A 227,390-nucleotide genomic window follows, 5' to 3' on the forward strand; every position below is an offset into this window, starting at 1 on the left:
GGCCTGGTCCTGCCGGACCTCGCCGGCAAGCTCGGCGGCGTCGCGCTGCGGGTGCCGGTCGAGAACGGTTCGATGACCGACCTGACCGTCCGGCTGGCACAGCCCGCGACGGCGGAGCAGATCAACGCCGCGTTCGCCGCAGCCGCCGCCGGGCCGCTGGCCGGCATCCTGCGCTACAGCGAGGCGCCACTGGTCTCCCGCGACATCATCGGCGACCCCGCCTCGTGCGTCTTCGACGCCGGCCTCACCGCCGCCGACGGCCACCTGGTGAAGGTCTTCGGCTGGTACGACAACGAGTGGGGCTACACGAACCGGCTGGTGGACCTGGCCGAGCTGTTCGCCGCGGCGAGGCATTGACCGCTGACGCAGCCGCGGTCCGGGCGGCGGTGGTCTCCCGCCGGCCGCCCCGGGCCCTTCCGGCCGCACCCGCGCTGACCACCGCTTTCGCGCCTGGGACGGACGCGGCGGCAACCGGTTGGCAGCGGTCCGCCCGCACCGGTGTGCTCCCCCGGTTCCGGCCTCTGGCAGGATGTCACCGCAACCGGCAGACTGGCCCGGGACGACCGCCGCCGACAGCACCGGCCGGAGCGTGGAGACGGGGATGGACGAGAGTACAGGCGCGGCCAAGCCCGATCGGGACCGGGTGGACGTCCGATTCGCCGGTGTTGCCCGGCTGGAGCTCGATGACCTCCTCGAGCAGCTCATCGAGCGGATCCGCGACGTGCAGAGCACCCAGGGACGGCTCCGCGGGCTGCTGCGCGCCAACCTCGACATCGCCCAGGGCGTCGACCTCGAGCACGTGCTGCGCCAGATCGTGTCCGCGGCCAGGAACCTCGTCGACGCCAGGTACGCCGCGCTCGGCGTGATCGAGGACGGGCACCTGGTCCGGTTCCTGCACGAGGGCATGGCGCCGGACGTCGTGGAACGCATCGGCCACCTGCCGGAGGGCAAGGGTGTGCTCGGCGCGCTCGTGGAGAACCCGCATCCGGTGCGGCTGCCGGAGATCAGCGGGCACCCCGCCTCCGTCGGGTTCCCGGACGGGCACCCGCCGATGCACAGCTTCCTCGGCGTGCCGATCCGGGTCCGCGACAAGATCTTCGGCAACCTGTACCTGTCGGAGAAGCAGGGCAGCGCCACGTTCAGCGGCGACGACGAGGAGGTCGTCAAGGCACTCGCGGGCGCGGCCGGCATCGCGATCGAGAACGCGACCCTGTTCAGCGAGAGCCGCCGCCGGCGTGACTGGCAGGAAGCCATGACGGCGGTCACCACCGCCCTGTTCGAGGGTGCCGAGAGCGACCGCGCGATGCGTGCGCTGGTCGACTGTGCCATGCAGGCGAGTTCCGCCGCGGGGGCCGCGTTCACGGTCCCGGACCAGACGACCGATGAGCTGCGGGTGGCGGTCGCCGTCGGGATCCTCGCCACCTGGCAGGACGCCGTCGTCCCCGCGGACGGGACACTCGCCGAGAGCGTGATGACCGGCGGCGGGCCGGCGCTCGTCACCGACCCGGCCGCGGACCCGCGGACCCGCCTCGCGATGTCCCGGGTGCCGACGATGGGCTCGACCATCGCCGCGCCCATCGTCGGCAACCGGCGCGTGCACGGCGTGCTGACCCTCAGCCACTGTCGCGGCGCCGAGTCCTTCGGCTCCGCCGACCGCGAGATGGTCGCCGCGTTCGCCACGCACGCCGGCCTGGCGTTGGACGTCGCCGAGCTCCGCCGGGACCAGGAGACCATCCGGGTCCTCGAGGACCGGCAGCGCATCGCGACCGACCTGCAGGAGACCCTGATCCGCGACCTGTTCGGCCTCGGCCTGTCGTTGCAGGGCGTCGCAAGCCGGATCACCAGCGCCGAGGCCCGCTCCGGGCTCGCCGCCAGCGTCGACGAACTGGACCGGATCATCCGCGGGGTGCGCACGGCCGTCTTCGCGATGGAGCCGCTCGACACGGCACAGGACGGCGGCTGACGGGCCGCTCGCGCCCGGCCTCCACCGCTACGAGCGGCAGGTGCTCGACCACCCGGTGACCCGGCCCGCCGGGTGCTGCCGCTCAATCCCTGACGTCGCCACGCAGAATGGTCAGCACGGCCGGTTCGTCGTTCTGGGTCACCCGCAGCGAGTGCAGCGGCGTCGTGCCCGGCCACACGATCTTCGCCCGGCCGACGACCACCTGGGGCAGCGAAAGGTGGCTCGGCTTCGGCAGCAGGCTCTTCACATTGCCGGCCAGGATGTTCACCAGCTCACCGAGGGCGTCGGCGCAGTCGTCGGCGTTCGCGCCCACCGGGTCGATGTCGAGCATGGCACCGGCGATCTGCCCCGCCGCCGGCAGCCCGCACCGGATCACGGCCAGGCCGTTCCACGCCCCGGCGACACCGACGCTCGCGGTGACGTCGGCCGTGTCGGGCATCAGCTCCGGGCTTCCCTCGACCTCCGGCGTGCAGTGCAGGTAGGCCGTCCACACCTGCCACACGATGCCGCGCAGGTCGTCCTCGGACAGGGACGTCTCCGGGCTCACCGAAACCCCTCTCGGCACCGTCACGCCGCACCACCCCGGTTGCCCAATCGGCCGCCGAGGGCACGGGTTGAGCACTCCACGCCACGGGTCCCGGACGGTCCGGGCCTTCCGGCCCATCGGATCCGGGCGCTTCGGCACCGGCGTACCACCGCCCCCGCCGACAACACTGAGGTCGTCAAGGAAACCGACTGGAGGCCATCATGAGCGCCGCGCCCGTCCACCACACACCCGTCAGCCACCTCGAACGCGTCGAGGCACCCGGCAGCATGCTCACCAAGACCGCGGCGAAGGCCCTCGCGGTGCTGCGCTTCGCGACCGGGTCCGTGTTCCTGTGGGCGTTCCTCGACAAGACCTTCGGCCTCGGCTACGCCACACCGTCGGCGAAGGCGTGGATCAACGGCGGCTCACCCACGAAGGGCTTCCTCAGCTCCGTCGACGTCGGCCCGTTCCAGTCGACGTTCCACTCGATGGCCGGCACCTGGTGGGCGAACTGGCTGTTCATGCTCGGCATGCTCGGCGTCGGCCTGGCCCTGGTCGCCGGGGTGGGCCTGCGGATCGCGGCCGCGTCGGGCACGCTCATCATGGCCATGATGTGGCTCGCCGAGTTCCCGATCGCGCAGCACACCGCGACCGGCACCGCGAGCGGCTCCACCAACCCGCTGACCGACTACCACCTCATCTACGCGGTCGTGCTGGTCGTCCTCGCCGCGGCCTACGCCGGGCACACCTGGGGCCTCGGCCGCCGGTGGGCGAAGCTGCCCTTCGTCCAGCGTCACCGCTGGCTCATCTGACCCGCTCGCACCACCCGCCGCAGGACCCGGGACCGTCGTCCCGGGTCCTGCGGCGTCGATAATGGGGCCGTGCGCCCGCGCCGGTTCGACGGCGACGACTTTCTGGACCGCCCGTGCCTCGGCATGTACGAGCGGCCGGGACCGGCCGGCGGTCAGTGGGCGACGCTGAGCCCCCAGCTGCGGGACCGGATCGACGAACTGCTCCGCGACCGCCGGCTGGTCCAGGCCGTCGCCCTGCTGCCAGCCCAGCACGGCGACCGCGGCGAAGACCGCCGCGCCGGTCCACCCGGACAGCGCCGGGGCGTCGCGCCACAGCCCGGCGAGCCACCCGCCGGCCGGGGTGGGCGCGACCGTCAGGGCGACGACCAGGCCGGCGAACCGGCGGACCATCCACGGGATGTAGCTGTCCTCGACGACGATGGTGCCGCCACGGGACAGCTGGTCGGCGCGCCAGGCAATCAGGACCGCACCGCCCAGCGCCAGGGCGTGCGTCACGTCGGCCTCGACCCCGGTGCGGACCAGGACCAGCACCAGCGGTGCCAGCGCGGCGAGCAGGACCAGCGTCCGCCAGATCCTGACCCTGTTGTCCGCGTACATGCCGCGATTCTACAGACCGTCATCGATGTGTTGGCGTCGCGTACCGTCCCCGGCATGAGTGCGGCGTTCCGGTGGCAGCAATGAAGCCGGTCAGCCCCGCCGCTCGCCCATCTGCTCGACCTTGGCCGTCGGCCCGGACACGATGAGCGTGTCGCCGTGCCCGATGACGGTGTCCGGCAGCGCCGTCTCGGCCTCCTTGCCGGCCCGCTTCACCGCGACCACGGTGATCCCGTGCTTGGTCCGCAGACCCAGCTCGGTCAGGGTCTTGCCGATCATCTCGTCGGGCGGGCAGACCTTCGCGATCGCGTAGCCGTCGTCGAGCTCGATGAAGTCCAGCAACTGTCCGGTGACGAGGTGCGCGACGCGCACACCCATGTCGGACTCGGGGAACACGACGTGCTGGGCGCCGACACGCTCCAGGATGCGGCCGTGCTTCGCGGAGATCGCCTTCGCCCAGATCTCCTGCACGCCCAGCTCGGTGAGCGCCAGCACGGTCAGGACGCTGGCCTCGATGTCGGTGCCGATGCCGACGACGGCCCGGCTGAACTCGGCGACGCCGACCTGGCGCAGCGCCTCCTCGTCGGTCGAGTCGGCCTGCACCACGTGGGTGAGGACGTCGGAGAGCTTCTGCACGATCTCGGCGTCCTCGTCGATGCCGAGCACCTCGTGGCCCAGCTCGGTGAGCGACTCGGCGACCTGCCCGCCGAAGCGGCCGAGGCCGATCACGACCACACCGTCGGCGGTGTCGCGTTTGCTCATCGATAGCCTCCAAGGGGATCACCCGATGATCGGTCGCTCCTCGGGCAGCCGGTAGCGCAGCTTCCGGTGCCGCAGGGCGATCGCGGAGGCCACCGTGATCGTACCGACCCTGCCGATGAACATCAGCGCGACGAGGGTCAGCTGGCCGGTGGGCGGCAGCGACCCGGTGATGCCGGTGGACAGGCCGGCGGTGGAGAACGCGGCGGTCGCCTCGAACAGGACCCGGTCGAACGGGAACTCGGTGACCAGCAGCAGGATCAGCGTGCCCGCGGCGACGGTGCCGACGCCGAGCAGGGCCACGGTGACCGCCTGCCGCACGGTGGAAGCCGGTACGCGGCGGTGGCCGACGTTGACGTCGTCCTCGCCCCGGACCTCGGCCCAGATGACGAACGCGAGCAGGAAGAACGTGGTGACCTTGATGCCGCCGGAGGTGCCGGCGCTGCCGCCGCCGACGAACATGAGCACGTTGGTGAGGGCGAGCGTCTCCGGCCGGGCGGCGCCGTAGTCGATGCTGTTGAAGCCGGCGGTGCGCGGGGTGACACCGCCGAACATGCCGCCGACGAGGGTCTCGCGCCAGTTGAGCGGGCCGAGCGTGGCCGGGTTGGACCATTCGAAGGCGGTGACCCCGCCGATGCCGATGAGCAGCAGGATCGCCGAGCCCCACACGGTGAGCCGGGTGTGGATCGACCAGTACCGCGGCTTGCGCCACTCGCGGTACAGCTCCAGCATGACGGGGAAGCCGAGGCCGCCGAGGATGACGGCGACCGCGACGGTGCCGCAGATCCACGGGTCGCCGACGAATCCCATGAAGCTGTCGGTGTACAGCGAGAACCCGGCGTTGTTGAAGGCGCTGACCGCGTGGAAGACGCCGTGCCACAGCGCCGTGCCGAACGTGTCGTCGTAGGTGCTGCGGAACCGGGCGGTCAGCACGGCCGCGACGACGAGCTCGAAGCCGACCATCATCGCCAGGACCCGCAGCAGCAGCGCGCGCACCTCGCCGAGGTTGAGCGAGCGGGTCTCGGCCTGCGCGACGAGTCGCGTGCGCAGCGCGAGCCGGCGCGACACCATGAGACCCAGGACGGTCGCGAAGGTCATGATGCCGAACCCGCCGACCTGGATGAGCCCGAGGATGATGCCCTGCCCGACCGGCGACCAGTAGGTCGCGGGGTCGACGGTGCTCATGCCGGTGATGAACACCGACGACGCGGCGGTGAACAGCGCCACCAGCGGCGGTGCCGGCTCGCCGGCGGCGCGGGCCGCGGGGAGCATGAGCAGGCCGGTGCCGGCGAGCAGTGCCGCGAGGAACGCGGTCGGGAGCAGGCGGGTCGGGTGCCGCAGGGCACGGAGCATGCGGAAGATCCTATGGCCGCACTCAATGGTCCAGGCCCAGACCCGGCTGCGCCGCGCCGCCCACAGCGTGGACGGCGCGGCGGCAGCCGATCGGTCAGCTCCTGGTCGCGACCAGGTCCCGCTCGGCGGGTGCGGTGGCGGGCACGTCGTGGGAGACCTGCGGCAGCCAGCCGAGCCAGCGGGGCAGCCACCAGTTGCGCTCGCCGAGCAGCGCCATGGTCGCCGGCAGCAGCACCGCGCGGACGATCGTCGCGTCGAGCAGGACCGCCGCGGCCAGGCCGACGCCGAGCTCCTTGGTGGAGACCAGCGGCAGCGTCGCGAACAGCGCGAACACCGCCACCATGACCGCCGCCGCGCTGGTGATGACGCCGGCGGTGGCGGTGATGCCCTCGGTGACCGCCTGCCGGGTCGGCAGCCCGCGGTCGTGGCCCTCCCGGATGCGGCTGACCACGAACACGTGGTAGTCCATCGACAGGCCGAACAGGATCACGAACAGGAACAGTGGCATCCAGTTCGTGATGCCGTCCGCGGCACGGAAGTCCAGCAGCGACTCGAAGTGCCCGTACTGGAAAACGAAGACCAGCATCCCGTAGGCGGCGGCGACCGACAGCAGGTTGAGCACCACCCCGGTGACGGCCACGACGACCGAGCGGAACGACACCAGCAGCAGCAGGAAGGCCAGGCCGAGCACGAACCCGAAGACCAGCGGCATGGAGTCGGCGAGCTGGTCGTTGAAGTCCTTGGACCCGGCCGTGTCGCCGGTGACCCCGACCCAGGCGCCCGGGACCGCGCCGAGCGTGGCGGGGATGACGGTGCCGCGTAGCGCCGCGAGGGCGTCCTCGGAGGCGCGGTCGCTGCCGGTACCGGAGAGCCCGACGCTGATCACGGCGACGGTTCCGGCGGGGTTGACCTCGACGGTGACCGGCTCGTGCAGCCGCCCGGTGGCCAGGGCCTGCCGCTTGAACTCCGCGACCGCACCGTCCCATTCGGGACCGCTGACGGCGGGTGCCTTGACGACGACCTCGGCGGGCCCGGTGCCGCCGGGGAACGCCGCCTGGATCGCCAGGAACGCCTGGGTGATCGGCGCGCTCGGGGACAGGTCCTCCACGCCTTCACCCTTGGTGCGCAGGTCCAGGGCGGGCGCGGCGAGCGCGCCCAGGGCCGCGACGGCGAGGACGGCCGAGATCAGCGGGCGCTTGAGGACGAGGCGCAGGAACGCGCCCCAGACGCGGCCGCCGCCGGCGCGCTTGCGGTACAGGCCGGGGATGCGCCCGAGGTCGACGCGGTCGCCGAGGGCGGACAGCAGCGCGGGCAGGACGGTCAGCGACCCGAGCACGGCGGTCGCGACGACGAGGATGGTGCCGATGGCGAAGCTGACGAACGTGGTGTCCCGGGTGAGGAACATGCCGGCCATGGCGACGATGACGGTCAGCCCCGATACCCAGATCGACCGGCCGGACGTCTGCGCGGCGATGACGAGGGCCCGGTGCGCGTCGGCGCCGTTGCGGCGCTCGTCGCGTTCGCGGCGGATGTAGAACAGGCAGTAGTCGACGCCGACGGCGAGCCCGACGAGCAGCATGACGTGCATGGTGGTGTCGACGGCGGGTGCCAGGTGGCTGGCGTAGGCGAGCAGGCCGACCGCGCCGACGACCGCGGTGACGGCGAGCCCGACGGGCAGCAGCGCGGCGACGATCGCGCCGAACGCGACCAGCAGGATGCCGAGGGTGACGGGGATCGACAGCATCGACAGCCGGTTCAGGCCCTCGTCGAGCTCGTCGCCGATGAGCTTGTCGCCGCTGGCGTCGCCGGCCTCGGCGATGTACAGGTCCGGATGCGCCCGCTGCACTGCGGCCACCGCGTCGAGGACCGGCTGGATGCGGTCCTTGGCGGTCTCGGGGTCGCCGCGCACGGCGAACGTGATGAGCGCCGACTTCCCGTCCTCGGACGTGAGCGGCGCCGCGACCGGGTCGGTCGCGCCGGTGGCGTGCACGGCGGCGGTGACCTCCGCGATCGCCGCCATCACGTCTGGACTGTCCACTGTGGAGTTCTTGGAGGTGATGACGACCATCTCGCCGGCGCCCTGCGCGGGGAAGCCCGCCTGCTCGACGATCCGGTCGGCGCGGCCGGACTCGCCGTTGCCGAAGTCGCTGTCGGTCGCCTGCACCATGCCGGCCTGGCCGCTGAGCACGGTCACGCCGACGACGAACACCAGCCAGCCGAGGATGGCGAGCGCGCGGTGGCGGGCGCTCCACACCGCGATCCGTGCCGCGATGCCCTTCACGTTATCCCTGGATTCCATGTCACGAACGCTATTGAGCGCGTCGGCCCGTATCGATCCGGCGGACCCGCTGACCTGCGGTGGGGCGGTCCCGCTCACCCCTGGTAGGGCCTGCCCTACCCCACTGGTGGGGCTGTCCGGCCGCCACAGGTCAGGGTGCCGCGCGGCGCACCGGTTCCACGAGTCACAACGGTCGTACCCCGATGCTCGGCGGCTCCGCGTTTGTCAGGCCGCCGTGATGCCGCCGTCGATGGCAAGCGCGGCTCCCGTGATGAACTTCGCCTCGTCGCTGAGCAGGTGCTGCTGAGGTTGAGCGCCAGCTCGGCGTTCCAGGCGTCACCGTCGATGCCCGGTAAGGGGCCCAGGGCAGTCGCCGCGCCCACGTTGTTGAACACGCCGTCGATCCGGCCGTACCGTTCGACGGCCTGCCGCACCAACAGCGCAACGTCGGCCTCGACGGTGACGTCGGTGGCGATGAAGATGGCGTCGGGCAGGCTCGTGGCCAGCTCGTCGCCGGCCAGCTTGCCGCGCGCAGCGAGGACGACCCGCGCGCCCTCGGCGGCGACCCGCTCGGCCACGGCCCGGCCCATGCCGGAGGTGGCCCCGGTGATCAGCACGACTTTGCCCGCGAAACGCTGGGACGTGACGACTCCTTGGTGTGTTCGAACTGCGAAGGTCAGAATGTGAGGACAAGCCGGCCGCGTACGCCGCCGGCCTCGAGCAGCCGGTGTGCCTCGCCCGCGTCGGCGGGGGCGAGGGTGCCGGCGACACGGGGCAGGAGCACGCCGGCCTCGGTGAGGCGGCGGATCTCCTCGAGCCGGTCCCGGCGGCCGGCGTAGTCGGGCACGTACGACATCCGCACGGCGATCCGGGAGTCGGCGTGTCCGCCGTACCCACCCGGTTCACCGGCGTTGCGGAAGGGCACATAGACGCCGCCCGGTCGGATGGCCCCGAGCATGTGCGGCCCAACCAGCGCGGCGTCGACGACCGCGTCCACCCCGTGCGGGTGCAACGCCCGGATCCGCTCGGCGACCCCGTCGCCCCTGGCCACGATCTCGGCAGCGCCGGCGCTGCGGACGAATGTCTCGTCGGTCGGCGCGGCGTCGGCGACCACGACCATGCCCGAGGACGCGGCCATCTGGACCAGGTAGCCGCCGAGCGCCCCGGCCGCCCCGGTCACGGCGAGGACCGAGCCGGGCGCGAGGGCGAGCCGGTCGAGCGTCAGCAGGGCGGTCAACCCGTTCATCGGCAAGGTCGACGCCGGGACGTGATCCACGCCGACGGGCGCCCGGACCACCCAGGCGGCAGGAAGCACGACGTGCTCGGCGTACCCGCCACCCTGGTAGTGCAGCGCGCCGTCCGGGCCGGGCAGGAACGGCAGGACCATCGCCATCACCGCGTCGCCGACGGACAGGTCGCTCCGGGTTCCATGGCCGATCTCGTCAACCGTGCCGGCGATGTCCTGGCCGGGCACGTACGGCCCCGGCACTCCGTCCAGCGCCCACGCCAGCGCGCCCGAACGCAACAGGGTGTCCGCCGGATTCACCGAAGCCGCGCGTACCCGTATCCGGATCTCGCCCGGCCCGGCATGCGGTTCCTGAAGGTCGAAAACCTTCAGCACGCCCGGTCCGCCGAACTCGGTCAAGCCCACTGCCCGCACGAAAGCCTCCCTCGTGGTTCTGTTTTCGCACCTGGTATCCAAGTGGTACCCGTGCCGGGAGGGGTCGACCAGAAGGCACTTTTCCCGCACCTGGTATGCCGGCGGATACCGTCTCAGGCGGAACCTGGTATCCGTCGTATACTGCGACCGTGACCGCCGAGGATGAGGTCCCGGACCTGTGCGGGCGGGGGCGCGCGCTGGTCCGCGACGTGCTGGCGCGGATCGGTGACAAGTGGTCGGTCGTCGTCATCTGCCAGCTCGGCGACACGACGAAGCGGTTCAACGAGTTGCGCCGGCTGTGCGAGCCGATCACCCAGCGGATGCTGAGCACGACCCTGCAGGCCCTGGAACGCGACGGCCTGGTGACCCGGACCGTCTACGACACCAAACCGCTGCGGGTCGACTACGCGCTGACTCCCCGCGGCCTCACCCTGCTTGACGTGGTGCTCGACCTCGCCCGATGGGCCGAACGCAACGCCGCGCAGATCGAAGCCGACCGCGCGGGATTCGACGCCCGGTAGCGCCGGAACCTGCGGCCCGTGTACCAGGCCCGCAGCGTCGCCCCCGCCCCACCGACGCGCGCTCGACCTGCGGCATGACGGACGTTGCGCATGGTCGGCTCGCCAGCTGACACTTGGCGGGCACAAGGTGCGGGCGGCGACCGCTGCCGGGCAGTCGATCGTCAGGGAGGCCGGCCGGTGGGCCCGATCCTGGTGGGTGTCATGGGGACCCTTCTCGGCGTCCTGCTCGGCGGCGCCCTGCAGCAGTTGCAGGCGACCCGGGCGCGGAGATGGCAGCAGGAGGATGCGCTGAAGGGCGCGAAACGTGCCGCGTTCGCTGAGTACCTGCGGTCGATCAGTGCAAGCTATGCGCAGGCGATGTCCGGTGTTCGGAGCCGATCCGAGGACGCCAGCATCCATGCCGCCACCGCACAGATCGAGGTGCTCTGCGGTGTCGCAGTCGCCGGGCCGGCTCGGGAGCTCACCGATATGGTCATCAACGTTCACTCCGAGATCGCGGCGGGAACCGGTGTGGCGCAAGAGATCGTGGACACCGTGAATCAGCGACGGTATGAGGTGATCGACCTATTCAAGACCGACGTTGGACTTCCGGTCTCGTGACCGAACGTCCGCTTCTCGGAGGCCGGCGACCACCAACCCCCGATCACCGTGACAGTGAGCAGCGCGCCCGTGATCTCCCAACGACCTGATCTACACCTTCGGCACGGTGACGCCTTCGGCGAGCCAGGTGGAGGCACGGATGAGGACCGACATCGTCGGTGAACGGGACCGCCGGGTCGGTACGTACATCATCAGTTACGACGACGACAAACCGACGCACATCCAGTTCGGCGGCCATTCGGGAGACTGAGCGCCTACGCAGTTGCGGCACGAGTGGATACTCCTGAATCGACGGTCCTCGAAGGCCGCTTCGTACGTCTCGAGCCCCTCGCCCATTGCCATGTCCCCGCCCTGTTCGCGGCCGAAACCAAGCTCCTGACGATGACCTATGCCTTCGAGACGCTCGGCTATGCGGCCGTCGTCTGGCGCATCGGAGCCGTCCCACCGCTTGTCGGCGGTGCGGCGACGGGTTCACGGCGACGGTGGATACGGGAGCTGTCGCCTGGACGACAGGAGATCCGCTGCAACCTCGTTGCCCGTTGCGGCGTGTTGTCGCCGTACGGCCGGATAGCCGGTCGCCGATGGGGAGGAAGGCAGTGTGAGTACCTTGCTCGACGGGGGCAGAGTGGAAAGTCCGTCCGATAGCGGACCGCCCGCCCACGCCAGTGGGTTCGACGAGTTCTACGCGGCCCATTTTCAGCCGCTCACGGTCCAGTTGTTCGCCTATACCGGCGACATGGCTGCGGCCCAGGACGTGGTCCAGGAGGCGTTCTGCCGCGCGCTGTCGCGGTGGAAGCGCATCACCGACATGGACGATCCCGCGGGCTGGGTCCGCCGGGTCGCCTGGAACCTGGCCACCAGCCGGTGGCGGCGGGCCCGCACAGCGATGGCCTTCGCCCGCCGGCACCGCGAGGAGCACGTGGCGGCGCCCAGCCCCGACCGGGTCGCGCTCGCCCAGGCACTGTCGACCCTGCCGGAGCAGCAGCGCCGCGCGGTGATCCTGCACTACCTCGCGGACCTGCCCATCAGTGATATCGCCCGTCAGGAGCGTGTCGCCGAAGGCACCGTCAAGTCCTGGCTCCACCGCGGGCGCACCGCGCTCGCCGCCCAGCTCACCGACAAGGAGCCCCGCCGTGCCTGACTTCGACAACGACGACCTGATCGCCAGCGCCTTCGCCGACTTCAACAGCGAGGTGTCCATCTACGTCAAGCCCGCCGGCACCGCCGCCGCACGCGCCACGGTGCAGCACCGGCACAAGGTGCGGACCATCGCCGCGAGCACCATCGCGGCGCTCGCGATCGCAACGCCCGTGGCGGCGTACGCGGCCGCCGGAAGCGAATCCAACGGGCCGCCGGCCACGCCCGCCGTCTCCACCAGCACGATCGAAACGACCACGTCGCCGGCCACGCCCACGACGGAGGCGAGCTCCACCGCTTCGACGCCGGACGGGCGGATCAGCAGGACCGATCTCCGCAATGCGACCCTCTCCATCCCCTCGTGGCCCACCGGCTTTGACGATCACTGCCCGAAGGGCTCGGTGAAGTTCAGCGGCGGCAAGGCAGGCACCAACGGCATCCTCGAGCTGCGGGGCGACCCGGTGTACGTCGACGTCGACCACGACGGGGCGCAGGAGACGGTCATGCTCCTGTCGTGCAGCCCGCAGGGTGACGACTACAAGGTGCTCGCCTTCGACCGCGACGCCAGCGGCAAGATCGTTACCCTGGGCCAGGTCATCGGCAGCGCCGGCAGCGACGGCAAGCAGGGCACCGACATCGAGACGATCTGGCAGGTGCAGGCCGGCGACGACGGGCAGGTCAAGGTCGACGTGGGCGAGTATCGGCCCTGCTGCGACATGGCGCAGGCGTCCCAGCACCAGTGGCGCACCTACGGCTGGAACGGCACCGTGTTCACCCAGACCGGCGGCCCGACCGCGTTCGGACCCAACCCGAACATCACCGACGTGACCGTTACCGCGGACAGGCTGACGATGACCGCGACGGGCTCCGGCACGTGGGAGGGCACCCTCAAGGTGACCGTCCACAACAACGCGCAGTTCGCCACGCCCGGCAAGCTGCGCATCGCGCTCGGGGTCCCCGACACCTGGACGCTTCAGGCGATCTCGGGCTGCACGATCAAGCCGGAAGAACTGCCGGTGCCCTGCCTCAGCGGCAGCATCCCCGCGGGCGGCTCCAAGGTCTTCACCATCAAGGTGACCGCGCCGGCCGCGCCCCAGCAGACCGAGAGCGGCGTCTGGGCGTCCACGCAGGACGACAAGGGCGCCAGCTACCCGAGCCGCAACAGTGTCACTCCGGCGAAGTTCCAGATCGTCCAGGGCTGACCCAGCAGCACGAGCCCGGTTCCGGGTCGGCGCTGCTACGTCTCGGCGAAGTCCGTCGACGGCGGCGTCGCGGTCCGGTCCGCCACCACCCTGGCCGGCATCGCCACCGCACCCAAACACCAGGTCTGGCGCGACACCGGCAACCTCGGCGAGGTGTGGGCACCGGAGATCGTCCACCAGGACGGCCGCTACCAGATCTACTTCGCCGCCGGGCGCAGCGGCGCCCACCGGATGTACCACATCAGCTCGACCAGTCCGGACTCCAACTACTCGGCTGCCACGAAGGTGGCGTTGCCCGGTGACAAGTGGGCCATCGACGGCGTGCCGTTCACGTTCCAGGGGCAGCGCTGGTTCGTGTGGTCCGGATGGACCGGCGACACCAACGTCGAGCAGAACCGGACCGGGGTCGCCGGCCGCTGAACGCCTCCGCCTGCTCGCCTCCTGGACCGCGACCACCGCCGCACCAGTCCGCGACATCGAAGGAATCTGATTACGCCGTCGAGCCGCCCACCACGAACAGTCAGAGCTTCGCGATGCCGTTGCCCTTGAGCGACTTGGTGATCGGCTTGCTGGATTCCACCAGTACGTAGCACCGGGCGATCCGGTCGCCGTACGCCCAGGCCTCGTCGTCTCCGAGCCACCAGCCCATCCAGAAGTCCTTCACGCGGTCGAGCTGGGCCTCGGTGGTGCCGGTGTGCTTCGCGACGATGGTGAAGCATCCGTTGCCGACCGCGTTGCGGCCCTTGTCGAGTGTGTCCGGGAATTCGCGGGTGGTGGTGTGGAAGGTTCCGGCGTATTCCGCGTCGTGCGGGGCCGAGCACGGCACGGCCTGCAGGTCGTGCCAGTCCTCGCCGATCAGGACCATCTTGCCGCAGCCGCGGGCCACCGGGCGGTCGCCGCGCAGCCCGTCCTTGAGGCTCATGGCGCGCTCGACGACGATGTCCAGATCGCTCTTGATCTCGGCCAGGTCGCAGCGCAGGTACCGCGCGCCGCCGCGCCACTGGGTGGCCGTAGGGGCCATGACCATCAGGTCGAGAAGGCCGTTGTGCCAATCGTCGCCGAGGAACTCCTTGGCCTGCGTGCTGCAGGTGGTGAACGCCTCGCCCAGGGCCTCGCCCTTCGGCGGCTCGCTCGCGTCGGCGAGCGAGGCGGTGATCGCCCCGACGTAGAACGTCTCACTGACGTGCGGCTCGGTGCAGCCGACTTTCTCCCCGTACGCCACCGGGGTGCGCATGTCGGTGGTGCGCACCTCAACGCCCTTGCGGTAGCAGGTGCCCGCGACCGGGACCGGCACCTTGGCGGCCGACAGCATCGCCCAGTCGTCGACGAGGTTGCCGTCGGCACCGACCGGCGTGCCACAACCCGCCAGCAGTGCCACCAACACCGCGGACATGAGATAGCGGCGCTTCATGAGCTGGCCCTCCCCCGTAAGACATGCCGACGCAGTGTGTCAACGCCCGGATCCGTTGGCAACCCCGTCGCCGGCCGCCCGCCGGAGGGCAGGTCCGGCACGGACGGGTCGTGGACGTGCGCCGCGCCGATGAGCACGGCCGAGGACCGGTCCCGCCGCGGCAATCCACCGTGTCGGACCGCTGTCAGCGCGGCGCCGGGTGGTGCGGTGCGCCGCTATCCTCGCCGGTGTGACGGGCTCGCTGCGGCGTGTGTGGCTTCTCGGCACGATCGCGCTGACCGTGGGCGCGGTCGCGGTGACGGTTGCGCTCGCCCCGGCCGGGGACGCGCCGCCCGGGCGGGCCTTGCAGTGGCTGCTGTTCGTCGGGTCGTCGGTGCACGTCGCGGCGACCGGCTGGTTCTTCAGCGTGCCCGAGGTGCGCCGGCACGCCGCCCAGCACACCGGTCGCTACGTGTGGGCGCCGCTGGGCCTGGTCGCGGGGACGGCCGCGCTGGCCGCAGTGCTGCCGGAGCGGCTGTTCATCTGGCCGCTGCTGGCGTTCTTCGCGTGGCAGTTCTTCCACTTCCAGAAGCAGAACCTGGGCATGGCCGCGCTCGCCGGTGTCGCGCACGGGGCTGGCTCGGTCCGCCCGAGGGAGCGCGTCGCCATCGTTGCCGCGGGCGGCGCCGGGATCGCGGGGCTGCTGGTCCGCCCGGACCTGCTGCAGCTGACGGCCGACCCGCAGGTGGACTGGCTGTTCCCGGTCGCCGGTGCCGCGTTCGTGCTCGCCGCCGCCGCGGGTGTGGTGGTACTGCGTGAGCGTCCACCCGCGCAGCGTCCGGTGCAGTACGTCGCGGTGTACGTCGTCTCGCTGTGCTTCTTCGCGCCGGTGTTCCTGTTCGACTCGCCGTACGCCGCCGTCGCCGGGCTCACGATCGCGCACGGCTACCAGTATCTGCTCATCGTCGGGCTGGTCGCCGGCGCCCGCCGCCCGGGGCTCGGGCCGGTGGTGAGCCTCGCCGTCCTCGTCAACGTCGCGCTGCTCGGCGGGCTGGCCCTCAACGCCGCGTCCCACCTGCACGGCGGCGGCACGGTGGCGCGGGCGGTGTTCGGCGCGTACACAGGGCTGCTGATGGCGCACTTCGTCGTCGACGCCGGCCTGTGGCGGCTGCGCGACGCGTTCCCGCGCCAGTTCCTGACCGAACGCCTGCCGTACCTGCTGCCACAGCCTCGTGCCACGCCCGAGTCCGCCGCGACGGGCGGGCCGCCGGCCCGGTGACGCACAGCGGAACGGGCCGGGGATGTCGCGACATCCCCGGCCCGCCGGTACTGCGGTCAGCCGCCGCCGCAACCGCCCGCGGCACCTGCCGCCGGCGCGACGAACACGACGAACGTGACCACCAGCGCGGTGACCGTGGCCATCAGCGTGAGCAGCCCGACAAGGAGGATCTTCCTGCCGCGCCCCCGCACCGGCTCCACGGGCTCCGGCCCCGCAGCCATGGCCGGCTGCATCGCAACCACCACCTCTCCGGTCGGACCGTTGAACCTGTCCGCTGAGCGTAGGGTCCCCGCGCCACCTCCGCCCGTCCCCGTCACGAACCCGACGATCCAGGACCCATGACCCGCGTCGCCGCTTGACGGTGTCGCACCAGGCGCCGATCGCCGTCACTACCGATACCCCCCGGGGGTACGGTACGCTGCTGGCATGCGCGAGCGGGTGTTTCTTGTCGTGGGGTACGACGGGGCGGAGTTGCTCGACATCGCCTGCGTCACGTCCAGTCTCGACATCGCCAACCGGATCGGTGCCGCGCCGCGGTATCGGGTTGTCCTGGCCACACCCGGCCAGCGGGAGATCAACTGCGACTCCGGGTTGCGGCTGCCGGGCGAGGCATGCCTGGAGCGGTTCACCGGGCCGGTGCACACGTTGCTGGTGACCGGTGGCCGTGGCCATGAGCGGGCGGCGGCGAGCCGGCAACTGGTCGGCCACGTCCGGCGGCTGGCCGGACTGGCGGAGCGGGTCGCATCGGTCTGCACCGGGTCGACGGTGCTCGCCGAGGCCGGCCTGCTCAGCGGCCGGCGGGCCACGACGCACTGGATGTACGCCCACCGGCTGGCGGACCGGTTCCCCGACGTACGGGTCGACGCCGAGCCCATTTACGTCCGGGACGGCAACGTCGCGACCTCGGGCGGTGTGACGAGTGCACTGGACCTGACGCTCGCCTTCATCGAGGAGGATCACGGCGCCGCACTGGCCCGGGGCGTGGCGATGGGCACGGTGGCCTACCTGCAACGACCCGGCGGGCAGGCCCAGATGAGCATGTTCCTGGCCCGCCAGGCCACCGACGACGTGGTGGTCCGCAGGATCAGCGACCATATTGTCAGCCACCTCGCCGACGATCTGAGCACGGCGGCGCTGGCCAGGCTCACCGGGGTGAGCGAGCGCCACCTGTCGCGGCTGTTCGCCGAGCACCTCGGGCAGACTCCGGGGCGCTACGTGCGCCGGGTGCGGACCGAGGCGGCCGCGCACCTGCTGGCATCGAGCGGACTGCCACTGAGAGCCGTGGCACGACGGTGCGGATTCGGCTCGCCCGAATCGTTGCGGCAGGCGTTCGTCGACCGGTATGCGATGCCGCCCTCCCGCTACCGGACGGTGCAGGCCGCGGCGCCCACGGGTTGATGCCACAGTTCCGGCCCCGAGTCCCAGCGATTCGGACACGATCGATTCCGAAGCGCCGCCCGCCGCGGCGGCACCGGCAGGATCGTGGCCATGACGCATCAGGAGTTCACGCACCGGCCGCGCCTGGCCGGCGGTTGGCCTACCGCAGCGGCAGTGCCCGTCGTCGCCGGCGCGGTCACCGTGATCGCACTGTCGGACCGGCAGGCAAGCCTGTTCGGGCCGGCAGTGGCCACGATGGCAGGGATCTACCTGATCGCGTACGCCCTCGGCCGACCGTCGACCGCGTGGCTGGCATTCGCGATCCTGAGCGCCGTGGCGACCGTCGTGCACCTGCTGGCAGCGCTCCTCGCACTGCCGGTCGGTCCCGCGGCCGGGATGACGCTGCTGCTGGTGCCGTTGTGGATGTGGGCCGTGGCGCGGCGACGGTTCACCCAGGCCCGGACGTTCTCGGTGCAGACGGCCGGCATGGTGGGCTTCGGCGTGATCGCGCTGCTGACCGCGGTGCCACAACCGCACGTGGGTACCGCCGTGGCAGGTGCCGGCTTCCTCGCGCACGGCATCTGGGACATCTACCACTTCCGCGTCAACCAGGTGGTGAGCCGCTCGTGGTCGCAGTTCTGCGCGGTGGTGGACGTCGGCGTGGGCATTGCACTGATCGTCGCGGCCGCAGGCTGATACGGGGTGACGGCCGGGGCGACCGGCCGCAGGCATGGTCGTTCGGACGGTGCGACGCCTGGCCTACGCCCGGCGGGGCGCGAGGCCGTCGATGACGACGGCGAGGACCCGGGCGCTCACCTCCGCCTCCAGGTCCGGATGGGCGGCGGTCCGGGACGTGGCGACGAGCAGGGCGTAGACCTCGGGCAGCTCGACGTCGTCGCGGACCGCGCCGGCCTGCTGGGCCCGCTCGAGCAGGGCGCCGACAGCCCGGCGCAGGCCGGCCGACGCCCGTGCGGCCTCGCCGTCGCCGTCGCCGCCTGCGGCGAGCAGCGCGTCACCGATGGCGATCTTCGTGGCCGCGTCGGCGACGAGGTGGCGGAAGAAACCGAAGAACGCGGTGCCTGGCTCCGGGTCGCGCAGCGCCGCCTCGGCCTGCTCGCGGAGCCGGTCGAAGCGCCGGACGAGGACGGCCTGCAGCAGCGCCGCCTTGGTGGGGAAGTGACGGAAGACGGTGGCGATGCCGACCCCGGCCAGGCGGGCGACCTCGTCCGTCGACGCGGTCTCGCCGCCCCTGCCGAAGACGTCCTCGGCGACGTCGAGGATGCGGCCGCGGTTCGCCTGCGCGTCGACGCGTTGCGCCCGTCCCATGCCCGTCGCTCCTCGCTCCTTGATATACGGAGTGACGACTCCATATAATCGGAGTCAGCACTTCGGATCGTAGACCTCAGAGGAGCGCCGCCGTGGACCGACCCTTGAGCCCGCGCGAGGTCTTCCTCGCGCTCGTGAACGGTGTCGCGGAGGGACGCTGGGAGGACCTCCCCGGCCTCTACGCGGAACAGACCGACGTCGTGCACCCGTTCGACCCGCTCCGCGCCCCGGCGCTGCGCACCCGCGACGAGCTCCGCGAGCACTTCCGGCCCACCGGCGAGGGTCCTGTCCTGCACCGCCGGGCGGCCGGCATCACCATCCACGAGACCACGGATCCCGAGGTCATCATCGCCGAGTTCGAATACCGGGGCACCGTCGAGGGCACGGCGGAGGAGTTCGCGCTGCCCGGCATCTTCGTGCTCCGGGTGCGCGACGGCGAGATCGTCAGCTCCCGCGACTACTTCGACCACCTCACCGCCGCCCGCGTCCGCGGCCGGCTCGACGGGCTCGTGGCGGCCGTCAAGGAGGCGACGACCGGCCCGTCCGCCGTGGTGGCGTAGACGAAGCGGTCCGGGCGCAGCACCGCCACCTCGGCGTGGTGCCGGGCGAACCACGCGGTGAGCACCCCTTCGTCGTCGACGATCTCCAGTACACCCGACCCGGCGACCGCCACGGAACCCGGCGGCAGGACACGGATGAGCACGGCCGGCGGCCCGTCCCAGACAGTCGCGAACGACACCGCCGGGCCGAGGACCGCGAAGCCGGCGCCGAGGACGTCGTCGAGCCGGACCGGTGCCGCCTCCCCGGCGACCGACACCCGCGGCTGGGGGAACATCGTGCCGACGGCGCCGCGGCGCTCACCACCGTCCAGGACGCCCTTGCGCAGGACCGGCGCGGGCTTGAACTCGAAGTGCCGCACGAACCGGCGGACCCGCGGGACGACCTGGACGGCGCGCAGCGCGGTGTCGCGCAGGAACGCCGCGACCCGGTTGCGGACCAGGAACACCCGGCCGAGCCGGACGCTGGTCACCGCCATCTCCTCCGTGTGCGGGCGTCGTTCGGTCTCGTACGAGTCGAGCAGCGCGTCGCCGGCGGTGCCGTCGATGACCATCGCCAGCTTCCACGTGAGGTTGGCGGCGTCGCGCAGGCCGCTGCACAGGCCCTGACCGAGGAACGGCGGCATCTGGTGCGCGGCGTCTCCGAGCAGGAACACCCGCCCCGCCCGCCACCGCTGCGCGACCAGGTGGTGGAAGGTGTACACCACCGAGCGGGTGACCGTGAAGCGGGCCGGATCCACGTACGGCGCGACGAGGCCCTCAAGGGTCTCGGGGCGGGTCATCTCCTCGGGGGTCTCGCCGGCGCGCAGCATGAACTCCAGGCGGTGCGTGCCGAACGCGCCGGGTGAGACGAACGCGGGACGGCGCCAGTCGCACACGAACCTGGTCCGCGGCTGCCGGACCCCGCCGGGCGCCACGTCACCGGAGATCGCCAGCCACGGCTCCGCGTAGGACGTCCCGCTCAGCTCGATCCCGGCCGCCGCGCGGGTGGCGCTGCGGGCACCGTCGCAGCCCAGCACGTACCGGGCCCGGACCGTGCTGTCGGCGCCGGTCGCGGTGTCGCGCAACCGCACGGTGACCCCGTCGGCGTCCTGGTCCAGGCCGGTCATCTCCACGCCGGTGCGCAGCTCGACGTGCTCGAAACGGTCCAGCCCGCCCCGCAGCGACGCCTCCAGCCACGGCTGGTCGAAGAAGTGCAGCGGCTCGCTGCCGAGGCCGAAGTCGATCTCGTCGAGGGCGATCGTCGCGAACGGCCGGCCGTTGCCGCTGACGTACTCGACGACCGGCGGCGGGTACATGTCGGAGGCCACCTCGTCGCGCAGCCCCGCCTGCTGGTACACCCGCAGCGCCTCGTCATCACAGGAGAACGCCCGCGGCTGCCCGTGCGGTGCGGTGCCCCGCTCGACGACCAGCGTCCGCACCCCACGCACGCCGAGCAGGTTGGCGGTGAGAGCGCCGACCGGTCCGCAGCCCACCACGACGACATCAGTGTCCATGCCGCCTAGTGCAGCAGGGCGCTGTGGACCCCGTGTGGAAGCGGTGTGGAGACCTCAGACGCGGGCCAGCAGGCCGAGCACCCGCTGGATGAGCAGCGCGGTCGCCTCCGGGTCGAACGACGGCAGCGAACTGTCGGCGAAGTAGTGCTGGTCGCCGGGGTAGAGGAACAGCTCGGCGTCCTTCGCCTGCGCGACCAGGTCCCGCGCGGCGTCGATGTCGCCCTCGCCGACGAAGAACGGGTCGGCGTCCATCCCGTGGACCTGCGCCGGCACGTCCGCGGGCCAGGCGGGACCGAACTCGGTGACCGGCACGCACGAGTAGCACAGCACCGCGCCGCGAGCTCCCGGCCGGGTCTGCGCCAGCAGCTGGGCGGGCAGCACCCCGAGGGAGAACCCCGCATACACCAGGCCGGCCGGCAGCGCCGCCACCGCCTCGGCGCCCCGCCTGAGCACCTCGCCGGGGAACCCGATCCCGGTCGCGTACGCCATGCCCTCCTCGATGCTGCCGAACGTGCGGCCGTCGAAGAGGTCGGGCGTGTGCACCGTGTGCCCGGCCCGCCGCAGCTCCTCGGCGAACGCGACCACGCCCGGCGTCAGCCCCTGCGCGTGATGGAACAGCACCACCTCAGCCATGCCTGCCTCCGTCTCTGTCGGCGGTGTACCACTGCGTCCAACGTATTCGCTCCCGGTGCCCGGCAACCATCCGGCCCCCGCATCCGCAGGGCGGTGCCTGCACGGAGCGACGGATCCGGGCCGGGTTCTTCGCCGGCGCCGAGACCGGCCACTCCGGTCACGACGGGCCGGTCGGGTGCGGATACCGCACCTGGCTCGCCGGGGTCTGCGGTGCCCCGCCGCGGTCGATGCGGTCCAGGAGCAGCCGGGCGCCCTGATCCGCGGCGATCGCGGCACCCGCGCGCACGTCGTCGGGGTCGCCGGTGGCGAGGCCGCGGACGCGGCGCAGCTCAGCGGTGAGGACCCGCTCCCCACGGCCTCCGCCTCGGCGAGGCCGGCCGTGGCGAGCCGGGCGGCGGTGACCGGGTCGCCGGCAACGAGGTGCGCGTCCGCCATCGCGGCGATCGAGATGGTACGGGTCGCGCGCAGCCCGAGGCCGTGGATCGCCTCGGCGGCCGCCCGCATCGCGGCGAGGTCGCCGTGCGCGCCGCCGCGCACCGCCGCCCACGCGGCCACGAAGTCGCCGGTGGTGACGAAGTGCGGCATGCCCTGCCGGGTGCCGACCTCGCGGCAGCGCCGGGCCGCGGCCAGACCCGCGGCGACGTCGCGCTCCTGCAGGGCGGTCCAGGCCGCGTACAGGGCGGCGTTGGCCCGGCCGTACGGGTCGTCGCAGCCCTCCGCGAGCGCCGAGGCCGCGTCGAGGTCGGCGAGGGCCGCGGCGTGGTCGCCGCGCAGGGACCGCACCAGGGCCCGGAAGTTGTACGCGGCGAGCACCGGCGTCCGGCCCGCCTGCTCCGCGCAAATGCCGCGGGTCGAAGGCGGCGAGCCGGTCGGCGGCGGCGGTGAGGTGCCCGTCGGCGGCGGCGAGGCGGCCGGTGAAGTAGCACACGACGCCGAGCAGGTACGGCCCGGCGGCCGCGACCAGACCGTCGGCGGGCGGTGCGGCGTCCGTGAGGCGCCGGGCGAGGTCCTCGGCGACGGCGTACTCGGCGCGGTTGCAGGCGACCTCGCCCAGCGTCCACAGCGCGGTGCGCACGTCGGTGTCCGGGCCGGTGTACGGCAGCAGCCACCTGGCCCGCGCCGCGGCCGCCGCGACCGCGTCGCTGCCGACGCCGACGGTGATCTGCAGCAGCGCCGCCCGGCGCAGCTGCACACCCAGCTCCGCGGCGGCCGCGTCCGGTGCCGTCGCGGCGTCGGGAGCGAGGTGGTCCGCGGCGCGTTGCAGGTGGGCGAGGGCGTCCTCGTACGCCAGGCGCCGGGCCGCGTCATCGGCGGCCCGCACCGTCCAGCGCAGGAAGTCCTCCGCGTGGCCGAGCCCGATCGACTGTCCATAGTGGTGGGCGATCTCGCCCGCGGTGAGCCCGCCCTGCTGCGCGGCGGCCGTGGCGAGCCTCGCGTGCAGCGCCGCCCGCCGCGGCGCGGGCAGCTCGGCGTACGCGACCTCCGCGAACAGCGGGTGCCGGAAGCGCACCGTCCCCGGCCCCGCCTCGGTCACGAGCTGCGCCGCGGCCGGCCCGGCCAGCAGCTGCGCGGCGTCGGCGCCGGTCACCGCGCGCAGCAGGTGCAGGCCGAGCTCGCGACCGGCGACGCCGAGCACGTCGAGGCACTCGCGGGTGGCGGGGTCGGGCCCGTCCAGCCGCAGCCGCACCGCGTCGCGGACGCTGGGCGGCAGCGCCTCCCCGTGCCGGGCGAGCAGTTCGGTGAGGAAGAAGGGGTTGCCGCCGGTACGCTCCGCGAGCCGCCGCACGAGCCCTTCCGGCGCGGGCTCCCCGGTACGGTCCGCGACCAGGTCGGCGACCCCGGCGGCGTCGAGCCCGCCGAGGCGCAGCTGCCCGGAGCCCGCGCCGCGGGCCAGATCGTTCAGCGTCGCGACGAGCGCCGGATCGTGCTCGTAGGGCCGCAGCGTCGCGACCACCAGCGCGTGTCCCGTGTGGACGGTCGTGGTCAGGTACCGGGTCAGCAGCAGCGAGTCCGGGTCGGCGGCGTGCAGGTCGTCCAGGACGAGCACCAGCCCGGCCGGCGCGGCGGCGGCACGCACCAGGTCGGAGACGGCCTCGTACGCGCGGAACCGGGCCGCCGGGTCGAGCCCTCCGTCCTGTGTGGACGGTCCGTCGACGAAGCCGGTGAGGGCGGCACCGGGGGTACCGGCGTGCGGCAGGGCGAGGAGCCCCCGCACGATCTGGCTCCACAACCAGAACGGCGGCGCCTGCCCGACGTCGGGGCAGCGGCCCCACACGACCGGGATGCCCGCGGCGGCGGCCCTGCCGGCGACGGCGGTGGCGAGGGTCGTCTTGCCGATCCCGGCCTCACCGACGACGGCGACCATCCGCCCGCCGTCGCGTCGCGCCGCGTCCAGGTGCCCGCCCAGCACGGCAAGCTCCGCGGACCGCCCGACCAGCCCGCCCGGCGACCGCTCCCCCACACTTGGCCGCTCTGCGGTGTCCTGCCGGTCCGGCACGGTGTGGGCGAGGATCTGCCGGTGCAGGGCGCGCAGCTCGGCGCCCGGCTCGACCCCGAACTCCTCGGCCAGGAACCGGCGGCCCTCGTCGAACACCGCCAGGGCCTCCGTCTGCTGCCCAGCCCGGTACAGCGCCAGCATCAGCTGCCCGCGCGCCGCCTCGCGGGCCGGCTGCTCGGCGACGTACCGGCGCAGGTCCGGCAGGACGGCCAGGTGCCGGCCGGCGGCGACCGCGGCGGTGCAACAAGGCCCTCCTCCGCGGCGAGACGCGTCTCGGCGAGCCGGGTCACCTCGGCCCGCACCGCCGACAGGTCACCGACCGGCGGGTCACCGCGCCACAGCGCGAGCGCCTGCGTGCAGTGCCGCTCGGCGGCCACCGGGTCACCGGCGGCGAGGGCCCGCGCACCCGCCTCCGCGAGCGCCACGAACCGGACGGCGTCGATCGCGTCGCCGGGCACCCGCAGCTCGTACCCACCGGGGTGGCTCACCACGACCTGGCCCTGGGCCCGCGCGCCGCGGCCCGGTTCGAGCGCCCGGCGCAGCGCGGCGACATAGGTGCGCAACGTGACCTCGGCGCTCGGCGGCGGGTTGCCGTCCCACAGCGCGTCGGCCAGCCAGCCGGTGGAGTTGACCCGGTTGGCGCGCAACAGCAGCAGGGTCAGCAGCGCCTGCTGCTTGGGCCCGCCGACCGGCACCGCTCCGCCGTCGCGTGACACCCGCAGCGGCCCCAATATCGCGAACCACACGGCTGTCTGATCTCCCGGTGCCCTCGGACGTGACCCGGCGAGCATACCGGCGCGATCACGGCACCGTGCCGGTCTGCACCCAGACCTGGACGTGCTCGGTGAGCGGCTCCGCCGACCCGAGCGCGTCATGGAGCCCGGCGGCGAACTCCGCCCGCCGTTGCGGCGGCAGCTCGCCGAGCGACATGGCGGAGAACAGCCCGCCGGCGAGCTCGTCGACCGTCAGCGTGGCGTCGTAGCCGACCTCGGACTCCACGACCCGGTATCCGGCCGCCTCCAGGGCGTCACGGTTGCGCCGGCGGCCCGCGGCGTCGGTCTGGCACGTCCCGGCGAGGGTGCGGCCCAGCAGGCGCTCCAGGTGCTCCTTCGCGGTCCGCGACCAGTCGGTGTCCTGCAGCCACAGCGGTGCGCCGTTGGTGACCACGGCGACGCCACCACCGGGGCGCAGCAGCGGCCGTACCACCCGGAACACGGCGTCACGGTCCATCCAGTGCACCGCCACGGCGATGGTGACCGCGCCGAGCGCCGCCGCGCCGAGGGCAGCGCCGACGGCGGGCAGGTCCCGGTCCGCGCCGAGCACCCAGGCGGCGTTCGCCACGCCGCGCTCCTCGGCGGTGCGCCGGGCCAGCAGCAGCATGTCCGGCTCCGGGTCCATGCCGAGCACCGCACCGACCCGGCCGGCCATCGGCAGGGTCAGCTGGCCGGTGCCGCAGCCGAGGTCGAGCACCACGTCACCGGCAGTGAGCCCGAACGCGCCGACGAGCGCGTCGAGCACGGCGGGCGGATACCCACGCCGGTAGCGCGCGTAGAAAGTGGCGACCTCACCGCCGAAACCCGGATCCATCCGGCCACCCTGCCAGCCGCCGCCGCATCGACGCGAGCGATTCCGCGCTCAGCGCAGCACGTCGACCGACGGCAGGTCGCGGTGGGCGGCGTGGACCTCCGCGATCCCGGCCAGGGCGTCACGGCCCAGTGCCCGGTAGGCCCCGGCGAGCAGTTCGACGGCCTCGCGCCGGTATGCGTCAGCGTCCAGCCAGTGCAGCTCCCTGCCGACGACGAGCGCGAACGCGGGCTCTCCGGCGGCGAGCTCGGCGGTCGCCTCGGCGATCCACTGCCGGGTCCGGGTCTCATCGCCGCGGTACGCGTCGAGGCGCGCGTCGACCTCGCCGTTGCGCGGGTCCCCGGCGCCGGGCGGGAGCACCGCGCCGATCGTCACCCCGCCCGGCGGTCGCTGCGCCGCCGCCCAGCGCGGCGGGTCGTCTGCCTCGCACGCGGCGGTGTCGGCGGCGGCGAACCAGTCCAGGGCACCACGCAGCGGGTACAGCGTCCAGTACTTGTCGGGGCCCTCCTCGTCGCTCAGCGCGTCGTCGAGGACCCGGCGGACCTGGGCGAGGACCGTCGGCGCCTTCGCCGTCCACGTCTCCGCGGAGTCCCGGGCGTAGTTGTACGCGATGAACGAGGGCAGCTCGGCCGGGTCGTCGTACCAGAGGCCGTAGTGCAGGCCGTCGGAGCCGCCGCCGAGGACCGTGACCAGTTCGGCCGGGTCCCGCCGGAACCGGCAGTGCAGCCGCTCGTCGAGCCCGTCCTGCCCCGTGCGGTCCAGGCCGCCGTCGGCGAAGTAGTCGCAGATGCCCCAGCCGGACAGGCCGAGCCACTGCAGCGCCCGCCGCTCGTGGTCGTCGAGGCTGTGCAGGAACGCCGCGAACACCGCCGTGTGCCGTGGCAGACGCAGCCCGTACACCCGCGAAACCCGCTCCTCGACGGCCGGGAACCGCTCACTCATCAGGCCGAGGGAGGCGAACCGGCGGGTCTCGTCGGCATCGGTCGGGGCGAACATCCACTCCTCGAACACGGCCTCGTCGAGTCCGAGGGTCTCGCTGACCGGCACGGCGAGGGCGGCCCTGGCGGCACCGGGCACCGCGAGGCGGGCCAGCGCGGCGCTGACGCGCGCCTCCGCGTCGTCGCCGAGGACGACGGTGGCCCGCGGCCCGCTGTAGTTGCGCTGGTCGTACAGCGAGACCAGCACGACCGTGCCGAGGCCGTTGACGTGGACGGGATCCGACTGCGTACTGAGCGTGACGCGGTCCTCGTCGAACTTGCGGTAGTTGAGCAGCCGCGCTGCTTCGCTGGTCACCGGGGCACTGTAGCCGCAGCCGCCCGGCCGGTACCGGTGTGCGTACCGTCGGCGCTGTCGTTCGGGTCTCGGGCTGGGAAGTCGCGCAGCGTGCGGGCCTCGGTGGCGAGCAGGGGCAGGGGCGCGATGACGTAGAGGGCGGCGAGCGCCCACATGGCGGACCGGATCCCGAGCGCCGAGGCCAGGAGGCCGGCGGTTGCCGCACCGAACGGGACGGTGCCGAACACGAAGATCCGCGATGCCGCGGTGACCCGGCCGAGCAGGCGCGCGGGGACGAAGCTGCCGCGGAACGTCATGGTCATCACGTTCGACATCGTGGCCCCGGCCAGCACGATGCAGGAGCCCGCCGCGAACAGCGTCAAGCGCCAGCCGTGGCCGCCGAGCGGCAGCAGCAGCACGAACGGGGCGGCCGCGACGTTGGCCACCAGGTAGGTCCGGGCGGCGCCGAAGCGCCGGGACGCACGCGTGGCGAGCGCGGCGCCGAGCACGGCGCCGAGGCTGCCCACGCCGATCACCAGGCCCGCCGTGCCCGGCGCGGCGCCTTCGGCACGCACCAGAAAGACGACCCGCAGTGCGGTGATGCCCAGCATCGCGAAGTTGGTCACCGCCGCCACCACCAACATGGCCTGCAGCAGGCGACCGCGCATGATGAACCCGATGCCCTCGGCGATCTGGCGCAGCATGCCCGGGCGATCGCCCGCGTCCGGGCGCGGCTCCGGCTCGGACCGGATGCCGAGCAGGCAGGCCGCCGACACCAGAAAGCTGACGGCGTCGACGAGGACCCCGCCGGCCGCGCCGGCCGCCTGCGCCACCAGCCCGCCGAGGCCCGGCCCGACGACCATGGCGACCGACGCGCTGGTCTGCAGCTTGGCGTTGCCTTCCATCAGGTCGTCGGCGCCGACGAGACGGGGCAGGAACGCGTTGAACGCCACGTTGGCGAACACGCCGGCGCCCCCGGCGAGCAGCGCGGCCACCAGCAGCATCGGCATGGTCAGCACGCCGGTCCAGGCCGCGATCGGGACGACGATGAGCACCGCCGCAGAGACGAGGTCGGCGATCAGCAGGGTGCGCCGGCGCGGCCACCGGTCCACCCAGACACCGACGGGCAGCCCGATCAGCAGCCACGGCAGCCAGGCGGCGGCCGTGAGCAGGGCGACCATGGCCGGACCGGCGTGCAGGGTCGAGATGGCCACCAGCGGGAGCGCCACCGTCGTGATCGCCGAGCCGACCGCGCTGGTCGACTGCCCGACCCACAGCAGCGCGAAGTTCCGCGTCCGCAGCAGCCCGCCCACTGCGCTGTGCCCCGCTACCGGGCCGGGCATCATTGCTTGCGGCGCAGTTCGCGGAGCACGCCGTGCCGGCGCAGCGCCCATGCGAGGCGCCGGACGCCGGGATGCCGCACGAACAGCACCACGGCCCGGCGGATCAGGCCGAACCGGTTGTCGCTCACCTGGTTCTCGACCGCCTGCCACAGCAGCCCGCGTGCCGAGGCGTTGTCCAGCACCGCCCGCACCTCCCGCCGTGCCGCGGGATCCTCCGCCGCCGAGGCGACGGCTGCGGCCAGGCCCGGCCGGCCCGCGAGGGGCTCCACGGCCGCGGCGACGAGTGGCCGCCGCACCTCGTCCTGCTCCAGCAACAGCAACACGGCTTCCCGGATCTCGATCGCGTCGAAAGCGGACCGTAGCAGGCTCAGCAGGCTGCGCTCGACCGCATTGTCATGGTCCGGGACGGACAGCGCCGCGAGCAGCACCGCCACCTCGTCGAGATCGATGAGGTGCCGCACCCCGCCGCGGAACTCCGGCAGTTCCCAGGCGACCTGCAGGGCCTTGACGAGATGGCGGTTCATGGCCCACCGCTACCCGGAAACGACAGCCGCCGAAACCCGATGCATGGTGGCGCAACAGGAACGCTACTGCCGGTCCCGCGTTCGGCGCCGCACGGCGGCCGCCACCTCCGGCGGCAGCTCGTCGACTTCGTCCATCGTCCGCCCGGGCCGCAGGAAGTCGAACAGCAGCACCGTGCGCGTGCTCGCGGAATAGTTCCACGCTTCATGATCGACCGTGTCGTCGAAGACGAACAGACCGCCTTCGCGCCAGGGCCGGGTCTGCGAGCCGACCCGCAAGGCGCAGTCGCCGTCCGGCACCACCAGGCCCAGGTGAGCCCGGTAGACGGTCGTGACCCAGCCCTGGTGGGGCCTGATGTGCGTCCCGGGAACCATGCGGGAGAAGCCCGCGGTGGTGAGGCCCGGGATCCGGCCCAGCGCGTCTGCGGTGCGCGGGCAGTCCGCCAGCGCCGCGTCGATGCGGGTGCCGAACGCGACGAGTCCGTAGACGCTCCAGCCGGTTCCGTACATCTCGCGCTGCACCCACGGCTCGAACGACTCCTCGCCCAGCGTCAGACACTCCGCACGGATGTCCGGCCAGGCCCGGCGAAGGTCGGCCAGGAACGGAAACTGCTCATCGTCGACGAACACGCCGAACCTCCACCCGTGGCTGGCACACCCCGCACGCGCTGGACGGTACCGCACCGTCGTGCCCTCATCCATCGCCCGGCACTGTGCCCATTGCCTGCTGGCCACGTGACACGAGAGGGGTCTTTGGAGCTGGGCCTGAGCATCGACGACCCGGACGCATCTCCCCGCGTGGAGGCACAGGCCCGCGCTCCTGTGGAGATCCCGTGGATGCGGTTGCTCGCTGGTGCTGCTGGCGGTCAATATCGACCGATGCGCGCGTACCGCCTTTTCCTGCTGGTCTGGATTGTGTTGCTGGGTACCGCTGTGACGGTGAGCGTGCTAGCCATCGTGAATCCGTGGCACTACGCACGGATGGACGGCCTCACGGTCGCGTTCGTCATGGCTGCGATCACGGTCGGTTCGGGCGCGCTCGTCTTGGCGCTGCTGCTGCAGCGAAGGGGCTCCACCCGGCCGCTGGGCTTCGCTGTCACCGGCCTGGTCATTGCGTGTACTTGTGTACTCCTGGGACTATCACGCAGTCGCGCTCACCGAATACGCCTTCGTTGATGACCACACGATCCGCGCCGCTGTGGGTGATGAGCAGTACATGTTCACCATCGATCGTCAAGGCCGGCCCTCCCGGCGGAATCCGTAAGGTTCCTCAGCTGCCTCTCCCGCCGTTGGTGCGCCGCCATGACGCGGCCGTGGCTCATCACAGGCCGTCGGCTCTGCCAGCCCCGACTGCCGTCTGGGCCGATGAGCAGGCCGGCTCTGGAGCGTGGCCGGTCCGTGGTGGTGTAAACAGATCCGGTACGGAGATGCTGCCCGGCTATGACGACCTCGGCCCTGACGATCTGGAAGGTCCGGGACTGGGGTATGACGGATCTGAGCTGCTGGGTCGTCCAGGCTTCTGGCCCGCGTACCTCGGTGAGATCCTCGGGCTGGATCTCGACCGTGACCTTGCGGAGCTGTTCGACGACCAACTCGATGCGATCCGCACCGCCTATCAACAGCTCACGGATCCCTTCGCCTGGCCGGTCTTTCCCATTGAGCTCGCGGCGGCCGGGTCGCGGTCGTCTACCGCAACTTCACCGAGGACATGGGCCAGGACTACCTGGTGGTCCCTCCGGACGGCGAGCACTGCATCAAGATCGCCACGGTGGAGGGTGCGCTCCAAGCTCCAGGCATCTCGTGGCCCGAGCTGACAGCGGTCGCTGATCGACAGCCCACACCGAGCGAGCGAGTCACAGTGTCATTGCTGCTCGCACCGATCCTCGGCGTCGCAGCCGCGGAGGCTGCCGAGGCGACCGCACGGCTGGCCGAGGCGTTGCGGGTTGCCGGCGTTACCGGGCAGGTCGCGACGGCGAGGAGCGGTACTACCTCCAGCAGGTGCGCATCATGGCTGCTGCCGTACTCGCCAAGACGGAGACGTGAGAACGCAGTCTGCCGCACGATCGGGCCTGTCACGGGCGGGTACCGCGCTATTGATGCAGTCGGCTCTGGGCTCTCCACAGGTAGAAGGCCGGCAGCCCGCGCTGGAGTCCTGAGCGGTAGATCCCGACGCCGTCCACCGTCGTAGCTGTGCTGAGGTGCTTGGTTTGGACGGCATGCGCTTTTCGCAGCAGTTCGTTGGTGGTGATGAACGAGCCGTTGTCAGCGGCGACCCGCTGGCCCGGCCTGGTGCCGCCAGCCGGCCCGAATGGGAACAAGTACAGCGCCGCCACCAGCAGTCGTGAGCCGCCCTGGACGGGCGTTACCGCGCTGGTCGACCAGTTCTGGTCTGGGTCCTGCAGAGCGGTGAACGGAAGATCCGGGCGGTGCAGTGCACGTTCGTCGTCCGACAACGGATCCGATCGCAGGTAGATGCCCTTGTCCACGACCGTGGCAACGGTCGTCACGTAGTAGCTGATGCGTCGACGCTTGGTCGCCCCGAGATCCGCGAGGCCCCAGCCGTCGAGGTGCGGCCACCAGCAGTCGTACATCACGACGTCGGCATCGCGGACAACCACCCGAAGAGGGCGCTCGTCATCCGGAAACCGGAACACGGCGCCGGGCTCGAGCTGGGATTCGTCCACCAGGCGCAGCGTAATGCCTCGCTCAGGCTCCGGCAGCGACGGTCACAGGTGAAGGAGCACGCACCCACAAGTACCCGGAGCCGGCGCAGTCGATGATGTGACAGGCGCCTTGTCTCTGGGTTGACCTGCGGTTTGTCGGCCAGTTCGGGACCACCTCGTTCGAGTGGATTTCGATGTTCGCGAGTTCCGTTTCTCACCGACGAAGCCAGCTCGGTGAGCATCTCTTTCTCCGCGGCTGCTAACCATGTGCCGTCCTCGCGCCCGGCCCATCGTGCGAGGACGGTGCCGGGATCTGGGCAAAATGGCTCCGTGAGCGACGACGAAGACACAGGCCGGCCGGTCCTGCGCATCGCCGGACCGGACGACGCGGTGGCGCTGATGAAGCTGAAGCAGCGCTTGGACGAGGAGACCTCGTTCATGCTCCTGGAGCCGCACGAGCGGGACACCTCGACCCAGCCTCTGGCTCGTCATCTGGAGGAAGTGAGCCGGTCGGAGAACTCAGTGGTGATCGTGGCCGGTCAGCACGGCGAGCTGGCCGGATATGTCGAGCTGGCCGGGGGGAAGTTCCGGCGGAACCGGTCCACGACCCACGTCATCATCGGTGTCCTGGCCGAAGCGAGCGGTCAAGGCGTCGGCACCAGATTGCTGGAGGCGGCACAGCGCTGGGCGGCGGCCCGTGGCCTGCACCGGATCGAGCTCAACGTGATGGCCCACAATCACCGGGCGATCGCCTTGTATGAGCGCATGGGCTTCGTCCACGAAGGCCGTCGCGTGGACTGCCTGCTGATCGACGGCACGTTCCTCGACGAGCTGTACATGGCCCTGATCCTGCCAGGCTCGTTGTCGCCGTGACCGTGACGGCCGCTCTCCAGCAACTTGACGCAAGAGACTCAAGACGCGACGGCGATTACGTAGGGCGTCGCCCGACGACTTCAAACGGACCTGATGAGGGGCCAACGGCCAGGCATCAACAATCTTGACGCCCGCAAATGCCGCTGGTGGCGCGCGCTCGAGCTGCACACCTGGCCGGTCAGTGCCCGTTGAACCTGGCCGGCGAGGTGGTTGGCGGTCCGGGCGACTTCGCTGTCCAGACTGACCAGCTGATCATGAATCACGCGGACTCGCAGATACAGAGCTGAAGCGGTGTGTCCACGGCAAATGGCCGACCGGACCAGTCGCCGAAGCGCTCGACGAGCCGAAGGCCGCCGAGCTTGACAAGCAGAGGAAGCTCCTGCGGGAAGATGCTCCTGATGTCGAGCGGTGCGACGACGAAGTCGGGCTCGGAGTCAGTCGAGAGGTGCCACGTCCCGCGGGTAACTTGCGCCGGCGCGTCGTAGATCTCGGCGACATCGACGCGGACGTTGCCGCGATCAGGATCCATGAACGACAACGACTCCCGGGTGCGCCGCACGCCATCGGCTTCGGCAAGGAGGCGCACGCTCGGGTTGAATACATCGAAGACGAACCGTGCCCCAGGTGCCAGGTGTCTTCGAACCGACCGGAAGCAGCTCACCAAATCCTCAGCCGCATGCAGATGCAGCAGGGAATTGGCTGTGATGAACACAAAGTCGAAGGAGCGGCCCATATCGAAGGCTCGCATGTCGCCCTGTATCCACTCCACCGTTGCACCACGCTCGTTCGCCTTACGCCGAGCCTCAACCAGCATGTCTGACGAGAAGTCCAGGCCGACGCACGGACGCCCGTCGGACGCGATGGGGATCAGCTTGTGCCCAGTACCGCAACCGAGTTCCAATACACGCCCACCCTGCCGATCGGCGGCGGCACGATAGAAGTCGACTGCGGGCCCGCCGCCCGGGAACATCAGGTCATACAGCCTCGCGTGGGAGTAGAACGCTTCACTCATCAACTACATGCTCCTTTCCGACTCGTCCACAGCTAACCGTGGTGGCCTGTTGACTCGAGCGTGCGCACCGTCGGGCCCATCCTGGCTGAGACCAAGGACTTCGCACCATCAATTGCCGGTGCACGACTCGCGCAAGCAGTCCCGGCGACGCCACGCATCCGCTATGCCGCCGATCGGGCGCTCCGCGACGGCTTGCCACGTGCTTATGTCCAGCATGCGATCCGTGGCACAAGCGCGTCGGCTGTACGGGTCGTCCGCCGGCTCGTCACATGAACGATCAGGCCTCCCTGACCACGGCCTTCAGTATCGTGTCGGCGATGCGCGCGGCATCGGCAAGCGGGACAGTTCTGTCGCCAGCAGGGTTGGCGGTCCGCGCGGCGATGACCAGCTGCCGCAACTGTTCCCCGAGCGCCATCGCGCCGGCGTTGCCGAGGTCTGTGCTGAGCCATCGGAGCCATTCCGCGATGAGGTCTGCCTCATATCCGTTCTGCCGTGTCTCGATCAAACTGCGGTCGGACAGCAGGATGATCGCGGCCGCAAGCCGCTGATGTGGTGAGTCGTGGCCGTCCAACGCCAGACCCCGCTGGTCGGCCAGGTGCATCCCATCTCGGTCCGACGTGAGGACGTCGAAGAGTACCGGCCCGGTATTGGGCAGTGGCCTCACCTGAGCGTCAGCGGCGATGCCCAGCCCGACGTAGACATGAGACGCGTATCCAGGGTCATCGACCCGAACGATCACCCGCTGTGGACCTGTGTGCGAGATCCGCTGCGTCCATCGTCGGAGCCCTTCGATGTCACCGACGCAGATCCGGTGATCCTCAAGTGTCAGGTCCCCGTCGAAGACGAGCGCCCCGAGCATCGGCATCGAACCTGACCAGAACGACACCCGGGTATGACCAACCTGGCCACGTGTCTTGACCACCACGTGCCGCCCGTCGGTGTCGGCAGGGCCGTCGCCGCAGCACGGCCCGCCGCTGCCGCCTCACGGCCGCAGAGCGCGACCATGAGCGGCGACAGCGGTAGGTCGAAGACCCGGCCAGCCGTGCGCCAGGCCTGGGACCGACCATTCCGATACCCAGTGTGGGGCAGGGAACCCGTCGTCATGTGAAAGGCCCGTCACTATCCTCTGCTCGGCGTCACGACGTGTCGGGTCCGGTCCCCGGTCCAGGCCGCTTCGAGGATCGCGGTCAGGCTGGCGGTGTCGGTCGGGCCTGGGTGGTTCTGGATCAAGCGGGTGATGCCACCGGCCGTCTCCGCGAAGCGCGGGAGGTCGGCGCGTGCCACGCCGATGTCCGCCAAGGTGGTGGGGATGCCGATGTCGGCAAGGAGCCCGTCGAGCCAGGTGAGGAACGTATCTGCGCCCTCAGCGTCCGAGGCGTCGGTCACGTCGAGCCCGCACACCCCGGCGAGGATGGTCAACCGGTCGCTGATGGCATCCCTGGCGGCGTCCAGCGCGTAGGGCAGCAGGAGCCCGACGCCCAGGCCGTGCGGCGTGTGGGTGGCTGCGCCGATGAGGTACTGGAAAGCGTGCGGTGCCGCGTTGCCTGCGTGGGAAAATGCGAGCCCGGCGAGCATGGACCCATAGGACATGTCTGCGCGCGCGTCCGTGTCGCCTCCGTCCCTGACGGCACGGCGCAAGCTGCGGGCGATCCGCTCCGCGGCCAGGAGCGCGTAGTGATCTGTGATCGGGTTGCGACCGAGGAAGACCTGCTCCACCGGGTCGCGCGGTCCGTGGGCCCGGGGTCGCGCGGTGTAGCTCTCCACCGCGTGACAAAATGCGTCGATGCCGGAGTGGGCGGTGACGGTCGCAGGGCAGGTGTAGGTGAGCTCGGGGTCCACGATGGCGAAGTCGGGCACGATGTGGACGCTGGAGACTCCCACCTTCAGCTCGCGGTCCGGGTCGGTCAACACCGAGACCGGCGTGAGCTCGGAACCGGTGCCTGACGTCGTCGGGACCGCGACGAGAGGAATCGTCGGCCCCGGCACCTTCGACTCGCCGTAGAAGTCGCGCGGCGTCCCACCGTGGCGCCGGATGACGCCGACGATTTTGGCAAGGTCGATCACCGTGCCTCCCCCGATGGCGAGGATCACGTCGGCGTCCACCTCTGCGGCGACCGCGACGGCCAGGGCGACATCGGCGACTGGCACGTCCGGAGTCGCGTCGGCAAACACCGCGACGACCTTGACCTTCTCCCGCACGGCGGCCACGATCTCGGCCACGCCCCGCTGCCCCAGAAGAACCCGGTCGGTCACGATGAGGACTCGCGAGCCGCACTCGGCCACCACTCGTGGGATGTTCTGCGCGACCCCTTCGCCCACTATCAGCTGGCGTGGTCCGCGGACGGTCTCAAGCATGTCAGTGCCTCTCTGGAACGCCGGCGGCGATGTGCTGGGCGGACGTCCAGGTCACCTGCGAGACCGGGACGGCGTCGGCAAGGTTGGCTGCCCGGGTGGCGCAGGCGCGCGCGCCGGGCTCCCGGACTCGGTTGTGCCCGGGCGCCCTCGGGTCCGTCGCGATGAAGACGTTGCGCTTGGTGGGCGGGTCAGTGCACAGGGCGCGGTGATCCTCGGCGGACACCCGGATCAGCAAGCCGGTCACGGTAGGTCGATCGCCGCGTAGGTGACGTCGAGGTACTCGAGGATGCCCTCGTGCGACCCCTCCTTGCCGATCCCGGACTGCTTCACGCCTCCGAACGGAGCCGACGGGTCCGAGATCAGACCACGGTTGATGCCGAGCATCCCCGTCTGTAGCCCCTCGGCGAACCGGAGCGCCCGCTGGAGGTCACGGGTGAAGATGTATCCGACGAGGCCGTACTCGGTGTCGTTGGCCTTCGCCATCACATCGTCGTCGGACGTGAACGACATGATCGGCGCCACCGGGCCGAAGATCTCCGCCTCCAGCATCCGCGCGTCTTCGGGCACGTCGACGAGGACCGTAGGCGGGTAGAAGTGGCCCGGCCCATCCGGGCGCTCGCCGCCCACCAGGACACGGGCGCCGCGGTCGACCGCGTCGGCGACCAGCTCGTCGATCTTGGTGACCGAGGCCTCGTCGATCAACGCCCCGACGTCCACGCCGTCGTCGAGACCATGGCCCACCGAGAGCGCGCCCATCCGCTCGGCGAAGCGCGCCGTGAACTCCGCGTGCACCGGCTCCTCGACGTAGATCCGGTTGGCCGCGATGCAGGACTCCCCGATGTTGCGCATCTTGGCCACCATGGCACCGTTGACCGCGACGTCCAGGTCCGCGTCGGCACACACGATCAAGGCCGCGTTACCGCCCAGTTCCATGGAGGTGCGCAGCACGTTGTCGGCCGCCTGTCGTAGCAGCACGCGCCCGACCTCGGTCGACCCGGTGAACGAGAGCTTGCGGGTCCGACGGTCGGCCAGCAGTGCTGAGACCACCTCGCCGGCACGCTTGGTTGTCACCACGTTGACGACGCCCGGGGGTACGCCGACCTCTTCCATGATGCGGGCCAGGAACAGCATGGTGAGTGGCGTCTGGGCGGCCGGCTTGGTGATCGTCGTGCAGCCCGCCGCCAGCGCAGGAGCGATCTTGCGGGCGCCCATGGCCAACGGGAAGTTCCAGGGCGTCACGAAGACGCACGGTCCGACCGGCTTCGGCACGGTGAGGATGCGGTACCCACCAGCCGGAGCGGTGTTGTAGCGCCCCTCGACGCGCACCGCCTCCTCGGCGAACCAGCGGAAGAACTCGGCGCCGTAGGCCACCTCTCCCCGAGCCTCGGCGAGCGTCTTGCCCATCTCGAGCGTGATCAGCCGGGCGACCTCCTCGGACCGCTCGGTCAGTGCCCGGTACGTCGCGGTCAACAACTCCGACCGTTTGCGCGGCGGGGTCGCCGCCCACTGCGCCATTGCCGTGCTCGCCGCGTCCAGAGCGGCGAGAGCGTCGATGACGCCGGCGTCCGCCACCTCGGCGATGGTCTTGCCGGTGGCCGGGTCCTCGACGGCGAAGGTGGCTCCGCCGGCGGCGTCGCGCCAGGCGTCGCCGATCCGGAGCCGCCGGTGCTCGGGGGCCAGGACGTTCATCGGGTCACTCATTGCGCCGCCTCCTGTGACGTTCTTGGTGATGTCCAGCGTGAGCTCGGCGTTCGCCACGCACGTTGACGAACGGGGGCACACGACCTCGTCGGGGTCCGGGTTGCCGAGCGGGTCGGACGGCCTTTGCCCTGGCCGCAGGGCGACGCCCCGCGCCACCGATCGCCTTCTCGGGCCACGGCCGCTTCGGCGTCGTCAGGCCGTGCTCACCGGTGACGGTCCGCCGAGGCTCGACCGTTGCGGGCGCATGTCGACGTCGCCGCGCTGCGCGGTTACCTCCCGGCCTCGGACAGCGCCAGCCCGGTCTCCGCATCGAACAGGTGCGCCCGGTCCAGGTCGACTGTGACGCGCAGCCGCTCGCCCGGCGTGCCGGTGACGGTGGGCCGGGCCTTGACCTTGAGCATCTCCGTCCCCACTCGGACGTCGACCACGGTCCGGTCGCCGAGCGGTTCGAGCCCGTAGAGCTCACCCTCCAGTGACGCGTCCCCGCGCTGCTCGACGGACAGGTCCTCGGCGCGTACGCCCAGCAGCAGCTGACGACCGTCCTCGGCCGTGGTCCAGCGGGGGCGCGGCAGCGTCCAGCCTTCCGCCCCGACCAGACGATCGCCCTCGGCGTGGCAGGCGAGCAAGCTGATCCGCGGGCTCCCGACGAAGCCCGCGACCCACTGGTTGGCCGGCCGCTCGTACACCTCGGTCGGCGTCCCGACCTGTTGCACCGTCCCCTCCTTGAGGACCGCGACCTGGTCGGCCATGGACAGGGCCTCGACCTGGTCGTTGGTCACGTAGACGAAGGTTGCCCCGAGGCTGCGGTGGATGCGGGTGAGCTCGGTGCGCATCTCGACGCGGAGCTTGAGGTCGAGGTTCGTCAGCGGCTCGTCCATGAGGAACGCGCGGGGGCGGCGGACCAGCGCCCGGGCGAGGGCGACCCGCTGCATCTCGCCGCCGGACAGTTGGGCGGGACGGCGGCGCAGCAGCCGTTCGATGTGCAGCAGTTTCGCCACCTGCTCGACGGCGGCGGCGATCTCGCTGGCTGTACTGCGGCGTGCCCGCAACGGTGAGGCGATGTTCTCGTACACCGTGTGCCGCGGGTAGAGGGCGTAGTTCTGGAACACCATGGCCAGGTCGCGTGCGGCCGGTTCGTCGCCGGTCGCGTCCCTGCCGTCCAGGTGGACCGATCCGGCGTCGAGCTTGTCCAGGCCGGCGATCGCTCGCAGGGTCGTCGTCTTGCCTGCCCCGGAGGGCCCGAGCACGACGAAGAACGAGCCGTCGGGGACGTCCAGTGTCACCCCGTCCAGGGCCTGGACCTCGCCGAAGGACTTGCGCAGCCCGTGTACTGCCACGGTTCCCATCAGGCCACCAGCTCTTCCGTGCTCACGTCGTAGACCGTCGGGGTGCCGCCGGAGTGCCGCAGCCCGACCGGTGCGTCAACGGCGAAACGGATTGTCGGTGGCATCCGGACGCGGACGTCGCGCCGGCCGCCGTGGTCGATCACGTAGATGATCTCGTCGCCCAGCCCTTCCGCCGCGACGACCCGGGCCGGGACGGAACGTTCCGCCCCTGGTGCGGTGACTTCGAGCGCCTCCGGCCGGACGCCTGCGATGAGGCCGCGGTCGCGCGGCAGGCCCGGCGGTGGCGTGAGGTCCAGCCCGCCCTGGCTGCGTAGCTTCCCGTCGGCTACCTCCACCTCGATGAGGTTCATCGGCGGGGAGCCGATGAACGCGGCGCAGAACAGACTCGCCGGACGGTCGTAGACCTCCAGCGGCGTGCCGATCTGCTCGACGCGGCCCTTGTTGAGGATGGCGATGCGGTGACCGAGCGACATTGCCTCGACCTGGTCGTGGGTGACGTAGACCATCGTCGTGCCCAACTGCCCCTGCAGGTGCTTGATCTCCGTGCGCATGTCCGCCCTGAGCTCCGCGTCCAGATTGGTGAGCGGTTCGTCCATGAGGAATGCGCGCGGTCGCCGCACCAGGGCGCGGGCAAGCGCGACGCGCTGCTGCTCCCCGCCGGACAGCCGGCGCGGTCGCCGGTCCATGAGCGGACCGAGCCGCATCAGCCGGGCGGCCTCGTCGACCCGCTCGCGCACCTCCCGCTCGGGCAGTCCCTCGGCCCGCAGTGGGAACGCCAGGTTGTCGCGGGTCCTCAGATGCGGGTAGAGCGCGTAGAACTGGAACACCATGGCGATGTCGCGTTCGGCCGGCGGCAGGTCGTTGACCAGCGTGTCGCCGATGCGGATGTCGCCCGTCGTCTGCCGCTCCAGTCCGGCGATGGCCCGCAGGGTGGTCGTCTTGCCGCAGCCCGAAGGGCCGAGCATCACGAACAGCTCGCCGTCGCCGATGGACAGATCTACATGCTCAACCGCGACCGTCCCGTCCGGGTAGCGCTTGTGCAGGGCGGTGACCTCGATGCCGGCCATCAGCGTCGCACCGCCCCGAGTGTCACACCGGCGATGAGATGCTTGCGCACCAGGTACGCGAAGACGAGCACCGGTAGGGCGAACACCATGGAGGCGGCGGCCACGAGACCCCAGTCCACCGTGGTGCCACCGATGAGGCCGGCGATGGCGGGTGGGGCCGTCCGCACGTCGTCGCTGGAGGTGAGGAAGATGGCGAACACGAACTCGTTCCAGGAGAAGATGAGGGCGAAGACCGCCGTCGCGGCGATGCCGGGCACGAGCAGGGGGAGGGTGAATTTCCGGAACGCCTGCAGGCGGGTGTAGCCGTCGAGCATGGCGGCGTCCTCGTACTCCCCGGGCACCTCGTCGACGAACCCCTTCATCATCCAGATCGTGAACGGGACGTTGAACGCGGTGTAGATGAGGATCAGGCCGAGCTGGGTGTCGATGAGCCCGACCTGGCGGTACATGAGGAAGATCGGGATCACGACCACCACGGGCGGCATGAAGCGGGTGGACAGGATGAAGAACAGCTGGTCCTTCTTGGCCTTCAGGGCGAAGCGTGAGTAGGCCCAGGCCGCCGGGACCCCCAGCACGGTGGCCAGCACCGTGGAGACCCCGGCGACCACGACGGAGTTGAGGAACGAGACCGACAGGCCCGACCGGCCGCTGCCGGAGGAGACGAACACGTCCTTGAAATGGTCCAAGGTGACGGTGAAGTCGAAGAACTTGGCCGGCACGGCGTAGACGTCCCGGTTCTGCTTGATCGAGGTCTCGATCATCCACAGCACCGGGAAGAGCATGACGACGGCCAGCACGGCCAGCAGTACGACCTCCAGCACGGCGCTGCCCCGGCCGCCGAAGCGGCGCGTGGGTGGCGTGTGGTCCCGGACCGGACCGGTGGACACGGCCTCGTCGACGGAGACGGCCATCAGTCCTCCTTGAGCTTGTTCAAGTAGCGCAGGTAGAGCTGCGTCAGGACGATGACGATGAGGACCATGAGGATCCCGTAGGCCGAGGCGGTTCCGGTGTTGAAGCCCAGGAACGCGACCTTGTAGACGTGGAACGACAACGTCTCGGTGGACACCCCCGGACCTCCGCTGGTGAGGATGTAGACGAGGTCGAACTGCCGGAAGGCCTCGATCGCCCGGAACAGCACGGCGATGAGCAGCAGCGGCCACACCAGCGGCAGCGTGATGGTGCGGAACCGGAACCACTCCGACGCCCGGTCGATCGAGGCGGCCTCGTACAGGTACTTGGGGACCGCGGTGAGGCCCGCGAGCGCGATGAGCATGATGAACGGCGTCCATTGCCAGGTGTCGACCACGATCAGGGAGAGCAGCGCCGTCCGCTGCCGGGTGAGCCACTCCACCTGCCCCAGGCCGAGCGAGCCGAGCATGCTGTTGACCACGCCGAACTGCGCATCGAGCATGAACCGCCAGAACAGCCCGACCACGACCGGCGACAGCATCATCGGCACCAGGAACAGCGTGGTCAGCAGCCCGCGCCCGCGCGTACGCCGGGAGATCAGGTAGGCGATGGCGAAGCCGAGCACGGTCTGCAGGGCGACCGCACCGACCACGAAGATCAGCGTCGTCAGGGTTCGCTGGTGGACCTGCGACGACGTCAGGATGGCGGTGTAGTTGCCGAACCCGACGAACTCGGCGGGCCCCCCGCGGGTGGCCGAGTAGTCGGTGAAGGACAGGTACAGCGTCCACAGCAACGGAAACACCGACATGGCGAGCAGCAGCAGCAACGCGGGGGCGGTGAAGACCACGGCGAGCCCGCGGTCACTCAGCCGGCGGGACCGGCCCCGCGCAGGCGGCGTCGCGGACGCCACCTGCCCGGAGTCGCCGGCCTTCAGCGCGACGGGGTCACTCACAGCCCGCCGCCGCCCTTGCGGTTGCTCGAGTCGAGCACCTTCTGCTGCTCCTTGGCGATGTCGTTGAGCGCGTCCTTCGGCTGCTTCGCGCCGTTGAGCGCCGCGTTCACGTTGGTGTTCTCGATGTCGACGAGGCGCGCGTACTCGGGCACGTTCCACATGTCCCGCATCCGCGGCACCGAGTCCGCGTACACCTGGTTGAACGGCGAGGCGTTGAGGAACTCGGGCGACTGGATCGCGTCCGTGCGCGACGGCACGCCGCCGGCCGCGGCCCACTTCTTCTGGATGTCGGCCTGCTCGAACCACTTCATGAAGTTCAGGGCCTCCGCCTGGTTGGGCTTGGCGGAGTAGGCCGAGATGTGCATCCCCATGCCGCCGAGCGGCACCAGGTTCGTCTTCTGCGCCGGCAGGGTGGCGAAGCCGAGCTTGGTGAGGATCTGCTCCCGCGTGGTGCCGAGCGTCGACTGCTTCGGGTCGAGCAGGCCGCCGCTCGCGGCGATCCACTGGAACGCGATGCAGGCCTTGCCCTGGGCGACCGACGCGTTCACCTCGTCGATGAACCAGTTGCCGGATCCCTTGGCGGTCAACGGCTTCATCTTGTTGACCAGGACGTCCATCGCCTCGTGCCCGGCCTGGTCGTTGAGGACGCCGTCGATCTTGCGGTCCTTGGGGTTCCAGAGGTTGCCGCCGTAGACGCCGTTGACCGTGTTGTAGGTGACGGCCGCGGCGTCGGAGCCGTTGGCCTGGTGGAACGCAAGCCCGCTGACGCCCGGGTTGTCCGCCTGGCACTTCGCGGCGGTCGAGATCATCTCGTCCCAGGTCTGCGGCGGCTTGTCGCCGATCAGGTCCTTGCGGTAGATCATCGTCCACGTGTCGCCGAGCAGCGGCAGGCCGTACAGGCTGGCGTTTTCGTCGCGCTTGCCGGTCTCCGCCTGGGGGAACTGGCCGTAGGCCGCCAGGAGGTACGGGTTGTAGGCCTTGACGTCGATGTTCTTGTTGACGAAGTCGGTGATGTCGAGGATGTTGCCGTTCGTCACGGCCTCGCCGATGTGTTGCGAGTCCAGGATCGCGATGTCGAAGTCGGTCTTGCGCGCGGCGAACTGGGTGAACATCGCGTCGTGCCAGTTCGCGTTCGGCACGGTGTTGACCTTGATGGTGACGTTCGGCCGCACCTTCTTGTACTCCGCGTTCGCGAAGTCTTCCAGCGCGTGGGCGGGGGGCCAGTCGAACCAGATGAAGCTGAGGGTCAGCGGGTCCCCGGTGAGCGCCGGGATGCTCGCCGGCGCCTTGGGGGCGCCCGACTTCGCGCCGTCGTCCTCGCCGCCGCAAGCCGCCACGGTCGTGGCCAGCAGCAAGGCCGCCGTCGCGAGCCGCACCTTTCGACCGGGAACGGGCAGTCGTCCTATTCGCTGTACAAAGCGCATCCTGTTGCCTGCTTTCTGGTGGGGACTTCCGGAGCCTTGCTGCGTGCTTCGCCGAGCAGGTGCTGGGGTGTTCCGGTGTGTCGCCGAGCAGTTGCTGGGGTGTTCCGGTGTGTGGCCGGGCTGTCGCGAGGGCCTTTCCGCAGACCGGGCGGCACGAGGACACCGCGACGTGCCGGGTCTCATGCAGTCGAGAAGTCCTTCGGTCCTCGTGCGGCCGGTGGCGAACCGACCAGGACGTCGAGCATGCTCGTGGGAGCTTCAGATGATCGAAATAGAGTGCTGGCGGGCGGTGCTGCGATGGTGCAGGATGGCTCGCATCCTCGACATTTCCTATACGATCCGAGTGCGCGTCAGCATGCAGCAGCATTGCGAGCGATGTCAACAGGTTCGCGAAGACGCAAGAAGGGGACCTCACGTCACGATGGACGACGAAGCGACGATCGCGTGGGACCACGGGGCCATGACGGGCGCAATGCCACCGGGAAGATCTCGCGGCCGGCTTGCCGACGAGGTGTACGACACGCTGCTCGGACAGCTGATGTCGCTACGGATCGAGCCTGGCGCCCGCGTCACGATCGACGTCCTGGCGCGAGAGCTCGGGGTCTCGCAGACGCCGATCCGAGACGCTCTGAACCGCATGGAGGCCGAGGGTCTGGTCGTGCGTGTGCCCCATGCCGGCTACCGCATTCCCCCGCAAATCACCCGTCACCGGTTCGAGGACATGCTCGAGATCCGCCTGCTCCTCGAGCCGGCAGCAGCGCGCAGATCCGCCGAACGCGCATCCCCGGAGCAGGTCGCCGACCTGCGACGAATGCTGGAGGAGATGGCGGAGCTGGAGCGGGGCGACGGGCCCGTGGCCTACGGCGCCTTCGGGCTGCGCGACGCCGCTTTTCACGATCTCATCGCCCTGAGCGCGGAGAACCAGGTCATCCGCGAAGCGCTCGCTCGCCTGCACACGCATGTGCACCTGTTCCGGCTTCACCACGACACCCAGGTCACTCACCTGGCCATGGCCGAGCATGACGACGTTCTGGCCGCGATCGCCGCGCGCGACCCCGACGCCGCCGCCTACGCCATGCGTCGGCACATCCTGCGGTCCGGCGAGCGGTTCCGACGATTGTTCGACGAGGTCAAGGACGCGGACGGAATGGCGGTAGAGGCTTGACGGGCGGGCCGGGCCCGAGGAATGCTGACTCAACCGGATCGGATTGGATCGGATCGGATCGGATCACCCGGCCCCAGATGCGAGGAGAAGCAGGTGCCCAGAGCGCTGCTCCTGACCGGCGACGCCGCCGAGGAGCTCGACACCATGTACCCCTACTATCGCGTGCAGGAGGGCGGCTGGGACGTTGACGTCTCGTCACGGACGATGCGTGACGTGCAGTTGGTCATCCACGAGTTCGACCCCAACTCCGACGCCTACGTGGAGAAGAACGGCCGGAAGTTGCCGGTCGACGTGCCCTGGTCCGAGGTCGACGTCGAGCGCTACGACGCCCTCATCATCCCCGGCGGACGTGCCCCCGAGTGGATCCGGGTCGACGCCGACGTCAGGCGCATCACCGAGCACTTCTTCGCGCGCAACCTCCCGATCGCGCTGGTGTGCCACGGCGCGCAGGTGCCAGCGGTGTACGGGCTGCTGAAGGGTCGGAAGACGGCCTGCTTCCCTCCCATCACCGGTGACATGGAGAACGCGGGCGCGACGGTCATCGACGCCCCCGACGTCGTGGACGGCAACCTCGTCTCCTGCCGGGGTTGGCCCGACATGCCGCAGTTCGGCAGGGCGATGATGGAGCTGTTCTCGAAGTCCATCGACTCCGCACCGGCATGAGCACCCCTGACCTGCCCCGGTGACGGCACTTCGGACCGTCACAGTCGACGGCTCCCCCGTCCACGTCCTGGAGAGCGGCACGGGGCCCGCGGTGCTGATGCTGCACGGCTCCGGACCCGGCACGACCGGGTCCGGCGCCTGGGCAACGACGGCGCAGGCGCTGGGCACGTCCTGGCACCTGGTGGCTCCTGACCAGGCGGGGTTCGGCCGTACACCGATCCCGGCGGGCTCCAGAGGTGGGCTCCGGCTGTGGACGGAGCAGGCCGCGGGCCTGATGGACGCTCTCGGTGTCGAGCACTACGCCGTGGTGGGTCACTCCATGGGCGGTGCCGTGGCGCTGGCGTTGGCGGCCGCGCGTCCCCGGCAGGTCACCCATGTCGTGGCGGTCTCGACAATGGGCGCCCCCGAGGCGCCGCTGTCCGCCGAGCTCGACGCGATCTGGGCCGCCCCCGCCGGCCCGCTCGGGGCACGAGACATGTTGCGTCGCCTCGTTTACGACCAGACGCTCGTGACCGAGTCGGCAGTCGATGCCCGTGCAGCCGCGATGCGGGCGGGGGCGGCCGCATTCGCGTCGTTGTTCCCTCCACCCAGGGCACGTTGGGCCGACGATCTCGCCCTGTCGGCGCAAACGCTGGCAGGGGTCCGCGCGCCCGTGCTGCTCGTCCACGGCGCCGAGGACCGAGTCACCCCGATCGGGACGGCAGCCCTGCCCCTGCTCGAGCACCTGGCCGATGTCCGTCTGTACGTGCTCGGCCGGTGCGGGCACGTGCCGGCGATCGAGCACCCGCACGACTTCAGGCGACTCCTGTCGTGCTTCCTTTGCCGGGGACGAAGTCACTGATTGCTGCGACAGGTCCGCAGTCCGTGCTCAAGCAGATCAGCATGAAGCAGGCGTGATCCGCGCAGAAGCAGTCGGCACCGTCCTGCCGCACGAGGTGGTGTTGCGCGGGTCGATGGACCTGCGCTCCTATACCGGCTGTTCCCCAACCAGGACGTCCTGCCGGAGGGCGGCTTCGGCAACCTGATCGCCGCGCCGTTGCAGGGCCGCCGCCGCAACGACCACGGGCTGACCACGTTCCTCGACCTCGCCACGTTGGAGCCGTCCGAGGACCAGTGGGCGTTCCTGTCGACGTTGGACCGGCTCAGCCCAGGCGACGCCGAACGCCTTGCCCGGCAGGCGAAACGTGCCACCACCGGCACCGACGTCGCCACGATGAGCCGATCAGCCGCGACCCGCGTTCATCCCGCCTACCACCGGTGGTGCACGCGGAGGCCGGTGCCGGGCTGAGCAGGTGATGTGGGTGCGGCGGGTCGCTGCTGGTCCTGCTCGTCGCCGCATTGCTCTTGCGGGTCCGGTGGTTCGTCGCCTCGCCGGCGATGACAGTGGCGTTCACCGCCGCGTGGACCGCCACTGCGGCCTCGACCGACGATACCGGCATGTACGGCGTAGGAACGATCCTGCTGCTGGGCCTGGCGGCCGGGACGACGGTCGTCTCGATGATTGTGCTCGGGCTGCGTCGACTGCGCGGCGCCAAAGCCTGACCATGGAATTCTTCCGCATCTCGGACGTCGCTGAACCACGGGACTTGACCCTCGCCCACACGGCGGTGCTCGCCCAGGTGATCGACGAGTAAAGCATCTGATCCGGTACCCACTTCGGGGTAGCGGGCCTGTCCGCGCCTCAAGCTCGGATGGGTCGGTGGCGGCAGGCGTCCACTCGGGGCCGGCCGTACCGACGGGCGCCACGTCACCGTTGCCGGAGGGGTACGCCTGTCAGAACGCGTGCTCGAAGTTGACCGAGTTGTCGCAGCCGCCCACGAGCCAGTCGTCCTCGGCCTCCCCGTCGCCCATGCCGGTACCGCCGTCGGCAAAGTCGCCGACATCCCACGCCGCACCGGTCTGCCAGCCCTCGCCGCAGTACATGTAGTCGCGGCCGGCCTGTCCGTACAGGGCGTCGATCCCGTCACCGCCGATGAGCGTCTCGTACCACCCGCCGATGCCGATTCCTCCGTAGAGGCGGTCGTTGCCGTCGTTGCCCTCGATGTGGTCGATGCCGGCCTCGCCCTTGATGTCGTCGTTGCCGGCTTCTCCAAAGAGGTCGTCGTTGCCGGCGCCGCCGCAGATGATGTCCTGGCCCCCGCCGCCGTAGATGCGGTCGTCGCCGTCGGTGCCTATGATCACATCGTTGCCCGACGTACCGTGATACTCGGCCCCGCCGGTCGGCACGATGAGCACGGTCCACCGGTTGATGGGCGTGTCGAAGCAGTCCTTCCACACCTCCATCTCGGTGTACGCAACCCCCGCTCCGGTGCCCGGCAGTTCCGCCGGTCCACCGTTCGCCGTCGCCGGCGGCGCCGCGACGAGAACGGAGAGCAGGACCGAGCCGACCAACAGGGCGGTCCGTCCGAGCCGGTGCCTGGCATTGACCATGATGGGCCTCCTGAGATCCGAACGCGGATGTGTTGACTACGACCACGCCCGCACGTCTCCATACGCCCACCTATGTCACCGATCCGACTGCCGGCTGCGCATCGCCGAACCCTGGCCCTCGGCCACCGATCTGCTCACCGCCTTCGACCGGCTCACCGCGCTACTGCGAACAGTCACCTGAAGCCGACACCCGCCCCGCCGAGCACCTGCTGAGGACCCGGCCGGGAGCACCGGGACGCCGACGGCAGTGTCGGTGCAGGCCCTGTACCCGGCGGGGCCGTCATCCTCGATCTCACTCCAGGCGGCGCGCTCAAATTCCCTGAACTCGCGACCCGGGCCATCGCCGGCGCATAGCCTCGGAAATCGGGCCGGCAGAAGAGAATCACGGCCCGTGATGACGCCCGTGATTCCGCGGACGGGACTTCATAGATCGAACGACGTCAGACAGTACGTGGACCGGAGGAGCCAACGATGGAGCAGACGCAGATTCCCGGCGTGCCTGTCCCGGCGAGCCGGATCGGGCTGGGCACCTGGGCCATGGGCGGATATCAATGGGGCGGCGCAGACGACGACGAATCGGTGCGCACCATCCATGCGGCGCTCGACGAGAACGTCAATCTGATCGATACAGCACCGGCATACGGCTTCGGCCACTCGGAAGAGGTCGTCGGACGCGCGATCGCAGAACGAGGAGGCCGCGACCGCGTTGTGATCGCCACCAAGGTCGGCCTTGAGCGGCGAGGCGACGCACTGTACCGCAACTCCACGCGGCGGCAGATCCTCACCGAGGTGGACGAGTCGCTCCGCCGCCTGCGCACCGACTACATCGACCTCTACTTCGTGCACTGGCCGGATCCCGCGACGGCCCTGGACGAGACCGCGCAAGCCTTGTCGGACCTGCAAGCCGCAGGAAAGATCCGCGCGGTCGGCGTTTCGAACTACTCGGTCGAGGAGATGCAGCGCTTCGGGCTCGTCACGCCGATCGTGTCAGCCCAGCCTCCGCTGAACCTGTTCGAACGGCAGGCCGAACAAGACGTCCTGCCGTACTGCCGGCTCAATGCGATCACCACACTGACATACGGCGCCTTGTGCCGTGGACTTCTGAGCGGCTCAATCGACCAGGACACCCGGTTCACCGGCGACGACCTGCGTCAGAGCGACCCGAAGTTCCAGCCCCCTCGCTTCGAGCAGTACCTGAACGCCGTGCGGCAACTCGAACACTACGCCCGCGAGCGCTACGGCAAGAGCTTGCTGTCTCTCGCCGTGCGATGGGTGCTCGACCAGCCCGGAGTGTCGGTGGCGCTGTGGGGGCCACGCCACCCCGAAGAGCTTGCACCCGTCAAGGAGGTGCTCGGCTGGCACCTGGACGACGAGGCGCTCGGGGTCATCGACGACATCGTCGCGAAAAGCGTCCACGACCCAGTAGGTCCCGAATTCATGGCACCGCCGCAGCGGGCGGCGCTGTGAGGCATGCACCGTCTTGAGGCGTGCATGCCGTGACGCCGACAGCTCGCGGGACATGCCCGCCTCACTCGGTGGCGCCACGGCGGATGTACGTCGGAATGGTGCCTGATGGCCGACCAGATGCACATACTGGGCCCGCTTGCCCTGACGGTCGTGTTGTCCTCCGTGATCGGCCTGGAACGCGAACTACGCCGCAAGCTCGCCGGGTTGCGCGCCCACACCCTTGTGGGACTCGGCGCCGCCATGTTCACGTTGGCGGGCAAGTACGGCTTCAACGATGTCGTCGCGCCTGGTCTGGCCGTGCTCAACCCGGCTCAGATGGCAAGCCAGGTGATCACCGGGATCGGCTTTGTCGGCGGTGGCATCATCGTTGTGCGTCACGGCAGCGCACGCGGGATCATCACGGCAGCCAGCATCTGGGTGGTCGCGGCGGTTGGAGTGACAGCAGGGACCGGACTCTGGGTGCTCGCAGTCGCCGCACCCTGGCCGACATCCTGGCCACGTCGCTGTACACGCCGCTCATCAACCTCTTGCACCGCCGTGACGCCAAGTCTGCGCGCCTGTGCCTGATCTACCGCCAGGGAGCAGGTACGCTGCAGACGGCGCTGACTGAGGCAACCCGGCGGGGATTCGCGCTGACGGAGCTTTCGTTCGCCGCGGCCGGTCCGCAGGAGGAGATCGTATCTGCCACCGTCAGGATCGAAGGCATCGCGTCAATCGATGACCTCGCCATCGCCATCGCCCGACTTGACGGCATCGTCAACGTCGAGTCCGATCCCATCACCTCGCACGCCGAAGACAAGCCCGAACCGCGCTCGTACCTGTGATCAGCGCGCGCTGTCATCAAATCGCCGCGACAACCTCTGCCGCAGCGCGCTCGGTCCACCCCGTCACCTCGGTGCGAACCAGATGCGGTCGTCGCGCAGCGAGAAGTGGTTGGCGTGGTGCTCGAACTGGGCTCGAAGCTGTTCCGGCTGCGCTGAGGATCAGGGCTCCGGTTCGTGCAGCGGTGGGTTGTCGATGCCTGTGGTGGGTCCTGGTTCCTGCGACCACTGCCAGTTGCGGATCTCGGGCATGTCTTCACCGTGGGTCCGCACGTACTGCCGATGCCCGATCAGCTTGTTCGGGAGCCGCTCCCGGTAGTGCGCCGCAGTGGCCTGTAGTCGAGGCGGTGAAGAGCGAGCCGAAGTCCTTGCCGGACAGCCCGTGCGGATGTGCCCGGTCGTCCTGCAAGCGCATGACGTCGACCACGTTGACCACCCGCATCCGCAGATCCGGAAACCACTCACGGAGGATCTGGACCGCCGCGAGCGTCTCCATCGTCGGCACGTCGCCGGCGCATCCCAACACCACATCCGGGTCGATGCCCTCGTCCGTGCTCGCCCACTGCCAGATTCCGATGCCTTTGGTGCAGTGCACGGTCGCGTCATGCATGTTCAGGTACTGCAGCTGTGTCTCCGATTGATCATGGTGTCCGCTCATGCCGCCGAGGGTGAGCGCGAGTTCGACCGTGTCCGTCACGCTGCGTGATGAGGTCACGCAGCGACCGGCGCGCTGAACTGCCGATGAGCGGAAGCTTCTCCCGGATGGCTACATCCGGAGTCGATCAAGAGATGTCCTCCGCACTGCATGTCTCACCGGGCGTTTCCCTGACCTCACATTGACGCCGGACATCACCGGCCGACGGTGCTCCAGTCCGCTGGCGCGGGCGGCACCACTCGGCCTGCGAGGTGACCGTCCAGCCGGCGGACAATCTCCGCCACGTCGTACCCGGGGAAGCACACCTGCAGCATGTTCAGGTTGAAGTCGGACGTCTGCTTCTCGTTCCGCATCGCCCGGTCCATGGCGGACGCGCGACGTTCCCAGGCGTCCGGCGCGGCCCAATGCACCATCCGCACATAGAACGCGTCACGGGGGCCTGCGTTGGCGACTGCGTCGAGGAAGTGCAGGCCGTCGTCGATCGGGAAATCAATGAACCCCCAGCCCTTACGAGCGTCAACGTACGCGGACATGTGCGGCAGCATCTCGACCCAGCTCGCGTTGCTCTCACCCGCGTCCTGGCAACAGGTGAGCGTGCGGATGCCAGCCTGCCAGCACCGCTCGACCACCGGCGCGAGTTCCTCGTCGATATCAGCGAACATGCTGCCCACCGTCACCCGCCGCACCGGATGCGTGTTCTCGTACGTCATCAGCGCAGCGTACTGACGCCGCCCGCCCACTCGTCATCTCCCACGACGGGGCATTCGCAGCGAGCGCATGCCGCGATCCGGGCACTGCAGTTTCGTGATTGCCCCGGATCTCCAGGTCCACGCCGTGCACGGTCATGACGACCAGTTCTTTCAGGTCGTCGCTGCCGACATCGGCGCTCACCTCGAAGGCGCGCAGGTCCAGCCGGGTGACGAGGTCACCGGCGGCGATGAGGGCTTCGGCCGTCTGTCGTGGGCTGAGGGTGCCGGAGCAGGCCCGGGTGGCGGGGCAGTACGCAGGTCGGCGAGCGAGGCGGTGAACGCCCAGTTCCGCCCTGCCTCCTGAGGAGTTACGGCGTGGTCAGCCGGTGGACGGCCGTGACGATGGTCGCTCGGCGGCGGTCGGGGGTGACCAGGTCGAGGAAGTCCGGTTCGCGGAGTTGCCACATGTTGGCCAGGGTCAGCACGAGCGCGAGGATCTCGCCGGCGGGGAGCCGATCGGTGACCGTGCCGCGGTGCTGGGCGGCGGTGATCGCAGCGATCTTGTCGGCCATCGCGGCCGTGGTCGACGCCCGCCGGGCGGCGGTCTGGCCACGTTCGAGCTGATACCAGGCGACGAACCGCAGGACCTCGGGGTGGGCCAGGCCGCCGTCGTACAGGCGGCCGGCGTATGCGCCGAGGTCGTCGGCGTCCAGCGGGATGGTGGTCACGGTCTGTTCGACGATCAGGTCGAAGACCGCCTCGAACAGCCCGTCCTTGTTCTCGTAGAACGAGTAGACCAGTCCGGCGCTGATCCCGGCCCGCTTGGCCAGCCGGTCGACCCGGGCGCCCGCGACGCCGTGCTCGGCGAACTCGCCCAGCGCGGCCTCCAGTAACTGCTGACGCTTCGTCTCGGGATCCCGGGTTCGCACCGCACCAGTGTTACTGAGTGAACATTCATTTGACAAGCGATCACACTGGCGCCTACCGTCCTCGCTATTAAATGAATGTTCATTACCTAGGAGGTCACGATGGCGCAGTGGACACCGGACGCGATCGAGGAGCAGACCGGCCGTACCGCACTCATCACCGGCGCGAACAGCGGCATCGGCTGGCAGACCGCCCGAGTGCTCGCTGCCCACGGCGCCCGCGTCATCCTGGCCGGCCGCGACCGGACCCGGCTCGACACCGCGGCCGCCGCGATCCGCGCCGAAACGCCGGCCGCCGACCTGGCCACCCTCGTCCTCGACCTGGGCCGCCTGGACTCGGTCCGATCAGCCGCGGCGCAGATCGTCTACGGCGGCCCGGTCGACCTGCTGATCAACAATGCCGGCCTGATGAACATCCCAGAGCGCAGAACCACCGCCGACGGCTTCGAGCTCACCTTCGGCACCAATCACCTGGGCCACTTCGCGTTCACCGCCCTCGTCTTCCCGGCCCTGCGCCGGGCACCGGCGGCCCGCATCGTCACCGTCAGCGCCATGGCCGCCCGCTGGCGCAGTGGCGCGCTGACCGATCTGATGAGCGACCAGCGGTACCGGCCGATGACCGCATATGCGAAGTCCAAGCGCGCCAACGTGGTCTTCACCATCGAACTCGCCCGTCGCCTGGCCGGCACTGCCATGACCGCGGTCGCCGTGCACCCCGGCGCCGCCCTGACCAACCTGCAGCAGCACACGTCCGGAGCGCTCATCCGCCGGCTCATCCCGCTGCTGGCCAGGGTCGCCATGGGCTCCCCCGAAGGCGCGGCCTGGCCGTCGCTGTACGCCGCCACCAGCCCGGACGCCCGCAATGGAGCCTTCGTTGGTCCGGCTGGACGGCGTCAGGACGCCGGGCCGCCCGCTCCGACCCGCCTGCCGCGCGGCGCCGACGACCCGACCGAAGGCGCCGCACTCTGGACAGACAGCGAGCGCCGCACCGGCATCCTCTTCACCACCTGAAGTTCCACCCGGCAACTCGGGCGGGCCGACATAGTGGTACCCCATCGGGACGGCCATCGCCACGACCACCTGATCAGGGCACACGCACATGCCGCCGACCGTGCGCGCGGACGCTGGCGTAGCCGTCACCGGATGTCACTGTCCGTCGCCGCTGCGGACGCACCACCTTGCCGATGAGCGCCACCGCCGCTTGCCTGATCAGATCGGTGCAGGAGGGCCTGCTGCGTCGAGGTCGAGGAATTCGCGGAGGCGCCGACAAAGGTGACCGATAGCGAGCTGATGATCCTCGTCAGTGCCCAAGTGCTCCTCGGTTGCCTGACCGCCGAAGGCCTCCACCAAGATCAGCGCCCAGAACGTCAGCGGGCTGCCCTGGTGACGCTCAGACATCCACCGTTGAAACTCGGCCAACTCGCCGCGTCCTCGCGCGAGGTCGAACCCGGTAACCACCGAGAACGCGCGGTCGTACCTCGGGCGCCCCACGTACATCCCGAGCCGACGCTCGACCATCGACAGAAGCTCATGCCAGTCCACCACGCGATTCTGCCTGCGGTGCACGCATCTGTCGCCGAGCAGCGCGCCGCCAGCCGGCCGGTGTGACTCTCCGTATGTGGTGCGCAGGTCCGGAGAATGACCCGGCGCTCACTGAACTGGCCGATGAGGGCGCGTTTCGTGGTGCCGCGTGAACGCCTAGGGTACCGATCATGGGTGCGTCTGGGTGGAGCTATTTCGTGGAATATCAACCCGATCTGGAGGCGGCGTTCGAGACGCTGCAGGCGAAGGTCTTCACCGAGGGCGACTATTGGTGGGCGGTTCCGGGCGAGTGGGGCAAGTCCGCACGCGATTATCCGAACCGCCCCCGAACCATCGACGAGCTCTTCGCCGACGAGAGGGTCCAGGAGTCGGGCACCCATTCGATCCTCGACATGCGGCGAGTGCTGCCCGACGGCGAGCCGCAGAAGTTCGGTTGGCTCGATGTGGCTGTGACCTCGCCGTTCGAGTTTGATCGGCTCTCCGCCGAGTACGGCGAGCCCGAGTACGGAACGATCGCTCCGGTGACCACCGCGGAGGCGCTCGACCGGGCCGGCGTCGAGAAGGTCACTCGCGACCACCTGGAGGTGATCGACGATCTGGCCAAACACCGCTGGTTCGGACGATGCGCCGTCCTACATGACGCCGCCGGTATGCCGACCGAGATCTACTTCTGGGGCTGGTCCGGGGACTGACTGCCCGCGCACTCATGCCGCTGCGGGCGCTCGGCACCGGTCAGGGGTCGTTACCGACGGTGAGTTGCTCGGCGAGCTGGGGCTTGCGATTGAGCCGAACTGAGCGCGCACGTGTGTGATCTTGGCTTCGGGTTGGGTGGGTGGTTGAGTCGCGCGCACCCCCGGTCCGTGAAAGTGCCTGCGGCCCCGACCGAGTGATCGCTCTAGGCGGCGGGCTGGGTTTAGCTCCCGGCGGGCGCCTCGGCGAGCCAAGCGGCGACCTGGGCGAGCTGGGCGGCACGGCCGTCCCAGAAGGCGTTGACGTGCTGGCGGGCGAGCTGCTGGCGCAGATGGGCGGCTGGATGCGTGGCGGGTAGCAGGGCAGCCCACGTGGCGAGGTACGGCGTCAGGTCGTCCTCGGCGTTGCCGATTCCGCACAGGACCTCGTCCGCGGAGAAGGTCCAGTCGGGGTCAGTGGTGAGGACGTCGTGCCAGAACGCTGCCAGGAATTCTCGGACGGCGGTCTGCTCGGCGGGGTCCCAGGTGGTCCAGCCGGCGAAACGCAGCCGACCGAAGAACGCGTCGACCTCGGGGTATACGAAGCCGACCTCGGGGCCGCCGAAGCCGTCGGTGACGCTGACCTCCAGCATCCGGGGCAGGAAGTGGCGGAAGTCGTCGGCCGCACCGGCGGTGAGGCCGACGTGCATGGCGTACTGCGCGAGCGCCGTTGCCGGCAGTGACCGCAGCGGCACCGGCCGCAGCAGGCCGCGGGCGTCGTCCGCGCCGAAGCAACCGGGGCACGCGCCGATGCCGGTGGGCCTCGGCACGGCGGCGAAGGTGTCGTACAGGGTGTCGATCGCTGAGGCCAGCTCCCGGTTCACCGGGCCACCGTAGTCGTCATCGCCATCGCGCGTCAGTCGGTTTCGCTGTCGATGCCTCGGCGCAGGAGGGCTACTCGTCGGTGACTTGGTGATGCCGTGACGGACGAGCAGCCATTGCCGACCCACCCGACCATCACCATGATCACGTGCGCGCATCTGCCGCAGTTGGAGTGCGGCCGCGGCTCCAGAGATCGTCACGGACGGCGACCGGCCCGACGAGGCGAGGGCTTCCTGTCGTGCCGATGTGCGTATGGCCCGCCCGCCTCTGGTTCACCGGTGCACCATGCCGGAGGATGTGTGAGTGCCGCACATCCTTGATGCGCCAGGTTCGCTGAGCGATCGAGCGCGGGCCTTCCTTGCCACACATGCGCGGACGGTCCCAGTTGATACCGGTCCGAGCGATGAGGACTGCCGGGCAGCAATGCTCGCGGCGCTCGGGCGAAGCGACGAAGTCGCGCTGGCCACCCTACGGCGGCTCCAACGCCGCTACTCCGGGCTCACCTACCGCAGCCCGTTTCGAGACGCCGAGATCGTCTTCGAGCCGGTGCTGGAGGTGGACCCCGACACGGCCGAGACTGCGTTTGAATACGCCATCATGGATCGGTCGCCGGACGGGTGCCGCAGCGGCTTCGTGCTTCCTGACCTGACGGTCTGGTTCCGTTTTTTTAACGTCGATGTGCAGACGTTCCCCTCGCTCGACCACTTCATTGAGTGTGACGCGCTGCTCCACGACCTCGGCCACCAGCGCCCAGCAGCCTTGGAAACCCCGCCGGATGCCAACGCATACCTGGAAGGTCTACGCGAACGTCACCCACAGCTGCGCCGAATGACGGCGCTGAGCGGGTTCTGCGTCGAATGGTGGGGCGACGACCACAGGCTCGTGTACTTCAACGGGCTGGATGCCCAACTGTGGGCAGGAAATGGCGACGGTTCGGTGCCGACCGTGGTAAGGACCTGGCTCATCGATGGTTCCACGTAGTGCCACCGCTGGCCCTGCAACCACGAACGACCCTGGCCCAAGTCTTACACGGGCATCCGCTTCTGCCGCGAGTGTTGCGCAGCGCCAGAACCGCCGTCGTCACAGTGAGTGACAGACCAAGCGGCGCCGAGGCTTCCGCTCCTGCCGATGTGCGGATGCCGTCGGCTTCTCGGACAGGGCGTGAGCGTTAGATCTCCAGCCGCAGTCCGGCCCATCGGTCGAGCCATCCCTTGCTCTCCACGCGGCGCTGCACGATCGATCGGCCCGCTGCGTCGTCGAAGGCGGGAGATGGGCGGACAACCATTCCCACAAGGTCATCTATCCCATGGCAGGCCTCCAGGTGAACAGACTCCCCCCGTAACGTCACCGCAACGCACGTAGCCGTTTCTGGCCAGCGCGATATCGCGTCCAGTGCGGATGTGTAGGGCTCAACACCATTGCGCAGATGCATCCGTGCTTGATTACGAATCTCCCACGGCACCCCAGGCAGAATCGACATGGCTCGGGCTTCAGCGCGTGCGTCCTCACGAGGATCCGGATGCTCCGGGTCGTAGTAGGCGACATCCACGTCGCGCTCCGGCGAGACCGGACGATTGCTCATCGCGTCCCAGACACGGTTGCGGACGAAACCGGCACCGATCCACCAGTCCGGTAGCCCCAGGTCGGCCGCAGCCCGGAGAACTCTCATCGCTCCCGGGTCTGACTCGATGACGCCCACAACCTCCTGTGCGTTCATGACCATCCCTAGGACCCTAGACCAGCGGACGTACGCAGGTCGTGCGAGACGGTGGCGGCGGGCGGATTCCGTCACCGACGCGCTTCGGCGCGCTCACGACCACAGCCATCCGCTCATGGCCGCTGATGGCGCGCTCGCCATGTCCTGTGGACAGCGTCGTGGATCTCGGAGTCTTGTGTTCTCATGGCAACGTGATCTGAGCGCGGCTGCCATTGGAGATTCACGTGGAGGAAGAAGACTACTGGGTACGGCTGGAGTTCCGTATCTGTGCCGAGGTTCGTGGCTTCGACGACGTCCAACTGCGGAGCAGCTGGTGCGACGGTCTCGTTGCCGAGGAGTACGACCTGCGGCCTCCGGAGCCCTGTATACGCGGACGCGCCTGGTTCGGGCCGGACGGACAGCAGCCGTGGGAGTTCAGCCTGTTGGTCGATCCGAACACCCGCTCGCGCTCCGATATCGACTGGGCTGCCCTACTGCCCGACGACCAGCTGACGGGTTGGCTGTCGCCCGATCCTCCGCGCCGGATGATGACCATCGATCCATTGGGCGGGCATCCAGACTGAGCATGAGCGTCCGTACACGCCACGCGGTAGGTTGCGCGACGTGGGCATCTGGACGCATTACTTCGCGGCGACACCGCACGAGTTGGAAGCGATGGATCTTGACGATGGCCCGGGCGGCGGTGACTGGCCATACGTGGATTGCAAGGGCTGGATGCTGGAGGTCGAGGAATTCGCCAGTGAGATAGACGGACGTGATGAGAGCGAGTTCGGTCGAGACGAACCGATCAACTTCGATCCGGCAGACCAGGAGTACGAAGGCCCTTGGACGTTGCGAATCAATGCCGAGCTCGTTGCCACCCTGGCACGTCTGGACGGCGAACGGATTCGCTCCTATGCCGACCGTTACCTGCTGGAGGACTGGGAGGTCGAGCGGCTGCTCGACCTCGCAGATCTGGCGCGGGCGGCCTCCGCTGACGGGCGGCAGCTCTACGTCTGGTCGTCGTTGTAGTCCTCGACGAGCAGCGCCCACAATCGGTCACGTAGCTGTGGTGTCAGGCTGCGGCCCAGTTCCCGCCTGCGGACCAGCACGAAGCCGTGTGGATCGCGGTGCGTGTGGTCTCGGAGAACGTTGAGCGCCACCAGTGCGTTGTCCGGCCAGTTCCGGACCGATGCCGTCGCGGCTGCGACCCGCTCGTCAATTCGATCGATCAGGGCGTACTCGGCGGTGTCGGGCCAGCGCTGGAGGTGTAGGTCGATGTCGCAGAAGCTCACGTCGACGAGGTCGGCTGCGCTGAAGTCGTTGCCGTGCCACTCGTTGTGCTGCCGGTCGACAAGGCCACCCATGAAGGGACGGCCGAAGAACATGGTGTGCCAGATCCGGCCGCGGAAGACGCAATCGACGAACTCTACCGAATCGACGCGCAGGTCGCGCAACCGCGCGCCGTCGAACACGCACCGCTGGAAGCGCGCGTCATGGAAAGTGGTGTTGCCGAGCGGAAAACGGTCCGCTGGAATCGGCAGTCGACAAACTGCGTCTGTCGCTCGTGCCCTACGCTGAGCCCCTCGAACGATGTCTCCGAGAAGTCGCAGCGCACAAAGGTCCCCCCAAACGCACCGAACCAGCCGAACGCCTGGTGCGAGAAGTCGACATCAACCCATTCCTCATGACGATTCACCCGCTTGGTCGGCTGCACTGTCGGACGGTACCAGCCGCCTTCGACAGATCCACCCCACGCTATCGCCCGCGCGCACATGCCGCCGGTCTCGCGCGGCGAGCGACCAGGAGATCGTCACACTTTGTGGCTGCGGCTCGGTGTCGCTGACGCACGCTCGTACCGATGAGCACTCCGGGTCGGTGAGAGTTAGAGGTCGATGACTACCTTGCCGTGCACGTGCCGGCCGGCTTGCAGCTCGACTGCGGCGCGGATCTGCTCCACCGGGAAGGTTGCCGCGATGGGCACACGAAGCCGGCCCGCCGCGACCAGGCGCGCAATCTCCTCGATGGCGCCGGGCGCGGCCTTGGCACCGTTTGCGGACGTGATTCCGTCGACCTGTGCAGCGATGGCGGTGATGCGCTTGTCAGGCACGCCAAGTTCTCGTGCCGCCTGCACCGTGTCCGTCCCGTACAGGTCGATCGCCGCAGTGACGCCGCCAGGAGCCAGGGCACGGATCCGGTCGACCAGGCCGTCCCCATAGGTGACCGGCTCGGCCCCGAGGGCACGCAGGGCTTCGGCCGACGTCGCCGATCCCGTCCCGATCACCCGCGCACCCGCGAGCTGGGCGAGCTGCACGACGAACACGCCGACCCCGCCTGCCGCGCCGCCGACGAGCAGCGTGTCGCCCGGGCCGGGATTGACAACAGCGAGCGCGGCGGCGGCCGTGCACCCTGCAATAGCAAGGACGGCGGCTGTACGGTCGTCAACGCCGTCGGGGATAGGGTGCGCGTCGCCGCCCGCCGCGATGGTCCCTGCCACATCGATCACCACGTGGTCGGCGACCGCTCGGGAGAGGGCGCCGCCGAACACTCGATCGCCGGCCGCGAACCCGGTCACGCCGTCACCGACCTGGTCGACGACCCCGGCATAGTCGGTTCCGAACCCGGAGGGCAGGCTCAAGCCGAATCGAGTGGCGGTCTCCGCGTCGGAGGTCATGAACCAGTCCATCGGGTTGAGTCCAGCCGCGGTGACCCGCACGCGGATCTGCCCCGAGCCCGCCTGCGGCGCGGGTACCTCGCGGAGGCTCAGGACCTCGGGACCGCCGAATGACTCGACGAACTGGACCACCCTGCTCGTGGTCCTCGACGTGGTGACGCTCGGTTCCTGCATGCTCACCTGGCTCCTCTGGCTACGAGCGGAACAAGCAAAGTGGACTATGCTCCGTTTCCAGGAGCCACCGTAACACAACCGGAGCGTGATCCGTTTTGGAAGAGGCAGACACTCGCGCGCTGCGAGCGGACGCGACTCGCAACCGCAACCAACTCCTCAAAGCGGCGAGCCGCGCGTTCGTGTCGGCCGGCGCCGAGCCGTCGATGCGCGCGATCGCACGCGAAGCCGGCGTCGGCATCGCCACGCTCTACCGGCACTTCCCCACCCGCGAGTCGCTCGTCGACGCGGTCTACCGCGATCAGGTGGTGAGGCTCACCGACGGCGCCCGCGACCTACTCGCCCAGCTTCCCCCGCCCGCGGCGCTGCGACGCTGGATGGACATGTTCGGGGACTGGATCGCAACCAAGAACGGCATGCTCGACACGCTGCTTGCAATGATCGAATCGGGCGAGATCGCCCATGCTCAAACGCAGACCGAGCTGCTCGCGGCCATCGACGAAATCCTCGACGCCGGCCGCGCGACGGGCGAGCTCCGCGTCGACGTCACCGCCGAGGACGTCGCCGCCAGCCTCATCGGCATCTTCACCGTGGCCCAACCGCCCGAGCACGCCGCCCGGGCAAGTCGCCTGCTGAACATTCTGATGGACGGCCTCCGACCCACACCCTGAACCGCCCATCCACCGCGTTCCGGGTACGAGCGTGCATGTCCGTCTACCCCAGGTCTCCGGCACCACCACGTCCAGGTATGGCCGGCGCGTTGACCCTCCCAACGCCGAGCGGACCGGCAGCGCCACCCGCTGTGCCGCTTGAGCAGGCCGGATGAACAATCGGCACCCACAATCACGCCTTCGCGGTCCTCCGGAAATGACCGGTGCGCCGCTGCCCGAAGCTCACATGGGTGGCGACCACGAGCACTCCAGCGGTCTGGACGGCGAGCAGACCTTTGCCCGGGTCCTCTTCGAAGGGCTCGGCCGCGACCTGCCGGGTCGCACCATCCACAAGGAGCACGAGATACTCGCCCGGATCGGTCAGCAGGCACCCGCCACCGCGGGGTGCCGGAATCCGCGGGTACCGCAGGGCGTGCACGGTGCGCTGTGGCAGGGCCTGGTGCAGGCTGGCCAGCTGATCACCGCTGACCTCCTGCATCGCGATCACACGCTCGGTGCGACCGGTCAACCTCGCCGTGACTGCGGCAATCCGCTCTGGCTCGTCCGGCCAGCGACCCGTCACTTCCTCGTCCCAGTTCTCCGCGTGGACACGATGCAGGACGTTCCAGGTCGCCACGGTGATCACAGGCGATGACCCTACGGCAGGCACCAATATCACCGAGTGCTCCAGCGGGAGTATCCGAATAGCGCAACAACCCAGGCCCAGCCTCGAACGGAATGCGGGCACGCTCGTACTGCTGTCCGGCGTGGCACCGCCCGGCTGGGACGTAGAGTCGCAACCATGCTCGAGTCGCAACGTGAACGTGCGCCGCTCAACGACGGTGGCGAGATGGACACGGCCCTGGCGTTTCTGTCGTTCGCCCGTTCCTGTGTACTGAAAAAGGTCAACGGCTTGGACGAGGAGCAGCTGCGGCGCCGCTTGGTCGTGTCCGACACGACGCTGCTGGGACTGGTGCAGCACCTGACCGACGCCGAGCGATACTGGTTCGGGTACACCCTGGCCGGCGACCCGCGGTACGCCGATGTCGACTTCGACATGGTCGTCGCGCCGGACCTGTCCGCGGATCAGGTCATCGCAGGCTACCGGACGGCGATCGCTGACAGTGATGCGCACATCGGCGCGGCCGCCGACCTCGACGTCCGCACCTCGCACCCGGTGCACGACCAGCCCCGCACACTTCGCTGGGTCCTCGCGCACATGACCAGCGAAACCGTCCGGCATGCCGGGCACGCCGACATCCTCAGAGAACTCATCGACGGCGTGACCGGCCGCTGATCGGCGGGACACACCGACGTCATCGCCACGCTCGATCGTTGAGCGAGCCAGTCAGGTGCGCGCACATGCCGCCGAGTTTACGCGCCGCCTCAGCTGCTGAGGATCGCCTGAAGTAGCTCAGGTCCGGTGTGGATCAGGATGACGTTGGCGCGCAGTTCGTCGGGAAGCTCGTCGGCGTGACTGGCGTCGACGATGCAGGTAGGGCAGCCAACAGGGACAATGACCCATGCGGCGGCCGTCGCGACGGCGACGACGAGATCCCAGATCTGTTCGCCTGCAGCACGGTTCACCATGAGGCTGGAGTTGCCCACACCGTAGACGTCGGCTTCTCCGTCGGGCAGCTGCACGCGAACGTATCCGTTGGTGGGTGCGCCGACCATGTAGGGCAGCAGGACCTGAACGGCGGCTTCGGGCCGCCCTGTGGCCACCTTGCCGCCTGCGAACCCTTGAAGGAAGACGTCGAAGCTCACACCCGATCATGATGCACCAAGCCGGCTCGATCGCGTGCGCTGTCATGCCACGAGGCGGGCGGCGTTGTCGCGCTCAAACCTCGTGACGGACGAGGCCCTCCACGTCCACGGCGACGACCTTACGCGTCTACGTCCTGGACAGGCGTTCGGACAGGCGGGCCTTCGCAGCTGGCCACTCGGCCAGGCGGACCGTGTACAGGAGAAGGCTCGGCTCGGCGGCGGCCTCCGGTTCGGGGTCGATCAGGGTGGCCCCGATGCGCGTGATCGCCTCTCGTGAGCGGAGGTTCCCGGCACCGATGCGCCAGACGACGGCTGTATAGCCGAGCGTCTCGAAGGCATAGGTCATCGTCAGGAGCTTGGTTTCGGTGTTCGCCGCGGTACGCCACCACCTCCTGCCGAACCATGTGCCACCGATCTCGATGCGGCCGTCGGCGCGATGCCAGCTGTGCAGATTCGTGGTGCCGATCGCCGCACCCTCTTCGCGGTCCAGTACGGCGAATGCGACCCGCTTGCGGTCTTCGACGTCCTTGAGGCGTCTGGAAACGATCTCGTGCAGGTCCGATTCGGTACGGGGAGTCGGCGCGCTCAGCCAGCGCCAGACCTCGTCGTCCCGGCCGCCCGCGGCGAACAGGGCGGGGACATGGGCATGGGCGAGGGGCTCGAGACGTACGAAGCGGCCTTCAAGGACCGTCAATGCAGGAGTCAACGGCATGGCGGGAACGCTACCGGCGCGTTCTACCGCACCGGGTTCAGCACGGCCGGGTCGATGTAGGTGGGGTCGAGCAGGACGGCAGAAGGTTGTGGATCGTCGTCGTCCAGGGCCTCGGCCAGTTCGTGGAAGGCCTCCTCGACGGGCTTGAGCCGGCCGAGAATGTCGGCCAGCGGCCGCTTGCCGGCGAATCGCACGCGGCGCCGGCCCGCGGCCAGCAGCGCCAGCAGCGCGTCCTCGTTGCGTTCCGGCAGCATGCCTCCAGCGTCCTCCCAGAACAGGACGTAGTCCTCGGTGTCGTCGGCTTTGAAGGCACCTGCGCCGGCCAGCATCAGGAGCAGCTGCCGCGCCGGCGTTTCCCAGAAGCCGGAGTAGCCGACCGTCCACAGGTAGGCCTCCAACGCGCCGTTCCGGTAGCGCAGCACGGTCATTGCCTCGGGACTGGCGACCCGCTCGGCGAGGAGCTGGCGAGCGGTCTGGCCGGTCTCGGCGTCGCTCCAATCGGCCTCCCCTTCGCGGTCGCCCCAGTACCAGCCGGCAAACATCTCGGCCGGGTTCTCAATGACCGTGCCGGACGCAACTGGAGCGTCGAGCCACGATTCGAAGCCCTCCCGAGGCATGACGATCCGAGCGGCTGTAACGAAGGTGTACGACACCATGAACTCCTGAACGAGCCCAGCGACAGATGATCAGCACCGTAACAAGCCCCTTCAAGTCCCGCCAAAGCGCTGGAGTTTCTACACGTCGGAGTCCGCCACGCGGCCGTCGCGCCACTGCCGCTGCAGGCGGGTGATCCGCTGGAGCGCCGCCTTGAAGCTGGCGTACCCCTCCGTGCCGAGCGACTGCTCATGGCGGCGCTCAATCGCCGCGAGGATGGCGCGGGCACGAGTGATCTCGTCAAGGCCGTGGGCGGTGGGCACGACGAGTTTGGCGCGGCGGTCATGGGGATCGGGTTCCCGTGAGACGTAACCGAGCTGGACGAGTTCATCGACAACCGTGCCGACGATCTGCTTGTGCTGCCCCGATCGCTGGGACAACTCGGTCGCGCGGGTCCCCTCGCGGTCCAGGAAGGCCAGCACCGAACCGTGGCGCGGCCGCACGTCCGGATGCCCCTGCTCGGCCAGGGTCTCGAACAGCTCGTCCTGAACAGCACGCATGAACGCGCCCGTCAGCATGCCCACGTCCGGCTCCGGCCGATCGTCACCCACGAAGTCCTCCCGAAAGTAGTCACGAATCTTGACTATCACGAACCTTGACTATACAGTCCTTCTCAGTTGATCGCCACGACCGTCAAATCGGCACGACAGCAAGAAGGGGAATCCCGCATGCGCAAGATCATCGCTTCGACGTACGCCACCCTCGATGGGTTCATCGACAACCCGCACCTGTGGTCCATGCAGCACAACAGCGAGGATGCCATGGCGTACGCGCTGAACCTGACGCTCGGCTGCGACGCGCTGCTGCTCGGCCGCGTCACCTACGAGGGCATGGCCCAGGCGTGGCCGGCCATGGGCGGCAATCCCTACGCGGACCACGTCAACAGCATCGCCAAGTACGCCGTGTCCGCCACCCTCGAGAAGCCGGCCGCGTGGGACAACTCCCACATCATCCCCGGCGACAAGCTCGTCGAGGCCGTGACCGCACTGAAGGCCGAACAGGGCAAGGACATCCTCATCTGGGGCAATGGCCGGCTCACCGACGACCTGGCCGGACACGGGCTCCTGGACGAGTACAAGGTGTGGATCTACCCCGTCATCAAGGGCGGCGGCGAGCCCCTCTTCCGTCCCGAGAGCGCAGGCGCCGTCGAACTCGTCGACAGCACCACCTTCACCTCCGGCGTCATCGTCCTGACCTACCGCCCCACCCGCCCCTGAGCACGCAAAGCCGCCCACCGAAGGAGAAGACCGTGAGTGACGATGTCACGCAGTACATCAACAAGGCGCAGCCGTGGCAGACCGATGTGTGCGAGAAACTCCGGGCGTTGGTCGCACAGACCATCCCAGACGTCGAGGAGCGGCTCCAGTACGGCAAGCCGCACTACCTGAAGAACGGGCACTACGCGGCCGTCATCGCGGTGGCCAAGGACAAGGTGTCGTTCATGGTGTTCAACGCGACGGACGTTCCGGAGGTCAAGGGGTTCCTCCGGGCATTGGGCAACGGTGAACGCAAAGCCGTCGACATCCGAGCAGGGCAGGACGTCGACTACGGCGCAGTTGCCGGCATCCTGGAAAAGACCGCGACGGCTCTGTAGCTGCCCCATCGCCGGCATCCGCACACGCTTGACATGCGGCACCCGACCATTCCCGGCGGTGGCAGGGGTAGGAACGGCGCCGGGTCGATCTGGCCACCAGTGCTCCCACGGAGCGAGCGCCCGCCGGCCCAGATCTCGGCCGGCCACGAGGCGGCGGCAGCCCCGATGAGCGCGCCGAGCGCGCCGCCGATGCCCGTGGCGTCGCGTCGCCCGACCGGCGAGGCCGAGGTATCCGGCGAAGAGCCGACCCATGACGGTGAAGTACCCCGGCACCCCCGGCTCGTACAGGGTGCCGGGGTATCACGAGAAGTCCACCGACGGCTCCATGCCGGCGATCTGGAAAGATCCGCGGTTGCAGCGTCACATCGTCGGCCGATCGGACGTGCGGCACCCCGCGGACAGACCATTGGACAGATGTGCGCACCATAGGTCGTGGACCTTCACGGCTACGAAACGCGCTTCGATCAGACGACCGCGTGGGACTGTCCACTCAACGCGGAGGACATCGCAGCGGACTATGGCGTCGAACTGGCAGTCGCGCTGCGGGCCGTCGACGAACACACAGTTCTACCGGCACCGCCTCCACCCGTAACGCTGCTCACCGACGGCACACCACTGCTGGACAGGCCCGACTTCTGGGCCGCGCATCTCGGCATCGGACATGGCCGACGCGACCTCATCGCCGCAGCCTGCGGCATCACTCCCGCGCAAGCCCGTACGGCGTACACCGAACTGTTGCACCGGCCGGACTCGTGGCCGGTGATCACGGTCCCGCTGCCTGCCGGGGGCGTCATCGTGATCGCGCACTGCTTGCAGCGTTTGTGGATGCTCGGTCCCGACTGCACGTGGCTGCCGGATGACGAGAGCTGGACCGACTTCTGGCTGGCGGCCCCCACCGGTCACGGCGTCCCTCTCGCGTTGATCAGCGGCAATTGGCGCGGCCCCGGATTGCGGTGGCCGGAACTGCGCACCATCGCCCGGGCCGCTGCGCCGGACCGGCTGGCGGTGGCGCAGCGCCTGCTGCTGTTGGCCCCCATCCTGGGCGCCGCGGACGCAGACGACGAGGCAGCCGACTGGTTCGCGTGGGCCCTCGCACTCGTGACCAACAAGCCGGCGCCAGACACAGTGGTTCGTGTCGCCGCCGACTACCTGGCATCCGGCAACGAGGTGTTCCGGTCCGCGCGATGGCGTGAGATCGACGGTGTCTGGGTCAGCGACGGCAAGTTCTGCCCGCGGTACTGGGCAGGCCGCCAAACCCCGTCGGACGAACTGCGCCGGATCTCTGACATGCTCTGCGCGACGGGTTGTTGATCAGGCGCCTGCTCGCTCGTGACATACAGCGTGCGTTCGTGCCGGTCCTGGGGCGCCGGCCAGTCGACGTGCGGTTGCTAAGCGTCTTCGCGGGGCGTGTCAGGCGGGCTCAGGTCGATCGGGTTTGGGCCGGTCAGCACGCCACCCTCCACGGGTAGCGTGTGGCCGGTGATCCAGGCGGCGTCGTCGGAGCCGAGGAACGCGACCGCCGCGGCGATGTCCTCCGGCTCGCCGACGCGGCCGAGCGGGTACATCGACTGAAGCTGCTCCAGCGTGCCCGGCTGGGAGTTCCAGTTCGGTGTCCGGACGGTGCCGGGGGCGACGACGTTGAAGCGCACGCCGAGCGGACCGTACCGGGCGGCGTAGTTCTTCGACATCGCGATCTGGCCGGCCTTCGCTGCGGCGTACTCCACGTTGCCGAAGGCCGCGATGCCGTTCACCGAGCTGATCGTGACCACGTTGCCGCGGGTCTTCACCAGGTGCGGGATGGCCGCCTGGATGCAGCGGGCGGCGCCGACGAGGGTGAGGTCGAGCTGACGGTGCCAGTCCTCGGCTGAGGTGTCCTCGGGCATCGAGGTGACGATGCAGCCGCCCGCGTTGTTCACCAGCAGGTCGAGCCGGCCGAACCGCCCGACCGCCGCGGCGACGGCGGCGTCGACGTCGGCGCGTGAGGTGACGTCGACCTTGATCCCGAGCGCGTGCTCCACGCCGAGCTCCTCGGCCAGCGCCGCGGCCGCGTCCTCGCGCAGGTCCGTGACGACCACCGCACCGCCCTCGGCGGCGACCCGCCGAACGACGGCCTCCCCGATGCCCTGCGCCGCCGCCGTGACGAGCGCGACCTTGCCCTCGAACCGCCGCATGACCACTCCTTCAGAACGTTGCCGCCATTCTGCGCTTACCGGCACTGCGGCAGCGCACGATCAAACCACCGCCCGCGGTCGCCCCGTCCACCGCGCCCGGACCAGCCGCGCATCGTTCGCCGGCGCGGGTGAACCGGGGCGGCGATGTTTCGTGCCCCTTCGCCCGGGCAGCGGGCGCCGTGTGTCGTTGCGCTATCAGCCGTCGCTAGACGGGTTGCGGGCCGTCGCACTGTGCGGGGTCCTGCTCGCCCACGGCTTGCCCGGGTGGTTGCCCGGGGGATTTCTCGGCGTCGACCTGTTCTTCGTCCTCTCCGGGTACCTGATCACCGCGCTGCTGCTGCACGAGACCGAGTCCACCGGCCGGATCCGGCTCGGCGGGTTCTGGCGGCGGCGGGTCCGGCGGCTGCTGCCCGCGCTGGTGCTCGTCGTCGCGTTCGTGGTGCTCGCCGGGCCGCGGCTGCTGCCGGAGCAGGACCCGGTGCCGCTGCGGCTGGACGCCGTGTCGACGCTGACGTACTGGGCCAACTGGCGCATGATCTACCGAGGCGGTGACTACTTCACCCAGACCGCCGCCGCCTCGCCGTTGCAGCACACCTGGTCCCTCGGCATCGAGGAGCAGTTCTACCTGCTGTGGCCGCTGCTGCTGGCGTTCGCCCTGCGGCTGGCCCACCCGCGCCGGGTCATTTTCGTCGGCTGCCTGCTCGGCGCGGCGGCGTCGGCGGTGACGGGCTGGCTGCTGTACGAGCCGGCGACACCCGACCGCGTCTACTACGGCACCGACACCCGGGCGTGCGCACTGCTCGTCGGCGCGGCGCTGGCCGCGGTGCCGGCTGCGACGCTCGCCCGGCATCGGATCGCCGGCCGGTGCGCCGCCGTCGCCGGGGCGCTCACCCTCGGCGCCGCCGCGGTCCTGGTCCACGGCGGGACCGTCGCGCTGTACCGCGGTGGCTTCGCCCTGATCGCCGTCGCCGCGGCCGCCGTGATCGCGTGGCCCGCCCGGCTCCTCGGCGCGCCGCCGCTGCGCTGGATCGGCCGGATCTCCTACGGCGGCTACCTGTGGCACTGGCCGCTCTTCGCCGTCCTCGACGCCGAGCGTACGGGGCTGACCGGGCCGCGGCTCTTCGCGGTGCGGGTCGCGGCCACGCTGGCGGTCGCGGCCGCGAGCTTCCTCATGGTCGAGCAGCCGATCCGGCGCGGGCACGGGCTGCCGCGGCGGATGCCGTTGACCGCCACCGCAGCGGCCGCAGGCGTCACCGCCCTGGCACTGGCGGGCGCCAGCACGGCCGTGGCGGACCGGCCGAACGCGGTGGCAGCGGAACCGCCGGCGGCCGCCTCGCCGCCTCTGGCGGCCCGACCGAGCGCCGCGCCGCCCCCGACCGCCCGGGCCGGACGCCGGCCGGGTCCGCCGCGGGTCACCGTCCTGGGCGACTCCGTCTCGTGGACGCTGGGCGCCTACTGGCCCGGCGACCCTCGCTTCTCGCTGACCAACCAGGGCGTGCAGGGCTGCGGCATCGCCGTGCTGCCCGACGTGCGCTACGCCGGCGCCCTGCACGCCAACTACCCGTACTGCGCCACCTGGGAGTCACGCTGGGGCAGCTCGGTGGCCAAGGACGACCCGGACGTGGCGCTGATCCTGCTCGACCGCTGGGAGCTCATGGACCGCAGGCTCGGCGAGCGCTGGACCCATGTCGGCGAGGCGGACTACGACGCGTATCTCACCGGCCAGCTCACCCGCGCCATCGACCTCGCCGCCGCCCACGGTGCCCGCGTCGCGCTGCTGACCGCGCCGTACACCCGCCGCCAGGAACGCCCCGACGGCGGCCTGTGGCCGGAGGACCAGCCCCAGCGGGTCGACGCCTGGAACCGCCTGCTCGCGCGGGCCGCGGCCGATCACCCCAGCCATCCGGCGGTGCTGGACCTCAACCGCGTGCTCTGCCCGGCCGGCGCGTTCACCTGGACCGTCGGCGGTGTACGGGTGCGCAGCGACGGCCTGCACCTCACGCCGGCCGGGGTCGGCCACGTCGTGGCACCCTGGCTCGCCCCGCAACTGGCCGCACTGGCCACCGGCCGGTGACTCCACGGCGAAGACGGCGGATTCAGCGCGACCTCCTCGGCGTCGGGAGACCGCTGCGCGGCGGTCTCCCGACGGTTGACGGCCGGTCAGACGGTCAGTTGAGGCTGAAGCGCTGGTTGGCCTGCCCGCCGCAGGACCACAGCTGCAGCAGTGTGCCGTTGGCCGTGCCGGGGGCGTCCAGGCACAGCCCCGACTGCACGCCGGTGATGCTGCCGTTGGCGTTGACGTTCCACTGCTGGTTGGGCTGGCCGTTGCAGGTCCAGATGATCACGGTGGTGCCGTTGGTCGTGCCTCGGCCGTTGGCGTCCAGGCACATGCCGCCGTAGACCTGCAGCTGCCGGCCGGACGTGTACGTCCACCGCTGGTTCGCCTGGCCGTTGCAGTCCCACAGCTGCACCCGCGTGCCCGCTGTCTGGCTGGCGTTGGGCACGTCCACGCAGCGGCCGGACTGGCCGCCGACGATGCGCTGGCCCTGCCCCGGGTTGCCGCCGGTGCCGATGCTGTAGGTGAAGTCGTTGACGGCGAGGCCGGTGCCGCCGACCCAGGGCTCGAACCCGGCCTGCACGCTGGTGATGTACCAGGAGTTCTGGGCGTAGCCGCGGTTCACCATGTCCCGGTAGAAGGTCGAGACGTTGAAGTTGATCGACGAGGTCGGGCTCTGCCGCACGTAGGAGACGACGTTCCAGCCGTAGTTGGCGTACCAGACCTCCCAGTTCGCGCCCGCGATGTTGACCGTGCCGACCTGCGAGCCGGCGGCGTGCACGGAGCCGGTCTTGTTGAGCCACACCATCAGCTCGGCGCCGGTGTTCTGGCCGTCGGTGCGCGGGGTCGGGTCGAACCAGACGTCGTACGAGGCGTCGTACACGCTGCCGTTGTTGGGGTACGTCATGCTGACGCTGGTCGAGATCGTGGCGAACCGGCTGTCGCTGACCGCCAGCGGCAGGCCGCTGCCGGAGGTGCAGTTGCCGTAGTGGCATCCGGCGTACACGGAGGGGTACGCGGCCGGCGCCCCGTTCTGCGGCAGGTTGTGCACGGCCGAGGTGACCGTGAAGCCGGTGTTCGTCACGTTGATGCACTGGGTCGTGTCGTCGCCCCAGACGTTGTTCTGCACGACGTACTTGCCGCCCTGGATGGTCGTAGACCCGTACTTGGCGCAGATCTGAGTGTCGGCGCCGGCGGGCGGCGCGGCCACCCCGACGGCCCCGGAAACGGCAAGGAGCGTCGCGGCGACGACGGACAGTCGTCTCATGGATTCCTCCCATGCTGATTGCGAGCGGCCTGGAATCGCTTCCGGATGCGGTGCTGGAAGCCGACCAGTTTTCGCAGGTGGATAGATATGGAAGCACTTCCATATCTATGTAGCCGCAGGGCCGCGCGGGCGCAACCACGGAGCCCACCGGTCGTGGGCCGGGTCGGATGCGTCGAGGTGGGAGGGGGCGACGTGCGCGCCCGGCAGGAAAGTTTCAGGCCGACTCTCGAACCACCAGGCGCGTGGGCAGGATCAGCGGGCTGGGCTCCGCCCCGGACAGCAGCGCCGTGAGCATCCGGGCCATCTCCGTGCCCAGCGCGCGCACCGGCTGGTGGACCGTGGTCAGCGGCGGGTCCGTGCGGGTGGCGATCTCGAGGTCGTCGAATCCCACGACCGCCACGTCGCCGGGGACCCGGCGGCCGCGCTCGCGCAGCACCCGCAGCGCCCCGGCGGCCATGTTGTCGTTGGCGACGAGCACCGCGTCGAAGTCGGCACGGGCGTCCAGCAGCGCCGTCATCGCCTCGGCGCCGCCGGCGACGGTGAAGTTGCCGGCCTGCACGGCGTGCGGCGTGAGGCCGGCGATGGCCATCGCGTCGCGGAACCCGCTGTGCCGGGCCTGACCGACCTCGGTGTCGGCCAGCCCGGTGATCGCGGCGATGCGCGTGCGCCCGAGCCCGATCAGGTGCTCGGTGGCCTTCCGGGCGCCGCCCCGGTTGTCCGCGTCGACGTACCATGCGGGTTCGCCGTGCAGCGGCCGGCCACCGTAGACGGTGGGCAGGCCGAAGCGCTCCACGAGGTGGACGAGCGGATCGTCGCCGCGCAGCGCGATGAGCATGACACCGTCGACCGCACGGGTGCCGAGCAGTCCCTTGAACCGTGCCTGGGCCCGACCGGACGCGCCGAGACACAGCAGCAGGTGCAGATCGGTCTCCTCCAGGGCCGCCGATATGCCGACGATGACATGCGCGAAGAACGGATCGGCGAACAGGGCCGGGTCGTCACCGGACACGGCCAGGGCGACCACGCCGCTCCTGCGCGTGGCCAGGGCCCGGGCGCTGCGGCTTGGCGCGTATCCGAGCTCGCGGATCGCCTTCTCCACGGCGTCCCGCTTGGCCCGGCTCACGTGCGGCGCGTTGTTGATCACCCGGGATGCCGCGGTCATCGACACCCCGGCCTGTGCGGCGACCTCGGCGAGCGTGGGCTGCCGACGGGACTCCCCCGCCACCGTTGCCATGCCACGTCCCTTCGCCGGCGCCGGACCTCCAATCCCACACGCCCGGCCCTCTCGTGGCAACCGTTACCTTTCAGTGAGCAAACGTGGCTCATGATTGGCAGTCGTCCGTTGCCGGGCGACGTTGACCGGATGAACCGGTCTAGACGCTTCACGGCCCGCTGCCCCGCCTGCGTATGCAGGTCTTACGGGTCTTACGTAGGCTCCACGTCCTGTTTTTGCGTCGCCCAGCAACTCCAGGTCGACGTGCCGCACGAGCGCGGCAAGATTGCGTGCGGCGTTGACGTCCCGGTCCAGGGACAGCCCGCACGCGGTGCAGTGGAACGTACGCTCGTCCAGCGACAGCTTGGGTTTCACCGTCTTGCAGGCGGAGCACGTCTTGGAGCTGGGGTACCACCGGTCGGCGAGGTACAGCGTGCTTGCGTACCAGCCGGTCTTGTAGCCGAGGTGCCGGCGTAGCGTTGCCGAGGCGGCGTCGGCCAGGGACCGGGCCAGCTTGCGGTTGCGGAGCATCCCGGCCACGTGGAGGTCCTCGACCACAACCGTGGTGAACTGCTGCGCCAGGCGAGTGGTGAGTTGGTGCCACGCGTCGGCGCGGACGGCCGCAACCGTGGCGTGCAGCCGAGCCACCGCGTCCTGTGCCCGCCGCCACCGCTTCGACGCGGTCCGTTTGCGCCCGGTCTGCGGGTCGTAGGGGCCGATCCGCCGGGCGGCCCGGCGTTGAGCCTTGCCGAGCTTCTTCAACGCGGCCTTGAACGGCGCCGGGTTCGGCACCATCTCGCCGGTGGACAGCACCGCCAGGTGTTTGATCCCGACGTCCACGCCGACGACCCGTCCGGCGTTCGGGGCGTGCGCCGGCCGCCGGACCGTGCGCTGGACCGCGACCTGGAACGAACAGAACCACCTACCGGCCGTCTCGGTGACCGTGGCGGACAGGATCGTCGCGGTGCCCGCCCGTACCCGGCGGGCCAGCTTGCGGGTCGACTCGTGGGTGCGGATGCGACCCAGCCGGGGCAGCACCACATGCCGGTAGCCGGGGTCGACCCGGATCGCGCCGGTGCTGAACCGGGCTGACCTACGGCCGTGCTTCCGCTTGGTCCGGGGCCAGCCCATCCGGCGGCCCTTGCGGGCACCGGTACGCGACGTGTGCCAGTTGCCCAGCGTCGCGGACAGGTTCGCCAGACCGGTGTTGAACGCCTCCTTGGAGCACTCCGCCCACCACGGCGCCACCCACCGCTTGATCGCGTTCCAGGTGCGCCGCAGGTCCGGCAGGGACCAGCCCTGCCACGGCGTCAGGTCCGCCTCAGCCACCCCGTAGCTGACCTCGGCATCCCGTTGCACCTTCACCGCGCTGACCCGTCGCAGCATGTGGTTGTACGCGAACCGGGCCGCACCGGTGTTACGGCGCAGCCCGGTGACCTGTATTTCACTCGGGTCCAGAGCGAACCGGTACGCCTGCACGGTCCAGCCGGCCGGCGGCTCGTACCGCTTCACGACTCGTCCTCGGCGGTGGCCGCGGCGACCGCGCGGCTGGCCCGGTTCGCCGCGGCCCGGCGGCCGTACAGCCGGGCGCACAGGCTGGTCAGGATCTCCGTCATGTCCCGCACCAGGTCGTCGTCCACCTCGGCCGGGTCGGCGACCAGCAGCAGGCGGCCCTGGGCGGCCAGAGCCGCCTCAACGTACTCGGCGCCGAACCGGGCGAACCGGTCCCGGTGCTCGACCACGATCGTCGTCACGGACGGGTCGCGCAGCAGCCCGAGGAACTTCTTACGTCGGCCGTTCAAGGTGGAGCCGACCTCGGTCACCACGCGGGAAACGACCATGTTCTGCCCGGTGACCCATGCGGTCACCCGGGCGACCTGCCGGTCCAGGTCGGCTCGCTGATCGGCCGACGACACCCGGGCGTAGACAACCACCTGAACCTGGGTGTCGTCACTGACAACGTCCACCATGATCGTTCCCGACGGAAGACGCCGAGCGGGCACCGGCATGGTTCCCTCGCGGAACCATCGGTACGCGGTCTGTGGGTGCACTCCGTTGCGGCGCGCCCACTCGGCAACACTCACATATTCGTACGTATGCTCACAAAAACGAGAAATGCTGACAACCCCCGGCGAAGCGCACCGCAGACCGGTCACGCCGGCGCCGTCGTCGCCCACTGCGGGCCGTCCGGGAAGCGGTAGGCCTCCAGCGCGGCCGGGACCATCTCGGCGCTCATGCCGGCCGCGGCCGGCGCGAGGTACCGTCCGCCGCGGATGCGGACCGGGTCGGCGAAGTGCTCGTGCAGGTGGTCGACGTATTCGATGTACCGGTCCTCGGTGGTCCCGCTGACCGCCACGTAGTCGAACATGGCCAGGTGCTGCACCAGCTCGCACAGCCCGACGCCGCCCGCGTGCGGGCAGACCGGCACGCCGAACTTGGCCGCGAGCAGCAGCACGGCGAGGTTCTCGTTGACACCGCCGACCCGGCAGGCGTCGATCTGCACCACGTCGACGGCGCCCGCCTGCAGCAGCTGCTTGAACATCACCGCGTTGTGCACGTGCTCGCCGGTGGCGACCTTGATCGGGGGCAGGGCGCGGCGGACCGCGGCGTGCCCGAGCACGTCGTCCGGCGATGTCGGCTCCTCGATCCAGTACGGGTCGAAGACGCTCAGCTCGCGCATCCAGTCGATGGCGTCGTGGACGCCCCAGATCTGGTTGGCGTCCACGGCGATACGCACCTGCGAACCGACAGCCTGGCGGGCGATGCCCAGGCGGCGCACGTCGTCGGCGAGGTCGCCGCCGACCTTGAGCTTGATCAGGTCGTAGCCGTCGGCCACGGCCTCCTTGCACAGCCGGGCCAGCTTCTCGTCGTCGTACCCCAGCCAGCCGGGCGTCGTGGTGTACGCCGGGTAACCGTCGGCGAGGAGGAGCCGTTCGCGCTCGGCCCGCCCGCCGGCGGCGGCCCGCAGCAGCTCGAGGGCCTCGTCCGGGGTGAGCGCGTCGCGCAGGTAGCGGAAGTCGATCTGCGCCACCACCTGCTCCGGCGTCAGGTCCGCCAGCAGTTTCCACAGCGGCTTCCCGGCCCGCCGGGCGGCGAGATCCCACACGGCGTTGACCAGACCTCCCGCGGCCATGTGCACGACGCCCTTCTCCGGGCCGAGCCAGCGGATCTGGCTGTCGCCGATGAGCCGGCGGGCCATCGCACCGGGGTCGGCGACGAGCTCCTCGACGGACCGGCCGACGACCATGCCGGCCAGGGTCCGCAGCGCGGCCACCTGGATCTCGGTGCCGCGCCCGACGGTGAACACGAACCCGTGCCCCTCCGCGCCCGCGCTGGTGCGCAGCACGACGTAGGCGGCGGAGTAGTCCGGGAAGGGGTTCATGGCGTCGGACCCGTCACGGTGACGGGAGGTGGGGAACCGCACGTCGAGGGCGTCGACGGACACGATGCGCTCAGTCACCGATACTCCTGTTGGTTGATGGCGCCGCGCTGCGACGCCCCGGAACGGGACACTGGCCTCGGATCACGTCTGCGCCTTGCCGCCGGTGACGCGGGAGACCACGAGCGCCACGAGGATGACCGCGCCGTTGAGGAAGTTCGTCCACTGTGCGGGCACGCCGGCCAGCGTGAGCACATTAATGATCATGAACAGCAGCAGGACGCCGGTGAAGGCACCGAAGATGGTGCCCTTGCCCCCGTTGAGGCTGACGCCACCGATCACCGCCGCCGCGAAGACCTGGAAGATGGCGCCGCTGCCCTGTGCGGCGGGCACCGCCGCCAGCCGGCCGCTGATGAGCAGGCCCGCGAGGGCCGCCAGCATGCTGGCCACGATGAGCGTGAGCCACAGGATGCGGTCGGTGCGGATGCCCGCCGCGCGGGCGGCGTCGACGTTGCCGCCGATCGCGTAGAGCGCGCGCCCGGGCCGGGTGTAGCCGAGCACCACGATGCCGACGGCGAACAGCACCAGGGACGTCCAGACCGACGCCGGGACACCGAGCCAGATCGCCGAGCCGAGGTACCGCATCGACTCGGGCAGGGCGAAGAACGTCTTGCCGCCGGAGATGCCGGTCAGCAGCCCCCGCAGCACGATGAGCATGCCGAGTGTGACGACGAACCCGTTGAGGCCGAAGCGCACGATGAGCAGCCCGTTGAACGCCCCGACGAGGGCGCCGACGAGCAGCACGACCGGCACGGCGAGGGCCGCCGGCAGGGCGTGCACGCCCAGGCCGTGGGTGACGGCGGGGTCGACGATGAGCCAGGCGGCCAGACCGGGGGCGAGCCCGAAGGTGGACTCCAGCGACAGGTCCATCTTGCCGGTGATGAGCACGATGGTCTCGGCGAGGACGACGATGGAGATCTCCGACATGCTCTGCAGCACATTGACGATGTTGTCGGAGGTGAGGAACACCGGGTTGACGATGAATCCGACGATCGCGACGGCGATGATCGCCGGCACCAGCGCCAGGTCGCGCAGGCGGGCGACGAGCGGCCCCCGGCGCGTGAGCAACGGCGACGGCGCCGACACGGCCTCCGCCTCAGACGTGGTCAAGGTCTACACCTTCCATCGCGGCCACCATTTCGTTGTCGCCCCAGCCGTGTGCCAGTTCGGTGACGACCCGGCCCCGGAACATCACCAGGACCCGGTCGCAGATGCGCAGGTCGTCGAGCTCGTCGGAGATCACCAGCACCGCGGTGCCGCGGCGCCGGACGTCCTCGACGACGCCGAGGAGGGTCTCCTTGGAACGCACGTCGACCCCGGCGGTCGGCGCGATGAGGACCAGCAGCTTCGGATCGCCGGCGAGGGCTCGGGCCATGACGGCCTTCTGCTGGTTGCCGCCGGACAGGTCGGAGACCGGCACGTGCGGGCCGTCGGCCTTGATCGCCAGGTCGGCGATGGCGCGGCGGGCCTGGGCGTCGCGGCGGGCCGGGGAGAGCAGGCCGCCGCGCCGGATGCGGTCCGGCACCGTCATGGTGACGTTCTCCGCGATCGACAGCAGCGGTACGAAGCCTTCGCGGTGGCGGTCCTGTGGCACCAGTCCGATCCCGGCGTCGAGGGCGTCGGGCACGCTGCCGGGGCGCAGGGCGCGCCCGTCGACGGTGACGGTCCCGGCGGCCGGGCGGGCCAGCCCGACGATCGCCTCGGCCACCTCGACCTTGCCGCTGCCGCCGCCGCCCGCGATGCCGACGACCTCACCGGACCTGGCGGTCAGCGACAGCCCGGCACCCGATCCCGTGACGAGGTCCTGCACGGACAGCACGATCGGGGCGTCCGCCGTCCGCTGCCGGTCGGTCGCCTCGGGCATGCTCACGTCCTCGCCCGTCATCGCCGCCACCAGCGCCTCGCGGCGCAGACCCGCCACCGGCGCGGTGAGGATGTGCCGCGCGTCGCGGAAGACCGTCACCCGGTCGCAGATCTCGTAGATCTCCTGCAGGTGATGGCTGATGAACAGGAACGTCACCCCCTGCGCGCGCAGCTCGCGGACCCGCTCGAACAGCCGCTCGATCCCGGCCGCGTCGAGCTGCGCGGTCGGCTCGTCGAGGATGATGAACCGCGCGCCGAACGACAGCGCCCGCGCGATCTCCACGAACTGCCGCTGCTCCACCGACAATGCGGAGGCCGGCTGGCCGACGTCGACGTCGACCGGCCACTCGGCCAGCAGCCGCTGTGCCTCGCGCCGCAGCCGGCCCCATTGGATGAGCCGGCCCGGGCCGCGGGCGTGCCGGTTGAGGAAGAGATTCTCCGCCACGGTCAGGGTGGGGATGATGGTCGACTTCTGGTACACGCACGCGACCAGTTGCCGCCAGGCGTCGCGGTCGCCGAGCGGCGGCGCGGGCCGGCCGTCGAAGGCGACGGCACCCTCGTCCGGGGCCTGCAGCCCGGTCAGGATGCTCACCAGGGTCGACTTGCCCGCCCCGTTGCGCCCGACCAGGGCGTGCGTCTCGCCGCGGTGCACGGAGATGCCCGCGTCCGCCAGCGCCACCGTGGAGCCGAATCGCTTGCCGATGTTCACTGCCTCGACCGCGGGCCGGCCGGTTCCGGCCGGCCCGCCGATCGGGTGTTGCGCGGTGGAGCTCATGCGTGGTTGCCCCAGAGGGACTGGTCGTCGAACTTCGTCGTGGGCTGGCCGCCGATGCTCGCCCCGTCGAGCGTCACCAGCGGTGCCGCCAGCTGGTCCTCCAGCAGGCCGTCGCGGACCTGGATGATCGTGCTGCCGTGGTCCGTGGGGCCAGGTTGGAAGGTCTTGCCCTCGATGGCGGCCTTGACGTAATACAGGCCGTACTTGGCGAACAGGTCGGCCGGCTGGCTGACGGTCGCGTCGATGAGGCCGCTCTGGATGTCCTTGAGCTCCTCGGGGATACCGTCGTTGGACACGACGAAGACGTGCTTCGGGTCGGTCGGCGGCACCTGCAGGCCGCGCTGCTTGAGGATCTGCAGCGTGCCCGACAGCGCGAAGGACGACTCCATGTAGATGCCCTTGATGTCCGGGTCCGACGTGAAGCGCGTCTGCAGCTTCGTCGCGGCGACGTCGCCCTTCCAGTCGGTGGCCTCGCCGAAGACCGTGATGCCCGGGTAGTCCTTCTTCATGCACTCGTTGAACGCCTCGGTGCGGTCACGGCCGTTGATCGAGTCCAGGCCGCCCTGGAGCATGACGACCTTGCCCTTGCCGCCGAGCTTGGTGCCCAGGAACTGGCAGGCCTTGGTGCCGTAGGCGCGGTTGTCGGCGCGCACCACCATGAACACCTTGCCGGTGTCCGGCCGGGTGTCGATGGTGACGACCGGGATCTTCTTGGCGCCGAGCTGCTCCAGTGTCGGCGCGATCGCCGCGGTGTCCTGCGGCGCCATCACCACGCCCTTGACCCCCTGGCTCTGGAACGTCTGCACGTTGGAGATGAGGGTGGCGATGTCGTTCTGCGAGTTGGTGGTCTTCAGCTGGACGCCCAGCTCCTTGGAAAACTGCGGCACGTACTTGATGTAGGAGTTCCAGAAGTCCGTGTCCGAGCGCGGGTAGTCGACGCCGATCAGCGGCGCCGAGGCGCCCTTGTCGCCCCCGGTCGAAGAGGACGGGTCGTTCCTGTTGCAGCCTGCGGTCAACAGTGCGGTGCCCAGCACCGCCGTCAGACCCAGGCAGAGTAAAGCGTTGCGGTTCAACGGGTCTCCTTGTCGTGGTCACGCTCGATCACGCGGCAGGGCCAGAGGCCCTGCACCGCCTTCGTCACACCGCGGTGACGGTCCACAGGTTGTTGGTATTGGTGTTGGGCGCCCACATGCCGACGGTGGAGCCGGCCGTCGCGTTGCCCATGCCGTCCAGGGCGGTGCCGGTGCCGCGGTTGATGATCTGGTACCGCCCGCCGCCGGTGTCGTTGAGCCGCCACTGCTGGTTGTTGCCGCCGTTCCAGGGCGCCTGCATGGCGTTGGCGCCGTTCGCGGCGTTGCCCCAGCTGTCGACGACCATGCCGTTGGTGCGGTTGACGATGCGGTACCAGCCGCTGCCGAGCGCGACGAGCTGCCACTGCAGGTTGGTGCTGCCGTCGTAGTTCCACTGTTTGACCACCGACCCGGAGGCGACGTTGCCGCCGCTGTCCAGGACCAGGCCCGTGCTGACGTTGTTGAGCCTGGCCCAGCCGCCGGGCAGGCCGCCGCCCGCGTCCAGCGTGGGGATGGTGCCGGAGAAGGTCAGCTTCAACACGTACGCGGGGGCGCTGTAGGGGACGGTGCCGGGCAGGGTGACGTGCAGGCCACCGCCGTCCTGGCTGCGCGTGGGCAGGGCGATGTAGGTGCCCGCGGTGGCGCCGAGCAGCTGCACCGACGTGAGCGTGGACAGGTTGATCCGGTTCGACGACAGGGTGCTGATGTTGGCGGTGCCGCCGGGCCAGCCGAGCAACGTCGCATACAGCACCCGGTTGTCCTTGCTGCGGGTGAATCGGACGTCCTGCGCCGTGCCGGTGCGCGGGGTCTGGAACGAGCCGCCGCCCATCTGGGTCGGGCCTTCACCGAAGACGGTCCAGGCGCGGGTGGCGTAGACGGACTCGCCGAAGCGCTTGAGGTAGTCGCCGATGCCGCGCAGGACCGTCTGCTGCCCGGACGGGATCGTGCCGTCGGCCATCGGCGCGATGTTGAGCACCATGTTGCCGTTCTTGCTGACGCGGTCGATGAGCGCGTGCAGCAGCGCGTTGGTCGAGTAGTAGCCGATGCCGACCGTGTAGCACCAGCTGGAGCTGGAGATGCTGTCGTCGGTGAGCCAGTAGGGCGTCTGGATGCCGGCCGGTCCGCCGCGCTCGTAGTCGAAGACCTCGCCGCGGGTGTTGAAGCCGTCCTTGTACGTCGCGACGACCTCCTTGTCCCAGGCCACCGCGCGGTTGTAGTAGTACGCCAGGAAGTCCAGCCGCCGCGACTCGGGCAGCTGCGGCAGGTTGAAGTCCTGCCACAGGATGTCCGGCTGATACCCGTCGATGACCTCGCGCAGCTTGTCGTACCACAGCTGCTGCTGGGCGGACGCGCCGAGCTGCCCGTACAGCTTGCGCAGGCTGGAGTCCGACTGCGACGGCACCCACTGGTAGAACCCGGTGAAGTTGTACGCGTGGTGCATCGCGACCATCAGCTTCAGGCCCTTGCCGCGGATCGCGTCGGCGTGCAGCCGCAGCAGGTCCAGCCGCGGGCCCTTGGCCACCGAGTTCCACTCGTTGACGCTGCTGTTCCACATCGAGAAGCCGTCGTGGTGCTCGGCCACCGGCCCGGCGAACCGCGCACCCGCGTCGACGAACAGCTGCGCCCACGCGTTGGGGTCGAAGCTGCCGCCTGCGCTGGTCAGCTTCGGCGCGAACTGCACGAGGTTGCCGGCCTTGTCGCGGGCACCGTTGATGAAGTTGTGGTACGGCCACGCCGACGGGTCGCCGTACACCGCCTTGTGGTGGTTGTTCTCGTTCGATCCGTTGTTGTACATGTTGCGCGGGTACCACTCGTTGGCGTACGCCGGAACGCTGAACACGCCCCAGTGGTAGTAGATGCCGAACTTCGCGTCCTGGAACCACTCGGGCGCCGGCGGATGCTGGTCCACCGACGCCCACGTGGCGGAGTAGCTCGTCGGTCCGGGGATGGCGGCCGAGGCGGCGGCCGCATGCAGGAGACCGGAGGACCCAAGGGCGGTGGCCGCTCCGGTGGCGCCGAGGGCGGTCAGCAGGGACCGCCGGGTGAATGGGGTGCGGGTCATGGAGATGCCTCCAGGGGTGATGGCGTACCAACGCCAGACATCTGACGTTAACTACCTCCATCACCTCTCGTCAACGCCCCGTCGGCGCTGAATTAGCGCATTCCGCCTCCGGATTTGTGTTATACATCTGATGTAACGCGGATCGGGGGCGACCGCCGTTGAAGGTCTGTCAGAGACGTCGACGGCCCCGGTGCCGCCGTGGCAGTGCCACGGCGGCACCTGCGTGCCGCCACCCGGCGGTGCCCGGCACGTCGGCACGCCGGTCAGCGAGGGGTGAAGTCCTGGTTGGTGCCGGGCGCGTTCTTGCACTGCCACTGGTCGAGCTGCTGCCCGAGCGTGCTGTTGGCGCCGTACACGTCCAGGCACAGGCCACTGTTGCGGTTCTTGAACGAGTACGAGCCGTCGGACTGCTGGACCGGAAGCCAGAGGCTGTTCGGCGCGCTGTTGGGTGCCTGCTGAACGATGTTCGGGACCCCGGCGGCGGTCGAGCCGCCGGCCACGGCCACGTCATAGCCCGAGTGCTGCGCCTGCAACCGGCCGTAGCCGTCCGCGACCGGCACGAACTGGAACTGCTGGTTGGTCTGCCCGTTGCAGGTCCACTGGGTGACCGCCGCGCCGGCCGCCGTAGACATGCCGCTCACGTCGAGACACAGGCCGTTGCTGGAGATCCCGAGCCGGCGATAGCCGGACGGGTAGCCCACCGGCTGGGTGGACCCGGTCGCGAACTGCCACCAGTTCAGGTTGAACAGGGACCCGCTGCCGCCGGTGAAGCGCAGATACAGGTCGTGGGTGCCGGTCGCGTTGCCGACCGGGCACGACACCGTGGTCCACGTCTGCCAGCCGCCGGTGCCGGACACGGTGCACGTCCCGGCGAGCGTGCCGGTCGCGCTGTCCAGCCGCACCTCGATCCGGCCGCCGGCCGCGCCGGAGGCCACCCTGGCGCTGAACGAGCCGGCACCGGTGCCGAAGGCGACGCCCTTGACCTTGATCGAGTCGCCGTTGTCGATCCAGCCGACGTTCATCCCGCCCTCGCTGGAGGCTTCGGTCTCGATGCCGCTGCCCCAGGCGATGGTCTCGGCCTCCTGGCGCACGTACGGGTCCAGCGTGCCGACCTGCGGTGCGCCCGTCGTGGTCATGTTGATGGCCGGGATGGTGCCGTCGGCGTTGTAGCTGAACTTCTCCACCGCGACCGAGCGGGTGTAGCCGCCACCACCGGGCAGCGCGCCGTTGTGGTAGAAGAAGTACGAGCCACCGTTGAAGTCGATGACGCCGGGATGGTTCGTGAAGCTGCTGCCCTGCGTCGACATGATGGTGCCGCGGTAGGTCCACGGCCCCGTGGGTGCCGGCGCGGTGGAGTAGGCGATGAACTCCGAGCAGCACTTCGCCGCGAACACCATGTAGTACAAGCCGTTACGCTTGTAGAACCAGGGCCCTTCCTCATACAGCGTCGGCCGGTTGGCGTCCCCGGAGCGGGTGCCGAACCCCGCGGTGGTGAGCTGGATCTGCGCCGGGCTGCCCGAGTACGACGTCATGTCGGCGTTGAGCTTCACGTACCACAGGTGAGGGTTGCCGTAGAACAGGTACGCCTGCCCGTCGGTGTCGATGTAGACGGTCGGGTCGATCTCGGCGTTCTGGATCAGCGGCCGGCCGATCGCGTCACGGAACGGCCCGGTCGGGCTGTCCGCCACCCCCACCCCGATGGCCTGCGAGCCGTTGGACATCCGCACCGGGACGTACCAGTAGAACTTGCCGTTGCGCTGCACGGCCTGCCCGGCCCACGCGTCGGAACTCGCCCAGCTGAACGTCGCCAGGCTCATCGGCGAACCGTGATCGGTCCAGTTGACCATGTCGGCCGAGGACCAGACCCGCCAGTCGCGCATCGTGAAGTAGCTCGAGCCGTCTTCGTCGTGCCCGGTGTACAGGTAGACCCGGCCGTTGTGGACCAGCGGAGCCGGGTCGGCGGTGTACACGTGCTGCACGATCGGGTTGTCCGCCCTGGCGACGCCCGGGAGCAGCGCCGTGACGCAGAACAGGACCGCCGCAACAGCGATCGCGCGCCTCGAGGGTCGCCGGGATGTGGGTGTCACTGTGTCACTCTCCAATCGGGCCGGGACGAGGACCGTGGTGGCGCCGGCCGGGCGGGGCCGCGCGCCGGCGCCACCGGTCATCCGTTCAGCTGCGCAGGCTCCACTGCTGGTTGGCACCGCCGTGGCAGGACCAGAGCTGGAGCTTCGTGCCGTTGGCGGTGGCGGCGCCGCTGACGTCCAGGCACAGCCCGGACTGGACCCCGGTGATGGTGCCGTTGGCGGCCAGGTTCCACTGCTGGTTGCTCTGGCCGTTGCAGTCCCAGATGACGACGGTGGTGCCGTTCGTCGTGCCCCGGCCGTTGGCGTCCAGGCACTTGTTGCCGTACACCTGCAGCTGCCTGGCCGAGGTGTAGGTGAAGCGCTGGTTGGTGCCGCCGTGGCAGTCCCACAGCTGCACCTGCGTGCCGTTGGTCGTGCTGGAGCCCGGCACGTCGACACAGCGACCCGACGCCGCACCCGCGATCATGACGTTGGACTGGCCGGTCGGCGGGCTGCTGCTGGACGGCTGCGGGCTCGACGGCGGCGGGCTGGACGGCGAGCCACCTGCGAAGGCGGAGATGAACCGCCAGGCCTCACCCTTGGTCCACGTCCGCACGCCGTCCTCGCAGCCGGAGCACCCGTCCACCGCGCCGGGCCCGTGGCCACCGTCGAACGCGGCCCACTGCACCGGGTATCCGGCACGGCAGGAGTAGGCGGTGGTGATGTGCCGCCCGCTGCCCGGCGCCGGCTCCGCGGGGTTCTGGGCGGCGCAGCCGTTGTTGCGCACGAACGTGTCGCGCAGCGCCCGCCCCGACGAGATGTTGAGGACGTTGTCGGAGATGCCGTGGATGCCGAAGTACCCGATCGGCTGGGTGCCGCCGCTGCAGCCGGACAGCTGCGCGCCGGAGTACACCACGACCGCCCGGAAGACGGTGGCCCGGCTGCACGCGATGGCGTAGCTCATCCCGCCGCCGTAGCTGAAGCCCATGGCGAACAGCTGCGTGGTGTCCACACACAGGTCGTTCTCGATCATCCGGACCATGTCGTCGGTGAAGGTGACGTCCTGGCCGTTGCTGTTGGCCCAGCCGTTGCCGATGCCCTGCGGGGCGACCAGGATCGCGCTGTTGTTGGACTGCTCCTGCATGCCGTAGTAGGACCACGCGGTGCCGCTGGACCCGCCGGAGGACACGTCCTGCATGGTGCCGCCGCGCCAGTGGTACCCGAAGATCAACCGGTACGGGCGGGTGTTGGTGTACCCGTCGGGAATTCGCAGGATGAAGCTGCGGCTCTGGCCACTGCTCTGGATGGTGTACGAGCCGTTGCGCAGCGTGGGGGTCTTGCCGCAGCCCGCCGTCGTCGCGGCGGAGGCGGACGGGACCGTTGTCGTCATGACGGCGAGCGTTCCTGTGACGACCGTCGCGACGGCGGCGAGCACCGCGAGCCATCGGGGGACCAGGCGTCGTTTCTGGACAGTTCTCACAGCAGTGGCTCCTTGTTTGGCGGCGATTGGCCTGTCCTGCGCGAGCACGCGACCCGAAACATAGGTCGTATGACGTATGGCGTCAAGCGATGCAGCACTTTCGATGGATCACTCGCCCGGACCGAGGAAAGTTTCACGGCCACGAGGCGGCGGGGCGATCCGCCTGGCATCGAAGTTGCCCGATAACAATCAGACATCTAACGTACGACGTCTGATGTATACGGACCACGGAGAGGCCAGATCAGATGTTGCGAAGAGCGAATCGGCGCGGACGGGTAGCGGTCGCGATCAGCGTCGCGGTGGCCGCGGCGAGCGTGCTGACAGCGGTCGCATCCCCGGCACAGGCCGCGACGGCGATCACGATCAACGGCGCGTCGGGAGGGCGGGTGTTCGACGGCGTCGGCGCGGTCAGCGGCGGCGGGGGCAACAGCCGGCTGCTGGTCGACTATCCGGAGCCCCAGCGCGGCAACATCCTGGACTACCTGTTCAAGCCCGGCTACGGCGCGGCGATGCAGGTCCTCAAGGTGGAGATCGGCGGCGACACCAACTCGACCTCCGGCGCCGAGCCCAGCCACGAACACACGCGGGGCAGCATCAACTGCAACCGGGGATACGAGTGGTGGCTGATGGAACAGGCCAAGGCCCGCAACCCCAACATCAACCTGGTAGGCCTGGCGTGGGGCGCCCCCGGCTGGATCGGCAACGGCAACTTCTGGTCCAACGACTCGATCGACTACCTCCTGGCGTGGCTGGACTGCGCCGGCACGCACGGGTTGACGATCAACTACCTCGGTGGCTGGAACGAGAAGGGCTACAACGCCACCTGGTACAAGAACCTGCGCTCCACCCTGAACTCCCGCGGCTACGCCAACGTGAAGCTGGTGGCCTCGGACGACTTCGGGTGGGCCGCCGCCGACGAATCGCTGCGTGACCCCGCGTTCGCCGCCGCCGTGTCGGTCTTCGGCAGCCACTACGTCTGCGGGTACCGCAGTGCGCAGAGCAGCTGCCCGAGCTCTGGCAACGCCGTGTCGACCGGCAAGGCGCTGTGGGCCAGCGAGAACGGCTCCGACGACTACAACGCCGGCGCCGCGGCGCTCGCCCGCGGCGTCAACCGCGGCTACATCGACGGGAAGATGACCGCCTACATCAACTGGCCCGTCATCGCCGCCATCACCCCCAACATCCCGTGGGCCACCACCGGCGTCGCCGTGGCTCCGCAGCCGTGGTCGGGCTACTACTCCATCGGCCGGAGCACCTGGGTCATGGCCCAGACCACGCAGTTCACCGCCCCCGGCTGGCGGTACCTCGACGCTTCCAGCGGCTACATCGGCGGCAACCGCAACAACGGCAGCTACGTCTCACTCAGGTCGCCCGGCAACGGCGACTACAGCACCATCGTCGAGACTCAGGACGCCACCGCGGCGCAGGCCCTCACCTTCAGCGTGACCGGCGGGCTGTCCACCGGCACGGTGCACGTGTGGTCCACCAACGTGCGCTCCAGCAACCCCGCCGACCACTTCGTGCGCGGCAGCGACATCACGCCGTCCGGCGGCACCTTCTCACTGACCGTCCAGCCCGGCTACGTGTACAGCATCACGACCACCACCGGGCAGGGCAAAGGCACGGCGACCAGCCCCGCGCAGGGCAACCTGAAGCTGCCCTACAGCGACACCTTCGACGGCTACGCGACCGGCCGTGAGGCGAAGTACCTCATGGACCAGCAGGGCTCCTTCGAGGTCACCGGGTGCGGCGGCGGGCACACCGGGCAGTGCGTGCGCCAGATGTCGGACCAGGCGCCCATCTACTGGACGTCCGGCCACGCCGAACCGTTCACCCTGCTGGGCGACCTGACGTGGCGCAACTACACCTTCTCGTCGGACGTCATGCTGGAGAAGTCCGGCTACGCCCAGCTCATCGCCCGCGGCAACACCTACAACCATCAGGGCCCGCAGAACCTCAACGGCTACTACTTCCGGGTCTCCGACAGCGGCGCCTGGTCCATCCTGAGCAACAACACCAGCGGCAACTGGCGGACGCTGGCCAGCGGCACCACGCCGTCGTTCGGCACCGGGCGCTGGCACACGCTGTCGCTCACGGTCAACGGCAGCACCCTCAGCGCCTCGATCGACGGCACCACCGTCGGCAGCGTCTCGGACACCACCTGGGTGGCCGGACAGATCGGCTACGGCACCGGCCAGGGCGTGACCGCACAGTTCGACAACCTGTCCGTCACCGCGGCCGGCGGTTCGACCGGCCCCACCGGCGAGCTGCGTGGCGCCGGCTCCAACCGGTGCCTGGACGTCAACGGCGCCGGCCAGGCCGACGGCACCGTCGTGCAGATCTGGGACTGCAACGGCGGCGCCAACCAGCAGTGGACGCTCACGTCGAGCAACCAGCTGACGGTGTACGGCAACAAGTGCCTCGACGCGAACGGCACCGCGTCGGGCTCCCGCACCCGGATCTGGACCTGCAACGGCGGCACCGGCCAGCAGTGGCGCCTCAACGCCGACGGCACGATCGTGGGCGTCGGCTCCGGGCTGTGCCTGGACGTCAACGGCGCCGGCACGGCCAACGGCACCGCCGTGCAGATCTGGACCTGCAACGGCGGCGCCAACCAGCAGTGGATCCGCAACTGACGCCCTGACGTCCGATCCGGCGCGCGGAATGCGCCCCGGGGCCCGCCGGCAGTGCGGGCCCCGGGACGCGTGCGTCAAGGGCGGACCGGGCCACCGGCCGTCCGGACCGGCGCCGGCGCGGGACGCAGCGCGCCGATCGCGGTGCGCAGCCGGGCCTGGAGCCGCTCGTCGTCGCGGACCAGGTCGTCCTGGCCGCCGAACCGGATGCGTTTGTCGGTGGCCAGGTACGCCTCGAGGCGCTCCACCGCCTGCGTCGCCTCCAGCCGCACGACCAGGTCCACGGCGGCTCGCGCGGCCGCATGATGCCAGTACTCGAACCCGGCCGGCGCCGGCAGCACCGCCGCGACGACCTCCTCGACACCCACGTCGCCCAGCCGGTGCCGGACGTCGATCACCTGCACCTTCAGCCATCCGATGTCGGTGCCCTGCAGATCCCGCAGCAGCGGCAGCAGCGACACGGCACGCTCGCCGAGCGCTCCGGCGAGCGCGACGGCCTGCTCCGGCGGCTGCCGATGGGTCAGGGCGGCGGCGAGAATCGGCAGGATCTCGTCGTGGTCGCCGTCGAGCTGGTACAGGACGCCGGCGATGGACGTGTTGCTGCGCAACCGTTGTGGTTGCTCACGGACGTGACGGCGCAGGCCGGGCAGCAACGGCCGGGCCGCGGGGCCGAGCTGCGGCAGCAGCGCGAGCAGGTAGGGCTCATGCCCCTCGCCCTCGGCGGTCAGGGAGGCGGCGACGATGTCCAGCAGCGCGCCGGCGTCGCCGGTCAGCTGCCACAGGGCGAACGCGGCCTGCCCACGGTCGAACGGGCGGAATCCACGCTCCGCGCAGGTGCGCACGGCCGGGACCGCCGCCTGCGCCCCTGGCCCGCCGATGTCGGCGATCGCCCGGCACAGCGCCCCGGCGACGACCCGGTCACGGGTGTTCTCGTACTCGAGCGCGGCGGTGAGCGGGCCGAGCGCCGGCACCGCGTCGGCGCCCCACGCGCCGAGCTGCCCCGCGAGCCAGCTGACCTCGGTGTGGCCGTACTCGTGCCCGCCGCAGCGCTCGACGCGTGCGGCGAGGGCGGCGAACAGCGGCGTGCCGAACGGGGTGCCGTGTGCCGCAACGCCCGGGCGGCCCGCTCCATGCCGGTGCGGTCCCGCTGCCACGCGTCGGCGAGGACCGTGCGCCACCGCGGGTCGTCGACCCACAGCAACGCGTCCAGCGCGGACTCGTCGGCGGCGTTGGCGACCCCGTCACGGGCCGCGTCGGCCCGGTCGTTGCCGGCGACCAGGTCGACGAGCTGGTCCGCGACGAGCGCCGCGGCGGCCCCGGCATCGCGGACGGCCCCGGCGGCGAACCGCCGGACCCTGCGGCTCGGGTCGGCCAGCAGCGGTGCGAGGAACGGCACGAACCGCGCCGGCGCCTGCCGGGACCTGCGGTTGAGATCCGCGACGGTGAACGGGACCGCTTGGCGGACCTGCTCCGACGCGCTGTGGACGAGCAGCTCGAGCATCGCCCGCGGGGCCCGGCCGGGGTGCACGAACGTACGGAGGATCTCGCCGCGCGCGTCATCGGTCCAGGCGCCCCCGGCCAGCGGGTCACCGCCGCGGAACGCGTCGACCACCGCCTCGGTGAGCCGCTGCGGCCACCGCGCCTTCGCCTGCGACCACCAGCCCGGCATCCACACGGTGGCCAGCCCGGCGGCAGCCCTCACCGCCGCCGGGCGCTCCTTGACCGCGGCCCGGATCAGCCGCTGCCCGGCGTCGAGGTCGAGCATGCACACCGCGAGCAGCAGCGACGCCCGGACCCGCGGGGACTCCTCGGCCACCCACCTGGCGTGCAACGCGGGCAACGTGGCCGCGGCGTGCCCCGGATGCCGGGCGAGCAGGTACGCGACGGTCTCCCGCACCTCCGGCTCCGGATCGTCCAGCAACGCCGGCAGACCGGACACGTGTGGGTCGACAGCGTCCCGCAGCCCGGCGGCCGCCAGCCGGTGCAGGACGCTCTGCCGGTGCGCCGCGGCAGGGTCGTGCACGAGCGCGACCAGCGCAGGCACCCGCGCCTCCAGCGTCGCGTCGTCGATCCCGATCAACGCGACGACGGCCCGGTCCGCATCCGGTCCGGCGGCGGCCAGCGCGCCCAGCAGATCCTCGACGGAGTCCGGCATGGTCGTGCAGTGTAGGCGGGGCCGCCACCCACTCGGCCGGCGGCGGCGCGGCGAGCCGGCTTGTAGCATCGACGGCCACGGCTACGCGGCGGCTCCGGCAGGCGGCGGCGGTCACCTTCGGGTGGATCGTCGTGTCCGACGCGCTGCACGCGGACACGGGATCGTAGTCGCACTCCCCCGCCGGGTCGACGCTGAACGCAAGCCGCGGCCCGGCGGCGGGGGCCTTCGAAGAAGAACTCGGCGACGGCGACCGCGGTCTCGAACTCCGTCGCGCCGTAGACGGGCCAGTAGTACAGCCGGCGCTCAGTCACCGGCGCCGGCGAAGTTGTGCGGGGCCAGCTGGCGCGCCTCGGAGCCGTCGGCGTCCGCGATCCACGTGCCGCGCCCTCCGACAGGGCCGAACGGACCAGGCAATGACCGGCCGCCACGGGGCGCCGAACTCGCACCGGAAGCCGCGACCTGGCAATCACGCCTGGTAGGCCACCAGGCGTGGCGAGAGGCGGTAGGCACGCGGCCGATCCGGATCCTGCAGGGCCCGCAAGCGCTCGACGACGGGCACGACCACGGAGCGCCAGGTCGAGTCGTCGACATTCCAGAGATACGACCACTGGCGCTCTTCAATGGTCGTCGCAAACTCGTTCGGCGACTCCTCGAACCTCGTCGACGCCACCCAGGCCACGCCCGCGGGTCGCAGATCGGCGGCCGCCGCCGCGGCGTCCAGTGTCGGCGCGATGTCCGGCCGGTCGTCACGCAGCGGCGCAAGGGGCGCCACGGCCGCGTTCATGTCGTCGTCATCGGGAATGCGGCGGGGAATGCCGTGCACTGCCACGACCCGCCCACCGGGCCGCACCACACGGGCCGCCTCCTCGATGGCACCGTAGACGTCGCCGATCGCGTGCAGCGCCGTGACGAACACGACGTTGTCGACGGAGGCGCCGGCGAACGGCAGCGCGGTGGCGTCGGCCTGCGCGACGGTCGGGCCGAGGCGTTGCCGCGCGTGGCGCAGCATGCCACCGGACAGGTCGACCCCGAACACGGTGAGGCCGAGCGCCCGCAGCGCGACGGAAACGACGCCGGTGCCGACGCCGACCTCGAGCACCGTTCCCGGCGACAGCCAGGGCTCGATGTCAGCGGCCAGCACGACGCCGCGCTCGGCGCCGCCGCGCCGGTCATCGTACCGGTCGGCGATGCGATCGAAGGAACGTGACGAGCGCCCGTTCATGCCGGAGACGGTATCGCGTTCAGGCCCGCCGGAGGACGGCGACTCTCCCTCCCCCGACAACCTCCGACCACAACGCTTGCGTTGCGTCGGTGACGGCCTGCCATCCAACACGCAGCGGAGAGCCGAACGAGCTGTCTGCCGGCATGGTGAACGGGGCAACGCGGGCAACCGACATCGATGGGACGATGGCGGCATGGATCATCGAGGTCGGCTGCATGCCGCGCGCCGCGCGCTTGTCGGGCTGGTCGTGGTTGTTGTGGTGCTCGGTGCGCTGGCCGGCGTCGTGTACATCCTGCCGGCGCACATCGCGCCACGCGCCGCCTTCGGTGGTGCCGACGACGCCATCCGTGCTCAGAATGACGTGCGAGGGACTCTGCTGCAGGCGTTGGCCGGGCTGGTGCTGGCGATCGGCGCATATGTCACCTGGCGTCAACTCCTCATCAGCCGCGACCAGCTCAGGCACAATCTTCGATCGACAACCGATCAGTTGAAGGCGACCCAGGATCAACTGGCGGTGGCCGCGCAAGGCCAGATCACGGAACGCTTCACGCGGGCCACCGATCAGCTCGGCAACGGCCAGATCGTCGTGCGGCTGGGTGGCATCTACGCGCTTGAACGCATGGCGAAGGACTCGCCGGCGGATGCCACGACCATCGCGGAGATCCTCGCCTCCTACATTCGTCAACACGCACCCCTGCCCGGCGACCGTGACGCGTCCAGCGGGCAGCAACCGGATGTGCTCGACGTCCCACTCCTGGTCACCCGCGCCGCCGACGTGCAGGCCGCCCTCACGGTGCTGGCACGAAACGGGATCCGTCCCGAAGCGGAGCCCCTGCGGCTGCTCGGCGTGGACCTTCGCCGCGCCGATCTGGCAGAGGCCAACCTCATCGGCGCCGACCTGGAAGGAACCCGACTCGGACGGGCATGGATGCGCGGAGCACAACTGGACGGTGCCGACCTCACCAGCACGGATCTACGGGAAGCCGATCTCGCCGACGCCAGCCTCGAAGGAGCAGACCTGACCGAGGCACTGCTGCAGGGAACGAACCTCGCAGGCGCGTCGCTGCGCGGGGCCACCCTCGACACGGCACACCTCACCGGTGCGCTGGCAGACGAGACGACCATATGGCCCACCGGACTCGACCCCCGAGCGGCCGGAGTCGTGTTCGGCAATTCCGCAGGCTGAACGGCTCCGTTGCGTTGAGCGTTGCACCGCGTTGCGGATGTCGGCGGGACTGTTCTGTTGATAGCTTCCGCGGGGCGATGGTTGACGTGCGGCACTCTGCGATGGCGGTGGCTGGTCTTGAGTTCGGCAGCTTGTGATGGTGCGGTCCTCTAACTCGAAGCGGTCTCGTGCGGTGTTGATCGGCGCCGGCAGTTACGACAATGCGCAGTTGCCCGATCTGCCTGCCGCTGCGCGGAATGTGGCGGCGCTCGGCGGGCTGCTGGCAGTCGACGGTTGGACGCAGGTGGTGGACCCGCTGGACGTGGCGGCGGTGCTGGACCCGTTGCGAACTGCGTCGCTGCAGGCCGAGGAGCTGCTGGTGGTGTATTACGCCGGGCACGGTCTGCTGCTCGGGCGGCGGCGGGACGAGCTGCATCTGGCGGTCGGTCGCAGCGATTTGGAGAAGCCGTGGACGGCCGTGCCGTACGCGCAGGTCGCTGATCTGGTTCGAGACAGCGTCGCAACGGTGAAGGTGGTCATCCTGGACTGCTGCTACAGCGGTCGTGCGACCAGTGTGCCGTTGATGACGGCCGGGCCTGGGGTGATGGAGCAGGTCGACGTCGAAGGCGTGTACGTGATGACGTCGAGCCCGGCGACGCGCCCGTCGTACGCGCCATCGGGCTCGGCGTTCACCGCCTTCACGGGCGCGCTGCTGGACGAACTTGCCGCTGCGGCGGACGGCACCGACGGTCAGGTGGGCGGGTCATCGCATGGGGCAGCAACCGTTGCGGGGAGCGGGCGGTGCCGGGCGGGCTGTCCCGAGTAACGGCAATCGCCGCCGGTGGGCTTCACTGCCTGGCTCTCGACGTTGACGGCCGGGTCACCGCGTGGGGCGACAACACGTACGGCGAAACGCGAGTCCCTGGCACCCTGGGCCGGGTCGTCGCCATCGCGGCCGGATCGCATCGCAGCCTTGCAGTCGACGTCGATGGCAAACTCACCGCTTGGGGCAAGGTCGGCCGGCCTTCACGACCCTCCCGTGCTGCGCCGCCCAAGGGACTGGACAGGATCATTGCTGTCGCCGCCGGCGAGTGGCACGACCTGGCCCTCGACGTCGACGGACAAATCACTGCCTGGGGCGACAACAGCCGCCAACAGACCGAGGTACCCCCAGGACTGACCGGTGTGACAGCGATCGCCGCCGGCGGGCACCGCAATCTCGCCATCGTCGCGGACTGAGCTTGCCGTTGAACTCGCGTGCGTTCAGCGGTGAGCCTTCCCCGCCTTGATGGAGCCGCGCCGTACGTGCGACACGCCTGCCGTGATGGAGCGCCAGACCTGCAAGCGCGGCCGGAGTACTGATCAGAGCTGAGCGTGAGTCCCGTCCTGCTCAGCGCTTCGCTGCGCGGCCCGCCACCGGCCCAGGAAGAAGCCCGCGACGAGCGCGATGAGCCCGGCGATCCACAGCGACGTGCTCGTGCCCGCCAGCTCCTCGTCGAAGGAGCCCCCGAACGACGTGATCAGGCGTCCACGATTGACGGATCTCGTTGCGAACAGACCGCAGTCAGGCGTCGCGTTCGCGAAACGCCGCCTCGGCGTCGAGGACCAGGCAGCCGGCCACCCGCATCGTGGTCACGGTCCGCTCATATTCGCTGTCGTCGCAGAGGAACATGACCCTCGAGGTCAGCCGGTTGAACGGCACGCCGAGACCGTCGGCACTGTCAAGCAGCACCCAGCCAGGCTCGATCGTCCAGAACTCACCAACACCGTCCTCGGACGCGGCTCGCTCGGTCACGCCCCATCATGGCAGCGCCAGTTCGTTGCCGTCACCCCTTTGATCGCCGCATCTGCCGTCGTACGCGCACAGACCGGCCGATTGCTGCGGCTCGGCCTAACCTTGACGTCATGCCTGTCCATCTCAACCACACCATCGTCCATGTGCGTGACCGGGACCGCTCCGCCCGGCTCCTCGCCGAGCTGCTGGGCCTCGCGGATCCGGTTCCGTACGGTCCGTTCCTGGTCGTCGAGCTCGCCAACGGCTGCTCGCTCGACTTCGTGCAGGAGGACGGCACCGTCCACCCCCAGCACTACGCGTTCCTCGTGTCGGAGGCGGAGTTCGACGAGATCTCCGCCCGCATCCAGGCACACGAACTGCCGTACTGGGCCGATCCGTACCACCGACAGCCGGGAAAGATCAACACCAACGACGGCGGGCGCGGGCTGTACTGGGAGGACGCCGACCGTCACAACCTCGAGATCATCACCGTGCCGTACGGCGGCTGAGGCCGGGATTCACGTGGCGTTGTTCAGCGACCACGCTGCGCGCCGCCAGGACGGACCCGCGTATGCCGGCGGGTCCTCGCGTTCCGACTTGATGCTGTGCCACTGCGCGGGCCAGTCGGCGGCGGGTCCGGCGAGCATCGCCCGCGCCGCGGCGGCGCTCTCGTCGGGTCGTCCCGCGTCCCAGGGAGCGTGCACCCAGATCTGATATTCGTCCGGCTCCTCAAGTTGTACCTCGAGCTCGCCGCCGTCGGTCGTATGGACCTTGACACCCTTGATCCCTGGCGGCAGGGCCAGGCCTGCGAGGATGAGCCGGCCGGCCCGGTGCGCCGCGCCCTCCCAACTGTGATCGGCGCCGACGCGGGCCACCTCGGCGTCGTACGCCACGGCATCGAACAGCGTCGTGCGCCGCTCGCCTTCCCAATGCGCGCCTCGCCGGCCCCATTCCCAGCGAACCGTGCCGCCCTCGCGGCAGATGCGCGCCTCGATGGCGAAGCAATCCGGGCCGCAGCTCGGGCAGCACGCGATCGTCGCAGTCGTGACCTCGCCGGTCGCCACGAAGCGGTTCAGGGGCACCAGCGCGTCCCACGGGCCTGGGCCGTCGTTACCGTCGGCGCGGCTGACGTCGACGCCGTCGATCCGCACAATCACCACCGGCCTGGACACGCCGGGCCGGCGGTGCAACGCCTGTTCGACAGACAACGACAGCAGCGACAGCACGACCGCACCCTACGGCAGCTGCGTGCCGGACCGGGCGCGGCCGCCGTACGTGGTGGCGGGCGGGCGTGCCACGGCGGCCCGGGTGTGCGCTGCCCGGCGTTGATCAGATGCCGGTCCGGGGGGCACATGCACATGCATCTGAACCTGTACCGTGCTCGCGTGACGACGCCGCCCTCTCCCACCGGCCCGAACCCGGACTTCCCCGCATGGGGTCCACCGGACGCCCCTGCACCGGGTATGCCGACCTCCGGTATTCCCGTGTCCGGCATGCCTACGTCTGGGACACCCGCCTCCGGCTTTCCCGCGTTCGGACCGCCCACCTCCGGCATGCCCGCGTACGGACCGCCCACCTCCGGCATGCCCGCGTACGGGACGCCGGACGCGTACGGAATGCCGCCCGCCGGTGCTCCCCATTGGAACGCGCCGGTCACCGGTGCCGTCATCGGCGGCCCGGGTACAGGGTGGCCGAGCGGTGACCGGCTCACGCCCACGAGGTCGAGGAACAAGCTGGTCGTCGGCGTCGTCGCCGTCGTGCTCCTGCTGGTATGCGGTGTCGGCGGGGTCGCGGCCTTTGTCAGCGGTGACCCTGAACAGAAGAAGACCTCCTCAGGTGCGACCGGCAACGCATCGGCGAGCCCGACGCCGAGCAAGGCACCGGAGCCGCTGACCGCCACCGCGTACCAGGCGCTCCTGACCGAGGCCGACGCGCTGATGGGGCCGGCGTGGCAGAAGGTCGCCGCGGCGAAGAACCAGGCGGCGACGGTCGAGGCCGCGCAGGCGCTGGCCGACGCGGTCAAGTCCAGCGGCCCCCGGTTCGCGTACGTCACCCCGCCGAAGGAGGCGGCCGCCGGCCATGAGCAGCTCAAGCGGGCGTTCGACTCGCTGAGCAGCGACTTCAGCACGCTGGCCGGGTCCGCGAAGTCGGGCGAGATCTGCGCCGGTTCCTCGGCGGTCGCCCAGGTGACCGGCTCGCAGTCGGCGACCTACCTCCGGGAGGCGGCCAAGGCCTTCGGGTCCACCTTCACGTTCGGCGCGTGGCTGCCGGCACCGGTCGCCCAGCAGACCCGCACTCTGGCGAACGGCACCATGGTGAAGAAGGGGACCCTCAACGGCTCAGGCGAATTCACGATCAACAACAGCGGCGGCGAGACCGACGTCGTCGTGAGCCTCGTCCCGAACGGCGCCAAGGTCGCGACCTTCACGGTCTACGTCTCGGCCGGCAAGACGTTCAAGGTCAAGCGGGTCAAGGACGGCAGCTACCAGGTGTACATGGCCACCGGCGTCGACTGGGACGCGGGCGCCGCCGGGTTCACCCGCTCCTGCGAGTTCGAGAAATTTGCGGACATCTTCGATTTCAAGACCACGAGCAGGCAGTACACCACCTGGGAGATCACCCTCAAGGCCAGCATCGGCGGCAACGCCGACACCGACTCGGTCGACCCCGGCGACTACCCGCAGTGATCAGGTTCCACGACGTTCGCCGGCTGCCAGGCTGAGCAGGAAGCACGCCGCCCCATCCCGCGGTCCCCGGGCTTACACAGCACCGCCCGGCGACCGCGGGATGGGGCGGGTGTTGTGCTGAGCCGTGGCGGCAGGTCCACGCGGCGCAGCGACGACCTGGCGGCCTGGAACGGCTCCCAGGTCTCCGTCGACTCGAGGCAGACCGACTGCCCCGGCACCGAGACCGCGTCACCGAGCGGCCCGACAAGGCTCTGCTTCAATGCCAGGGGCCGCCGAGCAGGGTCGGCCACCGCATCGACGCGGCGCACCGGTTCAGGTACGCCTCGGTCTGCGGGCTGAGGTTTCCGGGCGTGCTCGGCAGCGGGCTGGTGAAGAAGGACTCGGGGACGTCGGCGACCTGCCCGGTGGCGATGTCGATGCGCTGGTTGCCGGTCTCGCCGCTGAACAGCACGAGATCCCCGTGGAGCGAGAACACCGGTGCGCGGTTGTGCACACCGGCGGTGGTCAGTTGCCGCTGGTTCGTGCCGTCGGCGGCGGCAACGCCCGGCTGCACAATTCAAGCGAAGATCTGGTACAGGTAACGCAGCGATATCTGGTGTGCGGCGGCGATCATGCGCGGCGACAAGGCGGGGTCACCGAGTCGCCGGGTGATGAACTCGTGGATACGGACTTGAAGTACCCGTTGACGCGTCTCCCCCGGCAGGGCATCTTCGCACTCGAACTGGTGGGCACATACCGCGTTCAACAAATCGACCGTGACGGTCCCGAGTCGAGCGGCGTCCTGCGGACGATACGTCGGTTCGTGCCGAGTCAAGTCGACCAGATACTGAGCGAACAGGGCTCCTACTCCGTCCTGGACGGACAACGGCACCGCAATGAGCCGGGCGAGCGTCGCCGCGGGCAAGGGCAGCAGTCCCGCCAAGAGAAAGAAAGGTTCTGCGAGGTTCGGCAACCAAGGCAGCATCGATCTGTCCGCTCCAGGAAGGGAAGTCCCATGCGCTTGTCTCGCCGAACAATGGGTGGTCTGCTCGCGGTCGCGGGTGCGGCCGCCGCGTTCCTCCCAGCCGCACCGGCCGCCGCGTCCGCACCTTCGCAGGTTTCAGCGGCTGCCGGCTGCACCACGATGAGTACGTTCAAGCCGACGCGGTCCGGAAGCACCGTCTACGGGAAGGTGCAGACCGGAAGCTGCACGGGCAGCACTTCCTTCACGGCTCGGATGTGGCGCGACAACACCCAACACGATCAGTACTCGTTCAGCGGCGCGTTGACGATCAGTCTGTCGGCACCCTGCGCTTCCGGCAGCCACTCGTACACGATTCAGCTGATCAACAACAGCACCGGCCGGCTCTACTCGACCCAGGCGTGGTTCACCTGTTGATACCCGCCGTCGCCTGGTGATACGGGGAGGGTCGAACCATGCAGCCGGGTCAGCAAGCAGGCCGCGGGTTCGACCAACGCCCGCACGGCTCATGGCGTGGCGTGCCGCGCGGTCAGGCCGTTGCCTGGCCGCGCAGCGGCCCAGCACCCGCATCGGTCCGACCGGCCGTGGTCGCTCGGCGCGAGTCCCAGCATCGGGCACCGCAACCTGCCCAGGCCACCGACCGTCCGGGAGCACTGTGGCGCCGGCGTAGTTGTGCGCGGCACCCAGTGCGGTGCCGGCCTGCCAGCGCGATGCGGCCGGATCGAACAGCACGCAGTACGTGTCGCCGCTGTTCTCGGCGAAGACCGCGCGTCCGTCCGGAAGGACGCCGGCGCCGCGACCGTGCAGGGTCAGCCGCCCGGCCGTCGGTGGCAGCGTGCGGAACCGCTGTGCGGCTGGGTCGAACAGGAACGCCGCGTTGCTCTTGAGGTGCGCCGCCGGCGTGAGGTCGTCGAGGATTGCCTTCACCGCCGCGACGGGCATGTCGGGGGTCAGCCCGTACGGCAGCTCACCGGCGAACGCCGCGTAGTCCGCGTAGCCGTGCGCGTGAAAGAACAGCTGTGAGAAGACCAGATCGTCCGGTGTCACGTCGAGGGAGTCTGCGTCACGGACCTGGTGCGGCGGGGTGAACACGAAGTCCAGCCGTGGGCGCGTGCCGCCGCGTTCTGCGAACGGTCCGGTGTGCATGGCGGCGTGTCGACGCCCAGCTCCCCGAGCATCTGCGTCACTCGCCCGTCGAGCATCGACAGACCGAGCATGCCGACCAGTTGTGGACCCGAGTGCGCGATCACAGGAGACTCCCGAGTCAGGCCGGGGCGAGGCGGCGGGCCAGCCGCATCGACAGGTCGCCGTAGTCCTCCCACGCAAGCCCGGCTGGTCGCGTGCGGCGGCCGGCCCATCGGCCCCCGACCGGCGGCAGGGGCGGCCCGGTCGTAACCTCGTCGGGGTGAGCGCATCGAACGAGGCGACCCTCGGTGTCGTGCTGGACGCCACGGCGGCGCCGGCCGAGGTCACCGTGGACGGCGAGCGGCTGTCGGTCATCGGCCACGTATGGGAGCCGAGCACCGAGCTGGTCGGGCTCGACGGCGCGGGCGCGGTGTGGTCGTACTCCCCCGGCCGCGGCGGCCGGGTGCTGATGAACTCCTCCGTCGACGCGCTGCGCCGCTTCCTGGACCTGTTCGGCGAGTTCTTCCGGGCCGCCGACGACCCGCCGCCGGCGACGTACACCGCCGAGGAGATGGCCGAGAAGCTCGCCGCGTTCCGGCGTGGCGAGATCAAGCCCGCCGTGCGCGGGCCGGACGACCGTGGTGCCCGCGTCGAGCGGCTCAAGAAGGCGTTGAGCGCGGTCGACCGGCCCGCCGTCGAGGCCGGGTGGTGGTCACTCGTCCTGGAGCAGGTCGACGACGGGATCCTGTGACCAGGCCCCGCGGCCCGTGCGCGCGTCGTCCCGTGGACGGCCGACCGAAACATCCGGATCTGTCGGCTTTGTCAAACTTTTGCAGATCGCCGTGAGTCTGGAAGGATGCGCGGCGGCAGCGGCTGCAGCTGTCGTCAAGAGGGAGAGTCTCAGGGATATGGCAGGCAACGAGGGGGCCGCCCCACGGGTCGTGGTCATCGGAGCGGGGCCGGCGGGTCTGACGGCCGCCTACATGCTTGCGACCCGCCACGGCGTCGCGGCGACGGTGCTCGAGGCGGACTCGGTGGTCGGCGGGATCAGCCGCACGGTGGAACGCGACGGCTGGCGCTTCGACATCGGCGGTCATCGGTTCTTCAGCAAGGTCAAGGAAGTCGACGATCTCTGGCACGAGATCCTGCCCGACGAGGACTTCCTGCTCCGGCCGCGGATGTCCCGGATCTTCTACAACGGCAAGTACTACGACTACCCGCTCAAGGCGACCAACGCCCTGGGCAACCTGGGCCTGATCGAGACCACCCGCTGCCTGGCCTCGTACGCCATGGCCCGGATCAGACCACCGAAGAACCAGGACACCCTCGAGGGCTGGATCGTCGCACGCTTCGGCTGGCGGCTCTACCGGCACTTCTTCAAGACCTACAACGAGAAGCTCTGGGGCGTTGCGGTCAGCGCGCTGCCGGCGGACTTCGCCGCGCAGCGCATCAAGAGCCTCTCGCTGTCCAGCGCGATCACCAACGCGCTGCTGCCGAAGCGCAACCAGAAGGAGATCACCTCCCTCATCGAGGAGTTCCAGTACCCGAAGTACGGGCCCGGGATGATGTGGGAGCGTTGCCAGGAGCTGATCGAGAAGCATCAGGGCGAGGTGCTGCTGGACACGAAGGTCGTGGCGATCCGGCACGACAACGGCCGGGCCGTGGCCGTCGTCGCCGAGAACGCCGCCGGCGAGCGGGTCGAGTACCCGTGCGATCACGTCGTCTCGTCGATGCCGATGTCGCAGCTGATCGGCATCATGAAGCCCGCGATCACCGAGCCGGTGGCCGACGCCGCCGCCGACCTGCGCTACCGCGACTTCCTGACCGTGGCCCTGGTCGTGCCGCAGGAGGCCGGCTTCCCGGACAACTGGATCTACATCCACGCGCCGGACGTGAAGGTGGGGCGCATCCAGAACTTCGGTTCGTGGTCGCCGTACCTGGTCAAGGAGGGGCGCACCTGCCTCGGCCTGGAGTTCTTCGTGTTCGAGGGCGACGAGACCTGGAACATGGCCGACGAGGACCTGGTCGAGCTGGGCAAGAAGGAGCTCGGCATCCTCGGCCTGGTCGACCCGGCGAAGATCGAGGCCGGCTACGTGGTGCGGATGCCCAAGGCGTATCCGTTCTACGACGAGCGGTACAAGGCCAACGTCGCGGAGATCAACGCCTGGCTCGGCACCCACGCGCCGAACGTGCACCCCGTCGGCCGCAACGGCATGCACCGGTACAACAACCAGGACCACTCCATGGTGACGGCGATGCTCACCGCCGAGAACATCGCCACCGGCTCGACGCACGACGTGTGGAGCGTCAACGTCGAGGAGGAGTATCACGAGACCGGTGTGAGCACTGCGCCGCGCGCCCCGGGCTCACACGGCACCGGGCGCGACGCCCCGGTCATCCCGCGGCAGTCCTACGGCGCCGACCACCCGGTCAACAGCAGGTAGCGCGGGACCGTCATCACGACGCCGGGCCCGATCGAGGCGATGACCTCGGCCGGGCCCGCGGCGGTCCACCGTCATGCCACGGGGCTCGACCAGTCGATGCGGTGGTTGAACTGCCAGGCCATCTTCTCCGGCTTGGACAGCTTGAACACCACCGGCAGCAGCATGTCGCGCACGACGCGGCCGACGGCGCCGGGCGCCTTGCTGGCGTTGGTCTTGTTGGCCTCCGCGATGACCTTCTCGACCCGGTCCCGGCGCAGCCGCTCGTAGGTCGCGAACGCCTCCCTGTGCGGCAGGTCCCGCAGGCACCGGGCCAGCTCCACGGCGCTCTCCGCGGCCAGAGAGGCACCCTGGCCGGAGCTCGACGACGCGGCGTGGGCGCTGTCGCCGATCAGGACCATGCGACCGCGGCTCCAGACCGGCACGGCCGGCATGTTCTCCGACGGCCCCGTGATGATCAGGTCGGCGGGGTCGGTACGGTCGAGCAACTCGACGGCGGGGCACCGGTCGCCGGTGAAGGCGTCGCGCAGGACCTCCCGCCAGGCGCCGGCCGGCACGGCTCGCGCCTCGGCCATGGTCATGGGCTCCTGCCGGGGCAGGTTGGCGAACCACACGGCGGTCCCGTCGTCGAAGACCACGTGGCCGAAGAAGGCGCGTTTGCCGAACGTCATGAGCATCCGCCCGCCGGTGGGCGCCAGTCCGCTGCCGGTCACCCGCGCGCCGAAGCTGACCAGGCCGGTGTAGCGCGGCCCCGGGGCCTGCGGGTCGATCAGCGAGCGCACCGTCGAGCGGATGCCGTCCGCGCCGATCAGGACATCGGCGCCCGCCTTCGTGCCGTCGGCGAAGACGGCGGTCACCGCGTCGCCGGTCTCCTCGGCGCCGACGAGCCGCTTGCCGTGCTCGATGCGGATGCCGCGGCGGGCGGCCTCGTCGTACAGCGCACGGTAGAGGTCGGACCGCCAGACGAACTGGTTCGCCGGCAGGCCGGGCAGGGTGCCGAACTCGCCGAGCGTCCGCCCCTTCCAGGTGCGCAGCTCGATCCCCGCGATCGGGGTGCCGATGCCCCGCACGACGTCCCCGGCGCCGATCGCGTCGAGCGCGAACTGCCCGTTGGACGCGACGGTCAGGCCACCGCCGGCGCCGTCGGCCGCGCCGTCATACGCCTCGAACACCGTGGCCTCGATGCCGGCCTTCTGCAGCGCCATCGCCGCGACCGGGCCCGCGATGCCGCCGCCGATCACCAGTGCCGTCCGTGCCTGCGCCATCGTCATCACCCTTCCCGGCGTGCGGACGCGCGGCGGGCCCACCAGCCCATGGCCGCGAACCAGGCGAGCACCTCGGTGAACAGCACCCGCTGCGTGAGACCGGCCACGCCCTGCCCGGCGGCGGTCGTGTCCTCGTTGAAGGTCAGCGAGAACACGATCATGAGGACGAACGTCAGCGCGCCGGCGACCAGAAGCAGGTTGCCGAACCGCCGCCAGCCCGCGACGCCGCGCAGGAACAGACCGGTCAGGGGGAAGCTGAGCACCGGGAGCATGTAGACGAGCGCGGCGCCGGCCAGGTGGAGCACCGGTGCGTCGAGGTCGAACAGGCCGACGACCACGAGGCCGGCGGGCGTCAGCGCGAGCAGGACGGCGCTCGTCCATCGGGCCACCGGGCGGCCGGTCGCGCCGATGCCCCGCAGGACGCCGATCACGCCGGCGAGGAGCAGGAGCCCGCTGAGGACGAAGGCGGTGTTCATGAACGGGGCCGTCTCGCCCATGCCCAGGCCGCTGATGGGCTGGCTGATGTGCGAGTAGGGATCGATGCGGGTGCCGCCCACCGTGTAGCCGGTGCTGATGAAGCCCAGGACGAGCCAGGCCAGGGTGAACAGCGCGGGGCCGGCGATGGCGCCGAGCGCGAGCACGCTGGGCGCGCTCAGTGCGCTGGGGGCGTCGGAGGGGGTTGCGACGGGACGTGCCGTCGCGCCGGGTTGGGTGCTGTGGATCGTCATGGACCGACAGTGTCATAGAAACTAGTGTTCTGGCAACTAGACGCTTTTGCACTAGTGTACGTTTGCATGGTGACCACCGATTTCCGCCGCTCTCCGCTGGCGTTGACGATCCTCGGGCTGCTCGAGGACGGGCCGCTGCACCCGTACCGCATGCAGCAGCTGATCAAGCAGTGGGGCAAGGATCAGGTGGTCAACGTCGGCCAGCGGGCCACGCTGTACAAGACCATCAACAGGCTCGCCGAGGCCGGCCTGATCGAGGTCCACGAGACCACCCGCGATCACCTGTACCCGGAACGCACGACCTACCAGCTGACCGGCGCCGGGCGGGCCGCCTCCCGGCAGTGGCTCGCGGAGATCCTGTCCACGCCGCGCAACGAGTTCCCCGAGTTCCCCGCGGCGCTGTCGTTCCTGCCGATGATCTCCCCGCGGACCACCCGCGACCTGCTGACCACCCGACGGAAGCTGCTGGTCCAGCGACTCGCCGACCGGGACGCGCTGATCGGCGCGGCGGGCTTCGAGCTGCCCCGGGTCACGATGCTGGAGACCGAGCACCTGCACGCGGTCACCGAGGCGGAGATCCGTTGGATCGACACCATCCTCGCCGGGCTCGACGACGGCTCCATCACCTGGGACGAGCGGGAGCCGCTGGAGGTGCCGGACCGCCTGGAGAGCCGCTGAACGCCACCGCGGGTCCTCGCCGTACGCGAGCACGCCGGCTTCCGGTTACGGCGGCGGACCCGCGCCTACGAGCCCGCCCTGCCCTGACCGGCGATGATCGCCGAGATCGCGACCGGAGTGACCTTCGACCTCCCGGTTGCCGGACGCCTCCCCTGGATCGAGGAATCGGGCACGCCGACCTGGGACCAGCCGCGGTTCCGCTGGTACACCGGCGGCAGCGCGTTCGTCCAAGGTCCGAAGCTGCAGGAGCAATACGGAACGTTCGTCGCCGAGCTCAGACAGGGCGGATTTGCGCCCGCAGCGCCTGGCTGGTCCGCCGACCGGATCGCGGCGCACGTCGCCCACAACACCGAGCTGCTGGCCGAGGTCACCGCCGCGCTGGTCGGCATGCCAGGAGCCGCTGCCGACCTACGGTACGACAACACCGTCACCTTCGACCCAGCCGTCCTGAACCGCTACGCCGACCTGGGCATCGAAACCCTCGCCGACCGGATCGCGTCAGCGGCCACGCATCTGCGGGCCGCCGCCGACGGCCTCGACCGAAGCAGCCCGCGCATACAGCTCCGCCTGGTCGAGGACGCCGACGTCCTCATCGACGGACCCGAGCACCTCGCCGGCGTCCTCAACGCGCTGTGGGCGCGGCAACTTCCGTTGAGAATCCGGCAGCTTCGCGCACGACGTGACAGTCGCCAGCCCTAACGAAGCGCTGACGCAACCCCTCGCATCCGACAAGAGCCGCAGCGACCACCACACTGACGCATGGCCCTCAGTCTGCAGCCGCGAGCGGACACCTGAGCCCAGGCGCAACGACGCTTGTAGCCTGAATGCGCCTTATCAAGCTGCGCGCTCATGCCGCCGTTGGTGCGCGCCGCCGCCATGAGGCCGGCCGTGGCTCATCACAGGCCGTCGGCGGATCTCCAGCCCCGACTTTCGTCTGGGCCGATGAGCAGGCCGGCTCTGAAGCGTGGCCGGCCCGCGGTGGTGTAAACAGGTCCTGGGTATGACGGATCTGAACTGCTGGACGCCATCGCGTCGACGGACTGACCGGTCACTTCCGCTCAAGGAGCTGCAGGTCGGGCGCGTCGGTTCGGCGGTGATCGTCACGCTGCGTACGCCGTCCCGGCGCCGCAGCGCCGCTGCGCTCTCGTGGCTGATGAGCGTGTGTTCCCCGGATCGTTACGGCAACCACCGCCGTCGCGGTCGGCGAGTGCTGGGGCTCGAGAGCAGCGCCGCGCTTCAGACGCCGACCCAGCAGTACAGGTGTGCGCTGCAGTCTCGGGCCTCTCGGGCCAGCCAGGCGAACTGGCCAAGCAGGTCCGCCAAGGCGTCGACGCCTTCTTGGTCGACGAGCCCATGAAGCTGCGCCCACGATGCCGCAACCGCGATCAGTTTCTCGGCCGTCGCCCCGGCGAGTGCATCGCGCAGCTCGTCGTCGAGGGACAGGACCACATTGTGGTTGTCACGCAGACCCGCAACGATGCGCGGAGCATGCCCCTGTTCGGGGGCCGTGCCGACGCTGGCACCGGTCAGCAACGCCTCGACGCTGACGAGGTCGTGCGGGTCGAGCCCCTTCAGTTCCAGGAGCAACAGCTCGCCGTCTAGCCCGTCCTCGATCATCGCCGCGGCCTCGTCATCGGAGAAGGCGACGAAGTAGTCGTACAGCACGCTCACTGATCGATCCTGTCAGACCCACCTGAGGGCACCGCCATCGACCAGAAGTCGATGCCGTCCAGCGCCGCAGGGTGTTTCGCGGCGGCCACGTCCGTCGAATCGGGTCAGCTGACCTGGCCGCGGTCGGACGTCGGTACGCCGACGCCGAGCCACTCACGCTATTGCAGCCGCGGCAGACGCGCTGCACCACGCACGCCCACCGTCGCGCGGCGTACAGGACGACGGCCGGGCGGCGCGTGGAACACGTTCGTGACGCGGTGCGAGGAGGCCGGCGGCGTGTTCGCCGCCGCCGGCCTCGAGGTGCTCGACGACGCACCCTGGTGGACCAGTCCGTCCAGCGTGACGTCCTGGTCGCCCGCAGGGCAGGGCCCGTACAGCGTGAAACAGGCGCTACCGGTTGAACTGGAACCAGTTGAGGTTGACGAAGTCGGCGCCCGCCGTGCCGGTGAAGGTGAGGTACACCGTGTGCACGCCGGTGGCGGAGCCGGACAGGTTGGTGGTGGTGCTGGTCCAGGCCTGCCAGCCACCCGTGGAGGTGACCGGGACGCTGGCGATGATCGGGCCGGTGGTGGAGTCCAGGCGGTACTGGATGGTGCCGCTGGACGCGCCGGAGGCCAGTCGTGTGGTCACCGACGCCGCGGTCGGGGTGCCGAAGTCGACGCCTGCGTAGCCGAGCCAGTCGCCGGGCGTGACGTAGCCGACGTTCTGGCCGCCGCCGGTGTCGGTGGTGGTCTCGGTCTGGGTGCCGGACTGGCTGCTGTAGCTCTCCGTCTGCCGCACGCTGTACGCGTTGGGCAGTCCCCCGCCGGCGTTGAACTGCAGCCAGTTGAGGTTGATGAAGTCGGTGCCCGCGGTGCCGGTGAAGGTGAGGTACAGCCGGTGCACGCCGGTGGCCGCGCCGGTCAGGTTGGTGGTGGTGCTGGTCCAGGCCTGCCAGCCGCCGGTGGAGGTGACCGGGACGCTGGCGATGATCGGGCCGGTGGTCGAGTCCAGGCGGTACTGGATGGTGCCGCTGGACGCGCCGGAGGCCAGCCGGGTCGTGACCGAGGCCGGCGACGCCGCGCCGAAGTCGAGGTCGTAGGCGAGCGTGTCGCCGGGCGTGATGTAGCCGACGTTCTGGCCGCCGCCGGTGTCGGTGGTGGTCTCGGTCTGTGTCCCGGTCTGGGCGTTGTAGCTCTCGGCCTGGATCTGGGTGTACGCGCTGCGCGTCGTCTGAGACGCGCCCCACGGGATCTGCGGCGAGCTGTAGAAGTTGATCCCCTGCACCGTCCACCGTGGACCCTGCGCGCCGAGCCGCACCTTGAACGTGTCCCAGTTGCGGGCCGACTGCGGCGACCACGCCAGCTCGGCGAGCGCCGGCAGCCGCGGGAACGCCATGAACTCGATGTCGGCCAGGGTGGTGATCGTCTCGGTCCACAGTGGAGCCTCGACGCCGAGGATCGCGCTGGCCGGCACGCCGGAGAGGTAGGCGCCCGGGTCCCAGTTGTAGGCGGTCTGCACCTCGATCAGGCCGGCCCACGACTGGCCGATCGGGGTCGAGTTGGTGTACTTCATGTCGAGGTACGCCTTGTTCGCCGGCGACAGCAGGATCTTGTCGCCCTTGCTCACCGCCGCGCTCAGGTCCGCGTCCGATGTGGACGTGCCCCAGTACTGCGCGACCCGGTTCGTCGTGTGGGTGGCCTGCCCGATCTGGTGCCAGCCGATGACGGTCTTGCCGGCCGCGCCGACGAAGGGCTGCACGCGGTTCATGAACGTGGTGTAGTCCGCCGCCGGCGTGCTCGACGCCTCGTCGCCGCCGATGTGCAGATACGGCCCGGGGGTGATCGCGGCGAGCTCGTTGAGCACCTGCTGCACGAAGGTGTACGTGACCTCCTTGCTGACGCACAGCGAGCTGAAGCCGACGCTCGTGCCGGTGTACAGCGGCGGGGCCGTGTTGTTGCAGTTGAGCTGCGCGTAGGAGGCGAGCGCGGCGTTGGTGTGGCCGGGCATGTCGATCTCGGGCACGACGGTGATCTGCCGCGACGCCGCGTAGGAGACCAGGTCGGAGTACTGCGCCTTGGTGTAGTAGCCGCCCGCGCCGCCGCCCACCTGCGTGCTGCCGCCCACGGTCGCCAGTTGCGGCCAGGCGTCGATCACGATGCGCCAGCCCTGGTCGTCGGAGAGGTGCAGATGCAGGGTATTGATCTTGTACTGCGCGATCTCGTCGATGTACCGCTTCACCACGTCGGGGGCGAAGAAGTGCCGCGACACGTCGAGCATCGCGCCGCGGTACGCGTACCGCGGGTAGTCGATGATCCGGCCGCCGGTGACCGTCCACGGTCCGCTCTGGACGGTCCGCGCCTCGACCGTCGCCGGCAGCAGCTGCCGCAGCGTCTGCACGCCGTGGAACAGCCCGGCCGCGGTCTGCGCGCGGAGCGTGACGGCGGCGGCGGTCACGTCGAGCTGGTAGCCCTCGGCGCCCACGCTCGGGTCGGCGCCGGACAGCAGCAGTGCGATGCCGCTCGTCGGCGTGCCGGTCGTGGTGGAGACCGGCAGCGCGTAGCCGGTCGACGGGCGCAGGATGCCGGCGAGGTAGTTGCCGGCGTCGGTGGCGCCGACCGCGGTCTGGATCGCGGCGTTCGACGGCAGCGTGTAGGTCACGCCGGCCGCGGGCTGCGCCGACACCGGTGCGGGTACGACGTCGGAGAGGCTCACCGCCGCGCTGGCCGGGGAGGCCGCCAGCAGCCAGGCGGCGCCGGTGGCGGCGGTCGCGACGGCCACAACCGAGGCGAGCAGCAGGTGGCGCGGGGAACGGTGCACGGCATCCTCCAGCGAAACTGTTAAGTTTCCTGCTAGTTTGACGGCACGCTATGTCCCGCGCGGGAAAGTGTCAAGGGAGTCGCCTCCCTCCGGACGCGTCGATGCCAACGCGCCAAGGGGGGAGCCGCAGGACGTGGCGCTATGGTCGAAGGGTGTCCGCCCTGACGCAGGTCCTGATCTACGTGCTCGCCGTGGTGATCGTCGCCGTGGTCGCGGTCAGGGTCCGGCGGATGTCGCAGGCGCAGGGCTACCGGTTCGGGCGCGACGTCATCGTGCGGTGCCGCGATGGGCACCTGTTCATGACCACGTGGATCCCGATGGTGTCGTTCAAGGCGATCCGCCTCGGCCTGGTGCGCGTGCAGCGCTGCCCGGTGGGCGATCACGTGACCGCCGTGCGCCTGATGCGCGACGGGGACCTCACGCCCGCCGAGCGCCGGGAGGCCGGCCGTCACCACGACAACGGCGTCCCGTAGCCGCCCCTCCCCCGGCACGACGGCCTGCGCGGCGACGAGGACCAGAGCCTGCTCGACGTGCTTGACCTGCCGCCGGGGCGCAGTGCGGTGCGGGCGGGCCACGGCAGGCCCTGGGCCGGGCGCCTCTGAAGGGCCGGGACCAGTCCGTCAGTAGTGGTCATGACGTTGCCCGGTGCACCGGATATCGATCGACGGATGGCGCTCGCGCACGAGTGGGACGATCTCGTGGATCGGGTCCGCCGCCTCGATGGCTTCGAGGACTTCCTGCGGCCACCGCCGCTGCGCACCCTGCTGCCGGCCGCCGACGACGGACCTGTCGCGATCATCAATGTCAGCCGGTGGCGGTGCGACGCCCTGATCGTGCGGCCGACCGGTGTGGACGTGGTGGCGCTGCCGGACGTGACCTTCGACGAGGTCACCAACCAGGTGCAGGCGTACCTGCGCGCCGTCGGCTGGTTCGCCGGCGCACGCCGCGACCTCAAGGTGCCCGGATCCGGCGAGGCCGACCCGGAGCGCCGGTTGGCGGAGGTACTGCAGTGGTGCTGGACCGGCATCGCCGAGCCGGTCCTCACGCACCTGGGACTGACCGCGCCGCCGGGTCCCGGGCAGGCGTGGCCGCGGCTGTGGTGGTGCCCGACGGGGCCGCTGACGTTGCTGCCGCTGCATGCCGCCGGCGGCCACGGCGACGCGGTCATCGATCGGGTCGCCTCGTCGTACACGCCGACGGTGCGGGCGCTGCTGGAAGCACGGCATCCCCGGCCCGGCGCCGGCGCGCGCGACGCGATGCTCGTGGTCGCGATGCCCGACACCGAGGGCCAGCAGTCACTGCCCAACGTGCGCCGCGAGGTGGACCTGCTGGCCCGGCTGCACCCGGATGTCACGGTCCTCGAAGGTCCCGCGGCCACGGTCGAGGCCGTCCGCGACGCGCTCCACACCCACCGGTGGGTCCATTTCAGCTGCCACGGTCAGCAGGACCTCACCGACCCTTCGCGCGGCGGGCTGCTGTTGTCCGACGGCCTGCTGACCGTCGAGGCCGTCAGCTCCGGGCAGCACCGCGGTGACTTCGCGTTCCTGTCCGCGTGCAAGACCGCGACCGGCGGCACCACGCTGCCGGACGAGGCGTTCACGCTGGCCGCCGCGCTGCACTACACCGGCTACCGGCACGTGATCGCCACCCTCTGGTCCGTCTGGGACGACAGCGCCGCCGACGTCGCAGAGGCCGTGTACGGCCAGATCACCGACGGCGCGACGCTGCGCCCCGAACGCGCCGCGCTCGCGCTGCACGAGGCCGTGCGGGCACTCCGGGCGCAGCACCTGGACCGTCCGAGCGTCTGGACGCCGTTCACGCACACCGGGCCGTGAACCGTGACCACCGCGATCGGCCAGCTCTACTCACTGCGCGGCACTGCGCGCCTGGCGCGGTTCCGCGTGCTGCACCACCGGCCCAGTCTTGACCTGGCGATCAGCCACCTCGGCCGGTCGGCCGCGCGTCTGCCGGCCACGCACGAGGACCGGCCGCTGGTGCTCGCCGCACTCAGCAACGGCCTGTACTGGCGCTACGAGCTGACGTCCGACGTCGAGGACCTCGGCGAGGCGCTCGAACGGCTCCGCGAGGCGATCGCCTCGCCCGGCACGCCGGCACGCGAGCGGGCGACCTACGGCGCTGATCTCGCGGGGATGCTGCGGGCCCGGTTCGTGCGGTACGGCGACGTCGCCGACCTCGGCGAGGCGGTCGACGCCGCCACGGACGCCATCCGCAACGGCGATGCGGCTGCCTCGGCGATCACCAACCGTGCGTCGGCGCTGCTCACCCGGTACGAGCAGACCGCGGACCTCGACGATCTCCTCGGCGCCCTGCGTGACGCACGGACGCCGGTGCAGGGCCCCGCGCAGAAGGCGCTGCACCGCGGGACACGGCTCGGTGTGCTCGTCGAGGCGCTCAGCAGCCGCTACCTGTACACCGGCGATCCCCACGACCTGAGCGCCGCCGTCGCGGCGGATCGGGAGGCCCTGGCCACGCTGTCCCGCATCGACCCCAACCGCGCGCACTACGCGGCCCTGCTCAGCGCCGCGCTGCGCCTCAGCGACGACGCCGCCCTGCACGCCGAGGCCGTGGACGTGGCCGCGGACGCGCTGCGGGACAGCGCACCCGGCAGCGTCGACCACACCAACCGGCTGAGCACCCTATCGATGGCGCTGCTCGTGCTGCACCTGAGCACCGGCGAACTGGACCCGCTGCGGCGGGCCCGGGAACTGAGCACGGAGGCGCTGGCCGCCGGCATCGACTCCCAGCGTCCGCAGCTGCTGCAGCGCGAAAGCCTCCTGGCCCGCTGCTGGTTCGACGCCACGTCCGAGGCCGCCGCACTCCAGCACAGCCAGGAGTCGATCCGGGCGTGGCTCGCCGCGACCACGGCCGAGCATCCGATGCGTGCCGCGTTGACCTGGGAGTACGCCGAACTGCTGCGGCGACTCCCGCACGACGCGGCGCACCGGGTCGAGGTGCGGGAGCTGCTGTCCGCCGCGGTGCGCCGGCCCGGTCCCGCGCTGTCGCTGCACAGGGTCCTGCGGGCCGCCACCCGGCTCGGTGAGCTCGCCGCGGACGCCGGCGACGCCCGGCAGGCGCTGCTCGGGTACCGGCGAGCCGTCGAGCTCCTGCCCACGGCGGCCTGGCCGGGGCTGCGCCGCGCGGTCCGGGAGGCGCGCCTCGCCGAAGCCCCACCGGCGACCGACGCGGCGGCCCAGGCGGTCCTGGCCGGCGAGCCACGACTCGCGGTCGAGCTGCTGGAGTCGGGACGGTCGGTCATGTGGTCGCAGCAGCTGCACCTGCGCACCGGCCTCGACGAGCTGCGCGAGGCCGCACCCGGGCTCGCCAAGCGCATGGACGACATCCGGGGCTGGTTCGAGCGCCCGGCCACGGACGCGTCATGGGAGTCGTGAACCGGCTCGCCGGCTCGGGCGCGTCGGTGCTGGCCCACTTTCTCGGGTACCACCGCGATCCGCACCGGCAGGCCCGGGCGGGCTGGCGCTGGGCGCGGGCCGCGGCGAACGGTCCGGGTGTGGTCCGGCTGAGCCACGGCATCGACCTCATGACCCGCGCCGTGGACGCGATCGATCCCGGCCATCCGAAGGTGGCGAAGTACCACTCCAGGCTGTGCTGGGCGTTGCGGATCCGGTACGAACGCTCCGGGGACCGCGGTGACCTGGACCGGGCGGTGCTGTTCGGGCGCCGCTCGGTCGACGCCGCGCCCGGGGATCGCGAGCTGTTCCGGCGCCGGACGCGTCTGGTCGGCGCCCTCATCGCCCGGTTCCTGGTGACCGGCGCGGCATCGGACCTGGACACGGCAATCGCTGAAGCCAGAAGCGCCCTGGACGGGGTACCGCCGAGCCATCCGCACCGTGCCGGGCTCATGTCCAATCTCGGCTACGCGCTGCTGGCACGGTTCGACGGCACGGGGAATCCGGCCGATCTGGACGCGGCGATCGCGATGGCCCGCCTGGCGGTCGGCCTCGGGCGGCGACGTCACACCGACCCGGCCGTGGCCCGGGCCAACCTGAGCATCATGCTGGAATCCCGCTTCCAACACACCGCCGCGGTGGCCGACCTGGATGAGGCGATCGCGCTCGGCCGGCACAACGTCGCTGCCGACCGGTCGCGCCTCGCCGTACACCAGAACAACCTCAGCAACGTCCTGCTGACGAAATTCGAGCACACCAATGACCCCGGCCTGCTCGACGAGGCGATCTCGCTCGCCCGAGCGGCGGTCGACGCGACCCCGCAAGGCCGCCCGCCGCCGGCGGACATCGCCTCGACCCTGGCCGCCGCGCTGACCGACCGCAGCCGGCACCGGGGCGCGTTCACCGACGTCGAGGCAGGCATCGCCACGGCCAGGCTGGCGGTCGCCGCCACCCCCGCCGGCGACGTCCGCCGGGCGGGCCGGCTGTCCAACCTGGGTGTCGCGCTGCGATCGCGGTATCACCGGATCGGCGCCGCAGCCGATCTCGACGAGGCGGTCGCCGTCGGCCGTCAAGCCGTCGCCGCCGCGCCGGCGAACCAGGCGGTCTCCGCCGCCCTGCACGGCAACCTCGCCGGCGCGCTGCTCAACCGGTTCTGGCGGCACGACACGCTCGGGGACCTGGACGAGGCGATCACCGTCATGGACCAGGTCGCCGCCGCGGCGCGCACCGACCGGACGGACCATCTGACCAGCCTGAGCGTCGCGCTGCTGGCCAGGTACCACCGGACCGCGGACGCCGTCGACCTCGACCGGGCGGTCACCGTCGCCCGGCAGGCGGCCGGCCTGGCGGAGGCCGGCGAGCCGCGGGCGATGGGCCGTACCCGGGCGCTGCATCAGCTCAGCAAGGCCCTGCTGGAGCAGTACCGGCGATCGGCGGCGGCCGACCTGGACGAGGTGCTGTCGGTCGCGCGAGCGGCGGTCGCCGGCGTACCCGCCGATCAGGCCATGGGGGCGGACTGCCGGTCAACCCTCGGACGTGTGCTCGCCACCCGGTTCGACCGCGACCACGACATCGCCGACCTGGACGAGGCCATCGACTCCTGGGCGTCGGCGAGCGCCACCGTCACCGCGTCCACGCGGACGCGACTGGAAGCCATGAGCCGCTGGGGCGACGCCACCGGGGTCAGGCACGACCTGGCCGCCGCCCTGCCCATGTACGCCGACGTCATCGGGCTGCTGCCCGTGCTGGCCTGGCGCGGCATCGCAGCCGCCGACCGGCGGTACCTGCTGCAGACCACGACGGTGACGGCCGCCTCGGACGCGGCGGCGGCCGCACTCGCCGCCGGCTGTCCGAGCCGGTCACTGACCCTGCTCGAGCAGGGTCGCGGCGTGCTGTGGTCGCAGCTGCTGGAGCTCCGCACCGACCTCGACCGGCTCCAGCGGGCGCACCCCGACCTGGCCGGCGCGCTCGCCGCCTGCCGCGCCGGCCTGGACGGGCCCGACGACCCGGCGCCGCCCGTGAGGTGGGGAAGGAATCGCGTGCGCTGATTTTGAACCCGGGCCGGGGCCGAGCGCATCAGCGGGTGCCGTCCCGACGTCGGGGCCGGTCGGCGATCCGGTGGCCGGCGACCGGACGGTGCCGGTCGTCTGGCATGGCTGCTGAGCGGCGCCGGTAGCGGCCGTTCGGGAACCCGCGGACGATGGCAGAGCGGGCTATCCGGCGAACCGGCCGGCAGCAACGTACACGCAGACAACGAGAATCACGGCGGTGATGGCGATGTTCTTCGGCTCGCGCAGCTTGATGTGGGTCACCATCGCGCCGACCATGACGATCGCCAGCCCGGCCGCGGCGTAGGCGGTCAGGATCGGCGCGATGCCCGTCACGCGGGGCAGGATCAGGCCGAGGACGCCCAGCAGCTCGCTGGCGGCGATCAGCCGGATCGCCCAGGTCGGGAAGAACTGCACCCCGGTCTGACCCCTGGCGACCAGGTCGTCCTTGGGCAGCAGCGACTTCATGACGCCCGAGGTGGTGAACACTACCGCGAGCAGGATCTGCGCACACCACAATGCGATGTTCATGGCACTCCAATCGTTGTCGTACGGTCAGCGCCGGCCGGCGTCCCGCGACGCCGCGCTGTAGCCGGTGGCGCGGCCGATGATGCGGTCCATCCACGGGTCGGGAAGGACGCGGCGCAGCGTCAGCAGGCGTCGCGCGCCTGCGCCGGCCGGGTAGCGCACGCGCGGGCGGCGGCTGGTCAGCGCGTGCGTGACGGCACGGGCCACCACCTCCGGCGCCGAGCCGTCGGCCGCCTCGCGGCTGATCGTGGCGGCCAGCGCGGTCAGCTGCCGCCCGTAGGCGTCCCGGCCTTCCCGCGGCAGCCGCTGCAACTCGGTGTCCGTGTCGCGTTCGAGCTTGCCCCGCATGGCGGTGGCGACGAACCCGGGCTCGACGACGCAGACGTGGACACCCGCTGGTCCCATTTCGAGGCGCAGGCTGTCGCTGAGCCCTTCCAGGCCGTGTTTGGCGGCCGCGTAGCAGCCCATCAGTGGTGCGCCGACCCTGCCACCGACCGAGCTCACGTTGACGATCCGCCCGCGGGCACGGCGCAACAGCGGCAGGAACGCCTGGATGACCGCAAGATGCCCGGTGAGGTTGACTTCGAGCTGGCGCCGGAACACGTCGAGCGGGAGGTACTCGACCGGGCAGGGCACGGTGGTGCCGGCGTTGTTGACGAGTCCGGTCAGCCCGGCCCCGCCGACCCGCTCGGCGACGAGGTCCCGGGCGGCGCGGATGCACGCCTCGTCGGTCACGTCGAGCAGGACCGGCGTGAGCCGGTCGGATCCGGCGGCGCGCAGGGCGTCACCGTCCTCCCGCCGGCGGACACCGGCGAAGACCTGCATGCCCATCGCGTCCAGGGTCAGGGCACACGCCCGCCCGATTCCGGTCGAGGTACCGGTGATCACCACGGCTGGCATAGTCCGCTCCTCTCGCTGCAGGTGCTCCTCCCTACGACGAGACGCACCGAGCGCATGTGACACCGGCGTGCTTTGCTTCGGACATGGCAGACCTCGCGATCCGTCATGAACGCCTGCGGCCCCTGGTGTTCGCCGTCGCGTACCGGATGCTGGGCAGCGTCGCCGACGCCGAGGACATCACCCAGGAAGTGCTGCTGCGCCTGCTGCGTCACACCGCGCCGGTCGACTCGCCCGACGCCTACGCCGTGACCGTCACCACCCGCCTCGCCATCGATCATCTCCGCTCGGCCCGGGTCCGGCGCGAGCTGTACGTGGGCACCTGGCTTCCCGAGCCGATGGTGAGCTCGGACGAGTCCGCGAACCCGGCGGCGATCGCCGAGCAGGACGAGACGCTGTCACTCGCGTTCCTCGCGACGCTGGAGCGCCTCTCCCCCGTCGAGCGCGCCGTGTTCCTGCTCCGCGAGGTCTTCGACTACGACTACGACACCATCGCCGGCGTGGTGGCCAGGAACCCTGCGAACTGCCGGCAGATCCTCGCCCGGGCACGGGCACACGTGCGCGAGAACCGTCCCCGGTTCGAGGTGTCGCCGGCACGCCGCGACGAGCTGGCGCGGAGGTTCTTCTCCGCCTGCCACGGCGGCGACCTGGCGGCCCTGGAGTCGCTGCTCGCCGACGACGTCACGTTCTACGCCGACGGCAACGGCAGGCCGCCCGCGGTCGTGGCACCGGTCGTCGGCTGTACACCGGTGGCCCGGTTCCTGCTCGGCTTGTTCCGCCACGCCGACCGGACCGGCCTGGAGGTCCAGCCGCGGGCCGTGAACGGTCAACCCGGTGCCCGTGTCCTGGACGGTCGAGGCCGGCTGCGGGCGGTGTTCGCCCTGCACATCGCCGACGGCGCCATCCGTGCCGTCCACACCGTCGTCAACCCGGACAAGCTGCGCCACCTCCACGGAAGGTGACCGTCCGTATGACGTAGGCCGCCAGGCCCACCGTGCCGACAATGGCGCAGACGGCAACGCGTCCTGCGGTCAGACGTCGCCGGCCGTGCAGGCAGCGATCTCCCGACGCAGCCGCACGACGTCCTCATCGCGGTCACATACCAGCAGCACCTTGAACGCGACACCCTCGCCGCCGGGTCTGCCGATCGGGTTCGCCCAATGACGAACCGCCCGGGACAGGACACCGAACAGTGTGCACCGGTCGCCGGCACTGCTCGACAGCATCTCCGGCGCGTTCTCCACCACGAGCAGATAACCGTCGGCGGGCAACCACTGCAGATCGCTCAGGCAGTCGGACAACGCGGCCCAGTTCCACCCGAAGTAGCCCGGGAACAGCAGCGCGTCGGAGAACTCGTAGAACATGTGCTCGACGTCCGCCATGCGCACGCCGTCGAGCCGTGCGACGACAAACCTGCCCGCCGCGGGCAGTACCGCCGCCACCTCCACCACTGTGCTGCGGGAGCAGACCGCAAGCGGCTCGCTGTGGCTGGCCCACCAATTGCTCGTCATCCGGTCCTCCACAGGGGCTTGCGCGCGGCGGGAGTCTGCAGATCGGAACCGGTGTCACCCGCTTGTCCGTGCCGTGGGCCGGTGGCGGGCCGGTGGCGTGCCGCGACGAGCGCCGGCACCAGAGCGGCGCCGCCGAGCAGTGCGCCGATCAGCGCTGTGCTGTGCACGCCGTGGCTCGGCAGCGCGAGGCCGCCGATGAAGGCGCCACCGGCGATGCCGACGTTGACAGCGGAGGAGACCGTGGCAGCCGCGAGGTCGGAGCGGCCGGGCGCCACCTGGAGCACGAGGCCGCCGAGCGCTGCGGTGAACGCGGCGAATGCCAGCCCGGCCAGGGCGATCAGGCCGACGGCCACGGCCGGTCGTTGGCCGGCCGCATACAGCCCGAACAGCGCCACGGACTGCAGTGCGACGGTCACGATCAGGGCGAGCCACGGGTCTCGGTCCACCGCTGCTGCGACGGCGAGGATACCGAGCACGCTGGCGACGCCGCGCGCCAGCAGGATGGCTCCGACGGATGCGGCGGCGAACCCGCTGACCTCGGTGACGAAGAGGGCGACATAGGTGTAGGCGGCGATGGCGCCGGCAGTCGACAGGACAGCCACCGCGACCAGCAGCCAGAAGCGGCGGGCGTCGGGTGTCGCGCCGCGGGCGGCATGTCCCTGATCCGGCCGCGTCGAGGGCAGCAGCGAGGCGGTCGCGGCGAGTGCGATCGCGCCGAGCCCCGCCACTGCCAGGAACGACGCTCGCCAGCCGGCGCGCTCGCCGAGCCACGTGCCCGCCGGCACTCCCAGGACCAGCGCGATGTTGCCGCCGGCGAAGACGATCGCGACCACACGCCCGCGGAGTCCGGGTCGGAACAGCTCGGCCGCGACCTGCACCACTACCGCCCAGAACACCGCATGCGTGGTGGCGGTCGCCATCCTGGCGGCGATCACCAGTGCGAACGTGCTCGCGAATGCGGTGATCGCGGTGCTGACGACGAAGCCGGCCAGGAGTGCCGCGAGCAACCATCGGCGAGGGACGCTGCGGACCAGCGCCGTCAATGGAACCGAGGCGACCATCACCACTGCGCCGTATGCGGTGACGAGCATGCCGACGCGCGACGGTGACACGGCCAGGTCGGCGGCCATCGGAAGGAGCAGCCCGACCGGCAGCGCCTCGGCGGTGGTGTAGAGGAATGTCCCGCCGGTCAATCCGATCAGCGCTCCCACCGCCCGCCCACGGCCCATCCGGCCCTCCACTGTTTCCGTCTAAATACGTTACGAAGGAAACAGTAGTGTCGCCCACGATCATGGTCAACTGGTAAAGTGGGTTTTGATGGAAACAGTCGAGGACGTCACGCGGATGCGCCTGGTGGGCGGCAACCTCGCCCTGGACTTCATCAACACCCGCACCGGTCCCGCCGCCGGCCCTCCGGACGACGACCTGCTCACGGGTTACCCCGCGCTGATCGCATGGGGCGTGCATGCGGGCGCCCTCACCCGGGCGGAGGCGGCGAGGTTGCGCCGGCTGTCCCGCGACGATCCGGGCCGTGCCGACACCACGTTCGCGCGAGCGCTGTCCACTCGCGATGACCTGGACGAGGTCTTTCGGTCCCTCGCCGCGGGCGGATCGCCGACCGCCCCCGCGCTGGCCCGGCTGCGAGACCACGAAGCGGATGCGCTCGCCCACGCACGACTGCAGCCCGGGAACCCGTTCGCGTGGACCTGGCGGGAAGACCACACACTCGCCCGGCCCCTCCGGCCGGTGGTGCACGCGGCGGTCCAGCTGCTCACCACGGCCGCACTGGACCGGATCAAAGGATGCGAAGGCTGCAGCTTCATCTTCAACGACGAAAGCAAGAACCGCAGTCGCCGTTGGTGCAGCATGGACGACTGCGGAACCACCGAGAAGATCCGGCGCTACGTCGCCGCACGCCGCACGCGCGCAAGGCAGTAACCCCTCCCACAACGGAGCGCGGATCAGGCGAGGCTCGCCCGAAACCCCTTGCCGAGCCGCCGATCGGCGATCTCCTGCTGCACTCCCCATGCGCCGTCGCGGAACTCCGACCACCGCCGTTACCGCAGGTTCTCCAGAAGGCGTCGTAGCCCGTCACCCTTGCGCACGACGGTCAGCCGGCCGTGGCTGGCATTCAGCACCCGTTCCCGGCCGTCGGACCATTTCTCCTCCCACACGTGGTCGGGGAGCAGCAGGTCCTGATCGGTCGCAGGCCGCACCTCATTGTATGAAGGGATGCGGTCCTGTTGCAGAGTGTACCGAGCGAATTCGATCACCCCGTCCTCCCGCAGCCGCAAGGAGTCGCCTTCCTTCACCTTCAGGAATGGCTCCTTGGTGTACTCACCAGACGTGAACCGTTCGCACAGGTGCCGGAAGCGTCCTTGCCGCGGATCGGGCGCGGCCGAAAGGACGGACCGCCACCACGAAGTACGCTGCGCCGGGAAGATCCTGCTGGCGGTTGAGACCGCGAGGGCTCGCAGCGCGGGTCCGTCCAGCCTGGAGTGTTCATATGTCACCTGCGTCTCCCGGTCAGCCGTTGATGCTGCGCCACTTGCGCATGGCGTCGTCCTCGGACTCACGGCCGGTGTACCAGGACACAGTGATTCGGCCGCACATGATGCACCGTTCACCTTGTGACGGTTGCTGCTGCCGGCGGCATTTCCCGCAGAAATAGACTTCGCTCATCGTGATGCTCCTTCGGACGGCTACCACCACGCGCACAGACTGCTGCTTCAGTGCTACGCAACGCCACCGTCGGGCGGGCAGCCGCGCCGCCGGATCATGCAGAAAAGAAAAGCCGGTCGGCCTGCAGGAAGTCCCGGACAGATAGCCTGATCCGATCTGCCAGAGATTCTCCGGCGGCTGCACTGCTACCAGAACGGCGAACTGTCCCGCCCGCACCTACCGACTGGACAACGGTCGGCAGGTCCTGAACGACACTCATCGTCGGCGCCCGGATCCGCCGCCGTTCGTTGCACCGACGATACTGCGCGGCGTGGTTGACCGACCGGCCGCAGTGCCGCTACTTCGGTGTCACGGCCCCCGGTCCGCGGTGAGCTCCACCAAGCTGCCGAGCGGCGGCGATGCTCGCGATGACCTCTGCCGGAGGCTGCACCATGCGCACACGGCCGCCCGCTCATCGTGGCCGTACTCCACGATTCGCCGTTCGTGATTGTCGAATTTCGCCGGGTGCCATTCGTCATCAGGGTGGGGCCCGTCCGGGTCCGTACCGGAAGCGGGTGACCTGCATGACCGTCAACGAGCAGCACATAGTCGATCAGCCACTCGTAGGGGCGACGCCGGGGCGGTGGGCCGTGACCGCCGTGTTCTTCCTCAACGGGCTCACGCTGTCGACATACATCGTGCGGGCGCCCTCGTTCAAGGACGCCTACCGTCTCACCGACGGACAGTTCGGGCTCACCGGCCTGCTGTTCGCGTTGGCCGCGCTGGCCTGCATGCAGTTCGTGGGGGCGCTGACGGCCCGGGTGGGTGTCCGGGTGGTGCTGCGCGTGGCCCTCGCGGTCATGCCGCTGCTGCTGGCCGGCATCGCCGTCGCGCCCGGCCCGTGGTGGTTCACCGCGTTGGCACCCGTGCTCGGCGCGGTCCACGGCACCACCGATGCGGCGATGAACACCAGCGCGGTCGCCGTCGAGGGCCGGGCCGGGCGCCCGGTGCTCAACGGCTGCCACGCGGCGTGGAGCATCAGTGCGGTTGCCGCCTCGCTGTCCACCGCCGCCCTGGCCCACACCGACGTTTCGCTCGCCGCTCACCTCGTCACCGCCGGCGCCCTGCTGCTGGCCGCCGGCCTCGTGCTCGGCCCCGGCTGCCGGACACCGGCCGCGTCGACGGCGAGTCCGGCGACGCGGCCGGGCAGGGCGGCGCAGCGCGTGCGGCGGGCCTGCGGGGCGGCTGGAGCGGCGCCCTGCTCGTGCTCGGCCTCACTGCCACCGCGCTCATGGTCTGCGAGGGTGCGGCGCTCGGCTGGGGCGGCATCTTCCTGCACGAGGAGCGGCACGCCACCCTCAGCATGGCCGCGGCCGCGATCACCGCCTACACCGGCGGGCAAACGCTGGGCCGGCTGGCCGGCGACCGGCTCACCAGCCGCTGGGGCGGCGACACGCTGTTCCGCCTGGCCGCCACGATCGCGGCAGGCGGCCTCGCCGCCGCCGTGCTGACGCCGCACCCCGCCGCGGCGGTGGCCGGCTTCGCCCTTGCCGGGCTGGGCTCCTCGGTGCTGATTCCGCTGACCTTCAGCGCGGTCGGCCGGCTGCCGGGCACCCCCACGGCCACCCTGGTGTCGCGGCTGACCACGTTCACGTACACCGGGATCCTGCTCGGTCCGGCCCTCATCGGCTGGGCCGCCGATCAGGTCGGCCTCGCCGTCACCATGGCCGCGCTGATACCACTGCCGCTCATCGTCGCCCTGCTCCCCCGCGCGCCGGCCGCCGGGTCAGCCGCCGGTTGACGACCGTCCCGACACCCGACACCCGGTACCACGACGCGGGCCGCGGGCGCCGCACCCCTAGGTCTGTCCGGCCAGGCGGGCAGGGGTGTGCTCGACGCCGCCGCACCAGACGCGGCTGATCGAGCGAACGGCGCGGATGTCGTGCAGCGGGTCGCCGTCGACGAGGATCAGGTCGGCTCGGCGGCCCGGCGCGATCACACCCCGGTCGGTGAGGCCGAAGCATGCGGCGGGCAGCACGGTCGCGGCGCGCAGCGCGTCGACGTTGCTGAGGCCGGCGTCGACGAGCAGTTCCAGCTCGTGGTGCAGGCTGTCGCCGAAGCTGTAGTTCCCCGCGGACTCGGCATCGGTGTTGGTGTCGGTGCCGGCCAGGATCGGTACACCGGCGCTGTACGCGGCGGCGACGCTCGCCCGCGCGCTGTCGTAACTCGCACCGGGCATCGCCCACTGCGCCAGCATCTGCGGGGACGTCGACGGCGCCGTCAACGCCTCCATCATGACCAGCGTGGGGATCAGCGTCCGGCCCGCAGCCGCCATCCGGTCCGCCGCGGTGCGGTCCAGTGGCCGGTCCAGCGGCGTGTGGGTGAGCGCGTCGACCCCGGCCGCCTGCGCCACCTCCGCAGCCTCGTACGACAGGGCGTGCGCCACGACGAGCCGCTCGAGCCTGTGCGCGGTGGCGACGAGCGCGTCGATGGTGGCCCGGTCGGGGCTGGGCCCGGGCAGATCGATCAGAATCTTCAGGTAGTTGGAGCCCTCAGCGAATCGTTCGGTCACGAACCGCTCCGCTTCGCCGGCGGTACGGACCAGGCCGCGCTCGCCGATCTCCGGGATGTGCGAGTGGACGCTGCCCGGGGCGAGCGCGGCCGTGCCGGCGCTGCGGATGTCGGTGAGCCCCCGGATGCCGCGCATCGAGTCGATGAACTCCGGCGGGGCGTTGGCCATGTCCAGGGCAGTGGTCACCCCGAAGCGCACCAGCCGTTCGAGCGCGGACCGCCCGCCGAGGTGCAGGTGGGCGTCGGTCAGCCCGGGCAGGAGCACCGCCCCCGCGCCGTCGACCGCCATCGCACCCGAGGCGTCGGATCCGATACGGTCGTGGTCGAGCACCACCGTGCCGGGCCGGAGAAGTTGCCTGCCGTCGAACACACGGACGTTGCGCAGTGCAGTCTTCATAGGCCCGCAACTGCCCATTTCCGCGCCGATGAACACCCGCCGGGCCGAACGAAGGTGGCCGCCCCGGCGACGGCGCCTTCGGGCAGATCGCCGCGGCGCGCTTCGCCACCGGCGCATGTGCCAGGTGATGTACAGGCGAGCCACCCGGTGGACCGCGGTCAGAAGGTGGCGATCGGGTTGACCGGGCTGCCGGACGTACCGGCGAAGCGGACGGGTGCGACGGCGAGGTGGAAGTCCCACTGGCCGAGCTCGGCGGCCGTCGTCGCGCACGCCTCCAGGTCGCAGTTGTCGAGCAGCCACAGACCCATCGCGACGAGGCTCACGGCGTGCACCGGCATCAGCACGTCGTCGTACCCGGACGGCTGCACCTCCTGCGGGGTGTCGGCGCCGATCAGCGCGACCTGCCGTTCATGCAGCCACGGCAGGCAGGACGCGTGCCAGCCGGCCTGCGTGAAGCCGCCGGCGTCGCCGGCCTCGTGCCGGGCGCGGCCACGGCCGGTCCGCAGGAGGACCGCATCGCCGGGTCGCACCCGTACACCCTGGCGGCGCTCGGCCTCCTCGAGGTCGTCGGGGAACACGCCCTGCTCCGGTTCCAGCCACGGCACGTCGCGGACCCTCGCAATGTCCAGCAGGACACCACGCGTGATGATCCCGTTCGCCGCCGCCGTGACAGCCGCCCACGCCGATCCCGTTGCGGAGTCCACCAACGAGTGCGACCGCCCGTTGTACATCGTGCCGTCCCAGAAGATGTGGCACGGCGAGTCGATGTGCGTGAGGGTGTTGCCGTGGAACGTGATGCCGAGCCGCTCGGACGAGAAGCCCCAGCGCCGGTCGTTGCGGAAGCCGGGCAGCGGCATGTTCTCGGCACCCGGCATGTCGGCGGCGCACGGGCACGTCGTCGTCGACCGCTCCATCTCGTCCGGAACGGCGACCTCCCATGCGCACGACACGCTCCTGCCGTGGCGCACCGCCCGCGCCGCCGCCACGCGGACGTCGTCGGTGATGTGGTTCAGGGTGCCGCGTTCGTCGTCGTCGCCCCACCGTCCCCAGTTCGACAGCGTGTCGAAGTATCCGAGCACCTCGTCCTGCGTGGGTATCGGTCGCCCTGCCGTCATCGCAGCATCGACTCCTCCGGTAACGCGGTTCGAGGCACCGCGGGCACGGGCCACGCCAAGCCGCTGGACTGGCATGACACTAGTCCATTTCGGACGGCCGGATCGGCAGGCCGGGAGTGCGATATCGTGCCGAGGACGGCGATGGCCGGAGCTGCGTAAGATGTGGCCGGTGGGGTGGGAGGCACTCGGGCAGTGGGGTGAGGACGCCACTCGGATCGAGCCGCTGAGCGGCGGAGTCGCCAACGACGTGTGGAGCGTGCGCGTCGACGGGCGGGTCGCGGTCGGTCGTCTCGGCACCAGGAGCGACGCTGATCTCGCGTGGGAGACCGAACTCCTGCAATACCTCGACCGTGCCGGTCTGACCGTGCCGGCGCCGATCCCGACGCGGGACGGCCGGCTGTTCGCCGACGGTCTGGTGGTGATGACCTATGTGGAGGGCGGGCCTCCTGAGACGCAGGCGGACTGGCGTCGCGTGGCCGGCGTGCTCCGCGAGCTGCACCGGTTGACGCAAGGCTGGCCACAGCGCCCGGGCTGGCGATCCTCGACCGACCTCCTGCACGCCGAGACCGGGACGAAGATCGACCTCGGCGCGATGCCGGCCGAGGGCGTGGCTCGATGCCGGGCAGCGTGGGCGCGGCTCACCGGACGTCGGACGTGCGTCGTGCACGGCGACCCCAACAACCTCGGCAACGTCCGCGTGACCGCGGACCGGGTCGCGCTGATCGACTGGGACGAGTCGCACGTCGACGTCCCCGACCTCGACCTCGTGCTGCCCGGCAACGCCGCCGGCCTCGACGACGGCGCGTACGACATCGCCGCGCAGGCGTCGGCCGCATGGGAGGCGGCTGTCTGCTGGGACGACGGGTACGCGGTCAAGCGGCTCGCCGAGGTCCGAGCGGTCTGACCACGCACGTCCGGCTCCGACGCTGATGCCGGTGGCGGTCATTCGCCGAGGATCTGGTACTCGCCGCCGCAGGACTCGGCAAGGGTGGGGCCGAAGAGTGCGGCCGGGGTGTACGCGCCCGGCTTGCCCTGTCCGTCGAGCAGCCGGCGGACCACCTCGGCCGGCACCGCTCCCGTCCAGGCCTGGGCCTCACCGACGCGCAGCCAGCCCTCGCGCGTGCCGCCGTCCGCCCACTCGATGACGGCGTGGCCCCACGAGTGCTCGCGCGGCTTCGGTGCCGCCTTGAACCGCACCGCGGCCAGCCGCCGCCGCGCGAAGGCGCGGACCGGGCCGAGGTTCAGCAACGCGGTCGCCGCCGGCAGGACCGCGCGCAGGACCGGCGACGCCGGGGCCTCGCTGGACGCGGAGAGCACGTCCGGGGCGCCGCTGGCCCGCTGGGCGGCCATCAGCTCGCCGAGCGGCATGCTCGCCGTGGTGACGGCCGAGCCGTCGGGCAGGACGAGCCGGACCGGGTCGCCGCCGAGTTTGGCGGGCACGAGCCGGCCGTCGCGGTACCGCCGGCCCTGGAACCTCCCGCCGCCCTCGACCCCCGGCAGGCCCTCCACGAGGGTGCCCGCGAGCGCGTCGCCGACGACGCCGGCCTCGACGGCCAGCGACGGCACCATGTCGACCCGGACCCGCCGCGGGTTCGGTCGCCCCTCGCACAGCTTCACCACAATGCTCTCCGTGGCCGTCACGCCGAATCCGGCACCGGTGACGGCGGTGTGCCCGGCGGCCGCGAACGCGTCACCGCGGCCGAGGGTCGCCGACACCGCGGCGAGGTCGTTGGCCAGGTCGAGGTAGTCGCTGGACGGCAGGCACGCGTCCAGCAGCGGCGCGGCGGTGCCGGTGAACGGCCCGATCGTGTTGACGACCACGGTCGGCCGTTCCCGCCGGATCGCGTCCGCCGCCTCGCCGACGGATCCGGCCACCACGGTCGGCAGGCCGTCCGCCGCGGCCGCGAGCCGTCCGGCGTCCCGCCCGACCAGCACCGGCCGGATGCCCCGGTGCCGCAGTTCGGCGGCGATCGCCCGCGCGCTGCGGCCGGTCCCGCCGAGAATCCACACGTCTGTCATGGCACAGCTCCGCCCTGGTGCGGCGAGCATCCCAGTGATGACACGCCGTGTCATGACCGTACCGCCAATGACATGCCATGTCATCACCGGTACAATTCCGGGATGGCCCGATGGCAACCCGACGCCCGCGAGCGGCTGCAGCAGGCGGCCCTCGAGCTCTTCGCCGAGCAGGGCTTCGCCGCGACCACGGTGCCGGAGATCACCGCGCGTGCCGGCCTGACGACGCGCACGTTCTTCCGGCACTTCGCCGACAAGCGCGAGGTGCTCTTCGCCGGCGAGGCCGAACTGCCCGCATACGCCGAGCGGCTCATCGCCGACGCGCCCGCCGGCGCCAGCCCGCTGGCCGTCATCCTGGAGGGCCTGCGCGCCGTCGCCGAGGCCCGGTTCGAGGGCCGTAAGGACACCATCCGGCAGTGGCGCGCCATCGTCGCCACCGACGCCGGCCTGCGCGAGCGCGAACTGCAGAAGCGGGCCGCGCTGGCCGCCGCGGTGCGGGACGGCTTCCGCGCCCGGGGGCTCGATCCGACCCGGGCCGCCCTGCTCGCCGAGACGTCGGCGACCCTGATGTACGTGTCGGTCACCGCGTGGCTCGAGACCGGCGACGACCGCAAGCTCTACGACATCATCGAGACCGCCCTCACCACACTGCGGGCAACGCTTGATGCGTAGCGCGCGACGGCCCTGACCGTGCTCGGCATCGTTCGGGCGCCGGGAACCTGGCCTGCCGTGGCGACGTCCAAGCCGGCATGCGGATGCGCCGGATGGTCGTTGCGGGCTTCGTCGTGGCGGTCGTCGTCTCGGCGGTGACCGTCGCCGTCATCGCGACCGGGAGGCCGGAGCCGGCCTGCGGGTGCAGTGTCGAGCCCAACCTCCGGGGTCCCGCACACGACGCGGCCGTGCGGTTCGAGGCCCTGGTCCGGCGGGCCGACGTGTCCGGCGCCTGGGCGTTGCTGACCGACGGGGCACGGTCCCGCTACGTGGATGTGGCGGGCTTCCAACCCGTCTTCGACCGTCTCGGCAAGGCGCTCAACGAGGCCGGCACCGACGCCGGCGTGGACGGCACGGCGACCGGCTGGCTCGTGGTGCACGACGGGTTGCACTACGACACACCGAGCAAGGCCATGGTCGTGCGCGTCGCGACCGGCCCGCCCCGACTGGTCTGGCCGCTGCTGATCCTGGTGCCGCTCGGGCACATCGGCGACGAGCGGATCGACCCCGAGCCGCCGACGCTGCGGCTGGCTGCCGCCGGTGATGCCGACGGGGTACGGGTCGAGCTCCCGGACGGCGACCTGAACCTGACCTCGTTCGTGGTGATCGACGGCGCCGGGCGCAAGACGCTGCCGGGCCGGGAGCACGTGACCGAGGACGCGGACAGGCTGACGTGGAACGCACCGTTGCGGGGCCCGGTCGTGGCCATCGCGATCGAGCAGCGCGGGACCGACCTGCGGGTCGGCGCCGCCACCGCCGTTGTGGGCTGACGAGCGCATCGCACCGACGCGGCGGACACCGTCGCCGCCGGAGCACCCCGTCCACGGCGATGCGCTCGGCATCCGACCCTTCATGGACCGTCTATCCTTGCGGCCGTGGCGGTGTGGTCGCACGACGCGCTGGATGACGTTGCCTGGCATCGGTTGTCGCATGCGTACGGAACCGCGGCGGACACCCCGCGGCACCTGCGCGGCCTGACCGCCGCCGACACTGCCACGCGCGAGTCGGCGCTGGCGCATCTCTGGGGCTGGGTGACCCACCAGGAATCGCTCTACACGGCCACCGCACCGGTCGCCGAACTGGTCGCGCGGACGCCGACCGACCATCGCCTCGACAGCGCGGCACCCGGGGGCGAGAAACGTTCCATGTGCGCGGCGCTGCTGTCGTACCTCGGCCACGTGGCGGCGTGGGCGGCCTCCTTCCAGGCGCGGCTGGACACGGTCGCCTACGTGCGGCGTGACGATCAGGAGGTCGGCGTCTACGACGTCGTCTGGGAGCCCGAGGACGACCCGGACCATGTCGTGGTGGGACGGCTGGGGTCCGGGTGCGCACGCAGGGCAGCCACGGTCATGCCCCTCCTGGTGCCGTGGCTGGACGCGCCAGACCCGCAGGAACGCGAGGCGGCGCTCTACGCAGTGGCGTGCTGGGCGGGACTGGCCGGCGACCACGATCGATACCCGGTCGGGCAAGGCGGGGCGTCGGTGCCACGGCGTCACCTGGCCCGTCGGCGGCGTAGCAGCACGAGCACGACGCCGCCCGCCAGGACGAGCAGCCCGATGGTCAGCATCCGCAGCCACCACGGCCACGGGCCGCGATCGACGCCGGTGTCGCGTACCTGAAGGTCGCCGGTACGGGCGGTCGCCAGCTGCACCGTGTCGATCCAGTGGTCGTTGCCGGGCTGGAGACGGGCGAGGACCCGGGCCGGCCCGGCCGGCGGCACCGAGACGATCGCGTCGCCGTTGCCTGCCAACAGGTCGGTGCCCTGCCAGCCGAGGACCGCGGTCGCGTTGGTGTCGAGCGGCGTGGACACCCCGGCGCGCAGGTCAAGGACCGCCAACCCGTCCGGCGACCAGTACCCCGCCGCCCAGGACGGGCTGCCCGCGGCCACCCGGAAGAGCGCGAGCCGGCGGCCGTCGGGTGACCAGGCGGCCGGCCCGCCGAGCCGGTGCCCGGCCGGCAGCGGGATAACGGTGCTCCCACCGTCGGCGGTGAGCGCGCGCAGCTCCGTGCCGACCTGGACGGCCAGCGTCGCCCCGTCGGGGGAGAACGCCGCGTCGAGCGCCCCGCGCTGCCCGGCGACCGTGGACGTGACGCCGGTGGCCAGGTCGAGCACCGTCAGTTCGCCGTCGACGGCGAGCGCGGGCCGGGGGTCGCCATGGCTGTCCGCCCGGTACGGCGCGACGGCGTACGCGAGCCGCGCCGAGTCCGGCGACCACGCCAGGAGCTGCACCGCCGAGCCGGCGGGCACGGGGTAGCTGCGGGTACCGCCGGTGGTCAGGTCCACGATCGCCACATCGTGGACCGGCCCGCGCGCGTCGGCGACGGCGACCCTGCTGCCGTCGGGGGACAGCAGGACAGGCGCCGCCGGTGACTTCAACAGCGGGGCGTCGACCGGCCGGCCGCGCGTACTGGCGAGGTCGATCTCGCGGTAGGTGCGCCCGTCCACGCCGACGGCGATGAGCTGCGGGGTCTGGAACGGCAGGTCGCCTTGCCCGTACCCGTAGACGGCGATGGCGGGCCCGGCGGGCGCGGCGGAGACGGTGGCGGTGAGGTAGGAATGGTCGGCGAAGACGCGCGGCAGCGTGGCGGGACCGGCGGCAGGTACGCCCGGCGCCGTCGGCAGGCGCACCAGCCCCACCGCCAGCAGCAGCACCACGACGGCGGCGGCAACGAGCACGGGCCGCCACGATCGACGGGCGGTCGGCGCGATGACGGGCGGTGCCACCGAGGGCACAGGGATCGCCTCGACGAGTTCATGGACGGCGGCGCGCAGGCGTGGATCAATGGTCATCGAAGTGCTCCCGCAGTGCGGAGTGGGCCCGGTGCAGCAGGGACTTGACGGTGCCAGGCCGGCAGTTCAGCGCGGCGGCGATCTCGGCCTCGGACAGGTCGAGGTAGTAGCGCAGGAAGATGGCCGCCCGGTGCCGCGGACGAAGCCGGGCAAGCCCGGCGCGGACGGCGACCGCGTCAGGCCCCAGCGGCACGAGCGGTTCGGGCTCAGGCTGGCCGGCATGGCGGCGTTCCAGCCGTCGGCGTCGCGTCCAGGAGGTGCACCTGGACACGACGGCGCGGCGCAGCCACGCGGTCGGTTCGCGGACGTCCGGACGGTGCAGCAAGGCCAGGAACACCTCTTGCACGACGTCCTCCGCCGCCGGCACGCTGCCGGTCGTCACGCAGGCCAACCGCACCATGGGGGCGAACTGCGCCGCATAGAGCGCGTCGAAGTCGCCCCGAACGGCCGATTCGGAGAACACGGTCACCTCTTACAGGCGCACAGCACCCGCGATCGGTTCCACCCGATCGGAGACCACAATCCCGCGACGTCGTCCGGTGCTGAGCGCCGCGTCAGGCCGGCGCCGCGGTGCCCAGCTTGCGGGCGACCCACAGGTCCTCCACCGGCCACTGCCTGGCCCAGTCGGCGGTCGCGACGTCGTAGTACTCGTGCGTCTGTGCGTCGTCCGGGGCGTACAACTCGTGGAGCGCCTCCACCACGAATCCGTTGGCGGCCAGGACGCGGATCCACTCGCCATGGCCGGGATGGAACTCGACGCCACCGGTCGACCACTGCACGCGGTGCATGCCGCGCTGCGGGCGCATCAGTGACCGCTCCGCGTACCCTTCCTCGTGCGGCAGGCACAGGGTCACGAGGACGCTGTTGGTGAGGAACACCAGCCGTCCGCCCGGCCGAAGCAGTCGCGCCGCCTCGGCCGTCCAGCGGGCAGGGTCGCACCAGAGGCTGGCGCCGTACTCCGACACGGCAAGGTCGAAGCTTGCCGCGGGCAGCGGCACGTCCTGGGCGTCCGCCTCGATCAACGGGAACGCGACACCGAACTGCTCCTGGCACCGGCGAGCCGTGTCCAGCTGAGCAGGGGTCACGTCGACGCCGACCGGGCGGGCACCGCCCCGGGCCAGCCAGGCGGAGAAGTACGCCGTGCCGCAGCCCAACTCGACCACATCCAGGCCCGCGACGTCGCCGAGGACGCCGAGCCGGCTTTCGGGAATGTCGAACAGCCCCCAGGTGATCTCATCACTGGCCCAGGCGCCGAAGGCCTGCGCGTCGGTGTATTCGGCGTTCGATCGCGTCCACACCTCCCGATTGAGTGCCGCGTCGTCGCCGATGACCGACATCGCCCAACCTCCCATCGCGCACGACAGACCCCGAACCAGCACACTATCCGCGGAGGTGCCTGAGTAGTGCTGGTGGGACGGTCAGGTGCCGGCAGTGCTCACCGGTCACGTGGTTGCGCGATGCCCGCATCACCTCCGCCCTCAGCCTTCCATGGCCCGGCTCGGGCGGCCGGGCAGCGACGGTGGGCGTGGCCGGCCGGCCCGGCGCCGCTCCACTTGGTCGTGGCCCCACCGCAGCAGGTCGGCCGCGGTCTGCTCCCAGGCAGGGTCCTCGGTGACCGGGTAGTCGCCTTCCAGGGCGGTGATGATGCCGTTCCACACCCGGCCGAACTCGCCGCCTCCGGTGAGGCGGAGCAGCTCGATGGGTGTGGTGCGGCCGCCGAGCTCGGGGAACGACAGGTCGCCGTGCCGGGCGCCGGGCGTGAGGTACGTCAGCGCGCGGGCGAACGCGTGCAGCAGCGCGGGCTCGCCGGGCTCGTAGACCGCGCGGCTGCCGTCCGGGGTGCCGGATCCCGGCGGCCACGGCTCGGTGTACCCCTGCACCATGAGCAGCGAACGGATCTGGTCCCACGTCTGCACCGGCCACGGGCCCGGTCCGACGGTGCGGTCCAGCACGGCGCGCACACGCTGGGCGCGGGCCTCGTTGATGGTGTGGACGACGGCGTCGGCGGGGCCGGCCGAGTGCGCCGGGTCCGTGATCGTCAGCCGGTCGACGGTCTGCAGGCCGCGGTTGACGTCGAGCAGCAGCACCTGCGCCGAGTCGTTGCCGTGGTAGGACAGCCGTAGGTCGACGAAGTCGGACAACGCGTACTGCCTGACGGCGCGCGGGCGTCGCAGCCGATCCATCCGGGTCACGGTGACCAGCCGCCCGTCGAACGACAGCCGGGCCTGATCTGCGCGCACCTCAAGGGGCGGCGGACTCGCTGCGGACATCCATCAATGTTTTCACGGATTACCCCCGCGTCGGCAAATCACGATCGTGTCGCATGATGATCCACATGATCTGCTTCGTGTACCGCAGTCCCTACGAGGGCGTGGCGGGCAAGCACGTACGGTGGCTGCCGGACGACACGGTGCTCGACTGGTTCCGGCGCGGCTGGGACGAGGCCACCGCGGATCCCGAGGCCTGGCTGCTGGCCGAGCTGGGCGTCGACGTGTACGGCCTCGACAGCGTCTTCGAGGCGGCGGCGGAGCACGGGCTGCCGAAGCCGCGCTCCACGAAGCAGCTGCGCAAGATCCTCAACCGGCACCTGTACGTGGAGGGCAAGGTCCGCGCCGACGAGCTGAGCGTGCGCGCGATGACCGACGACGACGAGAACCCGCTCGCGTACTTCTTCCTGGACCGCCGCCTGTTCGCCGCGCACGCGGACCGGCTCGCGTACGCCGCGCACGAGGACTGGCCGCTGCCCGCCGACACCCCGGAGCCGGGCGGCACGGCGCCGGTGACGACGGTCGTCATGTCGTTGCTCGGCGACGTCGACTGGGACACGCAGGGGGCCGTCGTGCGGTTCCCCGGTGTGCGGCTGCCCGAGTTCGCCCGGCACCTGCGCGGGACCGCCGTGGACGAGGACTGGCCGGCCGAGCTCAGCGTGCTGCGGGCCGCCGTCGGCCCCGACGACGACCTGGAGCAGGCGCTGCGGCTGATGAACCGGTGGGCCGCGTGGAACGACCAGTACCTCGACGTCACCGGCCTCGACGGCGAGCACGCCGAGGCGCACCGGATCGCCCGGTCGGTGCTCGCGGACGTCGCCGGCCTCGACGAGGTGCCGGGCCCGCTCGGCGTCCGGCGGCCGGGCCGCGGCCGCATCGACGTGGCGCAGCACATCGCGCAGGCGGCGTTCCACCTGGACGACGAGTTCGGCTACCAGCAGGTCTTCGCGTTCGACGACGTGTGGGCCGCCAACCACCGGTATCTGGCGTCGTCGTTGCTGCGCTGGTACAGCGGAAAATGGGATCCGTTGAAGGGCGCTGCCGGCCTTCCGCCCGCCTGACGCCGGTCACCGCGCCCGGCGGTCGTTGTGCTGGCATGGTCCTGCGCCGACCCGTCGCCCTGTCGTTTCCGTACAAGACGACCACGCCGCCGCTTCCTAACCTGGGCGTCGCACATGCGTCCGGCAACGAAGGGAGCGGTACATGCGGGAACTGGTCTACACCGGGTTCGTCTCGCTCGACGGGGTCGTGGACTCCCCCGGCGGCGGGCCCGGCGAGGAGCACCGCAGCGGCGGCTGGGTGGTCAAGGACATCGAGTTCCTGCCCGAGGCGTTCTCGCTCAAGGGTGAGGAACTCGAGGACACCACGGCGCTGATGTTCGGCCGGCGCAGCTACGAGGTGTTCGCACCGCTGTGGCGCGAGTCCGACGACCACGCCGCCTACAAGGAGCTGCCCAAGTACGTGGTGTCGGCCACGCTCCCCGGCGACGCCGTCGTCGAGGGATGGGGTCCGACGACGATCCTGCGCTCGACCCAGGACGTCGCCGACCTGAAGCAGACCGAGGGCGGCGCGATCTACGTGCACGGCAGCGCGGAGCTCGCCCGGCGGCTGTCCGACGCGGGCCTCATCGACCGGTATCACCTGCTCGTCTTCCCCGTGCTGCTCGGCGCGGGCAAGAGCCTGTTCAGCCGGGCCGACAAGGACAAGCAGGCGCTGCGGTTGCGGGATTCGGCGGCGTACCCGAACGGCATCGTCAAGATGGTCTACGACGTGGTCGGCTGAGCCAGGTCCAGGCCGATCGCCCCGCCGGTGCCGTCGCGCAGCTGCCGCGGGGTGCGCCCGACGTACCGGCGCAGCGCACGCGCCAGGTGCGGCTCGTCGAAGTAGTCGAGGCCGGCGACGACCTCGGCGACCGGGCCGCCGGCGGCCAGCAGCGCCGAGGCCGTTCGGGGGCCCGTTCGATCTGCCGCACGGCGCCCTGGGTCAGCCCGGTCGCCGCCCGGAACCGGCGTTCGACGGTGCGTCCCGACACCGCCGGACGGGCGCCCCGGCGGACCTCGGCGACGAGCGGGTCGCGGACCACGGCACCGGCACGGACGAGGCGGCCGACCAGCGCCTCGGCGTCGTCGGGTCCGGGTGTCTCCCACCGGGCGCCGTCCAGCCGGAAGGCTTTGCGCGTCGCGCCGGGCAGCTCGATGCCGCCGTCGACCAGGGCCGGCGTGGGTACGGCCCGCAGCGACGTACCAACGGCGAACTCGATGCCGGTGAACGTCGCGCCCTGCGGCACCGGCGCGGTCCTGCTCCTGGTCTCGGGGCCGCTGACGCTCGCATACGCCGTGCCGTCCAGCTCCCAGAACACCAGACCCCAGGACACCGCGGCGACGGAGGTCATCTCCGCGACCCGCTCGCTCGTGCAGGTCCACACGGTGTCGACCCACGGCGAGTCGGACCCGCGCGTCTCGAACCGCAGCGCCACCGGCTACCCGCTCTGCTCGCCGGCCACGAGCAGGCGGTAGCCCGCGTCGAAGTCCTCGCGGCCGAGCAGGTCCCGGTGGCGCTCGTGCCAGCGGCCTGACTCCAGGTCGGCGGCGAGCCGCTCCAGCCCCGGCCGCAGCGCCGCCTCGCCGGTCTGCGCCAGCATCGAGATGCTCGAACGGACCACCGGGTCGAGGTACGCCTCGGGCCGGCGCCAGTAGGCGGCGCCGAACCCGTCGGTGCAGTCGTGCGGCACCGGCACCGCCTCGACCCGGGCCCCGCCGAGCAGCGCGGCGAGCCGCTCCACCGGCACGGCCCGCGTGTCGTCGAACGCGGCGGCCTCCGGCAGGTACTCCTCCACCAGCCAGAACGACCGGAACGCCGGCTGGTCCCAGGTGAGCACGACGATGCGCCGCCTGGCGACCCGGCGCAGCTCGGCGATCCCCGCCTCCAGATCCGTCCAGTGATGCACGGTGAGCACGGCCATGACCGCGTCGGCGGCGCCGTCGGCGATCGGGAGCGCTTCCGCGCGCGCCTGCACGACCGGTGCCGCCCCCGCCGGCCGCTGCCTGATCATGACCGAGCTGGGTTCGACGGCAAGGACCGTCTGCGCCGGCTCGTAGGACCCGGCGCCGGCGCCGACGTTGATGACCGAGCGGGCGTCGCCGAGCGCGGCGGTGATGTGCGCGGCGATCCGCCGGTCCGGCCGGCGTGTCGTCGCATACGTCGAACCGATCGCGTCATAGATGACCACGGTGCCAGTGTCCCACCCCGTCCGTGGCGGCGGCGGCCACTATTGCAGCAGGACCTGGCAGAACAGTTTCAGGTCGTCTGCGAGGAAGCCGACGTCGTTGCTGTTACCGGGGGACGGGAGCGTGATTTTGACGTAGAAGTCTCTCGCCCCGAACTGATAGAAGCCGATCCCGACGTTGGTCCAGTTCGAGTTGGTCAGGACCCGGTCGGTTGTCATGAAGACGGAGCCGTTCGGATTGATGAGTTCCAGCCTCGCCGTTACCGGCACGGACGAATTCCAGCGCTTCGCGTAGTACGCGATCCCGCAATAGCCGTACAGCCCGCTGTCCACGAACGAGTCGATGTGCAGCGTCGTGAAGGTGCTGGTGTAGCCGGTCGGGGAGAAATGCCGCAGGATTGCCGCGCCGCATCCGGTCCGTGCCTGACCGCAGAGATTGGCGGACCATTCCATCGAACCGCGACCGATCAGACCGCCGTACCACTCGCTGGGCTGTTCCCGTTCAAAGCCCTGCGAGTAGGTCCAGAGCGCGTTCGCAGGGGCGGCTGTCACCACCGCGACGCCACCGGTAACGATCAGGATCGCCGCCAACTGTGTCGCGACGAATCTCCACGCGCGTTTCCTGCGAGACACCACTGGCAACCTCCACGAAGGTCGATCCGGGTAGAGCAGAGCATGCTGCAGTACATCAGTCGCGGCACGGTCGAAATAGGGCACTCATCGATACACGTGGCGATACATGCGCGGATACAGCATCGGCTGCAAGCGCCGGCCGCAGGGCCGTCGGTCACGGGCCGGGCCGGTTGGTGATGCCGTCCAGGACGGTGGTCAGGTTGTGGTTGAAGGTCTCCTCGGCGTTGAGGTGGGCGCCGTCGATGACGAGGCGGGCGACGGTCGGGTATCTGCCGGTGTTCAGCATGCGGGTGAGGTAGGGGCCCAGGCTGGCCTGGAAGGCGGCCTCGTCGGTGCCGGTGGCGCGGGCGGTGCGCCGCTCGGTGACCTCCCGGCGGAGCGATCCGATGATGAAGGCGTTGAGCGCGCCCAGCGTCCGCTGGAGATCGTCGATGCTGCGCACCCTGGGGGCCTGGCTCAGCGCCGCCGCGGTGGCCTCGCCCACGGCGAGTGCGTGGGGTCCCAGGTGTGGCCTTCCACCGAGCAGGTCGGAGAACCACTCGTGGTCGAGGGCGGCCGAGCGCGTCGCGGTGGCGATGGCCAGCACCGTGGCGCGCCACTCGGAGCGCTGCGCGGCCTCGGCGATGCGGGCGTAGACGACGTCGACCATCAGGTCGAGCAGTTCGGATCTGTTGAGCACGTAGTCGTAGAGCCGCATCGGGCCGACGCCGAGCTCTTTGGCGATCTTGCGGATCGACAGGCCGTCGAGGCCGTGTGCGTCGGCGAGGCGGATCGCCGTGGCGGCGATCTTCTCGCGGCTCAGCGGCACCGGCGCCGCCCGCGGCTGAGGCTCGGGCCGTTCCCAGACGGGCAGTGCTTCGCTACCGTACGATGTATCCACGAATACAGTGTACGGTAACGGAGTGGGCATGCGTATTGCGATCACCGGTGGGGGCCTCGGCGGGCTGACACTGGCACGGGTCCTGCATCGGCACGGCATCGATGCGGTGGTGTACGAGCGCGAGGACAGCCGATCCGCGCGGCCGCAGGGCGGCTCGCTCGACCTGCACCCGGAGTCCGGGCAACACGCCCTTGCCGCGGCGGGTCTCACCGTCGGGTTCCGGTCGCAGGCGCGGCCCGAGGGCGAGGAACATCGCATCCTCGACCCCGCCGGGCGGACTCTGGTGCACCATGCGCCGCAACCCGGCACGTTCTCCGGACGCCCCGAGATCGACCGGAGCGCGCTGCGCGACCTGCTGCTCGACTCCCTCCCCGGCGACACGGTCCTCTGGCGGCACCGGCTTGCCGCGGCGACCCCACGACCCGGCGGGGGCTGGGACCTGACGTTCCACGGCGGCGACCGGACCGGCTGCGACATCCTCATCGGCGCGGACGGCGCGCGCTCGGTCGTCCGGTCGCTGCTGACCGACGTCCGGCTGTCCGCCGTGGCCACGCTCGTGGAGCTGAGCATCGAAGACGTCGACCGGCGCCATCCCGAGATCGCCGAGCTGGTCGGCCCCGGGAACCTGTGGTGCATCGGCGTCAGCCAGATCCTGGCGGCGCAACGCCTCGGCGACGGCAGCCTGCGGGTCGGGATCTCGCTGCTCCCCGACGACCGCCCCGTCGACGCATACCGCAGCAAGCGCGCGCTGCTGGACATGTTCGCCGACTGGGACCCGCGCCTCACCGCACTCATCGAGGCCGGCGACGGCGCGCCGGCGCCGCGGCTGATCGAGGCGATGCCCACGGATACGCACTGGACCGGCCGGCCGGGCGTCACGCTCATCGGCGACGCCGCGCACCTCATGGCGCCGGTCGGCGAGGGCGCGAATCAGGCCATGCTCGACGCCGCCGAACTCGCCGGGTGCCTCGCCGCCGACCCCGCCGATCCGGACTCGGCGATCCGTGCATACGAGGAGGCGATGTTCGCCAGGATTCACCCGATCGCCGAGATGTCCGCGCGGGTCCAGGCGATGATGTTGTCCCCCACCGCGGCGGCAGACATCGTCCGCTTCTTCTCGGGCCGGCCCGCCGAACCGGCACCAGCGGACTGACCCGCGGCCGGGCCTCCGGGACGCTGTACCAGCGCGGCGCCGGCGTGACCGGCGTCGGGGTGACGACCGGCGTGGGCGTGACCACGGGTGCGGGCAGGCCGGGGGTGCCTTGCGACGGTTCACGTACGTGTCGGACACGTAGCCGCCGCCGGTGAGCCGGTCCCACCGGTCGGTGGTGCGGACCCGGCCCTTGGTCTTCGGGCCCTGCACCGAGCACACCATGGCGAGCTTCGCCCCGTTGCGCAGCGACCCGACGGGCGCTGATGCGGCCGTCGGCGCCGAGCGCACGGTCAGTTTCGTCGTGCCCGAGGAGACGGTGCCGGGCAGCGACGCGGCCGCGGCGGCCGACGTGGAGCCGAGCGCTGTGAACGCGACGGTGGCCGCGGCCGCCAGCCCGAGAACCATGAGACGCATGCGAACCGCCAAACGCCGGGGCCGGGTCGTCTCCCCGCCGTGTCCCTCCGAGCGTGGACGGCGCCGGTTGCCGCCGGGGTGCTAACGGGCGGCGAAGAAGGAGATCGCCTCGGTGAGGGCGAGGTCGGTGAGGACCGGGTCGTGGCGGGCGCCGACGTCGCGCATGAAGGCGTGCTCGCCGCCGCTGTACACGTGCAGTTCCAGGTCGTCGAGGCCGGCGGTGTACAGGGCGGCGAGGATCTCCACGCGGGCGGCGGCGGGCACGTGCGGGTCCTGGGCGCCGAAGACGAGCATGAGCCGGCCGTGGATGTCGGCGGCGCGGGCGAGGGAGCCGGCGTCGGCGTCTGCGCCCAGGGCACCGTTGTGCAGGCCGGTCGGGTAGAAGCACACGGTCGCCGCGACCCGCGGGTCGAGGGCGGCGCGGAACGCGAGGTGCCCGCCGATGCAGAAGCCGGTCGCGAAGAGGGTGGTGGTGTCGGTGCGCAGCTCCAGGTAGTCCAGGACGGCGACGCGGTCGGCGTCGAACCCGGCGGTCGTGGTGGCGGCGGCGCCCGCGAGGCCGGCCTGCTTGCCCGCGTCGTCGAACTCGAGCGCGACGCCGGCCAGGTCGCCGTGCGGGTAGATCTCCGGGACGCAGACGACGAACCCGGCGGAGGCGAGCCGCCGCGCGGTGCGCAGGGTCGACTCGGTCAGCTGGAAGATGTCGGTGTACAGCAGGACTCCGGGCAACGGCCCGTCGCCGGTCGGGCGCAGCACGACCGAACGGATCGCGCCGCCGGGCGACGGCACCAGCACCTCGTCCTCACGCAGCTTCATGCCGACTGACATTACGGGCCGGGCAGGCGACCATGTCCGCGGCATGCCGCGCAAGATCGTGCAGGGCAGAATGCCTGACGCATTCACGACTCCGCGGCGGCGAACAAACCTCCGGCGGGCCGCATCGAACCCTGCGACACCACAACCGAACCAACCTTCCGGAGCCAGCCATGCGTGCCACGACCGTCATCGCCGTCATCACCTCCGCCTTCCTGCTGACCGCCTGCACCTCGCCCGACCACCAGAGCGGCGACGCCGCCCCGGCCGGCTCGGCGGCGGCGCCCACCACGTCGGCCGTCACGTCGGCCGCTACCTCGGCCGCTCCGTCCACGACGGCGGCCGCGAGCGCCGGCCCGTCGACCGGCGCCACTGCGACGCCGACGCTGGGCCCGCTGGGCTACGGCGCGCTGCGGCTCGGCATGACCAAGGAGCAGGCCCTCGCGACCGGCCTGGTGACCGCGTTCGACGAATCCGGCTGCCCCCAGGCGCACGTGAAGGGGCTCCGGGAAGGGCAGGGCTGGGTGGTGCTGTCCCCGAGGCTGGGTATCGCCGCCATCCAGGCGTGGCCCACGCTGGCGACGGCCGAAGGGGTGCGGGCAGGCATGTCCGCCGTCGAGGTGCGCCGCATCTACCCGAACATGGACACCGCCGACGGCGACCTGGCCAACGGGCGCCACTATCCGAAGGTGCCCGGCAACGACAAGGCCGTCTACCGGATCGCGACGCACGACGGCAAGGTGTCCGACGTGACCCTGCAGCTCGCGAGGCAGGACTGCTACGAGTAGGCCGACAGCCGCAGGCCGGCGAGGATCTCGTCGGTCCGGTCGGTCGCGTCCACCTGCTTGATCTGCACATACACGCCGTAGCCACGCTGCGGCACGGCGAGCACCACCTCGCTGAACGAGACCGGTCCGGCGCACGACGTCCAGCGCCGGACCTGGGCCGGCACCCCGGCGGCGGTCGTGCCGCGGTCGGGCTGCCGGACGCACGGCGCGGGGTGATCGGGCAGTGCGGGCTCAGGACCGCCGGCGGTCAGGGCGTCGCTGGCGCCGACGAAGACGCCGGGCAGCACGCTCGCGGGGTCCGCCCACGCCGCGACGTCCGGTGCCGAGGAGCCCGGGCGCGTGCCCGGTGGGCAGCCGCAGCACCGCGGGGTTCCAGCCCGCGTCGCGCACCTGGCGCGCCCAGTCCCGCGGCACCGCGATCGACACCACGCCGTCCGCGTCGTGCACCCGTACCCAGCCCTGGCGCGGCGCCCCTGCGGCGGCGGAGCCGGCAAGCGCCAGCGCCGCGGCGAGCACCACGACGCCGGCGGCGACGGGGCCGGCGCGCCGGACTCCGCGGCGGCGGGCGCCCTGCCCGATCGACGCGGCGGCACGCTCCAGGGCCGTGGCAAGCTCGGCGGCGGAGGCGAACCGGCGGCGCGGGTCGGGGTGCAGCGCGCGGCGCACGATGTCGTCCACCGAGGACGGCACGCCCGGCCGTGCCCGCGACGGCCGGTCGCCGGCCGCGGGCGGGCGGCCGGTGAGCATGTGGTGCAGGGTCGCGCCGATGCCGTAGACGTCGGCGCGCACGTCCAGACCGCCGCCAGAGCGGGCCTGCTCGGGCGCCGCGTAGCCGGGCGTGCCCGCGGCGATGGTGAAGCCCGACGCGTTGGCAAGGGCCTTCGCCAGGCCCAGGTCCGCCACCAGGACCCGGTCGCGGCCCGGCGCCGGCTGGAACAGCACGTTGGACGGCTTGACGTCGCGGTGCAGGACCCCGGCGGCGTGCAGCTCCGTGACGGCCCTCGCGACGTCCGCCGCCACCAGCAGCGCCTCGGGCAACGGCATCGGTCCGGCGGCGAGCCGGTCGGCGAGGGTGCCGCCCGCGGCGAACGGCATCACCAGATACGGCCGGCCGTCGGGCAGCTCACCGACGTCGAGCACCCGGACCAGCAGCGGCGAGTCGGCCCGGCGCATGATGCGCCCCTCCTCCTCGAAGCGGGCCCGCAGGTCGGCGTGGTACGTCCAGTTGTCCGCCAGCACCTTGATCGCCACGGACGCGTCGAGTGCGTCGTCGGCGCCGAGCCACACGGTGGCGAACGCCCCCGATCCGATGCGCCGCAGCACACGATATCGACCGATGTTGTCGGGAACTGGCACGCCCGTATTATGTGCCACGCGAGTCGGGGGGACGGGGCGGCATGGCAATGGACGATCTTGACGTCGAGCAGTTGGCCACCAGGGCGGCGGCCGGCGACGCTGGTGCGCGCGACGCGCTGCTGGCCCTCATCGCCCCGCAGGTCATGCGCCAGTGCCAGCGGATCCTGCCCTGCCGGGAGGACGCGGAGGAGGCCTGCCAGGACACGCTGCTGCAGGTGGCGCTGAAGGTGTCGACCTTCGACGGCCGGGCCAGGTTCTCCACGTGGCTGTATGCCGTCACGGCCAACTGTGCCCGCCAGACGTACCGGACACTGAAACGCCGCGCGAGCGAGCAGGCGACGCCGCAGCTGCCGGTCGACGCCGCCGACCCGCGCACGACGAGCGTCATCGCGGGCTCCCGCCTGGACCTCCTCGACGCCCTGGAGCAGCTGGAGGCGCACCGGGCCGAGCTGGTCGCGCCGCTGGTGCTGCGCGACCTGTGCCAGCTGTCCTACGAGGAGATCGCCGGGCACCTGAACATTCCGTCAGGGACCTTGAAGTCCCGCATCCACGACGCCCGGCGGCACGTCCGCGCCACGCTCGACGGCGGCTGACGACAGCCGCTGTGCGAGCAGGCGGCGCTGTGCCGGGGTGAGCCGGCGCAGCCGGTCGGCGGGCCCCGGCGCGGCCGACAGCAGTCCTTCGAGCGCCGCGGCGGCGCGGTCCGGGGCGGCGGCCTCGGGCTCGTCGAGCAGCCGGGCCGCCCGGGCCGCGTAGCCGGTGTCCGCCGCGGCGGGGGTCCAGTCCGGTTCCGCAACCCAGCGGGCGACCTCATGGGCGGCGAGGCGTGCGGCGTTGTCGGGGCGGTCGGCGCCGTACGCCATGATGACCTGCGGCGTGCCGGTGTGCAGGGCGCGCACGGCGGTGCCGATGCCGCCGTGGTGCAGGATCGCGGCGACCTGCGGCAGCACGGACGGGAACGGCAGCCGCGGGTGCCAGTCCGCAGTGGACGGCAGGCGCGCTGGCAGCATGGCCCGGTCGGGCGCGACGACCAGCGCGGCCCGCCCGGTCGCGGCGACCGCGTCCAGCGCGACCGGGTAGAAGCGCGGGTGCAGCAGCCGGCCGGTGCCGCCGGTGACCAGCAGCGGACGGTCGTCGACAGGGTGTGAGGCACCACCCGCGGCGTCGCCCGTGACGAAGCCGGTGAGGGTGACACCGTTGCCGGCGGCGCGCGGGCCCGCCTCGTCGAACCAGGTAGGCCACAGCCCGAGGACCGCCCGGGTGGAGCGCAGCCAGCCGGCCCAGTCCCCCACCGGCGGCAGCCCCAGGCCGGCGCGGACGGCGTCGATGCCGGGCGCGAGGCCGGCGCGGACGTGTGCCGCGGCGACGGGCGCGACCAGCAGCTGCACGGGCGCGACGGCGACCCAGGCGGCGGGTGCGGCGAGGAGGTCCGCGGCGACGAGCACCGACAGCGCGGACGTGTGCCGCCCGGCGAGGACGGTGCGGCCAGGCCGGTGCCGCTCCGCGAGGAGGTCGACCTCCCGGCGCAGCTGGGCGAACAGGCCCTCCCGCTCGTAGTAGTCGCGCAGCTCGTGCGGCCGCTGCGCGGCGAGGAGGCCGGGTGTGCGGCGCTGGCCGGCCTCGTACTGCGCGACCGTGTCGACCGCGGCGAAGCCGAGCCCGGCGGCGCGGGCCCGCTCGGCGTAGGGCGCATGGCTGATGAGCGTCACCGCGTGCCCACGGGCGGCGAGTGCGGCGCCGACGCTGATGAACGGCAGGACGTCGCCGGCGGTGCCGTGCGTGACAAGCAGGAACTCCCCCATCGGCGCAGTATGGCCGCAGCGACCGAGTGTGATCAATGCGTGGATCACCAGGAATCACACACCGTAGCCATCGATGATCAAAGATGCGTCAATTTCGGTCGTAGGTCCGTTTTATGACGTGGGTGTTTCAGGAAGCCCTTGACGCTTGGCTATCGACGTCAGTAGCGTGCTGGCGGTTGGAAGCGCTCCCATGGCCATCTGCGCACCTCAGCGGCGTGCCGAAGCGGCGCTGCAGGCTGCACGGAGATCAATGTTTCGGGGGAAACGTCTGCCATGGTCCCGCCGGTTCTCGACCCGCGCCGCCGCGCCGCGCTCACGAAACTGCTGGCCGCCCGGCACCGCGACGCCGCACCGGTCACCGCGCAACCACGCGACGGGCGTACCTTCGCGTGCACCCCGGCACAGCGGCGGATCTGGCTCGCCGACCAGTTCGACGCCGCCCGCGCCGCCATCCCCAACGCGACGTTCGGCCTGCGGCTGGACGGCCCGCTGCGCGTCGACGCCCTGCGCGCCGCGTTCGCCGCCGTGGTCCGCCGGCACGAGGCGATGCGGACCGTGTACGTCGTCGAGGACGGCCGGCCGCGGCAGCGAATCCTGGACGAGGCCCACGCCCCGCTCGACCTGCTCGACCTCATGACCGACACCGATCCCGAGCAGCGCGCCCACCGGCGCGCCGCGGACGCCGCCGCCGAACGTTTCGACCTGGCGCAGGGCCCGCTGTTCCGCGCCACGCTGCTGCGCCTGGCGCCGGAGCGGCACGTGCTGCTGTTCGCCGGGCACCACATCGCCTTCGACGAGCAGTCCGTGGCGATCGTGGAGGCCGACCTCGCCGCCGCGTACGCCGGCCGCCTCGACCACACACCGCCGCCCGCCCTGCAGTACGCCGACTACGCCACCTGGCTCGACGCGAACCCCGCCGCCGCGGACCGGCTCGAGCGGTGGCGGGCCCGGTTCACCCCGCCGCCGCAGGACCTGGCACTGCCGTTCACGGCCGACCCGGCCCGCCGCCCCGAGCCGCACGACGGCGACGGGGTCACCAGCAGCGTGCGGACCACCCTGCCGCCCGGCACCCTCGACCGGCTGCGGCCCGACCCGGCCGCCACCCCGTTCGTCGTGCTTCTGGCGCTGCTCGACGTGGTGCTCATGCGGTACACCGGCCGGCACGACCTGTGCGTCGGCACTGTGTCCTCCGGCCGGGGACGCGTCGAGCTGGAGCCGATCGTCGGATGCTTCCTCAACCCGGTCGCGCTGCGGACCGACCTGCGCGGCGCGGCGACCTTCGGCGAGGCCGTCCGGCGGGCCCGGCACGCCGTCGTCGAGGCGTTCACCAACGAGGTCCCGTTCGAGGAGGTCGTCGTGGCGGCCGACCCGCCCCGGCGACCCGGCGTGCACCCGCTGTTCCAGGTCGCGCTGCACCTGCACCGGTACCGTACCGACCACGGCGACTGGCCGGGCCTCACCACGCAGACGTGGCATCACGAGGTCGGCGCGCCCGGGCTGGACCTGACCGTCGAGGCGACGCCGCTGCCCGGCGGCGGCGCGGAGCTGACGTTCCGCCACCCCGTCGGCGCCCTGGAGCCCGGCGCCGCCGAGCGGATCGCCGCCGACTTCCGCGCCGTCGCGGCCGCGATCGCCGCCGACCCGCACCGTCCACTGTCGAGCATCGGACCGTCCGATGAGGACATCGCCCTGCTCCGCGGCTGGAACGCCACCGCGGCACCGCCCGGCGGGACGGTCCCGGACCTGGTGACGCGGCGGATCGCGGCGGCGCCCGACCGGGTCGCCGTCCTCGCCGGCGCAGTCACGCTCACCGCCGCGCAGCTGTCCGACCGCGCCGACGCGATCGCCGGGGCACTGCGCGCGGCGGGCTGCGCCCGGGGCACCCTCGTCGCCGTCCGCGTCGACCGGTCGGCGGACCTGCCCGCGGCGGTGCTGGGCGTGTGGCGCGCCGGCGGCGCGTACGTGCCGATCGACCCCGACTACCCGCCGGCCCGCCAGGCGCTGGTCCTCGCCGACTGCGCCGCGCCGCTCGTGCTGACCCAGCGGGCGCTGCTGGACGACCTGCCGCCGCACGACGCGACCGTGGTGGTCCTGGACGACGTGTCCGGCCCGCCGCCGGCGGGGCAACCGGTGCCGGTCGCGGCCGGTGACGTCGCCTACGTGCTGTACACGTCCGGGTCGACCGGCCGCCCGAAGGGTGTCGCGGTCGAGCACGGCGCGCTCGCCAACTTCGTCCTCGACATGCGCGACCGCCTCGACGCAGGACCGCAGGACCGGTGGCTGGCCGTCACGTCCCTCGCGTTCGACATCGCCGGTCTGGAGCTGTACCTGCCGCTGGTCACCGGCGGATGCGTCGTCGTGGCCGGCGAGGCGCTGCTGCGCGACGGCGCCCGCCTGACCGCCCTGGTCCGCGACGCCGGCGTGACCCACGTGCAGACCACGCCGTCGCGGTGGCGGCTGCTGCTCGCCGCCGGGTTCGACCGGCCCGGCGTGACGGCGCTCGTCGGCGGGGAGGCGCTGCCGCCGGCCCTCGCCCGGCAGCTGCGCGCCGCCGTGGGACGCCTGGTCAACGTGTACGGCCCGACGGAGACGACGATCTGGTCGACGGCGTGGGAGGTGCCCGCCGACCCGGCCGAGGTGCTCATCGGCGGGCCGATCGCCAACACCCGCGTGCACCTCTGCGACGACCTGGGGCGTGAGGTGCCGGTCGGCGCCGTCGGTGAGCTGTGCATCGGCGGCAACGGCGTCGCCCGCGGCTACCTGCACCGGCCCGGGCTCACCGCCGACCGGTTCCGCCCCGACCCGTGGGGCGCGCCCGGTGCCCGGTTGTACCGCACCGGGGACCTCGCCAGGTGGCGGCCCGGCGGGCAGCTGGAGTTCCTCGGCCGCGGCGACGACCAGGTGAAGCTCAACGGGCACCGCCTCGAGCTCGGCGAGGTCGAGGCGCGGCTGGCCGAGCTGCCGGGCGTGACGGAGGCGGCGGCCGCGGTGCACGGCGACCCGGCCACGAAACGCTGGCTCGTCGGCTACCTGGTGACCGCCGGCGGCGGCCCGCCCGCCGACTGGCGGAAACGGCTCGCCGCGGTGCTCCCGGCGGCCGTCACGCCCCGGCACGTCGTCACCCTGGAGCGCCTGCCGCTGACCCCGAACGGGAAGCTCGACCGGGCCGCGCTGCCCGCACCGGACCCCGTCGAGACCGGCGCGGGCGCGGCGCCGCGGTCCGCGACCGAACGGCTCGTCGCCGACGTCTGGTCCGAGGTGCTCGGCCGTGACGGCATCGGCGTCGACGACGACTTCTTCGCCCTCGGCGGCCACTCGCTGCCGGCGATGACCCTCGCGGCGCGGCTGTCGGAGGTGAGCGGGCTCGACGTGTCCGTGCGGGCCGTGCTCGCGCACCCGACGGTCGCCGAACTCGCCGCCGCGATCGACGGTCTCACCGCCGCCTCGACCGGCGCCCGGACCTCCCCCGTCACCCGGCGCCCCGACCCGTCCGCGCCGGCGCCGCTGTCGGCCGGGCAACAGCGGCTGTGGTTCCTGCACCAGCTGGACCCAGCCGACGCCGCCTATTCCATGCACCTGGTGTACCGGCTGCGCGGCCCCCTCGACGCCGGCCGCCTGGAGGCGGCGCTGGGGACCGTCGCCGACCGGCACGAGGTGCTGCGGACCCGGTTCCTGGAGCACGGCGAGGACCTCGTCCAGTTCGTCGCTCCCCCGGCCGGCGTGCGCCTGGACCGGGTGGAGGCCACCACGGAGGACGACGCGCGGCGGGCGGTCGCGGCGTGGACGAACGCACCGTTCGACCTGACCGCGGGGGCGCTGCTGCGGGCCGGCCTGGTCCGGCTCGGCCCGGACGAGCACGTGCTGTGCCTGGCCACGCACCACATCGCCGGCGACGGCCGGTCCCTGGGCATCATCGTCGAGGAGTTGCACGCCGCCTATGCCGGCGCCGCCCTGCCCGACCTGCCGGTGCAGTACGCCGACTTCGCCGCCTGGCAACGGCAAGCGCCCGCCGACGACGCCGCCCTCGCCTACTGGAGCGGGCAGCTCGCCGGGGCGGCCACCCTGGAGCTGGCCACCGACCGGCCCCGGCCGCCGGTGCAGACCTCACGTGGCGCGTTCGCCCGGCACCGCCTGCCCGCCGGGCTCGCCGACGCCCTCGACCGGGTCGCCCGCGCCGAACGCTGCACCCCGTTCATGCTGCTGCTCGCCGCCTACCAGGCGTTGCTGGCCCGGCACACCGGCCAGGTCGACATCAGCGTCGGCTCGTCGATCTCCGACCGGGCCCGGCCTGAGCTGCGCGACGTCGTCGGGATGTTCGTCAACACCCTCGTGCTGCGCACCGACCTGTCCGGTGACCCCACGTTCCGCGAGCTGCTCACCCGCGCCCGCGAAACCGCCCTGGCCGCCTACGCCCACCCGGACATCCCGTTCGAACGGCTCACCGCGGTCCTGGACCTGCCCCGCGACCCGAGCCGCACGGCGCTGTTCCAGACGATGCTGATCCTGCACACCGAGACCGGCGCAGGACTCGACGTGCTGCCGGGCGTCACCGCGGAGCTGTTCGACGACGGGTTCGCGCAGGCGAAGTTCGACCTGATGCTGGACGTCTGGCGGGAGCCGGACGGGCTGCAGCTGTCGCTGAACTACCGCACCGACCTGTTCGACGCGGCCACCGCCGACCGGCTCGTCGCCCGGTTCGGGCTGCTGCTGGCTGCCGTCGCCGCCGACCCGGACGTGCGACTGTCCGACGTGGACCTGTCGGCCCCGCAGGAGCGGGCCGCGCTGCTGGACCTGGGCCGCGGGCCGGTCCGCGCCGAACCCGACGACGACGTGGCCGGGCTCGTCGCGACGTGGGCGGTGCGGACCCCGGAGGCCGTCGCCGTGGTGTGCGGCACCGACCGGCTGACCTACGCCGAGCTCGACCGCCGCGCGACCCGCCGCGCCGCCGCGCTGCGGGGCCTCGGCATCGGGCCCGACCGCACCGTCGCCGTCGCCCTCGACCGGGGTGTCGAACTCATCGTGACGCTCCTGGCGGTGCTGCGGGCCGGCGGCGCATACGTGCCGATCGACCCGCGCTACCCCACGGCGCGCCAGGAGCTGCTGCTGCGCGACTGCGGCGCCACCGTCCTGGTCACCGCCTCCTCGTTGCCCGAGGGCGGGGGCATCCCGGCGGCACGGCCCGCCGGAGCGGACCACCTGGCATACGTCATCTACACGTCCGGCTCGACCGGCACCCCCAAGGGTGTCGGGGTGTCGCGGGCCGCGTTCGCCGCGCGGGTCGCGTGGATGCGGCACCGCTACGAGCTCAGTGTCGACGACCAGGTGGTGCAGTTCGCGTCGATCAGCTTCGACACGCACGTCGAGGAGGTGTGGCCGGCGCTGACCGCGGGCGCGCGGCTGGTGCTGCTGCCGCCCGGCGAGGACCTGCCGGAGCTCCTGGCCCGCGAGCCGGGCGTGACCGTGCTGGACCTGCCGACCCCGTACTGGCACGAACTGACCGCGATCGTCGGGCAGGTGCGCTGGCCGGCAGCGCTGCGGCTGCTGATCCTCGGCGCCGACCAGGTCCGCGCCGACGCCATCGACGCCTGGTTCGCTCACGTCGGCGACCGGGTCATTGTCCTGAACACGTACGGCCCCACCGAGGCGACGGTCATCGCGACGACGGCCGTGCTGGGTCCCGGCACCGACGGGCGCCGGCCGCCGATCGGCACCCCGATCGCCGACACCCGCCTGTACGTCGTCGACGGCGACCTGCGCCTGGTCCCCGACGGGGTCCCCGGTGAGCTGTGCATCGCCGGTGCCGGGCTGGCACGCGGCTACCTGGGCCGCCCGGCGCTGACCGCGGACCGGTTCCGGCCGGACCCGTTCGGCCCGCCCGGCTCCCGGCTGTACCGCACCGGCGACCTGGTCCGGTGGCGCACCGACGGGCAGCTGGAGTTCCTCGGCCGGCTCGACGACCAGGTGAAGATCCGCGGGTTCCGGATCGAGCCCGGCGAGGTCGAGGCCGCCCTCGCCGCGCTGCCCGGGGTGCGGCAGGCCGCGGTCGTCGCCCGCCCCGGCGCCGCCGGGCACCTGGTCCTCGCCGGGTACGCCGCCGGCGACGACCTGCGCCCCGACGAGCTGCGCCGGGCCCTCGCCGAGCGGCTGCCACCGTTCCTGGTGCCGACCCACCTCATCGCGCTCGACCGGATCCCGCTGACCGTCAACGGCAAGGTCGACCGGGCCGCGCTGCCGGCCCCGGACGCCGCCGGCGGCGGTTACGTCGCGCCGCGGACCCCGACCGAGGGCCTCGTCGCGCAGGTGTGGGCCGGTGTCCTGGGCCGGGAACGGGTCGGCGCCGACGACGACTTCTTCGCCCTCGGCGGGCACTCGCTGCTCGCCGTCGCCGCCGTCGCCCGGCTGTGCGCGGCCACCGGCCGGGACGTGCCGGTCCGGGCGCTGTTCCTGCAGCCGACGGTCGCGGGGCTCGCCGCGGCCGTGGACCGGCTGCGCAGCGACGGCGACGCGCCCGTGGCGCGCCGCGCCGCCGGGCCGGCGCCGCTGTCGTTCGGGCAGCTCCGGCTGTGGTTCCTGCACCAGCTCGACCCCGCCGACGCGTCCTACAACATCAGCGTCGCCTACCGGCTCCGCGGGCCCGTCTCCGAGCCCGCGCTGCGCGCCGCGCTGGGCACCGTCGTCGAACGGCACGAGTCGCTGCGGACCCGGTACACGGCCGGCGACGACGAGCCGGTGCAGGAGATCCTGCCACCCGGCGGCATCGAACTGACCACCGTGGACGGCGGCGGCGACGCCGCGGCGATCGTCACGGGCTGGAGCAACACGCCGTTCGACCTGGCCGGCGGGTGGCTGCTGCGGGCCGGCCTCGTCCGGCTCGGCCCCGACGAGCACGTGCTGTCGCTGGTCGTGCACCACATCGCCGGCGACGGCCGGTCGATGGGCATCCTCGTGGAGGACCTGCGGGCCGCCTACGAACGGCAGACCCTCCCGGAACTGCCGGTCGCCTACGCGGACTTCGCCGCCTGGCAGCGCACCCGCCCCCTCGACGAGGACTCCCTCGGCTACTGGCGCGGGCAGCTCACCGGCGTGCCGGTCCTGGACCTGCCGACCGACCGGCCGAGGCCGGCGCTGTCCGGGTTCGCCGGCGACTTCCTCGCCCACAACCTGCCGGAGCGGGTCGCGGACACGGTGCGGCGGCTCGCCGCGGAGGCCCGGTGCACACCGTTCATGGTGCTGCTCAGCGCCTACCAGGTGCTGCTGGCGCGGCTGACCGGCCAGGACGACGTGTGCGTCGGCACCCCCGTCGAGCACCGGCCGCGGGTCGAGGTCGCCGGGATCGTCGGCTACTTCGTGAACACCCTGGCCCTGCGCGGCGACCTGTCCGGCGACCCCACGTTCCGGCAGCTGCTCGCCCGCACCCGGGACACCGCGCTCGCCGGGTACGCGCACCAGGACGTGCCGTTCGACCGGCTCCTCGCCGCGGTCGACGTGCCGCGGCTGCTGGACCGGACCCCGCTGTTCCAGACCATGTTCACGATGCACACCGAGGATGCCGCCGGCACCGACGTGCTGGCCGGCGTGACCGCCGAGTTCCACGACCCCGGGGTGCGGCACGCGAAGTTCGAGCTGAGCCTCGACGTTTGGCGCACCGGCGGCGGGCTGCGGCTGGTGTACGGCTACCGCACCGACCTGTTCGACCGCGGGAGCATCGACGCCCTCGCCGGACGGTTCGCGGCGCTGCTCGGCGCGGCCATCGCCGCCCCCGACGCGCCACTGTCCACCGTGGACGCCTGCGGTGACGGCGCCGAACGGGCCCGCCTGCTCGTCGCACCGGCGCGCGCCGACCGGCCCGCCACCGCCGGCCTGACACCAGCATCAGCACCGGCGCCGCGCGGGTACGTGCCGCCGCGCACCGCCGCCGAGGAGCTCGTCGCCGGCGTCTGGTGCGCGGTCCTCGGCGTCGACCGGGTCGGCGCCCACGACGACTTCTTCGCCGTCGGCGGGCACTCGCTGCTCGCCATGAAGGTCGCCGGGCGGCTGCGCGCCGCCACCGGCACCGAGATCCCGCTGCGGACCATGTTCAGCCACCCCGACCTCGCCGGGCTCGCCGAAGCCGTGGAGGAGCTGATGATCGCCGACCTGGCGGCGCTGACCGACGAGGACGCCGAGGCGCTGCTCGCGCTGGACGGGGAGCCGACGCCGTGACCACCACCCCTTCCCGTGAGGGACTGTCGTCCGCGAAACGGGCACTGCTGGAGCGGCGGCTGCGCCAGCAGGCACCGGCCGCGCCGGTCGTCCCGCCGCTGCCCGCCGACCAGCCGGTGCCGCTGTCGTTCGCGCAGGAACGGCTGTGGTTCCTGGAGCAGTTCGCGCCCGGCACCGGCGCCGCGAGCATCCCGGTCGTGCTGCGCCTGCACGGCGACCTCGACCCGGCCGCGCTGGCGGCCGCGTTCAGCGGGGTCGTCGCCCGGCACGAGCCGCTGCGCAGCCGGTTCACCGACCCCGGCGACGGCCGGCCGGTCGTCCACGTCGACCCACCCCGACCGGTTGACGTGCCGGTACTGACCGCCGGCGGCGAGGGCTCCACAGAACACGAGGCGCGGCGTCTCGTGGCGGCGCACGTCGCCGAGCCGTTCGACCTCGCCGCCGGCCCGCTCGTCCGGCCGGCGCTGATCCGCCTCGCCGCCGCCGACCACCTGCTCGTCGTCGCGATCCACCACATCGTCACCGACGGCTGGTCGATGGACGTGTTCGCCGACGAGCTCGCCGCCCTGTACTCGGCGACGCCGCTGCCCGACCCGCCGGTGCGCTACCGCGACTACGCCGCCTGGCAGCGCGACCGGATGGCCGGTCAGGCGAAGGACACGGCCCTCGCGTACTGGCGGGAGGAGCTCGCCGGCGTCGAGCCGCTGGAGCTGCCGACCGACCATCCGCGGCCGGCCCGCCAGACGTTCAACGGCGCCGAGCACACCGTCGCGCTCGGCGGGGCGTTGCGCGACGAGCTGCGGGCGCTGAGCCACGCGCACGGGGCGACGCTGTCGATGACGCTGCTCGCCGCGTTCCACGCGGTGCTGGGCCGGGCCGGCGGCCAGACGGACTTCGCCGTCGGCTCCCCCGTCGCCGGCCGGGCGCACCCGGAGCTGGAGCGCCTCGTCGGCATGTTCGTCAACACGCTGACGCTGCGGGCGCGGCTTTCCGGCGACCCCACGTTCGCCGAGCTCCTGGCCCGCACCCGGGAGACCTGCCTGTCCGCGTACACGCATCAGGAGCTGCCGTTCGAGCAGCTCGTGCAGGACCTGGACGTGCCGCGCGACGTGCGCCGCCCGCCGCTGTTCCAGGCGCTGTTCGCGATGCAGAACTACGCCGAGACCACCGGCCGCGCGTTCGCCGGGCTGACGCTCGGGCACTGGCCGGCGCCGGTCACCGCGACCCGGTTCGAGGTGGAGCTGTACGTCAAGGAGGCGCCGGACGAGCTGTGGGCGACGTTCGTCTACAACACGGACCTGTACAGCGCCGGCACCGCGCGGCGGCTCGCCCGGCACCTGTCGGCGTTCCTGCGCGCCGTCGCCGCCGACCCCGGCCTGCGACTGTCCGACGTGGACCTGCTGGAGCCCGGGGAGCGCGACGACCTCGTCCGCCGCCCGCAGCGGGTCGACCTGCCCGCGGGCGCGACGCTACCGTCGCTGATCGCCCGGACCGTCACGGAGCGGCCCGGCGCCGTCGCCGTCACCTTCGACGGCCACGACCTCACCTACGCCGACCTCGACGCCCGGTCCGCGGCCCTCGCCGGGCACCTGCGGCGGCTCGGCGTCTCCCGCGGCGACCTGGTCGCCGTCTGCGCGGAACGCTCCCCCGAACTCGTCGTCGCACTCCTGGCCGTCATGCGCGCCGGCGCCGCCTACGTGCCCCTCGATCCGCAGTACCCACCGGACCGCCTCGCGTTCATGCTCGCCGACGCCGCCGCGCCGGTCGTGCTGACCCAGGCCCGCCTGGCGCCGTCGCTGCCGCCCAGCGACGCCACGGTGGTCATGCTCGACGATCCGCTCCCGGCCTGCGACCCACCCCCGGACGACCTCACGCCGGACGACGTCGCATACGTCATCTACACGTCCGGCTCCACCGGCCGGCCGAAGGGCGTGCCCAACACCCACCGGGGCATCGTCAACCGGCTCGACTGGATGCAGCGCGAGTACCGGCTCCAGCACGACGACGCGGTGCTGCAGAAGACACCGGCGAGCTTCGACGTGTCGGTGTGGGAGTTCTTCTGGCCGCTGCTCACCGGCGCCCGCCTGGTCCTCGCCGCGCCCGGCGGGCACCGCGACGCCGAATACCTCCGCGACCTGATCCGCGCCGAACGGGTCACCACGCTGCACTTCGTGCCGTCGATGCTCGCCGTGTTCCTCGGCGCCGACGGCGTGTCCGGGTGCACGTCGCTGCGGCGGATCGTGTGCAGCGGCGAGGAACTGCCGGTCGACCTGGCCCGCCGCTGCCTCGCCACGCTCCCCGCCGGGCTGCACAACCTGTACGGGCCGACGGAGGCGGCGATCGACGTGTCCGCCTGGCACTGCGACGGCGACGCCCTCGCCGGGCTCGCGCGGGTGCCGATCGGCGCGCCGATCCAGAACATCGCCCTGTACGTCCTGGACGCGAGGCTGCGGCCCGTCCCCGCCGGCGTCCCCGGGCAGCTGTTCATCGCCGGGACCGGCCTCGCCACCGGCTACCTGCGGCGCGCGGCGCTGACCGCGGAACGGTTCCTGCCCGACCCGTACGGGCCGCCGGGCACCCGGATGTACGCGACCGGTGACCTGGCCCGCCGCCGCCCCGACGGCACGATCGACTTCCTCGGCCGCATCGACACCCAGGTGAAGCTGCGCGGGCTGCGCATCGAGCTCGGCGAGATCGAGGCCGCCCTGCGCGAGCAGCCCGGGGTCCGCGACGCCGCCGTGGTCGTGCGCGAGGACAGCCCCGGCGACAAGCGGCTCGTCGCGTACCTCGCCGCCGGCGCCGACCTCGACGACGGGCCGCTGCGGGCGGCGCTGCGCACCCGCCTGCCCGACTACATGGTCCCGTCCGGGATCGTCGTGCTGCCGGAGCTGCCGCTCACCCCCAACGGCAAGCTCGACCGGCGGGCGCTGCCGGCCCCGGTGATCCGCCGCGACGCCGCCACCGAGCTCGTCGAGCCGCGGACCCCGGCCGAACGGCTCGTCGCCGAGATCTGGCGGGACCTGCTCACCGTCGAGACCCTCGGCGTCGACGACGACTTCTTCGACCTCGGCGGGCACTCGCTGATCGCCACCCAGGTCGTCGCCCGGCTGCGCAAGGCGACCGGCGGCGGCGTGTCGGTGCTCGACGTGTTCCAGCACCGCACGATCCGCGCCCTGGCGGCACTGCTGGACACCCCGGCCGGTGCGCGCGGGCCGAGGCGGCTGCTCAACGAGCTGACCCGCCCCGTGCCGGCCGGGCAGCGGGTCGCGTCGCTGGTGTGCGTGCCGTACGGCGGTGGCAGCGCCGTGGTCTACCAGCCGCTGGCCGACGCGCTGCCGGCCGGCTGGTCGCTGCACGCCGTCGCGATCCCCGGGCAGGACATCGGGCTCAAGGAGGCGGCGCTGCCGTTCGACGAGCTCGCCGCCCGCTGCACCGCGGAGATCCTCGAACGGGTCGAAGGGCCCCTCATCGTCTACGGGCACTGCGGCGTCGGCTCGTCCCTCGCCGTCGAGCTCGCCCGCAGGCTCGAGGCGGCCGGGCGGACCGTGGAGGCCGTCTACATCGGCGCCGTGTTCCCGTTCGCCCGCCCCACCGGCCGGGTCACCGGGCTGCTGTCGCGGATCGCCGGCCGGGAGGCGCTGCTGGGCAACCGCGTCTACGAGAACTGGCTGCGGTCGATGGGCGTCGACATGGCCGAGTTCGACCGTGCCGAGGCCGACACCATCATCCGCAACATGCGGGAGCACACCAGGCTCGCCGAGGAGTACTTCACCGGCCTCTTCGCCGAGGTGGCCGCGGGGACGGTCACGCCGCTGCACGCGCCGATCGTCTCCGTCGTCGGCAGCCAGGACACCCAGACCGAGTTCTACGCCGAACGGTTCAAGGAGTGGCACTTCCTCACCGGCACGACGGCGCTCGTCGTGCTGGACGAGGCGGGGCACTTCTTCCTCAAGTACCGCGCGACCGAGCTCGCCGGCGTCGTCACCGCGGTCCACCGCACCGGGGAGACGCTGCGGGACCCCGGCGGCGGCTGGGTCGTCGCCGGCCGCTCCGCGTCCGCCACCGACACCGGCGGTCCCGAGCCGAGCCTGGGCCGGTTCCTCGCCGTCGCCGCCGGGCAGCTGGTGTCGATCGTCGGCTCGGCACTCACCGAGTTCGCGATTCCGCTGTGGATCTACCTGGAGACCGGTTCGCTGGTGCGGTTCGCGGTGTTCGCGGTCCTCGGCCTGGTGCCGGGGATGCTGGTCGCGCCGATCGCCGGTGCCGTCGTCGACCGCTACGACCGGCGCACCGTCATGCTCGCCGGGGACGTCGCCGCCGGCGCCAGCCAGGCGGTCCTGCTCGCCCTCGCGCTCACCGGCACCCTGCGCGTCGGGCACATCTACGTGCTCCTGGTGACCCTGTCGGTCGCGTTGACGTTCCAGCGGCTGGCGTTCGCGTCAGCGGTGCCGCAGCTCGTGCCGAAGCGGTACCTCGGCCACGCCAACGGCATCGTCCAGCTGAGCTTCGGCGCCGGGCAGTTCCTCGTGCCCCTGGCCGCCGCCGCGCTGATGGCGACCGTCGGGCTGCGCGGGGTGCTGCTGCTGGACGTCGCCAGCTACGTGTGCGCGGTCGCCGTCGTCGTGGCCGTCCGGTTCCCGCGGACCCTCGCGTGGGCCCGCCGCGAGACGTTCTGGCAGGAGGTCGTCGGCGGCTGGCGGTACTCCCTCGGCGAGGGCGGGCTACGGCCGGTGCTCATCTTCTTCGCGGTGCTCAACCTGTTCATGACGCCGCTGTTCCTGCTGCTGTCGCCGCTGGTGCTGTCCTTCGCCGACCTCGGCGCGGTGGCCCGGGTCAGCATGGCCGGCGGGCTCGGCGCGATCCTCGGCGGGCTGCTGATGAGCTTCTGGGGCGGCCCCCGACGGCAGCGGGTCCGCGGCATGCTGCTGGTCGTGCTGCTGCTCGCCGTGTTCAGCGCGCTGCCCGGGCTGCGCACCAGTGAGCTGCTCGTCGCCGTCGGCGCGCTGGGCATGTCGTTCGGGCTGACCCTCGCCAACGGCGTCTACACCACGATCGTCCAGGTGAAGGTGCCGCAGCGCTTCCACGGCCGGGTGTTCGCGGTGAACACCGTCATCGCATTCTCCACCATCCCGATCGGCTACGCCGTCGTCGGCCCCGTCGGCAGCCGCCTGCTGGAGCCGCTGATGGCGCCCGGCGGTGCCCTGTCCGGCACCGTCGGCGCCGTCATCGGCGTCGGTGCGGGACGCGGGACGGCGCTGCTGTTCCTGCTCCTCGCCGCGGTGATGGCGGTGCAGGTCCTGGTGTCGCTGCGGCTGCCGAGCCTGGCCGGGTTCGACGAGCGGGTCCCCGACGCCACCCCGGACGACCTCATCGGCGCCCGGGTGCGCGCCGCGAAAGTTAGGAGCCTCACGGATGAGTGAGCAGCGGTTCCAGGTGGTCCGCAACGACGAGGACCAGTACTCGATCTGGCCCGCCGGCGAGGCGCCGCCCGCCGGCTGGCACCCCGACGGCACCGCCGGGACCCGCCAGGAGTGCCTCGACCACATCGACGCCGCGTGGACCGACATGCGTCCGCGCAGCGCGCGCTGAACGGCAGGAGACCGAGCATGACAGCGCCAACCCCCGACACCACCGAGGCGGCGGTCCTGCGGATCTGGGCCGGCCTCGGGCTGCCCGCCACGTCGGTCGACGACGACTTCTTCGTCCTCGGCGGCCAGTCGCTGACCCTGGTCGCGTTCCTGGCCCGCGTGCAGGAGACGATGGGCGTCGAGGTGCCCGTCGACGCGCTGTTCGAGACGGACCTGACCGTCGCGGCGGCGGCCCGGGCGATCACCCAGGCGCAGCTCGACGGGCTCGAACCCGACGAGCTCGCCGCCGTCATGGCCGAGCTCGACGGGATGTCCGACGCGCAGATCGCGGCGCTGCTGGCCCAGGCCGAGTAGATGGCTGCCCTGACCGTCCTGCTGGCGCAGAACATGCGGTACCTGCCCAGCCACGGCGGCGCCAACCGGTCCAACCGGATCCTGCTCGAAGCGCTCGCCGCCCGCGGGCACCGCTGCGTCGCGGTGACCCCGCTGCACGCCACCGAACACCGCCTCACCGTCGAGGACCTCCTCGCCGACCTCGCCGGGCGCGGCGTCAGCGACGCCCGGCAGACCGGCGACACGGTCGTCTACACGTTCCGCGGGGTCACCGTCCACGCCGTCACCGCGCCGTCCCGGCTCGCCGCGCAGGTGCTCGCGGTCGCCGCCGCCGAACGGCCCGACCGGACCCTGGTCCCGTCCGACGACCCGGGGCTGCTGATGCTCGGCACCGCCCTGCGCGCCACCCCCGGCCGGGTCGTGTACCTGGTGCACACGCTGCAGCAGCTGCCGTTCGGCCCGCGTGCCTTCTACCCGAACGATTCCGGGCTGCGGCTGGTCCGCCGGGCCGCCGGGGTCGTCGCCGTCAGCGGCGCCGCCCGCGACTACGTCCGCGCGTACGGCGAGCTCGACCCCACGCTGATCCACCCGCCGGTGTACGGCCCGGGACCGTGGCCCGCCAGCACCGGCGACGCGGTCACCATGGTGAACCCGTGCGGATTCAAAGGACTGCCGGTCCTGCTCGGGCTCGCCGACGCCTGCCCGCAGGTGCCGTTCCTGGCCGTGCCCACGTGGGGCACCACCGCCGGGGACCGCGCCGACCTCGCCCGCCGGCCGAACATCACGATCGTGCCGCCCGCCGACGACCTCGCCGCCGTCTACGCCCGCAGCCGGGCCCTGCTCATGCCGTCGCTGTGGGACGAGACGTTCGGCTACACCGCCGTCGAGGCGATGCTGCACGGCGTGCCCGTCCTCGCCGCCGACGTCGGCGGTCTCGGCGAGGCCAAGCTCGGCGTGCCCTACCTGCTGCCGGTCACGCCGATCCGCCGGTACCTGCCGCAGCGGCCGGACGCACCGTACCCCGAACCCGAGCTGCCGCCGCAGGACCTCGGCCCGTGGCTGGCCGCACTGTGGCGCCTGCTGACCGACCCCGCGCACCACGCCGCGGTCGCCGCGGCCGGGCGGGCGGCGGCGGGCGCGTTCACCGGCGGCCTCGACCCGGGCACGTTCGAGCGGTACCTCACGGACCTGCCGGTCGGCGAGCCCGAACCCGTCGACCAGGCGCGGCGGCGCGCCCTGGCCGCGCTGCTCGCTCGGCGGCCCCGGTGAACGACGACGACCTGCGGCTGCTGCTGCTCATCCGGCACTTCGAGACCGCGCTGCTCGACCTGTTCGGCCGCGGGCTGCTGCACGGCACCACCCACACCTGCCTCGGCCAGGAGCCGGTCCCGGTCGCGCTGCGGCCCCTGCTGCACCCCGGCGACTTCGTGTTCAGCAACCACCGCGGCCACGGCCACTACCTCGCCCGGTTCGACGACCCGGCCGGGCTCCTCGCCGAGATCATGGGCCGGGAAGGCGCGGTCTGCGGCGGGGTCGGCGGCAGCCAGCACCTGAAACGCGGCCGGTACCTGTCCACCGGCGTGCAGGGCGAGAGCCTGCCCGTCGCCGCCGGCGCCGCCCTGCACCTCGCCCACCACGAACCCGGCGGCCTCGCCTGCGTCCACATCGGCGACGGCACCTGGGGCGAGGGCGCGGTGTACGAGGCGCTGAACATGGCGGCGCTGTGGAGGCTGCCGCTGCTGGTCGCCGTGGAGCACAACGGCATCGCGCAGAGCACCCCGACCGCGACGCAGCTCGCCGGGACGATCGCCGCCCGCGCCGACGCGTTCGGCGCCGCCTACCTGTACGTGCCCGCCGACGACGTGCCGGACATGCGGGACCTGCTCGACAAGCCCCTGACCCGGGTGCGCGACGGCGGCGGCCCGCTCGTCGTGGAGTTCGCGACCCGGCGGCTCGGCCCGCACAGCAAGGGCGACGACCCCCGCGACGCCTCGGAGCTGGCCCGGCTGCGGGCCGCGGACTGGCACACCCGGTACACCGCGACATTGGGAACGCGCTTCGCCGCCATCGACGCCGCGCAACGCGACCGGGTCGCCGCCGTCGTGCGCGACGTGTCCGGGCGGCCGCCCGTCCAGGAGCGGCGATGAACGCGCCACGGCGGGTCGGTGACGCGCTCAACGCCGCCCTCGGCACGCTCCTGGCCGAGGACCCGGCGCTGTACCTGCTCGGTGAGGACATCGCCGACCCCTACGGCGGCGCGTTCGGCATCACCCGCGGCCTGTCGACCCGCTTCCCGCGGCAGGTCATCACGACCCCGATCAGCGAGGCCGGCATCGTCGGCGTCGCCAACGGCCTCGCCCTCGCCGGCGACAAGGTCATCGTCGAGATGATGTTCGCCGACTTCGTCGCGCTCGCCTTCGACCAGATCGTCAACTTCGCCGCCAAGTCCACCACGATGTACGGCCATCCCGTGCCGATGCCCGTCGTGGTGCGCTGCCCGACCGGCGGCAACCGCGGCTACGGCCCCACCCACAGCCAGAGCCCGCAGAAACACTTCATCGGCGTGCCCGGCCTCGACGTGTACGAACTGACCCCGTACCACGACCCGGCCGACCTGCTGCGGGAGATGCTGGGCAGCGGCCGGCCGGCGCTGCTGTTCGAGGACAAGACGCTCTACACCGCGCCGCTGCGCGACGCACTCGAACTGTTTCCAGCCGCCCCACCGCAAGCGGCGGGTCCCGCGCGGGGGGTTCCCACCCCGCAGACCCCCCATGCGCCGCTGCGCGACGCACTCGAACTGTTTCCAGCCGCCCCACCGCAAGCGGCGGGTCCCGCGCGGGGGGTTCCCACCCCGCGGACCCCCCATGCGCCGCTCCGCGACGCACTCGAACTGTTTCCAGCCGCCCCACCGCAAGCGGCGGGTCCCGCGCGGGGGGTTCCCACCCCGCGGACCCCCCATGCGCCGCTGCGCGACGCACTCGAACTGTTCGCCGTCACGCACACCGGTGGGTTCGCGGCCGTCCGCGTCGACGACGACACCCCTGCCGATGACTACCTGCTCGTCACCCCCGGCGGGCCGGCCGGCAGGGCCACCGCCGCGATGCGCACGCTGCTGCTGCGGTACGAGCTGAGCGGCCGCCTGCTCGTCCCCGCCCGGCTGCACCCCCTCGACATCGAACCGCTGCTGCCCCTCGCGGCGGCGGCACGGCGGGTCCTGGTCGTGGAGGACGGCCCGCCGGGCGCGGCGTGGGGCACCGAGGTCGCCTACCGGCTGCAGCAGGCGCTGTGGGGCACCCCGTCAGGGCCCGTACGACTGGTGCAGGCCGCCGACGCCGTGATCCCGACCGCCGCGCACCTGGAACGCGGCGTGCTCGTGCAGCAGGACACCATCGTGCGGGCCGTGCTGGAGGCAGACCCATGGCCGCTCCGGAGCGCAGCGGAGGCGACGGCATGACCGAGATCCTGGTCCCGAAGCTCAACGCCAACGACACCACCTACACGCTCGTCGAGTGGATCGTCCCGTCGGGCGCGACGGTGCGCTCGGGCGACCCGGTCGCGACGGTGGAGACGTCGAAGGCCGCGGAGGAGTTGCCGAGCCCCGCGGACGGGGTGCTGCACCACGCGGTGCCGGTCGGCGCCGAATGCGGGCCGGGGACGGTGCTGGGGCGGCTGTCCGGGTCGGAGGCGGAGCGGGACCGGCTCCTGGCGCCCGATCCCGGTGCCGGCGACGGCGGGCCGGTCATCACGGAGCCCGCGCTGCGGGCGATGGCGGACCGGGGCATCCCGATGGCCGCCGTGCGGGCCCTCGGGCGGAAGGTCGTCCGGGTCGCGGACCTGGCCGCGCTCACGGCCGCTCCGCCCCGGACCCGGTCCGTTCGGACCCGGACGTCCCCGGCGCCGCCTGCTCGGGGCCGGACGTCCTGCCACCGGGGCGGCGCCTCGAGCTGCCCGCGGGGCAGCGGGCGGTCGGTGCCGTCGTCGCCGAGTCGCACCGCACCGTGCCGGCCGCGTTCGTCGCCGTGAAGGTCCCGCTCGACGTGGCGATCGGTCACGCGCAGGCGCTGACCCGGGAGTACCGCCGCCTCGTCGGCGTCCCGGAACTGCTCATCGCCGCCATCGGCACGCTGCTGGGCACCCATCCGCTGTGCTTCGCCCACCTCGTCGAGCCCGGGGTCGTGCACGTCCCCGACAGCGCCGACGTCGGCGTCACCATCGACGTGGGCAAGGGCCTGCACGTGCCGGTCCTGCGGGCCGTGCAGGCCACCCCGGTCCGCGACCTCGCCGCCCGGCTGATGGCCCACCGGATGACCGCGCTGCGCGGCGCCTTCCGCGCCGGCGACCTCACCGGCGCGAACATCCTGCTCGCCCTGCACACCGACGACGACATCACCCACGCCGTCCCCGTCATCCTGCCCGGCACGTCCTGCGCCGTGTCCCTCGCCGGCCGCCAGACCGAGGTCTTCCTCGACCCCGCCGGCGCGCCCGCCCAGCGCACCGTCGTGCAGCTCGGTCTCGCCTACGACCACCGAGTCCTCAACGGCCGCGACGCGGTCGCCTTCCTCCGCGACCTCGGCAACCTCCTGCTGCAACCAGCCGACGGGTGATGTTGCCCGGCGTTCCTCAGATACGGCGGCCGGTTGCCGATCTGCTCGTCGGGCCCGGACCGGAGGCGAGGCGAGGCGTATGTACGGCTTGGTCAACCAGGGCGTCCAGGATCTGGTGGTCGAGCTGGGCGGTGAGGCCCTGTGGGCCGACATCAAACAGCGGGCCGGGGTCGAGTTCGAGGCGTTCGTCGGCATGGACGTCTACCCCGACGACATCACCGGGCGCCTGGTGCTCGCGGCGAGCGCGACGCTCGGCCTGACCCCCGAGGAGGTGCTCCGCGCGTTCGGCAAGCACTGGATCCTCTACACCGGGCGCAAGGGGTACGGCGCGGTGTTCGAGACCATGGGGCGGACCCTGCCGGAGTTCCTCGGCAACCTCGACGCCATGCACGCGCGGCTCAGCCTGAGCATGCCGCACCTGGAGCCGCCGTCGTTCGTGTGCGAACAGACCGGGCCGGGGCAGCTGCGCCTGGAGTACTGGTCGCACCGGGCCGGACTGGCGCCGATGGTCGTCGGGCTGGTCGAAGGGCTCGGCGAGCTGTTCACTCTCGACGTCCACGTCAAGCACACGGTCACCAAGGGCGACCGCGCCGAGCACGACGAGTTCCTGATCGAGTCCGAACCGGCCAGGGAGCTCACGGACGCACGATGACATCCGAGCTCGCGCAGGCGCGGGCGGAGCCCGGATGGACGCTGCGCCGGCCGCTGTTCGCGGCGGCGTTCCCGTTCCATCTCGTGCTCGACCGGGACCTGCGCATCCTGCAGGCGGGGCCGTCCCTGCACCGGCTCTGCCCCGGCATCCGGCCCGGCGCGCCGCTCGGCAGCCTGTTCACCGTCACCACGCCGCGTTCGGCGTCGACGTTCGAGGCGATGGCCGGCCGGGCACGGTCGATCTTCCTGCTGCGCGGCACCACCGACCGCAGCGTGACCCTGCGCGGGCAGATGCTGCACGACGCCGCCGACGGGGTGCTGTTCTTCGTCGGCTCGCCGTGGGTGACGGACACGGCCGCGCTCGGCGGGCTGGGCCTGACCCTCGACGACTTCGCCGTGTCCGACGCCGTCGTCGACTACGCGCTGCTGCTGCAGAACCAGGCGGCCTCCCTCGCGACCGCGCGTGACCTGGCGGCCCGGCTCCAGGCGTCCACGGTGGAACTCACCCATCAGGCGTTCCACGACGCGCTCACCGGGCTGCCCAACCGCAACCGGTTCACCGAGAGCATCCACGCGGCGCTGGCGCCCGGCCACGACCCGGACTGCGACCACTTCTCGGTGCTCATGCTGGACCTGGACGGCTTCAAGGCCGTCAACGACAGCTACGGCCACTCCGCCGGCGACGAGCTGCTGCGCATCGTCGCCGAGCGGCTACGGCACGTCACCCGCCCGGGCGACGTCGTCGCCAGGCTCGGCGGCGACGAGTTCGCCATCCTCGTCGTGCCCGGCGGCAGAGCCGCCGACACGGTCGGCGGCTCTGCCGCCGGCGGCGGACCGGACGCCGGCGGGTGGCGGCACTGCGTCGCCGCCGACGTCGCCGACCGCGCGATGACGGTCCTGCGGGAGCCGGTGTGCCTGCCGGTCCCCGCCGACGTGACGATCCAGATCGCGGCGAGCGTCGGCATCGCCGAATGCGGCGGCGCGGGCACTGCCGACGACATCATGCGCAACGCCGACCTGGCCATGTACGTGGCGAAGGGCGCCGGCAAGGACCGGCGGCGGCGGTTCGAACCCGCGATGCACTCGGTCGCGCTGGCCCGCATCGAGCTGGCGGCCGCGCTGCGGGCGGCCGTCGCCGGCGAGCAGATGCTGCTGCACTACCAGCCGATCGTCGACACCCGCACCGGGCAGATCACCGGCGTGGAGGCGCTGCTGCGCTGGCCGCATCCGCAGCGGGGTTTCGTGCCACCGGACGAGTTCATCGCCGTGGCCGAGTCGATCGGGCTCATCGAGGAGCTCGGGGACTGGGTCCTGCGCACCGCGTGCGCCCAGGTGAGCCGATGGGGGCGGCTCACGCTCGCGGTGAACGTCTCGCCGCTGCAGCTGGGTCCCGCGCTGCCGCGGCAGGTGCACGCCGCCCTGACCGCGGCCGGTCGCACCCGACCGGCTGACCCTGGAGATCACCGAGACCCTTCTGGCCGGCGAGGACCGGCAGGTGCTCGCCGGCCTGCGGGAGATCGCCGCCACCGGTGTCAGGCTCTCCGTCGACGACTTCGGCACCGGCCACTCCTCGCTGAGCCGCCTGCACACCTTCCCCATCCACGAACTGAAGATCGACAAGTCGTTCGTGATGTCGCTGGCGACCGGCGAGCCGAACGGCGGCCTCGTCGCGGGCATCATCGCCCTGGCGCACGGCATCAACCTCGAGGTGGTGGCGGAGGGCGTGGAGAGCGCCGAGGCGTACCGGCAGCTGCAGCACCTCGGCTGTGAACGCGCCCAGGGGTACCACCTGGGGCGGCCCGTCCCGCCGGAGGACATCGACGTGCTCGTGCGCCAGCGACCGACCCACCGGGCGGCCGGCGACCCGGGACCCTGATCAGGTGGTCGCTATCGACAGCACCTGCCGGTCGGGGGCGACCGACGCCGAACCGGTCGTGACCCGCCACCGCTGGTCCGGCAGCAGCCCCTGCATGAGGCTGCCGCCGCGGATCGTGTGACCGGCGACCAGGTCCTCGGCGACCGCGGTCAGGTAACCGGCCATGTGCTCCTCCGGCAGCCCGCTGAACACGCACTCCAGGTCGGGCAGCCCGAGCGGGGCCATGCCGAGGGTGTCCATCAGCAGCAGGCCGGGGCTGCCGGCGACGTTGTACAGCCGCACGTTGACCAGCCCCGCCAGCGGGCGCACCGCCAGCGCCGCGGGCGGGGTGGCGACGCCGCCCGCCGGCCACCAGATCCCGGCGGGCACCGGGCCCTCAGCGAGACCCCGGACGGCCGAGATGAACGCCCGCACCCGGTTCGCGGGGGCGAACGACGTACCAAAGACCTCCGTGACCGTCACGGTGTGCCGCACCGCCGCCATCGTCGCGGCAGCGTCCGGCCACTCCCAGGTCTGGGTGAGGTCCCTGCGGCCGCCGGCGTCGCCCGGCTGCGGCACCGACCGCCCGACCGACACGAGCAGGCGGATACCGGTGTCCGTGCTCAGCTCGGGGAACCCGACCATCAGCCCGCCGCCGCGGCCGGTGCCGTCCACGAGCTCGACCGACGGCCAGTACCGTCGGATCCCGGCCAGGACGTCTGCCGGACGCGGTCTCACCGCGTCGACGTAGCAGAGCTCCGCCGCAAGTCCAGCGCTCATCGGGTCCTTCGGCTCGTCGGGTGCCTCGCATCTTGCCATGACCGGGCACCGCTGCCGATCCGCAATCCGGTGGCGAATCCCGGGCGGGTCAGATGATGATGGCCCGGTGATGGCCGATCCCGACACCCTTGTCGTCGCCGCCGTGCAGCCGGCCTCGGCGCCCGCCCGCCAGGCACTGCGCGACTACTACCACGACATCGGCGGGCGATACTACGACCGCCCGATGACCGAGGCAGAGATCGACGACATCCTCACCGAGGACGCCGACGAGGACCTGCAGCCGCCGACCGGCTGGTTCTGGGTCGCGACCCTCGGCGACCGGCTCGCCGGCTGCATCGGCCTGCGCTACGTCACCGAGGACGGCGCCCGCGTCGGCGAGCTGACCCGCGTGTACGTCGCCGGCACCGCCCGCCGCCGGGGCCTCGGCGTCCGGCTGCTGACCGTCGCCGAGGAGCAGGCCCGCGCCGACGGCGTCACCTCGCTGCGCCTCGATGTGCGCACCGACCTGGTCGAGGCCCGCGCCCTGTACACCCGCCACGGCTTCCACGAGGTCCCCGCGTTCAACGACAACCCGTATGCCGGGCACTGGTTCAGGAAGACGCTGCGCTGACCCGCTCGAGGTTGCGGCGGGCCGCCTCGGTCTCGGGGTGCTGCCCGCCGTACCGCGCGGCGCACGCCTCGACGACCGCGGCCAGCTCGGTCGTGGCGTTGGTGTCGTCACCCTGCAGCAGCATCACCCGCGCGATCCCGTTGCGGGCGGCCACATGCCACGGGTCCAGAGGGTCGCTCAGCTCGGCGGCCCGTTCGTAGGCACGGTAGGCCGCCATCAGGTCCCGCTGCTCGCGCAGCACCATGGCGAGGTCGTTCAGCGCCGCCGGGGTCGCCCCGGCCTGCTCGTACAGCGCCCGGGCGCCGGCCAGGTCCCCGGCGGCGAGCCGGGCCGTTGCCGGGTCGTCCGGCGCCGCCTGCCGCCGGGCGATGCGCGTGTCGGGGTGCTCGCCGCCGAAGAGCCGCTCGTACAGCTCGGCGACCTGCTCGTGCGGCGGGTCCGTTGCTGTCCTCGTCGCACCGTTCAGCGCGGCAACCGTCTCCGGATGGGCGTCGCCGAGCAGCCGTCGGCACCGGGCCAGGGTGTCCTGGTAGCGCTCGGCCGCCGCGGCCCGCTCGCCGTGCGTCAGCAGCGCCGCCGCGAGACCGTTCGCGGCGGCCAGGGCCGGCAGGGCGTCGTCGCCGTGCTCGTCTCGGCCGAGCTGGTAGGCGCTCTGCCACACGGCGACCGCCTGCCCGGTGGCGCCCTGCGCGAGGTGGACGGCGGCGAGGCCCTGCATGAGCTCCGCGGTGAGGTCGTCGCCCGCGCCGAGTGCCTCCTCGAACCGCGCCGCGGCGCCGGCCAGGTCACCGGCCTCGACCCGGTCCAGCGCGTCGATGTACAGGTCGTGCACGGCGTCCGCCGCGCGCTGCCGGGCCCGGGTGGTGCGGACGTCCCGCCACGTCAGCCAGCCGACCCCGGCGGCGAGCACCGCCACGACGGCGAGCACCCACGGCCCGAGGCCGTCGACGAGCCCGGCGACGATGCACGCGAGGGGGCAGCCGGCGACGAGGACCGCCAGCGCGGTCACGATGCCGTCGCGGGTCTTCCCCATCGCCACATCATCGCCACCGGCGCCGGGCCGGACCGGCAATGCGTCGCGTATCCGCCACGCCGTGCGCTGGTCCTCGGATCGGGATGCTCACACGGTGCAGGACCGGAACAGCTCCAGCAGGTCCTGCGCCGGCCGGCTCTCGGTGTCGAACCCGGACAGGTCCGACCCCCGCGCGCCGGTGGTGATCGGCACCAGCAGGACGTTGCTGCACTCGAAGCAGAACGCGGCCTCCGCCAGCACCTGCGATCCGCGGCGCAGCCGGATGCCGTACCGCGGCACGAAGCAGCGCGCCATCTCCGCCCTGGGCAGCGCGGCGACCAGGCCGATCACCGTGGCGACGCGCTCACCCTCCCACGTGCCGATGACCTCACCCGGGACAGCGCTCCACGCGTGCCAGTTCGGGAACCCCTTGAGATCGACCGCGATGACGTCGATCCCGTCCGCCTGCTCCGCACCCGCGATGATCAGCATGCCGCCATCCTCACACGAGCGGTGATCTCCGCGGGTGCCCGCCGGCGGCGGTCAGGCCGCCTGGATGACGGCGCTGACGAAGGTGTCCGCGGTGACGGTGCCGGGGCGGTCGCTGACCTGGCCGTCGCCGAGCTCGATGACCCGCCACACGCCGTCGGTGCGCAGGGCGAGGTCGACCGTCACGAACGGCAGGCGCAGCGCGGCGACGAGCGGCTCGACGGCGGACAGGTCGACGCCGGCGGGCGGGGCGTCGTGCGGGGTGTCCGGATGCGGGCCGCGACGCCCAACCCAGCCGCGCGGGCGGCGTCGGCCTCCGCGGCGAAGTGCTCGTCGGGACGGCGCGGGCGCAGCGGGTCGGCCGGTACCAGCAGCATCACCGGGACATCGTGCCACCGCGCGAAATTCCACGCCCGCGGTGCCGGGCATTGATTACGGTACGTGGATGATCGCGCTGGAGTTCACGAGCGACGCGGCGCGGTTCCTCGCCGCCGCCGGTGACCACCTGGCCGCCGACCCGGTCCTGAACACGGTCGTGACCGCGAACGCACACCGGCCGCGGTCCTGGCCGGCCGACGGGCCGCCGCGGCACTTCTGGTGGCTGGTCGTCCGCGACGGGTCCGGGGCCGTCGTCGGGGCGGGGATGCGCACCGCGCCGGACCCGCCGTATGCGCTGTACCTGCTGCCGATGCCCGGCGACGCGGCCGTCGAGCTGGCCCGCACCCTGCACCGGCGGGGCGAGGAGACCCTGGAGGTCAACGGGGCGCTGCCCGCCGTGCAGCGGTGCGCCGCCGAGCTGGCCCGGCTCACCGGCGGCCGGGCCGAGCCCAGGATCCACACCCGGCTGCACGAGCTCGGCGAGGTCACGCCGCCGGCACCGGTGCCGGGTCGCCTGGCGGCCGTGACCGAGGAGGACATCGACCTGGTCCTGCGGTGGGTCGCGGCGTTCATGGGCGACGCCGACGAGCAGGCCGGCCGCGTGCGCGGCACCGGTGTGCACGCCAGGCCCGACCGTTCCGAGCTGCTGCGCCGCATCCGCGAGGGGCAGCTCTGGTTCTGGCTCGACGGCGCCGGCCGGCCGGTGAGCCTGACGGGGGCGACGCCGGCGGTGTACGGGGTGGCCCGCATCGCCCCGGTGTACACGCCGCCGGAGCAGCGGGGGCGCGGCTGGGCCAGCAACGCCGTCGCCGAGGTCTCCCGCCGGTTGCAGTCCGGCGGCGCCCGGGTGTGCCTGTTCACCGACCAGGCCAACCCGACCTCGAACAAGATCTACGCCGCCCTCGGCTACCGGCCCGTCGTCGACACGGCCAACTACATGATCGTCAGGGACGCCTGAGGCGGCATCGAGGCGGCGTGATACGTCGGACGGTGAGCGGTCCGCGACCGGACCGACGTCGTGCACTGCGCCTCTGCGACGCTGGACGGATGACGCTGCCATCGCCCCGGCCGACCCGTGCAGAGCTCGAACGCTGCTTCGTGGCGCTGCTGGACGGCAGCCGCTCACGCGAGGACGTCGGGCGGTGGGCAGCGGCCTGGCAGACCGGCGGCAGCGCGGAGTCCGCCCAGGACCAGGTCGTTGGCCGGCACTCAACATGCTGCACGGCGTCGAGCTGCGCATCGTCCCGGACGGGCCGTACCTGCACGCCGACGATCAGGTCCGCCAGTGGCTGGCGGCGTTCCGGCAGGTGTGCGCCACGAACCCGGAGCGCCCGTCCTGGAGCAGGCCTTACCATGGGCCGGGTGTTCCTTCTTGAGCTCGCCTTCGACGGCAGCCCCGACCGGCTCGCGCTGCGTCCCGCGCACCGCGAGCGGCTGCAGGCCCTCCACGCGGCCGGCCGGGTGATCCTGGCCGGGCCGTATTCCGACGAGACCGGCGCCCTGCTGGTCTTCGACGTGACCGCGGAGGAGTTCGACGCCGTCATCGACGACGACCCGTACTACCGGGCGCCGGGCGTGAGCATCGTGCGGCGGCAGGAGTGGACCCCGATCTTCCGCTGAGCAGGCCCAGCGGCCTCACCGCCGGGCCGGAAGGCCGAAGGACGCGAACAGGTCGCCGCGGTGGAAGTCCATCACCGCGGCGACGCCCGCCTCCGTCAGCGTCAGCACCTGGATCGAGTGCGCGTGGAACACGCCGTCGCGGCCGCGGACGTACCACGCGAACGCCGGCTGCCCGTTCGCGCCGGTCTCCACCATGATGCGGGCGCCCTCCTCCAGCACCATCTTCGCCCGCAGCAGGCGCAGCACGTCGTCCCGGCCGGCGAACCAGGTCGGGATCGGCGGCATCTCCCAGCGGGTGTCCTGGGTCAGCAGCCCTTCCAGGGCGGCGAGGTCCGCCGTCTCGAAGGCCTTGGCGTACTGGTCGAGCAGCGCCCGGCGCACCGGCTCGTCCGGCTCGCTGAGCTGGTCCTCGGCGGGCGAGAGCCTGGTCAGCTCGGCGCGGGCCCGCTGCAGTGCGCTGTTGACCGCCGCGGGCGTCGTGTCGAGCAGCCCGGCCACCTCGGACGCCTGCCAGGCCAGGACGTCGCGCAGGATCAGCACGGCGCGCTGCCGCGGCGGCAGGTGCTGCAGCGCCGCGACCATCGCCAGGCGCAGGCTCTGCCGGGCCCCGACGACCTGCGCAGGGTCGGCGCTGATCACCAGGTCCGGCAGCGGCTCCAGCCAGCGCAGCTCCGGGTCGCGCGGCTGCAGGTCGTCCGGGTCGGTGCCGGGAGCGCCCAGCGCCGACGGCACCGTCCGGCGGCTGCTGTGCTGCAGGGCGTTCAGGCAGACCCGGGTCGCGATGCGGTACAGCCAGGTCCTGACCGACGAGCGGTGCTCGAACTCCGCGAAGCCGCGCCACGCCCGCAGGTAGGTGTCCTGTACCGCATCCTCGGCGTCGTGCAGCGACCCGAGCATCCGGTAGCAGTGCGCGACCAGCTCGCCGCGGTGCAGCGCGAACTCGTCCTCCAGGTTCATCCGACCTCCTGGGCGACCGGCTCCCGCTGCGCCGCCTCCCGTCGCACCGCGATGCCCAGTCCCGCGAGTGCTCCAAGCAGCGACAGTACGCCCCCGGCCAGCAGCGCACGGCTGCATCCGGCGGCGAACGCGGCATATCCGCCCGCCGCGGTGAACACCGCGGACAGCACCGCGACGCCGACGACACCGCCGAGCTGCCGCATCATGCTGTAGATGCCGGAGGCGATGCCGACCGCCTGCGGCGGCAGCGCGCCGACGGCGGCGCTCTGCGTCGCCGGCATCGCCATCGACACGCCGCAGCCGGCGATGACCAGCGGCGCGACCAGCTCCGCGTAGTGGACGGTGCCGGCGTCGGTGCGGCTGATCCAGAACATGCCGGCGGCCTGCAGGGTCAGCCCGGTCACCACCAGCGGGCGTTCGCCGATGCGGTCCACCAGGCGGCCGGCGATCGGTGCCACCAGGAACAGCGTCGCCGTCCACGGCAGCAGCCGCAGCCCCGCCAGCAGCGGGCCGGAGCCGAACGCCACCTGCATGAACTGCGCGAGGAAGAACACGGCGCCGAAGAGCGCCGCGGTCAGCAGGAAGCCGGCGGCGTTGCCGGCGGAGAACGCCCGCGAGCGGAAGAACGCCGGCGGCACCATCGGCTGCGGCGCGCGCCGCTGCCAGGCCAGGAAACCCAGCATCAGCAGGCCGCCGAACGCGAACGAGCCGATCACCTCCCGGCTCCCCCAGCCGGCGCCGGCGCCGCGGACGACGCCCCAGACGATGCCGAGGACGGCGAGGGTGCTCAGCACCGCCCCCGCCGGGTCGAGCCGCCGGACCGGCCCGGTGCTCTCCGGGATGCGCCGCAGGACGAGCGGGATCGCCACGGCACAGACCGGCACGTTGATCCAGAAGATCCACTGCCAGGCGAGCCCCTCGGTCACGGCGCCGCCGATCATCGGGCCGCTGAGCACGGCCAGGCCGGTCAGGCCGCTGAAGACGCCGATGGCCCAGCCGCGGCGCTCGGGCGGGAACGCCGCACCGAGCAGACCGACGGCCAGGGGCATCACGACCGCCGCGCCGACGCCCTGGACGGTCCGGGCCGCGATGAGCGCCGCCGTCGACGTCGACAGCGCGCACCCAACCGACGCGACGCAGAACAGCGCCAGGCCGGCCGCGTACGTACGCCGGCGCCCCCACCGGTCGCCGAGCGCCGCCGCGGTCAGCATCAGCATCGCGAAGCTGAGGCTGTAGGCGTTCATCGTCCATTCCAGCTGCTCGACGGAAGCGTCGAGGTCATGCCTGATGGTGGTCAGCGCCGCCGCGACCACCAGCACGTCCAGCGCCACCACCACCGAACCGATCGAGGTCAGTCCCAGCACCCACCGCTGCTCGACCGTCGTGCGTTCACTGCCGCCCACGAAGTTCCTCCATTCGCTGTCACCGGTACTGACCGCGGCGCGGGGCCGGATTCATCGCACCGATGAGTTCCGGGTTCCCGCGTGGTCGGTACCGGTGACAGCTGAGACAAACAGGAGGTCGTGATGAGCGCGGCAGTGATCCGTTACCAGGTCAGACCCGAGGCGGCCGAGGAGAACCAGCGCCTGGTCGAGGGCGTCTTCGCGGAGCTGGCGGCCGTGGCACCGCCGGGGCTGCGGTACACCTCGCTCCGGCTCGCCGACGGCGTGACGTTCGTCCACGTGGTCGACGGCGAGGGGCTGCCGGAGCTGCCCGCCTTCCAGGAGTTCCAGCGGGGCCTCGCCGGCCGGCTGGCCACCGGTCCCACCCGCGACGACGCCACCGTGGTCGGCGCCTACCCGCACTGAGTGTGGCTGCGGCGTCAGCCGCCCTTCTGCTGCGTGCCGGACGGCCGCAGCCGCAGCTCCGCGACGACGTTGCCCTTGGCTGCCTCCTCGCGACGCCCTCAGCATCCAGGACGACCCGGCCCGGCCGGATCGTTGCATCGACCGGGCGGACCATCGTGCACCGGCGGCGAATCCGTGCACTGACGGTGCCCGATGGGCGTACCCACGCGATAGCCTGACGACTCCGACGGCGTGTCCCGGTCCGGAGGTGTCGATGCCGGTCTCCGATCGTCAGTATCCGGCGGACGGCCGCGACGCGCTGATCCTGTCGGCCGTTGCGGCGGCCATCTTCCATCCACTGTCGGCCTACGGGCCCGGATGGTGGCGCGGGGCGCGGCTGCACGACATGGACCCGCCGTTCGACCTGGAGTGGCTGCACAACGCGTTCGCGTGGACGGCGCAGTATCTGGGGCCGGTGCTGTTCTGGCTGTTCGCGGCGGCGTTCGTGCTGCTGGTGATCGTGGGGGCGTTCACCGCCGGGTTCAGGACGGACTCGCCGGCGCTGCGGCGGGCGCTCGGGGTCGCCCGGACCGCGCCGGCGCTCGCGCTGCTCGCGGTCGCGGCGCTGGGCGTCGGCTGGTTCCTGCTCACCCAGGTCGCCGCGCTGATCGCGCCGTTCCTCGGCATGTACCACGGCGAAATCCACCCGGCGGTCCCGTAATCGGCTAGCTTGTGTAGCTCAACGTAATTGCATGAGCACCTGGAGTGGCTGTGTGGGCTTGGATGGCTGTGGTGACGGTGGTCGTGGCGACAGCGGTGGTGCCACCCGCGCAGCCCGTCGGGGCGGCCCCGCCGGACCGGCCGAACGTCCTGCTGCTGCTCATGGACGACGCGCGGACCGGGCAGACGTTCGTCATGCCGCGCGCTCTGGCCTGGCTGCGCGATCACGGCCGCACGTTCCCCAACGCGATGGTGAGCACGCCGAGCTGCTGCCCGAGCCGGGCGACGATCCTGTCCGGCCGGTACGCGCACAACCACCGCGTCACGCAGCAGGCGGCCGTCGACAGGTTCGACCACACCCGGTCCCTGCAACACGAGCTGCACGCCGCCGGGTACCGCACGGCCGCCGTCGGCAAACTCTTCAACACGTGGGACATCACCCGGCGGCCGCCGAACTTCGACGAGTGGGCGCTGACCGGCGGCGGCTACACCGGCGCGGACTTCGTCGTCGACGGGGTGGCGACCAAGGCGGCCTACTCCACCACGTTCATCGGCGGCCAGGTCAACCGCTACCTCGAGCGCTACGAGCGCGACGACGCCCGGCCGTGGTTCATCTACGCCGGCTTCACCGCCCCGCACGCGCCCCAGGTGCCGGAGCCGCGCTACGCGAACCTGAGCTACCCGTGGGAGGGCAACCCCGCCACCCGCGAGACCGACCGCAGCGACAAGCCCGCCTACGTGCGCCACTTCGGCCGTACACAGGAGCAGGGCGCAGAGGAGCGACAGGGGCAGCTGCGCACGCTGCGCTCCGTCGACGACGCCGTCGAGGGCATCCGCCGGCAGCTGGAGGCCCGCGGCGAGCTCGACAACACGCTGGTGATCCTGATGTCGGACAACGGCAAGTTCTGGGGCGAGCACGGCCTGCAGGAGAAGTTCATGCCGTACCTGCAGGCCGAGCGCGTGCCGCTGCTCATGTCGTGGCCGGGCCGCCTGGCCCGCGGCAACGACCCCCGGCTCGCGGCGAACCTCGACATCACGCCGACCGTGCTCGCCGCGGCCGGCCTGACCCCGGGCTACGAGGTCGACGGCCGCAACCTCCTCGCGCCCGGCGACCGGAGATCGCTGCTCACGGAGTACTGGCGCGACCCCGCCAACGGCGCCGGCATCCCGCCGTGGGCGTCGACCTACGTGCCGGGGCGCTACCGGTACACCGAGATCTACGACGACGCGGGCGCGGTGACCGACCGCGAGTACTACGACCTCGACCGCGACCCGTGGCAGCTGACGAACCTGCTGCGCGACGGCGACGCCGGCAACGACCCGCCGACCGGCCCCCTCGCCGCCACGCTCACCCGGCAGCGGACCTGCGCGGGCCACGGCTGCCCGTGACCCGCGCGGGCCGGGCTCATCTGCTGGCGGCCGGGGTCCTGCTGGTGCCGGGCACGCCGCGGGGCGCCTTGCGCGCGACGGCCGGTAGCGGCGTGCCGGTGAGCATGGCCGCGATCGCGTTGCTGCGCGGCCGATCCGGCTCGTCGAGCAACCGCAGGCCCTCGTTTCGCAGCGGTTCGGCGTCGTACGACCGTTCGCGCCGCCGGAGGATGCCGGCGCAGTGGATGAGGGCGAGCGCCAGCCGGCTGCGTGGCACCGCGCGCCGTCCCCGCTCGACGGCGATGAGCTCCTGGGTCACGGTGAGGGCGGCCCCGGCGCGGCCGGCCTCCTCCAGGGCCACGGCCACGGCGAGGAGGTCCCACGCGGGCCCGTCGTCCAGGGCGCGGCGCCGGCGCTGCCGGGTCACGACCTCGGTGACGATGTCGGGCGAGGTCCTGGTCAGCTCCCGCGCCCACGCGAGCAGATTTGTGGTGGCCTCGGCGAGCAGGGCCTCGACCGCGTCCGCCGGCGCCGCGGCGGTGAACCCGTCCACCAGGTCACCGAGCGCCCGGGCCAGCCGGGGGCGGTAGACCTGCGGTTGCACTGTCGTCATGATGCGGTACGCCTGCACCAGTTCGTACCGTCGCGGCCGGTCCTGCAGCAGCACCACGCGCGCCCACGTCACCATGCCGGGATCGAGCAACACATACCTCCTGCGAGTTGGGAGCGACCACCGTACGACGAAGAAACCCCAGGTCAACAGGGCTGTTCACCCGAGTGATCGGCGACGATGCGTGCGGTAAGCTCTTGGCAGACGTAACTCCTTGCGCACAGCCCGTATCGTGTATCGACATGAGTCGATTCCTGTCGAGGGCGGCCGCGATCATGGCGGCCGGCGTCCTCGCGATCACGCTCAACCCCGCACCCGCCAGTGCCGCGACCGCCCCCACCGCCGTGTTCTTCCAGGAAAGCGTGTGGCCGGGCGGCTCGTCGGGTCGCATCACGGTCACCACCGGCGACGCCGCCGCCCTGCCGAACTGGCGGGTCGAGTTCGACCTGCCCGCCGGCACCGCCATCGCCCACCACTGGAACGCCGTCCTGACCCGTTCGGGCAACCACTATGTGGTCGTCGGCGCGTCGTGGAACGCGAGCCTCGCGCCGGGCGCATCCACCAGCTTCGGCTGGGTCGCCACCGGCCAAGGCACGCCGCAGGGCTGCCTGCTCAACGCCGCGCCGTGCGACGGCCGCCCACCGGCCCGCGACGTCCGGCCGCCGAGCGCACCGACCCAGCTGCGCGGGACCACCCAGGCCACCACGTTCACCCTCACCTGGACGGCCTCGACCGACAACACCGCCGTCATCGGCTACGAGATCTACAACAACACCGGCACCGCACCGATCGCGACCGTCACGACGACCAGCTACAGCATGGGCGTCCCACCGCCGATGGTCATGTCCTTCGGCGTGCGGGCCGTCGACGCCGCCGGCAACCGCTCCCCGTTCGCCGTCCTGGGCCTGGGCACGCCGCCGGACACCACCGCCCCCAGCCAGCCGACGGCCCTCACGCTGCGCGGCCCGACCGACGGATCCTGGACGGTCGGCTGGGCAGCCTCCACCGACAACCAGTTCGTCGCCGGTTACGAGGTCACCCTCAACGGCACGGTCATCAGCCTGGTCGGCAACACCACCGCCTACGTGCCCTACACCGGCTACGGCACCTACATCGTCACGGTCCGCGCCTTCGATGCCGCCGGCAACTTCTCGACCCGCGCCCAGATCGGCATCGCCGTCGACCCGCCGCCCCCGCCGCCGCCCGGCGCCTGACACCACCGCCGCCAGGGGCGTGCGACGCTCGTCCCGCGCCCCTGGCCCGACACTGCCCGGCGCTGGTCAGAAGAGCGCCGTCCGCACGAGATGGACCGCAAGGACCACGGTGCCCGCCACGGCGGAGACGGCGACCACGCCATAGATGACCGCTACCAGGACGATGGCGGTGTTCATCCGCCGCTCCCCGAGCCGTCGCACTTCCTCAGACGTACGGTCCCTGGCCATGACCCGGAGCCTAATACCGGACGGAGGCCCAGCGGCTCAACCGGGCTCGCCCATGCCGCTGACCCGTCGCTCAAGCGCGACGACCGCGTCAAGAAGACCGTGCAGGCCAAGTTCGTAGCGGTCCGCTTCCACCCGGTCGAACATCAGCTCCTCGAGCGGCACACCCACGGTCCGCTCCGGCCGCCCGGCGATCACCAGCTCGGCCAGGACGACGACTTTGAGGTCATGCAGTAGCGTCAGTTCGCTGCCCAGGGTGTTCATCGCTCCTCCGGTTCCGACTCGGAGCGTGGATGGAGGCACCGCCCACCACGCACGCGTTCCCCGCCGGCGTCGCACCGATACTCACCCGAAGGGATGAAACGGTCTCGCCTGTGGCCCCACGCGGCTCGCGTCAGCGGCGGCGGCGGCCAGAGCCTCCGCCGACACGTCGATGACCGTCTCACCGTCGGCGACGAGGCGCTGGGCGATGTGGCCGCCGATGCCGTTGCAGCCGCCCACCGCCCGGCCGGCATCCTCCGAGTCATGGAGATAGAAGCCGTTCAGACCGCCTCTAGAGAGCGCTCCCAGACGTAGGTAATCGTCGGGCGTCACTGCTCAGCGGCCCGCTATGGCGCCCTGGCCTGCGTAAGGGCCTGTATTGGTAAGCGCTCTCCCGTTCTTCGCGAGGCATTGACACCTCTCCAAGGAGGGTTCAGAGTGACCTTTGTGAGAGCGCTCTCTCACATGCGCGTCACACCGCCGACACCCCAGCGTCACGAAGGAGTCCCTATGGAATGGTCGGAACCCCGCCCCGGCCATCGACGTTTGTCCGGATCATTGACGAGCCGGCGCACCCTGCGCATGGCCACCATCGTGATCGCGTTGGCGGCCATGCTGGTTGCGTACATCGTCGTGGTCACGACCCGCGCCAACGCGGCCGAGACCCTGCTGTCGCAGGGCCGGCCGACGACCGCCTCGTCAACGGAGAACGCCGGTACCCCCGCCAGCAGCGCGACCGATGGCAATACGGGCACCCGCTGGTCGAGCACCTTCAGCGTCCCGCAATGGATCCAGGTCGATCTCGGCTCCTCTCAGTCGATCACCCGGGTCGCGCTGAACTGGGAGGGGGCATACGCCACCGCCTTCCAGATCCAGACCTCCGCCAACGGCACCACCTGGACGAACGTCTACTCCACCACGACCAGCACCGGCGGCCAGCAGAGCCTGCCGGTCACCGGCACCGGTCGCTACGTGCGCGTCAACGCGACCGCGAAAGCCACCCAGTGGGGCGTGTCGCTGTGGGAGTTCCAGGTCTTCGGTGGCACCCCCGACACGCCGGGCGGCTGCGGCACCACCAACGCGGCGCAGGGCAAGACGGCGACCGCGTCGTCGACGGAGAACGCCGGTACCCCGGCTTCGGCCGCGTTCGACGGCAACACCGGCACCCGCTGGTCCAGCGCGGCCGCTGACCCGCAGTGGCTCCAGGTCGACCTGGGCACCGCCGTGTCCGTCTGCGGCGTCTCGCTGAACTGGGAGGCCGCCTACGCGACCGCCTTCCAGATCCAGGTGTCCACCAACGGCACGACCTGGACGAACATCTACAGCACGACCGCCGGCACCGGTGGCGTGCAGACCCCGGCCGTCACCACGACGACCGGTCGCTACGTGCGCGTGAACGGTACCGCCCGGGCCACCCAGTGGGGCTACTCGCTCTGGGAGTTCCAGGTCTTCACCGGTTCCGGCCCGTCGGGTTCGACCTCGGTGTCGCCGAGCACGTCGCCCAGCACACCGACACTCCCGACCTCCGACACCCCTGACCTGGGCCCGAACGTGCGGATCTTTGAGCCGTCCACCCCGGCGGCCACCATCCAGGCGGCGGTGGACCAGGCGTTCAACGCGCAGCTGCGCAGCCCGACCGCGCAGTTCGGAACCCAGCGCCATGTGTTCCTCTTCAAGCCCGGCACCTACGGGCGGGTATGGGCCAACGTCGGTTTCTACACCACGGTCGCCGGTCTCGGGCTGAACCCCGACGACGTGACGATCAACGGCGCGGTCAACGTCGACTCCGGGTGGAACTTCGGCGACGAGCTCAACGCGACCCAGAACTTCTGGCGCAGCGTGGAGAACCTGTCGATCGTGCCCGAGGGCGGCACCAACCGGTGGGCCGTCTCGCAGGCCGCCCCGATGCGCCGGGTGCACATCCGCGGCAACCTGACCCTGGCGCCCTCGAACCAGGACAACGGTCAGGGCTACTCCAGCGGCGGGTACCTGGCCGACTCCGTGGTCGACGGCGTCGTGTCCTCCGGCTCCCAGCAGCAGTGGTACACCCGCGACAGCCGGATCCAGCGCTGGGACGGCGGCGTCTGGAACATGGTCTACTCCGGCGTGCAGGGCGCCCCGCCCAACGCGTTCCCGAGCCCGCCGCACACCACGCTGGCGACCACCCCGGTCACCCGCGAGAAGCCCTACCTGTATGTCGACAGTGCCGGCCTCTACCGCGTCTTCGTGCCGTCAGTGCGGCGCAACTCTGCGGGCGCCACCTGGCCGAACACCGCCGGCACCTCGATCCCGATGCGGGAGTTCTACGTCGCCAAGCCCGGTGACACCGCCGCTCGGATCAACTCCGCCCTCGCCCAGGGCCTGAACCTGTTCTTCACCCCCGGCACCTACTCCCTCGACCAGACCATCAGGGTCACCCGCCCGAACACTGTGGTGACCGGCATCGGCTTCCCGACCCTGATCCCGAACAACGGGGTCGAGGCCCTGAACGTCGCCGACGTCGACGGCGTCAAGATCAGCGGCCTGACCTTCGACGCCGGGACGACGAACAGCCCGACGTTGATGAGCATCGGGCAGGCCGGCGTCCACACCGACCACGCCGCGAACCCGATCAGCCTGCAGGACGTCTTCTTCCGCATCGGCAGCAGCGTCCAGGGCAAGGCCACCACCACCCTCGCCGTGCACAGCGACGACACGATCATCGACCACATCTGGGCCTGGCGGGCCGACCACGGCGGCGCGCCCACCGGCTGGACGGTGAACACCGGCGACACCGGCCTCATCGTGAACGGCGACGACGTCCTCGCCACCGGCCTGTTCGTCGAGCACTACCAGAAGTACGAGGTGATCTGGAACGGCAACCGCGGACGGACGATCTTCTTCCAGAACGAGAAGCCGTACGACGTGCCCAACCAGGCAGCCTGGATCGGCCCCCGGGGCAACGGCTACGCCGCCTACAAGGTCGCCGACACCGTCACGGACCACGAACTGTGGGGCGGCGGCTCGTACTGCTACTTCAGCGCCAACCCGGCCGTCAGAGTGGACCGGAGTTTCGAGGTGCCCAACCGGACCGGCGTCCGGCTCCACAGCGTCATCACCGTCTCCCTCGGCGACGTCGGCACCATCGCCAACGTCGTCAACGACACCGGCGGCGCCGTCCCCAACCCCGCCGGCAACACCACCCCACGCCAGGTGGTGTCCTACCCCTAACCCCTGCCCCGTCAACCTCAGCGCAACACCGACATGAATCCGGCGGCCACCGGTGCAACCCGCACCGGTGGCCGCCGCCGTCACGTGTCGACCACGCCCCCTCGCACGTTCATGCCGACAGGACGCCGTCGGCATCCGCGTGATCAGGCGCGTGCCGGGCTGCCGGACCGTGGCGGTAGATGCAGTTCCGGGCGTCCGCCATGCCGCAGACCAACGCGCGTCGAGCTCCCGGCACTGTGCGTAGGGTGAGATCTCGCTGGTGCCGGAGCCCGAGCGGCATCCGGCGCCCGGACTCGCGGACAGACCGCCGCGGCCGGACCGGGGTGATCGGCGACCTCGGCTCGACCGGGCGAGGCCGGTGCTACCACACGCCGGACGAGCGGCGGCCGCGGCTGCCGACGATTGTCGCCGCCGACGGCTACAGGGTCGCCCACCGTCGCGCCGCAGCTGGACCGTGCGACGCCAAACGGCACGCACACGCCGGACGAGCGGCGGCCGCGGCTGCCGACGGTTGTCCGCCGTCGACGGCTCCGGAATTCGCCCACCGTTGCGCCTGCGGCTGGACCGTGCGGCGCCAAACCCGCCAGAGCCGGCACGGTCGGCGACGCTGATGGCCGAAGGTGGCTGGGTGGTGCGCCAAGGTGGCCGCGGAGGTCCCGGGCGCCATCCGCCCGCCCGCGACTCAGTGGCCGGTCATCACACGTCCCCGGACGCCAGATCGTCGAGCGGTTGCGCGGGCGGCTCGCGGGGCGCGGTGACGACGTCGATGGCCAGGTCGACGCGGCCCTGCCGGATCAGCAGCTCCGCCAGGGCGCAGCGGCCGCTGTGGCTGTCGTCGGCGCGGTGCGGCCAGAGCGCCTCGACGGCCTCGTCGAGGCGGCCGGCGTCGGCGAGCAGGCCGGCAAGGAGCTCCGCGCCATACACGGTGTCGCCCTCGGGGTGGGCGCGGACCTCGGCGATCGCCTCGTCGGTCCGGCCGCACGCGACGAGCAGCGGGGCGCGGTGAGGCAGCAGCTCGAACCACATCTCGCCGTGGTGTGCGGCGATCTCGTCGAAGACCGCCACCGCCTCGCCGGGGCGGCCCAGCCGCAGCAGCAGGTCGCCGAGCTCGGCGGCGAGCCACTCCTGATGGTCCAGCGACGGCTCCCCGATCATGGTGCGCAGCACGGCGATCGACTCGTCGGCGCGGCCGTGCCGCTCCAGCAGGGCCGCCAGCGCCGGCCTGGCGTGGCCCACGTGATCGTCGGCGAACGGCCGCAGCACGGCGACGGCCTCGTCGATGCGGCCCTGCCGCTCCCGCAGCGCCGCGAGGCGCTCCGCCGCTTGCCAGCCGCCGGCGCCGGCGGTGAGGTCGTGCAGCTGCGCGTCCCGGCCGTGCCGGCCCAGGACGTCGGTGAGCTGCTGGACGGTGCCAGGGGCCCCGTCACGCAGCACCGCGATGGCCTCGTCGACCCGGCCCCGCCGCTCCAGGACCGTGGCGAGGGCAGACACCGTGAACCACCGGTCCACGGCGCGGCGGTCCTCGGTGTCGAGCAGTGTCCGCAGGATCGCGATGACCTCGTCGTCGCGGCCTCGGCCGTCGGTGAGGCGCACGAGCGCCTTCGCGAGCAACCAGTCCCCGGTGTGCGGGCGCAGCAGTGTCACCGCCTCATCGACGAGGCCCTGCCCGGCCAGCAGCGTGGCCAGCCGGTCCAGCGCCAGCCGGTCGCCCGCGTCGGCGAGCGGACGGAGCACCGCGACCGCCTCGCCGGTCCGCCCGCACTCGGTGAGCAGGTCCGTGAGGGCCTGCACCGCCCGCCACCAACCGGTCGCGGCGAACGGTGTGAGCAGGGCGACGGCGGCATCCGCGTCACCGTCCGCTGCCCGCAGCCGCGCCAGGGCGTGGGTGCAGTGCCAGTCACCGCGCGACGCGTGGCGGCGCACCGCGTCCAGGTGCCCGCACGCCACCAGCAGGGTGACCACCTGCGGCGGGAGCCAGCCGTCCAGGCGGGAGAACCGCCGGTCGAGCTCCGCCACCGTCCCCGTGTCAGCCATGGCCCCATGATGCCCGAAGGGTACGACAGAAATTTTCACGGCCGGACAGCGTCGCGGTGGGCGTACCGGGGCGGCGGCATTGACAACAGTGAACTGGATCGATACGGTCCGCCACCTAGGAAAGCGCTTTCCTAAGCGCAACCGGAGGAGGTTGAACGTGGCGCTCGTGAGTGGAACACCACCCGCCGGCCGCGTCCGTCGATGGCGGACGGCGCTGCTCGGCGCGGTCGTGCTGACGGTCGTGGCGGCGGTGTCGACGGTCGCGGTGCGGTCGGCGGACGCGGCGACGATCGTGCAGGGGACCTGGTACAACCTGGTCAACGTCAACAGCGGCAAGGTGATGGAGGTGACCGGCGCATCCACCGCGGACGCCGCCACCATCACGCAGTACAGCAGCAACGGCTGCCAGTGCCAGCAGTTCCGGTTCGAGTCCGCGGGCTCCGGCTGGTGGCGGATCGTCGCCAGGCACAGCGGCAAGGCCGTCGACCTGTGGGAGTGGAACACCGCCGACGGCGCCGAATACCGCCAGTGGCCGATCGGCAGCGGCTACAACCAGCAGTTCTCGGTGCAGAACATCGGCGACAACATCCAGCTCATCAACCGGCACAGCGGCAAGGCCCTCGAGGTCTGGGAGTGGTCGACCGCCAACGGGGCCAGGATCTCGCAGTTCACCGACCTCAACGGGGCGAACCAGCAATGGCGCCTGGTCGTGGCCGGCACCACCACCCCGACCACCGGCGGCGGCAACCCGAGCACGACCTGGCCGAGCAAGTCCGGCGACGCCGGCGTCAGCGGCACGGTCAAGGTGAGCGGCACCCTCGACGGCGGGATGAAGCGGTACTGCTGCATCGGCGACGGCGGGCAGAGCGAGAGCCAGGACCCGATGTTCGAGCTGGCCAACGGCGCGACCATCAAGAACGTCATCATCGGCGCGCCCGCCGGTGACGGCATCCACTGCCTCGGCACCTGCACGATCCAGAACGTGTGGTGGGAGGACGTGGGCGAGGACGCCGCGACGTTCCTCGGCACCGGCGGCGGCACCAGCTACGTCATCGGTGGCGGCGCGAAATCGGCCAGCGACAAGGTGTTCCAGCACAACGGCAACGGCACGGTGAACATCTCCGGCTTCTACCTGGAAAACGCCGGGAAGCTGTACCGCGCCTGCGGCAACTGCACGAACTCCTACCAGCGGCACGTGGTCGTGGACAACATCATCGTGAAGTCCACCAAGGTGATCGCCGGCATCAACACGAACTGGGGCGACACCGCCAGGTTCACCCGGATCGTCGTGTACGGCTCGGCGACCATCTGCGACAAGTACAAGGGCGCACCGAAGGGCAGCGAGCCGACCCACATCGGCTCCGGCGCCGACGGCGTCAACTGCTTCTACAGCGCCTCGGACATCACCTATCGCTGATCGCTCACAGGTGCAGCGGCGCGCTCAAGTCGCACCACGACCCACTTCGACGTGGGCGTGCCGCTCACCGCGGCCTGCGAGTCCAGCGGGACGAGGGGGTTGGTCTCCGGGTAGTAGGCCGCGACGCAGCCCTTGGGCGTGTTGTAGGCGACGAGCCGGAAGCGCGGCGCCCGCCGGACCCGGCCGTCGGTCCACTCCGACACCAGGTCGACGTGATCGCCGTCGGCGAACCCGAGCTCGGTGAGGTCCTCGGCGCTGATGAACACCACCCGCCGCCCGGAGCGGATGCCGCGGTAACGATCGTCGAGGCCGTAGATGGTGGTGTTGAACTGGTCGTGGCTGCGGATCGTCTGCAGCACGAGGCGGCCCGGGGGCACGCTCAGCACCTCCAGGGGGCTCACCGTGAAGACCGCCTTGCCCTCCGGCGTCGGGAACGTGCGGGAGTCCCGCGGCCCGTGCGGCATCGTGAAGCCGCCGTGTGCACGGATCCGCTCGGCGTAGCCGGCGCACCCGGGCACGACCCGGCCGATCCGGTCGCGGATACGGTCATAGTCCACCGGGAAGTCCTGCCACGGGATGCCGTGCCGGTCGCCGAGCGTGGCGGCGGCGATGCCGCACACGATGTCCACCTCGGAGCGCAGCAGCGGACCGGCCGGGGCCGAACGACCGCGCGAGGCGTGCACCTCCGACATCGAGTCCTCGACGGTGACCCGCTGGGCCCGGCCGCCGGTCAGGTCCTGCTCGGTGCGGCCGAGGGTGGGCAGGATCAGTGCCGTGCGGCCGGCGGCGACGTGGCTGCGGTTGAGCTTCGTGGAGACCTGCACGGTCAGCTCGGCGCCGCGCATCGCCTCCGTGGTGACGTCGGTGTCGGACATCGCGGCCACGAAGTTCCCGCCGAGCGCGACGAACACCTTCGCCCGCCGGTCCCGGAACGCCCGCACGGCGTCGGCGGCGTCGAACCCGTGCTCGCGCGGCGGCGCGAACCCGAACTCGGCGCCGAGCGCGTCGAGGAAGAACGCCGGCGGCTTCTCCCAGATGCCCATGGTCCGGTCGCCCTGCACGTTGGAGTGCCCGCGGACCGGGCACAGCCCGGCACCCGGCTTGCCGATCATGCCCTGCGCGAGGGCGACGTTGACGAACTCCTTGATCGTGGCGACCGCGTTGTGGTGCTGGGTGATGCCCATCGCCCAGCAGTGCACGATCCGCTTCGAGGACGCCAGCATCGCCGCCGCGGTCTCGATCTGCGACCAGGCCAGACCGGTCGCGGCGAGCACCGCGTCGCGGTCGACGGCGCGCACGTGGCGCTGCCATTCCTCGAATCCGGTGGTGTACCCCTGAATGAACGCGTGGTCGAGCACCGTGCCCGGCGCGGCGTCGTCGGCGAGCAGCAGCAGGTGGCCAAGCGCCTGCCACAGCGCGAGGTCGCCGTTGGAGCGGATCTGCAGCAGCTCGTCGGCGAGCCCAGTGCCACGGCCGGCGAGCCCGCGCGCCTTCTGCGGGTTGTCGAACCGCATCAGCCCCGCCTCCCGCAGCGGGTTGATCGCCAGGATCCTGGCGCCGTTGCGCTTGGCGGTCTCCAGCGCGGTGAGCATCCGCGGGTGATTGGTCCCGGGGTTCTGCCCCGACACGACGATCAGGTCCGCCTCGTGCAGGTCCTGCAGCGACACCGAGCCCTTGCCGACGCCGATGGTGCGGGCCAGCCCCGCCGACGTCGACTCGTGGCACATGTTGGAGCAGTCGGGCAGGTTGTTGGTGCCATACGCCCGCGCCAGCAGCTGGTAGAGGAACGCCGCCTCGTTGCTGGCCCGCCCCGAGGTGTAGAAGACCGCCTCGTCAGGGCTGCCGAGGCCGTTGAGGTGCGCGCCGATGAGCGAGAACGCGTCGTCCCAGGAGATCGGCTCGTAGTGCTCGGCGCCGTCGCGGCGCACCATCGGGTGGGTGAGCCGCCCCTGTTTCTCCAGCCAGTGGTCGGTGCGCCCGGCCAGGTCCGTCAGCGAGTGGGCGGCGAAGAACTCCGGCTCGACGGTCTCCCGGGTGCCCTCCCACGACACGGCCTTCGCGCCGTTCTCGCAGAACTCGGCGGTGTGCCGGTGCCCCTTCGGGTCGGGCCACGCGCAGCTCATGCAGTCGATGCCGTCGACCTGGTTGAGCGCCCGCAGATTCCGGGTGGCCTTGACGACCCCCATCTGCCGCACCGCGTTGCTCACGCTGAGCCGCACCGCCTCCAACCCGGCGGCGTGGTCGGCGGGCGGCCCGACCCGCAGCCGGGCCTCGTCGTCATCAACAGGCGGGACGGGCGTTGACGCTGACATCGGTGCTCCAGCAACTAGGCGGTCTCTGCAACGACTGTAGTCCCGGGTCCGGTCGGCCGCCGCAACGTCGTCAGCCAGGCCCGGCCGCGAAGATCTTCGCGAAGATGGCGTCGATGACGTCGTTCTTGGCCAGGCTGTAGTCCCCCGGCCGATCCACGGTGTCCCGGGCGAGCCGGCGCTTGGCCTGCGCGTACAGCTCCAGGTCCTCGGGGTGCGTGCGCAGCCGGTCGCGGAACAGCCGGTGCCGGACCGGCTCCGGGGCACCGGGCGGCCAGACGTGCAGGTGGACGTCCTCCTCGGCGCTGACGAGCATCCGGTGCCCGTGCCACCAGGGCTCCCGCAGCACCAGGCGGTACCCCAGACGCAGCAGGGCGGGCACGTAGCTGGTCTCGTCCGCCGAGTCGGCAACGGTCAGGTCGATGTCGATGACGGGCTTCGCCGCCAGCCCCGGCACGGCCGTCGACCCGACGTGCTCGATGTCCACGACGTCGACCGCCTCGACCAGCGCCGAGCGGGCGGCGTCGAACCGGCCCGCCCACGCCGGGTCGTACTCCTCCACGACGATCGACTGCCACCGCTGCGGCACCTCGCCGACCAGCCCGGCCTCCAGCTGCTCAGGGCTGCCGTGGAACCGCTCCGTGATCTCTGGTGGATACCCGCTCAACGCAACCTCCCGGATCCGTCAAAGTCGGCCAGACTACGACAACCCTCCCACACGCCGCGACAACCGGGGGTTGACGTGACAACCGGGGGTTGTCACACTTGCCGGCATGAACGAAACCCCCGACACCGCGGCCCTGTTCCGCCGCCTCCACGAGGTGCGGGCCGAGGCCCTGCACCACGCCAGGCTGGCACAACAGCTGTCGGCCGAGCGCCGCGGCATCCTCCAGGAACTGATCCGAAACGGTCACTCCCAGGCCGACCTCGCCCGCGAGATGGGCGTCACCCGCCAGGCCGTGCAGAAAATGCTGGCCGCCTAGCTCGACTGGAGTTGTGCATGGGGACCTGGGGCGCGCATCCGTTCGCCAGTGACGGTGCTCAAGACCTGATCGACTTCCTGGCGAAGCGGAGTGACGCGGAGCGGCGGGCGGCGCTCCACGAGATCTTCGAAGCCGCCCCGCACGCCGGGCAGGAGCACGTCGACGTCTTCCCCGAGGACGTCGTGGCGGCGGCCCTGCTCATCGCGCTGAGCGTGCCGGGCAGCTCGCAGCGATTGCGCGAGCATGACGCGCAAGAGGCCAGAAACAGCCTTGTCGCCGACCTGGACACCGCCCTGGCGGCCGAGGCGCTGGGCGCGCTGGAGACGGTACGGGTGCCTGGCAACGACTGGTACGACACCTGGATCGAGGACGACGAGGACGGCGAAGCCGCTCAGGTGGCCCAGGCCATCGTCGACATCCTCGACGACTTCACCGGTGCCGGCTCCTCTGAGCCGACGACGAGGGAACCTCGCGGCATGTCGCGGTAGAGGCGATCGCCGTGGGGCGGGCGGAAGACCAGAACACCGCGTAGTTCTCCGCAACGGCGCGGTGGCCGGTCGGGCAGGTGCCCGGCCGGCCACCGGCAGGGGTGTCGTCAGCTTGCGGTGCAGGTCAGCGGCGCGGGGACGCTGTTGGTGCTGTTCCAGGAGCCGAGGAAGCCGAACGACGTGGTCGCGCCCGCCCCGACGGTGCCGTTGTAGTTGACGTTCTTGGCGGTGACCGCGGCGCCCGAGCTGGTCACCGTTGCGCTCCAGGCGTTGGCGACCGTCTGGCCGTTGGTGTACGTCCAGCCCACCGTCCAGCTCGAGATCGCTGCGCTGCCCGCAGTCACGCGAACCTCGGCCTGGAAGCCGCCCGGCCACTGGCCGACGATCGCGTACGTGGCGGTGCAGGCCTTCGTGCCGCCCGGCGAGGACGACGGGCTGCGCGACGCCGACGGCGACACCGAAGCACTGCGCGACGGCGAGACCGACACGGACGGCGACACCGACGGGCTGCGCGAGGCCGACGGCGACGTGCTCTGACCGCTGTAGATGGACGCTTCGCGGGACGTGGCCTTCAAACCGTTGGCGCCGTTGATGATGCGGTCGCCGAAGGTGGTCAGCTGCGCGGGGTTGAAGTTGACCGTCATGTCCAGGATCGGGTCGCTGTTGCCGCTCCACGACCACGCTATCCAGCCCAGCCCGCGGGCCTGGGCCTCGGAGAGGATCGTCTCGTGGTCGACCTCGCCGGAGTTGAACTTCCAGCCGAACTCGCCGACGACAAGGGGCCAGCCCTTGGACTGGAACGCATCGAAGTAGGCGGTGATGGTGGAGGCGTTGGCGTACACGGCGTACATGTGGATCGACAGCACCGTGTTGTGCTTGGTGTCGGCGTCCAGGACGGTCTGGCCGGTGTCGCGCATGACGTTCTGCCAGTCCTGGCCCCAGTTCGGGGCGTCGACCATGATGAGGTGCTCGAAGCCGTTCGTGCGCAGCTTCGCGATCGCGGCGGCGGTCGCCGCGGTCCACTGGGCCGGGTTGGTGTTGCCGATCGGCTCGTTGCCGATGTTGATGACGACGTAGTTCTCCTGGCCGACGAGGTTGGCCTTCTGGCTGATCCAGTAGTTGGCCGCCTCGTCGAGGGACGCGGCCGCGCCCTCCTCGCCGTAGCCGGTGGTGTCGTGCACCTCCAGCACGCAGATGAGCTTGTTCTGCTTGCACAGGGTGATGACGGCGGGCACGTCGTTGGACGGGCCCCAGCGCTTGCCGGTGCCCAGGACGACGCGGATCGTGTTCGCGCCGGCCGCCTTGATGGCGGCGAACGAGGACGTCTGGCCGGTGTACCACACGTGCGGGTGGTTGACGCCCCGCATGATCAGGTTCTGGCCGTTCGCCTCCACGATGTTGCGGCCGCTGATGTGCAGACCGACGGCGGCGGACGCGGGCTGCATGAACAACACCACGGACGCGGTGACGGCAAGCATCACGGCGCCGAGCACACTGAGTTTTCTCCTCATGGCCTACCTCGAGACGTCGGAAGAGCAGGGCCCGTGACCCGGGACCGGCGGGGCGGACACTAGGTTCGGCCGCTGAACACTGTCAATGCGCGTGGACCATCCGCAGGGCGCCGTCATAACGTTTTTCCGCTGGTACAGACGCTGACCGTCCCCAAAAGCCGCAGCGGGCGGGAGCGTGAACGTTTCACACGTTGTCCCGGGACAGTGCGTTGCGGCGGCCGGGTAGATTGATCGTCAGGATGAGCGCGCGTGAGATCTACCGGGTGACGATGCTGGGCATCATCGTCACGTGCGTGATCGTGTCCTACGTCGTGCTCGCCCGCCGGGCCGACGGGCACCCGCAGCAGGCAGGCCCGCGGCCCGCGTTCCAGCTGCCGTTCCCGTGCGGCGAGTCGTGGAGCCTGACGACGTACGCCGGACACGACGACTACGACATCGACTTCTTCTTCAACGGCGGCCCGAGCGGCGGCCGGTCCGTGCTCGCCTCCGCCGCCGGCACCGTGGCGTGGGCCGGCTGGCAGGCGACCCTGGAGGGTGGCGCCCCCGCCGCGCCCGGCACCGTCGGCACCCGCGGCGGCCTGGGCTTCGGCGTGATCATCGACCACGGCGGCGGCTGGTTCACCTCATACGGGCACCTGCAGACCTGGCCCGAGGTGAAGCAGGACCAGAAGGTGCCGCAGGGCAGGCTCCTCGGGCACGTCGGCAGGACCGGCTCGACGAAGATCGAACACCTGCACTACGAGCAGCACGACGACACCCGGGACAGCAAGCACACCCGCGGCACCGAGGACAAGGTCGAGTCCGTCTTCGACGGCGTCCCGTCCGGCATCACCAGCGACGGCAGCGCCGGCACCGGCCCGATCCGCACCGCCGGCCCGGTGTCGCCGTCGGTGAACCGGACCAGCCGCAACTGCCCCTGACCAGGCATGCCGCCGCCGGTCAGGACAGCGGCACGTACCACTGGGCGCCGGTGACCAGGATCCGGGTGGACTGCTTGCGGTTCCACGTGACCTGCATGCCGTGCTCGCGCAGCACGGGAAAGACGAGGTCGTCCAGCATGCGCTCCAGGTCGGCCTGGTAGGCGGCCCGCCGCTCGTGCTCCCGCAGCGCCTCATAGGCGGCCTCGTCGAAGTCCTCGGGCGGGTACGCACCGTAGCCGAGGCAGACCGAGCCGTCGGCGCTCGCGATCAGTGACTCGGTGTCCTGCTGGTGATACCAGAGGTAACCGTGCCAGTGCCGGGACTCGTCGCGCTCGTCATGGATCTCGGCGGCGGCGCAGGTGCCGCAGCAGGCGAAGTTCTCCCTGGCCAGCACCCCGATCTGGTTGAGCTCGGCGAAGGCGAGCGTCAGGTTGCTCTGCACGGCGCCCCACTCGCGCTGCTGGGCCCGGCGGGCGTCCAGCGCCCGCTCGTACGCCGCGGCGAGCTCGTCACCGGTGGCGCCGTGGCGCTCCTCGACCTGGTCGAGGTAGTCCACGAACGCGGCGGCGTCGCCCTGCCCCCGCAGGATCCAGGACCACATCTCGTCCTCGATCTCGGTGCGGCCCGGCTCGGCGACCCGATCGGGCAGGAACCTGACGCCGGCGGGACGGTCGTTGAAGGCCCAGTCACTCACGCAGGCGATCATGGCATGCCGGCGCCACGCCCCGGCGGAAAGCGCGCTGATGGCGTGAATGTGACGGCGGAAACACGCTCGAAACAGGGGTGTCGAAAGCGTGTAACGCGGGGCCGCGACGCTGCATGCCACGCGATCAACGGCGATCACGGACCACACGCGGAAGGGGAGGGTCCGGGATGCCGGAGGGGTTCAGCGCGGGCGACACCGCCTGGCTGCTGGTGAGCGCGGCGCTGGTGCTGCTGATGGTGCCGGGTCTGGCACTGTTCTACGGCGGCATGGTCCGGATCAAGAGCGCGCTCAACATGCTCATGATGTCCTTCGCGTGCCTCGCGGTGGTCACCGTGGTCTGGGTGATCGCCGGGTACTCCCTGGCGTTCGGCAAGGACACCGCCGGCGGCCTGATCGGCTCGCTGGAGCACGCCGGGATGGCCGGTATCGGCGCCACCGACCTCACCGGGTCCGTGCCGACGATGGCGTTCGCGGCGTTCCAGCTGATGTTCGCCATCATCACCGCGGCGCTGCTGAGCGGGGCGATCGCCGACCGCGCCAAGTTCGGCGCGTGGGTGGGCTTCGTGGCCGTGTGGGTCCTCGTCGTGTACGTCCCGATCGCGCACTGGGTCTTCGGCGGCGGATGGATCGCCACCCACCTGCGCATCCTGGACCTCGCCGGGGGCACCGTCGTCGAGGTGAACTCCGGTGCGTCCGCCCTCGCCCTCGCCCTGGTGCTCGGGCCGCGGCTGGGGTTCCGCACCGACGCGATGCGCCCGCACAGCCTGCCGCTGGTGATCCTCGGTGCCGGGCTGCTGTGGTTCGGCTGGTTCGGCTTCAACGCCGGCTCGGCGCTGACCACCGGCGGGGTCGCCTCGACCGCGTTCTTCAACACGCAGGTCGCCGGGGCGGCCGCGGTCGGCGGCTGGCTGATCGTCGAACGCTGGCGCGACGGCCACTCGACCACCCTCGGCGCCGCCTCCGGAGCGGTCGCCGGCCTGGTCGGGATCACCCCGTCGTGCGGCTCCGTCAACCCGCTCGGCGCCCTCATCATCGGCGCCGTCGCCGGCGTGGCCTGCTGCTATGCCGTCGGCCTCAAGTACAAGCTGGGGTACGACGACTCGCTCGACGTCGTCGGCGTGCACGGCGTCGGCGGGCTGATCGGCATGCTGCTCATCGGTGTCCTCGCCACCGCGGCGGTCACCGGGCACGAGCGCGGCATCGCGTTCGGTGGCGGGCTGAGCCTGCTGGGCCGGCAGGCGCTCGCGGTGCTCGTGGTCGCGGCCTACGCGTTCGCCGTCACCTGGCTGGTGGCGAAGACCATCGACCGGACCGTGGGCTTCCGGGCCTCCCCGGAGGACGAGCACAGCGGTCTTGACCTGGCCATCCACGCCGAGAGCGCCTACGAGCAGCACGCCGCCTCCGGCAGGATCAGCCACTTGGCGTAAGAAAAGTTGTTATGGCCCGCACGGTCGTCGCATCTACCTGGGTGCCCGCCGGACCGCCCCGGCGGTTCGTAGCTCAGCGCGACCGGAAGGGACCAGTTCCATGTCCAGATCGGGTTCGTCCAGGCGACATCTCCTCTTCGCCGGGCTCGCCGCCGCCGTGCTCGCCGGCGTCGTCGGGTACACCGTCCTGCCATCCCAGGCGGCGACGCTGCCGGCGACCGGTGGCACGTATCAGCTCGCGGTCACCAAGAGCGGCAAGTGCATCGACGTGCCGGGCGCCTCCGCCGCGAACGGCGCGCTGCTGCAGCAGTGGGGCTGCACCAGTGGCGCCGCCTGGCAGCAGTTCAGGCTCACCGCCGCCGGCAGCAACTACCAGCTGGTCAACGTCAGCAGCGGCAAGTGCATCGACGTGCCCGGCTGGTCCACGACGAGTGGCGTGCAGCTGCAGCAGTACACATGCGTGGCCAGCCAGGCCAACCAGCAGTGGCGGCTGGTCGCGTCCGGCACCAACACCTTCCAGATCATCAACGTCAACAGCGGGCTGTGCATCAGCGACAAGGACGCCTCCACCGCGTCCGGCAACCCCATCATCCAGGAGACGTGCACCGCCAACACCAACAAGCAGTGGGCGTTCAACACCGATGGCGGGAGCGGCACCGCCACCGTCGCCAAGGACGGCACCGGGCAGTACAGCACCGTGCAGGCGGCGATCGACGCGGTCCCGGCGAACAACACGACCCGCCGGGTCATCACCATCAAGGCCGGCACGTACCGGGAGATCGTGACGATCCCGTCGAACAAGCCGTTCGTCACCCTGCAGGGGCTCGGCTCCTCGGCGGCGGCCACGGTCATCGTCAACAACCACAGTTCGGCGGGCGGCTACGGTACGTCCGGCAGCGCGACCGTGTTCGTCAACGGCCACGACTTCGTCGCGAAGAACCTGACGATGTCCAACGACTACGGCGAGGGCAGCCAGGCGGTGGCGGCGAACGTCAACGCCGACCGGTCGGTCTTCGACAACGTGCGGTTCCTCGGCAACCAGGACACGCTGCTGGTCAACAACTACCGCCAGTACTACGTGAACTCCTACGTGGAGGGCACCGTCGACTTCATCTTCGGCGGCGCGACCGCGGTGTTCAACGCGAGCACCATCTACGAGCGGCGCAGCAGCGGCGGGCCGATCACGGCGGCGAACACCGACGCGGCCAAGACCTACGGCATCCTCGTCTACAAGTGCACCATCACCGGCGCCTCGAACAACGTCACGCAGCTCGGCCGGCCGTGGGGTGCCGCCGCGCAGGTGCTGTACCGCGAGTCGAACCTCAGCGCGACGATGAAGACGGCGCAGCCGTGGACGGACATGTCGTCCAACTCGTGGAAGAACGCGCGGTTCTTCGAGTACCGCAACACCGGCGCGGGCGCCGGCACGAACAGCAACCGGCCGCAGATGAGCGACGCCACCGCGGCCAACTACACCCCGCAGAAGTATCTGGCCGGCACCGACGGCTGGAACCCGGTCGGCTGATGATGAAGAAGGGCACAAGCATGCGGATTCTCCACGGCCGGCGGCGGTACCTGTTCGCCGGGCTCACCATCTCCGTCCTCGCCGGCGTCATCGGCTACACCGTCCTTCCGTCGCAGGCGGCGACGCTGCCGGCGACCGGTGGCACGTATCAGCTCGCGGTCACCAAGAGCGGCAAGTGCATCGACGTACCCGGTGCGTCCAGCGCGAACGGTGCGCTGCTGCAGCAGTGGGGCTGCACCAGTGGCGCCGCCTGGCAGCAGTTCAAGCTGACCGCAGCGGGCAGCAACTACCAGCTGGTCAACGTCAGCAGCGGCAAGTGCATCGACGTGCCCGGCTGGTCCACGACGAGTGGCGTGCAGCTGCAGCAGTACACGTGCGTCGCCAGCCAGGCCAACCAGCAGTGGCGGCTGGTCGCGTCCGGCACCAACACCTTCCAGATCATCAACGTCAACAGCGGGCTGTGCATCAGCGACAAGGACGCCTCCACCGCGTCCGGCAACCCCATCATCCAGGAGACGTGCACCGCCAACACCAACAAGCAGTGGGCGTTCAACCCGGTGGGCGGCACGAGCGGCCGGACCTGGTCGAACACGGCCGACGGGTTCGCCTCGACCGGCGGCGGCACGACCGGCGGCGCCGGCGGCACGACGGTCACCGTGACGACCCTCGCGGACCTGCAGAAATACGTGACCGCCACCCAGCCCTACGTCATCAGGGTCGCGGCCGCCATCACCGTCACCCCGAAGGGCACCGAGCTCAAGGTGCAGTCGAACAAGACCATCGTCGGCGTCGGCGCCAGCGGGCAGATCGTCGGCGGCGGGTTCTTCCTCGGCACCGGCGTGCGCAACGTCATCATCCGGAACCTGACGATCCGGGACACCCAGATGACCGACGACGACCCCGACGACAAGGTCTACGACTACGACGGCATCCAGATGGACACCGCCGATCACGTGTGGATCGACCACAACACGATCGTGCGGATGAACGACGGCCTCATCGACAGCCGCAAGGACACCAGCTACCTCACGGTCTCCTGGAACGTGATGGGCGGCAACAACAAGGCGTTCGGCATCGGCTGGACCGACAACGTCACGGCCCGCATGACCATCCACCACAACTGGATCCACGACACCAACCAGCGCAACCCCAGCACCGACAACGTCGCCTACGCCCACCTGTACAACAACTACCTGCAGAACGTGGCGTCCTACGGCAACTACGCCCGCGGCGCCACGAAGATGGTGCTGGAGAACAGCTACTTCGACACGGTCAAGGACCCGTATTACCCGGACTCGACGGCGCAGCTGAAGCAGAGCGGCAGCATCACCGTCAACTGCACCGGGCAGCAGAAGACGCTCGGCTCGGCGTTCACGCCGTCCAGCTTCTACTCCTACACCCTCGACGCGGCCGCGGACGTGCCGAGCCTGCTGCGCACGTACGCCGGACCGCAGGCCAACATCGGCCTGTGACCCCGTGACCCGGCACGCGCCGGCTGCGGAAGCGGCGCGTGCCGGGACTTTCCGAACGGGTCCCAACGGATTCCCAATGGTCACGATCATCGTGGGGCGGCACACGACGAAAGGGATCATCATGCGCAACGTACTTGTCACCGGCTCCGTGGACGGCATCGGCCGGCACACCGCGGCCCAGCTCATCGACGGCGGCCACCGCGTGGTCGTGCACGCCCGCAACGAGGACCGGGCCGCGGACGCCAAGGCCGCGCTGCCGGGCGCGGCCGGGATCGTGGTGGGTGACCTGCGCTCGCTCGCCGAGACGACGGCGCTCGCGGGATCGCTGCGGGCGTACGGCCGTTTCGACGCCATCGTGCACAACGCCGGCATCGCCCGGCTGGACAGCTCCGAGCGGGAGGTGACCGGCGACGGCCTCGAGTCGATGTTCCAGGTCAACGTGCTCGCGCCGTACCTGCTGACGGCGCTGCTCCCGCAGCCGGAACGCCTGGTGTTCGTGTCGTCGGCGATGGCCGCCGAAGGTGCCGCCGACCTCACAGACCTGCAGTACGAGCGGCGGCCCTGGAACGGGTACGCGGCGTACTCGACCACGAAGTTGCTGGACCTGATGCTCGCCGTCGCCATCGCCCGCCGCTGGCCGTCGACGTTGAGCAACGCCCTGGATCCCGGCTGGGTGCGCACCGGCATGGGCGGCGACGCCGCACCGACCAGCCCGCGGGACGCAGCGCGGGGCCAGGTGCGCCTCGCCGTCGGCACCGACGCCGGCGCGCTGGTCACCGGCCGGTACTTCAGCGACCGCGACTGGCGGCCGGACGGCACCGCCCTGGATCCGGCGCTGCTGGACGCCCTGCTGGCCCGGTGCGCCGACCTCACCGGGGTTCAGCTGCCCGCCCCGCAGGGATGAGCACCGCCCCACCCCGCAAGGGTGGAACCGCCCCTGCGGGGTTCGGGAGCGAACGGTCCCGCTGACCGGAGCCAGGCCATCGTCTCCGCCATCGACCGGTCCGGGATCCCGGGCCGGTCGGGGATCGGCGCGAGGTAGCCGGCCAGCTCGGCGTCCATCGCCTCGGCCTGGTAGCCGACGCGGGCGCCGACGGCCCGGACCGTGCCCAGCAGGTCCGCGGCGTCGCCGTCGCGGCCCGCGCACGCCAGCAGGTGCGCGGACATCGCCACGGCCACCAGCCATCCGGTCGTGTCGGCGCCGCGGTACGCCTCCTCGAGCATCCGCCGGATCAGCGGCGCCGCCCGGGCGGGCCGGTCGACCGACAGCTCGACCTTGCTCAGCAGCCACAGCACGGACACCGTCGCCCAGCCGTGACCGCACGCGCCGGCCTCGCGCAGGGCGGCGGTGAACGTCTCCGCCGCCCGCTCCGGCCGGCCGCTGCGGCGCTGCGCCTCGCCGAGACACATGAGCGCCTCGGCCGCCGTGGCCCGGTGACCCGCCGCCCGCGCCAGCGTGAGCGCCTCGGTGGCGCCGGCGGCCGCGGCCCGCGGGTCGCCGCCGCCGGCCTCGAAGTACGCGATCGTCGCCAGCACCTGCGCCCGCACCGCCAGGTCACCGGTCGCGGCGCCGTGCCGCGCGGCCACCGCGAGGGCGTCGGCGACCAGGTCGTGGGCGCCGCTGAGGTACCGCAGCAGCGCGAGCCCGACGGCGGCGCGGGCGATCCACGCGTGGTCGTGGACCCGCGGGTCCGCCTGCCGCAGCGCCGGCGCGAGCAGCGCAGCCCGTCGGTGACGCGGCCCTGGCGGTACCAGAACCAGTGCAGGCCACCGGCGATGCGCAGCACAGTGGCGGTGTCGCCGGCCGCGGCCGCCCGGCGCAGCGCCGCCCGCACGTTGTCGCTCTCCAGGTGCAGCCGCCGCATCCACCCTGCGGCGGAGGGTCCCCGCAGCTGCTCACCGGCGGCGTCGGCGAGGTCCAGCACCCACGCGGTGTGCCGGTCGCTCAGCACCTGCCGCCGGCCGTCGGGCGTGCGGCGCACCGCGTACTGCCGGATGGTCTCCAGCAGCAGGAACCGCCGGTCGTCGCCGCCGGCCGCGACCGTCACCAGCGACTTCTCCACCAGGGCGGTGAGGACGGTGCGGGTGTCGCCGCGCCCCGCGACGGCGTCGGCGCCGGCGAGCCCGAAGCCGCCCTCGAACACCGCGAGGGCCTCCAGCAGGTCCTGCTCGGCGGCGGTCAGCAGCTCGTACCACGCGTCCATCAGCCCGAGCATCGTCGAGTGCCGGCTGGCGGTGCGCGCCCCGGCGAGGACCGCGAACCGGTCGTGCGCCAGGATCTGCCGCGGCGACAGCATCCGGCTCTGCGCGGCGGCGAACTCGATCGCGAGGGGCATGCCGTCCAGTGCCGCGCAGAGCCGGGCGACCTGGCGCCGCTCGTCCGGGCCGGGGTTCCAGCCGCTCAGCACCGCCGCGGCCCTGGCGGTGAACAGTTCGACCGCCTCGTCGCCGGTCAGCGGGGGCACGTCGTACAGCTGCTCCCCGTCGACACGCAGCGACTCGCGGCTGGTGGCCAGGATCCTCACGTGCGGGCAGGCGCTGAGCAGCGCCGAGGCCAGGGCCCCGGCCGCGGCGACGAGGTGCTCACAGTTGTCGAGGATGATGAGCACCTCCCGCCCGCGCAGCGCCGCGATCAGGGTGTCGGCGCTGCCGGTGCCGCAGATGCGCAACGCCGCGCAGACCCGATCGGCGAGCACGGCGGGCTCGTGCAGACCGGCCAGCTCGACCAGCCATGGGCCGTCAGGGTCCGAACGGGCGGCGGCGACCGCCAGGGCGAGCCGGGTCTTGCCCATCCCGCCCGCGCCGGTGAGGGTGACGAGGCGGTGACTGCGCAGCAGATCGGTGACGGCGTGCCGCTCCGCGCCGCGCCCCACGAGCGTCGAGACGGTGTGCGGCAGGTTGCCCGTCCCCGCGTCCTTTGTGGAGGGATCCACGGCGTGGGTCAGGATCTCGTGGTGCAGGCCGGTGAGCGCGGCGCCCGGCTCGACGCCGAGCTCGTCCACCAGGCGGCGCCGGGCGTCGCGCAGCACCGCGAGGGCGTCGCCCTGCCGGCCGGTGAGGTACAGCGCCCGTGCCAGCAACGCCCAGGCGTGCTCCCGCAGCGGATGCTCGGCGAGGAACGCCCGCAGCTGCGCCGCCGCGGTGTCGTGCGCGCCGAGCTCGATCAGCGCCGCGAGGCGGTGCTCGGCGGCGGCGGTGCGCAGCTCCTGCAGCCGCTGCGACTCCGCGACGACGAACGGGTGTCCGGCGCAGTCGGCGTACGCCGGTCCCCGCCACGATGCCAGGGCCTCGTCGAGGCACGCGAGGGCGGACCTGGCGTCACCGCCGGCGAGCAGGTCCCTCCCCCGCCGCAGGTTCGTGTCGAACCGGTCGGCGTCCAGCGTGCCGGGGTCCAGGCGCAGCGCGTACCCGGTGCCGTCGCGGACGAGCAGCCGCCCTGGCCGCCGCGGTGGCCGGTCCGGTTCGAGGGCCCGGCGCAGCACCGACAGGTAGCCCTGCGCGGTGATCCGGGCGCTCGGCGGCGGCTCGTGCGGCCAGAGGCTGTCGACCAGCGCGTCGATGGACACGAACCGCCCGCCGGCCACGACCAGCCGGCACAGCACCGTGCGTGGCGCCGGTCCCCCGAAGGCGACGTCGCGGCCGCCGCGCCGCACGACCGTCGGGCCGAGCACACCGACCATGAGGTCCGTACCGTGCACGGCGTCGCTCCCTCATTGGATCTTCTGCTCGGGCTCCACAGGTTCCCCAATGAACGATTCGTCTGTCAGCCGCATGTACGACACCCGCGCCAGGCAACCAAACGGCGTAGGTCGGTCAGGACGACACCGTCCGGTCACCGGACGGGCCCCGGTCCCGGCCACAGCCGGTGAGGTGACCCCGCGGACGGCCGAGGAAAGCGCGGGTGCTGGATACCAGATCCTCCGCTTGCGCGGAGGTTCCCGATTCGAACGGAATAGCAGGAAGCGCCCGCATGGCCTCGGCCGTCGCCGTCTTACCCGGGGATCAGCTCGCTGAGCCGGTCCAGCGTATAGGTCTCCGATCCGTCCGGCAGGTCGCCGGGGGCCTCGATGCCGATGAAGGTGACCGGCTCGTCCGGCAGCCGGCCGTCCCACGTCGTCACCTCGGTCCGTGCCCGCCACAGGTCGATCAGGTAGGACACGGTGAGGTAGCGCCGCTCCAGCACCGCACGGACCCGGTCGGCCGTGGTGAACATGTTCTCCTCGACGCGGTTGAAGTTCGGCCGGCCCTGCATGTACAGGTGCAGCCACACCGCCTGCCAGCCGCGCTCGCCGTTGGCGAACACCATCGGCAGGGCGATGCGGCCCTGGCCGCGCAGGTCCGAACGGACCCGGACGGTCCGGGCGTCGAACGGGGCGCCGCGCTGCTGCAGGGTGCGGGTCTGGTAGCCGAACATCGACTCGGCGACCTCGTCGAACGACTCCCCCGAGTAGATGTAGACCTGCGGCACCACGTACGGTGCGCTGACCGTCAGGGGCACGTCGATGAACTCCGTCGCCCCGTCCGGCGCGTCGGTGATGTCGCCGGAGTGCACGATGCCGTCGTGGTGGTAGTTCGTGTAGGACACCTGACCGGCGGTGTGGAAGCCCTCGTCGAGCAGCAGCACGGACAGGTCGAAGTCGGTGCGGCGGCTGGTCTGGCGCCAGTAGGTGAAGAAGCGCAGCAGCTCGCCGGAGACCGGTGCCCGTGAGCCCCGCGGCAGCACCGCGAACCCGCCGGCCGACGCCTTGCCGGACAGCGGCAGCGCGACGTCGAGCACGTCCGGGTCCACCAGCAGCGGGTGCTGCGGCTGCGGCAGCCGGGCGCCGATCTGCGCGTCCAGCAGTGCCGACAGCTCCGCGACCAGCCCGGCCGGCAGCGGTGGCCGCTCGTCCGGACCGATCCACGCGCGGCGGGAGCGGTTCGCGTACATCCGGGCGGACGCGGGCGTCAGCCGGTTGCCGACGTGCTCCCGCAGTGAGCAGAGCACCCGGGCGGACGCCGAGCCGAGCGCGCCCGTGACCGCTTCGACCACGGTGGCCCGCTCCGAGGCCGGCGCCAGGCGCAGCAGCCGGTCGGCGGAGCGCAGGAGCAGGCCCGGCGCGGCCGACAGCACCGACGCGGCCGGCGCGATGGCCCCGGCGCGCAGCGCCGCCTCCGCGCGGCCGGCGAGGTTGGGCACCCGCCGCTCGCCGCGTGCGACCGCGAACACCTCCCGTGCGTGCGGCCACTGCTGGTGCTCGTGCGGGTGCAGCCGCTCGCCGAGCCGCTTCCACGGCTCCGCGTGGCGCGTGACGTCACCGAGCTTGGCCGGGCTCGCGCCGACGACCTTGTCGAGCGCGGCCAGCAGGATCCGCCGCTCCGGGCGCCGGAACGACCGGAACCTGGTGGGGGTCGCGAGCGAGCCGTCGCCGCCGGACACGTGGCAGGCGAGGCGCAGCACGTCGGTCGTGGTGTCCACCCCGACCAGCGGCCGGCCGAGGACGAGCCGGACCCCGTTGAGCACGGCGCGGTGCTCGCGCACCGGGATCTCGGCGGGCTGCGCGCCGTCCACGCAGGCGACGGCGAGCTGGCTGAGGAGCGCGAGGTCCGCCTCGCCGAGGGGCGTGGTGCTGCCGGCCATGGCCAGGTAGAGCCGCGTCGCCTCGACCTCGGCGGTGTCGCCGAGACGCAGCAGCGTCAGCCGGTCGCCCGCGGAGGCGATCAGGGCGTCGTGCGCGGCCAGCAGGTCGGCGTAGGTGTGCTGGTAGGTGCCGTAGCCCGGCAGGTCGAGCAGGTTGACCCCGCCGGAGACGACGGCGTCGCGCAGCTGCGCGTCGGACGCGGTGCCGCCGCCGGCGAGGACGGCGGCCCGCAGGCGCTGCGTCCAGAACTCGACGGTGTCCGGCACGTCGTGCGGGAAGCCGATGAAGTAGGCGTTGTGCTGGACGTGGTCGCCGACCAGCTCGCGCACCGCGGACACGATCGTGGCGGCCAGGTCCATCGCCGGGGCGGGCGCCAGCGCGCCGACGTGCTCCAGCAGCGGCTGCGACGCGGAGAACCCGGCATCGAGCAGCGCCGCATCCAGCTGCCGGGCCACGGGCGTGCCGTCGCCGGCCGCGCCGGTGCTCGCCGGCACGCGCAGGGTCTTGCCAATGATCAGCTTCTCGAGCACGCGCGCCTCCCGTTGCGCTGGTGGTGACAGTGGGTCGCCGGGGACTCGAACCCCGAACCCTTCGGTCCAACAAGGAGAAGGAAGCACTCCCATGACCGCACAGGCGGAGAGCGGACGCGCTACTCAGCCGAATGCTCTACCAATTGAGCTAGCGACCCGACGTCGATGATCGCACCGGCCCGGCGGCCGGCGCCAACGAGTTACGCCGGCCGGCGGCGCCTGCCGTCGACGTTGCCGGTGATGGTGTTCAGGACGTCGGGCAGCTGCTCGACCGTGTCGGCGGGCAGGCCGGCCACGGTCTCCTCGGCCAGGTCGCACCACAGCTGCCTGAGCCGCTCGACGAGGGCCCGGCCGCTGTCGGTGAGCGCGACGACGGTGGCCCGCTTGTCAGTGGGGGCCGGCTCGCGGCGGATGTGGCCGGCGGCCTCCAGCTTGCGGGTCATGAGGGTGACGCTGGGCGGCTCGCAGCCGAGCGTCTCGCTGAGCTGCGCCTGGATCATCGGGCCGGTCCGGGCCAGCTCCAGCAGGAGCGTCTCCTGGCCGGGGTGCAGCCCGAGCGGGACCAGCAGCGCGGCCGCCCGGGCCCGGTGCCGCAGGCTCAGCAGGCGGATCGCCTGGTTGATGGCGTCGGCTCGGGCGAAGTCCACGGCGTGCTCCTTGACAGCTTAGTTACGCACATAACATTATGCGCGTAACTAATTCTACGACATCGGGGGCAGCCATGGCGGGACGGCAGTCGTGACGCGGGCCGTGCCGGGGTGGACGGTCCTGGCGCTGGTGTGCGCCTGCCAGTTCATGGTGATCCTGGACGTGTCCATCGTGAACGTCGCCCTGCCCTCGATCCAGCGCGACCTCGGCTTCACCGCGACCGGCCTGGCCTGGGTGGTGAACGGCTACCTGCTGGCGTTCGCCGGCTTCATGCTGCCGGGCGGGCGCGCCGCCGACCTGTTCGGCCACCGCCGGATGCTGGTCGGCGGTCTGGCGCTGTTCTCCGCGGCCAGCCTGGCCGCCGGGCTCGCGAGCACCCCGGAGGTCCTGGTGGCGGCCCGCGTCGCGCAGGGGCTGGGCGCGGCGGCGCTGGCCCCGGCGACCCTCGCGGTGCTCAACACCTCGTTCCAGGACGCGCGGGCGTTCGGCGCGTGGTCCGCGGCGGGCGGCGTCGGCGGGATGGTCGGCGCGATCGCCGGCGGCACCATCACCACCGGCCTGTCGTGGGAGTGGGTGTTCCTCATCAACGTGCCGATCGGCGCCGCGCTCATCGCGGTGGCCATGGTGTCGCTGACCGCCACGCGGACCGGCCGGCGCGGGGCCCTCGACCTCACCGGCGCGGTCACCGGGACCGCCGGGCTGACCGCTCTGGTCTGGGGAGTCATGCAGAGCGCCGGGCACGGCTGGACGTCCGGGCGGGTCGCCGGGCCGGTCGCGGCGGGCGTGCTGCTGCTGGCCGCGTTCGTCGTGGTGGAGGCGCGGTTCGCGACCCGGCCGATGGTGCCGCTGCGGCTGTTCGGCGTGCCCGGGGTGGCCGCCGGCAACGGCATGCTGCTGCTGTCCGGCGGGATCGCCATCGCGATGTGGTACTTCACGTCGCTGCTCCTGCAGGACGTCCACGGCTACAGCGCGCTGCAGTCCGGGCTCGGGCAGACCCCGGCGGCGGTGACGTTCGTGGTGGTCGCGCGGCTGGCCGCCGGGCTGCTCCCGCGGGCCGGGGCGCGGGCGCTGCTGCTGGCCGGCTGCGCCTGTCTCGTGGCCGGGTTCGGCTGGCTCGTCCGGGCCGGCGCCGGCGGCGGCTACGTCACCGGGCTGCTCGGGCCGATGCTGCTGGTCGCGGTGGGCATCGGGCTGACGTTCCCCACCCTCATGGCCGTGGCGACCGCCGGGGTCCCCGGGGGCGACGCGGGGACCGCGGGCGGGCTGGCCGGCACCGCGAGCCAGGTCGGCGGGGCGATCGGCCTCGCCGTGCTCGCGACCGCCGGTGGCTACGGCGTGGTGTTCGGCCTGGCGGCCGGGCTCGGCGTGGCCGTCGCGGCGCTCAGCCTGCTGCTGCCGCGGCACGGCCGGCCACCCGGTGGATCCCTGGCACCGCAGGAACGGCCTGCCGCTTCGACGGGCGGAGGGTGAGGGCTTGGCAGATACTGGCGGGATGGCGAACCCGGATCTTGACCCCAACGAGTACCCACCGATCGATCCGGCCGAGGCCGTGCCCGACGACGCCGGTGAGCTGCTGCCCGACACCCCGGACGAGCTGCCGGAGGCGCCGGTCGAGCCGATGCCCGGCGACGACGGCGGCGGCGCCGACCCCGGCGGCGTGCGCGAGCCCGCCTGACGCCGACGTAGTCTCGACCGGGTGAGCACAGCGCCGACCGTGACCCTGGACAACCGCTTCGCCCGCGACCTGCCCGAGATGGCGGTGCCGTGGCAGGCCGAAGCGGTCGCCGAGCCGCTGCTGCTCGTGCTCGACGAGGACCTCGCCGGCGAGCTCGGCTTCGACCCGGCCTGGCTGCGCGGCCCCGACGGCGTGCGGCTGCTGACCGGCGCGGCCGGGCTCAACGGCGCCACCCCGGTCGCGCAGGCGTATTCCGGGCACCAGTTCGGCGGCTTCTCCCGCGGCTCGGCGACGGCAGGGCGCTGCTGCTCGGCGAGATCGAGGCCGGCGGCCGGCTCCGCGACCTGCACCTGAAAGGGTCGGGGCGCACGCCGTTCGCGCGTGGCGGCGACGGGCTCGCCGCGGTCGGCCCGATGCTGCGCGAGTACGTCGTCAGCCGCGCGATGCACGCCCTGGGCATCCCGACGACCCGGGCCCTCGCCGTGGTGGCGACCGGCCGCCCGGTGCGCCGCGAGACCATGCTGCCGGGTGCCGTGCTCGCCCGCGTCGCGAGCAGCCACCTGCGGGTCGGCAGCTTTCAGTACGCCACCGTCACCGGCGACCCCGACCTGCTGCGGCGCCTCGCCGACCACGCGATCGCCCGGCACCATCCGGCGGCCGCCGGCGCAGAGCGGCCCTACCTGGCGCTGTTCGAGGCGGTCGCCGCCGCGCAGGCGTCCCTGGTCGCCCAGTGGATGCTCGCCGGGTTCGTGCACGGCGTCATGAACACCGACAACATGACCATCTCCGGCGAGACCATCGACTACGGGCCGTGCGCGTTCATGGACGCGTTCGACCCTGCGACGGTCTACAGCTCCATCGACCACAGCGGGCGGTATGCCTACGGCAACCAGCCGGTCGTCGCGGAGTGGAACCTCGCCCGGCTCGCCGAGACGCTGCTGCCGCTCATCGACGGCGACCAGGAGCGGGCCGTGGAGCTCGCGACGGCGTCGTTGCACGGTTTCCGCCGCCGGTATGACGATGCGTGGTCGGCCGGCATGCGGGCGAAGCTCGGCCTGCCCGCCGGACTCGACGACGAGGTCGCCGCGGCACTCGTGAAGGACCTGCTCACGCTGCTGGAGGCCGGCGGCGTCGACCACACGTCGAGCTACCGCGCCCTGGCCGCGGCCGCCCGCGGCGACGCCGGGCCGGTCCGCCGGCTGCTGCCCGACCCCCTCGCGGCCGCGTGGATCCAGCGCTGGCTGGCGCTCGCCCCCGACGCGGACGCGATGGACCGGGTGAACCCCGTCTACATCCCCCGCAACCACCTCGTCGAGGAGGCTCTCGCCGCCGCGACCGGTGGCGACCTGGGAGCGCTCACACGCCTCGTCGACGTCGTGAGCGACCCGTACACCGAGCGGCCCGGGCTGGACCGCTATGCCGCCCCGGCACCGGCGGACTTCGGCTCGTACCAGACCTTCTGTGGCACCTGAACCTGAAAGTTCCACGTCACGCCGCGTTCGGCGGACGCGACCCATTGACCGACGCCCATGAGAGCGCTAACAATCGTCGCCGTGACCACCTCCCGCAGGACCTGGCTCGGCCTGGCCGCCGCCGCGGCCGTGGCGGCCGGCGCCGCCGTCGTCGCACTGCAGCCCGCCGGCGCGGCGACGATCGACCCGACCGCCTACTACCAGCTCACCGCCCGGCACAGCGGCAGGACCCTGGCCGTCGCCGGCGCGTCCACTGCCGACGGCGCCGGCATCGTCCAGCAGACCGGCACCGGCGCCACCAGCCAGCAGTTCCAGTTCGTCGACGCCGGCAGCGGCTACTACCGGCTCCGCGCCCGGCACAGCGGCAAGGTCGTCGACGTCTCCGCCAGGTCCACCGCCGACGGCGCCGACGTCGTGCAGTGGCCGAACAACGGCGGCACCAACCAGCAGTGGTCCGTCGTGGACACCAGCGGCGGCTACGTCCAGTTCATCAACCGCAACAGCGGCAAGGCTCTCGACGTCTGGCAGGCGTCCACCGCCGACGGCGCCCGGGTGTCGCAGTCCACCGACACCGACGCCGCCAGCCAGCAGTTCCAACTCGTTCGCGTCGGAACGACGCCGCCGACCTCGACGCCGCCGAGCTCGAACGCGCCCACACCGCCGGCCGCGTACCCGAACCCGGGCACCGTCACCGGCTCGACCGGCGCGCACGACCCGTCGGTGACGAAGACCCCGGCCGGCACGTACCTGCTCGCGGCCACCGGCAACAACCTGGCGCTCAAGACGTCCACGGACCGTGTCGCCTGGCGCAGCGCCGGGGCGGTCTGGCCCGGCGGCGCGCCCTGGACCACCGCGTACACCGGCGGCAGCGCCAACCTGTGGGCGCCGGACATCTCCTACCGCAACGGCCAGTACTACCTCTACTACTCGGCGTCGACGTTCGGGTCCCAACGGTCGGCGATCTTCCTGGCGACCAGCCCGACCGGGGCGTCCGGCTCGTGGACGAACCAGGGCCTGGTCATCGAGAGCAGCACGAGCGTCAACTACAACGCCATCGACCCGAACCTCGTCGTCGACGGCGCCGGGCAGTGGTGGCTGACGTTCGGCTCGTTCTGGAGCGGCATCAAGCTGATCCGGCTCGACCCGGCCACCGGGCGGCGGTCCACCACCGACACGGCCGTGCGGGCACTGTCGACCCGTACGGGCGCGAACGGTGCGGTCGAGGCCCCGTTCGTCTTCCAGCACGCCGGCGCCTACTACCTGTTCGTGTCCTTCGACGTGTGCTGCCAGGGCGCCGCCAGCACCTACCGGGTCATGGTCGGCCGCTCCACCAGCGTCACCGGCCCCTACACCGACCGCAACGGCACCGCCATGACCGCCGGCGGCGGCACCCAGGTCCTCGCCGGCCACGGCTCGATCCACGGGCCGGGCCACCAGGCGGTCATCGCCGACACCGACGGCGACGTGCTCGTCTACCACTACTACGCCGACAGCGGCGCGTCGTTCCTCGGCATCAACCGCCTCGGCTGGGACGCGGCCGGCTGGCCGTTCGTCTACTGACCGGAGATCTGACCGGAGATCTGACCGGAGGCCTGGCCGGTCCCGTGCCACTCGGCGCGGTGACCGGCCAGGACGTCGGCGCCGAAGTCGGAGCCGGGGCGGCGCAGCACGGTGTGCGCGTGGTTCAGGTCGTCGGCGGTGTTGTCGTACTCGATGAGCAGGTCGGGGCCCTGCACGCGGTAGTAGTGCCGGCCGGTGCGCTCCGTGGCGCCCTCCCACGCGAACGACAGCCGGTCCCGGTCGACGGCGGGTGCGATGTCGGCGGGCAGCCGGTCCAGGTAGACCGCGACGAGGTCGTCGAGCAGCCGCCGGGCCGGGTCGGGCAGCTCTGCCGCCGGGATCCCGGACGGGATCGGCCGCAGCGCCGCCCGCGGTCCACTGTGGATGTCCGGCGGCGCGGCCGGGTCCAGCACCACCCGGGACAGCAGCGGCCGCGGCACCGCGTCGAGGAGCTCCCAGCCGAGGTCCTCCTCCGGCGCGAGCGGACGCACGACCGGGCGGCCGCGGTACCAGGTGGCGAGCGGGTTCGCGCCCAGGAACACCGGCGCCGGGGAGACCGTGTCGCCGTCGAGGGTCATCGTCACCGACAGGTGGTGGCCCTCGAACCGCCAGCCCCACCGCTCCCCCACGGCCGGCGTGCCGAACACGACCACGGTGTAGTCGTTGCTGTGCCGGCCGCGCCGGTACCCCTCCTCGCGGTCCAGCACCTCCTCCAGGGCGAGGATCACGGTCGCCTGCGCGAACGCGTGCGGGCGCAGCGCGGTCGCCAGGAGCCGGTGCGCGACCTTGCGGCCGTCCGGGTCCAGCGCGCCGAGGCTCACGCCGGGCCGGGGCCGCGGCCGGTACTCGATCCAGCGGCGGTGCGCGTCGTCGGCGAACGGCAGCCCTGCCACCGGCGCCGCGCGCAGCAGAGTGGCCGCCTCGGCCCGCATCGCCGCCGCCGTGCTCATGCCGCTGCTCATGACGCCGCCGTGCTCATGACGCCGCCGTTCCGGCCGGCAGTGCCACGTCGACCCGCCACGAGCGGCGGTGGTGCACGCTGAGCCCGTGCGCGGCGACCCCGTCGAGGTGCTCGGCGGCGCCCCCGTAGCCGGCGTTGCGCTCCCACCCGTACTGCGGGAAATCCGTCGCGAGCGCGGCCATGTGCAGGTCACGGTGCGACTTCGCCAGGATCGAGGCCGCCGAGACCACGGCGCAGCGCGCGTCGCCCTTCACCTCGGTGCGGACCGGCGGGATGCTGCGCTCCGGGCAGAACAGCGTCTCCTCCATCGGGTCGCTGAGATAGTCGTGCCCGCCGTCGAGGATGATCACGTCGGGGTGCCGTGGCAGCGCGGCGAGCGCCCGCCAGCCCGCGGTCCGCAGCGCCGCGGTGACGCCGAGCCGGTCGACCTCCTCGACGGTCGCCTCACCGACCGCCCAGTGCCCGACCCAGTCCCGCACGACGGGCACCATCCGCTCCCGCTGCGCCTCGGACAGGAACTTCGAGTCGGCGAGCCCGTCGGGCACCGGCGGGCAACCACGGGCGAGGACCGCGATGCCGACGGTGATCGGCCCGGCCCACGCCCCGCGGCCGACCTCGTCCATGCCGGCGACCGTCAGGTGGCCCCGCCCCCACAGCTCGGTCTCGACGTCCAGCGTCGGCACCACCTTCCGCGTCCCGCGCGCGGCTCGCGGCGTTCCTGTGGCTCGTGCGGGCAAGGTGCGGCTCCCTCGGCTGTCCGGCTCACGACGCCCCAGTCAATCAGACCTACGACGGCTGCAGGCACGGGGTCTCGGCGGTGGCGAGCGCGCCGGCGTTCTGCGGGGCGGTGATCTCCACCGCGACCGACACGCAGCCCCTGGCGGTCTGCAGCACGTTGCCGAAGACGCTGAACACCTGCGGGCGGACCATGTACGGGTAGTCGAACTCGCTCGCCGCGCCGTCGGACGGCCGGCTGGCACGCAGCCGGATCGTGGCGCCGGTCGGCACGCGCTCGCTGGACACGAACAGTGGCCAGGCGGCGTGGCAGTGCGGCGAGTATCGCAGCGTGAGGCTCCCGTAGGCCGGCTGCGACGCGTCCGGGCCCGGGATCGGTACCGTGCGGGCGCTGACCGCGTCGAGCTGGCAACGCTGCTCCTGCGGGTCGCTGCCGTCGGGTGCGCCGGCGGGCGGCGCGGACGCCTGCGGGGAGGCGGCCTGGCCGGTGGGCTGCCCTGACGTGAACGCGCCGGTGGCGGCGGCGACCGCCAGGACCAGCACCACGACCAGCGCGGCGATCCCGACCGTCAGGGCCAACCGGCGGCGGTCCAGGGTGTCCGCGGCGGGATCGGACCCGGCCCCGGATGCGGGCGAGGGTCCGGACGAGGGCCCGGGTGCGGCGGCCGGGCCGTGCAGCAGGTCGTGCTCGCGCCGCCAGCGCTCCCGCCACGCCTGGTCGTCGCCGCCGCAGGCCCGCACGAACGCCAGGGTCAGCTCCTGCGACGGCAGGCGCATCCCCGACAGCACGCTCGACAGCGCGGTGTGCGAGTAATGACTCGCCCCGGCCATCTTCCGCAGCGACGGCTGGCCCGCCTCCCGGCGCAACTCGGCAAGATCGGCGACGAATTCGGTGAGCCGGTCGTCGGCGGACGCCTGGCCGGCGAAACTTCCGTTTTGACCCGTCATGGCCGCTCCCTTCCGTGGAAATCCTGGTGTCAACCTGCGTCAAGCCCGTGCTTTCCAACCCGGCGCACGGGAAAGATCGGGCCCGGCAACGAATGCCCACCCGATTGGCGCCGGTCAATAGGATCTCACGCGCCGAACATGATCACGCGCGTATCCGAATCGCCGTCGCGTGCGCATTCTTCAACCTTCACCACAGGAGGACACGCGTGCTCCATCGCAACGTCAGATCATCACGGCTCGCCGCGCTCCTGCTCGCCGCGGGCATGACCGCCGCCCTGCTGGCCGGCACGGCCGCACCGGCGGCGGCAGGCATCAGCGGGTACAGCGTCGCCGGCACCGGCGGCGTCGGGCTCCAGGTCCGCACGAGTCCCTACGACGCGGGCGCGTCGGCGGTGGCCGTGCTCGGCGACGGCACCGGCTTCACCGCCGAATGCGCCGTGCACGGCCGCAACATCAACGGCAACTCGGTCTGGCACCAGATCAGCTCGCCGGCCGTGGGCTGGATCAGCGACTACTACACCAACACCCCCGGCTTCAACCAGTACCTGCCGGGCGAGCCCGAGTGCGGCACGAACCCGCCGACCGGCACCCGCGAGGACCGGGCCCTCGCGTGGGCCCGCTCGGTGATCGGGCAGGCGTACACCAACGGCGACCTCGGCGACTCCAACCACGCGTGGGATGGCTGGTGCGACAACTTCGTCGGCCACGCCTACGGCCGGGCCGCCAGCGGCTACGCGTCCGCGATCGTGCACTACAACGCCCTGTACAACCGCGGCCTGATCCACACGACCGGCACCCCGCCGGCGGGCGCGCTCGTGTTCTTCAACGCCGCACCGATCAACGGCAACTTCGGCCACGTGATGCTGTCGGAGGGCAACGGCAACTACATCACCTCCGCCCCGACCGTGCGCCGCGTGAACATCAACTGGCCGGGCGCCCCCTACATCGGCTGGTCCTACGCCGACCCGGAATGGGCCGGGCGCTGAGCAAGCAAGCCTCTGCCGTGAAAGGAATGCGATGCGTCGCCTCCCCCTCCTCGCGCTGCTCGCCCTGGCGCTGATCCTCGCGGCGCCCGCCGCCGCGAACGCCGCCCCGGCTCCCGCGAAGCCCGCCAGCATCGGCGGTCCTGCCACCGGTACCGTGGCATCCAACGGCGCACAGATCGCCGCGGTCGGCATCGACCTGTGTGCGCAGGTCGGCTACAGCGCCGGCTTCCGCGGCAACTCCCTCGTCACCGCCGTCGCCATCGCGATGGCCGAGTCCTCGTGCAACCCGTCGGCGGTCGGCAGCAACCCGGCCGGCACCGGCTGCCCGAACGGCTCGCTCGACCGGGGCCTGTGGCAGATCAACAACTGCTGGCACCCCGAGGTCAACGACACCTGCGCCTACAACGCCCAGTGCAACGCCAACGCCGCCTACACGATCTCCTACAGCGGCACGTACTGGCAGCCGTGGTCGACGTACAACAACGGCGCCTACGCCGGCTACCTGTCGGCCGCCCAGGCCGCGGTCGACCGCCTCGGCGGCGGCACGCCCACCGTCACCGGCACGATCCTGGCCAGCCCGTCGCTGACCATCCGGTCCGGCCCGGGCACCGGCTACGGCCCGGTCGGCTCCGCCGCCTATGGCGCCGTCGTGACCATCGCCTGCTACACGTTCGGCGAGTACGTCGGCGGCGGCTACTGGCCCTCGTCGACCTGGGACCGGATCACCAACCCGGCCACCGGCGCGACCGGGTACGCCGCCGACACGTGGATCTCCACCACGTACGACGTCAAGACCATGGTGGGCCAGTGCTGAGGCGGCTGATCACCGCCGGTGTGCTCCTCGGTGCCGGTCGCTGACCGGCGGGGCCGGCGGCGGGCGGGGTTCACTCCCCCGCCTGCCGCCGGTCGGCGGCGGGTTCGGCAGCACGGCGGGCTCGAACTGTCGCGGCTACGGCAGTTCCAAGAGCTCGACGCTGCTCATGGTGGAGTGCGAGACGTATCCGTGATTGTCGCGCAGTGCGGACCGGTCCAGTACCTACCGCCGTTTCACCAGGCGCTCCGCGAGGGTCTCGCGCAGGTCGTCGGGCAGGCCGTCGACCTCGAGCAGCGCGGGCAGCAGCTCCGGCTCGGTCATGTACGCCCGGAACGCCCGCGCGATCGTCACCCCGTGTGCCGGGCGGTCCTCGACGGTCACCGGATCCCCGGCCCACACCGCACCCGGCTCCAGCACCCGCAGGTATGCGCCGGGCCGGTTCGCCCGCGCGAACGTCTTCACCCAGCGCGGCTCGCCCATCTTGTGCTGGAAGGTGACGCACGGGATGCGGCCGAACGTCGGCTGCAGCACCAGTCGCGGGCCGACCCGCCACCGCTCGCCGATGACCGCGCCGTTGACGTCGAGCTCCTCGGTCGTCAGGTTCTCCCCGAACAGCCCGTCGCCCAGCCGGCGACTCAGCCGCGCCTGCCACCAGTCGTAGTCTTCCCGCGCGTACGCGTACACCGCCTGATCGTCGCCGCCGTGGTTGTCGACGTCGCAGACGTGGTCCCCGACCAGGCCGCTGTGCAGCCCGGTCGTCTTGGGCCCCGGCGCGCGCACCTCGACCAGGCGGTCGACCGGCCGCTTGTTGATGCCCGTGACCCCGACCCGCTTGACCGGGTTGGGCTCCGGCGCCGCCGCCAGGTTGACCGAGACGATCCTGCTCACGCCGGTCAATCTAGCCATCCGGGCCGCCGCCCGCCGCCCAATATCGCCGCCCCGGCCGCCTGCCTCATATGCAGATGATGAAGCTCTGGTACGGGTGCCGGCCCGCCGTCGCGTCGATGCTGCCGAACGCCGCACCGACCTGCCGGAGCTGCTCGACGGTCATCTGCAGCGGCGGCTCGTCCGGCTGGTAGGTGGTGCGCACCGGGTAGTCCACGCCGGGCTCGGTCGACATCTCGATGTGACAGCCCATGACATGGGTGACCGGATGACTGTCCGCAAAGGCAATCATCCGTTCGATGCTCACGCGGTACGCCGCGAGATCCTCCACGTACAGGCGCCCCGGGTACACCGTGTCACCCGTGAGCAGAAACCCGGTGTACGGGTCGTAGTACGTCACCGCCGCCGCATCGTGCCCGGGAGTGGCCAGGCACTCCAGCACCCGGCCGCCGAGGTCGACCCGTCCGGCGCGCTGCGGGTCGGCGTCGAAGCCGAAGTACGCCCACGCCCCGCTCCGGTCGGCCGGCACCACGGTCGTGTCCGGCCGCCCGGCGAACTGCCCGTCCCCCGCGACGTGGTCGCCGTGGCTGTGCGTATGCAGCACCAGCAGCTGGTACCCCGGCCGCGGGTGCTCTGCCAACCACTGCTCGATCAGCCCGTCGACCGTGCCGCGCAACGGGAAGTACCGCTCGGCCTCGGTCGCCCCGGTGTCCAGCAGCATCGCCCGCTCATTGCCGAACAGCAGGTACAGAAACGGCGCCTCGTAATGGACCGCCTTGTTCTGCCGCAGGATGTAGGTGTGCGCGTCGTACGCGTACACCTGAATGTCCGGATCGGTGTTGTGCTTCGCCGACGGCGACCCCGACATCCACCGCACGTCGATGCCCCGCACCTGCGGCACCCCGACCACGAAGTCAACGAGCTGCACCACGCCTACCTCCACCGGATCATGCGTTGCCAGGACTGCTGACGCCGCGCCGGGCGAAGGGCGAGGCGACCTGTTCTCGGCCCGCCGCACCGTACACATCCCGGCTTGCGCTGTAGGCGGACTGAAAGGCCAGGCGTTGGTCTGCGTCGGTGGCGAGATCGTCGAGGATCTCGTCGAGGCTGAGGAACGCCTGCCACCTCGGTTGGCCGGTCGCTGCGGCGATCCGGTCGACGACGAGGTCTTCCAGGCCGGCGACGCGCTGACCCTTCCAGATCTTGTCGGCCAGGCTGACGAGCAGGTCCTCGACGGTCCGGTCCTGGTCCTTCCAGGTGCCATGGGTGCCGGCGAAACGGGCGAGCCGCTCCGGCACGCCGTGGGCGAGCAGCAGCGCGTGGCCGGCCGGCTCGTGCGCCGATCCGGAGCCGGTCAACTCAGCGGGATGGGCGACCTTGCCGATGTCGTGGGTCGCCGCGCCGAACAGCACGGCAACCCGGTCGAACGCCAGGCCAGGGCACCGCCGCTCCAGCGCCACGGTGAGCGCCGCAGCGACGTCGTGGACCAGACGCAGGTGCGCCGCCAGGCGAGGCTGCGCGTGCAGCACGTCCAGTAGCGTGGTCGCCTCGACCGGCAGTTCCCGCAGCGGCAGCAACTCGGATCGGTCGGTGAGCGCACCGCGCAGGACAGGCGAGACCATGCCGCCAACAGTAGCCACGCCCGGACGACACGAGCGCCGGCGAACATCCGCGATCGGAAGCGGACGCTCCGGTGTGATGGCTGCGCCTCGAGCCGATTCGGCGGTTGTTCAGCGCAGGTCGACCGGTTGCAGTCCGATCCTGACCAGCCGAACCCGTCCGGCGGCGTCCCTGACCAGTCCTGGAACGCCTGGCTGGCTCAGAGTACGGACCTCGAACAGCACGTTGCGTTCGTGAACGTCGCGGTATCGCCGCTGGTAGGCGTCATACCGCGCGCCGAAGACGACCTGCAGGAAGGCGGTCAACGGCCGATCGAGCCAGCTCCGGCGGTCAGAGCGCCACTGGAAGCGGGCCCATTCGTAGCCGTCGACGAACTCCCGGACCTTCACCAGCCCGGTGAACCGCAGCCCGATCAGCGCCCTGCCATCGAAGTCGACACCGGTCACACCCGCCACGCGACGCTGCAGAAAATAGGTCCCGGTAACGAACCTGCCGTTCAGATAGGTCCGTTCGTCGATCACCTCAACGACGAAGACCCGCTGCCGGTGGTCGCAGACACAGAAGGCAGCCTTCTCCTCGCCCTTGCCGAGGTACGCGCAGCGCCAACGAGGATCCGGGAAGTGCAGCAACCGGTCGGCGTACTTCATCGCGGCGAACTGCTCGTCGTGCCAGTCGGTGAAGTCCGCCGCAACGGCCTTCGACACCTCGACCAGGTCGCCGCCCATGTTGACGATCACAGCAGCCCTCGACCGATGTCTGCCGGATGAGCGCCTCGCGTCCCACCCGAACCACCAGGCACGACACCAACGGCCGCCGCATCGATCTGCACCACGACCGGAAGTATCGCACCCGTCAGGCATCCGCACACTGTCACGAACGAGCACCGGCCCGGCGAACCAGCACCGCCCGAGCCGCGCACCCCGGCGGCATCTGGCCCGGTCCAGGGCCCGGGCCTGAGGTGCCCGTGCCGCAACCTGTACGGCCCCTACTGATCGACCTGACCAACTGAGCACAGAGCGCCGGCCGGGCAGGCACCGCCCAGCCGTCGCTCTGCCGTCATCCGGCCGCGGCGCGACGCCGGCGAGCCGCCCGCACCACACTCACCAGGATGACGACGCGCGACCGGCAGCAGATCCGGGCGCTGCCAGCCAGCGGATGAAAGCACGGTCGGCGGCCTGTGCGGTCATCCTTGAAGGAGGCTCGGGGGGCGATCTACAAGGTGGGGATCTTGAAGCCCGGTCCATCGTCGGGCACGACGAATGGTGCGTACCCGGCGCCTACGTCGTCGACGACCAGATCCGAAAAGATCAGCGAGATGTTGTGGCTGTTCGTCTTGATGGTCGCTTCGTAGAACGGTAGGCCTACCTCACGCGACCAGCGCTGGGCATCGATCGAATCCTGCACGAGATTCATGCCGGGATACAGCGCCTGCCACTTGACGCCCCATACGTAGCCGTTGAGGTCACCGTCTTGCGTACAGTCCACGAGCCGCTCGTCGAGCGATTGCCTCCAGATCTGCGGCGACAGGGCGGATGTAGCCAAGACGCGCACACAGTGTTTGAACCGGTACCGGAGGTGCTCCGGCGCGATACCAAGGCGAGGATCGGCGGCGGCGTAGACGAAGACGTCGTAGTCACGCATGTAGTCGGCGAACCCATGAAAGACGATGGCCTGATCGAAGACGTCGTCGAACGCTGCCTGGATCTCGGACCCGTCCATCTCGGGATCATCGCGCACGCCAACTGTTCCGGCGAGCGACTTTGGCCACGCCGGTGTCCATGCACTCAATTCGGCAGTTCAGGAAGCCGCCAGTGCCGCCGGGTCGATCACCGATCGTGACGAGCAGCGACCGGCCGCCGCGCACCAACGGCGGCATAGCGGGCGAGCTCGGGGCCGGGCATGAACGACGGACCGCTGGGAGCTAACCGTGCTCCCGACCCGGCAGGGGTGCCCCGCGGAGGAACGCTTCGTATACCTCACGGACATCATCGTCGATCTCGGGTCGGATGTTGCTGTAGCGAGTGTCGGCCTGGTCACGGTGGGGCCCGGAGAGCCAGTACTCCTCGTGCGTCTCGACGTCGTAAAAATTGGCGTCGAACATGCCCGGCCAGCGGTGGAGGGTCTTGCCGTGCCAGTAGGCCGTCTTCCAACTCTTGTTGAAGCGCACACGGCTGACCCAAGCGGGTCCTTTGTCGGTGTTGTGACCGGTTTTCAACTGTACGAACATCACTCGTTCGGCCATGAACACCATCGTCCAGCGGATCACCTCGGCGCGCATCTCCATTACGCGTGCGGCGCTTCATTGGTCACGTCCACCGCTCGCCCGCACGCTCATCGGCCTTGTCCGCGCACCGGCCGATGCTGATGCGCGTCACGAGGCGTGACGGGTCTCTGGAGTTGCGTCCGTGCGTCGATCAGGTGAGGCGCCAGTCCTGGGTTTGCTTGGCCACGCCCGGGTGGAGACTCAGGCGGAACCGGGTGAGGTCCACGTTGCCCTTCACCTCGAAGATGATCTCGCGGCCGTTCAGCGATCTCGGAGGGAGCACGGAGGCGGGATGGAGCTGGCGGGCGTCGGTCATGGCGGTGTTGCGCGGGTGCGTCCGGCCGGTCTTGTCGACGAGCCAGGCGTACTTCTCGATATCGGTCATGAACGGGACGCCGCCGGTGTTCTCGATCAGGACGCTGACCGAGACCAGCCGGTGGCCGAGCAACCCGCGAACATGAGGCGTGATGGTGCACAACACGTCGTGATCCACCCTGGGCGGCAAGCGCGCACGACCAGCGGCATAGAGCGTGCATCGGATCTGCGCGTCCCGCGGGGTGTGGTTCAGGCTACGAGTAGGCGGAGGCCGAGTTCTGCGGTGTCCAGGGCGACGAGGTCACGGTTGCGCTCTGCCCACCGGCCTGAAGAGAGGTCTTCGCGAAGTGTGCTGACTGCCCGTTGCTCAGCCTGCGGTCCAACTCTGGTCCACACCGAGACCGCGCGGCGGACATGGTCGTCCAGGTACGCTTCGGGCCGGCGCCAGTACGCCTCGAAGAAGCCGTCATGGCAGTCCCACGGGACGAGCACAGGCTCCGCGCGTCCTCCGATCGCGCCGGTCAGATCGGCCAGTGAGGGCCAGCCGACGAGAAGGTCCGCGAACTCAGGCAGGTAGTCGCGGGTGAGCCAGAACCGCTGACGCCAGCCGGTGTCCTCGGCGTCGTACGTGAACACCACCACGCGGCGGGCCACCCGCCGCATCTCACGCAACCCGGCGACCGGGTCCTGCCAATGATGGACGGTGCTGACCGCCATCGCGGCGTCAAAGGACTGATCCTCGAACGGCAGACTTTCCGCAGCGGCGGCCACGCACGGCGCCGCACCCGGGAGGCGCTGCGCCCGCATGACTGCCGACGGTTCCACCGCCGTAACGTCGCGATCGGAGGGCTCGTAGGAGCCGGTGCCAGCCCCGACGTTCAGCACCGTCCGTGCGTCCCCCAACGCATCCCAGATTCGCATGGCGATCCGCGGCTCGGTGCGCCGCGTCGCGGGGTACGCGGATCCGATGGCGTCGTACAACTGCGCGCCGAACATTTTCAGCTGCTCCTCTGGCGTCGTCCTGATCCCCATGGCCCGTGCGTCCAGTTCCCTGTCTATGGCCGCCACCATGGCAGCAGCGCGGTCGCGCTGATCCATCAGCAGGCCGCGCAGCCGGCACAGGTGCGCGACTGCGTCCGTGGCCGGATCGTCGACCAGATCCGCGATCTCCCGCAATCCGAAGCCGAGTCGCCGGTACGCGAGCACCTCCCGGAGCCGTTCCACATCGCCCGCGGAGTAGGCCCGGTGCCCCGCCGCGGTTCGCGTGGACGGCTGCAGAAGGCCGATCTCGTCATAGTGATGCAGCGTGCGGATGCTGACGCCGGCCAACCCCGCCACACGCCCCACGGTCAGGTGCTCCTCCACGCAACCGACTATCGGGCATGACGCCACGTGAGGAGCAAGCGCCCCGCTACCGACATGATCGAGTTTCCGCTCAATGGCTACTTGCGCGCCCAGCCTGCGGCCCCAGGCGCCGACTGCGATATACGGGGCGTGAGAGCCGTCGGCGAACTGCGGCGCGATCGACCGCCAGCGCGCGGTAAGCCGTGGATCACTGCGGCTCATCAGGCGGAGACCCGACCACACATCGCGTTATGAAGTCGGGTCTCCCCTCTATGGAAGTACCTTGGCGCGAGACGGACAGGCCAAGGGCGCGAACAGCGGCATGAGAGCGCACCCATTCAAGCTGTCTGAGTCGCCGTGGCTGCCTTGGTCGACGGTGTGTGGGGATGCAATTGATCCAGCAGAAGAAGGTGTGGGTCGCATGACACCGGAAGAGGTTGAACGAGCCGATGCGCAGGTTGTCCGCCCGAGTTGGGCCATCACGCCCATGGAAGGTGTCGGGCCGTTGCGATTCGGCATGACCGTGGGGCAAGCTGCCGCAGCACTGCCCGAAGCCCGTGAGCTACGCCGATTCCAAGCGGATCCTTCGTTTCCGGAACTCCTCGGTGTTGAGCTGGGTTGGAAGCTGGCAGAGCCAGCGCTCTATGAGTACTTCCTCGGATCCGGTCAACTGTTCTGCATTGCGGCGGACGCCGTTCGCGGGCCTCTGATGACACTGGACGGAATGCAGTTGACGGGTAGCGACCCGGCCGTGCTGGAACCGTGGCTTTTCGACGTGTCCGACTCCCTGGGTGGCGGTTTGCGGTATGGGCCGAGGGCCGACCCGGGGATCGAAGGGCTGTCTGGTCCTGCGGGTGCAGGCCGCTGGTCACGAAGTGCTGACTCGACCGGTTCTGGTTGGTCGCGAGTGGGCCTACCGTTGCGTTGATGACTGGGAAAGCGCCATCCCTGAGTGCGAGTGGGCTGGACGCCTGTGGCCTGACGAGAGGTACCCACAACGGCAGGAGATGTGGCCGCCCACTGAGGTCCCGCCGACCTGGTATGGCCAGTGGTCGCCTCCGTTCTAGGGCTGTGTTCGTTGGCCCGAGTGCCGGCAGTTCTTTGGCGACCCCTTCCGCGACTCGCGGTCTGAACGGCTGCGCTCATGGCGCCGAATGGTCGCACGCAGCGTGACGGCTGCCAACGACTTGCAGCGCTCGCTTGGCGGCTACTTCCGGACGCGTGGTCAAGGGCACTTGTCGGCGCCAGCGGTCGCTCTGCGCTCACCACCGTCCACGCCGGCTGCTCGCCGGTACCGGCGAGCAGGAGGGCCACGCGAACGTGCCGCGCGCCGTACCCTGCTGTCATGAAGCCCAGGGTGGTCGCACAGTTCCTCGCGGCAGCGGTGGTGGCGGCCGGTCTGACCGCCTGCACCACCGGCGCGGTGCGCCCGGCTGTGCCACTGACTGAGGCCACCCCCGGCTCCAACGACGTGCTGGTCGGCGCTTGGAGCTCGACCACGGACGGCGCCGCACACATCGAAGATACCTTCCCTGTCACCCCGCCGCCCGAGGTCCCGAGGCCCGAAGGGTATATGTTTCACTTTCGGGCGCGATGCGCCGGCGACGGCACCGTGTCGTTCCGCGTGAGCGCAAAGAGTGGCTTCACCCAGACACACGAATGCGAGTGCATCGGCAAGTGGGCCGGCACACAACCGTTGTTCCCGCGTTTTGACGATGACCCTGAGAGCCTTGGGCCCTTCAGTCTCACCGTCGACCGGGCGGCGGGCGTCACCTCCTGGGACGTCGAGGCCTACGCAACACGGATCAGCAACCGCTACCCGAAGCCCAGCGCGTCACCGACATAGCGACGCGTCCGGCCCGGCACCGCGGCCAGGCACGTTCGATCTGGTCCATGACCGACTCGTTACCAGGGCAGCGCGATACCCACACGATGGACGAACGAGGCATCTCAACCCGGCCAAGGTCACGTGCTCGCTCATCGGCAGGAGCGGAAGCCTCGGCGCCGCTTGGTCTGTCACTCACTGTGACGACGGAGGTTCTGGCGCCGCGCAACACTCGCGGCATGAGCGCGCATGCAGCTGCGGCAGGTCCGCGCACCTGACGTTGGTGTGATCCTGCCGTGGGCAGCGGGCGGGTGGCGAGCCTATCCGGCGGCGGCCTCGCGTTGGATCTGCTCGAACTGGCCGGCCATCGCGGTGGCCAAGGCCTGCGCGGCGGACAACGGGCGAACCATGACGGTCAACTCGTCGATCAGGCCGCGCTCGTCCAGGTGCAGGAAATCGCAGCCCTCGACGGCGACGTCGCCGATCCGTGCCGCGAACACCAGCGCGTGGTCGCGGCCGCCCTCGTCGCCGAACTCACGGACGTACCGGAAGTCCTCGAAGACCCGCAGCACGCCACGCAGAATCGCAGCGGTGATGGCCTTGCCCGGGTAGGGCTTGAACGCCACGGGACTGCGGAACACCACGTCGTCGGCCAGCGTCGCCGCGATGGCGTCGGGGTCACGTGCCTCAACTGCAGCGCGAAAGTCGATCACCGCGCCAGCATACGGTTCGATCCCACCCTCGATTGACGCCTCACGACGTACCTGGGGGCAAGCGCTCAGCCCGGTTGCGCTGCCGCGGCGCTCGCCTGACACGCCGTAACGGTGGATCATCGATCCGACATGCCGCCGTGGCGCGACCGGCGGCGACCGACGGTGGGGAAGCGTGGAGTTCACATTTCAGGATGTGATGGAACGAGCGGCAGCTGTCGGCCGCGACGTGGAACTCGCCGACGTGCATGAGATCTTCCGGCACGGCGGTCCCAACCCGGGCGCGAGCCCTTCGGACCTGGCTGCGCTCAGGCTACGCGTCGATCTCCCCCAGTCGTACACGGAGTTTCTGACCTACTGCGATGGCTGGGTCGGACTCGACGGGCAGACGGACATGCTGCCGATCGCCGAGTTGATCGACGGGCCGGCCACCGTACAGGCTTGGGTGATCGTCGAGGCGTACGACGAGGGCAGCGGCCGGCAGTTCGGGCTCTCCCGCGACCGGTACCTCGTCATCGGTGCGGCCGAGTCGAGCCTGAGCGTCATCCTGCTCGACCTCAAATCGGCGCCTCGGGTGTGCTGGCTGGCCCAGGGGGGCGTGGGCGAGTTCCCCACCCTCGACGCCCTCATTGCGACTGCCACCGAATACCACCTGGAGACGCTCGCCGCCCTGCGAGCGGACCCGTGGCTGGGCATCTCAGAATGATGACGGCAGGATGCACTGACATCGGCAGTTCAGGAAGCCGCCAGAGCCGCCGGGTCAATCACCGATCGTGACGAGCAGCGACCGGCCGCCGCGCGCCAACGGCGGCATGAGCGCGCGCGACTGGGCGTAGTACATGGCGTGGAGTGGCCAGGTTGTCCCGGCTCGAGGTGAGGTGGATGATCGCACGGTGGTGAGCGTCGGACAGCCTCATGCGGACGTGTGGGACGCGTTGAAGGCATTGGTTGGCACGGATATGGACGACACGGAGTACGCGGAGGATGCCGGCGCCTTCGGCTGGCTGCTCGGTGAGGCGGGTGGCTCGCCTGCGGGAATCGGTGCGGTGCTGATCCGCGCGACCTCCGCGGTGACGCCGACGGTGCATCGCGAGGTGCTCGTGCAGGCACTCGAGCACGCGCTTGCCATTGCGGACGAGCTCGGTGAACAGGACCGGAGGTACCTCGCCGCGTACCGGGATGTCGCTGGCGCGGTGCTGGAATTACTCCGGCAGCGCGGACCGGTTCTGTGGCGGTCGCAGGCTGTCGCGCAGGTCAGTGCCACCACCGGCCTGACCCGCGCAGAGAGCGCGTTGATGTTGGCGGGGCTACCGATCCGCGATTGGGATGAGGACGAGTTCCTCTGCGAAACGCAGCGCTCGGTACTGGAACTGACCGCGCGCGAGGCGAAGGTCGGCAGGATGGAACTGATGACCGTCCCTGTCGCACACCGCGTCCAGGTGCTCGACGCGGCGATGCCCGACCAGGCGGCGGCGCTGTGGGAGCACGGGCTGGACGTCGGCCGTCTGTGCTCCACTTGGAACGCCGTGCAAGGCCGTCGTGTACCGGTGCGCGAGGAACTCCTCGCCGAGCTCGGTACCGTGATGGGCTTCCCGACCGACATCCTGCGCACCTTCACCTCACCCAGGCCCGGCGACTGGCTGCACAACGACGGCGAATGCCGTGTCGACGTCGACACCGTCATAACCCGGGCTCCTGCCGGCGGTGAGCCGTTCAGCCAGCGTCATCTGCCCAGCGCGGCAGGCGGCCTGGCCTGGCTGGCCTACCATCTGCCCGCCGGCGACCCGATCCGGGCGAACCTCGCTCAGGTGTACGACCTGATCCGGCTCCGGCTGCGCAACCCCAGCCTTCTGATCGGCACCGTTCTCCTCCGCCGTGAATCCGTACCGGACGTGCTTCCGCCGGGCATCGTCGCCGGGCAGACCTTTCCATCCGGGCTGACGACCTACCATCTGCGGCCGGCGTTCATCACCGGCCCGGATGACCCCGCGCTTGACGTAATGCCCGATCACAGCCCGATCTCGATCCGGCTCATGCTCGACCCCGCGTTCGAGCGCATGATCCACACGTTGGAGACCGGCGGGATTCCGCCGGGTGCCTACAACCAGAACGCCCTGCTGTCCGTTACGCACATCGTCGAACGCGTCGCGCAGCGGTTCGAGCTGCCGCTGGTCGCCGCGTCGCTGTACCTGCAACTGCTGGCGCTGCCCGATCCGACGGACGCCCACCTGCTTCGATGGAACGGATGGGACGCGGCACAGCTGGCACAGATCGCTTCGGAGTTGCTCCGCCGCCAACTGGTTGTCGAGGACGTCCGGCCCGCCGGTCGCCAGTACTTCATCCCCGGACCGTGGCTCGAACGGAAATTCGTGCCCGCTTTCGAAGCATGGAAATCGACGCTGTATGGCTTCACTCCGAACCAGGAGCCGCCGTACCGATGGCATCTCGTGACCCGGCCGGTCACGGACCTGTTCCAAGCCGCAGCCGACCGGGTGACCTCCGGCGACCTGCCACGCTGAGACGTCCGCACGGCAGGCATCCAAGGTGCTCCACAGTGGATGGAAAGGCTCGGGTGATCATCTCCGCGCCCCGGCCACCGCCGAGGGCGTTGCGAGGGGTCAGCGGGGCAGCCGGGCCGCGTCGGTGACCCGTTGCCGCCAGGCGGCCCGGATGGTGTCCAGTTCGGTGCGGTGGCGGCGTTCCCAGGCGTCGAGGTTGCCGGCGACGATCCGCATGGCGGCGATGTAGGCGCAGCAGCTGGTAGGCCACATCGGCGGCGAACGCGGCCTCCATGGCCGCCACCGACGCAGTCCACGCGGCCCTCGGCGGCTGCCCGCCGACCAGGGCGTCGGCTCGAGACAGGCGATGCTCGAACCGGCCGGTGCGGCCGTTGCGCGTCTCGACGTCCTCCGGCCGCCACACGGCAGCGCTGCGATCGGTGATGCCCGCGCGCGGTCCAGCCGGGCGCTGGAACGCCGCCACACGGTCGATCACAGATGCGGGAGTGCCCACGGTACCGCGCGCTGAGATCGGGGCATCCGCTTCTCGGCAGTTCAGGAAGCCACCGGCGCTGCCAGGTCGATCACCGATCGTGATGGCAAGGGAGCGGTCGCCGCGCACCAACGGCGGCATAGAGCGGATGCCGATGTCGGGCCGCCTCAACAGGACGATCGGGGGATGGAATGACGACCGAGCCTCTGGCAGGGTTCCCGATCGTCCGCCGTACCAGGAGGAGCCGTCCATGCCGATCGTTCGCCTGCCTGCCGATCAGGTCATGTCCGGCGCGGCCGTTCCGCCGCTGTGTCCCCGTCACGGCCTGCCAGCTTTGACGATGAAGAAGAACCTGCGGTTCGTGTCAGCGCCACCCGCGTGGGCGTACATCTTCGCGATCACTCTGGTTGTCTTCGCCGTCATCGTCATGCGGAACCGTCACGACGTCGTTGCGCCGAACTGGCCCTGGTGCGCCGGATGCCGCCGCAGCCGCGTGCACCGGCTGCTGGTCGGCGCCGGTTTGCCGATCGTGCCAATCCTCATCCTCGCCGCGAACGTCACAGTCCCACCCGGCAGCTCAGCCGCGCACGCCCTAGCCATCTTCATGTTCGCGTGCTTCATCGGCGGTTTCATAGTGCTGACCCGGTGCCGCGCCGTCGCGATCGCGGGAGGACGGGTCTCCAAAGATGGTCGATGGCTCGAAGTCCGGCCAACACACGAAGACACGACCGGCGCCTCCCAACTCACGCCGACCCAGCTCACGAACCACACGCCCATCCCCCGCGGCTGACCGCACCGTACCAAGGCCGACCACCGATCATCGGACAGATACCGCAACCTATGTGCACCGCTTCGACCACGACGGCCGGCACGAGTCCTCCACGATTCGGCGGATCGCCCTCAGCCGCTACCTCACCGACCCGGACGCCGCCGACCGAATCCTCACCGGGCTCCTGTACGAGCTCGATGCGCCGCGGTTCGGCGACATCGCCATCCAGCCGTTCCGCCTCACCTGCGACGGCGTCCTGTTCGGCCTGATTGACGAATCCGACCCAGATCGTGGCGACTGGGCCGAACTCTACCCCGACCGGCTCGGCTTCACCCCCCCGTGGGACGGCACCTACAGCACCTGACCAGCGCGCTCGCCTCCGACCGGCTGAGGCAAACGGCTCGACGCAACCGCCTACCTGGCACTCGCGCACCGACACGACGGAGACCCGGCACGCCGAGCGACTCAGACGCTGTAACGGCTTCGCCGCAATCATCCGACCGGACAGCCCACCGCGGGAGTCCCGGCGGATCGCAGCGAACAACTCGACCTTCGACATCCGCGACATCGGCGAGCTCCCGTCCCAGACCAGCCGATGTTCCCACCGCCGCAGGTGGCGCCGGAACTGGCGGACATCGCAATCCACCCGATCGAGAACACACCTCAATGGCGCTCAGACTCGCAGACAAAGCGCAGGTCACCTGCCACGCCACATCGCACGGCTGGTGCATCAGAGCACGACGATCGGCGCCTTGCCGTTCGGTCCTACAGCAAGGACTTCCGCGAGACCGACACGCAACGCGTCTCGATCTTCGTCGGTGATGTCGAGGTGCAATGGCAGCTCACGAGGCCACCCAAAGAGGTGTGCAGCTTCCTCGTCAAACGCGAGTACAAGGTTCGAGCCGTCGAGACGGGCTGAAGTCACGCCGCCGTACATGCACGCGTGGCTGGACATCATCGTCACCAGTTCCTCGATGCCGTCGCCGGGCTGGAATCGGGTTGGCGGGCCGTCGACTACGCAGTAGCCCCAGCTACGATCATCTGGCTCGTCTGCGAGCTGGAACTCGATGTAACGCGCGCCCTCGGGCGAATCGATGAAGAGCGCGACAGCCAAGTAGGCCAGGCCGGCCTCTTGCCGGGTGTGCCGCGTCACCTGCGATCGATGGACATTCCAGGCCACTCAAGATCCCTTCGCGGAGGCAGGCACGGCACCATATCTGTTCTGGTGCGCCCTGACCACACGATGCGCGTCGGTCAACGCCGAAACCATCACCGCTCGCGACGGCGGCGGCGACGAACCCGCGCCCCCCAGGAACCAGCCAATCGCGTCCGACCGACGCTCCTGACCCTCGGGCTCATCCCGCTCGGAGCTGCTGTCATCTACCGACACAACGCGATCATCGCACCGCACCACGATCAGCAGTGGCGCTCGAACTCACAGACACAGCCGGACACACCCACAGGGTGGAGCCCAATCTGCCGAGCACGGGGCTCCGAATCTCACCGACAGAACCAAACAGGCGAGTAAAAGGCCGAACTTCGAACATTCGCGGCCATATCGTGTCGCTGCCGGAAGGCGGGAGACCACGAGCCGGCCGGCCGGCGGTGTCCGCCGTGCTCAGGACCGAGCTGCCGCGCGATTCACCAGCAGGCCCGACGGCCGCATCACCGGATCCATTGCCGTCCCGACCCTTGCTTGTGACGAGGGATAGAAGCGGAGCCCTCAAGCGTCTGTACTTGTGACGGCCAACTGCAGGGAGACCCGGTGGACGAGTACGCGCGGCGGCAGTTCGGTGCCTTTGTCGCAGACCGTGCGCCGACGTTGATCCGGGTCGCCTACCTGCTCTGCGGCGGTGACCAGCACGCCGCCGAGGATCTGGTGCAGAATGCCCTGGTCAAGACGGCGACGAGGTGGTCGACCCTGCGCCATGAGGATCCGGAGGGGTACATCCGGACCGTCATGTACAGGGAGCAGGTCAGCCGCTGGCGCCGCTCGGCCCGAGGGCGAGAGCTGTTGGTTGAGCCGCCGCGCGAGGTGCTGGCGGACCAGAGCGGGCATGTCGACCTGCGGCTGGCGATGCGCGTACACCTGCTGCGGCTTCCCCCGGCCCAGCGGGCGGTGCTGGTGCTGCGCTTCTTCGAAGACCTCACCGAGACTCAGGCCGCGCAGGTGCTCGGCTGCTCGGTCGGAACAGTGCGCAGCCGCACGCACCGCGCGGTCAGCCGGCTGCGGGAGCTGCTCGGGGACGAACACTGGCTCACGGAGGCCCGGACGTGAACGACGACGCTATCTACGACCTGGTCCGCGAGTCGTTCAAGGAGCTGGCCACCGAGGCAAGGGCGGCGGACCTCATGCCGGCGACGGTACGCCGCATGCGCCGCCGCACGCTGTCGATCTCGATCGTTGCGATCAGCCTGGTAGCAGCGCTGCTGATCGGCATCCCGGTCGCTGTGGCAGCCGCCGGCCGTACGCGAGGTCCGGGCTCGCTCCCCGGGCTGACCGTGTCCCAGTCTGTGTCGGTCCCCACCCGGCGCACGGCGGAACCGGCGCTGCCGGAGACCTCCCGGTCCAGGTCGAACCACGTCGATCCACCGCTCACCAAGCCGTCGCTCACCGAACCGGCGGGGCAGAGCCCGGCCACTCGGCGGTCGTGACAAGGCCCCCTCGGCGCGGGACAGTGGAGGCGCCGCAGAGCGCCGCGCCTGGCCCCGACCTCGCGCGCCTGCCAACAGTTGCCGCCGGCGTGCCCGCTGTCACCGTGCCCGCGATCACGGTTCGGAGGCTCGCGCCGCCGATGCCGGCCGACCGGTGGGGATCATGGGCCGCCACCGCTTTCGTGGTGGCGATCGCCGCGGCGCTTCGGCTGCTCCGTCTCGATCAACCGCGCGGAAAGCTCTTCGACGAGATCTACTACGCCACCGACGCGCACAACCTGCTGCGGCATGGCGTGGAATGGGACGAGGCCACCAACTCCGCGGGCTACGTGGTGCACCCGCCGCTCGGCAAGTGGCTCATCGCGATCGGGGAGCAGGTCTTCGGTTACGACGAGCTGGGCTGGCGGATCCCGTCGGCGCTGGCCGGAACGCTGGCGGTGCTGATCCTCGTCCGGGCCGCACGCCGGCTCTTCCGCTCCACGGTACTGGGCTGCGCGGCCGGGCTGCTGACGGCACTGGACGGGCTGCAGCTCGTGCTGTCCAGGCTCGCATTGCTCGACATCTTCCTGCTGCTGTTCGTGCTCGCCGCATTCGCCTGCCTCATCGTGGACCGCGACCGGCGACGGCTGCAGCGGCTGCGGGCATTGCGGGCGGGACTCGACTGGCCACCGTCGGCGATGCCGTGGTGGCGGCTGGCTGCAGCAGTACTGACCGGATGCGCGATGGGGGTCAAATGGAGCGGGGTGTGGTACGCCCTCGCCTTCGTTGTCCTGATCTGTTTCTGGGAGGCCGGCGCCCGCCGGAGTGGCGGAGTGTCCCGGCCGTGGCGGGCCATGATGCGCGAGGAGAGCCGCTGGGTGCTCGCCTTCGGCACGATCGCGTTGGTCGTCTATCTCGCCACCTGGAGCGGCTGGCTGGCCGGGGACACCGGCTGGGGCCGGCATTGGCTCGAGAGTCAGGGCCGGACCGAACCGCCGTTCCTGGGCGCGCTGGAGAACCTCTACCACTACCACCGTGCGATGCTGCACACCAGCGACGGCATCAGCACCCCGCACCGCTACCAGTCGTGGCCGTGGCAGTGGCTGCTGCTCGGCCGTCCCGTCCTCGTACAGTGGACCTGCCCGGAGACGTGCACCTCCACGAGTCCGATGTCGACGGTGCTCATGCTCGGCACCCCCGCACTGTGGTGGTCCTTCATCCCCGCCCTTGTCGGCCTGGCGTGGCTGGGCATCAGCCGCCGAGATTGGCGCGCTGCTGCGATCGGGCTCGGCGCGGGCGCCGGCATCGTTCCGTGGATGCCTTTCCAGGCGCTCGACCGCACCATGTTCGCTTTCTACGCCGCGCCCGCGGAACCCTTCCTCATCCTGGGCGTCGTCTACGTGGCCGGGGTCCTGATCCGTCGGTCCACGAAAGCCGCATCCTCACTCGGTGCGGTGCTGGCCGGAGGGTACGTGCTCGTGGTAGCAGCCAACTTCGCTTACTTCTATCCGGTCTACACCGGCGACACCATCACCTACGCACAGTGGATGGCCCGGATGTGGCTCGGTGCACGTTGGATCTGACCGCCTCGCTATCCGGCGGGCACCGCGGCCGAACGACGCTGCGGCTCAGCAGCACTCCAACCACCGGCGTGACGCTCGGAGATCTACCGCGCGCCTGGTCCTCGAAGCGAGAAAGGCTCGACGACGGGGCGTGAGCCATGCGTTCTCGCGTGCCGCACAATGTTCTCGACAGATCCGGTCGGCCGGCACCGACGGGGACTCCCGGGCCGGTGTCGGCGGGATCGTCGCCGTTGTCGTGGCGGCCCTGCTCGCACTCGCGGCACGTCACCGGTTCGTCGACGCGGTCACCGTACCGGCGGCCTGGCGCAGTTTCTCGGACGTGGACGATCACCAGCGAGGTACTTGAGTCCAAAACGGACTTGACCGCGCTCCGGTGGACCTGGCCGGTGGAGCGGTTGGGTCCTGTAAGCGGCGACGCCTCCCGGTGATGCGGTCGCCAGAGACCGCCGACACGCAGACAGCCATACTCGCGGCGTGTCTCATGAGTTGTTCCGCGACGTCGAGTTCCCGTTTGCCGACGGTCGCTTTCCACACCACCTCAGTGCGCTCGTGCAGCGCACCGTGTTCACCGGCGCGGAGCCGGTTCGCGAGGTTGTCCACACCCGCGACAACAGCTGGCTTGTCGGCGACGGGGTAAACGACCCGAACCTGCCCGGGGCGGCCCTGGTCGACAGCATGAGCCACATCGCGCTCGATGACCCCTCAGTTGCCGGCCTGGCTGATCTCCCGCCGGGCCACATCACCCAACGTGCCGAGCCACACACTCCCTGCGCGGCGAAGTCGCCAATGGGGGATGTCGAGCACCACGGCGCACGCGGCGACCAGGTCACCACCTGTTGACCGGCTTCGGCCCATGGTCAGGCATCGACGCTGAACATGGTGGGCGCTGGGCGGAAGCCGCCGCCCGTAGCACTTTGACTCCGCCGAGAGGGTTCATGTTCCGGTTGGCGAACAGCCGCAACAGTGCGGCTCCGGAGCCGGTCTCAGCGGAGTGTGGAGTGCCGAGCCCGGAGGACGTGCCCGCTGCGCGTCGCGCGGTGCCAAGCGAAGCAGCCCATGAACGCGTCGTCCGGCTTCTGGAACGTTGACGAGGCCCAAACCAGCGAAGCAACGCTGGCACCGACCGGGCGGGCGCCGGCGCCAGATCCTCGGGAAGACTCGCCCCAGCGATCACGAAAAGGTCCGACGCATACCACCCGAGCGCCGGTGCGAGCTGGCGCAGCAGCCACGGCGACGGATCGGCACCGTCCACGACGGCAGCGAGCCCGCTCTCCGGCAAGCCCTCGGCACCGGCCAGCGTTTCCACGTCACGCAATCGCGCACGAAGCAAACGCGCCAGCATCGGTTCGGTACCCGTCGGCACGACACCCAGCGTAGAACGCTGCTCCGACTCGCCGATACGGCCGGGCCCAAGCCTTCAGGTTCGTTCGCGTGCACCGACGATGAACGGCCTGCTACACCGTCAGGAGAAGTTCCGAATCGGCGTCGCCGATGCTTGAGTCGGACCTCGCAAGTCGCTGATCAGGTGCGCGCACATCGGCATGAGGGAGCATCGGCCGGGGGTCAGGCTGCAGACGGCGATCGACAGAGCGTGATGCTCGTCGGCGAGCCGCTGCGCACCAACGGCGGCAGATGTGCGCGTTTGAAGTTGCCCT

224 protein-coding genes, 1 tRNA gene and 5 pseudogenes (1 of these 230 running past the window's edge) are annotated in these 227,390 nt (G+C 71.3%); 108 read left to right on the forward strand and 122 right to left on the reverse strand.

Annotated features, from left to right (window positions below; genetic code table 11):
• Nucleotides 1-357, forward strand: partial view of a type I glyceraldehyde-3-phosphate dehydrogenase gene (gap, locus tag OHA72_RS48310; protein WP_327002828.1) — the final stretch only. 666 nt of this gene lie to the left of the window's left edge; only the last 357 of its 1,023 coding nucleotides appear in the window; its start codon lies beyond the left edge, outside the window; the stop codon is at nt 355-357.
• Nucleotides 358-601: 244 nt separating this feature from the next.
• Nucleotides 602-1,963, forward strand: a complete 1,362-nt coding sequence (locus OHA72_RS48315; protein ID WP_327002829.1) for a GAF domain-containing protein — start codon at nt 602-604, stop codon at nt 1,961-1,963.
• An 82-nt stretch (nt 1,964-2,045) separates the two neighbouring features.
• On the opposite strand, the gene OHA72_RS48320 is transcribed toward OHA72_RS48315, so the two are convergent.
• Complete coding sequence (locus OHA72_RS48320; protein ID WP_327002830.1) at nt 2,046-2,534, reverse strand: chemotaxis protein CheX; 489 nt, start codon at nt 2,532-2,534, stop codon at nt 2,046-2,048.
• Nucleotides 2,535-2,710: 176 nt separating this feature from the next.
• Here OHA72_RS48320 and OHA72_RS48325 point away from each other — a divergent pair, with 176 nt between their 5' ends.
• Nucleotides 2,711-3,301 carry a hypothetical protein gene (locus OHA72_RS48325; RefSeq protein ID WP_327002831.1) on the forward strand — a complete coding sequence of 197 codons (591 nt, stop codon included), beginning with the start codon at nt 2,711-2,713 and terminating at the stop codon, nt 3,299-3,301.
• A 69-nt stretch (nt 3,302-3,370) separates the two neighbouring features.
• Entirely contained in the window at nt 3,371-3,982 is a 612-nt protein-coding gene (locus tag OHA72_RS48330; protein ID WP_327002832.1) for a hypothetical protein, read from the forward strand.
• Between the two features lie 6 nt (nt 3,983-3,988).
• Here OHA72_RS48330 and OHA72_RS48335 read toward each other — a convergent pair whose 3' ends face one another.
• The 5 genes from OHA72_RS48335 to OHA72_RS48355 form a co-directional block, all read right to left on the reverse strand.
• Nucleotides 3,989-4,657 carry a potassium channel family protein gene (locus tag OHA72_RS48335; protein ID WP_327002833.1) on the reverse strand — a complete coding sequence of 223 codons (669 nt, stop codon included), beginning with the start codon at nt 4,655-4,657 and terminating at the stop codon, nt 3,989-3,991.
• Nucleotides 4,658-4,675: 18 nt separating this feature from the next.
• Nucleotides 4,676-6,007: a TrkH family potassium uptake protein gene (locus OHA72_RS48340; protein WP_327002834.1), complete on the reverse strand. Its 1,332-nt coding sequence runs from the start codon at nt 6,005-6,007 to the stop codon at nt 4,676-4,678.
• A 94-nt stretch (nt 6,008-6,101) separates the two neighbouring features.
• Nucleotides 6,102-8,306: an MMPL family transporter gene (locus tag OHA72_RS48345; protein WP_327002835.1), complete on the reverse strand. Its 2,205-nt coding sequence runs from the start codon at nt 8,304-8,306 to the stop codon at nt 6,102-6,104.
• Between the two features lie 95 nt (nt 8,307-8,401).
• On the reverse strand, nt 8,402-8,863 hold the full coding sequence (locus OHA72_RS48350; RefSeq protein WP_327002836.1) for an SDR family oxidoreductase: 462 nt from the start codon (nt 8,861-8,863) through the stop codon (nt 8,402-8,404).
• Nucleotides 8,864-8,961: 98 nt separating this feature from the next.
• Nucleotides 8,962-9,831: an NADP-dependent oxidoreductase gene (locus OHA72_RS48355; RefSeq protein ID WP_327002837.1), complete on the reverse strand. Its 870-nt coding sequence runs from the start codon at nt 9,829-9,831 to the stop codon at nt 8,962-8,964.
• 263 nt (nt 9,832-10,094) lie between these two features.
• On the opposite strand from OHA72_RS48355, the gene OHA72_RS48360 reads away from it, so the two are divergent.
• The 5 genes from OHA72_RS48360 to OHA72_RS48380 all read left to right on the forward strand — a co-directional run bounded on the left by OHA72_RS48360 (nt 10,095) and on the right by OHA72_RS48380 (nt 13,825).
• Nucleotides 10,095-10,466: a winged helix-turn-helix transcriptional regulator gene (locus OHA72_RS48360; RefSeq protein ID WP_327002838.1), complete on the forward strand. Its 372-nt coding sequence runs from the start codon at nt 10,095-10,097 to the stop codon at nt 10,464-10,466.
• Between the two features lie 177 nt (nt 10,467-10,643).
• Nucleotides 10,644-11,066 (forward strand): hypothetical protein, encoded by a 423-nt coding sequence (locus tag OHA72_RS48365; RefSeq protein WP_327002839.1) that lies wholly within the window; start codon nt 10,644-10,646, stop codon nt 11,064-11,066.
• Nucleotides 11,067-11,691: 625 nt separating this feature from the next.
• Complete coding sequence (locus tag OHA72_RS48370; RefSeq protein ID WP_327002840.1) at nt 11,692-12,207, forward strand: SigE family RNA polymerase sigma factor; 516 nt, start codon at nt 11,692-11,694, stop codon at nt 12,205-12,207.
• A complete protein-coding gene (locus OHA72_RS48375; protein WP_327002841.1) occupies nt 12,200-13,405 on the forward strand; it encodes a hypothetical protein in 1,206 nt (401 codons plus the stop codon). The genes OHA72_RS48370 and OHA72_RS48375 overlap by 8 nt, the downstream gene beginning before the upstream one ends.
• Nucleotides 13,406-13,495: 90 nt before the next feature.
• Nucleotides 13,496-13,825, forward strand: a complete 330-nt coding sequence (locus OHA72_RS48380; protein WP_327011805.1) for a family 43 glycosylhydrolase — start codon at nt 13,496-13,498, stop codon at nt 13,823-13,825.
• Nucleotides 13,826-13,925: 100 nt separating this feature from the next.
• Here the strand turns inward: OHA72_RS48380 and OHA72_RS48385 are convergent, their stop codons facing one another.
• Nucleotides 13,926-14,816, reverse strand: a complete 891-nt coding sequence (locus tag OHA72_RS48385) for a septum formation family protein (protein ID WP_327002842.1) — start codon at nt 14,814-14,816, stop codon at nt 13,926-13,928.
• 229 nt (nt 14,817-15,045) lie between these two features.
• Between OHA72_RS48385 and OHA72_RS48390 the strand changes: the two genes are divergently transcribed.
• Nucleotides 15,046-16,074, forward strand: coding sequence for a hypothetical protein (locus OHA72_RS48390; protein ID WP_327002843.1), 1,029 nt, complete (start codon nt 15,046-15,048; stop codon nt 16,072-16,074).
• A gap of 56 nt (nt 16,075-16,130) precedes the next feature.
• Here the strand turns inward: OHA72_RS48390 and OHA72_RS48395 are convergent, their stop codons facing one another.
• On the reverse strand, nt 16,131-16,295 hold the full coding sequence (locus OHA72_RS48395; protein ID WP_327002844.1) for a hypothetical protein: 165 nt from the start codon (nt 16,293-16,295) through the stop codon (nt 16,131-16,133).
• Nucleotides 16,296-16,500: 205 nt separating this feature from the next.
• On the opposite strand from OHA72_RS48395, the gene OHA72_RS48400 reads away from it, so the two are divergent.
• Nucleotides 16,501-17,472 (forward strand): GlxA family transcriptional regulator, encoded by a 972-nt coding sequence (locus OHA72_RS48400; protein ID WP_327002845.1) that lies wholly within the window; start codon nt 16,501-16,503, stop codon nt 17,470-17,472.
• Between the two features lie 90 nt (nt 17,473-17,562).
• Nucleotides 17,563-18,147 carry a hypothetical protein gene (locus tag OHA72_RS48405; protein ID WP_327002846.1) on the forward strand — a complete coding sequence of 195 codons (585 nt, stop codon included), beginning with the start codon at nt 17,563-17,565 and terminating at the stop codon, nt 18,145-18,147.
• Between the two features lie 63 nt (nt 18,148-18,210).
• On the opposite strand, the gene OHA72_RS48410 is transcribed toward OHA72_RS48405, so the two are convergent.
• Entirely contained in the window at nt 18,211-18,777 is a 567-nt protein-coding gene (locus tag OHA72_RS48410; protein ID WP_327002847.1) for a TetR/AcrR family transcriptional regulator, read from the reverse strand.
• Nucleotides 18,778-18,869: 92 nt separating this feature from the next.
• Here OHA72_RS48410 and OHA72_RS48415 point away from each other — a divergent pair, with 92 nt between their 5' ends.
• Nucleotides 18,870-19,337: a nuclear transport factor 2 family protein gene (locus tag OHA72_RS48415; RefSeq protein ID WP_327002848.1), complete on the forward strand. Its 468-nt coding sequence runs from the start codon at nt 18,870-18,872 to the stop codon at nt 19,335-19,337.
• Here the strand turns inward: OHA72_RS48415 and OHA72_RS48420 are convergent.
• From OHA72_RS48420 to OHA72_RS48460, 9 genes are all read right to left on the reverse strand, one after another.
• Nucleotides 19,235-20,830, reverse strand: coding sequence for a bifunctional 3-(3-hydroxy-phenyl)propionate/3-hydroxycinnamic acid hydroxylase (locus OHA72_RS48420; RefSeq protein ID WP_327002849.1), 1,596 nt, complete (start codon nt 20,828-20,830; stop codon nt 19,235-19,237). The genes OHA72_RS48415 and OHA72_RS48420 overlap by 103 nt on opposite strands.
• A gap of 54 nt (nt 20,831-20,884) precedes the next feature.
• Nucleotides 20,885-21,463 carry a dienelactone hydrolase family protein gene (locus OHA72_RS48425; protein WP_327002850.1) on the reverse strand — a complete coding sequence of 193 codons (579 nt, stop codon included), beginning with the start codon at nt 21,461-21,463 and terminating at the stop codon, nt 20,885-20,887.
• Nucleotides 21,464-21,620: 157 nt separating this feature from the next.
• Complete coding sequence (locus OHA72_RS48430; RefSeq protein WP_327011806.1) at nt 21,621-24,173, reverse strand: ATP-binding protein; 2,553 nt, start codon at nt 24,171-24,173, stop codon at nt 21,621-21,623.
• Nucleotides 24,101-24,676: an AfsR/SARP family transcriptional regulator gene (locus tag OHA72_RS48435; protein ID WP_327002851.1), complete on the reverse strand. Its 576-nt coding sequence runs from the start codon at nt 24,674-24,676 to the stop codon at nt 24,101-24,103. Before OHA72_RS48435 ends, OHA72_RS48430 begins: the two co-directional genes overlap by 73 nt.
• Nucleotides 24,677-24,761: 85 nt before the next feature.
• Entirely contained in the window at nt 24,762-25,547 is a 786-nt protein-coding gene (locus OHA72_RS48440) for a class I SAM-dependent methyltransferase (RefSeq protein ID WP_327002852.1), read from the reverse strand.
• 48 nt (nt 25,548-25,595) lie between these two features.
• The gene (locus tag OHA72_RS48445; RefSeq protein WP_327002853.1) at nt 25,596-26,837 is read right to left on the reverse strand and encodes an ADP-ribosylation family protein; all 1,242 of its coding nucleotides are present in this window, start codon (nt 26,835-26,837) and stop codon (nt 25,596-25,598) included.
• Nucleotides 26,834-28,129, reverse strand: a complete 1,296-nt coding sequence (locus OHA72_RS48450) for an MFS transporter (RefSeq protein ID WP_327002854.1) — start codon at nt 28,127-28,129, stop codon at nt 26,834-26,836. Before OHA72_RS48450 ends, OHA72_RS48445 begins: the two co-directional genes overlap by 4 nt.
• Nucleotides 28,130-28,158: 29 nt before the next feature.
• The gene (locus OHA72_RS48455) at nt 28,159-28,683 is read right to left on the reverse strand and encodes a hypothetical protein (RefSeq protein WP_327002855.1); all 525 of its coding nucleotides are present in this window, start codon (nt 28,681-28,683) and stop codon (nt 28,159-28,161) included.
• A 63-nt stretch (nt 28,684-28,746) separates the two neighbouring features.
• Entirely contained in the window at nt 28,747-29,310 is a 564-nt protein-coding gene (locus OHA72_RS48460; protein WP_327002856.1) for an aspartyl/asparaginyl beta-hydroxylase domain-containing protein, read from the reverse strand.
• A 123-nt stretch (nt 29,311-29,433) separates the two neighbouring features.
• Between OHA72_RS48460 and OHA72_RS48465 the strand changes: the two genes are divergently transcribed.
• Nucleotides 29,434-29,856, forward strand: coding sequence for a hypothetical protein (locus OHA72_RS48465; RefSeq protein WP_327002857.1), 423 nt, complete (start codon nt 29,434-29,436; stop codon nt 29,854-29,856).
• Nucleotides 29,857-30,770: 914 nt separating this feature from the next.
• On the opposite strand, the gene OHA72_RS48470 is transcribed toward OHA72_RS48465, so the two are convergent.
• Nucleotides 30,771-31,364 carry a hypothetical protein gene (locus tag OHA72_RS48470; protein ID WP_327002858.1) on the reverse strand — a complete coding sequence of 198 codons (594 nt, stop codon included), beginning with the start codon at nt 31,362-31,364 and terminating at the stop codon, nt 30,771-30,773.
• 309 nt (nt 31,365-31,673) lie between these two features.
• Here OHA72_RS48470 and OHA72_RS48475 point away from each other — a divergent pair, with 309 nt between their 5' ends.
• Nucleotides 31,674-32,216 (forward strand): GNAT family N-acetyltransferase, encoded by a 543-nt coding sequence (locus OHA72_RS48475; protein ID WP_327002859.1) that lies wholly within the window; start codon nt 31,674-31,676, stop codon nt 32,214-32,216.
• Nucleotides 32,217-32,475: 259 nt separating this feature from the next.
• Here the strand turns inward: OHA72_RS48475 and OHA72_RS48480 are convergent, their stop codons facing one another.
• The 10 genes from OHA72_RS48480 to OHA72_RS48525 form a co-directional block, all read right to left on the reverse strand.
• Nucleotides 32,476-33,228, reverse strand: a complete 753-nt coding sequence (locus tag OHA72_RS48480) for a class I SAM-dependent methyltransferase (protein ID WP_327002860.1) — start codon at nt 33,226-33,228, stop codon at nt 32,476-32,478.
• Between the two features lie 277 nt (nt 33,229-33,505).
• Nucleotides 33,506-34,153 carry a hypothetical protein gene (locus OHA72_RS48485; RefSeq protein WP_327002861.1) on the reverse strand — a complete coding sequence of 216 codons (648 nt, stop codon included), beginning with the start codon at nt 34,151-34,153 and terminating at the stop codon, nt 33,506-33,508.
• 194 nt (nt 34,154-34,347) lie between these two features.
• Nucleotides 34,348-35,583, reverse strand: a complete 1,236-nt coding sequence (locus tag OHA72_RS48490; RefSeq protein WP_327002862.1) for an iron-containing alcohol dehydrogenase — start codon at nt 35,581-35,583, stop codon at nt 34,348-34,350.
• A 1-nt stretch (nt 35,584) separates the two neighbouring features.
• Complete coding sequence (locus OHA72_RS48495; protein ID WP_327002863.1) at nt 35,585-35,827, reverse strand: hypothetical protein; 243 nt, start codon at nt 35,825-35,827, stop codon at nt 35,585-35,587.
• Nucleotides 35,824-37,284 carry an NAD-dependent succinate-semialdehyde dehydrogenase gene (locus OHA72_RS48500; protein ID WP_327002864.1) on the reverse strand — a complete coding sequence of 487 codons (1,461 nt, stop codon included), beginning with the start codon at nt 37,282-37,284 and terminating at the stop codon, nt 35,824-35,826. Before OHA72_RS48500 ends, OHA72_RS48495 begins: the two co-directional genes overlap by 4 nt.
• Nucleotides 37,285-37,553: 269 nt before the next feature.
• Nucleotides 37,554-38,630: an ABC transporter ATP-binding protein gene (locus tag OHA72_RS48505; RefSeq protein WP_327002865.1), complete on the reverse strand. Its 1,077-nt coding sequence runs from the start codon at nt 38,628-38,630 to the stop codon at nt 37,554-37,556.
• A complete protein-coding gene (locus OHA72_RS48510) occupies nt 38,630-39,697 on the reverse strand; it encodes an ABC transporter ATP-binding protein (RefSeq protein ID WP_327002866.1) in 1,068 nt (355 codons plus the stop codon). Before OHA72_RS48510 ends, OHA72_RS48505 begins: the two co-directional genes overlap by 1 nt.
• Complete coding sequence (locus OHA72_RS48515; RefSeq protein WP_327002867.1) at nt 39,697-40,608, reverse strand: carbohydrate ABC transporter permease; 912 nt, start codon at nt 40,606-40,608, stop codon at nt 39,697-39,699. The genes OHA72_RS48510 and OHA72_RS48515 overlap by 1 nt, the downstream gene beginning before the upstream one ends.
• Nucleotides 40,608-41,558: a carbohydrate ABC transporter permease gene (locus tag OHA72_RS48520; RefSeq protein WP_327002868.1), complete on the reverse strand. Its 951-nt coding sequence runs from the start codon at nt 41,556-41,558 to the stop codon at nt 40,608-40,610. The genes OHA72_RS48515 and OHA72_RS48520 overlap by 1 nt, the downstream gene beginning before the upstream one ends.
• The gene (locus OHA72_RS48525) at nt 41,555-42,934 is read right to left on the reverse strand and encodes an extracellular solute-binding protein (RefSeq protein WP_327002869.1); all 1,380 of its coding nucleotides are present in this window, start codon (nt 42,932-42,934) and stop codon (nt 41,555-41,557) included. Before OHA72_RS48525 ends, OHA72_RS48520 begins: the two co-directional genes overlap by 4 nt.
• 469 nt (nt 42,935-43,403) lie before the next feature.
• Between OHA72_RS48525 and OHA72_RS48530 the strand changes: the two genes are divergently transcribed.
• The 5 genes from OHA72_RS48530 (at nt 43,404) to OHA72_RS48550 (ending at nt 46,352) form a co-directional block, all read left to right on the forward strand.
• Nucleotides 43,404-44,147 (forward strand): GntR family transcriptional regulator, encoded by a 744-nt coding sequence (locus OHA72_RS48530; protein WP_327002870.1) that lies wholly within the window; start codon nt 43,404-43,406, stop codon nt 44,145-44,147.
• A 93-nt stretch (nt 44,148-44,240) separates the two neighbouring features.
• Nucleotides 44,241-44,810 carry a DJ-1/PfpI family protein gene (locus OHA72_RS48535; RefSeq protein WP_327002871.1) on the forward strand — a complete coding sequence of 190 codons (570 nt, stop codon included), beginning with the start codon at nt 44,241-44,243 and terminating at the stop codon, nt 44,808-44,810.
• Between the two features lie 97 nt (nt 44,811-44,907).
• Nucleotides 44,908-45,651: an alpha/beta fold hydrolase gene (locus OHA72_RS48540; RefSeq protein WP_327011807.1), complete on the forward strand. Its 744-nt coding sequence runs from the start codon at nt 44,908-44,910 to the stop codon at nt 45,649-45,651.
• Between the two features lie 183 nt (nt 45,652-45,834).
• Nucleotides 45,835-46,098, forward strand: a complete 264-nt coding sequence (locus tag OHA72_RS48545; protein WP_442788778.1) for a hypothetical protein — start codon at nt 45,835-45,837, stop codon at nt 46,096-46,098.
• Nucleotides 46,099-46,187: 89 nt separating this feature from the next.
• Entirely contained in the window at nt 46,188-46,352 is a 165-nt protein-coding gene (locus OHA72_RS48550; protein WP_327002873.1) for a hypothetical protein, read from the forward strand.
• A gap of 231 nt (nt 46,353-46,583) precedes the next feature.
• Here the strand turns inward: OHA72_RS48550 and OHA72_RS48555 are convergent, their stop codons facing one another.
• Nucleotides 46,584-47,240, reverse strand: a complete 657-nt coding sequence (locus OHA72_RS48555) for a calcium-binding protein (protein WP_327002874.1) — start codon at nt 47,238-47,240, stop codon at nt 46,584-46,586.
• A gap of 471 nt (nt 47,241-47,711) precedes the next feature.
• On the opposite strand from OHA72_RS48555, the gene OHA72_RS48560 reads away from it, so the two are divergent.
• The 3 genes from OHA72_RS48560 to OHA72_RS48570 all read left to right on the forward strand — a co-directional run bounded on the left by OHA72_RS48560 (nt 47,712) and on the right by OHA72_RS48570 (nt 49,531).
• Nucleotides 47,712-48,707, forward strand: coding sequence for an aldo/keto reductase (locus tag OHA72_RS48560; RefSeq protein WP_327002875.1), 996 nt, complete (start codon nt 47,712-47,714; stop codon nt 48,705-48,707).
• 105 nt (nt 48,708-48,812) lie between these two features.
• A complete protein-coding gene (locus OHA72_RS48565) occupies nt 48,813-49,274 on the forward strand; it encodes an MgtC/SapB family protein (RefSeq protein ID WP_327002876.1) in 462 nt (153 codons plus the stop codon).
• Nucleotides 49,235-49,531: a hypothetical protein gene (locus OHA72_RS48570; RefSeq protein WP_327002877.1), complete on the forward strand. Its 297-nt coding sequence runs from the start codon at nt 49,235-49,237 to the stop codon at nt 49,529-49,531. Before OHA72_RS48565 ends, OHA72_RS48570 begins: the two co-directional genes overlap by 40 nt.
• A 276-nt stretch (nt 49,532-49,807) precedes the next feature.
• Here the strand turns inward: OHA72_RS48570 and OHA72_RS65230 are convergent.
• From OHA72_RS65230 to OHA72_RS48580, 3 genes and pseudogenes are all read right to left on the reverse strand, one after another.
• Nucleotides 49,808-49,918, reverse strand: a pseudogene (locus OHA72_RS65230) (hypothetical protein); the annotation flags it as partial.
• Nucleotides 49,875-50,147, reverse strand: a pseudogene (locus OHA72_RS48575) (phosphoketolase); the annotation flags it as partial. The pseudogenes OHA72_RS48575 and OHA72_RS65230, both read right to left, overlap by 44 nt.
• A gap of 230 nt (nt 50,148-50,377) precedes the next feature.
• Complete coding sequence (locus OHA72_RS48580) at nt 50,378-50,893, reverse strand: hypothetical protein (RefSeq protein WP_327002878.1); 516 nt, start codon at nt 50,891-50,893, stop codon at nt 50,378-50,380.
• A gap of 67 nt (nt 50,894-50,960) precedes the next feature.
• Here OHA72_RS48580 and OHA72_RS48585 point away from each other — a divergent pair, with 67 nt between their 5' ends.
• Nucleotides 50,961-51,236, forward strand: coding sequence for a hypothetical protein (locus OHA72_RS48585; RefSeq protein WP_327002879.1), 276 nt, complete (start codon nt 50,961-50,963; stop codon nt 51,234-51,236).
• Nucleotides 51,237-51,240: 4 nt separating this feature from the next.
• Here OHA72_RS48585 and OHA72_RS48590 read toward each other — a convergent pair whose 3' ends face one another.
• Nucleotides 51,241-51,801 (reverse strand): TetR/AcrR family transcriptional regulator, encoded by a 561-nt coding sequence (locus OHA72_RS48590; protein ID WP_327002880.1) that lies wholly within the window; start codon nt 51,799-51,801, stop codon nt 51,241-51,243.
• A gap of 99 nt (nt 51,802-51,900) precedes the next feature.
• Between OHA72_RS48590 and OHA72_RS48595 the strand changes: the two genes are divergently transcribed.
• On the forward strand, nt 51,901-52,809 hold the full coding sequence (locus OHA72_RS48595; RefSeq protein ID WP_327002881.1) for an oxidoreductase: 909 nt from the start codon (nt 51,901-51,903) through the stop codon (nt 52,807-52,809).
• Between the two features lie 198 nt (nt 52,810-53,007).
• Here the strand turns inward: OHA72_RS48595 and OHA72_RS48600 are convergent, their stop codons facing one another.
• On the reverse strand, nt 53,008-53,340 hold the full coding sequence (locus OHA72_RS48600; protein WP_327002882.1) for a hypothetical protein: 333 nt from the start codon (nt 53,338-53,340) through the stop codon (nt 53,008-53,010).
• A 197-nt stretch (nt 53,341-53,537) separates the two neighbouring features.
• On the opposite strand from OHA72_RS48600, the gene OHA72_RS48605 reads away from it, so the two are divergent.
• Nucleotides 53,538-54,032 (forward strand): hypothetical protein, encoded by a 495-nt coding sequence (locus OHA72_RS48605; RefSeq protein WP_327002883.1) that lies wholly within the window; start codon nt 53,538-53,540, stop codon nt 54,030-54,032.
• 221 nt (nt 54,033-54,253) lie between these two features.
• On the opposite strand, the gene OHA72_RS48610 is transcribed toward OHA72_RS48605, so the two are convergent.
• Nucleotides 54,254-54,892, reverse strand: coding sequence for a hypothetical protein (locus OHA72_RS48610; protein ID WP_327002884.1), 639 nt, complete (start codon nt 54,890-54,892; stop codon nt 54,254-54,256).
• A 301-nt stretch (nt 54,893-55,193) separates the two neighbouring features.
• Here OHA72_RS48610 and OHA72_RS48615 point away from each other — a divergent pair, with 301 nt between their 5' ends.
• Entirely contained in the window at nt 55,194-55,871 is a 678-nt protein-coding gene (locus tag OHA72_RS48615; RefSeq protein WP_327002885.1) for a hypothetical protein, read from the forward strand.
• A gap of 187 nt (nt 55,872-56,058) precedes the next feature.
• Here OHA72_RS48615 and OHA72_RS48620 read toward each other — a convergent pair whose 3' ends face one another.
• The gene (locus OHA72_RS48620) at nt 56,059-56,607 is read right to left on the reverse strand and encodes a nucleotidyltransferase family protein (protein WP_327002886.1); all 549 of its coding nucleotides are present in this window, start codon (nt 56,605-56,607) and stop codon (nt 56,059-56,061) included.
• Nucleotides 56,608-56,831: 224 nt separating this feature from the next.
• Between OHA72_RS48620 and OHA72_RS48625 the strand changes: the two genes are divergently transcribed.
• Both OHA72_RS48625 and OHA72_RS48630 read left to right on the forward strand, forming a co-directional pair.
• Nucleotides 56,832-57,170, forward strand: coding sequence for a hypothetical protein (locus OHA72_RS48625; protein WP_327002887.1), 339 nt, complete (start codon nt 56,832-56,834; stop codon nt 57,168-57,170).
• A 40-nt stretch (nt 57,171-57,210) separates the two neighbouring features.
• Nucleotides 57,211-57,618 (forward strand): hypothetical protein, encoded by a 408-nt coding sequence (locus OHA72_RS48630; protein ID WP_327002888.1) that lies wholly within the window; start codon nt 57,211-57,213, stop codon nt 57,616-57,618.
• Here the strand turns inward: OHA72_RS48630 and OHA72_RS48635 are convergent.
• Entirely contained in the window at nt 57,597-58,061 is a 465-nt protein-coding gene (locus OHA72_RS48635) for a hypothetical protein (protein WP_327002889.1), read from the reverse strand. The two genes, OHA72_RS48630 and OHA72_RS48635, sit on opposite strands and share 22 nt — an antisense overlap.
• 410 nt (nt 58,062-58,471) lie before the next feature.
• Nucleotides 58,472-59,434, reverse strand: coding sequence for an NADP-dependent oxidoreductase (locus OHA72_RS48640; protein ID WP_327011808.1), 963 nt, complete (start codon nt 59,432-59,434; stop codon nt 58,472-58,474).
• Nucleotides 59,435-59,529: 95 nt separating this feature from the next.
• Here OHA72_RS48640 and OHA72_RS48645 point away from each other — a divergent pair, with 95 nt between their 5' ends.
• Nucleotides 59,530-60,102 (forward strand): TetR/AcrR family transcriptional regulator, encoded by a 573-nt coding sequence (locus tag OHA72_RS48645; protein WP_327002890.1) that lies wholly within the window; start codon nt 59,530-59,532, stop codon nt 60,100-60,102.
• Nucleotides 60,103-60,274: 172 nt separating this feature from the next.
• On the opposite strand, the gene OHA72_RS48650 is transcribed toward OHA72_RS48645, so the two are convergent.
• Nucleotides 60,275-60,727: a hypothetical protein gene (locus OHA72_RS48650; protein WP_327002891.1), complete on the reverse strand. Its 453-nt coding sequence runs from the start codon at nt 60,725-60,727 to the stop codon at nt 60,275-60,277.
• A 156-nt stretch (nt 60,728-60,883) separates the two neighbouring features.
• On the opposite strand from OHA72_RS48650, the gene OHA72_RS48655 reads away from it, so the two are divergent.
• The gene (locus tag OHA72_RS48655) at nt 60,884-61,378 is read left to right on the forward strand and encodes a DinB family protein (RefSeq protein WP_327002892.1); all 495 of its coding nucleotides are present in this window, start codon (nt 60,884-60,886) and stop codon (nt 61,376-61,378) included.
• Between the two features lie 89 nt (nt 61,379-61,467).
• On the opposite strand, the gene OHA72_RS48660 is transcribed toward OHA72_RS48655, so the two are convergent.
• The 4 genes from OHA72_RS48660 to OHA72_RS48675 all read right to left on the reverse strand — a co-directional run bounded on the left by OHA72_RS48660 (nt 61,468) and on the right by OHA72_RS48675 (nt 63,804).
• On the reverse strand, nt 61,468-61,848 hold the full coding sequence (locus OHA72_RS48660; RefSeq protein WP_327002893.1) for a hypothetical protein: 381 nt from the start codon (nt 61,846-61,848) through the stop codon (nt 61,468-61,470).
• A 127-nt stretch (nt 61,849-61,975) separates the two neighbouring features.
• Nucleotides 61,976-62,560, reverse strand: a complete 585-nt coding sequence (locus tag OHA72_RS48665) for a GNAT family N-acetyltransferase (protein WP_327002894.1) — start codon at nt 62,558-62,560, stop codon at nt 61,976-61,978.
• A gap of 23 nt (nt 62,561-62,583) precedes the next feature.
• Entirely contained in the window at nt 62,584-63,213 is a 630-nt protein-coding gene (locus OHA72_RS48670; protein ID WP_327002895.1) for a hypothetical protein, read from the reverse strand.
• A gap of 81 nt (nt 63,214-63,294) precedes the next feature.
• The gene (locus tag OHA72_RS48675) at nt 63,295-63,804 is read right to left on the reverse strand and encodes a MarR family winged helix-turn-helix transcriptional regulator (RefSeq protein ID WP_327002896.1); all 510 of its coding nucleotides are present in this window, start codon (nt 63,802-63,804) and stop codon (nt 63,295-63,297) included.
• Nucleotides 63,805-63,882: 78 nt separating this feature from the next.
• Between OHA72_RS48675 and OHA72_RS48680 the strand changes: the two genes are divergently transcribed.
• The 3 genes from OHA72_RS48680 (at nt 63,883) to OHA72_RS48690 (ending at nt 66,119) form a co-directional block, all read left to right on the forward strand.
• Nucleotides 63,883-64,431, forward strand: coding sequence for a dihydrofolate reductase family protein (locus tag OHA72_RS48680; protein WP_327002897.1), 549 nt, complete (start codon nt 63,883-63,885; stop codon nt 64,429-64,431).
• Nucleotides 64,432-64,463: 32 nt separating this feature from the next.
• Nucleotides 64,464-64,808: a DUF1801 domain-containing protein gene (locus OHA72_RS48685; protein ID WP_327002898.1), complete on the forward strand. Its 345-nt coding sequence runs from the start codon at nt 64,464-64,466 to the stop codon at nt 64,806-64,808.
• A gap of 432 nt (nt 64,809-65,240) precedes the next feature.
• A complete protein-coding gene (locus tag OHA72_RS48690) occupies nt 65,241-66,119 on the forward strand; it encodes a hypothetical protein (protein WP_327002899.1) in 879 nt (292 codons plus the stop codon).
• 77 nt (nt 66,120-66,196) lie between these two features.
• On the opposite strand, the gene OHA72_RS48695 is transcribed toward OHA72_RS48690, so the two are convergent.
• Nucleotides 66,197-66,979, reverse strand: coding sequence for an SDR family NAD(P)-dependent oxidoreductase (locus tag OHA72_RS48695; protein WP_327002900.1), 783 nt, complete (start codon nt 66,977-66,979; stop codon nt 66,197-66,199).
• 181 nt (nt 66,980-67,160) lie between these two features.
• Between OHA72_RS48695 and OHA72_RS48700 the strand changes: the two genes are divergently transcribed.
• Nucleotides 67,161-69,053 (forward strand): SGNH/GDSL hydrolase family protein, encoded by a 1,893-nt coding sequence (locus OHA72_RS48700; protein ID WP_327002901.1) that lies wholly within the window; start codon nt 67,161-67,163, stop codon nt 69,051-69,053.
• A 94-nt stretch (nt 69,054-69,147) separates the two neighbouring features.
• Here OHA72_RS48700 and OHA72_RS48705 read toward each other — a convergent pair whose 3' ends face one another.
• The 11 genes from OHA72_RS48705 to OHA72_RS48755 form a co-directional block, all read right to left on the reverse strand.
• Entirely contained in the window at nt 69,148-70,302 is a 1,155-nt protein-coding gene (locus tag OHA72_RS48705; protein ID WP_327002902.1) for a GH12 family glycosyl hydrolase domain-containing protein, read from the reverse strand.
• 214 nt (nt 70,303-70,516) lie between these two features.
• The gene (locus OHA72_RS48710) at nt 70,517-71,536 is read right to left on the reverse strand and encodes a LacI family DNA-binding transcriptional regulator (protein WP_327002903.1); all 1,020 of its coding nucleotides are present in this window, start codon (nt 71,534-71,536) and stop codon (nt 70,517-70,519) included.
• A gap of 63 nt (nt 71,537-71,599) precedes the next feature.
• Nucleotides 71,600-73,027: an IS607 family element RNA-guided endonuclease TnpB gene (gene tnpB / locus OHA72_RS48715; protein WP_327002904.1), complete on the reverse strand. Its 1,428-nt coding sequence runs from the start codon at nt 73,025-73,027 to the stop codon at nt 71,600-71,602.
• Nucleotides 73,024-73,599: an IS607 family transposase gene (locus OHA72_RS48720; protein ID WP_327011809.1), complete on the reverse strand. Its 576-nt coding sequence runs from the start codon at nt 73,597-73,599 to the stop codon at nt 73,024-73,026. The genes tnpB and OHA72_RS48720 overlap by 4 nt, the downstream gene beginning before the upstream one ends.
• 68 nt (nt 73,600-73,667) lie before the next feature.
• Nucleotides 73,668-74,975 carry an enolase C-terminal domain-like protein gene (locus OHA72_RS48725; protein WP_327002905.1) on the reverse strand — a complete coding sequence of 436 codons (1,308 nt, stop codon included), beginning with the start codon at nt 74,973-74,975 and terminating at the stop codon, nt 73,668-73,670.
• Between the two features lie 63 nt (nt 74,976-75,038).
• Nucleotides 75,039-76,064, reverse strand: coding sequence for an ABC transporter permease (locus OHA72_RS48730; protein ID WP_327002906.1), 1,026 nt, complete (start codon nt 76,062-76,064; stop codon nt 75,039-75,041).
• Nucleotides 76,051-77,592: a sugar ABC transporter ATP-binding protein gene (locus tag OHA72_RS48735; RefSeq protein ID WP_327002907.1), complete on the reverse strand. Its 1,542-nt coding sequence runs from the start codon at nt 77,590-77,592 to the stop codon at nt 76,051-76,053. The genes OHA72_RS48730 and OHA72_RS48735 overlap by 14 nt, the downstream gene beginning before the upstream one ends.
• Complete coding sequence (locus OHA72_RS48740) at nt 77,589-78,665, reverse strand: sugar ABC transporter substrate-binding protein (RefSeq protein WP_327002908.1); 1,077 nt, start codon at nt 78,663-78,665, stop codon at nt 77,589-77,591. The genes OHA72_RS48735 and OHA72_RS48740 overlap by 4 nt, the downstream gene beginning before the upstream one ends.
• A 64-nt stretch (nt 78,666-78,729) precedes the next feature.
• Nucleotides 78,730-80,724 carry an alpha-L-fucosidase gene (locus OHA72_RS48745; RefSeq protein ID WP_327002909.1) on the reverse strand — a complete coding sequence of 665 codons (1,995 nt, stop codon included), beginning with the start codon at nt 80,722-80,724 and terminating at the stop codon, nt 78,730-78,732.
• A 263-nt stretch (nt 80,725-80,987) separates the two neighbouring features.
• Nucleotides 80,988-82,775: a family 43 glycosylhydrolase gene (locus tag OHA72_RS48750; protein WP_327011810.1), complete on the reverse strand. Its 1,788-nt coding sequence runs from the start codon at nt 82,773-82,775 to the stop codon at nt 80,988-80,990.
• Nucleotides 82,776-82,896: 121 nt separating this feature from the next.
• Nucleotides 82,897-84,270, reverse strand: a complete 1,374-nt coding sequence (locus OHA72_RS48755) for a ricin-type beta-trefoil lectin domain protein (protein ID WP_442788411.1) — start codon at nt 84,268-84,270, stop codon at nt 82,897-82,899.
• Between the two features lie 245 nt (nt 84,271-84,515).
• Here OHA72_RS48755 and OHA72_RS48760 point away from each other — a divergent pair, with 245 nt between their 5' ends.
• Nucleotides 84,516-86,906 carry a ricin-type beta-trefoil lectin domain protein gene (locus OHA72_RS48760; protein ID WP_327002910.1) on the forward strand — a complete coding sequence of 797 codons (2,391 nt, stop codon included), beginning with the start codon at nt 84,516-84,518 and terminating at the stop codon, nt 86,904-86,906.
• 74 nt (nt 86,907-86,980) lie between these two features.
• Here OHA72_RS48760 and OHA72_RS48765 read toward each other — a convergent pair whose 3' ends face one another.
• The 3 genes from OHA72_RS48765 to OHA72_RS48775 all read right to left on the reverse strand — a co-directional run bounded on the left by OHA72_RS48765 (nt 86,981) and on the right by OHA72_RS48775 (nt 90,388).
• Nucleotides 86,981-87,745 (reverse strand): hypothetical protein, encoded by a 765-nt coding sequence (locus tag OHA72_RS48765; protein WP_327002911.1) that lies wholly within the window; start codon nt 87,743-87,745, stop codon nt 86,981-86,983.
• Nucleotides 87,673-89,058, reverse strand: a complete 1,386-nt coding sequence (locus OHA72_RS48770) for a hypothetical protein (protein ID WP_327002912.1) — start codon at nt 89,056-89,058, stop codon at nt 87,673-87,675. Before OHA72_RS48770 ends, OHA72_RS48765 begins: the two co-directional genes overlap by 73 nt.
• Before the next feature lie 466 nt (nt 89,059-89,524).
• Nucleotides 89,525-90,388 (reverse strand): class I SAM-dependent methyltransferase, encoded by an 864-nt coding sequence (locus OHA72_RS48775; protein ID WP_327002913.1) that lies wholly within the window; start codon nt 90,386-90,388, stop codon nt 89,525-89,527.
• 85 nt (nt 90,389-90,473) lie between these two features.
• On the opposite strand from OHA72_RS48775, the gene OHA72_RS48780 reads away from it, so the two are divergent.
• The 3 genes from OHA72_RS48780 to OHA72_RS48790 all read left to right on the forward strand — a co-directional run bounded on the left by OHA72_RS48780 (nt 90,474) and on the right by OHA72_RS48790 (nt 92,684).
• Complete coding sequence (locus OHA72_RS48780; RefSeq protein WP_327002914.1) at nt 90,474-91,466, forward strand: pentapeptide repeat-containing protein; 993 nt, start codon at nt 90,474-90,476, stop codon at nt 91,464-91,466.
• Between the two features lie 172 nt (nt 91,467-91,638).
• On the forward strand, nt 91,639-92,271 hold the full coding sequence (locus OHA72_RS48785) for a caspase, EACC1-associated type (protein ID WP_327002915.1): 633 nt from the start codon (nt 91,639-91,641) through the stop codon (nt 92,269-92,271).
• Nucleotides 92,247-92,684, forward strand: coding sequence for an RCC1 domain-containing protein (locus tag OHA72_RS48790; protein ID WP_327002916.1), 438 nt, complete (start codon nt 92,247-92,249; stop codon nt 92,682-92,684). The genes OHA72_RS48785 and OHA72_RS48790 overlap by 25 nt, the downstream gene beginning before the upstream one ends.
• A 325-nt stretch (nt 92,685-93,009) precedes the next feature.
• On the opposite strand, the gene OHA72_RS48795 is transcribed toward OHA72_RS48790, so the two are convergent.
• Nucleotides 93,010-93,240, reverse strand: a complete 231-nt coding sequence (locus OHA72_RS48795; RefSeq protein WP_327002917.1) for a hypothetical protein — start codon at nt 93,238-93,240, stop codon at nt 93,010-93,012.
• A 110-nt stretch (nt 93,241-93,350) separates the two neighbouring features.
• Here OHA72_RS48795 and OHA72_RS48800 point away from each other — a divergent pair, with 110 nt between their 5' ends.
• Nucleotides 93,351-93,728, forward strand: a complete 378-nt coding sequence (locus OHA72_RS48800; protein WP_327002918.1) for a VOC family protein — start codon at nt 93,351-93,353, stop codon at nt 93,726-93,728.
• A 9-nt stretch (nt 93,729-93,737) separates the two neighbouring features.
• Here OHA72_RS48800 and OHA72_RS48805 read toward each other — a convergent pair whose 3' ends face one another.
• Nucleotides 93,738-94,445, reverse strand: a complete 708-nt coding sequence (locus tag OHA72_RS48805; protein WP_327002919.1) for a hypothetical protein — start codon at nt 94,443-94,445, stop codon at nt 93,738-93,740.
• 267 nt (nt 94,446-94,712) lie between these two features.
• Here OHA72_RS48805 and OHA72_RS48810 point away from each other — a divergent pair, with 267 nt between their 5' ends.
• Nucleotides 94,713-95,906, forward strand: a complete 1,194-nt coding sequence (locus OHA72_RS48810) for a hypothetical protein (RefSeq protein ID WP_327002920.1) — start codon at nt 94,713-94,715, stop codon at nt 95,904-95,906.
• Between the two features lie 256 nt (nt 95,907-96,162).
• Here the strand turns inward: OHA72_RS48810 and OHA72_RS48815 are convergent, their stop codons facing one another.
• The 3 genes from OHA72_RS48815 to OHA72_RS48825 all read right to left on the reverse strand — a co-directional run bounded on the left by OHA72_RS48815 (nt 96,163) and on the right by OHA72_RS48825 (nt 98,013).
• A complete protein-coding gene (locus OHA72_RS48815) occupies nt 96,163-96,459 on the reverse strand; it encodes a TolB-like translocation protein (RefSeq protein WP_327002921.1) in 297 nt (98 codons plus the stop codon).
• Nucleotides 96,460-96,462: 3 nt separating this feature from the next.
• Nucleotides 96,463-96,858: a hypothetical protein gene (locus tag OHA72_RS48820; protein WP_327002922.1), complete on the reverse strand. Its 396-nt coding sequence runs from the start codon at nt 96,856-96,858 to the stop codon at nt 96,463-96,465.
• Between the two features lie 147 nt (nt 96,859-97,005).
• On the reverse strand, nt 97,006-98,013 hold the full coding sequence (locus OHA72_RS48825; RefSeq protein WP_327002923.1) for a Kelch repeat-containing protein: 1,008 nt from the start codon (nt 98,011-98,013) through the stop codon (nt 97,006-97,008).
• Between the two features lie 259 nt (nt 98,014-98,272).
• Here OHA72_RS48825 and OHA72_RS48830 point away from each other — a divergent pair, with 259 nt between their 5' ends.
• Both OHA72_RS48830 and OHA72_RS48835 read left to right on the forward strand, forming a co-directional pair.
• Nucleotides 98,273-98,743 (forward strand): SUKH-4 family immunity protein, encoded by a 471-nt coding sequence (locus OHA72_RS48830; RefSeq protein ID WP_327002924.1) that lies wholly within the window; start codon nt 98,273-98,275, stop codon nt 98,741-98,743.
• 157 nt (nt 98,744-98,900) lie between these two features.
• A complete protein-coding gene (locus OHA72_RS48835; protein ID WP_327002925.1) occupies nt 98,901-100,436 on the forward strand; it encodes an NAD(P)/FAD-dependent oxidoreductase in 1,536 nt (511 codons plus the stop codon).
• A gap of 71 nt (nt 100,437-100,507) precedes the next feature.
• Here the strand turns inward: OHA72_RS48835 and OHA72_RS48840 are convergent, their stop codons facing one another.
• Nucleotides 100,508-101,698 (reverse strand): FAD-dependent oxidoreductase, encoded by a 1,191-nt coding sequence (locus OHA72_RS48840; protein ID WP_327002926.1) that lies wholly within the window; start codon nt 101,696-101,698, stop codon nt 100,508-100,510.
• Nucleotides 101,699-101,703: 5 nt separating this feature from the next.
• Nucleotides 101,704-102,426, reverse strand: a complete 723-nt coding sequence (locus OHA72_RS48845) for a DUF998 domain-containing protein (RefSeq protein WP_327002927.1) — start codon at nt 102,424-102,426, stop codon at nt 101,704-101,706.
• 66 nt (nt 102,427-102,492) lie between these two features.
• On the opposite strand from OHA72_RS48845, the gene OHA72_RS48850 reads away from it, so the two are divergent.
• Nucleotides 102,493-103,104, forward strand: a complete 612-nt coding sequence (locus OHA72_RS48850) for a PadR family transcriptional regulator (RefSeq protein WP_327002928.1) — start codon at nt 102,493-102,495, stop codon at nt 103,102-103,104.
• 93 nt (nt 103,105-103,197) lie between these two features.
• Nucleotides 103,198-103,803 carry a maleylpyruvate isomerase N-terminal domain-containing protein gene (locus OHA72_RS48855; protein ID WP_327002929.1) on the forward strand — a complete coding sequence of 202 codons (606 nt, stop codon included), beginning with the start codon at nt 103,198-103,200 and terminating at the stop codon, nt 103,801-103,803.
• Between the two features lie 537 nt (nt 103,804-104,340).
• Here the strand turns inward: OHA72_RS48855 and OHA72_RS48860 are convergent.
• Both OHA72_RS48860 and OHA72_RS48865 read right to left on the reverse strand, forming a co-directional pair.
• On the reverse strand, nt 104,341-104,775 hold the full coding sequence (locus tag OHA72_RS48860) for a hypothetical protein (RefSeq protein ID WP_327002930.1): 435 nt from the start codon (nt 104,773-104,775) through the stop codon (nt 104,341-104,343).
• A 390-nt stretch (nt 104,776-105,165) separates the two neighbouring features.
• Nucleotides 105,166-107,574, reverse strand: a complete 2,409-nt coding sequence (locus OHA72_RS48865; RefSeq protein WP_327002931.1) for a family 20 glycosylhydrolase — start codon at nt 107,572-107,574, stop codon at nt 105,166-105,168.
• Between the two features lie 152 nt (nt 107,575-107,726).
• Between OHA72_RS48865 and OHA72_RS48870 the strand changes: the two genes are divergently transcribed.
• From OHA72_RS48870 to OHA72_RS48885, 4 genes are all read left to right on the forward strand, one after another.
• Complete coding sequence (locus tag OHA72_RS48870; RefSeq protein WP_327002932.1) at nt 107,727-108,047, forward strand: hypothetical protein; 321 nt, start codon at nt 107,727-107,729, stop codon at nt 108,045-108,047.
• Between the two features lie 195 nt (nt 108,048-108,242).
• Nucleotides 108,243-109,409, forward strand: coding sequence for a CHAT domain-containing protein (locus OHA72_RS48875; protein ID WP_327002933.1), 1,167 nt, complete (start codon nt 108,243-108,245; stop codon nt 109,407-109,409).
• Between the two features lie 3 nt (nt 109,410-109,412).
• Nucleotides 109,413-110,984 carry a hypothetical protein gene (locus OHA72_RS48880; RefSeq protein ID WP_327002934.1) on the forward strand — a complete coding sequence of 524 codons (1,572 nt, stop codon included), beginning with the start codon at nt 109,413-109,415 and terminating at the stop codon, nt 110,982-110,984.
• Nucleotides 110,972-113,050 (forward strand): tetratricopeptide repeat protein, encoded by a 2,079-nt coding sequence (locus OHA72_RS48885; RefSeq protein ID WP_327002935.1) that lies wholly within the window; start codon nt 110,972-110,974, stop codon nt 113,048-113,050. Before OHA72_RS48880 ends, OHA72_RS48885 begins: the two co-directional genes overlap by 13 nt.
• Nucleotides 113,051-113,215: 165 nt before the next feature.
• On the opposite strand, the gene OHA72_RS48890 is transcribed toward OHA72_RS48885, so the two are convergent.
• Both OHA72_RS48890 and OHA72_RS48895 read right to left on the reverse strand, forming a co-directional pair.
• On the reverse strand, nt 113,216-113,581 hold the full coding sequence (locus tag OHA72_RS48890; RefSeq protein WP_327002936.1) for a DoxX family protein: 366 nt from the start codon (nt 113,579-113,581) through the stop codon (nt 113,216-113,218).
• A 24-nt stretch (nt 113,582-113,605) separates the two neighbouring features.
• On the reverse strand, nt 113,606-114,478 hold the full coding sequence (locus OHA72_RS48895) for an SDR family NAD(P)-dependent oxidoreductase (RefSeq protein WP_327002937.1): 873 nt from the start codon (nt 114,476-114,478) through the stop codon (nt 113,606-113,608).
• Between the two features lie 83 nt (nt 114,479-114,561).
• On the opposite strand from OHA72_RS48895, the gene OHA72_RS48900 reads away from it, so the two are divergent.
• On the forward strand, nt 114,562-115,437 hold the full coding sequence (locus OHA72_RS48900; RefSeq protein WP_327002938.1) for an RNA polymerase sigma-70 factor: 876 nt from the start codon (nt 114,562-114,564) through the stop codon (nt 115,435-115,437).
• 69 nt (nt 115,438-115,506) lie between these two features.
• Here OHA72_RS48900 and OHA72_RS48905 read toward each other — a convergent pair whose 3' ends face one another.
• Together OHA72_RS48905 and OHA72_RS48910 are read right to left on the reverse strand one after the other, a co-directional pair.
• Nucleotides 115,507-115,986, reverse strand: coding sequence for a barstar family protein (locus OHA72_RS48905; protein WP_327002939.1), 480 nt, complete (start codon nt 115,984-115,986; stop codon nt 115,507-115,509).
• Entirely contained in the window at nt 115,983-117,215 is a 1,233-nt protein-coding gene (locus OHA72_RS48910) for an MFS transporter (RefSeq protein ID WP_327002940.1), read from the reverse strand. The genes OHA72_RS48905 and OHA72_RS48910 overlap by 4 nt, the downstream gene beginning before the upstream one ends.
• Before the next feature lie 88 nt (nt 117,216-117,303).
• On the opposite strand from OHA72_RS48910, the gene OHA72_RS48915 reads away from it, so the two are divergent.
• Nucleotides 117,304-117,924, forward strand: coding sequence for a CGNR zinc finger domain-containing protein (locus OHA72_RS48915; RefSeq protein ID WP_327002941.1), 621 nt, complete (start codon nt 117,304-117,306; stop codon nt 117,922-117,924).
• 119 nt (nt 117,925-118,043) lie between these two features.
• Here OHA72_RS48915 and OHA72_RS48920 read toward each other — a convergent pair whose 3' ends face one another.
• Nucleotides 118,044-118,499, reverse strand: coding sequence for a hypothetical protein (locus tag OHA72_RS48920; RefSeq protein ID WP_327002942.1), 456 nt, complete (start codon nt 118,497-118,499; stop codon nt 118,044-118,046).
• 13 nt (nt 118,500-118,512) lie between these two features.
• On the reverse strand, nt 118,513-118,884 hold the full coding sequence (locus OHA72_RS48925) for a hypothetical protein (protein ID WP_327002943.1): 372 nt from the start codon (nt 118,882-118,884) through the stop codon (nt 118,513-118,515).
• A gap of 347 nt (nt 118,885-119,231) precedes the next feature.
• Here OHA72_RS48925 and OHA72_RS65235 point away from each other — a divergent pair.
• Both OHA72_RS65235 and OHA72_RS48935 read left to right on the forward strand, forming a co-directional pair.
• Nucleotides 119,232-119,789 (forward strand): annotated as a pseudogene (locus OHA72_RS65235) (hypothetical protein); the annotation flags it as partial.
• A 122-nt stretch (nt 119,790-119,911) separates the two neighbouring features.
• Nucleotides 119,912-120,448 carry an MFS transporter gene (locus OHA72_RS48935; protein WP_327002945.1) on the forward strand — a complete coding sequence of 179 codons (537 nt, stop codon included), beginning with the start codon at nt 119,912-119,914 and terminating at the stop codon, nt 120,446-120,448.
• A 57-nt stretch (nt 120,449-120,505) separates the two neighbouring features.
• On the opposite strand, the gene OHA72_RS48940 is transcribed toward OHA72_RS48935, so the two are convergent.
• Nucleotides 120,506-121,615 (reverse strand): amidohydrolase family protein, encoded by a 1,110-nt coding sequence (locus tag OHA72_RS48940; RefSeq protein WP_327002946.1) that lies wholly within the window; start codon nt 121,613-121,615, stop codon nt 120,506-120,508.
• 158 nt (nt 121,616-121,773) lie between these two features.
• The gene (locus OHA72_RS48945; protein ID WP_327002947.1) at nt 121,774-122,730 is read right to left on the reverse strand and encodes a cyclase family protein; all 957 of its coding nucleotides are present in this window, start codon (nt 122,728-122,730) and stop codon (nt 121,774-121,776) included.
• A gap of 160 nt (nt 122,731-122,890) precedes the next feature.
• Here OHA72_RS48945 and OHA72_RS48950 point away from each other — a divergent pair, with 160 nt between their 5' ends.
• Entirely contained in the window at nt 122,891-123,634 is a 744-nt protein-coding gene (locus tag OHA72_RS48950) for a phosphotransferase enzyme family protein (RefSeq protein WP_327002948.1), read from the forward strand.
• 38 nt (nt 123,635-123,672) lie between these two features.
• Here OHA72_RS48950 and OHA72_RS48955 read toward each other — a convergent pair whose 3' ends face one another.
• The gene (locus OHA72_RS48955) at nt 123,673-124,749 is read right to left on the reverse strand and encodes a saccharopine dehydrogenase family protein (protein ID WP_327002949.1); all 1,077 of its coding nucleotides are present in this window, start codon (nt 124,747-124,749) and stop codon (nt 123,673-123,675) included.
• 102 nt (nt 124,750-124,851) lie between these two features.
• On the opposite strand from OHA72_RS48955, the gene OHA72_RS48960 reads away from it, so the two are divergent.
• Both OHA72_RS48960 and OHA72_RS48965 read left to right on the forward strand, forming a co-directional pair.
• The gene (locus tag OHA72_RS48960; protein WP_327002950.1) at nt 124,852-125,418 is read left to right on the forward strand and encodes a TetR/AcrR family transcriptional regulator; all 567 of its coding nucleotides are present in this window, start codon (nt 124,852-124,854) and stop codon (nt 125,416-125,418) included.
• Nucleotides 125,419-125,510: 92 nt separating this feature from the next.
• Nucleotides 125,511-126,227 carry a hypothetical protein gene (locus OHA72_RS48965; protein WP_327002951.1) on the forward strand — a complete coding sequence of 239 codons (717 nt, stop codon included), beginning with the start codon at nt 125,511-125,513 and terminating at the stop codon, nt 126,225-126,227.
• Nucleotides 126,228-126,949: 722 nt separating this feature from the next.
• Here the strand turns inward: OHA72_RS48965 and OHA72_RS48970 are convergent.
• The 4 genes from OHA72_RS48970 to OHA72_RS48985 all read right to left on the reverse strand — a co-directional run bounded on the left by OHA72_RS48970 (nt 126,950) and on the right by OHA72_RS48985 (nt 130,518).
• Nucleotides 126,950-128,248 carry a TolB family protein gene (locus OHA72_RS48970; protein WP_327002952.1) on the reverse strand — a complete coding sequence of 433 codons (1,299 nt, stop codon included), beginning with the start codon at nt 128,246-128,248 and terminating at the stop codon, nt 126,950-126,952.
• Nucleotides 128,238-128,711 (reverse strand): RNA polymerase sigma factor, encoded by a 474-nt coding sequence (locus tag OHA72_RS48975; RefSeq protein ID WP_327002953.1) that lies wholly within the window; start codon nt 128,709-128,711, stop codon nt 128,238-128,240. Before OHA72_RS48975 ends, OHA72_RS48970 begins: the two co-directional genes overlap by 11 nt.
• 91 nt (nt 128,712-128,802) lie before the next feature.
• Nucleotides 128,803-129,585, reverse strand: a complete 783-nt coding sequence (locus OHA72_RS48980; protein ID WP_327002954.1) for a class I SAM-dependent methyltransferase — start codon at nt 129,583-129,585, stop codon at nt 128,803-128,805.
• 141 nt (nt 129,586-129,726) lie between these two features.
• Nucleotides 129,727-130,518 carry a hypothetical protein gene (locus tag OHA72_RS48985; protein WP_327002955.1) on the reverse strand — a complete coding sequence of 264 codons (792 nt, stop codon included), beginning with the start codon at nt 130,516-130,518 and terminating at the stop codon, nt 129,727-129,729.
• A gap of 65 nt (nt 130,519-130,583) precedes the next feature.
• On the opposite strand from OHA72_RS48985, the gene OHA72_RS48990 reads away from it, so the two are divergent.
• Both OHA72_RS48990 and OHA72_RS48995 read left to right on the forward strand, forming a co-directional pair.
• Nucleotides 130,584-131,576 carry a hypothetical protein gene (locus OHA72_RS48990; protein WP_327002956.1) on the forward strand — a complete coding sequence of 331 codons (993 nt, stop codon included), beginning with the start codon at nt 130,584-130,586 and terminating at the stop codon, nt 131,574-131,576.
• Nucleotides 131,577-131,718: 142 nt separating this feature from the next.
• Entirely contained in the window at nt 131,719-132,297 is a 579-nt protein-coding gene (locus OHA72_RS48995; protein WP_327002957.1) for a dihydrofolate reductase family protein, read from the forward strand.
• Here the strand turns inward: OHA72_RS48995 and OHA72_RS49000 are convergent.
• The 4 genes and pseudogenes from OHA72_RS49000 to OHA72_RS49015 form a co-directional block, all read right to left on the reverse strand.
• Nucleotides 132,279-132,991: pseudogene (locus tag OHA72_RS49000) on the reverse strand (helix-turn-helix domain-containing protein). The gene OHA72_RS48995 and the pseudogene OHA72_RS49000 sit on opposite strands and share 19 nt — an antisense overlap.
• Before the next feature lie 3 nt (nt 132,992-132,994).
• Nucleotides 132,995-133,744 (reverse strand): class I SAM-dependent methyltransferase, encoded by a 750-nt coding sequence (locus OHA72_RS49005; RefSeq protein WP_327002958.1) that lies wholly within the window; start codon nt 133,742-133,744, stop codon nt 132,995-132,997.
• Between the two features lie 39 nt (nt 133,745-133,783).
• Complete coding sequence (locus tag OHA72_RS49010; protein WP_327002959.1) at nt 133,784-134,332, reverse strand: hypothetical protein; 549 nt, start codon at nt 134,330-134,332, stop codon at nt 133,784-133,786.
• Nucleotides 134,333-134,528: 196 nt separating this feature from the next.
• Nucleotides 134,529-135,254 (reverse strand): TetR/AcrR family transcriptional regulator, encoded by a 726-nt coding sequence (locus OHA72_RS49015; protein ID WP_327002960.1) that lies wholly within the window; start codon nt 135,252-135,254, stop codon nt 134,529-134,531.
• Nucleotides 135,255-135,282: 28 nt separating this feature from the next.
• Between OHA72_RS49015 and OHA72_RS49020 the strand changes: the two genes are divergently transcribed.
• Nucleotides 135,283-136,407 (forward strand): FAD-dependent oxidoreductase, encoded by a 1,125-nt coding sequence (locus OHA72_RS49020; RefSeq protein ID WP_327002961.1) that lies wholly within the window; start codon nt 135,283-135,285, stop codon nt 136,405-136,407.
• Nucleotides 136,408-136,902: 495 nt separating this feature from the next.
• Here the strand turns inward: OHA72_RS49020 and OHA72_RS49025 are convergent, their stop codons facing one another.
• Complete coding sequence (locus OHA72_RS49025; protein WP_327002962.1) at nt 136,903-137,637, reverse strand: dienelactone hydrolase family protein; 735 nt, start codon at nt 137,635-137,637, stop codon at nt 136,903-136,905.
• Nucleotides 137,638-137,807: 170 nt separating this feature from the next.
• Between OHA72_RS49025 and OHA72_RS49030 the strand changes: the two genes are divergently transcribed.
• On the forward strand, nt 137,808-138,422 hold the full coding sequence (locus OHA72_RS49030; protein WP_327002963.1) for a hypothetical protein: 615 nt from the start codon (nt 137,808-137,810) through the stop codon (nt 138,420-138,422).
• Here the strand turns inward: OHA72_RS49030 and OHA72_RS49035 are convergent.
• Both OHA72_RS49035 and OHA72_RS49040 read right to left on the reverse strand, forming a co-directional pair.
• Nucleotides 138,413-138,709: a hypothetical protein gene (locus OHA72_RS49035; RefSeq protein WP_327002964.1), complete on the reverse strand. Its 297-nt coding sequence runs from the start codon at nt 138,707-138,709 to the stop codon at nt 138,413-138,415. The two genes, OHA72_RS49030 and OHA72_RS49035, sit on opposite strands and share 10 nt — an antisense overlap.
• A complete protein-coding gene (locus OHA72_RS49040; protein ID WP_327002965.1) occupies nt 138,654-139,778 on the reverse strand; it encodes a serine/threonine-protein kinase in 1,125 nt (374 codons plus the stop codon). The genes OHA72_RS49035 and OHA72_RS49040 overlap by 56 nt, the downstream gene beginning before the upstream one ends.
• A 41-nt stretch (nt 139,779-139,819) precedes the next feature.
• On the opposite strand from OHA72_RS49040, the gene OHA72_RS49045 reads away from it, so the two are divergent.
• Complete coding sequence (locus OHA72_RS49045; RefSeq protein WP_327002966.1) at nt 139,820-140,371, forward strand: RNA polymerase sigma factor; 552 nt, start codon at nt 139,820-139,822, stop codon at nt 140,369-140,371.
• Here OHA72_RS49045 and OHA72_RS49050 read toward each other — a convergent pair.
• Nucleotides 140,303-141,580 (reverse strand): glycosyltransferase, encoded by a 1,278-nt coding sequence (locus OHA72_RS49050; RefSeq protein WP_327002967.1) that lies wholly within the window; start codon nt 141,578-141,580, stop codon nt 140,303-140,305. The genes OHA72_RS49045 and OHA72_RS49050 overlap by 69 nt on opposite strands.
• A gap of 273 nt (nt 141,581-141,853) precedes the next feature.
• On the opposite strand from OHA72_RS49050, the gene OHA72_RS49055 reads away from it, so the two are divergent.
• The 12 genes and pseudogenes from OHA72_RS49055 to OHA72_RS65240 all read left to right on the forward strand — a co-directional run bounded on the left by OHA72_RS49055 (nt 141,854) and on the right by OHA72_RS65240 (nt 162,834).
• A complete protein-coding gene (locus OHA72_RS49055) occupies nt 141,854-149,782 on the forward strand; it encodes a non-ribosomal peptide synthetase (protein ID WP_327002968.1) in 7,929 nt (2,642 codons plus the stop codon).
• The gene (locus OHA72_RS49060) at nt 149,779-155,202 is read left to right on the forward strand and encodes a non-ribosomal peptide synthetase/MFS transporter (protein ID WP_327002969.1); all 5,424 of its coding nucleotides are present in this window, start codon (nt 149,779-149,781) and stop codon (nt 155,200-155,202) included. Before OHA72_RS49055 ends, OHA72_RS49060 begins: the two co-directional genes overlap by 4 nt.
• Nucleotides 155,195-155,371, forward strand: coding sequence for an MbtH family protein (locus OHA72_RS49065; protein ID WP_327002970.1), 177 nt, complete (start codon nt 155,195-155,197; stop codon nt 155,369-155,371). The genes OHA72_RS49060 and OHA72_RS49065 overlap by 8 nt, the downstream gene beginning before the upstream one ends.
• A 17-nt stretch (nt 155,372-155,388) precedes the next feature.
• The gene (locus tag OHA72_RS49070; protein ID WP_327002971.1) at nt 155,389-155,724 is read left to right on the forward strand and encodes a phosphopantetheine-binding protein; all 336 of its coding nucleotides are present in this window, start codon (nt 155,389-155,391) and stop codon (nt 155,722-155,724) included.
• The gene (locus tag OHA72_RS49075; protein WP_327002972.1) at nt 155,725-156,972 is read left to right on the forward strand and encodes a glycosyltransferase family 4 protein; all 1,248 of its coding nucleotides are present in this window, start codon (nt 155,725-155,727) and stop codon (nt 156,970-156,972) included.
• Nucleotides 156,969-157,850 carry a thiamine pyrophosphate-dependent dehydrogenase E1 component subunit alpha gene (locus tag OHA72_RS49080; RefSeq protein ID WP_327002973.1) on the forward strand — a complete coding sequence of 294 codons (882 nt, stop codon included), beginning with the start codon at nt 156,969-156,971 and terminating at the stop codon, nt 157,848-157,850. Before OHA72_RS49075 ends, OHA72_RS49080 begins: the two co-directional genes overlap by 4 nt.
• Complete coding sequence (locus OHA72_RS49085; protein WP_327002974.1) at nt 157,847-159,157, forward strand: alpha-ketoacid dehydrogenase subunit beta; 1,311 nt, start codon at nt 157,847-157,849, stop codon at nt 159,155-159,157. The genes OHA72_RS49080 and OHA72_RS49085 overlap by 4 nt, the downstream gene beginning before the upstream one ends.
• Nucleotides 159,154-159,726: a biotin/lipoyl-containing protein gene (locus tag OHA72_RS49090; RefSeq protein ID WP_327002975.1), complete on the forward strand. Its 573-nt coding sequence runs from the start codon at nt 159,154-159,156 to the stop codon at nt 159,724-159,726. The genes OHA72_RS49085 and OHA72_RS49090 overlap by 4 nt, the downstream gene beginning before the upstream one ends.
• On the forward strand, nt 159,648-160,307 hold the full coding sequence (locus OHA72_RS49095) for a 2-oxo acid dehydrogenase subunit E2 (RefSeq protein ID WP_327011812.1): 660 nt from the start codon (nt 159,648-159,650) through the stop codon (nt 160,305-160,307). The genes OHA72_RS49090 and OHA72_RS49095 overlap by 79 nt, the downstream gene beginning before the upstream one ends.
• A 79-nt stretch (nt 160,308-160,386) precedes the next feature.
• Nucleotides 160,387-160,959, forward strand: a complete 573-nt coding sequence (locus OHA72_RS49100) for a heme NO-binding domain-containing protein (RefSeq protein WP_327002976.1) — start codon at nt 160,387-160,389, stop codon at nt 160,957-160,959.
• Nucleotides 160,956-162,320, forward strand: a pseudogene (locus tag OHA72_RS49105) (putative bifunctional diguanylate cyclase/phosphodiesterase); the annotation flags it as partial. The gene OHA72_RS49100 and the pseudogene OHA72_RS49105, both read left to right, overlap by 4 nt.
• 112 nt (nt 162,321-162,432) lie before the next feature.
• The gene (locus tag OHA72_RS65240; protein ID WP_442788779.1) at nt 162,433-162,834 is read left to right on the forward strand and encodes an EAL domain-containing protein; all 402 of its coding nucleotides are present in this window, start codon (nt 162,433-162,435) and stop codon (nt 162,832-162,834) included.
• Here the strand turns inward: OHA72_RS65240 and OHA72_RS49110 are convergent, their stop codons facing one another.
• Nucleotides 162,835-163,632 carry a DUF4261 domain-containing protein gene (locus OHA72_RS49110; protein ID WP_327002978.1) on the reverse strand — a complete coding sequence of 266 codons (798 nt, stop codon included), beginning with the start codon at nt 163,630-163,632 and terminating at the stop codon, nt 162,835-162,837.
• Between the two features lie 70 nt (nt 163,633-163,702).
• Between OHA72_RS49110 and OHA72_RS49115 the strand changes: the two genes are divergently transcribed.
• Nucleotides 163,703-164,203, forward strand: a complete 501-nt coding sequence (locus OHA72_RS49115; protein WP_327011813.1) for a GNAT family N-acetyltransferase — start codon at nt 163,703-163,705, stop codon at nt 164,201-164,203.
• On the opposite strand, the gene OHA72_RS49120 is transcribed toward OHA72_RS49115, so the two are convergent.
• The 4 genes from OHA72_RS49120 to OHA72_RS49135 all read right to left on the reverse strand — a co-directional run bounded on the left by OHA72_RS49120 (nt 164,184) and on the right by OHA72_RS49135 (nt 166,084).
• Nucleotides 164,184-165,236, reverse strand: coding sequence for a tetratricopeptide repeat protein (locus OHA72_RS49120; RefSeq protein WP_327002979.1), 1,053 nt, complete (start codon nt 165,234-165,236; stop codon nt 164,184-164,186). The two genes, OHA72_RS49115 and OHA72_RS49120, sit on opposite strands and share 20 nt — an antisense overlap.
• A gap of 87 nt (nt 165,237-165,323) precedes the next feature.
• Nucleotides 165,324-165,707 carry a hypothetical protein gene (locus OHA72_RS49125; protein ID WP_327002980.1) on the reverse strand — a complete coding sequence of 128 codons (384 nt, stop codon included), beginning with the start codon at nt 165,705-165,707 and terminating at the stop codon, nt 165,324-165,326.
• A gap of 51 nt (nt 165,708-165,758) precedes the next feature.
• A complete protein-coding gene (locus OHA72_RS49130; RefSeq protein ID WP_327011814.1) occupies nt 165,759-165,935 on the reverse strand; it encodes an ATP-grasp domain-containing protein in 177 nt (58 codons plus the stop codon).
• Nucleotides 165,887-166,084, reverse strand: a complete 198-nt coding sequence (locus OHA72_RS49135) for a hypothetical protein (protein WP_327011973.1) — start codon at nt 166,082-166,084, stop codon at nt 165,887-165,889. The genes OHA72_RS49130 and OHA72_RS49135 overlap by 49 nt, the downstream gene beginning before the upstream one ends.
• Nucleotides 166,085-166,149: 65 nt before the next feature.
• On the opposite strand from OHA72_RS49135, the gene OHA72_RS49140 reads away from it, so the two are divergent.
• The 3 genes from OHA72_RS49140 to OHA72_RS49150 all read left to right on the forward strand — a co-directional run bounded on the left by OHA72_RS49140 (nt 166,150) and on the right by OHA72_RS49150 (nt 167,702).
• A complete protein-coding gene (locus OHA72_RS49140) occupies nt 166,150-167,040 on the forward strand; it encodes a GNAT family N-acetyltransferase (protein ID WP_327002981.1) in 891 nt (296 codons plus the stop codon).
• A 256-nt stretch (nt 167,041-167,296) separates the two neighbouring features.
• Nucleotides 167,297-167,458: a PH domain-containing protein gene (locus tag OHA72_RS49145; RefSeq protein WP_327002982.1), complete on the forward strand. Its 162-nt coding sequence runs from the start codon at nt 167,297-167,299 to the stop codon at nt 167,456-167,458.
• The gene (locus tag OHA72_RS49150; protein WP_327002983.1) at nt 167,445-167,702 is read left to right on the forward strand and encodes a YciI family protein; all 258 of its coding nucleotides are present in this window, start codon (nt 167,445-167,447) and stop codon (nt 167,700-167,702) included. The genes OHA72_RS49145 and OHA72_RS49150 overlap by 14 nt, the downstream gene beginning before the upstream one ends.
• 15 nt (nt 167,703-167,717) lie before the next feature.
• Here the strand turns inward: OHA72_RS49150 and OHA72_RS49155 are convergent, their stop codons facing one another.
• Complete coding sequence (locus OHA72_RS49155) at nt 167,718-168,659, reverse strand: sigma-70 family RNA polymerase sigma factor (protein WP_327002984.1); 942 nt, start codon at nt 168,657-168,659, stop codon at nt 167,718-167,720.
• Complete coding sequence (locus OHA72_RS49160) at nt 168,656-170,062, reverse strand: MFS transporter (RefSeq protein ID WP_327002985.1); 1,407 nt, start codon at nt 170,060-170,062, stop codon at nt 168,656-168,658. Before OHA72_RS49160 ends, OHA72_RS49155 begins: the two co-directional genes overlap by 4 nt.
• A gap of 123 nt (nt 170,063-170,185) precedes the next feature.
• Here OHA72_RS49160 and OHA72_RS49165 point away from each other — a divergent pair, with 123 nt between their 5' ends.
• The 3 genes from OHA72_RS49165 (at nt 170,186) to OHA72_RS49175 (ending at nt 172,555) form a co-directional block, all read left to right on the forward strand.
• Nucleotides 170,186-170,467, forward strand: coding sequence for a hypothetical protein (locus OHA72_RS49165; protein ID WP_327002986.1), 282 nt, complete (start codon nt 170,186-170,188; stop codon nt 170,465-170,467).
• Nucleotides 170,468-170,720: 253 nt separating this feature from the next.
• A complete protein-coding gene (locus OHA72_RS49170; RefSeq protein ID WP_327002987.1) occupies nt 170,721-171,167 on the forward strand; it encodes a hypothetical protein in 447 nt (148 codons plus the stop codon).
• Between the two features lie 71 nt (nt 171,168-171,238).
• Nucleotides 171,239-172,555, forward strand: coding sequence for a sulfatase family protein (locus OHA72_RS49175; protein ID WP_327002988.1), 1,317 nt, complete (start codon nt 171,239-171,241; stop codon nt 172,553-172,555).
• Nucleotides 172,556-172,571: 16 nt separating this feature from the next.
• Here the strand turns inward: OHA72_RS49175 and OHA72_RS49180 are convergent, their stop codons facing one another.
• Nucleotides 172,572-173,240, reverse strand: a complete 669-nt coding sequence (locus OHA72_RS49180) for a hypothetical protein (RefSeq protein ID WP_327002989.1) — start codon at nt 173,238-173,240, stop codon at nt 172,572-172,574.
• A gap of 146 nt (nt 173,241-173,386) precedes the next feature.
• On the opposite strand from OHA72_RS49180, the gene OHA72_RS49185 reads away from it, so the two are divergent.
• The gene (locus OHA72_RS49185; protein ID WP_327002990.1) at nt 173,387-174,358 is read left to right on the forward strand and encodes a cellulose binding domain-containing protein; all 972 of its coding nucleotides are present in this window, start codon (nt 173,387-173,389) and stop codon (nt 174,356-174,358) included.
• A gap of 264 nt (nt 174,359-174,622) precedes the next feature.
• Here OHA72_RS49185 and OHA72_RS49190 read toward each other — a convergent pair whose 3' ends face one another.
• Nucleotides 174,623-174,847, reverse strand: coding sequence for a hypothetical protein (locus OHA72_RS49190; protein WP_327002991.1), 225 nt, complete (start codon nt 174,845-174,847; stop codon nt 174,623-174,625).
• A gap of 81 nt (nt 174,848-174,928) precedes the next feature.
• Nucleotides 174,929-175,177 (reverse strand): hypothetical protein, encoded by a 249-nt coding sequence (locus tag OHA72_RS49195; protein ID WP_327002992.1) that lies wholly within the window; start codon nt 175,175-175,177, stop codon nt 174,929-174,931.
• A 249-nt stretch (nt 175,178-175,426) separates the two neighbouring features.
• Between OHA72_RS49195 and OHA72_RS49200 the strand changes: the two genes are divergently transcribed.
• Nucleotides 175,427-178,054 (forward strand): pectate lyase-like domain-containing protein, encoded by a 2,628-nt coding sequence (locus tag OHA72_RS49200; RefSeq protein WP_327002993.1) that lies wholly within the window; start codon nt 175,427-175,429, stop codon nt 178,052-178,054.
• Between the two features lie 696 nt (nt 178,055-178,750).
• Here OHA72_RS49200 and OHA72_RS49205 read toward each other — a convergent pair.
• The gene (locus OHA72_RS49205) at nt 178,751-180,088 is read right to left on the reverse strand and encodes a tetratricopeptide repeat protein (RefSeq protein WP_327002994.1); all 1,338 of its coding nucleotides are present in this window, start codon (nt 180,086-180,088) and stop codon (nt 178,751-178,753) included.
• 166 nt (nt 180,089-180,254) lie between these two features.
• On the opposite strand from OHA72_RS49205, the gene OHA72_RS49210 reads away from it, so the two are divergent.
• Nucleotides 180,255-181,505 carry a pectate lyase gene (locus OHA72_RS49210; RefSeq protein WP_327002995.1) on the forward strand — a complete coding sequence of 417 codons (1,251 nt, stop codon included), beginning with the start codon at nt 180,255-180,257 and terminating at the stop codon, nt 181,503-181,505.
• Here the strand turns inward: OHA72_RS49210 and OHA72_RS49215 are convergent.
• On the reverse strand, nt 181,496-183,817 hold the full coding sequence (locus tag OHA72_RS49215) for an FdhF/YdeP family oxidoreductase (protein WP_327002996.1): 2,322 nt from the start codon (nt 183,815-183,817) through the stop codon (nt 181,496-181,498). The two genes, OHA72_RS49210 and OHA72_RS49215, sit on opposite strands and share 10 nt — an antisense overlap.
• A 70-nt stretch (nt 183,818-183,887) precedes the next feature.
• Nucleotides 183,888-184,481 carry a GrpB family protein gene (locus OHA72_RS49220; protein ID WP_327002997.1) on the reverse strand — a complete coding sequence of 198 codons (594 nt, stop codon included), beginning with the start codon at nt 184,479-184,481 and terminating at the stop codon, nt 183,888-183,890.
• Between the two features lie 106 nt (nt 184,482-184,587).
• Here OHA72_RS49220 and OHA72_RS49225 point away from each other — a divergent pair, with 106 nt between their 5' ends.
• Nucleotides 184,588-184,797, forward strand: coding sequence for a hypothetical protein (locus OHA72_RS49225; RefSeq protein WP_327002998.1), 210 nt, complete (start codon nt 184,588-184,590; stop codon nt 184,795-184,797).
• 17 nt (nt 184,798-184,814) lie between these two features.
• Nucleotides 184,815-185,285, forward strand: a complete 471-nt coding sequence (locus OHA72_RS49230) for a DUF4259 domain-containing protein (RefSeq protein ID WP_327002999.1) — start codon at nt 184,815-184,817, stop codon at nt 185,283-185,285.
• Between the two features lie 107 nt (nt 185,286-185,392).
• Here OHA72_RS49230 and OHA72_RS49235 read toward each other — a convergent pair whose 3' ends face one another.
• Complete coding sequence (locus tag OHA72_RS49235) at nt 185,393-186,796, reverse strand: cellulase family glycosylhydrolase (RefSeq protein WP_327003000.1); 1,404 nt, start codon at nt 186,794-186,796, stop codon at nt 185,393-185,395.
• 239 nt (nt 186,797-187,035) lie between these two features.
• Between OHA72_RS49235 and OHA72_RS49240 the strand changes: the two genes are divergently transcribed.
• Nucleotides 187,036-187,716, forward strand: a complete 681-nt coding sequence (locus OHA72_RS49240) for a M23 family metallopeptidase (RefSeq protein WP_327003001.1) — start codon at nt 187,036-187,038, stop codon at nt 187,714-187,716.
• Nucleotides 187,717-187,735: 19 nt separating this feature from the next.
• On the opposite strand, the gene OHA72_RS49245 is transcribed toward OHA72_RS49240, so the two are convergent.
• Nucleotides 187,736-188,410 (reverse strand): DUF6891 domain-containing protein, encoded by a 675-nt coding sequence (locus OHA72_RS49245; RefSeq protein WP_327003002.1) that lies wholly within the window; start codon nt 188,408-188,410, stop codon nt 187,736-187,738.
• Between the two features lie 179 nt (nt 188,411-188,589).
• Between OHA72_RS49245 and OHA72_RS49250 the strand changes: the two genes are divergently transcribed.
• The 4 genes from OHA72_RS49250 (at nt 188,590) to OHA72_RS49265 (ending at nt 193,750) form a co-directional block, all read left to right on the forward strand.
• Complete coding sequence (locus OHA72_RS49250) at nt 188,590-189,849, forward strand: ammonium transporter (protein WP_327003003.1); 1,260 nt, start codon at nt 188,590-188,592, stop codon at nt 189,847-189,849.
• A gap of 100 nt (nt 189,850-189,949) precedes the next feature.
• A complete protein-coding gene (locus tag OHA72_RS49255; protein WP_327003004.1) occupies nt 189,950-191,374 on the forward strand; it encodes a pectinesterase family protein in 1,425 nt (474 codons plus the stop codon).
• A gap of 20 nt (nt 191,375-191,394) precedes the next feature.
• Complete coding sequence (locus tag OHA72_RS49260) at nt 191,395-192,846, forward strand: RICIN domain-containing protein (protein ID WP_327003005.1); 1,452 nt, start codon at nt 191,395-191,397, stop codon at nt 192,844-192,846.
• A 121-nt stretch (nt 192,847-192,967) separates the two neighbouring features.
• Complete coding sequence (locus tag OHA72_RS49265) at nt 192,968-193,750, forward strand: SDR family NAD(P)-dependent oxidoreductase (RefSeq protein WP_327003006.1); 783 nt, start codon at nt 192,968-192,970, stop codon at nt 193,748-193,750.
• On the opposite strand, the gene OHA72_RS49270 is transcribed toward OHA72_RS49265, so the two are convergent.
• The 5 genes from OHA72_RS49270 to OHA72_RS49290 form a co-directional block, all read right to left on the reverse strand.
• The gene (locus OHA72_RS49270) at nt 193,726-194,142 is read right to left on the reverse strand and encodes a hypothetical protein (RefSeq protein ID WP_327003007.1); all 417 of its coding nucleotides are present in this window, start codon (nt 194,140-194,142) and stop codon (nt 193,726-193,728) included. The genes OHA72_RS49265 and OHA72_RS49270 overlap by 25 nt on opposite strands.
• Nucleotides 194,127-196,544, reverse strand: coding sequence for an AfsR/SARP family transcriptional regulator (locus tag OHA72_RS49275; protein ID WP_327003008.1), 2,418 nt, complete (start codon nt 196,542-196,544; stop codon nt 194,127-194,129). The genes OHA72_RS49270 and OHA72_RS49275 overlap by 16 nt, the downstream gene beginning before the upstream one ends.
• Nucleotides 196,545-196,837: 293 nt before the next feature.
• Nucleotides 196,838-198,997: a TerD family protein gene (locus OHA72_RS49280; protein WP_327003009.1), complete on the reverse strand. Its 2,160-nt coding sequence runs from the start codon at nt 198,995-198,997 to the stop codon at nt 196,838-196,840.
• 30 nt (nt 198,998-199,027) lie between these two features.
• Nucleotides 199,028-199,155, reverse strand: a tRNA-OTHER gene (locus tag OHA72_RS49285).
• Nucleotides 199,156-199,197: 42 nt separating this feature from the next.
• The gene (locus OHA72_RS49290) at nt 199,198-199,644 is read right to left on the reverse strand and encodes a MarR family winged helix-turn-helix transcriptional regulator (RefSeq protein ID WP_327003010.1); all 447 of its coding nucleotides are present in this window, start codon (nt 199,642-199,644) and stop codon (nt 199,198-199,200) included.
• A gap of 91 nt (nt 199,645-199,735) precedes the next feature.
• Here OHA72_RS49290 and OHA72_RS49295 point away from each other — a divergent pair, with 91 nt between their 5' ends.
• From OHA72_RS49295 to OHA72_RS49315, 5 genes are all read left to right on the forward strand, one after another.
• Complete coding sequence (locus tag OHA72_RS49295; RefSeq protein ID WP_327003011.1) at nt 199,736-201,115, forward strand: MFS transporter; 1,380 nt, start codon at nt 199,736-199,738, stop codon at nt 201,113-201,115.
• A 22-nt stretch (nt 201,116-201,137) separates the two neighbouring features.
• Nucleotides 201,138-201,320, forward strand: a complete 183-nt coding sequence (locus OHA72_RS49300) for a hypothetical protein (protein WP_327003012.1) — start codon at nt 201,138-201,140, stop codon at nt 201,318-201,320.
• Nucleotides 201,321-201,341: 21 nt separating this feature from the next.
• Nucleotides 201,342-201,674 carry a hypothetical protein gene (locus OHA72_RS49305; RefSeq protein ID WP_327003013.1) on the forward strand — a complete coding sequence of 111 codons (333 nt, stop codon included), beginning with the start codon at nt 201,342-201,344 and terminating at the stop codon, nt 201,672-201,674.
• A complete protein-coding gene (locus OHA72_RS49310) occupies nt 201,638-202,792 on the forward strand; it encodes a protein adenylyltransferase SelO (RefSeq protein WP_327011815.1) in 1,155 nt (384 codons plus the stop codon). Before OHA72_RS49305 ends, OHA72_RS49310 begins: the two co-directional genes overlap by 37 nt.
• A gap of 81 nt (nt 202,793-202,873) precedes the next feature.
• Nucleotides 202,874-204,352 carry a family 43 glycosylhydrolase gene (locus OHA72_RS49315; RefSeq protein WP_327003014.1) on the forward strand — a complete coding sequence of 493 codons (1,479 nt, stop codon included), beginning with the start codon at nt 202,874-202,876 and terminating at the stop codon, nt 204,350-204,352.
• On the opposite strand, the gene OHA72_RS49320 is transcribed toward OHA72_RS49315, so the two are convergent.
• From OHA72_RS49320 to OHA72_RS49330, 3 genes are all read right to left on the reverse strand, one after another.
• Nucleotides 204,346-205,314, reverse strand: coding sequence for a DUF3500 domain-containing protein (locus OHA72_RS49320; RefSeq protein WP_442788413.1), 969 nt, complete (start codon nt 205,312-205,314; stop codon nt 204,346-204,348). The genes OHA72_RS49315 and OHA72_RS49320 overlap by 7 nt on opposite strands.
• A 13-nt stretch (nt 205,315-205,327) precedes the next feature.
• Nucleotides 205,328-205,999, reverse strand: coding sequence for a ribonuclease HII (locus OHA72_RS49325; protein WP_327003015.1), 672 nt, complete (start codon nt 205,997-205,999; stop codon nt 205,328-205,330).
• A 100-nt stretch (nt 206,000-206,099) separates the two neighbouring features.
• Entirely contained in the window at nt 206,100-206,996 is an 897-nt protein-coding gene (locus OHA72_RS49330; protein WP_327003016.1) for a helix-turn-helix domain-containing protein, read from the reverse strand.
• Nucleotides 206,997-207,202: 206 nt separating this feature from the next.
• Between OHA72_RS49330 and OHA72_RS49335 the strand changes: the two genes are divergently transcribed.
• Together OHA72_RS49335 and OHA72_RS49340 are read left to right on the forward strand one after the other, a co-directional pair.
• Nucleotides 207,203-207,982, forward strand: coding sequence for an NlpC/P60 family protein (locus OHA72_RS49335; RefSeq protein ID WP_327003017.1), 780 nt, complete (start codon nt 207,203-207,205; stop codon nt 207,980-207,982).
• Nucleotides 207,983-208,013: 31 nt separating this feature from the next.
• Complete coding sequence (locus OHA72_RS49340) at nt 208,014-208,796, forward strand: transglycosylase SLT domain-containing protein (protein WP_327003018.1); 783 nt, start codon at nt 208,014-208,016, stop codon at nt 208,794-208,796.
• A 222-nt stretch (nt 208,797-209,018) separates the two neighbouring features.
• Here OHA72_RS49340 and OHA72_RS49345 read toward each other — a convergent pair whose 3' ends face one another.
• The 6 genes from OHA72_RS49345 to OHA72_RS49370 all read right to left on the reverse strand — a co-directional run bounded on the left by OHA72_RS49345 (nt 209,019) and on the right by OHA72_RS49370 (nt 213,543).
• Nucleotides 209,019-209,684 (reverse strand): MOSC domain-containing protein, encoded by a 666-nt coding sequence (locus tag OHA72_RS49345; RefSeq protein WP_327003019.1) that lies wholly within the window; start codon nt 209,682-209,684, stop codon nt 209,019-209,021.
• A 64-nt stretch (nt 209,685-209,748) separates the two neighbouring features.
• Nucleotides 209,749-210,612: an MBL fold metallo-hydrolase gene (locus tag OHA72_RS49350; protein WP_327003020.1), complete on the reverse strand. Its 864-nt coding sequence runs from the start codon at nt 210,610-210,612 to the stop codon at nt 209,749-209,751.
• 16 nt (nt 210,613-210,628) lie between these two features.
• Nucleotides 210,629-211,303, reverse strand: coding sequence for an HD domain-containing protein (locus OHA72_RS49355; RefSeq protein WP_327003021.1), 675 nt, complete (start codon nt 211,301-211,303; stop codon nt 210,629-210,631).
• Nucleotides 211,304-211,411: 108 nt separating this feature from the next.
• Nucleotides 211,412-212,185: a hypothetical protein gene (locus OHA72_RS49360; protein ID WP_327003022.1), complete on the reverse strand. Its 774-nt coding sequence runs from the start codon at nt 212,183-212,185 to the stop codon at nt 211,412-211,414.
• A gap of 328 nt (nt 212,186-212,513) precedes the next feature.
• Nucleotides 212,514-213,020: a YxiG-like protein gene (locus OHA72_RS49365; RefSeq protein ID WP_327003023.1), complete on the reverse strand. Its 507-nt coding sequence runs from the start codon at nt 213,018-213,020 to the stop codon at nt 212,514-212,516.
• Nucleotides 213,021-213,222: 202 nt separating this feature from the next.
• Nucleotides 213,223-213,543, reverse strand: a complete 321-nt coding sequence (locus OHA72_RS49370; protein WP_327003024.1) for a hypothetical protein — start codon at nt 213,541-213,543, stop codon at nt 213,223-213,225.
• On the opposite strand from OHA72_RS49370, the gene OHA72_RS49375 reads away from it, so the two are divergent.
• Entirely contained in the window at nt 213,542-213,685 is a 144-nt protein-coding gene (locus OHA72_RS49375; protein ID WP_327003025.1) for a hypothetical protein, read from the forward strand. The genes OHA72_RS49370 and OHA72_RS49375 overlap by 2 nt on opposite strands.
• A 30-nt stretch (nt 213,686-213,715) precedes the next feature.
• Here the strand turns inward: OHA72_RS49375 and OHA72_RS49380 are convergent, their stop codons facing one another.
• Together OHA72_RS49380 and OHA72_RS49385 are read right to left on the reverse strand one after the other, a co-directional pair.
• Entirely contained in the window at nt 213,716-214,045 is a 330-nt protein-coding gene (locus OHA72_RS49380) for a hypothetical protein (protein ID WP_327003026.1), read from the reverse strand.
• 83 nt (nt 214,046-214,128) lie between these two features.
• On the reverse strand, nt 214,129-215,244 hold the full coding sequence (locus OHA72_RS49385; RefSeq protein ID WP_327003027.1) for a MerR family transcriptional regulator: 1,116 nt from the start codon (nt 215,242-215,244) through the stop codon (nt 214,129-214,131).
• A 400-nt stretch (nt 215,245-215,644) separates the two neighbouring features.
• Between OHA72_RS49385 and OHA72_RS49390 the strand changes: the two genes are divergently transcribed.
• Complete coding sequence (locus tag OHA72_RS49390; RefSeq protein WP_327003028.1) at nt 215,645-216,151, forward strand: hypothetical protein; 507 nt, start codon at nt 215,645-215,647, stop codon at nt 216,149-216,151.
• A gap of 417 nt (nt 216,152-216,568) precedes the next feature.
• Entirely contained in the window at nt 216,569-217,069 is a 501-nt protein-coding gene (locus OHA72_RS49395; protein WP_327003029.1) for a hypothetical protein, read from the forward strand.
• A 299-nt stretch (nt 217,070-217,368) separates the two neighbouring features.
• Here OHA72_RS49395 and OHA72_RS49400 read toward each other — a convergent pair whose 3' ends face one another.
• Nucleotides 217,369-217,881, reverse strand: a complete 513-nt coding sequence (locus OHA72_RS49400) for a nuclear transport factor 2 family protein (protein ID WP_327003030.1) — start codon at nt 217,879-217,881, stop codon at nt 217,369-217,371.
• Nucleotides 217,882-217,933: 52 nt separating this feature from the next.
• On the opposite strand from OHA72_RS49400, the gene OHA72_RS49405 reads away from it, so the two are divergent.
• From OHA72_RS49405 to OHA72_RS49420, 4 genes are all read left to right on the forward strand, one after another.
• Complete coding sequence (locus OHA72_RS49405; protein WP_327003031.1) at nt 217,934-218,464, forward strand: SMI1/KNR4 family protein; 531 nt, start codon at nt 217,934-217,936, stop codon at nt 218,462-218,464.
• A gap of 172 nt (nt 218,465-218,636) precedes the next feature.
• Complete coding sequence (locus OHA72_RS49410; RefSeq protein WP_327003032.1) at nt 218,637-220,277, forward strand: hypothetical protein; 1,641 nt, start codon at nt 218,637-218,639, stop codon at nt 220,275-220,277.
• Between the two features lie 722 nt (nt 220,278-220,999).
• A complete protein-coding gene (locus OHA72_RS49415) occupies nt 221,000-221,539 on the forward strand; it encodes a hypothetical protein (RefSeq protein WP_327003033.1) in 540 nt (179 codons plus the stop codon).
• A 52-nt stretch (nt 221,540-221,591) separates the two neighbouring features.
• Complete coding sequence (locus OHA72_RS49420; RefSeq protein WP_327003034.1) at nt 221,592-221,882, forward strand: hypothetical protein; 291 nt, start codon at nt 221,592-221,594, stop codon at nt 221,880-221,882.
• 366 nt (nt 221,883-222,248) lie between these two features.
• Here OHA72_RS49420 and OHA72_RS49425 read toward each other — a convergent pair whose 3' ends face one another.
• Nucleotides 222,249-222,698 carry an Imm10 family immunity protein gene (locus tag OHA72_RS49425; RefSeq protein ID WP_327003035.1) on the reverse strand — a complete coding sequence of 150 codons (450 nt, stop codon included), beginning with the start codon at nt 222,696-222,698 and terminating at the stop codon, nt 222,249-222,251.
• Between the two features lie 585 nt (nt 222,699-223,283).
• Here OHA72_RS49425 and OHA72_RS49430 point away from each other — a divergent pair.
• The 4 genes from OHA72_RS49430 (at nt 223,284) to OHA72_RS49445 (ending at nt 226,575) form a co-directional block, all read left to right on the forward strand.
• The gene (locus OHA72_RS49430) at nt 223,284-223,796 is read left to right on the forward strand and encodes a SigE family RNA polymerase sigma factor (RefSeq protein ID WP_327003036.1); all 513 of its coding nucleotides are present in this window, start codon (nt 223,284-223,286) and stop codon (nt 223,794-223,796) included.
• Complete coding sequence (locus OHA72_RS49435; protein WP_327003037.1) at nt 223,793-224,173, forward strand: hypothetical protein; 381 nt, start codon at nt 223,793-223,795, stop codon at nt 224,171-224,173. Before OHA72_RS49430 ends, OHA72_RS49435 begins: the two co-directional genes overlap by 4 nt.
• An 89-nt stretch (nt 224,174-224,262) precedes the next feature.
• Complete coding sequence (locus tag OHA72_RS49440; RefSeq protein ID WP_327003038.1) at nt 224,263-225,735, forward strand: dolichyl-phosphate-mannose--protein mannosyltransferase; 1,473 nt, start codon at nt 224,263-224,265, stop codon at nt 225,733-225,735.
• 474 nt (nt 225,736-226,209) lie between these two features.
• Nucleotides 226,210-226,575 (forward strand): hypothetical protein, encoded by a 366-nt coding sequence (locus OHA72_RS49445; protein WP_327003039.1) that lies wholly within the window; start codon nt 226,210-226,212, stop codon nt 226,573-226,575.
• Nucleotides 226,576-227,390: the final 815 nt, after the last annotated feature.

Source organism: Dactylosporangium sp. NBC_01737, assembly GCF_035963215.1.
Classification (GTDB): Bacteria; Actinomycetota; Actinomycetes; order Mycobacteriales; family Micromonosporaceae; genus Dactylosporangium.

Excerpts from the sequence above, each read along its gene's own strand:
- OHA72_RS48315 (WP_327002829.1), top strand. The coding sequence starts at position 602 with ATGGACGAGAGTACAGGCGCGGCCAAGCCCGATCGGGACCGGGTGGAC.
- OHA72_RS48325 (WP_327002831.1), top strand. The coding sequence starts at position 2,711 with ATGAGCGCCGCGCCCGTCCACCACACACCCGTCAGCCACCTCGAACGC.
- OHA72_RS48335 (WP_327002833.1), bottom strand. The coding sequence starts at position 4,657 with ATGAGCAAACGCGACACCGCCGACGGTGTGGTCGTGATCGGCCTCGGC.
- OHA72_RS48340 (WP_327002834.1), bottom strand. The coding sequence starts at position 6,007 with ATGCTCCGTGCCCTGCGGCACCCGACCCGCCTGCTCCCGACCGCGTTC.
- OHA72_RS48345 (WP_327002835.1), bottom strand. The coding sequence starts at position 8,306 with ATGGAATCCAGGGATAACGTGAAGGGCATCGCGGCACGGATCGCGGTG.
- OHA72_RS48385 (WP_327002842.1), bottom strand. The coding sequence starts at position 14,816 with ATGAAGCGCCGCTATCTCATGTCCGCGGTGTTGGTGGCACTGCTGGCG.
- OHA72_RS48395 (WP_327002844.1), bottom strand. The coding sequence starts at position 16,295 with ATGGCTGCGGGGCCGGAGCCCGTGGAGCCGGTGCGGGGGCGCGGCAGG.
- OHA72_RS48400 (WP_327002845.1), top strand. The coding sequence starts at position 16,501 with ATGCGCGAGCGGGTGTTTCTTGTCGTGGGGTACGACGGGGCGGAGTTG.
- OHA72_RS48405 (WP_327002846.1), top strand. The coding sequence starts at position 17,563 with ATGACGCATCAGGAGTTCACGCACCGGCCGCGCCTGGCCGGCGGTTGG.
- OHA72_RS48410 (WP_327002847.1), bottom strand. The coding sequence starts at position 18,777 with ATGGGACGGGCGCAACGCGTCGACGCGCAGGCGAACCGCGGCCGCATC.
- OHA72_RS48420 (WP_327002849.1), bottom strand. The coding sequence starts at position 20,830 with ATGGACACTGATGTCGTCGTGGTGGGCTGCGGACCGGTCGGCGCTCTC.
- OHA72_RS48425 (WP_327002850.1), bottom strand. The coding sequence starts at position 21,463 with ATGGCTGAGGTGGTGCTGTTCCATCACGCGCAGGGGCTGACGCCGGGC.
- OHA72_RS48440 (WP_327002852.1), bottom strand. The coding sequence starts at position 25,547 with ATGGATCCGGGTTTCGGCGGTGAGGTCGCCACTTTCTACGCGCGCTAC.
- OHA72_RS48455 (WP_327002855.1), bottom strand. The coding sequence starts at position 28,683 with ATGAACCGCCATCTCGTCAAGGCCCTGCAGGTCGCCTGGGAACTGCCG.
- OHA72_RS48480 (WP_327002860.1), bottom strand. The coding sequence starts at position 33,228 with ATGAGTGAAGCGTTCTACTCCCACGCGAGGCTGTATGACCTGATGTTC.
- OHA72_RS48490 (WP_327002862.1), bottom strand. The coding sequence starts at position 35,583 with ATGCTTGAGACCGTCCGCGGACCACGCCAGCTGATAGTGGGCGAAGGG.
- OHA72_RS48500 (WP_327002864.1), bottom strand. The coding sequence starts at position 37,284 with ATGAGTGACCCGATGAACGTCCTGGCCCCCGAGCACCGGCGGCTCCGG.
- OHA72_RS48505 (WP_327002865.1), bottom strand. The coding sequence starts at position 38,630 with ATGGGAACCGTGGCAGTACACGGGCTGCGCAAGTCCTTCGGCGAGGTC.
- OHA72_RS48510 (WP_327002866.1), bottom strand. The coding sequence starts at position 39,697 with ATGGCCGGCATCGAGGTCACCGCCCTGCACAAGCGCTACCCGGACGGG.
- OHA72_RS48515 (WP_327002867.1), bottom strand. The coding sequence starts at position 40,608 with ATGGCCGTCTCCGTCGACGAGGCCGTGTCCACCGGTCCGGTCCGGGAC.
- OHA72_RS48530 (WP_327002870.1), top strand. The coding sequence starts at position 43,404 with ATGGACGACGAAGCGACGATCGCGTGGGACCACGGGGCCATGACGGGC.
- OHA72_RS48540 (WP_327011807.1), top strand. The coding sequence starts at position 44,908 with ATGCTGCACGGCTCCGGACCCGGCACGACCGGGTCCGGCGCCTGGGCA.
- OHA72_RS48550 (WP_327002873.1), top strand. The coding sequence starts at position 46,188 with ATGACAGTGGCGTTCACCGCCGCGTGGACCGCCACTGCGGCCTCGACC.
- OHA72_RS48555 (WP_327002874.1), bottom strand. The coding sequence starts at position 47,240 with ATGGTCAATGCCAGGCACCGGCTCGGACGGACCGCCCTGTTGGTCGGC.
- OHA72_RS48560 (WP_327002875.1), top strand. The coding sequence starts at position 47,712 with ATGGAGCAGACGCAGATTCCCGGCGTGCCTGTCCCGGCGAGCCGGATC.
- OHA72_RS48565 (WP_327002876.1), top strand. The coding sequence starts at position 48,813 with ATGGCCGACCAGATGCACATACTGGGCCCGCTTGCCCTGACGGTCGTG.
- OHA72_RS48580 (WP_327002878.1), bottom strand. The coding sequence starts at position 50,893 with ATGACGTACGAGAACACGCATCCGGTGCGGCGGGTGACGGTGGGCAGC.
- OHA72_RS48585 (WP_327002879.1), top strand. The coding sequence starts at position 50,961 with ATGCCGCGATCCGGGCACTGCAGTTTCGTGATTGCCCCGGATCTCCAG.
- OHA72_RS48595 (WP_327002881.1), top strand. The coding sequence starts at position 51,901 with ATGGCGCAGTGGACACCGGACGCGATCGAGGAGCAGACCGGCCGTACC.
- OHA72_RS48620 (WP_327002886.1), bottom strand. The coding sequence starts at position 56,607 with ATGAACGCACAGGAGGTTGTGGGCGTCATCGAGTCAGACCCGGGAGCG.
- OHA72_RS48640 (WP_327011808.1), bottom strand. The coding sequence starts at position 59,434 with ATGCAGGAACCGAGCGTCACCACGTCGAGGACCACGAGCAGGGTGGTC.
- OHA72_RS48655 (WP_327002892.1), top strand. The coding sequence starts at position 60,884 with ATGCTCGAGTCGCAACGTGAACGTGCGCCGCTCAACGACGGTGGCGAG.
- OHA72_RS48665 (WP_327002894.1), bottom strand. The coding sequence starts at position 62,560 with ATGCCGTTGACTCCTGCATTGACGGTCCTTGAAGGCCGCTTCGTACGT.
- OHA72_RS48680 (WP_327002897.1), top strand. The coding sequence starts at position 63,883 with ATGCGCAAGATCATCGCTTCGACGTACGCCACCCTCGATGGGTTCATC.
- OHA72_RS48695 (WP_327002900.1), bottom strand. The coding sequence starts at position 66,979 with ATGCGGCGGTTCGAGGGCAAGGTCGCGCTCGTCACGGCGGCGGCGCAG.
- OHA72_RS48705 (WP_327002902.1), bottom strand. The coding sequence starts at position 70,302 with ATGAGACGACTGTCCGTCGTCGCCGCGACGCTCCTTGCCGTTTCCGGG.
- OHA72_RS48710 (WP_327002903.1), bottom strand. The coding sequence starts at position 71,536 with ATGGCAACGGTGGCGGGGGAGTCCCGTCGGCAGCCCACGCTCGCCGAG.
- OHA72_RS48735 (WP_327002907.1), bottom strand. The coding sequence starts at position 77,592 with ATGAGCTCCACCGCGCAACACCCGATCGGCGGGCCGGCCGGAACCGGC.
- OHA72_RS48745 (WP_327002909.1), bottom strand. The coding sequence starts at position 80,724 with ATGACCCGCACCCCATTCACCCGGCGGTCCCTGCTGACCGCCCTCGGC.
- OHA72_RS48760 (WP_327002910.1), top strand. The coding sequence starts at position 84,516 with ATGTTGCGAAGAGCGAATCGGCGCGGACGGGTAGCGGTCGCGATCAGC.
- OHA72_RS48770 (WP_327002912.1), bottom strand. The coding sequence starts at position 89,058 with ATGCCGGACTCCGTCGAGGATCTGCTGGGCGCGCTGGCCGCCGCCGGA.
- OHA72_RS48780 (WP_327002914.1), top strand. The coding sequence starts at position 90,474 with ATGGATCATCGAGGTCGGCTGCATGCCGCGCGCCGCGCGCTTGTCGGG.
- OHA72_RS48800 (WP_327002918.1), top strand. The coding sequence starts at position 93,351 with ATGCCTGTCCATCTCAACCACACCATCGTCCATGTGCGTGACCGGGAC.
- OHA72_RS48810 (WP_327002920.1), top strand. The coding sequence starts at position 94,713 with ATGCCTACGTCTGGGACACCCGCCTCCGGCTTTCCCGCGTTCGGACCG.
- OHA72_RS48825 (WP_327002923.1), bottom strand. The coding sequence starts at position 98,013 with ATGCACACCGGACCGTTCGCAGAACGCGGCGGCACGCGCCCACGGCTG.
- OHA72_RS48835 (WP_327002925.1), top strand. The coding sequence starts at position 98,901 with ATGGCAGGCAACGAGGGGGCCGCCCCACGGGTCGTGGTCATCGGAGCG.
- OHA72_RS48840 (WP_327002926.1), bottom strand. The coding sequence starts at position 101,698 with ATGGCGCAGGCACGGACGGCACTGGTGATCGGCGGCGGCATCGCGGGC.
- OHA72_RS48845 (WP_327002927.1), bottom strand. The coding sequence starts at position 102,426 with ATGACGATCCACAGCACCCAACCCGGCGCGACGGCACGTCCCGTCGCA.
- OHA72_RS48850 (WP_327002928.1), top strand. The coding sequence starts at position 102,493 with ATGGTGACCACCGATTTCCGCCGCTCTCCGCTGGCGTTGACGATCCTC.
- OHA72_RS48855 (WP_327002929.1), top strand. The coding sequence starts at position 103,198 with ATGATCGCCGAGATCGCGACCGGAGTGACCTTCGACCTCCCGGTTGCC.
- OHA72_RS48875 (WP_327002933.1), top strand. The coding sequence starts at position 108,243 with ATGGCGCTCGCGCACGAGTGGGACGATCTCGTGGATCGGGTCCGCCGC.
- OHA72_RS48885 (WP_327002935.1), top strand. The coding sequence starts at position 110,972 with ATGGGAGTCGTGAACCGGCTCGCCGGCTCGGGCGCGTCGGTGCTGGCC.
- OHA72_RS48890 (WP_327002936.1), bottom strand. The coding sequence starts at position 113,581 with ATGAACATCGCATTGTGGTGTGCGCAGATCCTGCTCGCGGTAGTGTTC.
- OHA72_RS48895 (WP_327002937.1), bottom strand. The coding sequence starts at position 114,478 with ATGCCAGCCGTGGTGATCACCGGTACCTCGACCGGAATCGGGCGGGCG.
- OHA72_RS48900 (WP_327002938.1), top strand. The coding sequence starts at position 114,562 with ATGGCAGACCTCGCGATCCGTCATGAACGCCTGCGGCCCCTGGTGTTC.
- OHA72_RS48905 (WP_327002939.1), bottom strand. The coding sequence starts at position 115,986 with ATGACGAGCAATTGGTGGGCCAGCCACAGCGAGCCGCTTGCGGTCTGC.
- OHA72_RS48910 (WP_327002940.1), bottom strand. The coding sequence starts at position 117,215 with ATGGGCCGTGGGCGGGCGGTGGGAGCGCTGATCGGATTGACCGGCGGG.
- OHA72_RS48915 (WP_327002941.1), top strand. The coding sequence starts at position 117,304 with ATGGAAACAGTCGAGGACGTCACGCGGATGCGCCTGGTGGGCGGCAAC.
- OHA72_RS48940 (WP_327002946.1), bottom strand. The coding sequence starts at position 121,615 with ATGAAGACTGCACTGCGCAACGTCCGTGTGTTCGACGGCAGGCAACTT.
- OHA72_RS48945 (WP_327002947.1), bottom strand. The coding sequence starts at position 122,730 with ATGACGGCAGGGCGACCGATACCCACGCAGGACGAGGTGCTCGGATAC.
- OHA72_RS48950 (WP_327002948.1), top strand. The coding sequence starts at position 122,891 with ATGTGGCCGGTGGGGTGGGAGGCACTCGGGCAGTGGGGTGAGGACGCC.
- OHA72_RS48955 (WP_327002949.1), bottom strand. The coding sequence starts at position 124,749 with ATGACAGACGTGTGGATTCTCGGCGGGACCGGCCGCAGCGCGCGGGCG.
- OHA72_RS48960 (WP_327002950.1), top strand. The coding sequence starts at position 124,852 with ATGGCCCGATGGCAACCCGACGCCCGCGAGCGGCTGCAGCAGGCGGCC.
- OHA72_RS48965 (WP_327002951.1), top strand. The coding sequence starts at position 125,511 with ATGGTCGTTGCGGGCTTCGTCGTGGCGGTCGTCGTCTCGGCGGTGACC.
- OHA72_RS48970 (WP_327002952.1), bottom strand. The coding sequence starts at position 128,248 with ATGACCATTGATCCACGCCTGCGCGCCGCCGTCCATGAACTCGTCGAG.
- OHA72_RS48980 (WP_327002954.1), bottom strand. The coding sequence starts at position 129,585 with ATGTCGGTCATCGGCGACGACGCGGCACTCAATCGGGAGGTGTGGACG.
- OHA72_RS48985 (WP_327002955.1), bottom strand. The coding sequence starts at position 130,518 with ATGTCCGCAGCGAGTCCGCCGCCCCTTGAGGTGCGCGCAGATCAGGCC.
- OHA72_RS48990 (WP_327002956.1), top strand. The coding sequence starts at position 130,584 with ATGATCTGCTTCGTGTACCGCAGTCCCTACGAGGGCGTGGCGGGCAAG.
- OHA72_RS48995 (WP_327002957.1), top strand. The coding sequence starts at position 131,719 with ATGCGGGAACTGGTCTACACCGGGTTCGTCTCGCTCGACGGGGTCGTG.
- OHA72_RS49020 (WP_327002961.1), top strand. The coding sequence starts at position 135,283 with ATGCGTATTGCGATCACCGGTGGGGGCCTCGGCGGGCTGACACTGGCA.
- OHA72_RS49025 (WP_327002962.1), bottom strand. The coding sequence starts at position 137,637 with ATGAAGCTGCGTGAGGACGAGGTGCTGGTGCCGTCGCCCGGCGGCGCG.
- OHA72_RS49030 (WP_327002963.1), top strand. The coding sequence starts at position 137,808 with ATGCGTGCCACGACCGTCATCGCCGTCATCACCTCCGCCTTCCTGCTG.
- OHA72_RS49045 (WP_327002966.1), top strand. The coding sequence starts at position 139,820 with ATGGCAATGGACGATCTTGACGTCGAGCAGTTGGCCACCAGGGCGGCG.
- OHA72_RS49050 (WP_327002967.1), bottom strand. The coding sequence starts at position 141,580 with ATGGGGGAGTTCCTGCTTGTCACGCACGGCACCGCCGGCGACGTCCTG.
- OHA72_RS49055 (WP_327002968.1), top strand. The coding sequence starts at position 141,854 with ATGGTCCCGCCGGTTCTCGACCCGCGCCGCCGCGCCGCGCTCACGAAA.
- OHA72_RS49065 (WP_327002970.1), top strand. The coding sequence starts at position 155,195 with ATGAGTGAGCAGCGGTTCCAGGTGGTCCGCAACGACGAGGACCAGTAC.
- OHA72_RS49070 (WP_327002971.1), top strand. The coding sequence starts at position 155,389 with ATGACAGCGCCAACCCCCGACACCACCGAGGCGGCGGTCCTGCGGATC.
- OHA72_RS49075 (WP_327002972.1), top strand. The coding sequence starts at position 155,725 with ATGGCTGCCCTGACCGTCCTGCTGGCGCAGAACATGCGGTACCTGCCC.
- OHA72_RS49085 (WP_327002974.1), top strand. The coding sequence starts at position 157,847 with ATGAACGCGCCACGGCGGGTCGGTGACGCGCTCAACGCCGCCCTCGGC.
- OHA72_RS49090 (WP_327002975.1), top strand. The coding sequence starts at position 159,154 with ATGACCGAGATCCTGGTCCCGAAGCTCAACGCCAACGACACCACCTAC.
- OHA72_RS49100 (WP_327002976.1), top strand. The coding sequence starts at position 160,387 with ATGTACGGCTTGGTCAACCAGGGCGTCCAGGATCTGGTGGTCGAGCTG.
- OHA72_RS49110 (WP_327002978.1), bottom strand. The coding sequence starts at position 163,632 with ATGGCAAGATGCGAGGCACCCGACGAGCCGAAGGACCCGATGAGCGCT.
- OHA72_RS49115 (WP_327011813.1), top strand. The coding sequence starts at position 163,703 with ATGGCCGATCCCGACACCCTTGTCGTCGCCGCCGTGCAGCCGGCCTCG.
- OHA72_RS49120 (WP_327002979.1), bottom strand. The coding sequence starts at position 165,236 with ATGGGGAAGACCCGCGACGGCATCGTGACCGCGCTGGCGGTCCTCGTC.
- OHA72_RS49125 (WP_327002980.1), bottom strand. The coding sequence starts at position 165,707 with ATGCTGATCATCGCGGGTGCGGAGCAGGCGGACGGGATCGACGTCATC.
- OHA72_RS49140 (WP_327002981.1), top strand. The coding sequence starts at position 166,150 with ATGATCGCGCTGGAGTTCACGAGCGACGCGGCGCGGTTCCTCGCCGCC.
- OHA72_RS49145 (WP_327002982.1), top strand. The coding sequence starts at position 167,297 with ATGCTGCACGGCGTCGAGCTGCGCATCGTCCCGGACGGGCCGTACCTG.
- OHA72_RS49155 (WP_327002984.1), bottom strand. The coding sequence starts at position 168,659 with ATGAACCTGGAGGACGAGTTCGCGCTGCACCGCGGCGAGCTGGTCGCG.
- OHA72_RS49165 (WP_327002986.1), top strand. The coding sequence starts at position 170,186 with ATGAGCGCGGCAGTGATCCGTTACCAGGTCAGACCCGAGGCGGCCGAG.
- OHA72_RS49170 (WP_327002987.1), top strand. The coding sequence starts at position 170,721 with ATGCCGGTCTCCGATCGTCAGTATCCGGCGGACGGCCGCGACGCGCTG.
- OHA72_RS49185 (WP_327002990.1), top strand. The coding sequence starts at position 173,387 with ATGAGTCGATTCCTGTCGAGGGCGGCCGCGATCATGGCGGCCGGCGTC.
- OHA72_RS49190 (WP_327002991.1), bottom strand. The coding sequence starts at position 174,847 with ATGAACACCCTGGGCAGCGAACTGACGCTACTGCATGACCTCAAAGTC.
- OHA72_RS49200 (WP_327002993.1), top strand. The coding sequence starts at position 175,427 with ATGGCCACCATCGTGATCGCGTTGGCGGCCATGCTGGTTGCGTACATC.
- OHA72_RS49205 (WP_327002994.1), bottom strand. The coding sequence starts at position 180,088 with ATGGCTGACACGGGGACGGTGGCGGAGCTCGACCGGCGGTTCTCCCGC.
- OHA72_RS49215 (WP_327002996.1), bottom strand. The coding sequence starts at position 183,817 with ATGTCAGCGTCAACGCCCGTCCCGCCTGTTGATGACGACGAGGCCCGG.
- OHA72_RS49225 (WP_327002998.1), top strand. The coding sequence starts at position 184,588 with ATGAACGAAACCCCCGACACCGCGGCCCTGTTCCGCCGCCTCCACGAG.
- OHA72_RS49230 (WP_327002999.1), top strand. The coding sequence starts at position 184,815 with ATGGGGACCTGGGGCGCGCATCCGTTCGCCAGTGACGGTGCTCAAGAC.
- OHA72_RS49235 (WP_327003000.1), bottom strand. The coding sequence starts at position 186,796 with ATGAGGAGAAAACTCAGTGTGCTCGGCGCCGTGATGCTTGCCGTCACC.
- OHA72_RS49240 (WP_327003001.1), top strand. The coding sequence starts at position 187,036 with ATGAGCGCGCGTGAGATCTACCGGGTGACGATGCTGGGCATCATCGTC.
- OHA72_RS49250 (WP_327003003.1), top strand. The coding sequence starts at position 188,590 with ATGCCGGAGGGGTTCAGCGCGGGCGACACCGCCTGGCTGCTGGTGAGC.
- OHA72_RS49255 (WP_327003004.1), top strand. The coding sequence starts at position 189,950 with ATGTCCAGATCGGGTTCGTCCAGGCGACATCTCCTCTTCGCCGGGCTC.
- OHA72_RS49260 (WP_327003005.1), top strand. The coding sequence starts at position 191,395 with ATGCGGATTCTCCACGGCCGGCGGCGGTACCTGTTCGCCGGGCTCACC.
- OHA72_RS49265 (WP_327003006.1), top strand. The coding sequence starts at position 192,968 with ATGCGCAACGTACTTGTCACCGGCTCCGTGGACGGCATCGGCCGGCAC.
- OHA72_RS49300 (WP_327003012.1), top strand. The coding sequence starts at position 201,138 with ATGGCGAACCCGGATCTTGACCCCAACGAGTACCCACCGATCGATCCG.
- OHA72_RS49320 (WP_442788413.1), bottom strand. The coding sequence starts at position 205,314 with ATGAGCAGCGGCATGAGCACGGCGGCGGCGATGCGGGCCGAGGCGGCC.
- OHA72_RS49330 (WP_327003016.1), bottom strand. The coding sequence starts at position 206,996 with ATGACGGGTCAAAACGGAAGTTTCGCCGGCCAGGCGTCCGCCGACGAC.
- OHA72_RS49340 (WP_327003018.1), top strand. The coding sequence starts at position 208,014 with ATGCGTCGCCTCCCCCTCCTCGCGCTGCTCGCCCTGGCGCTGATCCTC.
- OHA72_RS49355 (WP_327003021.1), bottom strand. The coding sequence starts at position 211,303 with ATGGTCTCGCCTGTCCTGCGCGGTGCGCTCACCGACCGATCCGAGTTG.
- OHA72_RS49365 (WP_327003023.1), bottom strand. The coding sequence starts at position 213,020 with ATGGACGGGTCCGAGATCCAGGCAGCGTTCGACGACGTCTTCGATCAG.
- OHA72_RS49375 (WP_327003025.1), top strand. The coding sequence starts at position 213,542 with ATGAACACCATCGTCCAGCGGATCACCTCGGCGCGCATCTCCATTACG.
- OHA72_RS49370 (WP_327003024.1), bottom strand. The coding sequence starts at position 213,543 with ATGGCCGAACGAGTGATGTTCGTACAGTTGAAAACCGGTCACAACACC.
- OHA72_RS49390 (WP_327003028.1), top strand. The coding sequence starts at position 215,645 with ATGACACCGGAAGAGGTTGAACGAGCCGATGCGCAGGTTGTCCGCCCG.
- OHA72_RS49395 (WP_327003029.1), top strand. The coding sequence starts at position 216,569 with ATGAAGCCCAGGGTGGTCGCACAGTTCCTCGCGGCAGCGGTGGTGGCG.
- OHA72_RS49400 (WP_327003030.1), bottom strand. The coding sequence starts at position 217,881 with ATGATCCACCGTTACGGCGTGTCAGGCGAGCGCCGCGGCAGCGCAACC.
- OHA72_RS49415 (WP_327003033.1), top strand. The coding sequence starts at position 221,000 with ATGCCGATCGTTCGCCTGCCTGCCGATCAGGTCATGTCCGGCGCGGCC.